General features: G+C 53.9%; 186 protein-coding genes, 7 tRNA genes and 25 pseudogenes (2 of these 218 running past the window's edge). 75 read left to right on the top strand and 143 right to left on the bottom strand.

Features of this window, described 5'->3' with window-relative positions; genetic code table 11:
* The 7 genes from JCM17844_RS02055 to JCM17844_RS02025 all read right to left on the bottom strand — a co-directional run.
* On the bottom strand, nt 1-94 hold the beginning of the coding sequence (locus JCM17844_RS02055; protein WP_149999416.1) for a DUF2971 domain-containing protein. 893 nt of this gene lie to the left of the window's left edge; 94 of the gene's 987 nt are visible here — the first part of the coding sequence; the start codon lies at nt 92-94; its stop codon lies beyond the left edge, outside the window.
* A 221-nt stretch (nt 95-315) separates the two neighbouring features.
* Complete coding sequence (lexA, locus tag JCM17844_RS02050) at nt 316-1,023, bottom strand: transcriptional repressor LexA (protein ID WP_149999415.1); 708 nt, start codon at nt 1,021-1,023, stop codon at nt 316-318.
* Nucleotides 1,024-1,077: 54 nt separating this feature from the next.
* Nucleotides 1,078-2,289: a molybdopterin molybdotransferase MoeA gene (locus tag JCM17844_RS02045; protein ID WP_149999414.1), complete on the bottom strand. Its 1,212-nt coding sequence runs from the start codon at nt 2,287-2,289 to the stop codon at nt 1,078-1,080.
* Complete coding sequence (gene moaC / locus JCM17844_RS02040) at nt 2,289-2,795, bottom strand: cyclic pyranopterin monophosphate synthase MoaC (protein ID WP_149999413.1); 507 nt, start codon at nt 2,793-2,795, stop codon at nt 2,289-2,291. Before moaC ends, JCM17844_RS02045 begins: the two co-directional genes overlap by 1 nt.
* Complete coding sequence (trpC, locus tag JCM17844_RS02035) at nt 2,792-3,589, bottom strand: indole-3-glycerol phosphate synthase TrpC (RefSeq protein WP_149999412.1); 798 nt, start codon at nt 3,587-3,589, stop codon at nt 2,792-2,794. The genes moaC and trpC overlap by 4 nt, the downstream gene beginning before the upstream one ends.
* Complete coding sequence (gene trpD, locus JCM17844_RS02030; RefSeq protein ID WP_210431173.1) at nt 3,582-4,604, bottom strand: anthranilate phosphoribosyltransferase; 1,023 nt, start codon at nt 4,602-4,604, stop codon at nt 3,582-3,584. The genes trpC and trpD overlap by 8 nt, the downstream gene beginning before the upstream one ends.
* An 8-nt stretch (nt 4,605-4,612) precedes the next feature.
* Nucleotides 4,613-5,209 carry an anthranilate synthase component II gene (locus JCM17844_RS02025; protein ID WP_149999410.1) on the bottom strand — a complete coding sequence of 199 codons (597 nt, stop codon included), beginning with the start codon at nt 5,207-5,209 and terminating at the stop codon, nt 4,613-4,615.
* A 172-nt stretch (nt 5,210-5,381) separates the two neighbouring features.
* Here JCM17844_RS02025 and JCM17844_RS02020 point away from each other — a divergent pair, with 172 nt between their 5' ends.
* Nucleotides 5,382-6,587 (top strand): divergent polysaccharide deacetylase family protein, encoded by a 1,206-nt coding sequence (locus tag JCM17844_RS02020; protein ID WP_149999409.1) that lies wholly within the window; start codon nt 5,382-5,384, stop codon nt 6,585-6,587.
* Nucleotides 6,588-6,606: 19 nt separating this feature from the next.
* Here JCM17844_RS02020 and trpE read toward each other — a convergent pair whose 3' ends face one another.
* Genes trpE through JCM17844_RS02005 form a run of 3 tightly spaced genes read right to left on the bottom strand, consistent with a single transcriptional unit; the run spans nt 6,607 to nt 10,109 of the window.
* Complete coding sequence (gene trpE / locus JCM17844_RS02015; protein WP_149999408.1) at nt 6,607-8,154, bottom strand: anthranilate synthase component I; 1,548 nt, start codon at nt 8,152-8,154, stop codon at nt 6,607-6,609.
* Complete coding sequence (locus tag JCM17844_RS02010; protein WP_235898888.1) at nt 8,155-9,159, bottom strand: peptidylprolyl isomerase; 1,005 nt, start codon at nt 9,157-9,159, stop codon at nt 8,155-8,157.
* 5 nt (nt 9,160-9,164) lie between these two features.
* Entirely contained in the window at nt 9,165-10,109 is a 945-nt protein-coding gene (locus tag JCM17844_RS02005) for a SurA N-terminal domain-containing protein (RefSeq protein ID WP_149999406.1), read from the bottom strand.
* A gap of 160 nt (nt 10,110-10,269) precedes the next feature.
* Here JCM17844_RS02005 and tpiA point away from each other — a divergent pair.
* The 3 genes and pseudogenes from tpiA to pyrG all read left to right on the top strand — a co-directional run bounded on the left by tpiA (nt 10,270) and on the right by pyrG (nt 13,211).
* Nucleotides 10,270-11,030, top strand: a pseudogene (gene tpiA / locus JCM17844_RS02000) (triose-phosphate isomerase).
* Nucleotides 11,031-11,163: 133 nt separating this feature from the next.
* The gene (secG, locus tag JCM17844_RS01995; RefSeq protein WP_149999405.1) at nt 11,164-11,466 is read left to right on the top strand and encodes a preprotein translocase subunit SecG; all 303 of its coding nucleotides are present in this window, start codon (nt 11,164-11,166) and stop codon (nt 11,464-11,466) included.
* 117 nt (nt 11,467-11,583) lie between these two features.
* A pseudogene (pyrG, locus tag JCM17844_RS01990) lies at nt 11,584-13,211 on the top strand (CTP synthase).
* A 70-nt stretch (nt 13,212-13,281) separates the two neighbouring features.
* On the opposite strand, the gene JCM17844_RS01985 reads toward pyrG, so the two are convergent.
* The 5 genes from JCM17844_RS01985 to JCM17844_RS01965 all read right to left on the bottom strand — a co-directional run bounded on the left by JCM17844_RS01985 (nt 13,282) and on the right by JCM17844_RS01965 (nt 20,961).
* Complete coding sequence (locus JCM17844_RS01985; RefSeq protein ID WP_149999582.1) at nt 13,282-15,084, bottom strand: acyl-CoA dehydrogenase; 1,803 nt, start codon at nt 15,082-15,084, stop codon at nt 13,282-13,284.
* 79 nt (nt 15,085-15,163) lie between these two features.
* Nucleotides 15,164-16,525 carry a TRAP transporter large permease gene (locus JCM17844_RS01980; protein ID WP_149999404.1) on the bottom strand — a complete coding sequence of 454 codons (1,362 nt, stop codon included), beginning with the start codon at nt 16,523-16,525 and terminating at the stop codon, nt 15,164-15,166.
* Nucleotides 16,522-17,115, bottom strand: a complete 594-nt coding sequence (locus tag JCM17844_RS01975) for a TRAP transporter small permease subunit (protein WP_149999403.1) — start codon at nt 17,113-17,115, stop codon at nt 16,522-16,524. Before JCM17844_RS01975 ends, JCM17844_RS01980 begins: the two co-directional genes overlap by 4 nt.
* A 5-nt stretch (nt 17,116-17,120) precedes the next feature.
* Nucleotides 17,121-18,209, bottom strand: coding sequence for a TRAP transporter substrate-binding protein (locus JCM17844_RS01970; RefSeq protein ID WP_210431168.1), 1,089 nt, complete (start codon nt 18,207-18,209; stop codon nt 17,121-17,123).
* A 22-nt stretch (nt 18,210-18,231) separates the two neighbouring features.
* Nucleotides 18,232-20,961, bottom strand: a complete 2,730-nt coding sequence (locus JCM17844_RS01965) for a coiled-coil domain-containing protein (RefSeq protein WP_149999402.1) — start codon at nt 20,959-20,961, stop codon at nt 18,232-18,234.
* 74 nt (nt 20,962-21,035) lie between these two features.
* Between JCM17844_RS01965 and JCM17844_RS17055 the strand changes: the two genes are divergently transcribed.
* The 3 genes from JCM17844_RS17055 to JCM17844_RS01950 all read left to right on the top strand — a co-directional run bounded on the left by JCM17844_RS17055 (nt 21,036) and on the right by JCM17844_RS01950 (nt 22,539).
* Nucleotides 21,036-21,407 (top strand): Hpt domain-containing protein, encoded by a 372-nt coding sequence (locus JCM17844_RS17055; protein ID WP_149999401.1) that lies wholly within the window; start codon nt 21,036-21,038, stop codon nt 21,405-21,407.
* Between the two features lie 75 nt (nt 21,408-21,482).
* The gene (locus tag JCM17844_RS01955) at nt 21,483-22,034 is read left to right on the top strand and encodes a response regulator (RefSeq protein ID WP_149999400.1); all 552 of its coding nucleotides are present in this window, start codon (nt 21,483-21,485) and stop codon (nt 22,032-22,034) included.
* Nucleotides 22,027-22,539 (top strand): Hpt domain-containing protein, encoded by a 513-nt coding sequence (locus JCM17844_RS01950; protein WP_149999399.1) that lies wholly within the window; start codon nt 22,027-22,029, stop codon nt 22,537-22,539. The genes JCM17844_RS01955 and JCM17844_RS01950 overlap by 8 nt, the downstream gene beginning before the upstream one ends.
* Before the next feature lie 22 nt (nt 22,540-22,561).
* On the opposite strand, the gene JCM17844_RS01945 is transcribed toward JCM17844_RS01950, so the two are convergent.
* On the bottom strand, nt 22,562-22,774 hold the full coding sequence (locus JCM17844_RS01945; protein ID WP_149999398.1) for a cold-shock protein: 213 nt from the start codon (nt 22,772-22,774) through the stop codon (nt 22,562-22,564).
* A 173-nt stretch (nt 22,775-22,947) separates the two neighbouring features.
* Between JCM17844_RS01945 and pepN the strand changes: the two genes are divergently transcribed.
* The 3 genes from pepN to JCM17844_RS01930 all read left to right on the top strand — a co-directional run bounded on the left by pepN (nt 22,948) and on the right by JCM17844_RS01930 (nt 27,616).
* On the top strand, nt 22,948-25,602 hold the full coding sequence (gene pepN, locus JCM17844_RS01940) for an aminopeptidase N (RefSeq protein ID WP_210431166.1): 2,655 nt from the start codon (nt 22,948-22,950) through the stop codon (nt 25,600-25,602).
* A gap of 350 nt (nt 25,603-25,952) precedes the next feature.
* Entirely contained in the window at nt 25,953-27,362 is a 1,410-nt protein-coding gene (locus tag JCM17844_RS01935; protein WP_149999397.1) for a TadA family conjugal transfer-associated ATPase, read from the top strand.
* Nucleotides 27,359-27,616, top strand: a complete 258-nt coding sequence (locus tag JCM17844_RS01930; RefSeq protein WP_149999396.1) for a DUF6812 domain-containing protein — start codon at nt 27,359-27,361, stop codon at nt 27,614-27,616. Before JCM17844_RS01935 ends, JCM17844_RS01930 begins: the two co-directional genes overlap by 4 nt.
* A gap of 25 nt (nt 27,617-27,641) precedes the next feature.
* Here JCM17844_RS01930 and JCM17844_RS01925 read toward each other — a convergent pair whose 3' ends face one another.
* From JCM17844_RS01925 to JCM17844_RS01915, 3 genes are all read right to left on the bottom strand, one after another.
* The gene (locus JCM17844_RS01925) at nt 27,642-29,165 is read right to left on the bottom strand and encodes a DUF6538 domain-containing protein (protein ID WP_149999395.1); all 1,524 of its coding nucleotides are present in this window, start codon (nt 29,163-29,165) and stop codon (nt 27,642-27,644) included.
* 56 nt (nt 29,166-29,221) lie between these two features.
* Nucleotides 29,222-29,734 carry a PAS domain-containing protein gene (locus JCM17844_RS01920; protein ID WP_149999394.1) on the bottom strand — a complete coding sequence of 171 codons (513 nt, stop codon included), beginning with the start codon at nt 29,732-29,734 and terminating at the stop codon, nt 29,222-29,224.
* A gap of 133 nt (nt 29,735-29,867) precedes the next feature.
* Nucleotides 29,868-30,494: a trimeric intracellular cation channel family protein gene (locus JCM17844_RS01915; RefSeq protein ID WP_149999393.1), complete on the bottom strand. Its 627-nt coding sequence runs from the start codon at nt 30,492-30,494 to the stop codon at nt 29,868-29,870.
* 508 nt (nt 30,495-31,002) lie between these two features.
* Here JCM17844_RS01915 and JCM17844_RS01910 point away from each other — a divergent pair.
* A complete protein-coding gene (locus JCM17844_RS01910) occupies nt 31,003-31,398 on the top strand; it encodes a helix-turn-helix domain-containing protein (protein ID WP_149999392.1) in 396 nt (131 codons plus the stop codon).
* A gap of 338 nt (nt 31,399-31,736) precedes the next feature.
* Here the strand turns inward: JCM17844_RS01910 and JCM17844_RS01905 are convergent, their stop codons facing one another.
* Both JCM17844_RS01905 and JCM17844_RS01900 read right to left on the bottom strand, forming a co-directional pair.
* Nucleotides 31,737-32,336: a TadE/TadG family type IV pilus assembly protein gene (locus JCM17844_RS01905; RefSeq protein WP_149999391.1), complete on the bottom strand. Its 600-nt coding sequence runs from the start codon at nt 32,334-32,336 to the stop codon at nt 31,737-31,739.
* Nucleotides 32,327-32,977 carry a TadE/TadG family type IV pilus assembly protein gene (locus JCM17844_RS01900; protein WP_149999390.1) on the bottom strand — a complete coding sequence of 217 codons (651 nt, stop codon included), beginning with the start codon at nt 32,975-32,977 and terminating at the stop codon, nt 32,327-32,329. Before JCM17844_RS01900 ends, JCM17844_RS01905 begins: the two co-directional genes overlap by 10 nt.
* Before the next feature lie 300 nt (nt 32,978-33,277).
* Between JCM17844_RS01900 and JCM17844_RS17050 the strand changes: the two genes are divergently transcribed.
* A complete protein-coding gene (locus tag JCM17844_RS17050; protein ID WP_371864737.1) occupies nt 33,278-33,481 on the top strand; it encodes a Tad domain-containing protein in 204 nt (67 codons plus the stop codon).
* Nucleotides 33,397-34,803 (top strand): hypothetical protein, encoded by a 1,407-nt coding sequence (locus tag JCM17844_RS01890; protein ID WP_210431164.1) that lies wholly within the window; start codon nt 33,397-33,399, stop codon nt 34,801-34,803. The genes JCM17844_RS17050 and JCM17844_RS01890 overlap by 85 nt, the downstream gene beginning before the upstream one ends.
* Before the next feature lie 19 nt (nt 34,804-34,822).
* On the opposite strand, the gene JCM17844_RS01885 is transcribed toward JCM17844_RS01890, so the two are convergent.
* The 9 genes and pseudogenes from JCM17844_RS01885 to JCM17844_RS01845 all read right to left on the bottom strand — a co-directional run bounded on the left by JCM17844_RS01885 (nt 34,823) and on the right by JCM17844_RS01845 (nt 43,799).
* A complete protein-coding gene (locus JCM17844_RS01885) occupies nt 34,823-35,497 on the bottom strand; it encodes a retropepsin-like aspartic protease family protein (RefSeq protein ID WP_210431163.1) in 675 nt (224 codons plus the stop codon).
* A gap of 229 nt (nt 35,498-35,726) precedes the next feature.
* Nucleotides 35,727-36,482 (bottom strand): MBL fold metallo-hydrolase, encoded by a 756-nt coding sequence (locus JCM17844_RS01880; RefSeq protein ID WP_149999386.1) that lies wholly within the window; start codon nt 36,480-36,482, stop codon nt 35,727-35,729.
* Between the two features lie 3 nt (nt 36,483-36,485).
* A complete protein-coding gene (locus JCM17844_RS01875) occupies nt 36,486-37,283 on the bottom strand; it encodes a TatD family hydrolase (RefSeq protein WP_149999579.1) in 798 nt (265 codons plus the stop codon).
* A pseudogene (gene metG, locus JCM17844_RS01870) lies at nt 37,283-38,835 on the bottom strand (methionine--tRNA ligase). The gene JCM17844_RS01875 and the pseudogene metG overlap by 1 nt, the downstream one beginning before the upstream one ends.
* A gap of 30 nt (nt 38,836-38,865) precedes the next feature.
* Complete coding sequence (locus JCM17844_RS01865) at nt 38,866-40,038, bottom strand: DNA polymerase III subunit delta' (protein WP_149999385.1); 1,173 nt, start codon at nt 40,036-40,038, stop codon at nt 38,866-38,868.
* The gene (gene tmk / locus JCM17844_RS01860; protein ID WP_210431160.1) at nt 40,038-40,691 is read right to left on the bottom strand and encodes a dTMP kinase; all 654 of its coding nucleotides are present in this window, start codon (nt 40,689-40,691) and stop codon (nt 40,038-40,040) included. The genes JCM17844_RS01865 and tmk overlap by 1 nt, the downstream gene beginning before the upstream one ends.
* A gap of 25 nt (nt 40,692-40,716) precedes the next feature.
* Nucleotides 40,717-41,886: a D-alanyl-D-alanine carboxypeptidase family protein gene (locus JCM17844_RS01855; protein WP_149999384.1), complete on the bottom strand. Its 1,170-nt coding sequence runs from the start codon at nt 41,884-41,886 to the stop codon at nt 40,717-40,719.
* A 59-nt stretch (nt 41,887-41,945) separates the two neighbouring features.
* Nucleotides 41,946-42,722, bottom strand: coding sequence for a septal ring lytic transglycosylase RlpA family protein (locus JCM17844_RS01850; RefSeq protein WP_210431159.1), 777 nt, complete (start codon nt 42,720-42,722; stop codon nt 41,946-41,948).
* Nucleotides 42,723-42,743: 21 nt separating this feature from the next.
* The gene (locus tag JCM17844_RS01845) at nt 42,744-43,799 is read right to left on the bottom strand and encodes a lytic murein transglycosylase (RefSeq protein ID WP_210431158.1); all 1,056 of its coding nucleotides are present in this window, start codon (nt 43,797-43,799) and stop codon (nt 42,744-42,746) included.
* 203 nt (nt 43,800-44,002) lie between these two features.
* Between JCM17844_RS01845 and JCM17844_RS01840 the strand changes: the two genes are divergently transcribed.
* The 5 genes from JCM17844_RS01840 (at nt 44,003) to JCM17844_RS01820 (ending at nt 48,760) form a co-directional block, all read left to right on the top strand.
* Nucleotides 44,003-44,092 (top strand) — tRNA-Ser (locus tag JCM17844_RS01840).
* A 370-nt stretch (nt 44,093-44,462) separates the two neighbouring features.
* A complete protein-coding gene (locus JCM17844_RS01835) occupies nt 44,463-45,146 on the top strand; it encodes an RluA family pseudouridine synthase (RefSeq protein ID WP_210431157.1) in 684 nt (227 codons plus the stop codon).
* A gap of 168 nt (nt 45,147-45,314) precedes the next feature.
* Complete coding sequence (locus tag JCM17844_RS01830) at nt 45,315-47,978, top strand: PAS domain S-box protein (RefSeq protein WP_149999380.1); 2,664 nt, start codon at nt 45,315-45,317, stop codon at nt 47,976-47,978.
* A 25-nt stretch (nt 47,979-48,003) separates the two neighbouring features.
* Nucleotides 48,004-48,456: a response regulator transcription factor gene (locus JCM17844_RS01825; protein ID WP_210431156.1), complete on the top strand. Its 453-nt coding sequence runs from the start codon at nt 48,004-48,006 to the stop codon at nt 48,454-48,456.
* A complete protein-coding gene (locus JCM17844_RS01820) occupies nt 48,437-48,760 on the top strand; it encodes a winged helix-turn-helix domain-containing protein (protein ID WP_149999378.1) in 324 nt (107 codons plus the stop codon). Before JCM17844_RS01825 ends, JCM17844_RS01820 begins: the two co-directional genes overlap by 20 nt.
* Before the next feature lie 128 nt (nt 48,761-48,888).
* On the opposite strand, the gene JCM17844_RS01815 is transcribed toward JCM17844_RS01820, so the two are convergent.
* Both JCM17844_RS01815 and JCM17844_RS01810 read right to left on the bottom strand, forming a co-directional pair.
* Entirely contained in the window at nt 48,889-50,313 is a 1,425-nt protein-coding gene (locus tag JCM17844_RS01815) for an SPOR domain-containing protein (protein ID WP_149999377.1), read from the bottom strand.
* A 47-nt stretch (nt 50,314-50,360) separates the two neighbouring features.
* Nucleotides 50,361-51,476, bottom strand: a complete 1,116-nt coding sequence (locus tag JCM17844_RS01810; protein WP_235898870.1) for a CaiB/BaiF CoA transferase family protein — start codon at nt 51,474-51,476, stop codon at nt 50,361-50,363.
* Nucleotides 51,477-51,581: 105 nt separating this feature from the next.
* On the opposite strand from JCM17844_RS01810, the gene JCM17844_RS01805 reads away from it, so the two are divergent.
* The gene (locus JCM17844_RS01805) at nt 51,582-52,808 is read left to right on the top strand and encodes a bifunctional alpha/beta hydrolase/OsmC family protein (RefSeq protein WP_149999376.1); all 1,227 of its coding nucleotides are present in this window, start codon (nt 51,582-51,584) and stop codon (nt 52,806-52,808) included.
* A gap of 134 nt (nt 52,809-52,942) precedes the next feature.
* Here the strand turns inward: JCM17844_RS01805 and aspS are convergent.
* Nucleotides 52,943-54,717: pseudogene (gene aspS, locus JCM17844_RS01800) on the bottom strand (aspartate--tRNA ligase).
* A 222-nt stretch (nt 54,718-54,939) separates the two neighbouring features.
* Here aspS and rnd point away from each other — a divergent pair.
* Nucleotides 54,940-56,097: a ribonuclease D gene (gene rnd, locus JCM17844_RS01795; RefSeq protein ID WP_149999375.1), complete on the top strand. Its 1,158-nt coding sequence runs from the start codon at nt 54,940-54,942 to the stop codon at nt 56,095-56,097.
* 128 nt (nt 56,098-56,225) lie between these two features.
* On the opposite strand, the gene dksA is transcribed toward rnd, so the two are convergent.
* On the bottom strand, nt 56,226-56,642 hold the full coding sequence (gene dksA, locus JCM17844_RS01790; RefSeq protein WP_149999374.1) for an RNA polymerase-binding protein DksA: 417 nt from the start codon (nt 56,640-56,642) through the stop codon (nt 56,226-56,228).
* A gap of 246 nt (nt 56,643-56,888) precedes the next feature.
* A complete protein-coding gene (locus tag JCM17844_RS01785; RefSeq protein ID WP_150002537.1) occupies nt 56,889-57,317 on the bottom strand; it encodes a flagellar assembly protein FliX in 429 nt (142 codons plus the stop codon).
* A gap of 216 nt (nt 57,318-57,533) precedes the next feature.
* Here JCM17844_RS01785 and JCM17844_RS01780 point away from each other — a divergent pair.
* The 3 genes and pseudogenes from JCM17844_RS01780 to JCM17844_RS01770 all read left to right on the top strand — a co-directional run bounded on the left by JCM17844_RS01780 (nt 57,534) and on the right by JCM17844_RS01770 (nt 59,519).
* Nucleotides 57,534-58,690, top strand: a pseudogene (locus JCM17844_RS01780) (flagellar basal body P-ring protein FlgI).
* Entirely contained in the window at nt 58,690-59,052 is a 363-nt protein-coding gene (locus JCM17844_RS01775; protein WP_149999372.1) for a rod-binding protein, read from the top strand. The pseudogene JCM17844_RS01780 and the gene JCM17844_RS01775 overlap by 1 nt, the downstream one beginning before the upstream one ends.
* Before the next feature lie 2 nt (nt 59,053-59,054).
* The gene (locus JCM17844_RS01770; protein ID WP_149999371.1) at nt 59,055-59,519 is read left to right on the top strand and encodes a hypothetical protein; all 465 of its coding nucleotides are present in this window, start codon (nt 59,055-59,057) and stop codon (nt 59,517-59,519) included.
* Here JCM17844_RS01770 and JCM17844_RS17045 read toward each other — a convergent pair.
* The 6 genes and pseudogenes from JCM17844_RS17045 to JCM17844_RS01740 form a co-directional block, all read right to left on the bottom strand.
* Nucleotides 59,496-60,182, bottom strand: coding sequence for a hypothetical protein (locus tag JCM17844_RS17045; protein ID WP_371864736.1), 687 nt, complete (start codon nt 60,180-60,182; stop codon nt 59,496-59,498). The two genes, JCM17844_RS01770 and JCM17844_RS17045, sit on opposite strands and share 24 nt — an antisense overlap.
* Nucleotides 60,177-61,090 (bottom strand): annotated as a pseudogene (locus tag JCM17844_RS17040) (Ppx/GppA phosphatase family protein); the annotation flags it as partial. The gene JCM17844_RS17045 and the pseudogene JCM17844_RS17040, both read right to left, overlap by 6 nt.
* Before the next feature lie 67 nt (nt 61,091-61,157).
* The gene (locus JCM17844_RS01755) at nt 61,158-63,347 is read right to left on the bottom strand and encodes an RNA degradosome polyphosphate kinase (protein ID WP_149999577.1); all 2,190 of its coding nucleotides are present in this window, start codon (nt 63,345-63,347) and stop codon (nt 61,158-61,160) included.
* A gap of 208 nt (nt 63,348-63,555) precedes the next feature.
* Nucleotides 63,556-64,233 (bottom strand): HdaA/DnaA family protein, encoded by a 678-nt coding sequence (locus JCM17844_RS01750; RefSeq protein WP_149999368.1) that lies wholly within the window; start codon nt 64,231-64,233, stop codon nt 63,556-63,558.
* On the bottom strand, nt 64,233-65,405 hold the full coding sequence (locus JCM17844_RS01745; RefSeq protein WP_149999367.1) for an AI-2E family transporter: 1,173 nt from the start codon (nt 65,403-65,405) through the stop codon (nt 64,233-64,235). The genes JCM17844_RS01750 and JCM17844_RS01745 overlap by 1 nt, the downstream gene beginning before the upstream one ends.
* Entirely contained in the window at nt 65,402-66,580 is a 1,179-nt protein-coding gene (locus JCM17844_RS01740; protein WP_149999366.1) for a DUF2066 domain-containing protein, read from the bottom strand. Before JCM17844_RS01740 ends, JCM17844_RS01745 begins: the two co-directional genes overlap by 4 nt.
* A gap of 198 nt (nt 66,581-66,778) precedes the next feature.
* Between JCM17844_RS01740 and purM the strand changes: the two are divergent.
* Both purM and purN read left to right on the top strand, forming a co-directional pair.
* A pseudogene (gene purM / locus JCM17844_RS17035) lies at nt 66,779-67,935 on the top strand (phosphoribosylformylglycinamidine cyclo-ligase).
* 3 nt (nt 67,936-67,938) lie between these two features.
* Nucleotides 67,939-68,625: a phosphoribosylglycinamide formyltransferase gene (purN, locus tag JCM17844_RS01730; RefSeq protein WP_149999365.1), complete on the top strand. Its 687-nt coding sequence runs from the start codon at nt 67,939-67,941 to the stop codon at nt 68,623-68,625.
* An 80-nt stretch (nt 68,626-68,705) separates the two neighbouring features.
* Here the strand turns inward: purN and ndk are convergent, their stop codons facing one another.
* Nucleotides 68,706-69,128 carry a nucleoside-diphosphate kinase gene (gene ndk / locus JCM17844_RS01725; protein ID WP_149999364.1) on the bottom strand — a complete coding sequence of 141 codons (423 nt, stop codon included), beginning with the start codon at nt 69,126-69,128 and terminating at the stop codon, nt 68,706-68,708.
* Between the two features lie 165 nt (nt 69,129-69,293).
* On the opposite strand from ndk, the gene JCM17844_RS01720 reads away from it, so the two are divergent.
* Nucleotides 69,294-71,114 carry an ABC-F family ATP-binding cassette domain-containing protein gene (locus JCM17844_RS01720; RefSeq protein WP_210431151.1) on the top strand — a complete coding sequence of 607 codons (1,821 nt, stop codon included), beginning with the start codon at nt 69,294-69,296 and terminating at the stop codon, nt 71,112-71,114.
* A 138-nt stretch (nt 71,115-71,252) separates the two neighbouring features.
* On the opposite strand, the gene JCM17844_RS01715 is transcribed toward JCM17844_RS01720, so the two are convergent.
* From JCM17844_RS01715 to JCM17844_RS01665, 12 genes and pseudogenes are all read right to left on the bottom strand, one after another.
* Nucleotides 71,253-71,708 carry a DNA polymerase III subunit chi gene (locus JCM17844_RS01715; protein WP_149999363.1) on the bottom strand — a complete coding sequence of 152 codons (456 nt, stop codon included), beginning with the start codon at nt 71,706-71,708 and terminating at the stop codon, nt 71,253-71,255.
* Between the two features lie 33 nt (nt 71,709-71,741).
* Nucleotides 71,742-73,509 (bottom strand): annotated as a pseudogene (locus JCM17844_RS01710) (DUF885 domain-containing protein).
* 269 nt (nt 73,510-73,778) lie between these two features.
* Nucleotides 73,779-75,872 (bottom strand): tetratricopeptide repeat protein, encoded by a 2,094-nt coding sequence (locus JCM17844_RS01705; RefSeq protein ID WP_149999362.1) that lies wholly within the window; start codon nt 75,870-75,872, stop codon nt 73,779-73,781.
* Nucleotides 75,841-76,686, bottom strand: a complete 846-nt coding sequence (locus tag JCM17844_RS01700; protein WP_149999361.1) for a hypothetical protein — start codon at nt 76,684-76,686, stop codon at nt 75,841-75,843. The genes JCM17844_RS01705 and JCM17844_RS01700 overlap by 32 nt, the downstream gene beginning before the upstream one ends.
* The gene (locus JCM17844_RS01695) at nt 76,676-77,410 is read right to left on the bottom strand and encodes an OmpA/MotB family protein (protein WP_149999360.1); all 735 of its coding nucleotides are present in this window, start codon (nt 77,408-77,410) and stop codon (nt 76,676-76,678) included. The genes JCM17844_RS01700 and JCM17844_RS01695 overlap by 11 nt, the downstream gene beginning before the upstream one ends.
* Entirely contained in the window at nt 77,407-78,057 is a 651-nt protein-coding gene (locus JCM17844_RS01690) for a hypothetical protein (protein WP_149999359.1), read from the bottom strand. The genes JCM17844_RS01695 and JCM17844_RS01690 overlap by 4 nt, the downstream gene beginning before the upstream one ends.
* 8 nt (nt 78,058-78,065) lie before the next feature.
* A complete protein-coding gene (locus tag JCM17844_RS01685; protein ID WP_210431148.1) occupies nt 78,066-78,569 on the bottom strand; it encodes a protein phosphatase CheZ in 504 nt (167 codons plus the stop codon).
* Nucleotides 78,550-78,717: a hypothetical protein gene (locus tag JCM17844_RS14080; protein WP_210431147.1), complete on the bottom strand. Its 168-nt coding sequence runs from the start codon at nt 78,715-78,717 to the stop codon at nt 78,550-78,552. Before JCM17844_RS14080 ends, JCM17844_RS01685 begins: the two co-directional genes overlap by 20 nt.
* Nucleotides 78,718-78,797: 80 nt before the next feature.
* On the bottom strand, nt 78,798-79,532 hold the full coding sequence (locus JCM17844_RS01680) for a MotE family protein (RefSeq protein ID WP_149999357.1): 735 nt from the start codon (nt 79,530-79,532) through the stop codon (nt 78,798-78,800).
* The gene (locus tag JCM17844_RS01675) at nt 79,529-79,936 is read right to left on the bottom strand and encodes a DUF6468 domain-containing protein (protein ID WP_149999356.1); all 408 of its coding nucleotides are present in this window, start codon (nt 79,934-79,936) and stop codon (nt 79,529-79,531) included. The genes JCM17844_RS01680 and JCM17844_RS01675 overlap by 4 nt, the downstream gene beginning before the upstream one ends.
* Before the next feature lie 4 nt (nt 79,937-79,940).
* Nucleotides 79,941-81,082: pseudogene (fliM, locus tag JCM17844_RS01670) on the bottom strand (flagellar motor switch protein FliM).
* Nucleotides 81,083-81,089: 7 nt separating this feature from the next.
* Nucleotides 81,090-81,605 carry a flagellar basal body-associated FliL family protein gene (locus JCM17844_RS01665; RefSeq protein ID WP_210431144.1) on the bottom strand — a complete coding sequence of 172 codons (516 nt, stop codon included), beginning with the start codon at nt 81,603-81,605 and terminating at the stop codon, nt 81,090-81,092.
* A 275-nt stretch (nt 81,606-81,880) separates the two neighbouring features.
* Here JCM17844_RS01665 and flgF point away from each other — a divergent pair, with 275 nt between their 5' ends.
* From flgF to flgH, 4 genes are all read left to right on the top strand, one after another.
* Nucleotides 81,881-82,621, top strand: a complete 741-nt coding sequence (gene flgF, locus JCM17844_RS01660) for a flagellar basal-body rod protein FlgF (protein ID WP_149999355.1) — start codon at nt 81,881-81,883, stop codon at nt 82,619-82,621.
* A 41-nt stretch (nt 82,622-82,662) separates the two neighbouring features.
* Nucleotides 82,663-83,448: a flagellar basal-body rod protein FlgG gene (gene flgG / locus JCM17844_RS01655; protein WP_149999354.1), complete on the top strand. Its 786-nt coding sequence runs from the start codon at nt 82,663-82,665 to the stop codon at nt 83,446-83,448.
* Nucleotides 83,449-83,592: 144 nt separating this feature from the next.
* Nucleotides 83,593-84,474, top strand: coding sequence for a flagellar basal body P-ring formation chaperone FlgA (gene flgA, locus JCM17844_RS01650; protein WP_210431143.1), 882 nt, complete (start codon nt 83,593-83,595; stop codon nt 84,472-84,474).
* A gap of 25 nt (nt 84,475-84,499) precedes the next feature.
* Nucleotides 84,500-85,258, top strand: a complete 759-nt coding sequence (gene flgH / locus JCM17844_RS01645) for a flagellar basal body L-ring protein FlgH (protein WP_149999352.1) — start codon at nt 84,500-84,502, stop codon at nt 85,256-85,258.
* A gap of 47 nt (nt 85,259-85,305) precedes the next feature.
* Here flgH and hflX read toward each other — a convergent pair whose 3' ends face one another.
* The 8 genes from hflX to dusB all read right to left on the bottom strand — a co-directional run bounded on the left by hflX (nt 85,306) and on the right by dusB (nt 96,132).
* Nucleotides 85,306-86,622, bottom strand: coding sequence for a GTPase HflX (gene hflX / locus JCM17844_RS01635; protein ID WP_149999574.1), 1,317 nt, complete (start codon nt 86,620-86,622; stop codon nt 85,306-85,308).
* Between the two features lie 61 nt (nt 86,623-86,683).
* Entirely contained in the window at nt 86,684-86,932 is a 249-nt protein-coding gene (hfq, locus tag JCM17844_RS01630) for an RNA chaperone Hfq (protein WP_149999573.1), read from the bottom strand.
* Between the two features lie 300 nt (nt 86,933-87,232).
* A complete protein-coding gene (trkA, locus tag JCM17844_RS01625) occupies nt 87,233-88,609 on the bottom strand; it encodes a Trk system potassium transporter TrkA (RefSeq protein WP_149999351.1) in 1,377 nt (458 codons plus the stop codon).
* 55 nt (nt 88,610-88,664) lie between these two features.
* Nucleotides 88,665-90,062 (bottom strand): nitrogen assimilation response regulator NtrX, encoded by a 1,398-nt coding sequence (gene ntrX / locus JCM17844_RS01620; RefSeq protein ID WP_149999350.1) that lies wholly within the window; start codon nt 90,060-90,062, stop codon nt 88,665-88,667.
* Nucleotides 90,063-90,095: 33 nt separating this feature from the next.
* Nucleotides 90,096-92,420, bottom strand: a complete 2,325-nt coding sequence (locus JCM17844_RS01615; RefSeq protein WP_149999349.1) for a sensor histidine kinase NtrY-like — start codon at nt 92,418-92,420, stop codon at nt 90,096-90,098.
* Between the two features lie 109 nt (nt 92,421-92,529).
* On the bottom strand, nt 92,530-93,975 hold the full coding sequence (ntrC, locus tag JCM17844_RS01610) for a nitrogen regulation protein NR(I) (RefSeq protein WP_149999348.1): 1,446 nt from the start codon (nt 93,973-93,975) through the stop codon (nt 92,530-92,532).
* Nucleotides 93,968-95,131, bottom strand: coding sequence for a two-component system sensor histidine kinase NtrB (locus JCM17844_RS01605; RefSeq protein WP_149999347.1), 1,164 nt, complete (start codon nt 95,129-95,131; stop codon nt 93,968-93,970). Before JCM17844_RS01605 ends, ntrC begins: the two co-directional genes overlap by 8 nt.
* The gene (gene dusB / locus JCM17844_RS01600) at nt 95,071-96,132 is read right to left on the bottom strand and encodes a tRNA dihydrouridine synthase DusB (protein WP_149999346.1); all 1,062 of its coding nucleotides are present in this window, start codon (nt 96,130-96,132) and stop codon (nt 95,071-95,073) included. The genes JCM17844_RS01605 and dusB overlap by 61 nt, the downstream gene beginning before the upstream one ends.
* A 52-nt stretch (nt 96,133-96,184) precedes the next feature.
* Between dusB and JCM17844_RS01595 the strand changes: the two genes are divergently transcribed.
* The 5 genes from JCM17844_RS01595 (at nt 96,185) to JCM17844_RS01575 (ending at nt 99,948) form a co-directional block, all read left to right on the top strand.
* Nucleotides 96,185-97,369 carry a bifunctional 2-C-methyl-D-erythritol 4-phosphate cytidylyltransferase/2-C-methyl-D-erythritol 2,4-cyclodiphosphate synthase gene (locus JCM17844_RS01595; RefSeq protein ID WP_149999345.1) on the top strand — a complete coding sequence of 395 codons (1,185 nt, stop codon included), beginning with the start codon at nt 96,185-96,187 and terminating at the stop codon, nt 97,367-97,369.
* Nucleotides 97,370-97,379: 10 nt separating this feature from the next.
* On the top strand, nt 97,380-97,877 hold the full coding sequence (locus JCM17844_RS01590; RefSeq protein ID WP_149999344.1) for a phosphatidylglycerophosphatase A family protein: 498 nt from the start codon (nt 97,380-97,382) through the stop codon (nt 97,875-97,877).
* Nucleotides 97,878-97,916: 39 nt separating this feature from the next.
* Entirely contained in the window at nt 97,917-98,333 is a 417-nt protein-coding gene (locus tag JCM17844_RS01585) for a VOC family protein (protein WP_149999343.1), read from the top strand.
* Nucleotides 98,330-98,824 (top strand): CinA family protein, encoded by a 495-nt coding sequence (locus JCM17844_RS01580; RefSeq protein WP_149999342.1) that lies wholly within the window; start codon nt 98,330-98,332, stop codon nt 98,822-98,824. Before JCM17844_RS01585 ends, JCM17844_RS01580 begins: the two co-directional genes overlap by 4 nt.
* A gap of 104 nt (nt 98,825-98,928) precedes the next feature.
* The gene (locus JCM17844_RS01575) at nt 98,929-99,948 is read left to right on the top strand and encodes a hypothetical protein (RefSeq protein WP_149999341.1); all 1,020 of its coding nucleotides are present in this window, start codon (nt 98,929-98,931) and stop codon (nt 99,946-99,948) included.
* Here JCM17844_RS01575 and JCM17844_RS01570 read toward each other — a convergent pair.
* From JCM17844_RS01570 to JCM17844_RS01540, 7 genes and pseudogenes are all read right to left on the bottom strand, one after another.
* A pseudogene (locus tag JCM17844_RS01570) lies at nt 99,949-100,394 on the bottom strand (type II toxin-antitoxin system RatA family toxin).
* Nucleotides 100,395-100,413: 19 nt separating this feature from the next.
* Nucleotides 100,414-101,346: a lipoyl synthase gene (gene lipA / locus JCM17844_RS01565; RefSeq protein WP_149999340.1), complete on the bottom strand. Its 933-nt coding sequence runs from the start codon at nt 101,344-101,346 to the stop codon at nt 100,414-100,416.
* 113 nt (nt 101,347-101,459) lie between these two features.
* On the bottom strand, nt 101,460-102,860 hold the full coding sequence (gene lpdA / locus JCM17844_RS01560) for a dihydrolipoyl dehydrogenase (protein ID WP_149999339.1): 1,401 nt from the start codon (nt 102,858-102,860) through the stop codon (nt 101,460-101,462).
* Nucleotides 102,861-102,892: 32 nt separating this feature from the next.
* On the bottom strand, nt 102,893-104,227 hold the full coding sequence (locus JCM17844_RS01555; protein WP_149999338.1) for a pyruvate dehydrogenase complex dihydrolipoamide acetyltransferase: 1,335 nt from the start codon (nt 104,225-104,227) through the stop codon (nt 102,893-102,895).
* A gap of 355 nt (nt 104,228-104,582) precedes the next feature.
* Nucleotides 104,583-105,977: a pyruvate dehydrogenase complex E1 component subunit beta gene (locus tag JCM17844_RS01550; protein WP_149999337.1), complete on the bottom strand. Its 1,395-nt coding sequence runs from the start codon at nt 105,975-105,977 to the stop codon at nt 104,583-104,585.
* Nucleotides 105,978-105,993: 16 nt separating this feature from the next.
* A pseudogene (gene pdhA, locus JCM17844_RS01545) lies at nt 105,994-107,023 on the bottom strand (pyruvate dehydrogenase (acetyl-transferring) E1 component subunit alpha).
* 203 nt (nt 107,024-107,226) lie between these two features.
* Nucleotides 107,227-107,529 carry an FtsB family cell division protein gene (locus JCM17844_RS01540; RefSeq protein ID WP_149999572.1) on the bottom strand — a complete coding sequence of 101 codons (303 nt, stop codon included), beginning with the start codon at nt 107,527-107,529 and terminating at the stop codon, nt 107,227-107,229.
* A 279-nt stretch (nt 107,530-107,808) separates the two neighbouring features.
* On the opposite strand from JCM17844_RS01540, the gene JCM17844_RS01535 reads away from it, so the two are divergent.
* Nucleotides 107,809-108,234, top strand: coding sequence for a 3TM-type holin (locus tag JCM17844_RS01535; RefSeq protein WP_149999336.1), 426 nt, complete (start codon nt 107,809-107,811; stop codon nt 108,232-108,234).
* 59 nt (nt 108,235-108,293) lie between these two features.
* Here JCM17844_RS01535 and eno read toward each other — a convergent pair whose 3' ends face one another.
* The 41 genes and pseudogenes from eno to JCM17844_RS01340 form a co-directional block, all read right to left on the bottom strand.
* Nucleotides 108,294-109,571 carry a phosphopyruvate hydratase gene (eno, locus tag JCM17844_RS01530; RefSeq protein WP_149999335.1) on the bottom strand — a complete coding sequence of 426 codons (1,278 nt, stop codon included), beginning with the start codon at nt 109,569-109,571 and terminating at the stop codon, nt 108,294-108,296.
* A 95-nt stretch (nt 109,572-109,666) separates the two neighbouring features.
* The gene (locus JCM17844_RS01525; protein WP_149999334.1) at nt 109,667-110,530 is read right to left on the bottom strand and encodes an NUDIX hydrolase; all 864 of its coding nucleotides are present in this window, start codon (nt 110,528-110,530) and stop codon (nt 109,667-109,669) included.
* Between the two features lie 3 nt (nt 110,531-110,533).
* Nucleotides 110,534-113,323 carry a DNA polymerase III subunit alpha gene (dnaE, locus tag JCM17844_RS01520; protein WP_210431140.1) on the bottom strand — a complete coding sequence of 930 codons (2,790 nt, stop codon included), beginning with the start codon at nt 113,321-113,323 and terminating at the stop codon, nt 110,534-110,536.
* Complete coding sequence (locus JCM17844_RS14070) at nt 113,320-114,063, bottom strand: PHP domain-containing protein (RefSeq protein WP_210431139.1); 744 nt, start codon at nt 114,061-114,063, stop codon at nt 113,320-113,322. Before JCM17844_RS14070 ends, dnaE begins: the two co-directional genes overlap by 4 nt.
* A gap of 26 nt (nt 114,064-114,089) precedes the next feature.
* Nucleotides 114,090-114,500, bottom strand: coding sequence for a DUF1761 domain-containing protein (locus tag JCM17844_RS01515; RefSeq protein WP_210431138.1), 411 nt, complete (start codon nt 114,498-114,500; stop codon nt 114,090-114,092).
* Between the two features lie 105 nt (nt 114,501-114,605).
* Nucleotides 114,606-115,276 (bottom strand): annotated as a pseudogene (locus tag JCM17844_RS01510) (ABC transporter ATP-binding protein).
* On the bottom strand, nt 115,273-116,487 hold the full coding sequence (locus tag JCM17844_RS01505) for a lipoprotein-releasing ABC transporter permease subunit (protein WP_371864735.1): 1,215 nt from the start codon (nt 116,485-116,487) through the stop codon (nt 115,273-115,275). Before JCM17844_RS01505 ends, JCM17844_RS01510 begins: the two are co-directional and overlap by 4 nt.
* 36 nt (nt 116,488-116,523) lie before the next feature.
* Nucleotides 116,524-117,847: pseudogene (gene proS, locus JCM17844_RS01500) on the bottom strand (proline--tRNA ligase).
* A 449-nt stretch (nt 117,848-118,296) separates the two neighbouring features.
* On the bottom strand, nt 118,297-118,545 hold the full coding sequence (locus JCM17844_RS01495; RefSeq protein ID WP_149999330.1) for a DUF1467 family protein: 249 nt from the start codon (nt 118,543-118,545) through the stop codon (nt 118,297-118,299).
* A gap of 2 nt (nt 118,546-118,547) precedes the next feature.
* On the bottom strand, nt 118,548-118,952 hold the full coding sequence (mce, locus tag JCM17844_RS01490) for a methylmalonyl-CoA epimerase (protein WP_149999329.1): 405 nt from the start codon (nt 118,950-118,952) through the stop codon (nt 118,548-118,550).
* 49 nt (nt 118,953-119,001) lie between these two features.
* Nucleotides 119,002-120,474 carry a ribonuclease J gene (locus tag JCM17844_RS01485; protein ID WP_210431136.1) on the bottom strand — a complete coding sequence of 491 codons (1,473 nt, stop codon included), beginning with the start codon at nt 120,472-120,474 and terminating at the stop codon, nt 119,002-119,004.
* The gene (locus tag JCM17844_RS14065; RefSeq protein WP_210431135.1) at nt 120,459-120,680 is read right to left on the bottom strand and encodes a hypothetical protein; all 222 of its coding nucleotides are present in this window, start codon (nt 120,678-120,680) and stop codon (nt 120,459-120,461) included. Before JCM17844_RS14065 ends, JCM17844_RS01485 begins: the two co-directional genes overlap by 16 nt.
* Nucleotides 120,681-120,690: 10 nt before the next feature.
* A complete protein-coding gene (locus tag JCM17844_RS01480; protein ID WP_149999328.1) occupies nt 120,691-121,494 on the bottom strand; it encodes a type III pantothenate kinase in 804 nt (267 codons plus the stop codon).
* A gap of 3 nt (nt 121,495-121,497) precedes the next feature.
* Complete coding sequence (locus JCM17844_RS01475; RefSeq protein ID WP_210431134.1) at nt 121,498-122,202, bottom strand: biotin--[acetyl-CoA-carboxylase] ligase; 705 nt, start codon at nt 122,200-122,202, stop codon at nt 121,498-121,500.
* Between the two features lie 50 nt (nt 122,203-122,252).
* Nucleotides 122,253-123,686, bottom strand: coding sequence for an NADH-quinone oxidoreductase subunit NuoN (gene nuoN, locus JCM17844_RS01470; RefSeq protein WP_149999326.1), 1,434 nt, complete (start codon nt 123,684-123,686; stop codon nt 122,253-122,255).
* 2 nt (nt 123,687-123,688) lie between these two features.
* A complete protein-coding gene (locus JCM17844_RS01465) occupies nt 123,689-125,254 on the bottom strand; it encodes an NADH-quinone oxidoreductase subunit M (RefSeq protein ID WP_149999325.1) in 1,566 nt (521 codons plus the stop codon).
* A 3-nt stretch (nt 125,255-125,257) separates the two neighbouring features.
* Nucleotides 125,258-127,193 (bottom strand): annotated as a pseudogene (gene nuoL, locus JCM17844_RS17030) (NADH-quinone oxidoreductase subunit L).
* Between the two features lie 5 nt (nt 127,194-127,198).
* Nucleotides 127,199-127,507 carry an NADH-quinone oxidoreductase subunit NuoK gene (nuoK, locus tag JCM17844_RS01455; RefSeq protein ID WP_149999324.1) on the bottom strand — a complete coding sequence of 103 codons (309 nt, stop codon included), beginning with the start codon at nt 127,505-127,507 and terminating at the stop codon, nt 127,199-127,201.
* A 42-nt stretch (nt 127,508-127,549) separates the two neighbouring features.
* A complete protein-coding gene (locus tag JCM17844_RS01450) occupies nt 127,550-128,158 on the bottom strand; it encodes an NADH-quinone oxidoreductase subunit J (RefSeq protein WP_149999323.1) in 609 nt (202 codons plus the stop codon).
* A gap of 117 nt (nt 128,159-128,275) precedes the next feature.
* Complete coding sequence (gene nuoI / locus JCM17844_RS01445) at nt 128,276-128,767, bottom strand: NADH-quinone oxidoreductase subunit NuoI (protein WP_210431130.1); 492 nt, start codon at nt 128,765-128,767, stop codon at nt 128,276-128,278.
* Between the two features lie 16 nt (nt 128,768-128,783).
* On the bottom strand, nt 128,784-129,812 hold the full coding sequence (gene nuoH / locus JCM17844_RS01440) for an NADH-quinone oxidoreductase subunit NuoH (RefSeq protein WP_149999322.1): 1,029 nt from the start codon (nt 129,810-129,812) through the stop codon (nt 128,784-128,786).
* Nucleotides 129,805-131,856, bottom strand: a complete 2,052-nt coding sequence (gene nuoG / locus JCM17844_RS01435) for an NADH-quinone oxidoreductase subunit NuoG (protein WP_149999321.1) — start codon at nt 131,854-131,856, stop codon at nt 129,805-129,807. The genes nuoH and nuoG overlap by 8 nt, the downstream gene beginning before the upstream one ends.
* 49 nt (nt 131,857-131,905) lie before the next feature.
* Nucleotides 131,906-133,198, bottom strand: coding sequence for an NADH-quinone oxidoreductase subunit NuoF (gene nuoF / locus JCM17844_RS01430; RefSeq protein WP_149999320.1), 1,293 nt, complete (start codon nt 133,196-133,198; stop codon nt 131,906-131,908).
* 4 nt (nt 133,199-133,202) lie between these two features.
* Entirely contained in the window at nt 133,203-133,814 is a 612-nt protein-coding gene (gene nuoE / locus JCM17844_RS01425; RefSeq protein ID WP_149999319.1) for an NADH-quinone oxidoreductase subunit NuoE, read from the bottom strand.
* A gap of 15 nt (nt 133,815-133,829) precedes the next feature.
* Nucleotides 133,830-135,023 (bottom strand): NADH-quinone oxidoreductase subunit D, encoded by a 1,194-nt coding sequence (locus JCM17844_RS01420; RefSeq protein ID WP_149999318.1) that lies wholly within the window; start codon nt 135,021-135,023, stop codon nt 133,830-133,832.
* A complete protein-coding gene (locus tag JCM17844_RS01415; protein WP_210431129.1) occupies nt 135,020-135,646 on the bottom strand; it encodes an NADH-quinone oxidoreductase subunit C in 627 nt (208 codons plus the stop codon). Before JCM17844_RS01415 ends, JCM17844_RS01420 begins: the two co-directional genes overlap by 4 nt.
* A 46-nt stretch (nt 135,647-135,692) precedes the next feature.
* Nucleotides 135,693-136,244, bottom strand: coding sequence for a NuoB/complex I 20 kDa subunit family protein (locus JCM17844_RS01410; RefSeq protein ID WP_149999569.1), 552 nt, complete (start codon nt 136,242-136,244; stop codon nt 135,693-135,695).
* Between the two features lie 32 nt (nt 136,245-136,276).
* Nucleotides 136,277-136,642, bottom strand: coding sequence for an NADH-quinone oxidoreductase subunit A (locus tag JCM17844_RS01405; protein ID WP_149999317.1), 366 nt, complete (start codon nt 136,640-136,642; stop codon nt 136,277-136,279).
* 275 nt (nt 136,643-136,917) lie between these two features.
* Nucleotides 136,918-136,994, bottom strand: a tRNA-Asp gene (locus tag JCM17844_RS01400).
* 69 nt (nt 136,995-137,063) lie between these two features.
* Nucleotides 137,064-137,140 (bottom strand) — tRNA-Asp (locus tag JCM17844_RS01395).
* Nucleotides 137,141-137,260: 120 nt separating this feature from the next.
* Complete coding sequence (locus tag JCM17844_RS01390; protein ID WP_149999316.1) at nt 137,261-137,779, bottom strand: paraquat-inducible protein A; 519 nt, start codon at nt 137,777-137,779, stop codon at nt 137,261-137,263.
* Between the two features lie 331 nt (nt 137,780-138,110).
* The gene (locus JCM17844_RS01385) at nt 138,111-138,575 is read right to left on the bottom strand and encodes a hypothetical protein (RefSeq protein WP_149999315.1); all 465 of its coding nucleotides are present in this window, start codon (nt 138,573-138,575) and stop codon (nt 138,111-138,113) included.
* A 230-nt stretch (nt 138,576-138,805) separates the two neighbouring features.
* Nucleotides 138,806-138,881: transfer RNA gene (locus JCM17844_RS01380), tRNA-Val, on the bottom strand.
* A 132-nt stretch (nt 138,882-139,013) separates the two neighbouring features.
* Nucleotides 139,014-139,286, bottom strand: coding sequence for a non-specific DNA-binding protein Hbs (gene hbs / locus JCM17844_RS01375; protein ID WP_149999314.1), 273 nt, complete (start codon nt 139,284-139,286; stop codon nt 139,014-139,016).
* 155 nt (nt 139,287-139,441) lie between these two features.
* Nucleotides 139,442-141,847: pseudogene (lon, locus tag JCM17844_RS17025) on the bottom strand (endopeptidase La).
* 137 nt (nt 141,848-141,984) lie between these two features.
* On the bottom strand, nt 141,985-143,250 hold the full coding sequence (gene clpX / locus JCM17844_RS01365; protein WP_149999313.1) for an ATP-dependent Clp protease ATP-binding subunit ClpX: 1,266 nt from the start codon (nt 143,248-143,250) through the stop codon (nt 141,985-141,987).
* A 193-nt stretch (nt 143,251-143,443) separates the two neighbouring features.
* Nucleotides 143,444-144,067 (bottom strand): ATP-dependent Clp endopeptidase proteolytic subunit ClpP, encoded by a 624-nt coding sequence (clpP, locus tag JCM17844_RS01360; protein ID WP_149999312.1) that lies wholly within the window; start codon nt 144,065-144,067, stop codon nt 143,444-143,446.
* A 139-nt stretch (nt 144,068-144,206) separates the two neighbouring features.
* Nucleotides 144,207-145,748, bottom strand: coding sequence for a trigger factor (tig, locus tag JCM17844_RS01355; RefSeq protein WP_149999311.1), 1,542 nt, complete (start codon nt 145,746-145,748; stop codon nt 144,207-144,209).
* Between the two features lie 44 nt (nt 145,749-145,792).
* Nucleotides 145,793-145,879 (bottom strand) — tRNA-Leu (locus JCM17844_RS01350).
* A gap of 200 nt (nt 145,880-146,079) precedes the next feature.
* Entirely contained in the window at nt 146,080-147,603 is a 1,524-nt protein-coding gene (locus JCM17844_RS01345) for an NAD(P)H-hydrate dehydratase (protein WP_149999310.1), read from the bottom strand.
* A gap of 79 nt (nt 147,604-147,682) precedes the next feature.
* Nucleotides 147,683-147,760, bottom strand: a tRNA-His gene (locus tag JCM17844_RS01340).
* A gap of 374 nt (nt 147,761-148,134) precedes the next feature.
* Between JCM17844_RS01340 and JCM17844_RS01335 the strand changes: the two genes are divergently transcribed.
* Both JCM17844_RS01335 and glnA read left to right on the top strand, forming a co-directional pair.
* Nucleotides 148,135-148,473: a P-II family nitrogen regulator gene (locus tag JCM17844_RS01335; protein WP_149999309.1), complete on the top strand. Its 339-nt coding sequence runs from the start codon at nt 148,135-148,137 to the stop codon at nt 148,471-148,473.
* A gap of 72 nt (nt 148,474-148,545) precedes the next feature.
* A pseudogene (glnA, locus tag JCM17844_RS01330) lies at nt 148,546-149,967 on the top strand (type I glutamate--ammonia ligase).
* A gap of 319 nt (nt 149,968-150,286) precedes the next feature.
* On the opposite strand, the gene JCM17844_RS01325 reads toward glnA, so the two are convergent.
* Entirely contained in the window at nt 150,287-150,550 is a 264-nt protein-coding gene (locus JCM17844_RS01325; RefSeq protein ID WP_149999308.1) for a hypothetical protein, read from the bottom strand.
* Between the two features lie 159 nt (nt 150,551-150,709).
* On the opposite strand from JCM17844_RS01325, the gene JCM17844_RS14055 reads away from it, so the two are divergent.
* Together JCM17844_RS14055 and parE are read left to right on the top strand one after the other, a co-directional pair.
* A complete protein-coding gene (locus JCM17844_RS14055; RefSeq protein ID WP_210431128.1) occupies nt 150,710-151,321 on the top strand; it encodes a hypothetical protein in 612 nt (203 codons plus the stop codon).
* A 182-nt stretch (nt 151,322-151,503) separates the two neighbouring features.
* Nucleotides 151,504-153,488: pseudogene (gene parE, locus JCM17844_RS01315) on the top strand (DNA topoisomerase IV subunit B).
* A gap of 83 nt (nt 153,489-153,571) precedes the next feature.
* Here the strand turns inward: parE and thiS are convergent.
* A pseudogene (gene thiS, locus JCM17844_RS01310) lies at nt 153,572-154,569 on the bottom strand (sulfur carrier protein ThiS).
* Nucleotides 154,570-154,759: 190 nt separating this feature from the next.
* On the opposite strand from thiS, the gene JCM17844_RS01305 reads away from it, so the two are divergent.
* The 4 genes from JCM17844_RS01305 to aat all read left to right on the top strand — a co-directional run bounded on the left by JCM17844_RS01305 (nt 154,760) and on the right by aat (nt 157,792).
* Nucleotides 154,760-155,212 (top strand): type II 3-dehydroquinate dehydratase, encoded by a 453-nt coding sequence (locus JCM17844_RS01305; RefSeq protein WP_210431125.1) that lies wholly within the window; start codon nt 154,760-154,762, stop codon nt 155,210-155,212.
* Nucleotides 155,213-155,219: 7 nt separating this feature from the next.
* Nucleotides 155,220-155,684, top strand: coding sequence for an acetyl-CoA carboxylase biotin carboxyl carrier protein (accB, locus tag JCM17844_RS01300; RefSeq protein ID WP_149999307.1), 465 nt, complete (start codon nt 155,220-155,222; stop codon nt 155,682-155,684).
* A gap of 14 nt (nt 155,685-155,698) precedes the next feature.
* Nucleotides 155,699-157,045 (top strand): acetyl-CoA carboxylase biotin carboxylase subunit, encoded by a 1,347-nt coding sequence (gene accC / locus JCM17844_RS01295; RefSeq protein ID WP_149999306.1) that lies wholly within the window; start codon nt 155,699-155,701, stop codon nt 157,043-157,045.
* 96 nt (nt 157,046-157,141) lie between these two features.
* Nucleotides 157,142-157,792, top strand: coding sequence for a leucyl/phenylalanyl-tRNA--protein transferase (aat, locus tag JCM17844_RS01290; RefSeq protein ID WP_149999305.1), 651 nt, complete (start codon nt 157,142-157,144; stop codon nt 157,790-157,792).
* Here aat and JCM17844_RS01285 read toward each other — a convergent pair.
* The 3 genes from JCM17844_RS01285 to JCM17844_RS01275 form a co-directional block, all read right to left on the bottom strand.
* Nucleotides 157,729-158,205, bottom strand: coding sequence for a DUF2155 domain-containing protein (locus JCM17844_RS01285; protein WP_210431124.1), 477 nt, complete (start codon nt 158,203-158,205; stop codon nt 157,729-157,731). The two genes, aat and JCM17844_RS01285, sit on opposite strands and share 64 nt — an antisense overlap.
* A complete protein-coding gene (gene mlaD, locus JCM17844_RS01280) occupies nt 158,195-158,653 on the bottom strand; it encodes an outer membrane lipid asymmetry maintenance protein MlaD (protein ID WP_149999304.1) in 459 nt (152 codons plus the stop codon). Before mlaD ends, JCM17844_RS01285 begins: the two co-directional genes overlap by 11 nt.
* A gap of 100 nt (nt 158,654-158,753) precedes the next feature.
* Nucleotides 158,754-159,131: an NADH:ubiquinone oxidoreductase subunit NDUFA12 gene (locus tag JCM17844_RS01275; protein ID WP_149999303.1), complete on the bottom strand. Its 378-nt coding sequence runs from the start codon at nt 159,129-159,131 to the stop codon at nt 158,754-158,756.
* 415 nt (nt 159,132-159,546) lie between these two features.
* Here JCM17844_RS01275 and JCM17844_RS17020 point away from each other — a divergent pair.
* The 3 genes and pseudogenes from JCM17844_RS17020 to JCM17844_RS01260 all read left to right on the top strand — a co-directional run bounded on the left by JCM17844_RS17020 (nt 159,547) and on the right by JCM17844_RS01260 (nt 166,177).
* Nucleotides 159,547-163,243 (top strand): annotated as a pseudogene (locus JCM17844_RS17020) (vitamin B12-dependent ribonucleotide reductase).
* A 206-nt stretch (nt 163,244-163,449) separates the two neighbouring features.
* Nucleotides 163,450-165,177: an EAL domain-containing protein gene (locus JCM17844_RS01265; protein WP_210431122.1), complete on the top strand. Its 1,728-nt coding sequence runs from the start codon at nt 163,450-163,452 to the stop codon at nt 165,175-165,177.
* Between the two features lie 190 nt (nt 165,178-165,367).
* A complete protein-coding gene (locus tag JCM17844_RS01260) occupies nt 165,368-166,177 on the top strand; it encodes a DUF4389 domain-containing protein (protein WP_149999301.1) in 810 nt (269 codons plus the stop codon).
* Nucleotides 166,178-166,245: 68 nt separating this feature from the next.
* Here the strand turns inward: JCM17844_RS01260 and JCM17844_RS01255 are convergent, their stop codons facing one another.
* Together JCM17844_RS01255 and JCM17844_RS01250 are read right to left on the bottom strand one after the other, a co-directional pair.
* The gene (locus JCM17844_RS01255; protein WP_149999300.1) at nt 166,246-166,743 is read right to left on the bottom strand and encodes a DUF3168 domain-containing protein; all 498 of its coding nucleotides are present in this window, start codon (nt 166,741-166,743) and stop codon (nt 166,246-166,248) included.
* 106 nt (nt 166,744-166,849) lie between these two features.
* The gene (locus JCM17844_RS01250) at nt 166,850-167,257 is read right to left on the bottom strand and encodes a restriction endonuclease subunit S domain-containing protein (RefSeq protein ID WP_149999299.1); all 408 of its coding nucleotides are present in this window, start codon (nt 167,255-167,257) and stop codon (nt 166,850-166,852) included.
* Between the two features lie 128 nt (nt 167,258-167,385).
* On the opposite strand from JCM17844_RS01250, the gene JCM17844_RS01245 reads away from it, so the two are divergent.
* Nucleotides 167,386-168,072 carry a S24 family peptidase gene (locus tag JCM17844_RS01245; RefSeq protein ID WP_210431121.1) on the top strand — a complete coding sequence of 229 codons (687 nt, stop codon included), beginning with the start codon at nt 167,386-167,388 and terminating at the stop codon, nt 168,070-168,072.
* Between the two features lie 2 nt (nt 168,073-168,074).
* On the opposite strand, the gene JCM17844_RS01240 is transcribed toward JCM17844_RS01245, so the two are convergent.
* Together JCM17844_RS01240 and JCM17844_RS16275 are read right to left on the bottom strand one after the other, a co-directional pair.
* Nucleotides 168,075-169,052 carry a glycerophosphodiester phosphodiesterase family protein gene (locus JCM17844_RS01240; protein WP_210431120.1) on the bottom strand — a complete coding sequence of 326 codons (978 nt, stop codon included), beginning with the start codon at nt 169,050-169,052 and terminating at the stop codon, nt 168,075-168,077.
* A gap of 38 nt (nt 169,053-169,090) precedes the next feature.
* The gene (locus tag JCM17844_RS16275; protein WP_268885019.1) at nt 169,091-169,225 is read right to left on the bottom strand and encodes a hypothetical protein; all 135 of its coding nucleotides are present in this window, start codon (nt 169,223-169,225) and stop codon (nt 169,091-169,093) included.
* A 14-nt stretch (nt 169,226-169,239) separates the two neighbouring features.
* On the opposite strand from JCM17844_RS16275, the gene JCM17844_RS01235 reads away from it, so the two are divergent.
* Nucleotides 169,240-170,178 carry a radical SAM protein gene (locus JCM17844_RS01235; RefSeq protein WP_149999297.1) on the top strand — a complete coding sequence of 313 codons (939 nt, stop codon included), beginning with the start codon at nt 169,240-169,242 and terminating at the stop codon, nt 170,176-170,178.
* 8 nt (nt 170,179-170,186) lie between these two features.
* Here JCM17844_RS01235 and JCM17844_RS01230 read toward each other — a convergent pair whose 3' ends face one another.
* Nucleotides 170,187-171,407 (bottom strand): MFS transporter, encoded by a 1,221-nt coding sequence (locus tag JCM17844_RS01230; protein WP_210431119.1) that lies wholly within the window; start codon nt 171,405-171,407, stop codon nt 170,187-170,189.
* Between the two features lie 269 nt (nt 171,408-171,676).
* Between JCM17844_RS01230 and JCM17844_RS01225 the strand changes: the two are divergent.
* The 9 genes and pseudogenes from JCM17844_RS01225 to JCM17844_RS01185 all read left to right on the top strand — a co-directional run bounded on the left by JCM17844_RS01225 (nt 171,677) and on the right by JCM17844_RS01185 (nt 183,024).
* Nucleotides 171,677-173,459, top strand: a pseudogene (locus JCM17844_RS01225) (DEAD/DEAH box helicase).
* A 318-nt stretch (nt 173,460-173,777) separates the two neighbouring features.
* The gene (locus JCM17844_RS01220; protein ID WP_149999295.1) at nt 173,778-174,074 is read left to right on the top strand and encodes a ferritin family protein; all 297 of its coding nucleotides are present in this window, start codon (nt 173,778-173,780) and stop codon (nt 174,072-174,074) included.
* Between the two features lie 140 nt (nt 174,075-174,214).
* Nucleotides 174,215-176,410: a P-loop NTPase fold protein gene (locus tag JCM17844_RS01215; protein ID WP_210431116.1), complete on the top strand. Its 2,196-nt coding sequence runs from the start codon at nt 174,215-174,217 to the stop codon at nt 176,408-176,410.
* 365 nt (nt 176,411-176,775) lie between these two features.
* The gene (locus JCM17844_RS01210) at nt 176,776-177,942 is read left to right on the top strand and encodes a site-specific integrase (protein WP_210431115.1); all 1,167 of its coding nucleotides are present in this window, start codon (nt 176,776-176,778) and stop codon (nt 177,940-177,942) included.
* Nucleotides 177,942-178,736, top strand: coding sequence for a hypothetical protein (locus JCM17844_RS01205; protein ID WP_149999293.1), 795 nt, complete (start codon nt 177,942-177,944; stop codon nt 178,734-178,736). The genes JCM17844_RS01210 and JCM17844_RS01205 overlap by 1 nt, the downstream gene beginning before the upstream one ends.
* Nucleotides 178,737-178,832: 96 nt before the next feature.
* Nucleotides 178,833-179,075 carry a helix-turn-helix transcriptional regulator gene (locus JCM17844_RS01200; protein ID WP_210431114.1) on the top strand — a complete coding sequence of 81 codons (243 nt, stop codon included), beginning with the start codon at nt 178,833-178,835 and terminating at the stop codon, nt 179,073-179,075.
* Nucleotides 179,065-179,367, top strand: coding sequence for a hypothetical protein (locus tag JCM17844_RS01195; protein ID WP_149999292.1), 303 nt, complete (start codon nt 179,065-179,067; stop codon nt 179,365-179,367). The genes JCM17844_RS01200 and JCM17844_RS01195 overlap by 11 nt, the downstream gene beginning before the upstream one ends.
* Nucleotides 179,357-181,471, top strand: coding sequence for a DUF3987 domain-containing protein (locus tag JCM17844_RS01190; protein ID WP_149999291.1), 2,115 nt, complete (start codon nt 179,357-179,359; stop codon nt 181,469-181,471). The genes JCM17844_RS01195 and JCM17844_RS01190 overlap by 11 nt, the downstream gene beginning before the upstream one ends.
* A gap of 533 nt (nt 181,472-182,004) precedes the next feature.
* Nucleotides 182,005-183,024 (top strand): ImmA/IrrE family metallo-endopeptidase, encoded by a 1,020-nt coding sequence (locus JCM17844_RS01185; RefSeq protein ID WP_210431113.1) that lies wholly within the window; start codon nt 182,005-182,007, stop codon nt 183,022-183,024.
* 1 nt (nt 183,025) lies between these two features.
* Here the strand turns inward: JCM17844_RS01185 and JCM17844_RS01180 are convergent, their stop codons facing one another.
* From JCM17844_RS01180 to JCM17844_RS01130, 12 genes and pseudogenes are all read right to left on the bottom strand, one after another.
* Complete coding sequence (locus tag JCM17844_RS01180; RefSeq protein WP_149999289.1) at nt 183,026-183,967, bottom strand: alpha-glutamyl/putrescinyl thymine pyrophosphorylase clade 3 protein; 942 nt, start codon at nt 183,965-183,967, stop codon at nt 183,026-183,028.
* Between the two features lie 19 nt (nt 183,968-183,986).
* Nucleotides 183,987-185,012: a thymidylate synthase gene (locus JCM17844_RS01175; protein WP_149999288.1), complete on the bottom strand. Its 1,026-nt coding sequence runs from the start codon at nt 185,010-185,012 to the stop codon at nt 183,987-183,989.
* A 174-nt stretch (nt 185,013-185,186) separates the two neighbouring features.
* Nucleotides 185,187-185,262: transfer RNA gene (locus JCM17844_RS01170), tRNA-Lys, on the bottom strand.
* A gap of 125 nt (nt 185,263-185,387) precedes the next feature.
* The gene (locus JCM17844_RS01165; RefSeq protein ID WP_210431112.1) at nt 185,388-186,050 is read right to left on the bottom strand and encodes a glutathione S-transferase; all 663 of its coding nucleotides are present in this window, start codon (nt 186,048-186,050) and stop codon (nt 185,388-185,390) included.
* Nucleotides 186,051-186,091: 41 nt separating this feature from the next.
* Nucleotides 186,092-187,228, bottom strand: coding sequence for a tRNA guanosine(34) transglycosylase Tgt (gene tgt / locus JCM17844_RS01160; protein ID WP_149999287.1), 1,137 nt, complete (start codon nt 187,226-187,228; stop codon nt 186,092-186,094).
* Nucleotides 187,225-188,265 carry a tRNA preQ1(34) S-adenosylmethionine ribosyltransferase-isomerase QueA gene (gene queA, locus JCM17844_RS01155; protein ID WP_149999286.1) on the bottom strand — a complete coding sequence of 347 codons (1,041 nt, stop codon included), beginning with the start codon at nt 188,263-188,265 and terminating at the stop codon, nt 187,225-187,227. The genes tgt and queA overlap by 4 nt, the downstream gene beginning before the upstream one ends.
* A 54-nt stretch (nt 188,266-188,319) precedes the next feature.
* Complete coding sequence (locus JCM17844_RS01150) at nt 188,320-189,021, bottom strand: TetR family transcriptional regulator C-terminal domain-containing protein (RefSeq protein WP_149999285.1); 702 nt, start codon at nt 189,019-189,021, stop codon at nt 188,320-188,322.
* 129 nt (nt 189,022-189,150) lie between these two features.
* Nucleotides 189,151-190,020, bottom strand: coding sequence for a ribokinase (locus JCM17844_RS17015; protein WP_371864734.1), 870 nt, complete (start codon nt 190,018-190,020; stop codon nt 189,151-189,153).
* A 15-nt stretch (nt 190,021-190,035) separates the two neighbouring features.
* Nucleotides 190,036-190,983, bottom strand: a pseudogene (locus JCM17844_RS17010) (nucleoside hydrolase); the annotation flags it as partial.
* Nucleotides 190,983-192,209 (bottom strand): NupC/NupG family nucleoside CNT transporter, encoded by a 1,227-nt coding sequence (locus JCM17844_RS01140; RefSeq protein WP_149999283.1) that lies wholly within the window; start codon nt 192,207-192,209, stop codon nt 190,983-190,985. The pseudogene JCM17844_RS17010 and the gene JCM17844_RS01140, both read right to left, overlap by 1 nt.
* 63 nt (nt 192,210-192,272) lie before the next feature.
* Nucleotides 192,273-193,594, bottom strand: a pseudogene (gene deoA, locus JCM17844_RS01135) (thymidine phosphorylase).
* Nucleotides 193,595-193,782: 188 nt separating this feature from the next.
* Nucleotides 193,783-195,378 carry a sodium:solute symporter gene (locus JCM17844_RS01130; protein ID WP_149999282.1) on the bottom strand — a complete coding sequence of 532 codons (1,596 nt, stop codon included), beginning with the start codon at nt 195,376-195,378 and terminating at the stop codon, nt 193,783-193,785.
* A gap of 223 nt (nt 195,379-195,601) precedes the next feature.
* On the opposite strand from JCM17844_RS01130, the gene JCM17844_RS01125 reads away from it, so the two are divergent.
* The 3 genes from JCM17844_RS01125 to JCM17844_RS01115 all read left to right on the top strand — a co-directional run bounded on the left by JCM17844_RS01125 (nt 195,602) and on the right by JCM17844_RS01115 (nt 200,333).
* A complete protein-coding gene (locus tag JCM17844_RS01125) occupies nt 195,602-196,897 on the top strand; it encodes a TIGR03862 family flavoprotein (protein WP_210431109.1) in 1,296 nt (431 codons plus the stop codon).
* A gap of 224 nt (nt 196,898-197,121) precedes the next feature.
* A complete protein-coding gene (locus tag JCM17844_RS01120; protein WP_210431108.1) occupies nt 197,122-198,843 on the top strand; it encodes a methyl-accepting chemotaxis protein in 1,722 nt (573 codons plus the stop codon).
* 86 nt (nt 198,844-198,929) lie between these two features.
* Complete coding sequence (locus JCM17844_RS01115; RefSeq protein WP_210431107.1) at nt 198,930-200,333, top strand: alginate export family protein; 1,404 nt, start codon at nt 198,930-198,932, stop codon at nt 200,331-200,333.
* A gap of 73 nt (nt 200,334-200,406) precedes the next feature.
* Here the strand turns inward: JCM17844_RS01115 and JCM17844_RS17005 are convergent.
* Nucleotides 200,407-201,623: pseudogene (locus JCM17844_RS17005) on the bottom strand (acyl-CoA dehydrogenase).
* A gap of 740 nt (nt 201,624-202,363) precedes the next feature.
* Here JCM17844_RS17005 and JCM17844_RS14020 point away from each other — a divergent pair.
* From JCM17844_RS14020 to JCM17844_RS01095, 4 genes and pseudogenes are all read left to right on the top strand, one after another.
* Nucleotides 202,364-202,723: a hypothetical protein gene (locus tag JCM17844_RS14020; protein ID WP_210431104.1), complete on the top strand. Its 360-nt coding sequence runs from the start codon at nt 202,364-202,366 to the stop codon at nt 202,721-202,723.
* Nucleotides 202,675-205,149 (top strand): TonB-dependent receptor, encoded by a 2,475-nt coding sequence (locus tag JCM17844_RS01105; RefSeq protein WP_210431103.1) that lies wholly within the window; start codon nt 202,675-202,677, stop codon nt 205,147-205,149. Before JCM17844_RS14020 ends, JCM17844_RS01105 begins: the two co-directional genes overlap by 49 nt.
* Nucleotides 205,150-205,352: 203 nt before the next feature.
* Nucleotides 205,353-206,873, top strand: a complete 1,521-nt coding sequence (locus JCM17844_RS01100; RefSeq protein ID WP_149999279.1) for a tryptophan halogenase family protein — start codon at nt 205,353-205,355, stop codon at nt 206,871-206,873.
* Between the two features lie 229 nt (nt 206,874-207,102).
* Nucleotides 207,103-209,171 (top strand): annotated as a pseudogene (locus JCM17844_RS01095) (glycoside hydrolase family 97 protein).
* Between the two features lie 97 nt (nt 209,172-209,268).
* On the opposite strand, the pseudogene folE reads toward JCM17844_RS01095, so the two are convergent.
* Nucleotides 209,269-209,858, bottom strand: a pseudogene (folE, locus tag JCM17844_RS01090) (GTP cyclohydrolase I FolE).
* Between the two features lie 232 nt (nt 209,859-210,090).
* Between folE and gspG the strand changes: the two are divergent.
* Nucleotides 210,091-210,555 carry a type II secretion system major pseudopilin GspG gene (gene gspG, locus JCM17844_RS01085; protein WP_210431100.1) on the top strand — a complete coding sequence of 155 codons (465 nt, stop codon included), beginning with the start codon at nt 210,091-210,093 and terminating at the stop codon, nt 210,553-210,555.
* Entirely contained in the window at nt 210,552-211,481 is a 930-nt protein-coding gene (locus JCM17844_RS01080) for a type II secretion system minor pseudopilin (protein WP_149999277.1), read from the top strand. The genes gspG and JCM17844_RS01080 overlap by 4 nt, the downstream gene beginning before the upstream one ends.
* Before the next feature lie 38 nt (nt 211,482-211,519).
* On the opposite strand, the gene JCM17844_RS01075 is transcribed toward JCM17844_RS01080, so the two are convergent.
* The 9 genes from JCM17844_RS01075 to gspE all read right to left on the bottom strand — a co-directional run bounded on the left by JCM17844_RS01075 (nt 211,520) and on the right by gspE (nt 220,945).
* Complete coding sequence (locus tag JCM17844_RS01075) at nt 211,520-212,218, bottom strand: prepilin-type N-terminal cleavage/methylation domain-containing protein (protein ID WP_149999276.1); 699 nt, start codon at nt 212,216-212,218, stop codon at nt 211,520-211,522.
* Complete coding sequence (locus JCM17844_RS01070) at nt 212,215-212,655, bottom strand: type IV pilus modification PilV family protein (protein WP_210431099.1); 441 nt, start codon at nt 212,653-212,655, stop codon at nt 212,215-212,217. Before JCM17844_RS01070 ends, JCM17844_RS01075 begins: the two co-directional genes overlap by 4 nt.
* A complete protein-coding gene (gspD, locus tag JCM17844_RS01065) occupies nt 212,645-214,924 on the bottom strand; it encodes a type II secretion system secretin GspD (protein WP_210431098.1) in 2,280 nt (759 codons plus the stop codon). The genes JCM17844_RS01070 and gspD overlap by 11 nt, the downstream gene beginning before the upstream one ends.
* Before the next feature lie 72 nt (nt 214,925-214,996).
* Nucleotides 214,997-215,650: a hypothetical protein gene (locus JCM17844_RS01060; protein ID WP_149999273.1), complete on the bottom strand. Its 654-nt coding sequence runs from the start codon at nt 215,648-215,650 to the stop codon at nt 214,997-214,999.
* The gene (gspM, locus tag JCM17844_RS01055) at nt 215,647-216,234 is read right to left on the bottom strand and encodes a type II secretion system protein GspM (RefSeq protein ID WP_149999272.1); all 588 of its coding nucleotides are present in this window, start codon (nt 216,232-216,234) and stop codon (nt 215,647-215,649) included. The genes JCM17844_RS01060 and gspM overlap by 4 nt, the downstream gene beginning before the upstream one ends.
* Nucleotides 216,231-217,286, bottom strand: coding sequence for a PilN domain-containing protein (locus JCM17844_RS01050; RefSeq protein WP_149999271.1), 1,056 nt, complete (start codon nt 217,284-217,286; stop codon nt 216,231-216,233). Before JCM17844_RS01050 ends, gspM begins: the two co-directional genes overlap by 4 nt.
* 206 nt (nt 217,287-217,492) lie before the next feature.
* The gene (locus tag JCM17844_RS01045) at nt 217,493-217,984 is read right to left on the bottom strand and encodes a GspH/FimT family pseudopilin (RefSeq protein WP_210431097.1); all 492 of its coding nucleotides are present in this window, start codon (nt 217,982-217,984) and stop codon (nt 217,493-217,495) included.
* A 9-nt stretch (nt 217,985-217,993) separates the two neighbouring features.
* A complete protein-coding gene (locus JCM17844_RS01040; RefSeq protein ID WP_149999269.1) occupies nt 217,994-219,238 on the bottom strand; it encodes a type II secretion system F family protein in 1,245 nt (414 codons plus the stop codon).
* Nucleotides 219,239-219,244: 6 nt separating this feature from the next.
* Nucleotides 219,245-220,945 carry a type II secretion system ATPase GspE gene (gene gspE / locus JCM17844_RS01035; protein ID WP_149999268.1) on the bottom strand — a complete coding sequence of 567 codons (1,701 nt, stop codon included), beginning with the start codon at nt 220,943-220,945 and terminating at the stop codon, nt 219,245-219,247.
* A gap of 818 nt (nt 220,946-221,763) precedes the next feature.
* Between gspE and JCM17844_RS01030 the strand changes: the two genes are divergently transcribed.
* The 8 genes from JCM17844_RS01030 to pstC form a co-directional block, all read left to right on the top strand.
* Complete coding sequence (locus JCM17844_RS01030) at nt 221,764-223,374, top strand: multicopper oxidase family protein (RefSeq protein WP_210431096.1); 1,611 nt, start codon at nt 221,764-221,766, stop codon at nt 223,372-223,374.
* Nucleotides 223,375-223,414: 40 nt separating this feature from the next.
* Nucleotides 223,415-224,074: an SCO family protein gene (locus JCM17844_RS01025; protein WP_149999266.1), complete on the top strand. Its 660-nt coding sequence runs from the start codon at nt 223,415-223,417 to the stop codon at nt 224,072-224,074.
* Between the two features lie 42 nt (nt 224,075-224,116).
* Nucleotides 224,117-226,051: a hypothetical protein gene (locus JCM17844_RS01020; protein ID WP_149999265.1), complete on the top strand. Its 1,935-nt coding sequence runs from the start codon at nt 224,117-224,119 to the stop codon at nt 226,049-226,051.
* A gap of 132 nt (nt 226,052-226,183) precedes the next feature.
* A complete protein-coding gene (locus tag JCM17844_RS01015; protein ID WP_149999264.1) occupies nt 226,184-226,903 on the top strand; it encodes an SCO family protein in 720 nt (239 codons plus the stop codon).
* 14 nt (nt 226,904-226,917) lie between these two features.
* The gene (locus JCM17844_RS01010) at nt 226,918-228,639 is read left to right on the top strand and encodes a c-type cytochrome (RefSeq protein ID WP_149999263.1); all 1,722 of its coding nucleotides are present in this window, start codon (nt 226,918-226,920) and stop codon (nt 228,637-228,639) included.
* A complete protein-coding gene (locus JCM17844_RS01005; RefSeq protein ID WP_149999262.1) occupies nt 228,636-229,316 on the top strand; it encodes an SCO family protein in 681 nt (226 codons plus the stop codon). Before JCM17844_RS01010 ends, JCM17844_RS01005 begins: the two co-directional genes overlap by 4 nt.
* Nucleotides 229,317-229,415: 99 nt before the next feature.
* Nucleotides 229,416-230,252 carry a phosphate ABC transporter substrate-binding protein gene (locus JCM17844_RS01000; RefSeq protein ID WP_210431095.1) on the top strand — a complete coding sequence of 279 codons (837 nt, stop codon included), beginning with the start codon at nt 229,416-229,418 and terminating at the stop codon, nt 230,250-230,252.
* Nucleotides 230,233-230,686, top strand: partial view of a phosphate ABC transporter permease subunit PstC gene (pstC, locus tag JCM17844_RS00995; RefSeq protein WP_210431094.1) — the 5' portion only. 404 nt of this gene lie beyond the right edge of the window; 454 of the gene's 858 nt are visible here — the first part of the coding sequence; the start codon lies at nt 230,233-230,235; the stop codon falls past the right edge of the window. Before JCM17844_RS01000 ends, pstC begins: the two co-directional genes overlap by 20 nt.

Genomic DNA, 230,686 nt, shown 5'->3' with positions numbered 1-230,686 from the left:
AACGAATGTTGTTTTCTTCAATTCTTTTCATTTCCTCAGAATAATAAGGCAGGAAAATTTTTTCTATTTGTTCGTATAAATGATTTTTAACCATAAAAATATAACCATCTTACTTAAGGGGTGACTCTATTCTTACGTGTAATATATTATTGTAGCTATATAAATACTTTAACGACGATATGGTCTTTCATATCCGGCGAAAGCCGATGATCTCCATGGCCCATAGGCCAAGTCCGTGTGGCGGGAAGGGGCCAGAGCGATACAAAGAGACATGGGAAACAGGGCAGATAAGCCCTGGCACCACATTATGATCGCCTAATATCGGCGCAAAAGACCCACAAGGCGACCTTGGATTTTCACCCGCTCTGCCGCTAAACGCTGGGTTTTATGGCTGGCATTCGAGGGGATCAATTCCACATCCCGGCCCGCGCGGCGCAAGGTTTTGAGCGTGGCTTCCTGATCGTCCACCAAGGCAACCACGATTTCACCATCATGGGCACTTTCACAGCCCTTGATCACCACCGTATCGCCATCCATGATACCGCTTTCGATCATGCTGTCGCCATCAACGGTCAGTGCGAAATGGTCGCCGGTTCCGAACATGCTTTGCGGTACGGTGATATAGCTGTCTACAGTCTCTAATGCCTCGATGGGTGTTCCTGCGGCGATGCGCCCATGAAGGGGAATATCCACCTGATCCGATGCGGGCGACTGATCACGACCATGGGAAGGCTGTGCTTCCGGCTTTGCCGGGGCGCTAAACGGCACCACATTGGCCGACATCTGCCCACGGTCAGCATCACCGGTGCCATCGGGCATACGCACAATGTCCAAAGCACGGGCTTTGTTGGGCAAACGGCGGATAAAACCGCGCTCTTCCAATGCGGTAATCAGGCGATGAATGCCGGATTTCGATTTCAGGCCCAAAGCATCCTTCATTTCATCAAAAGAAGGCGAAACGCCATCCGCCGACAAGCGGCTGTGGATGAACAAAAGAAGCTGGTGCTGTTTGGCTGTAAGCATTGGATGCGCCCCGTGTTTCTGTTATGTTCTATATTAGTTCACGGGAACATCCTGTCAAGAACCAATACTTGCATCCAAAAGCAGGGCTTCTACCTTGTCTCCGGCTTCGGATTTGGAGGCAAAAGGTGGGCGGATAATCAGGGCATCGGCATTGGCAAATCCGCTCAATATGCTGCTGTCTTGCTGAGGGAAAGGGGTAGCACGCAGGCCATTATTTCCAGCTTTCAAACTGGCGCGCAAATAGGCTTCACGGGGGCCGTTTTCCGGCAAAGCTGCGCCCAATATTGCCGGCAAACGCAGGGGCAAACGGGGCAAGCGGCCAGATAGCCGATCAATGGCAGGCCCCATGAACAATAATGCGCACACAAGGGCGGACACCGGGTTTCCCGGAAGCCCCAGCATAGCTGTCGCACCAAGCCGCCCAAAAATCATCGGCTTGCCGGGACGCATGGCGATCTTCCAGAAATCAAGCGCCAAACCTTCTTCACCAAAGGCATCGCGCACCAGATCATAATCCCCGACGCTGGCCCCGCCTAGGGTCACCAGCATATCGCAGCCTTTGGCCGCATTTGCTGCGGCTTTCAATGCTTCATGCCGATCCTTGGCGATGTCCAAAGAGTGCACAACGCCGCCGCGCGCATGGATCATGGCGGCAAGCGCCGGGCCCACGGCATCGATAATGCCGTCACGCCCCAAAGGCTCACCGGGGCGCACCAGTTCATCACCCGTGGAAAGAAGGGCAATCCGCGGTTTACGCACCACCGATAGCCAAGGCACATTGGCCGCAGCGGCAAGGGCGATATGGCGTGGCTCCAGGCCTGTCCCTGCCTCAAGCACCTTGTCGCCTTTGTTAAAATCGATCCCGGCCCGGCGAATATGGTCGCCCATGGCCACCTTATGCAACACCTGCACCGACTGTTCTGTCTTCTTTTCGGTGTTTTCCTGAATGACCACCGCATCGGCCCCTTTGGGCAGGGGAGCGCCGGTGAAAATCCGCACGGCTTGACCGGGCTCCACGGCTTTATCATAGCCCAATCCGGCACGGGATTCCCCAATGACTGTCAGGCTTGCTGGCAGCACCGCACACTCTGCACTACGGACGGCATAACCGTCCATGGCGGAAAAATCTGCGGGCGGCTGGGTGCGGCGGGCAATCACAGGTGCGGATAATACACGCCCTGCCGCTGCACTGAGTACCACCACTTCTTCTCCCACAGGGGAAAGGGCGGAAAGAATACGGGTGCGTGCGTCTTCAACGGATAACATCAGGCAGTCTCGTGATAATCGCCAGAAGCCCCGCCTTCTTTGCTGACAAGGCGGATTTGGCCAATATGCATGCTGCGTTCTACAGCCTTCGCCATATCATAAAGGGTAAGGGCCGCAACGCTTACCGCTGTCAGGGCTTCCATTTCAACACCGGTCCGCTCGCATGTGGAGACAGTCGCGGTCATCTCGATCCCTTCGGCGCATGCTTCAAAGTCTATGCGAATGGCGCTCAAGGACAAAGGATGGCACAGCGGCACCAGATCCGCCGTGCGCTTTGCAGCCATGATCCCCGCGATCCGGGCGGTGGCCAGCGCATCGCCTTTTTTTAAGGCCGAGGCCATCACCAGATCCCGCGTGGCCGCCGTCATTTCAATCAAGCCTTTGGCCGTGGCCTTGCGGGCTGTGACCGGCTTTTGCGACACGTCCACCATATGGGCGGCGCCTTTTTCATCCAGATGGGTCAAGCGCGTCCCTTTGCCTTTGGGGCTTTGTGGGTCTGTGCTCATGCGGTTTCCCCAAGCAATTGGCGGGTGGCCACGGTCACATCCTGTTGCCGCATCAAGGATTCACCGATCAGGAAGGTGTTTACCCCCACATCCGCGCAGCGATCCAGATCATCTTTGGTGAAGAGGCCGGATTCTGCAACCACCAACCGGTCTTCTGGAATATCCTGAGCCAAATCGATCGTTGTCTGAAGATCCACCTTCAAGGTCTTGAGATTGCGGTTGTTTATCCCGATCATCCGGGACGGAATATTCAAGGCCATCTCCAGTTCCGAGCGATCATGAATCTCGACCAGAATATCCATATCCAAAGATAAGGCCGCCTGTGCCAAATCATCGGCCTGGGCAGGATCAAGCGCCGCCATGATCAGCAAGATACAATCCGCCCCCAAGGCCCGCGCCTCTGTTACCTGATAGGGATCAAGCATGAAATCCTTGCGCAAGACCGGCAAGCTGCAGGCATTACGGGCGCTGACGAGATAATCATCGCGGCCCATGAAATAAGGCTCGTCCGTCAAGACCGACAGGCAGCTTGCGCCTCCGGCCTGATAAGCGCGGGCAAGCTGGGCCGGATCAAAATCGGCGCGGATCAGGCCCTTGGAAGGGCTGGCCATTTTTATTTCGCAAATCAGACCGGTGCGGCCAGCGCTATAGGTGCTCATCAAGGCATCGAAAAAGCCCCGGGGCGGCAAGCCATTACGGATGCGGGCTTCCAGATCGGCCAAAGAAACCGTTTCCTTACAACGCGCAATATGCTGGCGTTTATCCTTGCAAATGCGGGTCAAGACATCAGACATGCGCGGTTTCGCCCTTTGTAAAAGCTGCCCATTGGGCAAGACGGTCTTGCGCCTTGCCGCTATCGATTACGGAGGCCGCCAAGGCCACACCTTCCGCCAAAGTGTCAACGTGATCGCCCACCAGCAAAGCAGCGCCTGCATTGAGCAAAACAATATCCCGATAGGCCGATGGCTCCCCACGCAAAACGGTGCGCAAGGCCTGTGCGTTATAAGCGGCATCGCCGCCCTTCAAGGCATCAAGGGAATGGCGGCGTAGCCCCACATCTTCGGGGCGCACGGTAAAGCGGCTGAGTGTACCATCTTTGAAACAGGCCACCATGCTTTCGCCGGTGACAGTCAGTTCATCAAGGCCATCGCTGCCATGCACCACCCACACATGGTGCGAGCCCAAAAGGCCCAGGGTTTTGGCCATGGGCTCCAGCCAGCGGGCATCATAAACGCCGATCAACTGCCGTTTCGCCCCGGCAGGGTTGGTCAATGGTCCCAAAATATTAAAGATGGTGCGCATGCCCAAGGCTTTGCGGACCGGCGCCACATGGCGCATGGCCCCGTGATGGCGTGGGGCCAGCAAGAAGCAGATGCCCAACTGGTCAAGGGATTCCTGAACGCGCTCCACAGGGCCGTCCACACACACCCCAAGCTGTTCCAGCACATCGCAAGAGCCGGATTTGGACGACACCGCCCGATTGCCATGCTTTGCCACAGGAATACCCGCCGCCGCCGCAACGATCGCCGCCGCCGTGGAAATATTATAGGTGCCAAGACCATCACCGCCGGTGCCGCAGGTATCCACCGCCTTGTCCGGTGCCGATAAGGGCAGGGCATGAGCGCGCATGGCATCGGCCCCGCCAGCAATTTCCTCGACACTTTCGCCGCGCGATTTCAAGGCGACCAGAAAGGCCGCAATCTCGATATCGCTGGCCGCTCCCGACATGATGAACAAAAACGCCGCGCGGGCCTCTTCCCGGCTAAGAGACTGCCCTTCGGCAACTCTCTCGATATATGATTTAAACATCGTCATGGTCACGCTATTTGTAGGGCGGCATAAGCATTTGCAAGGGTGAGAAAATTCTCGAGAATTTTATGCCCATGCTCCGATGCGATGCTTTCAGGGTGGAATTGCACCCCATGAACGGGATGGGTTTTGTGCTGCAAGCCCATGATCAAGCCATCATCGGACCGCGCTGTGATCTCCAGATCTTCGGGGAAGCCATCTTCGGCAATCACCAAAGAATGATAGCGCGTTGCATTGAAAGGCGAGGGCAGGTCCTTGAATACGCCCGCCCCATCATGGCGCATGGCGCTTACCTTGCCGTGCATCACCTTTGGTGCGCGCACCACCTTCCCGCCAAAGACTTCGCCAATGGCCTGATGGCCCAGACACACGCCCAAAATCGGAAGGTGTCCTGCAGATTGGCGGATCAGCGCTTCGGTGATGCCTGCGTCTTTTGGCTCGCCGGGGCCGGGAGAGATAATAACGCCTTGCGGGCGGATTTTATCCAGAATATCCGCAACCGTCAGCGCATCATTGCGCACCACCTCGACATCGGCCCCCAATTCACCAAGATAATGATATAAATTGAACGTGAAGCTGTCGTAATTATCGATCAAAAGATACATTAAACTGACACTCTCTTTACGATGAGCAGGGCCATCCTGCATGCCTTGCCGGCGCATTTTACCAAAGCTATTCTATAGGCTGGTCCTTTGCCAACGAAGTCTTTACCAGTCTCGGGTCAAATGAACCAGTAGGAAGAACGGCTGTTTTTCTCTTCCAAAAAATGGAAATTGTGTGAAAGCCAAGCGCAACAATAAGAGAAAGGCCAAAACCCCGTCCAGGCAGGCCGGGTTTGGACGAAGGACATCCCGGCCATCTGGCAGCAGGGCAAAGCCTGCGCGGCGTGCTTGGTGGCCCCATCTTGCACAACGTCTTCGGGCGATCTCGCAGCATGGGCAGAGCTTTGCCGGGCGTCTGGCACAATGGACCGGCGTTTTCGGGGCTTTGCTGGTTTTGGGCCTTATTCTGGTCGCCTTGTCCCAACTGACCGGCGTACATCCCTCCCGTGAAACCGAAATGGGGATGGAAAGGGAAATGCGCCCTGCGCCTTCGCTGATCACGCCTCCGCAAATGGTTTTCGATGATAGCCCGCAAGGCGACAGCCGGATCGCCAACCGATCAAATACAAGCCCGCATATCACGCCGCTTGATCCGCCCTCCACACGGCCCGCATGGATGCGTTTTGCGGCTGCCCCCCCGAAAGATGCGGATTCAAAACCGGCCATTGTACTGGTGATTGATGATGTGGGGCTCAACCGTTCGGCCACCAAAAAGCTGATCAAATTGGACGGGGCTTTGACATTATCCTTCTTGCCTTATGCCGATCATTTGCCCGAACAAACCGCTGCGGCCCGAAAAGCTGGCCATGAGCTGATGGTGCATCTGCCTATGGAACCGCAAGGCAATAGCGCAGATCCGGGGCCAATGGCTTTGTTGGGGACGTTGAATGAGCAAGAGTTTCAAAGCCGGTTGCAGTGGAATCTGGAGCGCTTCACAGGCTTTGTCGGGGTCAATAACCATATGGGCAGCCGGTTGACGGAAAACCCGAAAGCTATGGAAATGGTGATGCAAAGCCTACAGGGCCGAGGCTTGCTCTTTCTCGATTCCCGCACCACCGCCCACACGGTTGCCCAGAGAAAGGCCGCGGAAATGGGCGTTCCCAATATCGCCCGTGATGTGTTTTTGGATAATGAGCAAACCGCAGAAAGCGTGATCCAGAATCTCGACGATATGGAACGCCTTGCAAGACGGACAGGGCTGGCCATCGGAATCGGTCATCCGCATCCGCAAACCATCAAGGCCATTGCCCATTGGTTGCCCGATGCGAAAAAGCGGGGGCTGGTTCTTTTGCCCTTGAGCGCGGCTGTGACACGTATGGAAAATCGCCAAAAACGGTTTGCGGCCACCCCAAATCACGGCACCGGCATGGCAACACCCTGATTTTTAAGAAAAACGAGTCTCAGCTCAGCTTTGGGCCGCGCCCCGGCCTGGCGGCAAAATGTACGGCTTCTTCAGCGGCGCGGAACAAGGCACGCGCCTTGTTTTCACATTCCAGATGTTCCGATTCCGGCACGCTATCGGCCACAAGCCCGGCGCCCGCATGAACATGCATGGTGCCATCTTTTACCACCGCCGTTCTTAAGACAATGCAGGTGTCCATGCTGCCATTTGCCGCGAAATAGCCAACAGCACCGGCATAGGGGCCGCGGCCTTCGCTTTCCAGTTCATCGATGATTTCCATGGCACGGATTTTAGGCGCTCCGGAAACCGTTCCGGCCGGGAATCCTGCTTCCAGGGCGGCCACGGCATCATAATGATCGGAATCCAGTGTGCCGGTTACATTGGACACGATATGCATCACATGGGAATATTTCTCGACGAGATTGCGTTGTGTCACCTGAACACTGCCGGGGATCGACACGCGCCCCACATCATTGCGCCCCAGATCGAGCAACATCAAATGCTCGGACAGTTCTTTGGGATCGGCCAACAGATCGGCGGCCAGCGCTTCATCTTCTTGTGCGTCTTTCCCGCGCGGGCGGGTGCCGGCAATGGGGCGAATGGTGACTTCGTTATCGCGCAACCGCACCAGAATTTCCGGCGACGATCCCACCAAGGCGGCTTCATCGAAATTCAGGAAATAAAGAAATGGCGACGGATTCAAGCGCCGTAAAGTGCGATACAGGGCAAAGGGCGGCAGGGTGAAAGGCACCGAAAAACGCTGGGCCAGAACCACCTGAAAAATATCGCCAGCAGCCATATGCTCCTTGGCAGAGGCTACCATCTCCCGATAGCGCTCAAGTCCTGTATGGCTGGTGATATCCGCCGGTCCATCGGATGCGGGCTGATCTTCGGCCACATCTATCATGGGGAGGGGCCGTTCCAAGGCCGTGACAGCGGATTGAAGCCGCTCGACACCGCGTTCATAAGCCTCGGCCGCCGATATACCGGCCTTGGGGCGGATTGGCGTGACAAGGGTGATGCGATCGGTAACGGAATCGAAAATCGCCATCACGGTGGGACGCACGAACAAAGCGGAGGGAAGGCCATAGGGATCGGGATTGCCCGGCCCAAGGTCTTCCATCAGGCGCACCATGTCATAGCCCATATAGCCCACAAGGCCCGCAGCCATGGGCGGCAGATCTTCGGGCAGATCGATCAACGAACTGCGTAAAAGCTGGCGCAAGGCGGGCAGGGCATCCAGATCTTGTGTTTCAAACACAGCGTCCTTGGCTGCCAGACCTTCCTGAAGATGGGCGATCTCTGCCTTGTTGCCCGTGCAACGCCACAGAATATCCGGGGCAAAACCGATGATGGTATAGCGGCCCCGCACAGCGCCGCCTTCCACCGATTCCAGCAAGAAACTGCCCGATTGTCCGCCTGTCAGCTTCAAATAGGCGGAAATAGGTGTTTCAAGATCTGCAACCAACCGGGTGGAAAGAACCTGCGCGGTGCCGTTGTCGTAAAGCGTTTGTGCCTTTGGCTGCGACGGAAAGACATCAAGCACCTAGAGCGCCCCCTGCGGATTGATCACTTGTTGCAACAAATTGGTATTCACCTCAACGCCATAGTCTTTGCGTAAGGCGCTTTCATATTGCACCAGTGCATCATTGAGCATGGCTGTGCCCAGGCTATCCAGAAGGGCTTCATATTCAGCAGCATCGGTTTGCGGATTGCCCGGTTTTTTATCATCAAGGCGCACCACCACATAGCCATCGCCCGATGCGGCGCGTTCCACAGCCACATCACCCACGGCCATCTGGAACATCAAGCGGCCCACAATCGGCGCCACCTGATTGGACCGGCCAATGCCGGAACGGGTGATCCAATCGGTTTCCAACAGATCCGCACCTGCCGTTTCGGCCAAAGTCGCAATCGGTTCGCCCGACCGCAAGGATTGGGCAAGCTCTTCAGCCTTTTCCCCGGCTTTGGCAAGCTGGCGTTCAGCGATCAAATTCTCACGGAGCTGGTCTTGCACCTCGATAAAGGGGCGCTGCTGCGGTGGGATTTCATCGGTGACATCCATCAAGGTAAAGCCGCCATCATCGGTTGGCTCCAGCATGACGGGTTCGTCGATTTCAAGCGCCCAGACATCCGACAAATGGCGGGAAATCGCCCCTTGTACAACGCCGCCCGTTTGCAACAGACCTTCTCTCGAAACAGTGGCCTGTTCAAAAACAAGCTGAAGATTGGTGGCGATTTCTTGCAAGCCCGCACCGCGTGCCAACATTTCTTCTGCCTCAACGGAGACATCATACACCGCATCAAGGGCTTTTTCTTCGGCAATTTCCTGGCGCAAGATATTGGCCACCTGATCCAGCGGACGGTTGACCGGCTCGGTAATTCCGCGAACACGGAAGATATGCCAGCCAAACACGCTTTGGGCGGGCGCGCTGAGGCCCGGTTCTGTCAGAGCAAACACCGCATCGGCCACTTTGGTATTATAATCTTGCTCGATATCGCTATGGCTCATATCGCCAAGCGCGATTTCATCCGGCTGGAAATCCGTCATATCGCTCAAAACAGTGTCGAAGGCTCGCCTGCTTCAATGCGGGATACGAATGTTTCAGCCAATTCCTTATCGTTTACGCCAAAGGAAACCAGATCGACATCGCGCAGTTCCGGCGTTTGAAATTCTGCCAAACGGGCCGCATAGCCTTCTTCCAGCTCCTCGTCCGTCACCTCATCGGGCTTGGCGACAGATGCGGGAGAAATTTCCGCCACGGCCACCATTTTATAAGCCGGGGTCATGAAACGCCCTTTTTCAACCTCGAAAGCGGCGCGCAGTTCATCTTCTGTGGGCAAGTCTATGGTTCCCACCTCTTGCGCAGATACGCTCAGGATCGTCGCTTTGCGGCTTTCATTGCGATAGCGGAACAAGGATTCGGCAAGGGTGTCGGGGGCCGGCTTGGCGGCCACCAAAGCCTCGACCAACTGGCGACGCATCAGATCATTGCGCAAGGATGTTTCAAATTCACCGGGTGTCACACCGGCTTGGGCCAGTTGGTTTTCATAGGCCGTGCGGTCAAAGCGTCCGTCAAAGCCCTCAAAGGCTTCCACCTCATGGATGGTGGTCACCACCTGCCGATTGCTGCCCCGCAAACCAAGCTCTTTGGCATGCATATTGAAACTGCGTTCGGATACCAGTTGTTGCAGCACCTGCTGAGGGATGCCAATGGCCGCCGCCTGTTCACGGTCGATCACCTGCCCGAACTGCGCTTCCATCTGGCGAAGACGCTGGCCATAGGCCCGATCGAATTCAACCACATCGATCTCTTGATCGCCAATGGTGACCACCGCGCGTCCGCCGGTATTGGAAAATAGGTCGGGAATGCCCCAAAGGGCGAAACTGGCGATCAAAAGTCCCAAAAGTGTCAGGACGACAAATGAACAAAGTGCCTCGAATTGCGCTGAGCATGAACTGTATCTCGCTCCGAAATGAATATGTCGCACATCTGCCATAAGAGCAGGCGGCGGCGCATCTTATCGCTTGCCGCCATAAAAGCAAATGTGCACCGATCTTGGCGTTTTCTTATGGTGCTGCTAGAGGTATCCGCAAGGATAATCTGCCAAAATATGCTCTTAATCGTGAATTCCACTCTGAAATCGGGAAAGAACGACCATGGCCTTGCCAATAATTACACCGCTTGTCGCCGGAAACTGGAAAATGCACGGTCTTTTGAAAGATCTGGAGGAGGCCCGGCATTTGCAAGCCTTGTTAACGGAAAACCCGGCGCAGGCCGAGGTGCTTTTATGCCCGCCCACCACGCTGATTCACCCGATGACTGCCATGGTACGCGGCGGCCCCGTAAGCGTTGGGGCCCAGGATTGCCATTCCCGGGAAAAAGGCGCGTATACCGGCGATATTTCGGCAAAAATGTTGGCGGATCTCGGCGCGCGTTATGTGATCGTTGGACATTCCGAACGCCGCGAGGATCATAATGAAACCAGCGAACAGGTGCGTGAAAAGGCCCTTGCTGCCCACAATGCGACTCTGAGCGCCATCATCTGTGTGGGGGAAACCATATCGCAGCGCGATGCAGGCTGGGCAGAAAAGATTGTGCTCGACCAATTGGCCCATTCCGTTCCTGATGGTGCCACGGCGTCCAATACTGTCATTGCCTATGAGCCTATCTGGGCCATTGGCACCGGGCGCATCCCGAAACCCGAAGACGTGGCAATGATGCACCAGACCATCCGCGACCATCTGGCAGACCGCTTTGCTTTGGGCGATCAAATGCGCATTCTTTATGGAGCTCGGTGAAGGCCAGCAACGCGCATACATTAATGGCGGTTCCCAATGTGAATGGGGCCCTTGTCGGAGGGGCAAGCCTTAAGGCCTTGGATTTCAATGGAATTCTTGATGCCTATCGCAGCAATTAAAGGACAGTTTTTCCCAAGTGTAAACTTCGCACTGGTCATTTTGGGGCGGCTGCGCTAGACAGGCCCTCAACGCACCGACGGGCAACATCCTGGGACGGTGCATTTCGCATTCAATCCGTATGGTAACGATAAGATGCAAGTTGTTCTTCTCATTATCCATTTGGCCATCGCCATCGCCCTTGTGGGCGTGATCTTGCTGCAGCGTTCCGAAGGGGGCGGTCTGGGCATGGGGGGCAATGCTGGTGGAATGATGTCGGCCCGCGGTGCCGCCGACCTTCTCACAAAAGCCACGTCTTTTCTTGCCGCAGGTTTCCTGCTCACCAGCTTGACGCTGGCGATTTTGGCCGGGCAAGGGCGTGAAAGCAGTTCGGTGCTCGATGAAACCAATATCGAAGCGTCGCAGCCGGAAACCCCAACGGTTCCGATTCCCGATTGAGGGACAAAGCAATGGTGCGCTCTTGATGGAAAATCCGGAGCGGACGACCAGTGTTACCCAAAATCATCTGAAATCCAAGACTGTTGCTTTGCCAATAGTCAACTATAGTGCATGTCCATGACCCGGTATATTTTCATCACCGGCGGTGTGGTTTCCTCGCTTGGCAAGGGGCTGTTATCCGCTGCATTGGGAACACTGCTTCAGGCGCGCGGTTATACTGTGCGGCTGCGCAAGCTCGATCCATATTTGAATGTGGATCCGGGCACCATGAGCCTTATCAGCATGGCGAGGTTTATGTCACCGATGATGGGGCAGAAACCGATCTGGATTTGGGCCATTATGAGCGTTTTACCGGTGTGCCTTCACGCACCACCGATAATGTCACATCGGGCCGAATCTATCAGGATATTCTGACGAAAGAACGGCGCGGGGATTATTTGGGCGGCACCGTGCAGGTGATTCCCCATGTGACCGACGCTATCAAGGATTTCGTGCTCGCACAAACCGATGGCATTGATTTCGTGCTGTGTGAAATCGGCGGTACGGTGGGCGATATCGAAAGCCTTCCATTCATGGAGGCGATCCGTCAATTGGGCACCGATCTGGATCGCGGCCAAAGCTGCTTCATTCATTTGACATTGGTGCCGTTCATCAAAGCGGCGGGCGAGTTGAAAACCAAACCGACCCAACATTCCGTGAAGGAATTGCGCGGCATTGGTATCTCGCCGGATATTCTGGTGTGCCGGGCGGAACAACCGATTCCGCTGGGCGAGCGCCACAAGATCGCGCTGTTTTGTAATGTTGCGAAATCGGCGGTGATCCAGGCCCTTGATGTCTCGTCCATTTATGAAGTGCCCATCGCCTATCATGGGGAAGGGCTGGATGATGAAGTTCTGAAAGTTTTCGGCTTGCCTGCCGAGCAACCTGTGGACCTGAGCCGCTGGAACGACATTGTCAAAAATCTTAAAAACCCCGAAGGCGAAGTGAAAATCGCCATCGTCGGGAAATATACCGGCCTTAAAGATGCCTATAAGTCTTTAAGCGAATCTCTGGTGCATGGCGGGATCGCCAATCGTGTGAATGTGAAGATCGAATGGATTGAAGCCGAGTTGTTTGAACAGCCCGATGCCATCCATCGTCTGGAAGATGTACACGGTATTTTGGTGCCCGGCGGATTTGGCCAACGCGGCACCGAAGGGAAAATTGCGGCAGCCCGCTTTGCCCGTGAACATAATATCCCCTTCTTTGGCATTTGCCTCGGGATGCAAATGGCCGTGGTGGAAGCCGCCCGGAATATGGCCGGACTGGAAGGAGCAGGGTCCACAGAATTCGGCACGCCAAAGGTTCCGGTTGTAGGCCTGCTAACAGAATGGGCCACGGAAGCGGGGATCGAAATCCGCGAATCCGATATGGATTTAGGCGGAACGATGCGTTTGGGTGCTTATCCCGCAAAACTCACCGCCGGCAGCCATGTTCAAAAGATCTATGGCACAGACCGGATTTCCGAGCGTCATCGCCATCGTTATGAAGTGAACATTTCCTATCGCAGCCAGCTTGAAGAGGCTGGATTGGTGTTCTCTGGCTTGTCACCGGACAGCAATCTGCCGGAAATTGTCGAGTTGTCGGATCATCCCTGGTATATTGGTGTACAGTTCCATCCAGAGCTGAAATCAAAGCCCTTTGATCCGCATCCGCTGTTTGCCAGCTTTATCGGCGCTGCCTTGAAGCAAAGCCGGCTGGTCTAAAAGCTGATAGACGCTCAGATAAAAACCGGGGAAATCTCCCCGGTTTTTCATGTCTGATCTTTCGGGCTGCTCAGAAGCCTTCATTGGGCATATCAAGCACTGTCGTATCCAACGAAGCCAGCAAAGCGGCTTGTGGGCCGGTCTTGGGTAATTCATGGATGAAGAAATACCGTGCCGCCATTAATTTCCCGGCAAAAAAGCTCCGGTCATCGCCCACCGCATCGGTGATTTTTGCCGCAGCAACCGTTGCTTGGCGCAACCACATCCATGCCATCACCACATGGCCCATCAGCAAAAGATATTCATGGGAATTGGCAAGAAAGGCTTCGGTTTTTCCTTCATGGGCGGCGGTCACCAGCTTCACCGTCACACGGGACAGCAGATCCACAGCCCCTTGCATGGCCGCAACCTGTTCTTCCAGAACCGGATGGGCCTTGGCCTCGCCAATGGCGTCCCCGATGCGCTCCATCATCAACCGAAAGGCCAGTCCCTTTTCCGCCATAACCTTGCGGCCCAAAAGATCAAGGCTCTGGATACCATTGGTGCCTTCATGGATGGGGTTGAGGCGATTGTCGCGGTAGAGCCGCTCCAGAGGATAATCGCGGGTGTAGCCATAGCCCCCCAGAACCTGGATCCCCAGCTTATTGGCTTCCAGACAAAATTCCGAAGGCCACGCCTTGGCAATGGGGGTCAAGAGATCAAGCAGCAAAAGATTGCGTTTTTTTGTGTCGGCATCTTCGGTTTGCTGCGCTTCATCCAGCAACCGTGCGCAATAAAGGCACAGCGACAGCGCCCCTTCCACATAGGATTTTTGTGCCAGCAACATGCGCCGCACATCCGCATGGGCAATGATGGGAACCGGCGGGCTTGCGGGATCTTTGGCATCCACCGGACGGCCTTGCGGACGCTGTTTCGCGTAATCCAGCGATGCCAGATACCCCGCATAGCCCATCATCGTCGCCCCAAGGCCAACGCCGATGCGGGCTTCATTCATCATATGGAACATGTAGCCAAGACCATGATGCACAACGCCCACCAGATAGCCACGGCAGGCATCATTCTCACCAAAATTCAGCATGCAATTGGTGGTGCCGCGATAGCCCATCTTGTGATTGAGGCCCGCCAAAGCCACATCATTGCTTTCACCCACACGGCCTTCATGATCCACTTGATATTTGGGCACGATGAAGAGCGAAATACCCTTCACCCCTTCCGGTCCTCCGGGGATTTTCGCCAAGACCAGATGCACGATATTTTCTGCCAGATCATGGTCACCAGCAGAAATCCACATCTTGGTGCCTTTAATGGCATAGCTGCCATCGGATAACGGCGTGGCCTTGGTGCGAATATCCGCCAAAGACGATCCCGCTTGCGGTTCCGACAGGCACATGGTGCCGAAAAAGCGGCCTTCCAGCATGGGTTTCAAGAATTGCTCTTTCTGGTCATCAGAGGCATAGGCGCTCAGAAGATTGGCCGCAGCGATGGTCAGAAACGGATAGGCCGTGGTGGATGCGTTGGCTCCGGTGAAAATCGCCGCGATCGCCTGGCTTATGACCAAAGGCAACTGCATCCCGCCTTCGGATTCATCGCGGTGGGCCAGATGGAAGCCACCGGCCAGATAATGGGAGAGCGCCTCTTTCACTTCCGGGATCATCACCACCCGGCCATTTTCATATTGAGGCTCGTTCTCATCGGCCTTGTGGGCGTGATCGGCGAATTTATCCATGGCCAACCGTTCGGCAGCATCGATCACGGCTTCATAGCTGGCTTTGTCGTGCTCTGAAAAACGCGGATAGGCCGACAAGGAAGCCACATCAAGCACGTCATAAAGCTGAAACGAAAGGTCGCGGCGGTTGATCACACGCTCCATCAGGGAACTCCTTGTCTTTTGCGGAAAGAACGGATGAGCCTTATAGGCAAAGTGCAAAGGCGCGCACAGGACGTATTTTACCCTATTGCATGCGAGAGGGCAGCCATAAGGCTATATCGGGCCACGCCATCACCGCCCCAAGAGCCAAAATCTGCAAGATAATGAAGGGGATAACGCCTTTATAAATATGCTGGATGCGTACCGATCTGGGGGCCACACCTTTCAGATAAAACAGTGCGAAACCAAAAGGTGGCGTCAAGAAGCTGGTCTGCAAATTCACCGCAACCAGCACTGCGAACCATGTGATGGTCAGTTCAGGGAAGGGGACATGGCCTGCAAAATCCAGCGCCTTGATCACCGGTGCAAACACAGGCAACACAATCAAGGTGATCTCGATCCAATCGAAAAAGAATCCCAAAATAAACACGATGGCCATCAGTACAAACAAAATGCCCCATGGCCCAACATCAAGACTATCCACAAATCCGACGATCAGATCATGGCCGCCCAGCAAGGCAAAGACATAAGAAAAGGCTGTGGCCCCTACAAAAATTCCAAACAGCATGGCGCTTGTCAGTGTGGACTGGTCAAGGCTTTCCAGAAAGGTTTTCCACCGGAAATTTTTCCGCAAAAGAGCCAGAACCAAGGCCCCCGCTGCGCCGATTCCACTGGCTTCGGTTGGCGTGGCATAGCCGCCAAATATGGAGCCGAGCACAAGGGCAATCAGCAAAACCGGCGGCAAAAAACTGCGGATCATCAAACCCGACAGCGCCAGCAATGAGCGCGGCCCTTCGGATTTGGGCAGAGCAGGGGCAAGCTGCGGGGAAATCGCCGTACGTGCAATAATCCACAGCAGATACAGCGTGGATAACAACAAGCCGGGCAACAAGGCTGCCATAAAAAGCCCACCGACAGAGGTGGACAGCAAGTCCGCCATAACCACCAGCATGATCGACGGCGGCACAAGAATACCCAGCGTCCCCGAAGCGGCAATGGTGCCACTGGCCAACGCTTTGTCATAGCCACGGTCGATCATCACCGGCAAGGCCAGAACGGTCATCATCACCACACTTGCGCCGATAATTCCGGTGGTGGCCGCCATCACAACCCCGATCAGGGTAACAGACAGCGCAAGCCCGCCGGGAATCTTTCGTGTCAGCACCTGCAAGGCCGATAACAGATCGCGGGCCACACCGCTTTTTTCCAAAAGGGTGCCCATAAAAATGAACATGGGAATGGCGACCAAGGTGAGATTATCCACCACTCCGCCGAAAATCCGGCCCACCACCAGAAAAAAGCTCAAGGGATTTTCAATCCCCAAAGCCACCGCCAACAGCCAAAAAGCAAGGCCCACACCGCCCAGAACAAAGGCCACAGGAAAGCCCGTAAACAGCAAGGCGGCCAGCACTAAAAACATCAACAAAGGCAGGATTTCGATGATCATGGCCGTGCATCTTCGGTCTGGAGATCGGTTTCATCATAAGGGCCAGCCCCTTGATGGGGAAAACCGCAATGCTGGGCCAAGGATTTCGGGCCGAATAAAAACACCATCAGAGTCAATCCGCGAGAAATGCCCGCAAGGCCAAGCACCGCAAATCCCAAAACCAGAGTGGATTTGATGATCCATCTATCGGGCAAACCGGCAGGCGAGGGGCTGGATTCCCCCACAAGAAACGCCCGGGCTGCATAATCGGAGGCAAACCACAAAATGGCCGCACAATAGGGCAGCATCATCAATATGATTCCCCAAAGCTCGACCCATGCCCGTGTTCTGACGGACCACCGTTCGTAGAAAATTTCGATCCGCACATGGGCGTTTTTGAAATAGGCATATCCCAAGGCCAATAAAAACAAGGCGCCATGAAGGTGCCATTCCAGTTCTTGTAGTGCGGTAGAGCCGATCACGAACCAGTGCCGCAACACCACATCCATCACGATCACGAACATCAATGCGGGGATCAACCATCCTGCCATCCGGCCAATGATCGTGACGATATATTCAAGGGACCGGGCAATCCGCAAAGTGCGTTCCATCCCCGTCATTGCTTTAGATATCCGCGTTCACGCCACACCCGATGTCCGGCGCGGAACTGGCGCAGGCTCTCCCATCCGGTAGCGAAATCGGCATTGGAGGCCGAGAGTTCGTCGGCGACCTCGCCCCAGGCTGTTTCCAAAGCCTCCAGAATTTCTGGCGAGAATTTATGAAATTCCACGCCCTTTTCGCTCAGTTCGCGCATGGCATCGATCTGCAAAGCCTCCCCTTGTGAAAGGCCATAGCGGATATTGCTGGAACAGACGGCTTCGATTTGCGCTTGTTGGGTGGCGTTCAACGCGTTCCATTGGTCCAGATTGATCATCAGCTCAAAAAACGTGCTCTGCTGATGCCAACCGGGGAAATAATAATGCTTCGCCGCCTGATAAAAGCCCATCTTCAGATCAACGGCGGGAACGGAAAATTCTGTGCCGTCAATGGTCCCAAGTTCCAATGCCGGGAAAATATCGCCGCCAGATAAAAGCTGCACAGAAGCGCCAAGTTTTTCCAGAACCTTGCCGCCCAACCCGAAAAACCGGATTTTAAGGCCCTTGAAGTCTTCGACCTTGTTGATCGGCTTTTTATACCAGCCCGCAGCTTCGGGCGGAGAAATCCCGCAAATCAGGCCGTGGATATTGTGACGGTGATAGAGTTTCTCATAAAGAGCGCGGCCACCGCCATAATCGAACCATGCCAGATATTCTTCCGCAGATGGGCCAAAGGGCAGGGCCGAGAATAATTGCAAAGCCGGTTCGCGCCCGGCCCAATATCCCGGTGTGGACCATCCCGCTTCCAAAGCTCCATAAGATATGGCGTCAAAAATTTCAAAGGGCGGGGCCAGCGCCCCCGGCTCATAAAAGCGTATATCAATGCTGCCGCCAGAAATATCACGGGCAAGGCTTTCCACCCGCTTTCCCATGGTGCCCAAAATAATCAGGCTTGAAGGATAGGTGGAGGCCATCCGCCATTGAACAATTGGCCTGTCCGATAGTTCGGCGGATGCTTTATCTGTTTCCGGTGATTGCTCGGAGGAGCAGGCTCCCAACATCCCCGCCAAAATGGCCCCAAGCCAGAACGGTCTGGCAGTGATCCCCATAAATTTACTCTCTTATAAAGACTTACTGGATTTTCTTCAAAGATTGAGCAAGCAAAACATACAGCTTTCCCATCTCGGACGAAATAAGAGTGACAGATAACGCACTATGTTTGTCGCGGCTTCCGACCTGTTCCATCAAGGCCTCAAAATCCCGGAAGAATTTCAAGACCGTATCGCGGAATTCCCGATCCGTTTCAAACATCCTTATGATGCGTTGGCGGGTGGTGCGGTCGGCCAAACGAACGGTGCGCCGCGAAAAGATGGACCGATCGCCCGACAGATATTTTTGCCATACATCGTCGGGCACTTCAGCTTCCAGAATTTTATCAATATCCACAGAGGCAGATTGGAGACTTTCGATCAGCAAGGAAGATGTGCGCACGAATTCATCGCGTGACGAGGCCAGAATACGCCGCTCCACCTCTTCGGATTTGCTGAGAAAGCTATTGGCCTTGTGAATCAGTTTGTCCGACTGTTCGGCAAGGCGGTGCGCCATACGCTCGCTTTCATCGCCCGCCTGAGCCGAAGCCTCGCGCAAGGCATTGACCGTTTTATTGATGGTCTGGGTGATGTGGTTTTCCAGATCGCGCACTTCCGCATCGAACATGGTGTTGAGCGTATCCATGGATTGCCCCACTTCCCGAAGCCCGCGGGTAATGGCAACAGACAAGGTTTGCTCGAACTCCTGACCGGATGTTTTGGCGCTGGTCTCAGCGGCGCGGGCCGCTTCCATGATTTTCTCCGCAGCGCCAGAAAAGCGGCTGGCGATGGCGTTCAGATGGTCGCCGGTTTCTCCTCCGGCTGTGCGCATCTGTTCGGCTTTTTGCCCCACTTTTTCCGCGGCTTCGTGCAAATTCTTGGCGGCATCTGCGGTATCGTTCAGGATACGCTCCCGTTCGCCGCCAAAGGCTGTGGCGGCCTGCCCCAAGGACTCTGAAGACCGTTCCAGCGTTTCCATCAAGCCGCTGCCTTCGGCTTTCAGGCTTTGTAATGATTGCTCCAATGCTTGCGTTGCGCCGCGCCCTTGTTGATCGATACGTGCGATTTCCGTCGAAAGATTTTCGCTGCTGGCCAAAACCCGTTCGGATGTGGCTTCGGCATGGCGGCTCAGATCGTCGGATTGCGTGCGGAAGCGATCTGCGGCTTCCAAAACGGTGTTGGCGCTGGCCTCTGAAGTGGCGGCCAAGGCCCCGCGCTCTTCTTCCAGACGGGCGGTAACTTCATCAATGCGTTGGCGCATATCTTCCAGCACTTGCCCAAGATTGGCGGTGCGTTCATCCATGCGTTCTCCCGCTTCGCCCATATTTTGCGCCGCATCTCCTGCGGCGGAGGCAACCATTTCCGCCTGATCCGCAAGCATCGCCGCAAGACGGTTCAATTCTTCCACACTGCGGGCGGCACGATGTTCGACGGCCCCCGCTTCATCATCGAAATTGGATTTCAGATGCGAAATCCGCTCGGCAATGCGCATCCCTGCTTCATTGGCTTTGTCGTCAAACGCGGCAAGCTGCGCTTCAAAGCCCGATAGGGCGGCTTTTACCCGATCCAAAGCCTCATCGGCTTGTTGTTTGGAAATCGTGTCGGCCTCATGGGCTTGCAGGGCCAGATTTTCCGAAAGCCCCCGGAAACTTTCCTGCGCCCGTTCCAATGTGCTGCCAATGATGCGATCCAGTTCCTGGGCTTGGCGCTCGATCTCGCGGCCCGCATCTTCGCTGCGGTTCAACGCCTCTTGCGCCCTGTCGTTCAAAAGGTCGCTGCTTTTCTCCAATGCCTGGGTCACACGCTGGGCATCGCTTTCAGAGGATTCCGCAAGATAGGCAAGGCGGCTATGACGCTCTTCCAATGTTTGCGTAAGCTGTCCATCAAGTTGATCCAGTTCAGCCATGCGCTGTTTGAAGCGGTCAAGCTGAGTGGAAATATCGTGGCTCATGCCGTTGAAGCGGGCATCAAGCAAGCGGGACAGGTCATCCAGTGCTGTCAAACGATCCCCAAGGGCGGCTTCGGCTTCTTTCAAATCGGCCGCCGCCTGTTCGGCTGAAGCAATCAGGGACTGGCCGCGATCATCCAAGGTCCCGGACGCTTTATCCACGGCATCTCCGGCGGCACCGGCTGCCTTTATGACCCGTTCGGAAAAGCTGTCTGCCGTTTCTTCCGATTGACGCAAGCGTTGCGTTACCTGTTCATCCAATTGGCCAAGAGCTTCCCGCTCGCGCCGGAACATATCCTGAATGGAGGCCGCTTTGGCTTCGGCATCTGCCGTGACGGAAAACAGATCGGCAATCTCGCTTTTGAAGCGGCCTTCAAGGCTATCAATACGGCTGGCCGCCAAATCCACAGCCGCTTCCACATGATCCATATCATGGCGAACACGGACCAAAAGCTGGTCGAGACGCTTTTCCGCATGCTCGATGGGCGCAAGGGCGCGGTCCATATCTTGTGCAATTTCCAGACGTCGCTCAAGCAAGGGATCGGTGCGCTGGAATACCAAAGCAATAAGCCACACAATAGCCAAGGGCGTAAGAACACCCGCGATCAAAGCGGCAAGGTCCACTAATTGCAGCGGATTATCCGGATTGAAAAGCCCGGCGCGCATGGCCGCATAGCCTGCCGCCATCACCCATAAGGTGCTCAACACAGCAGCAAAGGCAAAGGGCCATAGCCGTCTGCCAAAGGATGCTGCCGGCCCTGCTGTTTGCATGGGCGCAGTTGTTTTCTCTTGTGGCGGTGGTTGAAAATCCAGTTTAGCGTTCATTAGACTTCCCGACAAACCCTTGCAGGCGCATCAAATATAGCACGGTATCATGGTCAGTATTTACACGGAGACATATGAAGGTCAGGTTATCATTGAACCAACGCTACGGCGTATATCTGGAAAATGACCCCATGCCACACCATCCCTCTCCCATCGATCACACCCATCTTGACAATTTTACTGGCGGTGACAAGGCGTTGCAGGATGAAGTCATAGATATTTTTATAAAAAATGCGCCGAATTATTTTGCAGCCCTTGAAACATCCTCCCCACAAGACTGGCGAACGGCCCTTCACCGGCTGAAAGGGGCAGCGCGATCCATTGGCGCCAAACCCTTAGCCTTGCTTGCACAAACAGCGGAAAAGGCCGAGCCCAAGGATTATGAAGCCCATCGGTGCGCCTTACGGCAGGAAATTGCCCGACTCAAATCGACAATCGCAAGATAACCCTTTGCTTTTTTATTGAAAAATTTACCTTATCGCGGTCTTTATACACATCTGGAGATCACTGAAGAGACTGAAATGGCAGACTATGATTTCGAAAGATTGAGCGTTCTGATTGTCGAAGACAGTTTGTTCATTCGATCCTTATTGATCAATTCCTTGAGAATTCTTGGCGTTGGAAAAGTGTTTGCCGTTGAAGATGGTGGCGAAGCCATTAATTTTCTAAAGCAGGTCAAAGAAGATCCGATGAAGGTCGGCACGCAAGAAGTCGATATCGTCATGTCCAATTGGCAGATGTCGCCGGTTGATGGCATGATCTTGCTGCGCTGGGCGCGTCGTCATAAGGAAAGCCCGGATCGCTTCATCCCGTTCATCATGATTACCGGCTTTTCCGAACCAAAACGGGTTCAGGAAGCCCGCGATATGGGTGTTACCGAATTTCTGGCCAAGCCCTTTACCATTCAGGCTATCGGAAATAAGCTGATTTCCATCATTGAGCGCCAACGGCAATTTGTGCATACGCGTAGCTATTTCGGGCCGGACAGACGCCGCAGACAGGCAGATATCGATTTCGAGGACCGGCGTGTGTTGACGGACAAAAGCCCCGGCGTGGAGATTGTGCGTGGCTAATGAAGAAAAAAAAGCCCCCACGATTGTGCGCTTTTATCGGTTCAGAAACCGGTTGAAGGAAAAAACCCATGGTCTGGGTGGCGGCAAGGGGGGCATTTCTCCAGAAGCCATGGAAAAGGCTGAAAAAGCTTTGGAAACGCTTTCCGAAGATTATCCCGATTGGGTCTCTGGCCTTATCACGAAACTGGCGGAACAACATGTCCGCTGCGTTGATACACCGGAAGACCGCAAGGATTTCTTCGAAGAAATTCACCGCATTGCCCATGATATGAAGGGGCAGGGCGGCACCTTTGGCTATCCTCTGATCACCAGTTTCGCGGATTCCCTTTCCAACTTCACATCCATCAAAACCGATATCGACGATAAAATGGTCGAATTGGTGAAATCCCATGTGGATGCCATGCGCGCCGTGATCAAAGGGCGGGTAAAAGGCGAAGGGGGCGAGATTGGCCAGCAACTTCGGAAATCTCTACAAAAGGCCATCGAAACCTATAAGAAAAGCTGATCGGCGGCCCCCCATTCAGATATTATATCGCCTTAAGATTCTGGGCAGAGATGCGTGACGGGTCTTTACGATCGGGCTCTGCGTCAAATTCCACCATTTGCCCTTCTTCCAGTGTTTCAAGCCCTGCATTTTTGACGGCGGTAATGTGCACGAACACATCTTTTGGAAAGTCCTGAGACGCAATAAATCCGAAGCCTTTTGATGTGTTGAACCATTTCACCGTTCCGGTCGCCATCGTCTTATATCCTGTTTTCCTGAAGATGCCGGACCCATGCTCCGGCGGCATGTGCAGTGTTTGCGCCCCCGATTATGCCAAGGATCTGACTATGAGCCAAGCCCTTGCTCTTGCTGGGGGTGCTCTCTAATGTGGCGCCCTTGTTCTTCTTGATGATTAAAACAGGTGCCTTCATGTCGCTGGATCATGCCCAACCACAGACCATTTTTCTAAAAGATTATGAAGCGCCTGCCTTTGCGATCGAAAGCATGGCGCTTTGCTTTGATCTTCGAGAGAAAGGCACGCGGGTTTTATCCACCATGACAGTGGTCCGGCAGTCGGAAAATGTGCCGGATCTTGTTTTGGACGGCGATCCCCAGATGGGTTTGCTTTCGATCAAGCTGGATGGCATCCCGCTTCCGGCCGGGCGCATAAGCCGGGTTGGTGAACAGCTTACCATCAAGCATATGCCCGCATCCGGCGTTCTGGAAATCGAAGTTGAAATCGAGCCGCAAAACAATGCACGGCTGGAAGGGCTTTATAAATCGGGCGGAAATTTCTGCACCCAATGCGAAGCGCAAGGATTTCGCAATATCACCTTTTTTCCCGACCGCCCCGATGTAATGACCCGATTTACGGTGCGTATCGAGGCGGACAAGGCAGCCTATCCGGTTTTGCTGTCCAACGGAAACCGGATCGAACAGGGCGATCTGGGGGCGGGGCGTCATTTCGCTGTATGGGAAGATCCGTTTAAAAAACCGGCCTATCTGTTTGCTTTGGTGGCCGGTGACCTTGGTGTGTTGAGCGACCAGTTCACGACCCGCTCCGGCCGCACCGTGGCGCTCCATATCTATGCGAAAGCCCGCGATCTTCCCAAATGCCAGCATGCCATGGACAGCCTGAAACGCGCCATGCGCTGGGACGAAGAGGTGTATGGGCTGGAATATGATCTGGATATCTACAATATCGTTGCCGTTTCGGATTTCAATATGGGGGCGATGGAGAACAAAAGCCTCAATATCTTCAATACCAAATATGTTCTTGCCGCCCCCCAGATCGCCACGGATACAGACTTTGATAATGTGGAAGGGGTGATCGCCCATGAATATTTCCATAACTGGACAGGCAACCGCGTGACGTGCCGGGATTGGTTCCAACTTTCTTTGAAAGAGGGGCTGACAGTCTTCCGAGATCAGGAATATTCCGCAGATCAAGCCAGCCGGGCCATCAAACGGATCCATGATGTAAAAACCTTGCGGGCGTTTCAGTTCCCTGAAGATGCAGGCCCTCTAGCGCATCCCATTCGCCCCGATAGCTATATAGAAATCAATAACTTCTATACTGTCACGGTGTATAATAAAGGGGCCGAAGTCATCCGTATGATGCACCGGCTTTTGGGCGTGGAAGGCTTTCGGCGAGGCATGGATCTTTATTTCCAGCGTCATGATGGCCAAGCGGTGACCTGTGATGATTTCGTTGCGGCCATGGAAGATGCCAATGGAGCCGATCTGGGGCAATTCCGCCTATGGTATGCGCAGGCCGGCACACCCGAATTGACCATTGAGGATCATTGGGAGGAAAGCACAGGCCGTTACGAGCTGCACATCAAACAATCTGTTCCACAAACGCCGGGGCAAACCGAAAAATCCCCCATGCATATGCCTTTTCTTTTGGGGCTGATTGGTCCCAATGGGCAAGAAATGGATGCAGAGCTTGTGGCGGGCGAGGGGGCACGTCATGACGCCGGCTGGTTGTTGCATGTGCGCCACGCGGATAATCGCTATCAATTCAGCGGCCTTGGCTCTCGGCCCATTCCCAGCTTGCTCCGCGGTTTTTCGGCACCTGTAACCATGAAAACCAGTCTCAATCGTGCCGATAAATTGTTTTTAACCGCCCATGACAGTGATCCCTTCGCCCGCTGGGAAGCTTGTCAGGATGTGATGATTGAAACACTGCTGGATCTTGTGAAAGCAGTGGAAGCGGGGCAGCCTTTAGCGGTTGGCCAAGACTTGATCGACGCCTGTGGGAAAATTCTGGAAGGCGCGCAATCCGATCCGGCTTTTGCAGCAGAATTGATGACACTCCCCGGAGAAGCCTATATCGGGCAGATGATGGATGTGGTGACCGTGGATGCCATCCATCAAGCGCGCACCCATTTGCGCCATGTTTTGGCCCACGCTTTGGAAAGCCACTGGCGCAGGTTGTATCAGGAAATGACAGACACCGCTTTTGGGCTTTCTCCTGAGCAGAAATCCCGTCGTGCCCTTAAAAATGTTGCGCTTACCTATCTTGCCGCCCTTGGAGATAACGAGACGGCGCGCATCCATTATGCGCAGGCCAATAATATGACGGATCGCTTGGCTGCCTTGCAGGTTCTTGTGAACGGTACGGATGATGCCGCACGCGATGCGGCTTTGGCAGATTTTTATGAACGTTTCGAGACGGAAGATCTGGCCATCGACAAATGGTTTGCCTTGCAAGCTTTGTCCGACAAGCCTGACACTCTGGAAAATGTAAAAAACCTGAGAAATCATAGCGCTTTTTCGTTGCGCAATCCCAATCGCCTGCGGGCTTTGGTGGGCAGTTTTGCATCCGGCAATCAACTGCGTTTTCACGCCGTCACCGGGGAGGGATATGCCTTTCTTGGCGATATCGTGAAACAAGTGGACCAATTGAACCCGCAAACCGCCGCCCGGCTGGTTTTGCCGCTGATCCGGCATGAGCGCTATGACCCGGTGCGGGCAGGGCTGATGCGCAAACAATTGGAAACCCTGTTGAACGTCGATGGTCTTTCCAAAGATGTTTATGAAATCGTTTCAAAAAGCTTGATGACAAAAAACATCTATTAGGGGAGGCTGTGTCTCTATTTGATTATAGAGCTCTACAATCTCTATATTACATTATGTTTCATTTCCATAAACACTACCTTTACTGATTATGTGCATAATTTCCCCTGAAACTGATCATGGGGGATCATATGGCGGTGCAATCCAAAGGGATAAAATCAGCAGTTTTTGGGAATAGGGGACCGTCTTCACTTGCAGATGCGCTGTCGCGGACACGGCCAGTGCGCTATCTTAACCGATCTGCCAGTCAGGCTGTGGCGCGTCCATCTTATGGAACACCACAGGACGACACTTCATCCCCCCAAGGCATACAAGAAGACATATCCGCTTTTTCTCCATCCGAAACTTCAGACATGGCGACCAACGCCCCTTCCTTCCCTGAGGAACAGGCAGAAAAAGGCCATGAACCCACTGGTCGCTCCCCCCAGATGGCGCAGACACAGGCTCCAGCCAAGAAGCCCGGTCCAATGCCGGACAAAGAGCGTGTGACAGAGCTTTATAGCACCGACAATCTCACCAAGATCAAAGACGAAATTCTCCCTGTCGTTTTGGATCAGATCGATGGAAAAGCCTTGGTGGGTTTAACGCGGGAAGAACTGCTGGAAGCTTTGGAACCCATCGTTTTATCCACCACCGCCGAACGCAAGATCATGCTCAACAACAAGGAATTGGGCTATTTGCGGCGTGCTCTTTTGGATGAAATCGTCGGTTTTGGCCCCTTGGAGCCGCTTTTGGCTGATTCCAGAGTCAATGATATTTTGGTCAATGCGCCGGATCAGGTCTATGCGGAACGGGAAGGGAAGCTGGAAATATCCGATGTTACCTTTCGCGATAATGAGCATATTCTTCAAATCGCCAACAAGATCTGCAACTGGGTGGGCCGCCGGGTGGATATGACCACCCCCATGGCAGATGCCCGCTTGCCCGATGGCAGCCGCGTCAATGTGATTGTGCCACCTTTGGCCTTACGCGGGCCCTCCATTTCCATCCGGAAATTTAGCAAAAACCGTATGGAATTGCCGGATCTGGTGGCGCGGGGAAGCTTGTCTGAAGCCATGGCCCGATTCATGCAAATCGCCACCCATGCCCGGCTCAATATCGTTATTTCAGGCGGTACGGGGTCGGGAAAAACCACCATGCTCAATGCCTTGTCGCAATATATCGACCCCGGCGAACGTATTGTAACCATTGAAGATGCCGCAGAATTGCAACTGCGCCAGCCCCATGTGGTGCCTTTGGAAACGCGGCCGGCCAATCTTGAAGGCGCAGGCCAGGTAACCATCAGCGATCTTTTGGTGAATGCCCTGCGAATGCGCCCGGACCGCATTATTTTAGGCGAAGTTCGCGGGAAAGAGTGCTTTGATATGCTTCAGGCCTTTAATACCGGCCATGATGGCGGCATGTGCACCTTGCACGCCAACCGCCCGCGTGAAGCCATTTCCCGTATGGAAAATCTGGTGGCCATGGGCAATCCGAACTTTCCCACGCGGGCAGTACGCCAGCAAATCAGCGAAACCATCGATATCGTTATTCAAGTGAAACGGATGCGCGATGGAAAGCGACGGGTAACAGATATCGTGGAAGTGATTGGCATGGAAGGGGACGTTATCACCACCCAATCCCTTTATAATTTTGAATATTCAGAAAACGAACAATCGAATTCAGTGACAGGCACATATGAATATAGCGGCCTGCCATTCCGCTGTGCCAAGCGGGTGCGTGAAGCTGGCCTTGGCCGCAATTTAGAAGAGCTTTTACAATGACCGTCACAGATTTTGATCCGACACAAGAAGCCCGGCAACGTAAGAGCATCTCCAAAGCCGCAATGGACGTGGAGTTGGTTTTGGCCGATGGCTCCCAATTAAGTGGCCATGTGTTTTTGGGGCGCGGCGAGCGTGTCTCCGACCTTTTGAACGACGATAAGCTGTTCTTGCCCTTCCGCGTGGAAAATGGCGAACTTTTGTTAATCGCTAAAAGCTCTATCGCATTATGTAAGCCGCTAGACCGGCCCAATTGAAAAACAGATGAACTGACCCAAAGGGCTATCCCAGCTTGGGGCGAAAGCAGGCCGGATCAATATCAGGATAATCGATGGCTTGAATAGTCTCATGGCAGCGCGCCAGGGGCAGGGGCGGCATGGACGATAAACCGGCCCCTAAGCTTTGCGGGGATAGGCCGAGAATATATCTTATCTCGTCGGAAGAAATATGTTGTTTTTGAAGAGCTTCTGTCACTGTTTTGCGAAAAGACTGGAAACTCCTTTGGCGAGAAACAAAACCGCGGCCGCGCTTATGTCCACCAAATGTTTTGGACAAAACGGCGCCTTTTCCTGAAAACTCCGGCCATATCAATGCGTCCTGCTTTTGCCTTGATGCCTGTTCCCAAAGCCATTGCAATCGCGGATGCAACGGCACGATACGCTCATGCGCCTTGGGCTTCAGTGAACGGATGTGCAGCACAGGCGTATCATCCACCCATTGCAGATCTTGCCAACGAAGGGCGGCAATTTCCATTGCACGCAGACCACTGAATAAGGCCAAAATAATCGCCCCATGCAGGGCCAGAGAGGCGGGCGGCGGCGATAAAAGTGTGGCAATATCCTGATCACGCCACGCCAATTGCGGAAGGCCCGCATTGTGAAAATGCGACAAAAATCCATGAAACGGATTGTGACTGGCGCATAAACCCTGCCCATCGGCCCAGGTCCATATCGTGGATAATATCCGCAAATGCTGCCGCACAACGCGGTCTGTCAGGCGATTTTCCGCATGGGCGAAGCGCGTTTTCAAATCCCAGAAATTCAACTGGCTTACGCCGCGCGACCGCCCCCAATTCCGGTCAAATGTCTGTAAAATATCCACATAATAGCTCACATCCTCCCGGGTGATCTGCCGCATTGTTTTGGGGCCGATAAAGTCAGCAAACAGCCGAATGGCCGGTGCATATTGTTGGGCGGTTTGCGTGGATCGTCCTGCTGATCGGGCCATCTTCTCCCAATATTCAAGCCAGCTTTCACCAAGGGTGCCAAAATTTGGCTCATATGCTTCGGCATTTTTGGGCACCTGCCCACGCAAAGACCGCCGTGCATCTTCCAACGCATCCAGCCGTGCTTTCAGGTCCGGCGGCAAGCGATCATAGCTTTCCAGCTCGCGGCGATCGATTTCCTGTTGCAGGGCCAGCGCTTCTTGTTTCAGCGCCGCTTGGCGTTCTTCAAGGGTTTTGTCTTCTGCAGCAACCTCATTAGGCCCCGCAAGATAAGCCGTAAGGCTTTCCTCATAAAGCCGATCCGGGGAAAGGGGATCGCTATATGGCTGTTCGCGCAATCGAGAGAATTCCGCTTTCCACCGTAAAGCCATCGCTTTGGCTTTTTTCAGTGCAAGCTGATAATCCCGCGTTCCCAATCCAAGGGTGATATGAGATTTTGGCCGCCCCGTTTTGGCGGGGAAATGGTGGGCAATATCGTTTGGGATCTTGATGTTGAACGCAAAACCACCTCCCGCCCGTTTTTTACATGTGTCCCATGGCCCACAATATGTCCCCCTTCTGCTCACGCGACCCAATCGCATCGAGAGGACATGAAAGTAGGACAGATTTTTTTAAAAAGTCTTTATAAAAAAGCTAGTTATTTTTTTATTCGTGGAACGCCCATAAAGAAAATCTGATAGCCATCCGGATCTTTTCGAAAAGGAAAAACACCGCGGGCCAAAATCCAGTCCCGGCCATCCACCGTTAATTTTCCCTCGCTGAATTGGGGGCATTCCTCTTTCAAGGCTGTCTCGAATTCGGCGATGCGGTGGGCAAATATTTCGGGACTCAGTTGCTTGGATAAACGCTCATTACTCCAATGATGTTTCATGATCGAACTGATGCCGCTCCCCTTCAAGCGAAGGAAATAATCCAGCGAGCCATCAGCGCCCAGTTCCCGCTCAAAAATGACCACCCAGGGCAGGGCATCTGGAACCCGGACAGGATTAAAATCGGCTCGGGTGGGAATGGTGCCTTTTCCGATTTCATGCCAATATTGATAAAACTGCCTCATTGGACAACTTTCATCCAAGTTTTCAGCAGAAACCGGATCTATCGCCAAAGAAAGGGAGAACTTCTTAAAGCCTTGATAAAAGGGGCCTTTCAACATAAATTCGACGCCATTTTATTGCGTTTATGATCAACCCACCTATGCTTTTGTAGCGCAAACAGAAATAAAACAAAAGAAAAAGTATTTTATAATTTTCAAGGCATATCCTGATCTTGTTTGGGAACAATTTTTCTCAGGATTCAAGAGTTTGGGCGACTGGTCTTTCGTTTTGGCAGACTCCATCCAAACCAGATGGCCAAGGCCCGGACCATAAATCCTGCGGCAAAGCCAAATCCTGCAGCCAGATAAAGTCAAAACCCGCCAATGTGAGGGCCATATAGACGAACGCGCCGCAAAAAGCCGCAGTGGCATAGACCTCTTGCTGTAAGATCAAAGGAATTTCATTGGCTATGATATCCCGAATAATTCCGCCAGCTACAGCGGTCGCAACGCCCATCATCACAGAAATCAGCGGATCGCCAGTCTCCAGATAGGCTTTTTGCGCCCCCGCAACGGCGAAAAGGGCAAGCCCCACAGCATCGGCCCACACAATCACTTTGCGGCGACTGTTCAGGAAATTTTCCCCGAAATAGACAGCAAGAACGCCAACACCGGTGATCCAGATTGGCCGCGTATCTTCCACCCAAAAAACGGGAACATCCAAAACCAGATCTCGTAATGTGCCGCCGCCAACGGCTGGCATCAGGGCAAGAACCGCAAATCCGAAGATATCCATATCCTTGCGCGCGGCAGAAAGAGCGCCAGACAGGGAAAATGCAAGAATTCCCACGGATTCAATCATGATAAACAAAGGGCTCATTGGCCTTTATCCTTGATGGATTTTCAGAGCTTTCCTCTGACAGCTGATACAAACAGCAAATACGGTCCCACGCCGCGTGATAGCCGATCCGTGCCGCCCCCAAAAGCGGTAAGTTCTAAATATGACCGTCAATTTATAGGGGATTGGCAAACATCTCAAACCTGTCTGTAATATCTTCAGAATCACCTTAACTTGTGATTTTTTTCTTCAAGACGCTGCAATAAACCATAGTTTAAATATAAGCCCAGATTATCTAATGGTTAATAGATATAAATTAAATAAATATCAGAAAATTGTATAATAGTTATTTGTATAATTATTTCACTATATCCGAAAAAGATAAATTATTTGACGTTATTTAGCGTTTTTTCCAGACAATTACACATCTCTATTAACATTCGTTAAGCATAACACCTCCCGTCACGCTTGCTTTTTCAGGATAAATTTGCAGAATTATTCTGTGCAAATAATGCACCCCATAATCGTGGGATAACAAAGGAGCAAGGTTTTGATATCAGGAGATCCCGTTGATACCTATGTTGGACGTCGCATTCGGGAGCGACGAAAGATTGTCGGATTTACGCAACAGAAATTGGCCGAAAAGCTGGGGATTAGCTTTCAGCAAGTCCAGAAATATGAAAAAGGACTCAACAGAGTAGGGGTTAGCCGTCTGGTTAAGCTTTCTGCTGCCTTGAATGTTCCAATCTCATATTTTTTTGAGGATCTGGAACAAATGGAGAAAGAGACGCAGCTAAGGGGAAACCCGGCCATTGATCCGTACATCTTATCCCATGCGCAAGTTCTTGCCGTGGTGAAGAACCTCATCGGGATAAGAGACGACCGCGTGCGTCGCCGGATTATCGATCTGATCCAATCCGTCCATGATTCACAAAAAGCGGCCTGAGCTGTTTGAAACAAACACGATCTGACGATTAAAGACACGATCCTAACCTTGCATGCTTCATGATAACTCGACGGCGCATTCTCATTTTGGAATGCGCCGTTTTTTTATGCATCGTTTAAGCCGTTGAAACAGAATATAGAATTCTGCAAGAGGGCCAGATCGCCCATGGATCTATGGATATGAAAAAAGCGCATAATTTATATTATGTAAAATTATTTGTTTACCCATAAGGCTGGGCGAGATATGTACACAGCCACATGATGACATCACCATTTCTCCCGGTCTGTCTCAGGCGTTGTTAATTGCGCATCTTCGCATACATGCTTTTAAAGCCGATCTTAGCAGCTGCTGGCCGGAGCATCATTGGTGACGGTGTCCATCGCTCCGAATCTTGGGCGGAAGCTGGCGCTGGAACGCAAAGTCTGGGGATCGAAGAATCCAAAGAAAATCCACGGTTCATAATTGAACGAGGCTTCAGCCACGATGGCCATGTCCCCATCAAGCAAATCCAGGCTTCCAGGCAAAGTGACATTCCGCGCCCCTTGGGCACCGATCTGGCTTCTCACGTCCAATTCGGCACCTGCGCAGCGCTGCCAATTCACCACATTCCCATTTCCACTGGTCCCGATGACGCCACTAACGATCACCCGGCCATCGGTGCCCACATCAAAAGGCTTTGACACATGTTCGATGGCACCGAAAACATCATTGATTTCGCTTTCGCTGATCCCTTGATCTGCCTGCGAGATCATATCCGCCATCGAAGCCGCCAAGGCCGACACCTTTTGATTTGCCAGCATGAAACGCCCCAATTCAAAAGCCCCGGCCAATAAAAGCAGCAAAATGGGCAGCACCAGCGCCGTTTCCACAAGGATCGAGCCGCTCCGTTGCACCCAGAGCCGCCAAAAACGAACCGTCAAAAGTTGCATTAACTGCATATGGTTGGCGCTCCTGCGGCATTATTTTGTTGAACGAGACTGAACGGCTCATTTCGCACGGCTGTGGATGCACTCAGCCGAACAGACCCGTTTTGAGAACCGGTGAACCAAGCAAATGCGGGCGTTAAAAGCCGAAGATTGACATCGGCGGTGTACACCACGATCGCCCCTGCACCACCAAGACCGGCCATCCCCATATCCGAATCCCATTGACCATTTTGATTGATGTCGGAGAAACATTCGCCCACATCATAGCTGCCATTGGCATTATCATCGACAAACGGTTCCGGCTCACCAATATCGCCAAAACTGTCATAGGTTTGGGTGCTGATTTCTACGGGTCCATCGAGGGAAAATTTCTCCATCAATTCTATAACTCGCCCGCGAACATAGTCTTCACGGGAACTGCTATCCGGCGCGAACCCTGTCACCCCCCGGCGCGAGGCTTCCCGGACCGATCCTTCAAGCGTGGCATTGGCAAAAGCGATATGCCCCATTTCAACAATTCCCATGGTCAGACCGATCACGATGGGAAAGGCCAAGGCAAATTCGACAATGGCCGCCCCATTGCGATCCCTGCTCCAGCGATCAACAAACTCTCGGCAAAAGCGTTTGATGTCCGGCATATGCATCATTGTCATATCCAAAACCCCAAGCCCCCTATTTCAGTAAATAGGATCCAACAGTTCCACAGAGTCTCTAATATTGTCTTTCTGAATGCTTAAATTTCTTATAAATTCTGATGTTCCTCTTAACGTAGTTTTTAAGAACTGCTGTCAGGGTCACTCTGGGATATTGGCTTAACCTGGAGCGTGATCGTGGCAGTGTGGAAAAATATAGGCGGCCTCTTCAAGCAACGCTTCTTGAACACAAGCAGTCTGACGGGGCTTTCACGGCAAAAACCGGCCCGAGCCCCTTTTGTCAAAAACAAATCCGGGTCCATGCTCACTTGGGTTGCGGTATCGCTGATCCCCCTGGTTGTTTCCGTTGGGGGAGCCACCGATATTGCCCGGGGTTTCGTGCTTCGTTCGCAATTAAGCACAGCACTGGATGCGGCTGCTTGGCAGGCGGGCGGGCCTTTAATCTGCCGACACGTGATGCGGATGTTCAGGCCTATTTCGATGCCAATCTGCCGCAAGGATTGATGGGTGCCGAGATCGGCGAACTCAAGATCGAACCGATCCGGATACAAGGCGAGCCGGAACGTTTGCGCGTGTCCGCTTCAGCCTCCCTCCCCACCTTGTTCATGAAACTTGTGGGCATTGACGAGTTCGAAGTGGCCACCAGCTCTGAAGTGACCCGCGAGAATCTTGGCCTTCAGCTTACCATGGTGCTGGATGTTACCGGCTCCATGGCTAGTGGTGGGAAAATTGGTGCTCTGCGCCAAGCCAGCCGGGATTTGGTGGATATCTTGTTTGGCGTGGAAACATTAAGCTCGAAACTGTCCATCGCCATTGTACCTTATGCACAAGCTGTAAATGTAGGGGATCTGGGTGATGATTTTATCGATTGGTCATATCTTCCCGAAGAATTACGCACCCATCCCGATTGGCGGCGCCGCTGGGGCGGTTGTGTGCAGGCCCGCCCCACCCCCGGAATTTTAAGCAATGACAAAACCGTTCTGGAAGCCGATGCCTATGATTCCAATCTGGCTCCGGTAGAAATTGGCGGAAAGTGGAAGCCTTATATCTATCCTCATTGGGATTCGGGGCGTAATCCGCCAGGTTGGGAGCAAAATAGGTATCGGCAACTGCCCTTTGGGCCGGATATGGATCCAAGCAATCCCGGCTTCAAAGCTCCTGCTAACATCCCTTATGTAGATGATGACGATGATTATCGCGATGGTAGAGGAACGGACGGGGATCCACTTGGCTTACCCAATGGGACGTTTAGTGGGCCCAATAAAGACTGCCCATCCCGCGTCCTTCCTTTTACCGGAACACGGTCAACGCTTGAAAATTATATCGATACGCAATTGACGACAAAACGCTACACAATTGGCAATCAGGGCCTGATATGGGGCTGGCGGATGTTGGACCCCGATCCCCCCTTCCCCAATGCTGTGCCTTATAACGATCCGGAAACCATCAAAGCTCTGATCATGATGACCGATGGAACCAACGAAATAGGCCCAGGTGCTTATACGGCCTATGGCCGTTTATCCGAAAGGCGTTTGGGCACCACAAATCGTAACACGGCCGCTCGTGAATTCGACAAACGCATGGAAAAAATCTGCCATGCGATGAAAGCTGGTGGTAAAAATGGCCGAGACCGGGTCGAAGTCTATACGGTCATCTTCGGCACAGTCGCTACAAGCACGAATAGCAATTCCACACGCTTACGCGGCATTTACCGGGACTGCGCTTCCCGCCCGGCCAATGCCTTTTTGGCCCCCAACAATGCGGAATTGCAGTCGGCCTTCCGTACGATCGGCAATGACTTGGCCAATCTGCATCTCAGCCGATAAGCAATGATGTTTGAAACTGCTACGGGCGGAGCGTCAGGCGCTCCCCCGTAATTTCAAAGCCGCCCAAACGATTAAGAAACGACATGCCCAATAAGGACATGTGCAAATCCCCTTCCGTTACGCTGGCGCGCACATTTTCGATGTGAATATGGTCGCCGATAGAGATTTTGGGCAGAATAACCGGTGCGCCCATCACCACCCCATTGGCCGTGTAATACCGTTCAAAAAACTGTTCCCGGCGCGGATTGATGCCCAGCTTTTGCGCATCCTTTGGCGATAGCACCACATTGCTTGCCCCGGTATCGACCAAAAAGGTGATTTCTCTACCTGAAATATCGGCACGGACCAGAAAATGGCCGTTCCGATCACGCTCAAACACCATGGCATCGCCAGCACTATAACCGCGCTCGCTTGTGGCGACCCCCGCCACCCGATCCGCAACCATGCCGATTTCATGGCGAAACGCATAAGCCATGGCCAATACCAAAACAATCCCTGACCAGATGGCCACATTGCGGAAAAAATCCCGATAATGCAGGCGCAAAGAAAGGACAATCAGACCGCCGATGGTCACCAGAGTTGCAACAGCCAACACCTCACCGGTGCTATTGATCGACACACCGGGAAAAAGCCAGCGTAATGCAAACAGCAAAAATGCGATACCAAACAGCCAAAAAGCCAATTGCAGCGTCATCTTGCCCTTACGAGGCTTGCTGCGCCCACCTGACATGTGGCGGCTTTTGGGAAGGTGCTCTTGTCTCCATGGATCATTGGGCATCATCAAGATGTAGGAAAGTCTTCACGGCTTTGAAAGCCCAAAGCGATGGCAAAAAAAGAGGCAGGCACTAACATGCCCCACTAAAAATGCACCACTATTTCTATAGTCATTTGTTTTATATATATTTTCTAAAATATATGTGTTCTTAGACAATATCCAGAACAAGGCCGTCATAAGCGGGCTCGACCCCATCAGGCAGGGCATTTCGCAGCTGCGCATAATCCATGTCATTGCTCAAATGGGTGAGAATAGCGCGGTCGGGCTTGATCTGTTCGATCCAGCCAAGGGTTTTTTCCAAATGCGAATGTGTGCGGTGCGGTCTATGGCGCAAGGCATCAACGATCCAGACTTTCACCCCTGCCAACACCTCGAAACTTTCCGGCGGGAACGCATTCACATCGGTGGAATAGGCAATATCCCCAAAGCGAAACCCTAAAGAATAGATCGGCCCATGTTCCTGCCAGAAAGGAATAGCGGTGATGTCGCCTATGGTCACCGGACCTGTGATTTCATGGCCGCTGCAAATGGATGGATAGCCGTGGCGGGATTTGAAAATATAATCAAAGCGATGACGCAGCCTTTTCAACGCCTCGGCGGGGGCATAGACAGGGATTTCCGATTTACGCTCCATATAATAGCCACGTAAATCGTCTATGCCATGGGTGTGATCCGCATGGTCATGGGTGATCAGAACCCCATCCAGATGCTGCACATCCGCCGCCAGCAATTGCGTTCGCATATCGGGGCCGCAATCCACCAGCAGCGTCGTCTCACCGTGCTCGACCAATATGGAGGCGCGACTTCGGCGGTTTTTCGGATTTTCCGGGTCGCATGTCCCCCAATCATTGGGCAATCGGGGAACACCGGTAGAGGTGCCGCAGCCAAGGATGGTGATGCGCATGGCTTAAACGGCCCCTCCCCCTTGCGGACGCTCTGCCTTGGAAAACAAACGGAAAAAATTATCGGTGGTTTGTGTGGCCAGCCGGTCAAAATCAACGTCGCGCAAATCGGCTACGAACCGCGCTGTTTTCTCCACAAATGCAGGCTCGCAGGTTTTGCCGCGATAAGGCACAGGGGCAAGGAACGGCGAATCCGTTTCCACCAGCAGCCGGTCATCGGGGACCAGTTTTGCCGTCTCTTGAAGATCCGCTGCCTTTTTGAAGGTCACAATACCCGACAGAGAAATATAAAATCCCAGATCCACCATCTGTTTCATAAAGGGCTGGCTGCCGGTAAAACAATGGATCACCGCTTTAAAGGGGCCTTTTTCAAGCTCCTGCGTCATGATCTCATAGGTATCGGCTTCCGCATCGCGGGTATGCACAATCAGCGGCAATCCGGTTTCACGCGCGGCAGCGATATGTTCCAGAAAACTGGTTTTTTGCAGATCCCGTGGGGCATTATCATAAAAATAATCAAGTCCGGTTTCGCCAATCCCGACGATCTTGGGATGGTGCGTCCGCTCGATCAGGCTTTGCGCGCCAATACCGGTTTCATTCTCTGCTTCATGGGGATGGATGCCCACGGTGCCAAACACATCGGGGAAGCGCTCTACCAGCGCCGTGATTTCTTCATATTCCCGCAACTTGGTGTTAATGCTGAGAAATGTACCGACGCCTGCCCGCCGCGCACGCTCAACCACGGCATCAACATCGTGCTTCAACCCCTCGTAATTCAAGTGACAATGGCTATCTACAAGCATCACACTGCCTCTTTTTCAGCCAAGCGTGGGAACACCCCCGAAGGCTGGGCAAAGGCATGCCCGGCTTCAGCCGGCCCCGTTCTCCCAATTGATCGAAACCGCGATCCCGAGAGTCTATGCCAAGCTGATCCAACAGTTTTTCCATACTGTCCGGCATCACCGCCTGCGCCAAAATCGCCAGATTCCGCACCGCTTCGGCGGCGACATAAAGGACGGTCGCCATCCGTTCGGGGTCGGTTTTCTTCAATGCCCAAGGCTGTTCAGCAGCCACATAACCATTGGCACGGGAAATCTGCCGCCAGATGGCCTCAAGCGCTTGATGAATGGCTTGATCGTCCAGATGCACCCGCACTTCATTCAGAACGGCGTTGATATCGCTCAACAACATCACATCCTGATCGGCAAGCACCGCGGGTGTTGGCACCTTCCCATCGCAGTTTTTGGCGATCATCGACAAGCAGCGCTGCGCCAGATTGCCAAAATCATTGGCAAGATCCGCATTGCAGCGATTGATGAATCCTTCGCGGGAAAAATCGCCATCATTGCCGAATGGCACTTCCCGCATCAGGAAATAGCGTACCGCATCCAGCCCGAAATCCTCAACCAGGGCAAACGGATCGATCACATTGCCCACGGATTTGGAAATTTTCTGGCCTTCATTGGTCCACCAGCCATGGGCAAATACCCGTTTTGGCGGCTCCAGCCCTGCGGCCATCAAGAATGCCGGCCAGTAAACCGCATGAAAGCGCAAAATATCTTTGCCCACCATATGCACATCAGCGGGCCAGAAGCGTTGATAATCGGCTCTTTCCGTATCGGGAAATCCCAAGGCGGTGATATAATTGGTCAGGGCATCGATCCACACATACATGATGTGATCGGGATCATCCGGCACCGGAACCCCCCAATTAAAGCTTGTGCGCGAAATAGACAAATCCCGAAGGCCGCCTTTGACAAAGCTCACCACTTCATTCATGCGGCTTTTGGGCAGCACGAAATGCGGATTGTCTTCATAGAATTGCAACAGCGGCTCTTGCCATTCGGACAAGCGAAAGAAATAGCTTGGCTCTTCAAGCCATTCCACCGGCGCACCGCTTGGCGCACATTTTTGCCCATCGGGGCCATCAACCAGTTCGGATTCCGCATAAAACGCTTCATCACGCACAGAATACCAACCGCTATAAGCGCCTTTATAGATATGGCCATTGGCCTTGATGCGCTGCCATAGGGCTTGTGCCGACTGGATATGGCGGCTTTCCGTTGTGCGGATGAACTGGTCATTGGAAAAATGCATGCTGGCGGCAAGTTCGCGAAACCGCCCGGACACCCGGTCACAAAAGCTTTGGGGGTCCACCCCTGCAGCGGCGGCGGATTTTTCCACTTTCTGGCCATGTTCATCGGTTCCGGTCAGGAACATCACATCATAACCGTCCAGCCGTTTAAACCGCGCCAGCACATCGCAGGCCAGTGTTGTATAAGCATGACCGATATGCGGGACGTCATTCACATAATAAATCGGCGTGGTGATATAATAACTTTTGCGCTCCGGCATGGCGGACCCTTGTCTCGATCCGAATGGGTGTTACGCAGAGAATCGCCCTTGCGCAGCATCATCCAGCATCATCAAAAGAGAAATCAAAACTTGTTTGCGATCCAGATGCACCGCATCCGCTCGCATAATCAGGCGGCCCATCTTTTCCCACAGCTCTACCCAACGATCAAGGCCAAGTGCAGAGATAAAGCGTTGCCTTATGGCCGCCTCTCCTTCAACGATTTCCAAAGCCGTTTCCCCAATGCCCGCCGCGCGCACCATTGTTTCGACCCACATCAAAAGCAAAGCCGTTACGGTTTTATAATCGGCATCTGCAGATTTCAGGGCAAAACGGCCTGCAAATTTATAGGCATCGGGGATGGAAATCCCCGGCATGGTTTTCAGCAAGGCCACCAGATCACGATAATGGGCAAGACCTTTTCCCTGGGCAAGGCTTACAGCCCGCCCCGGCGCTCCCTGAGCCAGCCGGGCCAATGCCAGAGAGTCTGACGGATCCATATCCGGAAAGGCCTTTTGCAACACAGCCTCGACCCCCGTATCGGGCAAAGGTTGCAGCGCCACCTTGCGGCACCGCGACCGGATTGTGGGCAAAAGCCGACCCGGTGCATGGGCCACAAGCAACAGCAATCCCTTTTCCGGTGGTTCTTCAAGTATCTTCAATAAGGCATTGGCAGCATTGCGATTAAGTTCATCCGCGCTATCGACGATACACACCCGCCACCCGTCTTCGGAAGCGGTTCTGCCAAAAAAGGCCTGCACCTTGCGCACATCATCCACAAGGATATCGCCGCGCCATTGCTTTTTGCGCTCATCCCAGCCGCGCTCAATGCACATGAGATTGCCGTGCCCGCCTTTGGCAATGCGTTGAAACAACGGATCATCTGCCGCCATTTCAAGGGATTGGGCTGGTTCCTGGCCTTCTTTGATTGGCTCGTCATCGCCAAACAGGGACGGGCCCATGGCCTGTTGCTGCGCCTGCCCTGCCTGTTTTTGGCTTTCGCGCAAAAGATAACGGGCAATGCGCCACGCCAATGTGGCTTTTCCCACACCTTTAGGCCCGGTAATAAGCCACGCATGATGCATCCGCCTGGAGGCGAAGGCGTCAAGAAAGGCGCGCTCCGCCTGTTCATGGCCCACCAGATGTTCTGCATGGCGCGGGTCCAATGGATCATGGTCCGGAACGGCGGTTTGTCGAGGAGCCATTATCGTGTGCTCACCAATGTCTGTATATGGGGCCAGATCGCTTGCGCCACCTGTTCCTCGGTTCCACTGGCATCGATTAAACGGCAGCGCTTATGATGGGTTCGCGCAAGGGCAACAAAGGCATCGCGCAAGCGGGCATGAAAGGCATCGCCCATGCGCTCATAGCGATCCTCATCCCCCAAACGGCGATTGGCGCGGGCCAGTCCTTGTGTACTGGGAAGATCCAGCACAAGGGTAAGATCCGGCATCAAATCCGCAAGAGCAATGCGGTGCAGTTCATCCACCACCGGCCCGCCAATGCCTTGCAATATCCCCTGATAAACGCGGGTGCTGTCCACATAACGGTCGGTGATCACCACAGCGCCACGATCAAGGGCGGGACGCACGGTTTTCGCCACATGCTCCACACGGGCAGCCACATGCAGCAGCGTTTCGCTCATGGGATGCCACCGGCCCGGCTCCCCCGTTACCAGCAAGCGGCGAATATCTTCCGCCCCCGGTGCGCCGCCCGGTTCGCGGGTGAGAATGACCTCATGCCCCAATGCACGCAAACGATCCGCAAGGATTCGGCTTTGTGTCGATTTTCCAACCCCCTCGCCGCCCTCAAGCGAAATGAACAAGCCATGGGCATGGGTCATGTGAACATCGTCCATCTGGCCATGATCATAAAGGCGGCCATTATTGCCCCGCAGACCCAAAGAGAAGATAGCTCAATGCGGCCCCGATTTTACCAAAGCCGCCAATTTGCACCACATCTGCTCCGGCTACCACGGGAATGCGGCGATCTTCCAAACCGGGTGCCGTGATTACGATGCTGGCCACCGGTTGCCCTTTTACAATGGGCGCAGGGATGGGCGCATCATAGCTCAGGGTCATTTTCAGTCCGGTCCGGTCACGCCGCGACAGGGTCAGCTTCAACGGTGATTCCACCACCAACGGCACTTTGCCTTGGGCGCCAAGCCATACATCCGCCTCACCGATCACATCATTGCCCTTGAACAGGCCATAGGTATCAAATGCCCGAAACCCATATTCCAACAAGGATTGGCTTTCCCGCGCCCGGGCCGACATGCTGCCCAGCCCCGCCACCACCACAATCAAGCGGCGGCCATCGCGAATGGCAGACCCAGTAAGGCCAAAACCGGCCGCTTCGGTATGGCCGGTCTTCAAGCCATCAGCCCCATCCATCCGATATAAAAGCGGATTGCGGTTCGATTGGGTGATGGGCTTGCCATTCCGGAAATCTGTCCCATGGGTAAAACTTTTCTCGGAATAAAGGCTGTAAAGCTCGGGAAAGTTCCGAACTGTCTGTTCCGCCAGCACAGCCAGATCATGGGCCGTGGTATATTGATCCGGTGCCGGCCACCCCGAAGCATTCTGGAATTTGGAATTGGTCATCCCCAGTTCAGCGGCCTTTTCCGTCATCCAAAGAGCAAAGGCATCTTCGGTGCCCGACATCATTTCGGCCAAAACGGTGCAGGCATCATTCCCCGAAGACACGATGATTCCGTGCAGCAACTGAGAAACGCTCACCTCTTCCCCGGCACTCAGAAACATCAAAGAGCCTTCACTACCGGCCCAACGCCGCCACGCCTCGTCGCTCACCCTTGTGGTATCGTCCAGCGACAATGCCCCTTCCTTGATCTGTTCAAACGCCAGATAAACCGTCATCATTTTTGCCATAGATGCGGGCGGGAATGGCGCATTGGCCTCTTTCTCGAACAGGATATCGCCGGTTTCCACTTCCAGCAAAACGGCATGGCGCGCCGCCGTATCAATCCCCTGCGCTGCAACTGTCAGCGGAAGAAGCAAAAGAACAAAGGCGGCAAGTCTTTTTATAACAATCATTTGAAAGCGCTTTTTCATGTTGGACGTTACAAAGGTATTCCGGCGAAAGAGTTTCTGTTTCAGCCAAGCCGGTCTGTGAAGATGCGGGCCCCATAAAAACCGCGCTTGAACACGCGGTCAAGCACCTGTCTGGCATCCCGTTCGGATTTAAAAGGCCCTATACGTACACGGTAAACCACTCCTTCATGGGTGTCAGCCGTTTCAATGGAAATCTTACCGATATCAGAAAGCTGCTGGCGCAGTTTTCGGGCATTGTTCACATCGGCAAAAGAGCCAATCTGTACAAAAAGCGGGCCAAGGACTTGTTCATTGCTGGCAATCTGGCGCGGTTGAATGGTGGGCGCGCTCCTTGCATCGGCAATGCTGCCATCACTGCGCACCAATTGCACGCGCACCTTTGCGGTTCCTTGCTTTTCAAATCCCAAAAGCTGGGCCGCCCGGCGTGACAGATCCAGAATGCGCCCCCGTGCAAAGGGGCCTCTATCATTGATGCGTACGGTAATGGCACGCCCATTATTCAAATTTGTCACGCGTACATGGCTTGGCAAAGGCAAGGTGGGATGGGCCGCACTCACCTTGTTCATATCAAACACTTCGCCATTGGCCGTGGGGCGCCCATGAAATTTGGGTCCGTACCAAGAGGCAGTCCCCACTTCATCATAATCATGGTCATGGGCGGGATAGTACCAGATCCCCGCCACCTGATAGGGTTTGCCTACTTTTTGGGTGCCAGTGGGCGGCGGCGGGCTGGAGGGAGTATAGACCCGCGGACCACCCCCACATGCCGCCACAGCAAGCGCCAGAATCAAGGGCATTGCCAGCTTTAAAACACGCATCACTCCCCCACCCCGCATAGCTTATTCAGCGCTTTTTAAGGCATCGGCAAGATGGCCAACAGCCATAGCATATAGATTTGAGCAATTATAACTCAAGATCGCTCGATAATTCTTATAGGTGAGATAAGCGCGTCCTTCTGTACTACCCGGTTGTACCATTGATGCGGCAAAGGGAGCTTCGGGAAGCGCTTCGCCATTAAGGCGGCGCACACCCAGCTTCTGCCAGTCGGCCAGCCCCAGAGATTTGCTATGCGCCTTTAAGGCCCGGCCGCAGGATTTCGGCGGCGTTGTCTGCGCCAGATCCCCTTCGGTGGGTGACATACCGGCAGGGATAAGAACCGCCCGCCCCCATGTCATGTCTCCGCGCCATCCATGGGACGCAAGATAATAGGCGATAGAGGCAAAGACATCGGCTTCGGTGGTCCAGATATCACGCCGTCCATCTCCATCGAAATCCTGCGCATAGGCATTGAAACTGGTGGGCATGAACTGGCTTTGCCCCATGGCTCCGGCCCATGATCCCATCATATCGGCGGCGGCGATATGGCCTTCATCGATGATCGTCAAGGCCGCAAAAAGCTGCTTTCTGAAAAAAGCGGCCCGCCTTTGGTCATAGGCAAGGGTCGCCAAGGATTGTACCACATTCATGCCGCCGGTATAGGCACCATAATTGGTTTCAAGCCCCCAAATCGCAGCGATGAAGCGCGGTTGGACACCATATTTTTCAGCCACCTTACGCAAACTGTCCCGGTGCTTTACCATCATTTCACGACCGCGTTTGATGCGGATATCAGAGACGCGCTTTTCCAGATATTGCTCGAAGGTCTGGGTGAATTCGGGCTGTTTGCGGTCCAACTCCACCACCCGTTCATTGGGATGAATATCGCTCAACGCTGCATCAATGGTCGCCTGGGAAATGCCGCGCTCACGCGCTTCAAGGCGAACGCCTTCCAACCATTCTGCAAATACCGGGACGGACGGCTTTTCGGCCATGGCTTCTGTCTCGGATTGCGCCCATGCGCCAAGATTTGCGGAAGCGAACACCAAAAATGCGGCGATGCTGGCAAAAATTCTCATATTGGGGCTTTCCTCTCTTATCATTTTACGCCATATGGCGTGGCGATCTTCGTTCCTGCGCAATGGATGCGGCGCTTTTACGGCAGTGTCCACATTGCATAGGGGGATCGCAAGCTTGTTGGCATTTCCCGACAAGTCTTGGCGCGAAAACATAATGTTGGTCTTGGCAAGTTCACAACATTGGGTTAGTCAGGGCGTCTTGCGGATGGGTGGCAGAGTGGTTGAATGCACCGGTCTTGAAAACCGGCAAGGGTGCAAGCCCTTCGTGGGTTCGAATCCCACCCCGTCCGCCAATTATCTTTTTTTTCGGCCTCATAGGGAGCGTTCTTGGTATCCTCTCGCTGATTTATTAAAATAGCCCCCAACCAAATACGTTCAACGACTGGTATTGCCCTCCCTCAAAAAGTGGTGTTTACCATCTTGTTGGGGATGACCGACCAAACGGCCCCCCTCTTTCCAAAAAGAGCGATAATTTCTATGCGGAGTGTCTTTCCGGGGCGCACCATAGTGCTGTCGGAAATTCTTGGGTGCTATCCGTCCTATCTGTGATTAAAACAGGGGACATCGGCGAAGCTGCTTGTACCACCTGCCACGACCATTTGATTTGGTCGGTGTCAGATTGTCGGCTTTTGCCTTATTTTTTACCGAAGAATGACCAATATAATGCTTGATCTCGCTCCGCTTGTCCTTTTTCATGACCCACTTATTATCGTGCTCAACAAGCCTGCGGGCATTCCCGTTCATGTCGGGCCCTCCGGGAAGGAGTGTCTGGAGGATTATTTCGACCAAATCCGCTTTGGCCTGCCTCGCCTCCCTGCCTTGGCGCATCGTTTGGATGCCGATACCAGCGGCTGTCTTGTTTTGGGCCGTCATCCCAAAGCCTTGCGCCGTTTGGGCCGTATTTTCAGCCAGGGGCAGGCGCAAAAAACCTATCTTGCCATTACGAAAAACCGTCCCGAGCAAACCGAAGGCCGCATTGACCTGCCGCTTTTGAAGGTAAGCAGTAAAGCGAAAGGGTGGCGTATGCAGGTGGATGAAGCGGGAAAGCCATCCATTACCGAATATCGTGTGCTGGGCGGACAGGATGGACGATACTTATTGGAAATGTCTCCTCTCACGGGTAGGACACACCAAATACGTGTGCATTTGGCGGCCCTTGGTTGCCCAATTCTTGGCGAGCCCAAATATGCCGATCGCGATCAAGACGAGTCTCATCTTCACCTTCATTCCCGCAGAATCCGGTTGCCTCTTTACGCAAATAAAGGCGAGATTGATGTGATCGCCCCTGTTCCCAAGCATTTTGAGAAAGCCCTTAACAGGATGGCGCTAGGTAATTTTTTCCGTTAATCTACCCTTCACAATTTTTTAAAATTTCTGATATGGTTTCGGCGCCATCATATCTTGAGGTTGCAATTTCATGCTTCTTTCGTGTTAATTATCAACAGCTTTGTTTAAGGTACTGGAATTTATAGAGTGGTTCCCGATTGCGAGCTTACACGCCCTGTGCATTCGGATATGTCGCTTCGCGCGACAAGTGAACAGCTTACCAATTATTTTGAACTGGTAAGCCATGGCATGTGTATTTTCGATGGCTCCCTGCGTTTTTTATGGGCGAACAGGCGATTCCGGGATCTCATGGAATATCCGGCTTCCTTATGTAAACCGGGAACATCTATCGACGCATTTGTGGCTTTTGATTGCCGGCGCGGGCTTTATGGATCGGCCGACCCGGCCAGCATTGCATCGGAACTCAAGATCGAGCTGAGTGCCCTGCGCAATTCTCGGGTTGAAATCCAGCTCCCCAGTAAACAGATCATCGCAATCGACCGGCGGCGCGCAGATGATGGGGCTTTCGTTTTTGTTTGCACCAATATCACATCGACCAAAAGAAACGCCGAACGCAGCAATCAAGACAGTACCATCATTCGACATTTGGCAGATGCGGTGGTTCTCACTGACCTTCAATACCGCATCATTTTTAAAAATCCCGCTTATCTCAAGCTGTTTGGCGTAATCCTTGAAGAGAAAAAGCCTCATTATCTCCCACCCCATGATATGACGGCGCATATTTCCTATGAGCACTTTATCGAGGATATGGAGCATGCGATCAGCACATTGGGGCGTTATGAATTTGAATTGATCCTGCCCCTTCGGAATGGTGACCAAAAGACCATCCACGGGACTTTGATGCCCCGGCGCGACCGCTCTGCCAATCATGTTGGCTATATCGGGCTTTATCATGATGCAACGCACCATGCCAAAGACCGGCATCGGCTGGACCGACAAGACCGGGTTATCGCCCAATTAACGGATTCCGTTGTGGTCGCAGATCATGCCGGGCGCGTGTTGGATTGCAATCCTGCGACCGCAAAAATCTTTGGGTATTCCTTTGATGAAGTGAAAGGGAAGCCTTTTCTTGAAATCATTCGACCTATTGGCGATCAAGAGGAGGCCGCCCGCATCGCCGCAGAGACATTGCGTTCAGGCCAAAGCTGGTATGGCGAATTGAGCCTGCGTCATAAAGACGGGCACATTGTGATTGCCGACTGCATAGTCCAACCCTTCTATGATGAGAATGGCAAACATATAGGTCGGATCGGTATTCACCGCGACATCACCGAGCGCCATCGTGCGAAAATGGAGATCCACCGCCAGAATCTCATTATCGAGCATATGTGGGAAGGGGTGATCGTCACCGATTGCGCCGGTGAAGTGGTGAAATATAATGCCAGCGCCAACCGCATTCTGGGCCTTGGTTCCGAAACCCCGGAATCAAAAAAAGCACGCGATCTTTTGCAAGATATTGCACAACAAGTGGCTCAATATGGGCGCTATGAAGGCGCCTACCAACTGGGTGAAGAAAATGGCGGTTTCATCCATATGGAATGTTTGGCCATGCCCGTTCTGGATCAGGCAGGCAAGATAGATCGGGTGGTCAGTGTGCACCGCGATGTCACCGATCGCGTCCGCAATCAGCAAGAACAGAAAGCCCAGGCCGAACGGCTCGAGCGTTCTCGGCGGCTGGAAACGCTTGGCCGAATCGCAGGCGGTATCGCGCATGATTTCAATAATCTCCTGACCCCTGTTTTGGGATATGCGCATCTTGCCAAGGCGGACTTGCCTGAAGGAAGCCAGCCTAAAAACGATATCATGCGGGTGATCAGTGGCATGGAGAAAGCCCGTGATATGGTGCGGCAGATCCTGACCTTCGGCCAGCGTATTGATGCACCAAAACAACCTGAGCATTTTGACACGCTGATCGCTTCCAATCTCGACCTTTTGGAAGGAAGCCTCTCTGAATCCATCAAGGTCGTATGGAAGCCCGGCTGTGGCGATGCCGTTATTGCATGCAATAAAACGGCAATTGGTCAGATCTTGATGAATTTATGCTGGAATGCGGCCCAGGCCATGCCCGAAGGTGGTACACTTCTGATTGAAACAGATCAGGGCGGTGACTGGTCCAATATCAAGCAGGATCATGATCTGGATGGAACGGCCCATGTGCGCCTATTGGTCGGCGATACCGGGCCGGGCATCGAACAATCGAATATCGATCTCATCTTTGAGCCTTTTTTCACCACAAAAAATTCAGGAAACAATACCGGGCTCGGCTTATCCGTTGTCCACGGTATTGTTCGCGCCCATGGTGGCGTTATCACCGCGTCAAACAGGCAACCCAAAGGGGCCTGCTTTGAAGTTTTCTTACCACAATATATGGATGCTTCTGGAGAAAGCCGTCCACAACAGGCCCCCGGTGCCAATGATGCACGCCATGGCCGGGGAGAAACGATCCTCATTGTCGATGATGACGATGATGTGCGGGAACTGATGGCCCGCATGCTTTTAAAATCAGGCTTCACCCCTTTGAGCGCTTCAAACGGCTTTCAAGCCTATGAGCTTTTAGAAAAAAATCCAGACATTCGACTGGTTTTAACCGACCTGAACATGCCCGGCATGACAGGGGACCAACTGGCCCGAAAAATAAGGGACGACGGGCGCAGCATCCCGATCTTGTTGATGAGTGCCATTATCGACGCCCGTATCGTGCGTGACTACCAATCATGGGGTGTTCATGCGCTTTTGCACAAACCGATCATTCCTGATGACTTAATTCATGAGCTTTTTTCGCACATCAATCCAACCAAAGATCAGGATTGTGCAGAAGAGAATATCTGTTGACCTTTACATGAAGATGGGGATTTTCATGGAGAATACCGCGATAAACCTCGCTAAAAAACCACAAACCATTGACGGCGCACGTATTTTAGTCGTTGAAGATGATGCAGAAATTGGCGATCTGGTGGAGCGCTGCCTTGCGGCAGAAGGCCACCATATACACCGTGCTGCAACCGGTGCAGATGCTTTGGACAAATCCAATGACATCCCCCTTGATCTGGCCATTGTAGATCTGGGATTGCCGGATCTGGATGGCATGATTTTGGTGCGCCAATTCACAAGCCGATACGGCATTCCCGTTCTGGTTCTAAGCGGACTTGCACAAACGGCTCAACGGGTGCGTGGTCTGGAAGAAGGGGCCGATGATTATATTCCCAAGCCCTTTGAACCGGAAGAGCTCGTAGCCCGCGTTGGCGCCTCTTTAAGAGCACGACGCCAAGCATCCAGCGGTCCTACAGTAAGTGGAAAGCGGATCAGTTGATGATTGGATTGTCGATATTTTACGGGAAACCCTGTTTGATCAGGATGGCCGCGCCATTCCCCTTTCCAATGCAGAATTTAAACTTTTGCAAGCCCTGCTCGATCACCCCAACAAAGTGCTGTCGCGCAAGCATATCTTGAACATGACCCACACCGATATGGATACGACGGAACGCAGTGTGGATATTCAGGTGACCCGCTTACGGCGCAAGCTGGAACAAAATGGCACACGCCCACAGCTGATCCGAACGGTACGCCGGTTGGGTTATATGTTGGTTGCAGACCGGATTGAACCCATCGATTAAGCCTGTTCACGCGGCCTAACAAAACCATCCCCCAAAGAACATTTTTCGTTTCTTTGGGGGCAAAAGGCCGGTGCATGGCTTCTCAACAAAAGAGGGCGACCTTAATCTATTGGGGACTGGTCGTCTTTTCAGTCTTCAAAAACAAGCGTTTTTACATCGCTTTTTTCTGGCAAAACCACACAGGCTGCCTTCGCTTTTTGAAGCGCATCACAAATATTGCGGCCCGCGCTATAGCCTGAAACCGGACCGACCAAAAGCCGCCAGATATCCTCTCCGCCATTGGATCGGGCCTGCTCGAAAAGCGGGGCGAAAGAGGATAAAGCCTCCAAGGATTTTACACTTTCCCAGCCGCGCTGAAGCCGTGCCTCGCTGGAAAAAGATCCCAATTGCAGGTGATAGCTGGGGATTTGCTCGTCGCCAGACTCTTCATCGGTGGTTTTTTTCGCGCTTTCATCTGCCACAGATGGCATGGGAGCAATGGGTGTTTCGGCCATTTGCTCTGGCCCTGCCCGATCTTGCTCAACAAGCTCTTGATCGACCTTGTCTGAAGCGGTGACCATGTCCTCAAGATTTGTGGAAGAAATCGACGATGTTTCCTCCGTACCAAGATCATCGGCAAGCTCTGCAACCATCACAGCGGCATCCTGATCGGCTGTTTTCGCCTCTTCTTCGGTATCTTCGGCTATGATGGCTTCAGCCACAATGTCTTCTTGCTGTGGCAATTGACCAAGAAACACCGCCTGTGCCCGATCTTGGGGGGCCAAATAAGCCAGCCGATCATAAAATGGCTGATTAACCTTCACCTGTCCAACAGACATCACTTGCGATGCAATCAGGCCTGCTTCTTCTGCATTGCCCTCCATCGCCACCACCAAGGCAAGGTTTTCCTGCGCTGCATTGCTGGACGCCCTCCCTTCATTTTTATTTGCCGCACTTGCCCGTTCGCTCAACGAGCCGAGAATATCTTTGGCAGCATCAAATTCCCCTGAAATTGCAAGGGACAAAGCCATATTGCTCATGATATCCGGATTATCAGGGGAGCGAACCAGACCTTCCGCATAGGCTTTGCGCGCCATAAGCGGTTGCCCCATCAGATCATGGACAACGGCGGCCAGATTATAGCTTTGCGCCGTTCCCCGACCTTTTTTGTGTAACCGGTCAAGCAATTCCAGTGTTTTTTGCGGGGCATGGTCGCCAATAGAAAGCGCGGCCAATGTTATGAGGGCTTCATCGTGATACGGATCCAGAGCCAAGGCCCGCTCCAGACTCTGCCTGGCGGCATCCCGTGCGCGCATTTCAAAAAAGTTCCGCCCGATCGCGGCATGAATATCCGGATCTTTGGGATCTTCCTGAACGGCTTGGCTATAAAATTGCATAGAGGTTTGCCATTCCCCGGCCTCTTGAAATTTTTTACCAAGACGCTTGAGTCGGACGGCATCCATATCCGTAACGCCAGCCGAGCGCCCCCGATCGGGCGCTTCAGGCTGTGTGGCGCACGCGCTTAACACAAGAAGGGCTGAAAAGCAGGCTATCGGAGCCAATTTCACCGGCATTCTTTCACGCTCCCCATATTTTCATTCCTTATTGTCTCGCGGATTGATCAATTGAGCAATCTCTGCGTCAGAAAAACCGAATGTCGCCAAAATATCTGCGCTTTGCTCTCCGGGTAAAGGCGGGGCCCCTGCACCCTGCCCGGTGTTTTCGACAAACGCGGAGCCGGCGCAGGCTGGTGCAGACCATCTTGTTCGATGAATGTTTCCCGCGCCATCATATGCGGATGATCCGGCGCTTCCTTATAATCCAGAACCGGTGTGAAACAGGCATCGCTTCCCTCAAAAATCGCACACCACGCATCGCGGCTTTTCTCGGCTATCCGTTGCGTGATGGCAGCGCGCATGGCCGGCCATTGCTTCATATTGAAAGGCTGCGCAAAGGCCGGATTGTCTTGAAGCCCCATCCGCTTGACGAAATCAGCGAAAAATTGTGGCTCCAATGGCCCAAGCGACACATATTTCCCGTCAGATGTTTCATACACATCATAAAAAGGCGCGCCACCGTCCAATAAATTCGCGCCCCGCTGGCTTTGCCACAAACCGTCAGCATCCAGCCGATATACAATGCTCATCAGGCTGGCCACACCGTCCACCATTGCCGCATCCACCACTTGCCCCTGCCCTGTGGTGCGGGCCGATAATAAAGCGCACAGCATCCCGAACACCAAATAAAGCGCCCCGCCGCCAAAATCCCCCACCAAATTCAACGGAATGGCCGGCTTTTGCCCTGCATTGCCGATGGCAGCCAAAGCGCCGCTCAAGGCAATATAATTGATATCGTGGCCTGCTCTTTGCGCCAAAGGTCCGCTTTGTCCCCATCCTGTCATGCGGCCATAAACAAGGCGCGGATTCACCTTCAAGCAATCATCGGGACCAAGGCCCATACGTTCCATCACGCCGGGGCGGAACCCTTCGATCAAGCCATCGCTTTGGGCCACAATCTGCAGCAAAGCTTTGCGTCCGGCTTGGGATTTAAGGTCAAGAGCAACAGACTGTCGCCCACGATTAAGAATATCATGCCGGGGATTGCCAATCCCTTGAGACGCACCGGGACGGTCCACACGAATAACCCGCGCACCCTGATCGGCCAGCAGCATGGCAGCAAAAGGCCCCGGCCCGATCCCGGCGATTTCAACAATCGTGATCCCTTTTAATGCGCCCATGACTTTCATTCCCTTATGAAATTCTTATCTGAGACTGCCGACATGCCATGCTATGGCTAGGGTGCGAACTGCCAGTTTCGGTTTTACTGCCAAAAGGAGAATTCTATGCGCAGCGAAAAGGTCACCTTCGAGGGTACACAGGGAAAACTTGCCGCGCGGCTTGATCTCCCCGAAGGGCGTCCGCGCGTTTATGCCTTGTTCGCCCATTGCTTTACCTGTTCCAAGGATGTGTTTGCGGCATCACGCATTTCCGCCGGATTGGCCGAGCTTGGAATTGCCACTTTGCGCTTTGATTTTACCGGATTAGGGGCCAGTGACGGCGAATTTGCCAATACAAATTTTTCCTCCAATATCGATGATCTGCTAAAAGCCGTTTCCTTCATGCGCGACAACTATGAAGCGCCGAGATTGATGATCGGCCACAGCCTTGGCGGAGCCGCTGTTCTGGCCGCAGCTGGCGGTGTCGAAGAAGTAGAGGGCGTGGCAACGGTGGGAGCGCCCTTCGATCCTGAGCATATTCGTCATCATTTTGAAGATCATATCGAAACCATTGCGAAAAATGGCGAAGCGGAGGTAACGATCGGCGGACGGCCATTCCGCGTGAAAAAGCAGTTCCTTGATGACATTGCGGGCCACGATCAAAAAGAACGCATCGCCAATCTGAAAAAGCCTTTATTGGTGTTTCATTCACCGCTGGATCAAATTGTCGGCGTGGAAAATGCGGGAAATATCTTTGCGGCGGCAAAGCATCCGAAAAGCTTTATTTCGCTGGATAAAGCCGATCATCTGCTGAGTGCCAAGGAAGATGCGGCTTATGTTTCGCAGGTCATCGTTTCCTGGGCGCGGCGTTATGTGAAAGGGCTGGAAAATCCCGAATTGAACAGCCGCTTCAAGCCCAATGACGATCACACCATCGTTGCCGAAGCGGGAACCGGAAAGTTCACGCAAACGGTCAATTCCGGCGGCCATATCCTGATCGCAGACGAGCCGGAAAACTATGGCGGCGACAATCGCGGCCCCTCCCCCTATGGCTATCTGTTATCCGGCCTTGGCGCGTGCACATCCATGACCATTCGCATGTATGCAGACCGCAAAAACATTCCGCTCGAGCATGTGTCCGTGCAGCTTAAGCACTTAAAGATTCATGCAAAAGATTGTGAAAATTGCCAAACCGATAATGGCATGCTGGACAAGATCGACCGTGAAATTGAGTTAAGAGGAGACCTAAGCGACGAACAACGCGTAAAGCTGTTGGAAATCGCCGATAAATGCCCTGTGCATCGCACCTTACACAACGAGGTGATCATCAATACAAAATTGGTCGACGCCTGATTGCCGTCCGTCTCGTCATTCCCGGATTTGACCCGGAAATCCAGACTGTTCTGGTGAAGAAAGGCCTTCCCCCGCTCAGGACTCCCGGATCAAGAACTAGATCCGGGAGCGACGGGCAAGGAAGGCTTTTTTCGTTATTTTTTCGGCGGTTCCACAACGCGGATATGCAGCTCTCGTAGTTGTTTTAGATCCACGTTACCCGGTGCACCCATCATCAGGTCTTCCGCCTTTTGATTCATCGGGAACAAAATCACTTCACGGATATTGGGTTCATCGGCCAGCAACATCACGATGCGGTCGATGCCGGGGGCCAAGCCACCATGGGGCGGTGCGCCATAACGGAAGGCATTGAGCATCCCCGAGAATTTCTCTTCCAGAACATCATTGGAATATCCGGCGATTTCAAACGCCTTCATCATGATATCGGGGCGATGGTTCCGGATCGCGCCAGAGCTTAGCTCGATCCCATTACACACAATGTCATATTGATAAGCGAGAATATCCAGAGGGTCTTTGGTTTCTAGCGCTTCCAGACCTCCCTGGGGCATAGAGAACGGATTGTGCGAGAAATCCACGCGCTTTTCGTCCTCATCATATTCGAACATGGGGAAGTCGACGATCCAGCAGAATTTATATTCATCTTGGTCGATCAAGCCCAGTTCTTCCCCGACCCGGGTCCGCGCAATCCCTGCCAGTTTTGCCGCTTGTGCAGGCGTTCCGGCAGCAAAGAACACGCCGTCATTGTCCGAAAGGCCAAGGAACGACAACAATTGGGCCGTTTTTTCTTCCCCGAGATTTTTGGCAATGGGGCCGCCGGGCACACCATCCTTGATATTGATATAGCCCAGCCCCGCATAGCCTTCGGAGCGTGCAAAATCGTTCATCTTGTCAAAGAAAGCACGGGGGCGCGCTCCCGCGCCGGGGGCGGGAATGGCCCGCACCACAGAGCCTTGCTCGATCAGCTTGGCAAACAAGCCAAAGCCCCCACCACGGAACTGTTCGGTGACATCGACAATTTCAATGGGGTTGCGCAGATCGGGCTTGTCATTGCCGTATTTCAGCATCGATTCCGCATAGGGAATACGCGGGAAAGGCGGTTTCGTTACCGGCTTTTTGCTGAATTCTTCAAACACACCATGAAGAACCGGCTCAATAGCATTGAACACATCTTCTTGGGTAACGAAGCTCATTTCCACATCGAGCTGATAAAATTCACCGGGGCTGCGGTCAGCGCGGGCGTCTTCATCGCGGAAACAAGGAGCAATCTGGAAATACCGGTCGAAACCCGCAACCATGATCAACTGCTTGAACTGCTGTGGCGCCTGAGGTAACGCATAAAACTCGCCGGGATGCAAACGCGACGGCACCAGAAAATCCCGTGCACCTTCCGGCGACGAGGCGGTGAGAATCGGCGTCTGAAACTCCATGAAGCTTCATCTGTCATGCGGCGACGGATGGACGAGATCACCTTGGAGCGCAAAACGATATTGCGGTGCATGGTTTCGCGGCGCAAATCCAGAAAACGGTATTTCAAACGGATGTCTTCCGGATATTCCTGCTCGCCAAACACGGGCATCGGCAATTCTTCCGCCGCGGACAGCACTTCGATCTTGTCGCAATAAACCTCGATCTCGCCGGTATCCAGATCCTTGTTCACCGTATCGGGCGTACGCTCGACCACATGACCATCGATACAGATCACAGATTCGGAACGCAGGCCTTCTGCAACGCTGAAACTGGCACTATCCGTATCCATAACCAATTGTGTGATCCCATAATGATCACGCAGATCGATGAACAGCAAATTGCCATGGTCGCGCTTGCGGTGCACCCAACCGGATAGCCGCACGGTTTCGCCTACATGGCTTTGGCGCAGATCGCAGCACCGGTGCGTACGATATTGATGGATGGTTTTGGCAGTATCTGGATTGGACATAGAGATCACTCGAGCTTGTTTCCGGCGAGCCGGTTCTGGCAATGTGGTTTAGACAGTCTTTCAATTGCGGGTAAAGCGCATGGATCGCCACTCTTTGTCAAGCATACCAACCGCCCTATCTTGTAATGTTCAAGGCTGGGATTGCAGACAAAAGATGTGTATAGCTCAATTTTTAACAGACAGAATTCTCAGCACATGACCTTGATCACCGATACAGCCTCTCTAAAGGCACTTACAGAACGGCTCTCAAAAGCAGCCTATATCACTGTCGACACCGAATTCATGCGCGATAGCAGTTATTATTCAAAGCTGTGTCTGGTGCAGGTTGCCGATAGCGATGGGGCCTTTGCCATCGACACCTTGAGCGAAGATCTCGATCTCGGCTCTTTTTACGAGTTGATGTTCAATCCTGATGTTTTGAAGGTTTTTCATGCCTGCCGGCAAGATATGGAAATATTTTTTCACGCCACGGGAAAACTGCCCGCCCCCATTTTCGATACGCAAGTGGCGGCAATGGTCTGCGGTTTTGGCGAATCCGCCGGTTATGAAACGCTGGTAAAGCAGATCGCCGGAAAATCGCTGGATAAAACCGCCCGCTTCACCGATTGGGCGCGGCGGCCATTGTCTGACCGGCAGCTGGACTATGCCTTGGGAGATGTCACCCATCTTCGGGTAATTTATGACAGGCTTTCCAGCCAACTTGTCTCCAGCAAGCGCGAGGCGTGGGTGCTGGAAGAAATGGAAACCCTGACCAGTCCCGCCACCTATCGTCTGGAGCCGCAAGATGCTTGGAAACGGATCAAATTCCGTTCTGGCACGCCGCGCTTTGTGGCCCGCTTGCAGGCCTTGGCCCAGTGGCGGGAAGAACAGGCGCAAAGCCGCAACATTCCCAGAAACCGCGTGGCCAAAGACGATATTTTGCTTGAATTGTCCGCCCATCCCCCTTCAACCCCGGAAGCACTGGATCATGTAAGGGGATTGTCCAAAGGCTTTCATGCCAGCGCCACGGGGAAGGATTTATGGAAGGCTCTGCAAGAAGCACAAGCTTTGCCTGATAGCGCCCTGCCCGTTTTGCCAAAGAAATCGCGTATTCCACAAAAAACACCCCCCATTGCCGATCTTTTGAAGGTGTTGCTAAAAAGCCGGTGTGATGAACTGGGTGTGGCGCCAAAACTCGTCGCCAATAGCGCCGATATTGAAGAATTGGCGCGGCAAGATGATCCGAAAATCAAAGCCTTGACCGGATGGCGTTATGATGTTTATGGCCGCGATGCCTTGGCCTTGAAAAACGGGGAACTGGCCTTGACGGCTGATGGGTCTCTCATTGAAATCGTCGAGATCGAAAAAGACTGACCCACAACATGTGATCCGTGCCCTTTGTGGCCCCGAACATTCCCTTTCGTCACTCCCGGGCTTGCCCCGGGAATGACGAAAGAAAGAGCGGACGCGGCCATGCAAGATCGAAACACAGCCTTCAACCGTCAATCGTCGCGGTGAACTTTTTCCATTTTTTCATGCCGCTCCTGCGCTTCGAGCGTCATGGTCGCAATGGGACGGGCATCCAGCCTTTGCAAGGAAATGGGATCCCCCGTCACCTCACAATAACCATATTCGCCCTGCTCTAACCGACGAAGTGCCGCCTCGATCTTGGCCACAAGCTTGCGTTGCCGATCCCGGGTACGCAATTGAATCGACCAATCGGTTTCCGAGGAAGCCCGGTCCGCGATATCCGGTTCTTTCAGGCTATCTTGTTGAAGGTGTTCTAAAGTCTCGCGCGATTCTTTTAGAATTTCTTCGCGCCACGCCACAAGTTTCCGGCGGAAATATTCCTGCTGACGCTCGTTCATGAACTCTTCGTCCTTGGAAGGACGATAATCAGATGATAATTCCGTATCCATGCCGTCTATCCGCTCCTTATCTCAAAGGTTATCTGCGGAAGTCTCTACCCACAGGCACCGCACATGTTCCCCGTTAGCAGCCATAAAGGGTCACAAGCCCAACCCATGAGCATGGCATGTGCGACGCGCCGTTTTTATAAAGATTTAAGAGCAAAGCGGCAAGCGGTTAGAACCACGCAGGAACCGATTCTTTCAATTTTTTGAAGGATCGTGTGCAAATAAGTCTAACTTGTTGATGTGGCTTGCTTATTGTTCCAGCTTGGCCAGTTCGACTTCGGCGCGCAATTCGATATCATCCAGAATGGACATCAAAGCCGGGTCTTCTATGCCTTCTCTTTGTTGGCGTGTTGCCCGTGCAAGTTGGCGCAGCTTGCCTTGCGGAATGGCCCCCAGCAACAAACCGCGGCGCACCTCTTCCAAAATATCGAGCATATCCCGCGCCCGGGCCAATCCTTTTGATTGAGCCCCTCCCGCATCCGGCGCTTCTTGTAAGGACAAGAGCGATTCCACCGCCGTAACAGGCGCTGATTGCGCCGCGCGCGCGGACCCCGTTGCCGCACCGGGCGAAGAGGATTGCTCAATGGATTGCGCAAATGTCGCGCCATCGCCCGAAGCCTTTGAAGACTTGCGCGCGGATTTTGTCTGATCGGTTTTGCCAGAGCCATAAATACGCATGCCCACAATCTACCCGCCACAGGCCCCCAAGAGCAAGACTTGCCGACATAACAGGTAATTTTCGCCGCCAGGCTTATCTTCCTGCGGGGCACAGCCCATAACCAATTGATTATAAATAATAATAATTTGGCACGAAAATCGCATAACAAGCGTGACCCAGTTTGGTTGCAAGAAATGCCCCCTGATTGGTTTGCTTTAATGAAAGAGATGCCGCTTATGTTCACGCTCCGCACATCAATAATCAGTGGTTTCACGCGCATATTGGCTTTGTATGGCCTTTGTGCCTCTCTTGTCTTGTCCCTAGGGGTGTCCCAGCCGGTTAATGCAGCATCGCGGTTGAAAGATCTGGTGAGCGTGGAAGGCGTGCGCGAGAACCAGCTTGTGGGATATGGGCTGGTTGTGGGGCTGAACGGCACGGGTGACACCTTGCGAAACGCCCCTTTCACCCAGCAAAGCATCGAATCCATGCTGGAACGGCTGGGCGTGAACACCCGTGATGCCGCCAATATGGTCACCGACAATGTGGCGGCCGTCATCGTAACCGCCGATCTGCCCGCCTTTTCCCGCCCCGGCAACCGCATTGATGTGCAGGTCAGCACCATGGGCGATGCGGAAGATTTGCGCGGCGGTGTGTTGATGGTCACGCCGCTCTTGGGGGCCGATGGCGAAGTATATGCGGTAGCCCAGGGCCCCATTGCCGTTGCCGGATTTGCCGCCACAGGTGCTGCGGCCAATATCACTCAAGGCGTTCCCACATCGGGGCGCATTGCCAGCGGCGCGATTGTGGAACGGGAAGTCCCTTTTGAATTTGCCAGCATGCAGCAGGTGAATTTGTCTCTCAAAAACCCTGATTTCACGACCGCCAAACGCATTGCCACCACCATCAATAATGCCATTGGAAGCAATGTTGCGCAGATGATAGATCCGTCCACCGTGCAGCTTGTGCGTCCCGCAGGGTTCGATGCGCCGCTGATCCAGATGGTTACGGACGTAGAGCAATTGACCGTCGAGCCCGACACCCCTGCCAAGGTGGTCATTGATGACCGCTCTGGAATTATCGTGATGGGGGCCAATGTACGGGTCAGCACCGTGGCCATCGCCCAAGGCAATCTTACCATCCGCATCAGCGAAACGCCGGTGGCGTCCCAGCCCAACCCCTTTTCCGATCAGGGCGACACTGTGGTCTTGCCCCGCACCAATATCGAGGTGGACACCGAATCCGAAAACCGCCTCGCCTTGGTGGAAAACAGCGTCACCTTGCAAGATCTGGTGAATGGCTTGAATGCTTGGGCATCGGGCCGCGCGATATGATCTCGATCTTGCAAGCCATCAAGGCCGCCGGTGCCTTGCAAGCCGATATCGAGGTGATGTGATGAACGTGACCTTTGTGCAAACCGGCGGCCCGGATTTGGGGCAAGCCGCCGTCGCCGGAGCAAAAGCACGGATCGATGGCGCTCGGCAAACAGCGCTGGCATCAGCGAAAAGCAGTGATATTTCAGCCCGTGAAGCCTCTATGCGGGAAGCGGCAGAAGGCTTTGAAGCCGTGTTTCTGGGGCAAATGCTTGCTCCCATGTTCAGCGGATTGTCCAGCGATGGCCCCATGGGCGGCGGCCATGCGGAAGAGGTCTTTCGGTCAATGCTGGTGGATGAAATGGGCAATGCCATCGCCAAAGCGGGCGGCGTGGGCGTTGCCGGCCCTGTCTATGAAAAACTGCTGTCCCTTCAGGAGATATGATCATGACCATGCAAACCCGGACGGAGCAAAAGACCGATCTGCCCAAAACAGTGCATAAATTCCTGAGCATAACGGATCAATTGACAGCCCTGCTCGCCAAGGAAAACCATTATCTGGAAACCCGCCGCCCTCGCGAAAGCCGGGCTTTGGTCGGGGAAAAACTACGGCTTACCCAGGATTATCGGGAAGCACTTGGCCAATTGCGGGTGGAAGAAGCCTCGGCCTTGGGGGAAAAGGGCTCGGACATACGAAAGCAGGTCGCCAAAAAAACAGAAATTTTCCGTGCAGAACTGGCCCGCCATGCAAAGCTGATCATTCGCTTGAAATCCATCAGCGAAGGCGTTGTAAAGGCCATCAGCGCCGAAGCCATGAAGCAGAAAAATCCCGTGCAGCATTATGGCAATAACGGGCGCATGGCCGATAATCGCGGGCTAACGGCCTCGCTAACCCTTGATTGCAATATTTGATGTCTCGTTCAGGGCCAGTTCCACCGATGACGTCAGGTGCATCTGATCGGCAAGGGCTTTCAAACGCCGTTCCACCACATCATTGACGATGGTTTCAAAGCCATCATCCACTTCCAGCACCAGATGATCGCCACTGCTTTTCAGGCGCACCCGCTTCAACAATTTGGATGTTCCGCCCGATACGCGATGACCCAAGCGCAGGGCGGCCCCTAAAACCAGCGCCTGCTTGACCTCTTCCGCCGATAAAAGGCTGCGGCACAAACGCGCCAATCGACTGTTTTGCGAGCCGCCATTGATTTGGTTCAGGGCCAATCCCACAAAACCGCGATCCCGGTGATCCACCCCCACAAACCGCCCGTAAAGAATTTCCATCATGGCCCGTTCGGCCCGAAAATCCGGATGGCCGCGCCAGGCAATGTCGGAAAGCAGGCAAGTTCCGTAATAAAGGCGTTCCATAAAGGCCGGGGCTTTCGAGCCTTTGAATACCGGCGCAATCCAGTCCATCAAGCGGTCGCCATGTTCTTTGAAACGCCCGCCGATTTCGGCCATTTCCCGAGCTGCCGATATAAACGGATCTTCCTGCTTTTTCTGATCAGAAAGATGTTTATAGGCAATCCCTTCCCGCAGGCCCAGCGACGAGGTGATCACCCGCTTTGGCTTCATAATTTTCAGGATATTTTGCAAAATCAAGGCAGCAAGTGGCAGGGTTCCTGCGCGCCGGGACGGCACATCGCGCACTTTGGCAAGGCTTTCTGGTTCTTGTGCGGCAATCAATCCCGCCAGATTTTCCGCCTCTGCACCCCCGATGGAAAAACCATGTAAAATCTGCAAAACCGCATTTTTCTGCACAAGATTGACGCGGCTTACAGCGCGCCAAGACCCGCCAACAATATAAAAATTCTTATCTTGGCGATTGACCAGCCAATCCACCGTTGCAAGTGCGGTGGCGATCTCGCCATCAATGGATACCCTATCGTCGCCATATTCCCCCATCAGCCGCAATGGACCAATGGGCAAGGTGAGCCTTTCCTTACACTGCCCTTTTTCCACCTCGATCAATTCAAGACTGCCCCCCCCAGATCACCCACAATGCCATCGGCATCGGGAATACCGGATATCACCCCATAGGCCGATAAGGCGGCTTCTTCCTTACCGCTAATCACTTGCACCGGAATTCCGGTTTCCCGTTCTATTCTTTCAACGAATTCCGGCCCATTCGAAGCATCACGCACCGCGGCCGTTGCCACCGCTTCGATGCGTTTGACTCGCATGGTTTTCAATAACAACCGGTAACGCCGCAAGGTGGCAATGGCAGAGTCAACGGCCTCATCATCCATACGGCCCGTTTTGCCGACCATGCGGCCCAATCCGCACAGAACCTTTTCATTGAACAGGATATGCGGATGACGGCTCAATCTGTCGAACACCACAAGGCGAACCGAATTCGATCCGATATCAATCACGGCGAAATGGTCGCGCGGATCGTAGATTGCCTTTATCAGGGAGCTATGAGACACAAATTTCGTTTCACCCTTATGCGGTTCGGGGAGGCGTTTCCCACCGCAATCCATTGAAATTCCGGACCCTATTGAGCCGCGCGCCACCGGTCAAGAGCGCAGCAATGCCTCATGACCCCCTTCAAGACTGCGATGCCGAAGCCACAGCCGAACCATCCGGCTTGGTGCTTCCCGCATCGTGGAAAGAAAAATCAACCTCCAGCTTTCCGGGCCGCTCGGATTCCAAAGCACTGCCGCGCCCGGAAAGGCTGGGATTTTTCATGAAATACATATGCGCCGAAAAGGGGTCTTCCCCCTCTTCCGGCTTTATTCTTTCATAAACGCCTTCCGAATCCAAAGACCAGCTTTGCTGATTGTCTTTCAAATTCGCCATCAAAACCTGCCCCATGATCTGTTCGTGAACCGTGGGGTTTTCCACCGGCACCAAAGATTCAACGCGCCGATCGAAATTGCGCGGCATCCAGTCAGCGGAAGAAATAAACAATTTGGCATGGGGAGATGGCAGGCTGTGGCCATTGCCAAAACACACAATGCGGGAATGTTCCAAAAAGCGGCCAACGATGCTTTTTACCCGGATATTGCGCGATAAATCCGGCAAGCCGGGCCGCAAACAACAAATACCGCGCACCACCAGATCAATTTCAACACCGGCCATGGAGGCTTCATAAAGCTTTTCAATAATGGTCTGATCCACAAGGGAATTCATCTTGGCCCAAATGCTGGCCGGGCGTCCGGCGCGGGCATGGGCGATTTCCGCATCGATCAATTTGATCAAGGTGCGCCGGATATCAAAGGGCGACATGGCCAATTTTTCCATATTGCGTGGACGCGCATAACCCGTGACATAATTGAACAACCGCGCCGCATCCCGCCCAAGCCGGGGATCGGCGGTAAAAAAGCTAAGATCCGTATAAATACGGGCGGTAACGGGATGATAATTGCCCGTACCATAATGCACATAGGTTTGAAGCGTGCCGCCTTCGCGCCGCACCACCATCGACACCTTGGCATGGGTTTTCAGATCGAGAAACCCGAACACCACCTGCACGCCCGACCGTTCCAGATCACGCGCCCACTTGATGTTTTGTTCTTCATCGAAGCGGGCTTTCAGCTCTACTAATGCTGTTACCGATTTTCCCGCCTCTGACGCTTCTTTCAAGGCATCGATAATTTCCGATTGGGACCCGGCGCGATACAGCGATTGCTTGATAGCCACCACATCGGGATCACGGGCGGCCTGACGCAAAAAAGCATGTACCACCTCGAACGATTCATAAGGATGGTGAACCACGAAATCCTTGGCCCTTATGGCGCGAAAAATATCGCCGCCATGATCGCGCAGTCGTTCTGGATAGCGCGGATTATAGGGCTTGAACTTCAAATCCGGCAGATCGTCGATAATCAATTGCTTGATTTCCCCGATTCCCAAAAGGCCATCCACCCGGCTGACCGTATCCGGATCGGCATCCAATTGATCGATCACCATCGCCGCCAGATCTTCCGGCATGCTCTTGTCGATTTTCAGCCGGATCACCCGCCCGCGCCGACGCCGCTTCAAAGCGGTTTCAAACAGGCGAATCAAATCTTCCGCTTCTTCTTCGATCTCCATATCGCTGTCCCGCACAATGCGGAACACACCACTTCCTTGCAGATCATAGCCGGGGAAAAGCTGATCCAAAAACAGGGCGATCAGTTTTTCCAAGGGCAAAAAGCGTATTTTTTCCGAAGGCAAACGGATGAAACGGGACACCTGATCCGGAATGGGCAAAAGCGCGCGAATCTCTTTGCCATCCGTGCTTCGGGTCAGGGACAGCACCAAAGAAAAGCCTAGATTGGGCAAAAACGGAAAGGGATGCGCCGGATCAATGGCCAAAGGGGTAAGCACCGGAAACACATTGGCGAGAAAATACGTCTCGAGCCATGCTCGCTCCTTGCGGGAAATATCCTCGGCCTCCAAAACGGACAAGCCGCACTTGTGCATTTCTTCGCGCAACTGCCGCCAACGCACCTGCTGTTCGGTGATAAGAATATCCGCTAATGCATTGACACGCCTCAATTGCTGCGCTGGTGTCAAGCCGTCACTGCTCACAGTTTCAATGCCGGAATCCACAAGCCCGCGCAGACCCGCAACGCGCACCATGTAGAATTCATCCAGATTGGTGGCGGAAATTGATAGAAACCGCAAACGTTCCAAAAGCGGATGATTGGTGTTGCCCGCTTCTTCCAGAACCCGCCGATTGAAATTTAGCCACGATAATTCGCGATTGATGAATTTATATCCGGGGGCGGCTTTTTGGATGGCCGCACGCATTGCCCGTGTGGGCTGCTTTTCTGCCACATCTTGTCCTGTGACATCAGCCTGCTCTGCAATCAAAGCCTGGTCCGTCACTTTTGAGGACTGATCAAGCGATTTGGATGCAGACATAAGGCAAAGCTCCCGAGAAAACACATATCCAGCCTAGACATGGCCCCCAATCCCCGCTGCGCAAGTATAAAGGCCATATCCCAAGGCCATTATGTCATAGAAATGACAGGTCGCTAAGGACAGCACGGGCCAAAGGCAGCGTAATCGGCTTTTTCCGCGCCAAAGACGCCGCATCAAGAGCCGCCACGGTTTTTTCCATCGCGGCAAAAGACCGCTCGATGCGCGGGATCACATAATCCACCAGTTTCGGGTCGGCGTGCAATTGCCGGTCCGACAAGCGCTTCACCATCAAAGCGGCAAGTAAATCATCGTCCGGCGCTTCAATATTGGCGATGGGCGTGGCCAAAAGCCGGGACCGCAAATCGGGCAAAGTCACATCCCATTGCGCCGGTGCCACACGCCCGCTCAACAGCAAAAAGCCTTCCCGTTCGCGCATCCAGTTATACAGATGAAAGAGATCCACCGGATCCAGCCGCCCTTCTTTCAATGCCTGATCCGCATCTTCCACAATCACCGCCGGATGGGGACGCAACATCAAACGGCTTCTGGCCCCGACCTCTTCCGCCGTCACCATATCTGCATTGGAACGCGCCCGCCAGACCGCCGCCAAATGGGATTTGCCGCACGCCGCAGGCCCCACAATCGCCAAAGAATGAGACGGCCAATCGGGCCAGCGGTCCATCAGTGCAACGGCTGCTGCATTGGACGAGGCAATGAAAAAATCTTCGCCGCGAAAGCTTTGCCGGTGCGGAAGATCAAGCGCCAATTGCATTATGATGGCTCCCCCACCGTCACATCATTTTCAAGAACAGCCGATGATTCTTCCACCGATAGGGCTTCAAACGATTCTCCTTCGGTTTCTTTCCGGTAATGCGCCATGGTCCGCCGTACCAACACCGAAACCACCGCCGCAACGGGCACCGCAATCATCACCCCGACAAAACCGGCCACTTCGCCGCCGGCAAACACCGCGAACAAAACCCAAACCGGATGCAGCCCCACATGATGGCCCAAAAGGCGTGGCGTTAAAATGGCCCCTTCCAAGGCTTGCACCACCAGCCACACACCGGCCACAAGACCAAGCTGGACCCAATCCGGCCCCCATTGCCCAAATCCGACGATCAGGGCAATGGCCGCCGCAAACAACATACCTAAAAATGGGATGATCCCCAGCAATCCGGCCAAAAGCCCAAGGATCAGCCCATAATCCAATCCCACAAGCGACCAGCCAGCGGAATAAAGCACCGCCATTGCGGCCATCACGCTCAATTGTCCCCGCACGAAGCCCGATAGAACCCGATCGATTTCCCGTGCAATGCCCCGGATTGTCGGCGCTTCTGCCTTTGGCAAAAGGCAATTGCCCTGTTCAATAATTTTGTCGTAATCCCGCAGCAAATAAAATGCCGCCATCGGGGCAATCAAGATCAACGCCAACAGGTTGAAAAAGGCCAATCCTCCGGCAAAAAGCTGCCCGCCCAAATTTTTCATACTGCCAAGCCCTTGCTGCAGGGCCGAAGCCAGAACGCTTTGCGCTTCCCGACCGATATCGCTGCCGAATTCCGCCTTCAGATCCATCATCGCCATGTCGATCTGGGCACGCACGGTTTCGATCACACCGGGCAAGGCCTTGATCAAGCCACTGATCTGGTTTTGCAAAAGCGGCCACAGGGCCACCAAAGCACAAAGCCCGATCACCGTCCCAAGCCCGATCACAAGGCCAGCAGCAATCCCCCTGCCCATTCCCCAGCTTTCCAGCTGGTCCACCAAAGGGTCCAACAGATACGCCACCGCAAACCCGACAATGAACGGCAGCAAAATCCCCCGTGTGAGATATGCAAAAAGCAAAAACACCGCCAGAACCAACCACGGCACATAGCGCGTCAGCGCCGCACTGGGCCGCCGCGGTTCTTTCGTGTCTTTCATCGCCCCCCCTTGATCTGTCATCGTAGATCATTCCCTTGCACATTTGCCCCCATATCGTGGTCTTGTTGTTCCGGGGTAGGTTCCGACCGTGTCAGTACATAGCCTTGTTGGCGTTTTTGCAAAGACAGGCGTGCTTGAGACAGAGCCAGCGTCAATTGCTCAAGATCGCCAATATAGCGAAGCTTAAATTCGGATAAAGGCAATCCGATTTGCGTGATATCAAGGGACCGGATAAGCGAAATTCCCGACAAGCGATTGCGCAATGTGATCCAGTCCTCAAAGCTTTGCACCGGTGCAATCACCGAGATCAGCGATTGCCCCTGCCCCGCTGTGACCAATGTGCGCGCTTTCCATGCGGTGTCTGCCTCGGTCATAACACGGTCGGCGGCGCGGGCAAGCAAGGCTTCCAAAGATTCATCCGTCTCGGCAACCACCACCCCTTGGCGCGCGGCCATACTGTCTGCTTCCGCCTCTGTCAGGGGACCAATCCCGATCTGATAGGATATCTTGCGCCGGTTCTTACCATAATCGAATCCCATCGTGGCTGTTGCTACCACCGCTTTTGACACCCCAAAGGCATGGGCAACGGTGCCTAGCTTATCCGGAGAGGCTTCTTCCAGAAGATGGGACGAGGAAAAACGGCGGGCCGTGAAGCTGTTTTCCGCAAAGTGATAGGCAATCAACCGGTTTTCCCGATCGGCCCCTGCCAAGGCCTGCCGCCATGGATGGTCACCATAAACATGCCGCACACCGCCCGATATGAACACCGGAATCAGCACATAAGGCCCCGCAGCCGATTCGGTATAAGACACCCCTGCTTGAGTAAATATATCGCGCACGGCATCCGCCGAGAAAGTGACATCCACCTTTGCCAAATAGCGTGTGGCGGACGACCGCTCATCCCGGATATCAACGGCACGGACCAGTTGTTCCAACAAGGGATCGCTGGCAGGGGGCAATAAACCGGCATCCTCTACCGCCACCAGCTTTTTAATCAGCCGATCCCATGCGCGGGTTCGCGCTTCGGTCAAGGCAAGCTGACGCGCCAAAGTGGCGGTTTTCGACGATTGATCCACCTCTATCCCGTGAACAGCAAACAGCCGGTCATCATCTTGTGCGCGCGCATCGGAAATGCCGGGGCTGACCCACACCCCGAACAGCCACAACAACATGATGAAAGGACCGGATAATTTCACATCTGTTCTCCTTTGGTTCGCCCCACTGTAACGCCTTGTTTGCAAGCATGGAACCATGATGCGCGATTTCGACAATCTGATGGCGCAGCGTTTCCGGGTCCAGCCCCTAAACCCGCGCTATATCATCATTGTCGCATCAACGCTTCGATTTCGCATTTTAATGGGAAAGGGACTTGCCCTCGCTGTGGATTTCCCTTCATGTTGCTCACCCCTCGAATCGGTATCAGAGGACATGCCATCGTGACCGGAAAAAGCCCCCGATCCTATACCTATGCGGACTCTGGCGTTGATATTGCCGCGGGCGACGCCCTTGTGGATGCCATCAAGCCCGCCGCGGCCTCGACCCGCCGATCCGGTGCCGATGCAGCCCTTGGCGGCTTTGGGGCGCTGTTCGATTTGAAAGCTGCCGGTTATAATGATCCCATTCTGGTTTCCGGCACCGATGGTGTGGGCACCAAGCTCAAAATCGCCCAGGCTGCGGGCAAGCACGATAGCATCGGCATTGATCTGGTGGCCATGTGCGCCAATGATGTTCTGGTGCAAGGTGCGGAACCCTTGTTCTTTCTTGATTATTTCGCCACCAGCCGCCTGTCCGGTCCTCTTGCCGCAGATGTGGTAACCGGCATCGCCGAAGGATGCAGGCAGGCCGGCTGTGCCTTGATTGGCGGCGAAACGGCAGAAATGCCGGGCATGTATAGCCATGGTGACTATGATCTGGCGGGCTTTGTTGTGGGGGCTGCCGAACGGGGCAGCCTGATCACCGGCGAATCCATCAAAGCAGGCGATCATCTCATTGGTCTGGCCTCCTCTGGCGTTCATTCCAATGGATATTCCCTGGTCCGTAAACTGGTGGCCGATTTGGCGTTGGATTACAGTGCGCCCGCGCCTTTCGATGGATCCCGAAGCTTGGCGAGGCACTGCTCACCCCGACAAAACTTTATATAAAAAGCTGTCTTCCCTTGGCCCGCAGCGGTGCCATCAAGGGGATGGCACATATCACCGGCGGCGGATTGCTTGAAAATATCCCCCGGTGCCTGCCCAAGGGCGTGCGGGCTTTGGTTGATGCTTCAAGCTGGCCCTTCCCTGCGGTGTTTTCCTGGCTACAAGAAGCCGGGCATATCACCCCCTTTGAATTGGCCCGTACCTTTAATTGCGGCATTGGCATGGTGTTGGTTGTGGCTGAAAATGCGCTGGACAGCACCCTTGAGGCTTTGCGTGCCGCCAATGAAACGGCCTATGCCATCGGGCGCATCGAGCCACAAAAAGACAGGGAAGCAAGATGTCGCGTCTATGCCCACAAAAGCGCATGGAACAGCCGTGAAGGCTTCGATACCGATAATAAAGGGATTGAATAACCCATGGCCCGCATGAACCTCGGTGTTCTCATTTCTGGACGTGGCTCCAATTTACGTGCCTTGATTGATGCCTGCGCGGATGAAAATTTTCCCGCCCGCATCGCCGTGGTCATTTCAAATCGCAAAGATGCCAGCGGATTGAGCTATGCCCGTGAAGCCGGAATCGACACGCTGGTGATCGAGCATACGGATTTCGACAGCCGCGCCGATTTCGACAATGCCTTGCATGTGGGGCTGACCGACTATGGGGTGGAGCTGGTGTGCCTTGCGGGCTTCATGCGCTTGCTGGACCCGGAATTTGTCAGCCGCTGGCACAACCGGATGATCAATATCCATCCCTCTTTATTGCCAAGCTATCGGGGCCTGAAAACCCATGAGCGTGCACTGGAAGATGGTGTGCGCTTTACCGGCTGCACCGTGCATTATGTGCGCCCCGAAATGGACTCCGGCCCCATCATCATTCAGGCCGTTGTACCCGTTCTGGCCGATGACACAGCGGCGACTTTGGGGCAGCGGGTATTGGGATATGAGCATCAGATTTATGTGGAAGCGGTGCGCCTGATTGCCTCGAAACAGATCAGGCCTTCGGGCGCACGGGTAACGGGCAAGGATCTGGATCTGCCGCAACAAGGCCTGATCAGCCCCATACCGGTTTCCGGGCTTTTGCCCGACGATTCATCCGGCTCCTGACCCTTTGGCCACAAAAAAAGGCGCGGAGAAATTCCTCCACGCCTTCCGTCATCAGATGACCGCCCAAAGCGGCATTAAATTCAGCCGACGATTTCAATGCCGGAGAAGAAATAGGCAATCTCGATAGCCGCATTTTCCGGGCTGTCAGAGCCATGAACGGAATTGGCTTCAATGCTTTCGGCAAAGCTTTTGCGGATGGTGCCTTCCGCCGCATCGGCAGGATTGGTGGCGCCCATGATTTCGCGGTTTTTCAAAACAGCATTTTCGCCTTCCAGAACCTGCAAAACAACCGGACCGGATGTCATGAAGGCCACAAGATCGTTGAAGAACGGACGCTCTTTATGCACGGCATAAAAACCTTCGGCCTGTGCTTTGGTAAGCTGGGCGCGCTTTTGCGCAACAATGCGCAAACCGGCGTCTTCCAACATGGCATTGATCTTGCCGGTCAGATTGCGGCGCGTGGCATCGGGTTTGATGATCGAAAAGGTACGTTCAAGAGCCATGATAGCGATGTCCCTGACTTTTAATTACTGGGGAAAAGGTTCGCGCGGCTTGTAAGCGATCACAGCATTAACTGCAAGCATTTGCGCTTGTCTCTGCGCTTGGCTTTCTTCTTTTTGGGGCAAATGGTTTCCGTGCGCCCAAAAATGTACTAGAGCGGTCCCATCATGCTGCATATCAAAGATCTGACATACCGTATTGGCGACCGTCTTTTATTCGACCGCGCCACCACCCATGTGACGCCGGGCCAGAAAGTGGGCCTGATCGGCCGCAATGGGGCTGGCAAATCCACACTTTTGGGACTGATTACCGGTACCTTGTCTCCAGAAGGCGGCTCCATCCATATTCGCCCCCGCGCCGCCTTTACTCTGGTGGGGCAAGAAGCCCCCGATGGGCCGCGCTCTTTGGTGGAAGCGGTGCTGGATGCCCATTATGAAATGCGCGATCTGCAAAAAGAGGCAGAAACCGCAACCGACCCCCATCGAATTGCCGATATTCATACACGATTAGCCGATCTCGAAGCCCATTCCGCCACAGCCCGCGCGGCCTCTATTCTATCCGGTCTTGGCTTTGATGCCGAAGCACAAGCGCGGCCCCTGAACAGCTTTTCCGGTGGGTGGCGTATGCGCGTGGCTTTGGCCTCTGCCTTGTTCACCCGGCCCGATCTGTTGCTGTTGGATGAACCAACAAACTATCTGGATCTGGAGGGCGTCATCTGGCTGGAAAGCTTCTTGCGCACCTATCCCTATACCGTTGTGGTGGTCAGCCATGACCGTTCTTTGCTCAACCGTGCCGTGACCTCGATTCTGCATCTGGAACAGGGTCGGCTGGTTTCTTATGCCGGTGGCTATGATGCCTTTGAAAATGCACGGCTTTTACGCAATGAACGCTTAGCCGCCATGAAATCGAAGCAAGATGCCCAAAGGCGGCACCTGCAGGCCTTTGTTGATCGTTTCCGCGCCAAGGCCAATAAGGCCAGTCAGGCGCAAAGCCGCCTTAAAATGCTGGAGCGGCTAAAACCCATCGCCTCGGTGGTGGAAGAACACACTGTGCCGTTCAATTTCCCCAAACCCTCGCCTTTATCGCCCCCCCTGATAACCCTTGATGCCGTATCGGTCGGCTATCAGGAAGACAAGCCTGTCCTGCGCAATTTGGACCTGCGGATCGACCCCGATGACCGCATTGCGCTTTTGGGGTCTAACGGGAATGGCAAATCCACCTTTGCCAAGCTGATTTCCAAGCGCTTGAAGCCCATGACCGGCAAGCTGACTGTGCCGCGCACCCTGAAGGTGGGGTATTTCGCCCAACATCAGCTTGATGAATTGCGGGCCAAGGAATCTCCTTATGATCATATGGCCCGTGTTATGCCCGATAGCACCGAAACCAAGGTACGGACCCGATTGGGCAGTTTCGGGTTTTCCGCCGATAAAGCCGACCGGGCCGTGGAAACCTTGTCAGGGGGGGAAAAGGCACGGCTGTTATTTGCCTTGATGGCCCATGCAGCCCCGCAAGTGATGATTCTGGATGAACCCACAAACCATCTGGATATCGACAGCCGCGAAGCCCTGATCCGCGCTTTGAATGAATTTGACGGGGCTGTTATTTTGATCAGCCATGATCGCCGGCTGGTGGAAGCCTGCGCCGACCGGCTGTGGGTTGTGGAAAATGGCGGCGTCCATTCTTTCGACGGAAATATCGAGGATTACCGGCAAAAGCTTTTGAAAGCGCGCGGGGCGCGCACGGATTCCAATGACAAGGATCAAGCCGCCAATGATCAGCGCAAATCCGACCGTCGGGCAGCAGCACAAGCCCGTGCAAAACTGGCGCCCTTAAAGCAGGCTCTGGCAGATGCGGAAGCGCATATGGATGATCTGACGAAAAAAATCGCCCGCATTGAACGTGCTTTGAACAATCCGGGGCTTTATGATGCTCGGTGGCCAATGGAGCCGCCAAAGCCGCCCATCTGCAACAAGAACAGGCAAAGCTGACACGCGACATGGACGCGGCGGAAGAACGCTGGCTTATGGCGCAAGAGGCTCTTGAAAAGGTAAAACAGCCCAAAGAAATGGCCGACAAATAGCGTTCTTTCCACGTTCGAACAAAGTGCCAGAACCATCGGTAACTGTTCAGGCTTTTTGTTCCCAGCTACCCTGCTCTTTTTGCTGCCAATAGCTTCGTTTTTCTGTTTTTTCTTTCCACGCCAACCAATCCGCGCGGGCCTGGCCAACAATATCCTCGTCCTGACCATCAAACATATAAAGGCACATCTGATACCCGCCAAGATCCTGCGGCGCCGGAGCTGCATTGATCAAAATCAGCGTATCAGCCCCATTGGGACATGTGTCTTCCATTGTCAGATAAGCGGGCTGACGCTCAGGAAATCCGCTTTCTTTGGTGCCATGGGGTAAAAATGAAACCGGATCATAGGTCCACAAAGCCCGATCAAGGCTTTCCAAAGTGGAAGGGTCGGGCACCCGCACACAGGCCTTAAGACCCCGGTCAAGCACCCGTTCCAGCAATTTGGGAAAAGCCACCTCCAGCGTCTGGCGCTGGAGGTGGTAAAAACGGACTTCAGCTACCATGGCCGCATATCCGTGAAGGATAGGACGTGCCGATCAACCTGCCTGTTTTTTAAGAGCGATCCACGCATCCACATTTTCTTCCAGAATATCCAAAGGCAATGGCCCGTGGCGCAAAACCTCATCATGATAGCCACGCATATCAAAAGCCTCACCCAATTCCAAACGCGCTTTTTCACGCAAGGCCAGGATCTTTTCCTTGCCGATCATATAGGCCGTTGCCTGACCGGGCATAACGATATAGCGCTCAATGGCTTTCACCACATCACCTTCGGGATTGGGGGTATTTTCCCTTAGATAATCAATGGCCTGTTCGCGGGTCCATTTCTTGGCATGAAGGCCGGTATCCACCACCAAGCGGCAGGCCCGCCACAGCTCCATCGCCAAGCGCCCGAAATCGGAATAGGGATCTTCATAAAAGCCCATATCTTTGGGCAAATATTCCGAATAAAGTCCCCATCCTTCTGTATAGGCCGTGAAGCGCGCCAGCTTCTGGAACATGGGCAAGCCATCCAGTTCTTGCGAAATAGCCAATTGCATATGATGGCCGGGAATACCTTCATGATAGGCCAGCGCTTCCATCTGATAGCTGGGCATATCCTTCATATCATAAAGATTGGCATAATAGGTGCCGGGCCGCGAGCCATCCAAAGCAGGTTGTTGATAAAAAGCCTTTCCGGCGGCTTTTTCACGAAATGGCTCCACCCGCTTTACCACCAGATCCGCTTCGGGAAGGATGCCAAACATTTCCGGCAAGCGGGTGCGCATGGTGTCGATCAGGGCCGTTGCTTCATCCAGATAGCGCTGACGCCCCGCATCGGTATTTTCATAATAAAACTGCTCGTCGGTGCGCATGAATTCAAAGAAAGCCTGCAAATCGCCTTCAAAGCCCACCTGCTCCATGATCTGGCGCATTTCGCCATGAATGCGGTCCACATTATCAAGGCCGATCTGGTGGATCTCGTCTGCGCTCAGATCCGTGGTGGTGTAACTGGCCAATTGCGCCGCGTAATAGTCCGCGCCATCGGGCAGCTTCCACACGCCATCATCGGTGGTGGCAATCTTTTCCTGCCGCTCCATTTCCGCAATCAGCCGTTCATAGGCCGGGCCGAACACATCTTTAAGCGCGGTGCGGGCACGGGCGGTCAGATCGGCGGCTTCATCTTCCGGCAGATCCAGTTTGGCAATTTTGCTTTCGATATCATTCAGCAAAGCCGAGTTTTTGTTACTGTCACCAAAAGGTGCGCCGGTAATTACATTACGCGCCGCTTCGATCACGATGGGATAGACGAATTTCGGCGGCATGATCCCCATATCTTCCCGCTCTTTCATATGGGCGATCAATTGATCCACCAGCCGTCCACGCCTTCAAGCCGCGCAATATAGCGTCTGCGTCCGAGGCTTCTGTCACCCCGTGGATATTGATCAAAAAGCTGGGAATTTGCTGCTGCCAGCCAAACATCTGGTTTACGGGATAGCTGTATTTACGCCATTTATAGCTTTCCACATCACGCGAAGTCACCGCTTGGAACAAGCGATAGGAAAGCTTTGCCGACGGCTCCAAAGCCTCGACATCAAAGGACTTCAGCGCTTCCAACCGCGCCTTATTGATGACCAGTTCCTCGGCTGCGGCCTCATCGGACAGATCGTCCCATTTCCCGTAATCTTCGGTCTTGCGGCCCATATAGGCCTGTGTCATAGGCGACCGCGCCACATCTTCTTCAAATGCCTTTTGGAAAAAGGCCATTAGCTTTTGAGTTTCGGTTTGCGCCTGTTCTGTTGCCGCTTCGCCACTTTGCTCCATACCGCTGCGTTGATCATTTACGGCATCATTGCCACCTTGACCGCAAGCCGTAAGGCCGATCGCCAGAACAAGCTTGAGGCCCCGCGAAAGAAAAAACGACGTTTAGATGATCCCGGCATGGAGAGCTCCCTGTCTGTCAATTATTGCACCATGGCACCATGCTCCGTTCAAAGCCCTTGGCCAACAAAACGGAAGCAGGGTCCATATGGTCTGTAAGAGAGACTAGACTGCGGATTTTCATGCAGCAAGGGAGATCGTATAATCCGTTGTTATAGGCCGCTGCCAGTGCCTGCACCCCCTGCATTGGCAGAAATTTCGGGGGTGAATTCAGCACGATAGGCCGATAAGAACGAACGAAACTGATCCACGCCCCCAAGCTCGCCAACAATGCGGCTGAGTTCACCCTCCGGTGCACCATCAGGGCTGGTTAAAAGATCGAACACGCCCGCATAATCGCCATTTTTAATCAAAGGCTGATAGCGGCTACGCAGCTGTGAAAGCCCCATTCGATCATCGGTGAAGGAAAGCGCAAGGGCCCGGCGAATCAGGGTTTCCCGCTCTCTCAAGCCCAACGCACCCTCATTTTGCCAGCGAGTGCCCAAAAGGCGGCTTGTGATGGCAGCAAGCTGCGGCCAATCATGGCTGGCCCAGAAAATATCGGCGCGTAATTCATCGGCCTCGCGGCCCGAAATATCTTCCAGCAATACGGTTGCTTCTTCATAGCGCTTGAGTTCCGCCAAAGCCCGCGACGATACCAAAGACCGTTGAACCATTACATCAGTGGGTAGAACGGTTTGGCGGGTGGCGCGCATAATCCGAAGGGTTTCTTCAGGGCGCCCATCAAGCAGATAAATCTTGCCCAATTGAGCGGCCACAAGCGCCTGCGCCGACCCTTCCAGACGATAGCTGACCTGATGCTCCAAAAGATCGGCGGCCCGATCCAGCAGATCAACTGACACCAGCCGTGCCACCAATTGACGGATCATCCGGTCCCCCGGCTCACCCAAAGGTGTTAATTCCGAGAAATCATAAAACAGCCCCAAGGCCGCCAGAGGAGGCAACTCGTCGGCTTCCCCGTCCAAAAACAGGCGGCTGAAAATATCGGTCATCCGAGCCGCCAATAGCCGCGCCTTTGGCGTTTCGGAAAAAGCCGACGCCGCATGCTGCAATGTTTCCAGTGCCAGCCGGAATTGCCCCTGTTCTGCATATAGGCTGCTCAATGTTTCGAGCACGTCCAATTCCAGAAGATCGCCCCGCCATGCAAAGCGCAAGCGCTCCAGCCGTTCGGTCGCTTCCGTGATGGAAATTTCACCTTCCGCATATTCCAATTTGGTCAGGTCCAGCCGTGCCTGGGTGGACAAACGCCGATCCGATGCGGTGGCGGCATCTTGAAAACGTGCTCTTGCAGTGGCGATATCTCCTTGCCGCTGCACCAGCTTTCCATAGGCATAATCCGTGGCCAGTGCCGCCGTTCCGTCCAGCCCCATATTCTGCAAGGTCACAATCTGGCCCGATGCCACATCATAAGCCTGTTGATCAAGGGCCGCACGAGCCATGGCCAGATGTATTTGAGTCAAAAACGGGCGGTCATGTAGAACCAGCGCTTCACTGCCCCGCCGAAAATAAGACAAGGCATCTTCCATGCGTCCGGCTTTTTCTGCAGCCAATGCCCGCCATAACCAGATATCGGATTCCGCATCCAGATCAGGGTCCAGAAACTGCTTCAACGCCTGTTCAGGGCGCCCAAGATCCAGCAAAACCACACCGGAAACCGCACGCCACAACATGGTTTGTTCAATCTGCGGGTCCGTATCCTTCAAAAGCTGAAGCATGGCATGAGCTTCGGGTGCCGCCCCATGAGCCGTATAAAAACGTGCCAAATCCCAGCGCAGCGCTTTTCTCTGTGCCGGATTGGCTTTTGACAGCGCCAAAAGCATGGCCTGTTCGTTTTTGGTATAATCCGTTATCGGCCCTTTGCGCCAATTGGCAAGATCCAGCAAAGTTTGTGCGGATGCGCCACCTGCGCTGGCTTCAAATTTCAAGGCAAGGTCCGGCCCCGATACCGCCAATCCATCCCGCGCCCCGATGCTGACGCCGGTGGAAAAGCGCACGATTTCAAGATCATCGGACAACGCCTTTATCACCAGCCCTTGTGCGCTGGCCAACAGATCGAAATCCACATATTGATTGCGTTCGGCCAATCCGCGCCCATCATCGCCAAGCGGAAGAATATCCAGAACATCCCCGATAACAGGGTCCGAAAGCCGCAAGCGTCCGCCCACATCATCCGCCGTGACAAAAATCACGGCCCCTGCATCGCCGCGTTGTCGTTCAGGCTCCAAAGCTGCGGGGTATCGTTTCATTTTCGGCCATACGTAGCCGCCAGATGGCTCCGGTTCTGCGCACGGAAATCCCTGGATCGCCGCGCAACTGGAAGCGCACCACTTCAAAGCCCTGCACGTCCATCTGTTCAACAGCGCTAATATGTCCAGCCTGCCCCTGTGCAATCGCCGCTTGAACCGCCGACAGATCCATGGGGCGCTTACGCTCGAACACCGCCCACAGCCAACCGGCACGCTTGAAGACCGCCGCTGTGGTTGCCCTTTGCCAGCCAAAGGCCATTTCCACCCCATCAGCGGTTACAGACAGGTTCACCGGCACCGCGCCCGGATCACCCGTGGGTGTAAAAACCATCATGTCCTGGGGGGCTTTTGCGGAGTTTTGCGCTGTTTGTACTGGCAAGGGACGCGCAGGCTGTGCTTGCGCCGTGGCCGAAGATGCGGCTTCTGGCCCTTCGGCAAGGAAATCCACCACAAGGCTGGAGCCGTTCAGGAAATGGCGCAAATTGCCTGTTCCTGTCACCTGAAGCTCCACCGTCACCGTACCGTCTTCGGAGATCACCTTTGGATCATGGATGAACTTCAGCGGATATTGAACAAGATCACCAAAAGTGAACGCATAGGCTTTGGAAAACCGAAGTTGTATCACACCATCGGACAGGCTGGCCTGATAGTGCGGCACATCGGGAAAATCAAACACAAGGCGGCTATAGTCCGCATGTTCTCCTTTACGCACGGAAATGGCGGGCTCGTTCGCGGATATTTGCGCAGATCCCGACATGCTCTGAAAAACAAGCATCAGCACAAGCGCCAAAAGCCAGATCGCTTTAGCGTTCATTGTTCGGCTCCGTTTTCCATGCCAAAATCTCGATATCCACACGACGTGCGAATTCCGAGCGCTGATCAAGCGGTACAGCGGGATCGATCATGTCAAATTGCCCATCTCCATAGCCAAAAATCCTGATCGGTCGCTGATAGCCCGATTCTCTTAAAAGATTTGCCACACTTTCCGCCCGACGCAAAGACAACTCCCAGTTGGACGCGAAAACTCGCCCTTTCACAGGGCTGGGATCGGTATGACCAGACACCACCAATTGATTGTCCAACCGATCGAGCTGGCTTGCCAGATCCTCCAGCATTTTCTTGGCAGCCGGTGTTACCGAGGCCGCCCCAAGGTCAAAGGCCATATCGGCAGGCAGGCCCAAAATCACGCGGTCCGGTGTTTGACGCACCAAAGAGCCCACTTCCTCCCCAGAGGGATCACCGGAAGTCCACCGGTCCGAAAACAGGGCCGACAGATAATCCGGGTTAGAGGCCCAAGGCACAAAATTTCGCAACCGGTCAGCATCAGGCTTGGCGTCTTTTCCGATACGCGCCTGTTCCGGGTTGAATTGCTCGCGGAATGACGACACCACTGCTTGCCATTCTGAAAGCTGAACGGCGTTCATGGAAAACAGCAGCACAAAAAAAGTCAGCATCAAAGCCAGCAAATCCGCCAGACTGACCATCCATGATGGTGTCCCGGACGAGGCTTTCACAATAAGTACTGGGCGCTCGATCATCCCCCTACCCTCGAAAAATCCGGACGCTTTTCCGTACGCAGGCGAATGGCGATTTCGCGGCCCGACGCCAAGGCATCAAGACCCACAACAAGAGACGATGCGGGCACACCGGCGCGCACCATGGCTTGAGCCAAGCTGTTGGCGCGGCGATATGCCAATGAACCATCGTCCCCTTTTTGGCCAAAAACAAAGGCGATGCTTCGATGGTCTCCTTGCGGGACTTCTTGAACCAGTGCGGCCATTTTTTCAAAAAAGACACCCGCTTGTTCGCTCAAACGGGCACTTTGCGAGAAAAACAGCGCATTGGCTCCTACTTCATAGACAAGAATATTGCCGCCCTCTGCGGGATATGTCCGGGATGGCCCCAGAACCTCGGCAATATAATGACCGACTTGGGAAATATACTCACTATCGGATTGAGAATGTCGCCCCGGAGGAATAAGGCCGGGCGTTTTCGCTTTCGCTTCAAAAGGCCGCTCAAACGCCTCTTCAAGGCTTTCCATCGCCGCTTTGGACCGCGCGGTTTCCTGATTGGAAATCACATTCATCACGATGAAAAACGCAATAATAATGAAATAGAGAGAGACGAACAGCCCCACGGTCGGATCGATCAATCGAGAAGTGGCCGGCTGCCCGGAGGTGCGCATGGCTCACCTCAATCGAAACTGGCAAGCAAGGCGTCGATATCGTCCTGGGAATTGCCCTTGCCATTCAATTGCGGCCCGTGCTTCAGGGCCTCTTCATTCACCACTTCGCCACATTCATCAAAAATGCGCTCGTCTTCATCTTCATGCACCACCGTATCGCCAATGGCGAGGGCAAGGGCCGACAAGCGGTCTTCAATATGCCGCAGCACGCTGACCACTTTGGACACACGCTGCCCGGTAATGTCTTGAAAGCTCGATGCCTCAAAAATCTCCGTTGAAAGCGTGAAGAGCTTTTCGCCGTTTGGCCCTTCCACATCCCCGGCAATCTCGCCAAGACTGTCGGCCGCATCCATGATCCGGCTTGCGGCTTCTTCCGTATGGGCAACCACCGCATCCAATTCGTCACGGGCCGTTGCAATATGCTTATCGGTCATGGTTTTGGGGCGCATGGATGACAGTTCATCACGGGCACGGGCAATGAAATCCAGAATTTCACGAACTTCCGAACCCACATCGGCGGGCCCCAACCCCTTGCCCATCCAGCGAAGACACCAGATTTGCAACGACAGCGCCGATTTCATCGACGGTTACAGCTTCACCTTTCGACGCCTTGATTTCGGCGAGCCTGTCCTCGATGGTCAAAGCCACAGCCCTGCTCATATATCGATGCTCCTGAGCTTATGCGCCTTTTGGACGCGCCTGATAAAACACAACCTTAAGCCAGTGTCGTTAAAAGCCCCTTAAGGCGTTGTTTCTTGACCAATAAGGTCTTCCGCATCCGGAAGTCGTGTCGTTGTCGCCAATCGGGTGGTTAATATTCTGGCCGCATCCGTATCCATTTCCGCAAGCAATGCTGCCATTTTACGATCCGACATGCGGGTCGCCACCTGCTGCTGAATGTCCATGTCCAGCCGTTCAAAAATCGATGCCGCATCCTTTGGCTTCATGGTTTCATAAACCTTGACGATGCTATCGATCTGTTCATTTTCCTGTTCCTCATGGCGTGTCACAAGGGCAGAAATTTCTTGTTCGATGCTGCGTAATTGCGAGATCTTCTGATCGATCCGGCGTTCTGTCGATGCCAAAAGCTGTTCACGCAATGCCGCTTGTTGTTCCCGTTCTTCAAGCTGTTGGCGCCGTTTTCTCAAGTCTTGCAGCAGGTCCATTTCCGACCGGCTGACCCCACCCAATGGGGGGCTAGACCGTTCTGCAGATGATCCAACAGTATCTGCTGCCGCTCCGATTTGTGCAGATTGAGCTTTGGGCAGGCTATCTTGCGCGCCTTCGTTCTGTGCTGGCGCAGTTGTGGCCGGAGCCGCGTTTTCTTGCGCACTGGCCTCGGTCACAAGGCGTGTAACATCCCCCAAAAGCGTGCCGGTTTTTGCCGCCAGAACCACCGAAGCGGTCAGGATGAAGACTGGCAAAAGGCGTGGTTTGCCAAAAGCCGAAACTGTGGACAAAAACTGGCCCTTCATCGTGCTTCCTTCAACGCCTTCAAAAGATCGGGACGACCACTGCGGATCGGAGTCACATTTTCATCCCCGCCATGTTTCGAAGTCAGTCTTTTCTCCAGCCGATTTGCCAGATTATCGCCCGCTTCTGTAATCAATGTCAGTTCATCGGCCAGCGCCCGCGCCTTTCTTGAAGCGGAGCTCAGATCATCAATGGCCTCTGCACTTTCCTTGCGAAGGTGCGAAACCGCGTCTTGCGCTTGCTTTGTGGAGCTTTCAAGCCGCCCCATCAAACCCGCCAATTCGTTTTGGCCTTTTCGCATATCGATCAAGCGACCATTCACACGAATACACGCAAACAGGACAGCCCCCAGCAGCATGATCAAAATGCCATCCATCAGCAATCCTGTCATTTCTGTCATATCCATGGCGTTATTCCTTTTGTGCCCGCCGTTTCAAACGGTTGATATCATCAACCTGAACGGCAAGATTCTGACCCGATCGTCCCATCTTTCCACGAAACATCGGCACCTCTCCGCAGCGCATTTCCATGCTGTCTCCCGGCGAGACATTGAGAGAAATGGTCTGCCCCACCTGCAGATTCATCACATCACGCAGGCTCATCAATTGCTCATCCAGAACAGCCCGTAACTGCAGATCCGCCGACCATAATTCCGTCGCCAAATGGGTTTCCCAAATGCTGTCACGGCCAAATTTTTCCCCCATGAAACGCTGCAACAGCAACTCACGGACCGGCTCCAGCGTGGCATAGGATAGAGCAATTCCAGACGCCCGCCGCGGTCTTCCATATCAATCCTGAGCTTGATCAGCACAGCTGCATTGGGGGGGCGGGCAATGGTGGCAAAGCGCGGGTTTGTTTCCAGCCGATCGAAGGTGAAATTGGTGGGTGACAAGGGTTCAAAGGCCGCCGACATGTCCTTGAGGATCACGGCGATCATCCGCTCCACCAGCGTTTGTTCGATGGTGGTATAAGGCCGCCCTTCAATACGCATGGCCGCCGTGCCGCGGCGTCCGCCCAGCAGCACATCGACGATGGAATAGATCAACGAGCTATCCACGGTCATCAGGCCGTAATTATCCCATTCCTCAACGCGAAAGACCGCCAACATGGCAGGTAATGGTATGGAATTGAGATAATCGCCGAAACGCACCGAAGTGATATTGTCGAGACTTACTTCAATATTATCGGAGGTGAAATTGCGCAAGGATGTAGACATCATCCGAACCATACGGTCGAAGATAATATCCAGCATGGGCAGACGTTCATAGGAAACGAGCGCGCTATTGATGAGCGCCTGTATGCCGTGTGCATCACCATCGTCATCGTCGCCATCGAAGCCCAAAAGGCTGTCGATTTCGTCCTGATCGAGCACCCGGCCCGGTGCACCGCCATTATAATCGTCGGTGTCCTCTTCCTCGTCGCCACCGGCCATGGCTTCCCATTCGGCGGCAACCGCATCATCATCGGGCGCATCGTCGCCACCGGCCATCGCCTCCCATTCGGCGGCAACGGCCTCGTCGTCGATCTCCTCGTTTTCAGTTTCGTCAGCCATGATTGCCTTACTGGACCAGCATTTCCCGGAACAACACGTCTTTCACTTCCACCGGCGCCACCGAACGGTTGATACGCACCAACAGTTCTTCCTTCAACCGATACAATCCTGCAGAGCCATTCAGGTCTTGCACACGAAGCTCCCGCAGATACACTTGAAAATCATCGATGACACGGGGCATTTTTTCTTCCACCGCAGCGCGGGCGCTTTCCCGGTCCACCTCCAGGCTGACACGGGCGCGCAAAAACTGCTGCTGGCGTTCGCCGGTATTCAAATTCACCACGAATTCCGGCAGGTCGATAAAAATCAGTTCAACCTTTTCTTTGGCGGCAAGCTCTTGCGGATCAGGTTCTTCCTTATGTCCACCCCCGAAAAAAAGCATCGCTCCAAGAACGATCAAGATTACAAGAACAAGCGCCGCCCCACCAAAGACGACAATCTTTTTCCCGCTCAGGCGCTTTTCCTCAAGCTCCCCAAGCTCATCCACGTCGAGATCGTCATCCATATCGTCGTTATCTGCCATATTCTTACCGTTCCAACAGCCAAGACCAACGCAAATCCCAGCCCCTTATGCCTATAGTTAATATCCAGAGTGTTAATAAGTCGTAAGGGTCGCAAAATCCAAATGATTTGCCAAACCGGCAAACTCTGCCGCCCGCTTCGCTATCTTGTGGCCTTTTCGCGGTTTTCGCAGGGGCAAAAAAAACACAACATATTGCTTTTAAATGATTTTTTGTTCTGGCACGACCATTGCATTGCCGGGAGCAAACCAATCACGCCACATTGTGGAGACGGGGCATGGATACGTTACTTTCAGTCGGATTATCTCATCAAGGCGCCATGATGCGCCGTATGGATGTGATTGCGAACAACATTGCCAATGCCTCGACCACAGCCTTCAAGCGCGAACGGGTGGTGTTTCAAGACTATCTGTTCGAAATGAAAGGCGAAGGCCCCAAAGACCTGCGACAGGTTCAAATGGTGCTGGATTATGGCGTGGTTCCCGATATGAAAAACGGCGAACTCAACCCCACCAACAACCCTCTGGATGTGGCCCTTGATAAGGAAGGCTTCATGGTGGTGGAAAACGATCAGGGCGAGCGCCTTTATACACGCAATGGAAAGTTTCAGGTGTCTGTTGCCGGTGAATTGGTCACACAGACCGGCGAACGCATTTTAGGCACCAATGACCAGCCCATTCGCATCAATCCGGAAGATGTGAATATCGTTATTTCCGATGACGGCACGATCCGTTCCGATCTGGGGGAAATCGGCCAGATCCAGATGATCCAGTTCGATAATTATCAAGGCCTGGAGCGGCGCGGCGACAGCCTTTATTTCACCGATCGCCCCGAGCGCCCGGCCGTTGGCCTGCGCCTTGTTCAAGGGGCATTGGAAGGGTCCAATGTCAACCCCATCCAGCAAGTAACCAATATGATCAGCGTGTTGCGCAGCTACCAATCCATGGAACGCAGCCTGAACGATTATTCCGAAATGCGTGATGGCGCCGTTGATCGCCTGTCCCGCGTTCAAGCCTGATTGCCGCCCACACAAGTACAACGGGCACAAGGAGACGAAGAATGAAAGCATTAAGCACCGCCGCCACCGGCATGTTGGCACAGCAGATGAATGTGGAGGTAATCTCCAACAATATCGCCAATCTTAACACCACCGCCTTCAAGCGCCGCCGTGCAGAGTTTCAGGATCTGCTTTACCAGACCATCGAACGGGTGGGCGCCAACTCCACGGCGCAAGGCAATGTGGTCCCTTCCGGTATTCAAGTGGGTGTGGGGGTGCGGGCCGCAGGTGTGTACCGCATCGCCACCCAGGGCAGCCTTGAACTCACGGACAATTCTTTGGATCTGGCCATCAATGGCAGCGGCTTTTTCCGCGTTCAAAGCCCTGACGGGGAAGAACTTTATACCCGTGCCGGCTCCTTCCAGCTCGATCAGGATGGTCGTCTTGTCACACCGGCGGGGTTTGAAGTCTTGCCCGGCATCACCATTCCCCAAGAAGCCGTTGATGTGACCATCAATCAGGAAGGCGAAGTACAGGTTTCCTTGCAAGGACAGGTCAATCCGCAGATCGTCGGCCAGCTTGATCTGGCGATTTTCCCCAATGAAGCCGGACTTGAAGCCCTTGGCTCGAACCTGTTGCGGGAAAGCCAGGCATCAGGACCGGCCAGCGTTGCCACCCCGGGCACCGATGGCTTCGGGCTGATCGAACAAGGATTTCTCGAACGATCCAACGTAGATCCGGTTCAGGAAATCACCAATCTGATCACCGCCCAACGCGCCTATGAACTGAATTCCCGTGTGATCACCACATCCGATGAAATGCTGAATGCTGTCAATAGCTTACGCTAATTGATTTCAATCTGGAAAATCCAGAGCACTTGGAGAACACCCATGGCCCGTATCATTTTCTCGCGTTTTTCGATCCGGAAAACAGCATTGAGGCTGCTTTTGCCATTGCTTTTATTTTGCACCTCAAACGCTGCGATCGCGGCCATGACAAAACCCACAGTGACAGTGGATGGACCCGTGGTAACTCTGGGCGATGTGCTGCTGGATGCAGGGGCCGCTCAAAATCATGTTATCGCTGCGGCCCCGCAGCCGGGGAAATCCATGACCTTATCGCGCTTCGATATCGACCGGGCCATGGCCAATGCCGGCCTTTCAGAAGGACTGGATGACAGCCGTGGATATGTCACCATCAGCCGCAGGGGGAAAAAAGTGCCGCCAGAGATTCTGGAAGCACGGATCATGGACAAAATTGCCCAAAATGGAGGGCCGGACCGGTTAAAAATCCGCCTCACGGGTTTGCGGTCGCCGCTTTATATCGCGCCCCAAGCCGATTTGGGTGATATCGAGATTGAAAATCTCTCCCATGATGAGCGCAGCGGCCGGTTTACAGCCACCATTGCCATCGCCCAGGAAAACGGCGTCTGGAACCGCACCACCCTTTCCGGCCTTGCCGAACCGGTGCGTCTGGTGCCGGTTCTGGTCCGCGCCTTGTCCGATGACGACATCATTTCCCGTTCCGATATCGATTGGATCGAACTGCCCGAACGGCGCATCAATCGCACCATGATTTTGGAAAGCGCCGATCTGATCGGGCTTTCCCCTACCCGCACAGTGCGTGCCGGAACCCCCTTGCGCATGAGCGAAGTTCAAAAGCCGGTTCTCGTGGAAAAAGGAGCATTTGTAACCATGCAGGTCCGCCATGGCGGGTTGATGCTCAGCGCCACCGGCAAGGCCATGCAAGATGGCGCACTTGGCGATTTCATCCGGCTGATCAACACCAGCACCAACCGCACGATTGAAGCACAGGTAGCCGGACTGGGTGTGGTCAATGTTTTGAGCCACGTCACTCTTTCCGCCAATCAGTAAGACCAGACGTCAAGGGAGACACATCATGAACAGCCCCCTTTCCATTTTACGCACTATTGGCGGTCTTGTGGCGTTGAGCACCGCCCTGAGCGCCTGCACGGTGGGCGATCGCCTTGCCAATATCGGCAAGGCTCCGGATCTTGCCCCCATTGAAAATGTCCAGGCCCCGGCAAAACAGCGTTCGATCTCTTTGCCGCAACCGGCCCAAAACACCCATGTGGGGCAAGCCAACTCTCTGTGGCGCACCGGAGCCAAAGCCTTTTTCCGCGATCAACGAGCCGGCCAGATCGGCGACATCCTGACCGTTGCAATAGAGATCAACGATCGGGCGGAAATCGAAAATGAAACCATCCGCTCTCGCAATAATGGCGAAACCGCCGGGCTTGATGGCTTTCTGGGCTTTGAAGGCAAGTTGGACAAAGTGCTACCCAACACGGTGAACCCGGCCGCCCTTGCGGATTTTGGTTCCACCAGCACCAGCACAGGGTCCGGCGAGGTGGACCGCTCGGAAGACATTAGCCTGACCATTGCCGCCATCGTTGTGGATGTCTTGCCAAATGGCAATCTCGTCATTCAGGGCCGGCAGGAAGTACGGGTGAATTTTGAAGTGCGGGAATTGCTGATCGCCGGCATCGTGCGTCCGGAAGATATTTCCTCTGGCAATACCATCAATCATTCACAGATTGCCGAGGCCCGCATTTCCTATGGCGGACGCGGGCAACTGACCGACGTACAACAACCACGTTATGGCCAGCAGCTCTACGACATCTTGTTCCCGTTCTAAAAAACAGGGGCACGGCTTTTGGAAAAGCGAAAAGACCGGATGGCTGCTCAGTCGTCCGGTTTTATTTTCAAAAATTTTGCATAGGCAATGGGGTCCATCCGCACTTGTAAATGTGTTGCCCCCGCATCGTCCACGCGTTGATCCAACACATCCGCATTGCGGTGCAGCCAAGAAACGCTGGCCCCTTCCCATGGCTCCAGAACAATATGGTGAATACTGTCTTGCACCCCGACAATAGCGTCGATCCGCTCCATCAGAGCCGGGATTCCATCGCCGCTGATGGCCGAAATCGCCACCATATCAATATCCCTGTCCGCACGATTGAACATCGCCTCGCGCTCGTCTTCGGACAAAAGATCGATTTTGTTCATGGCTTCAATCATTGGCGGTGCGCCCTCTTCTCCCGGTTTTACGCCAAGATCGGACAAAACCGACAGAACATCCGCCTTTTGGGCTTCGGTATCCGGATGGGCCGCATCACGCACATGTACGATCAAATCCGCAGAGGTAACTTCTTCCAAGGTGGCGCGGAAGGCGGCAATCAAATGCGTGGGAAGCTCGGAAATAAAGCCCACCGTGTCGGAAAGGATCACTTTGCGGCCTGTCACCAGATCAATGGCCCGCATGGTGGGATCAAGGGTGGCAAACAACATATCCGCCGCCAGCACCTTGGATTGCGTCAGGCGATTGAACAGGGTGGATTTTCCTGCATTGGTATAGCCCACCAGCGCCACAACAGGATAAGGCGCTTTTTGCCGCCTGCTACGATGGAGCTGCCGGGTGCGGGTGACCGTTTCCAATTGGCGGCGAATGGCGGTGATGCGCTCGGAAATCATGCGCCGGTCCGCCTCGATCTGGGTTTCGCCGGGGCCGCCGATAAAGCCAAATCCCCCGCGTTGCCGCTCCAGATGGGTCCAGCTTCGGACCAAGCGTGATTTCTGGTAATTCAGATGGGCCAGTTCGACCTGAAGTTCGCCTTCCTTGGTGGCGGCCCGTTCACCGAAAATTTCCAAAATCAGACCGGTCCGGTCGATGACTTTGGTTTTCCATGCCTTTTCCAGATTGCGTTGTTGTACCGGCGTCAAATCGGCATCCACCACCGCCAGATCGATCTCCCGGCTTTCGATCAGGATCCGCAGTTCTTCCAGCTTGCCCGTGCCTAGCAAGGTGGCGGGGCGCAGCGAAGACAATGGCACCACGGCCTGTTCCACAACATCGATATCAATGGCTGCCGTCAGGCCCACAGCTTCTTCAAGCCGGGCTTGCGGCGAACGCACCCGATCATCGGCCATGGATTTACCATGCCGGGATTTGCGGCAGGGATGAATCACCAAGGCACGCGTACGCCCACCGCCACCGGACATGGCAGTGAGCGGTTGATATTCGCTAGAATTATCGATCACTGAGGCAAACTTTGTTCAGCGGTCAATCGTCTTCGACATCCTTTTCAGGCTCGAATAAACTGATTGGACCTGAGGGCATGATAGTCGAAATGGCATGTTTATAAACCAACTGAGAATGCCCATCCCGGCGAAGCAGAACACAAAAATTGTCAAACCAGGTAACGACTCCTTGCAGTTTGACCCCATTCACCAAAAAGACGGTGACGGATGTTTTGGATTTTCTGATGTTGTTAAGAAAGACATCTTGAAGATTCTGAGTTTTTTCTGACATTTTTCGCCGTTCTTTTTTTGTTGACCGTGCCGACAAGCCTGACGTTTCCGTGGGCACAAGAAAAGAGGTCATTCGAGAAAATTCTCGAAGCATCCCATCTTGCAGAATCTCAGCCCTATTTATCAAACAAGCCCGATAAATCGCCAAGCTGAAATATATTCCTGCTGCACTCTCGGTTTTATCCAAGCCGCCAGCCCACAGCCAGTTTGACACGTTTGCTGCAAAGCGGCAATTCGTTAAGGGAAATTTGTTTCCATGGCTATCCCAAATGCTTATCCCCCTTAGCCTTGGTTTTGGCCTTTAGAAAAACTCAAGATGCACAGAGAAAAGCTGCTCTACGGTTTTGACGGACTCTGTAAGCGCCAAAACCACAACGCGATCACCCGGCTCGAACACCGTTTCACCGCGGGGAACAATCACTTTCGAGCCACGGGCAATGGCCCCGACCACCACGCCGCGCGGAAATTTCACCTGCCGCAGACTTTTCCCTGCCACCGATGAGGCTTCCAGAATTTCCGCTTCGATCACTTCTGCAGCACCATCGCCAATAGAGTGCAGATCCCGGATACGCCCCCGGCGGATATGGCGTAAAATGGTGGAAACTGTCATTTCTCGCGGGTCCACATGCACATCGATGCCCATGGAATCAATTAAAGGCCCATAGACCGTATTGTTGATAAGCGTTACAGCGCGGGCGCAGCCATTTTGCTTGGCCAACAAAGTGGCCAGAATATTCACTTCATCTTCATTGGTTACGGCCACCACCGTTTCCGCTTCCGACACATTGGCTTCACGCAGAATTTCCGGGTCTAAAGCATCACCGTGAATAACCACAGTGCGGCTCATCTTGTCGGCAACGAAAGCTGCACGCTCCTCATCATATTCAATAATCTTTACATTCAGGCGCGGCGTTCGATTTTCCAATCGGCGGGCCAAATTCAGCCCCACCGCTCCGCCGCCGATCACCACAATGCGCCGGGCGGCCTCTTCTTCATGGCCGAACACCCCCATGGCCCGTGCCACATGTTTGGTTTCCACCGCGATATAAACACCGTCGCCCACTTCCATATGGTCGTCCGCCAACGGCACGAACAATTTGCCGCCCCGCATGATTGCCAGAACCCGAACCCGCAAATCCGGGAACAATTCGGTCAATTGGCGCAATGGGGTCTCCACCACGGGGCAGTGTTCATCCAGCCGCAGCCCCAAAACCCGCACCTTATCATCGGAAAACGGCAAGGTATCGAAGGCACCGGGAACCTCCAGCCGTCGGTAAATGGCATCCGCCACTTCCACTTCGGGCGAGATCACCACATCAATGGGCAGATTGTCCCGGGTAAACAGATCGCTCCATTGCGGGTCCAAATAGCTTTGATTGCGGATGCGCGCTATTTTGGTTGGCACATTGAACAGGGAATGGGCGATCTGGCAGGCCACCATATTCACTTCGTCGGAAATCGTCACCGCGATAATCATATCGGCATCGCCCAACCCTGCCTGCTCCAGCAGGTTCGGATCCGAAGCATGTCCTTCAAGGGCCTGAACGTCCAACATTTCGCCGACCTTGCGGATCAGCTTTGCCGAGCGATCAATAATCGTGACATCATTTTTCTGGCCAGCCAGATAACGGGCGATATTCAGCCCCACCTGTCCCGCCCCACAAACAATGACTTTCATTCCATTTCCTCGCCTTGGGCTTTTTGGTCATCGGAAGAGAATGGATCAAAACGCCTCAAACGCTTTCGTCCTCACCCAAACGCCGTTCTTGTGTTGTCAGCCCCAAATTCTTGAGCTTCCGGTGCAAAGCACTGCGCTCCATACCGATAAAATTGGCAGTTTTCGATATATTTCCGGAAAAGCGGGTGATCTGCACGCGCAGATATTCCTTTTCAAACACTTCCCGCGCTTCACGCAAAGGAAGGGTCATCAAGGGCACCTCTCCACCGCCATGCAAAAGATCGTCGGCATCGCTGGTGATATCCGCAGGCAGCATGCCCAGATCAATCACATCCTTCCCATCAGGAGCCATGATCAGCATCCGTTCGATCACATTGCGAAGCTGGCGCACATTGCCCGGCCAATCATAAGCCTGAAGTGCTGCCAGCGCAGGCTCGGCAAAATCAAGCGCAAGACGCCCGTTCGCCGCAGCGACAGCCTTCACGAAATGCTCAGCCAGAAGCGGAATGTCTTCACGCCGCTCACTTAAAGACGGCACACGGATCGGCACCACGGACAAGCGGTGAAACAGATCTTCCCGAAACCGGCCCAATTCAATTTCCCGGCGCAAATCCCGGCTAGACGCCGAAACAACGCGGACATCCACTTGCACACGGGTATTAGAGCCCACCCGTTCAAAAGTTTGTTCGGTCAACACCCGCAGAATTTTTGCCTGTGTGGTGGTGGGCATATCCGAGACTTCATCAATAAACAAAGTGCCGCCATGGGCGCGTTCAAACAAACCCGTTTTCACCAGACCGCCATCGCGCTCCACCCCGAACAATTCCTGTTCCATGCGCTGCGGCTCCATCGAGGCCGCCGACACAATGACAAAAGGCGCGCGAAACCGCTTGGACCGGGCATGTAACAACCGCGCCGCCACTTCCTTTCCCGAACCGGGAGGGCCGGAAAACAACACCCGCGAATTGGTGGGAGCCACCCGTTCAATGGATTGACGCACCGTGTGAATGGCGGCGGAATCGCCGGTCAGTTCAAACACCAGCCCCACGCGGCGCTTCAGATCTTCATTTTCCCGGCGCAATTCTTCCGCTTCCGTTGCCCGCGAAACAATGAACAGCAACTGATCGGACTTGAACGGTTTTTCGATAAAATCATAGGCACCGCGCTTGATGGCGGAAACAGCCGTTTCCACATTGCCGTGGCCCGAAATGATAACCACCGGCAAATCAGGATGGCGGCGCTTGATAAGCTCCAGCACCTCAAGCCCATCCAAGCGGCTTCCTTGCAGCCAAATATCAAGAATCACCAAAGATGGTCGCCGCGCTTCCAATTGCGCCAAAGCACTGTCGCAATCATGAGCGACACGGGTTTGATAGCCTTCATCGCTTAAAATACCAGCAACCAGATCGCGGATATCGGCTTCATCATCAACAATCAGGATATCAAGCGCCATCAGCGCGTACTCCTTGTTACTTTATGCGGCAAATTACTGCGCCGCATATGCATCTTGTTTCTTTGATTCGCTCAGCTTTTTACGAAGTCGTGCCGTGGAAAAGCACAAAGACACGATGGCCCCGCCTTTGGGGGCATTGGCCAAAATCAACGTTCCTCCATGTTCTTCGGCGATCTTGTTCACAATGGCGAGGCCCAGTCCTGTGCCTTTTGCCCGTGTGGTCACATAGGGTTCAACCAAGCGATCCCGGTCTTCGGGCAAGCCGCGCCCATTATCACAAACGGCCAGCGTCACAGTGTCTTCGTCCTGCGTCAAAGAAATGGCAATCTCGCCGGGTTGCCTATCGCCTTCCGAAATGCGCCCGGAGATGGATTCATGGGCATTCTTCAACAGATTGGTCAGGGCCTGAGCCAACAACCGCCCATCGCACACCAACTCCACCGCTTCATCGGGCACGCTCAGATGATAGCGAATGTCGTCATTGCCCATTTCTTGCAAGAACACCGTCTGGCGCACAATGTCGCGTAGATTTTCCTCGCGGAAACTGGGAGCTGGCATCCGTGCGAACGAGCTGAATTCATCCACCATACGGCGCAAATCGCCCACTTGCCGAATGATGGTATCGGTGCATTGGGTGAACACGCCGGGATCTGTCACCACTTCTCGTTCATATTTCCGGCGCAACCGCTCCGCAGAAAGCTGAATGGGGGTCAGTGGATTCTTGATTTCATGGGCGATGCGTCGCGCCACATCCGCCCAAGCGGCGGTGCGCTGGTCACGCAGTTGATCCGTCACATCATCAAAGGTGACCACAAAACCGCTGATCGTCTTGCCATCGGCCTCGGCGGCAACCCGCACCAACAAAGTCCGCGCCTGTTCCTTGCGCATCACAGTGATTTGCGCCTGCGCCGTGCCTTGCATGGATTTCGCAGCTTCATCCAGCAGCGGCCCCATTTGCGGCGCGATCACATGCAGCGGCGTGCCCACAACATCATCAGGCTTCAGCCCCAAAAGGTCGCAAGCCGAACGGTTGGGCAAATGGATCACCCCTTGCACCGTCACCCCGAAAACCCCTGCAGAAACCCCTTCCAGCACTGTTTCCAAAAAGCTGCGCCGGTCATCCAGTTCACGGTTGGTGCTGACCAGTTCCCGCCTTTGCGCTTCCAATTTGCGGGTCATACGGTTGAAGGTACGCGATAAAACACCGATCTCGTCCGGTCCGCCCGGCCCTTCTGCACGGGCGGTCAAATCCCCTTGTCGAATACGGTTGGCCGCTTCAACCAACCGGCTGATAGGGGCCACAAGCCGATTGGCAAACCACAGGCCGATCCATACCGCAGCCAGCAAGATCAACAAGGTCACGACGATAAAGATCGCATTGGATCGAAACTGCACCGAAGAGCGCTGCCCCTCAAGCGTCCGGTAGGTTTCCACCGCCCGACGCGCTGCCTCCACATGGGCCGTCACTCGGGGATCAACCCGACGCCCTACATATAAGAAAGCATCATAAAAGCCATCGAGACGCGTGAGGGCCCGCACCTGATCGTCACCGGGATCGGCAATCACCACCTGTTCGCCACCGCTAACCCGTTGCATGACCGTTTCCGGAACGCGATTGGCCGATAAATCCAGATTGAACGAATATTTCGCCAGAATACGCCCATTGCCGGTGAACACGATCACTTCTTGCAAAGACCGGAACAGCGCCTGTTCCTGAACCATGGTTTGCAGCAAAGTCCGGTCACGTTCCGCCTGTGGGGCCGCCTGATTCAAATCATTGGCCATGGCGATCAGGTCCAGCTTGATGTTCTGCCGGTGCTCTTCGATATAGGCATCGGCAACTTCAAGGCTGTTGTTGAGCGCCCCGCGCACGGAATCGGAAAACCAATTCTGCACGCCATATTGCAAAAACAGCACCGACAATACCGCCATGATAACGGGCGGCACCGCAGCAATGGCCGCGAACAGCGCCACCAGACGCAAATGCAACCGCGATCCCGCCGATCCTTCCTTGCGGGCAAACCACACCCTTACCACCCGGCGCGCCACAAGAAAGGCAAGAGACACCAGCAGCATCAGATTGATCAGCAAAAGCGTGGCCACAAGGCCATCGGCCACATCCGTCGCAGCGCCTTTCCGGCTAAGTGCGATATATGTGGCAATGCCAGACCCCACGGCCACCACCGCCAGCGCAATTTCCAGCTTCAGGCCCAATCCCACACGCCGCGCCCATAAGCGCAGTCGCGTCATCCGCCTTGTGGCATGGCGCACAGAAGCGGGATCGGCTCCAAGCTCACCCGCAGGTTTTTGCTCTGGACCAGCCTGTGCTCCGGATATTTGGTCAGAAATGTTTGTCATTCTTTATCCATGCCATCGTCATGTGACCACACAGCAACAGGTGCAAGAATGCAACAACTTTATCATGGTCGAACCAAAGCAAAGGGATAACCGCTGATAAGTTTCCGGCCTAAAACCCATTGCGGGCCACATGAATACCCAATTCGCGGATTTTCTTGCGTAAGGTATTGCGGTTCAATCCCAGCAATTCAGCGGATTTAAGCTGATTTCCTTTGGTGGCCTTCAACGCCAGTTCGATCAAGGGCCGTTCCACTTCGCGCACCACCCGCGCGTGCAAGCCCGACGGCGGAAGATGCGTGCCATGGGCCTTGAAATATCGGGTCAAGTGATGCTCCACCGCATCTTTCAATCCGCTTTCACGCCAAGTACCCGTCCCGTTTTCCGATTCCGGTTCGGCATCCAGAATCTGCGCAATGGTGGACTCGCCGATGGTTTCTTCCGGTGCAAGAACACACAGCCTTTGTACCAGATTTTCCAGTTCCCGCACATTCCCCGGCCAGGAATATGCACAAAGACGAGACAAGGCTTTCCCGTCAAAGCGTTTGCCCGGCAAGCCTTGGGCCACGGCCCGATTGTTGAAATGCGCCAACAGATCGGGAATATCGCTCAAGCGCGCGCGCAGCGGCGGGATCGTCAAGGGCACAACATTCAAACGATAATAAAGGTCTTCGCGGAAACGATGCGCCGCGACCAAGGCTTTCAGATCTTTATTGGTGGCGGCGATGATACGCACATCGGCACGAATGGGCGTGCTTCCGCCCACCATGGTAAATTCGCCTTCTTGCAAAACCCGCAACAGGCGGGTTTGTGCCTCTATCGGCATGTCACCGATTTCATCAAGAAACAATGTGCCGGAATTGGCCTGCTCGAACCGCCCGACAGCGCGGCTATTGGCGCCTGTGAATGCACCGCGTTCATGGCCGAACAGATCGCTTTCGATCAAATCTTTCGGGATGGCCGCCATATTGACCGCCACAAACGGCCCTTTATGCCTGTGCCCCATATCATGAAGGGCGCGGGCCACCAGTTCCTTGCCGGTGCCGGATTCCCCCGTGATGGTAACCGTCAGATCGGTGGGCATCAACCGCGCCATAGCCCGATATAAATCCTGCATCACCGCCGACCGGCCAATCAACGGTATATCCGCTTGCGCCTCATCCTTGGGGGTTTGCACCGCATTTTGCCGGGCTTCCCTGGCCGCGCTTAAAACCGTGCGCTCCAGTTCATCCAGATCAAAGGGTTTGGCCAGATAATCGAAAGCGCCACGCTGTGTGGCCGTGACAGCCGTCATCAAGGTGTTTTGTGCACTCATCACAATCACCGGCATATGGGGATGCAGGTCACGAATTTTGGGAAGAAGATCAAGGCCATTGCCATCAGGCATCAGCACATCGCTTACCAGAACATCAAATCCGGCGGCTAAAACATGCTCCCAAAGCTGTGTACTATTTTCGGCCAGCGTGACTGTACAACCGCATGCCTCTAATGATTGCTTCACAACCAGCCGGATCGCCCGATCATCATCGGCCACCAAAACCCTGATCGGCTCATGCATTATCTTCCCCCTCCGCCCCGGTCGCGGCAGCAAATAACAAGGTAAAGCGTGCGCCGCCACCCCCGGCAACCTGCTTTTCCATGCCTGCATCCAGCTCCACAATGCCGCCAAGTTCGGCCACCAGCTTGGCTACCATCGCCAGCCCCAGCCCGGAGCCACCGTCCCGATCTGTGACAAATGGCTCAAAAATATGCTCTTTCAGATCGGTATTGATGCCCGGCCCGTTATCGGCAACCGTGACTTCTACCGGCAAATCAACAATGCCGCCTTCCGCCATCGGCATACGCAAACCATGACGATAGGCCGTGACCAGATGAATTTCACCACCCTTTTCCGGCACCGCTTCGGCGGCATTTTTCACCAGATTGAGAAAAATCTGCACCAGCCGGTCCCGTTCCCCGAAAACCGGCGGCAGGCTGGGATCATAGTGCTCAACGATGCGTATATGCTTGGCAAAGCCGCTGCATGCCACATCGCGCACATGGCTTAAAATCGTATGGATATTCACCGGACGGCGGGTAAAGGGGCGCACATCGGTAAAATTTTCCAACTGATCCACCAGCCGGTGGATACGGTCCACCTCTTCACGGATCAAGATCGCCATATCCTTACCCGACCCAGAGCTTTGTTTTTCTAAAAGCTGTGCAGCCCCCCGAATACCGGACAAAGGGTTTTTGATTTCATGCGCCAACATACCGGAAAGACCAAAAACCGTACGCGCCGCCCCTTCCAGATTGGAACGCCGCTGCAACACACCGGGCAAGCGCCGTTCTTCAAAAACCAGCAATACAGCACCGGACCTATCGGCAATATGCGCGGCCTGAACATCGGCCAACATACCCGCCAAATGGCCGGTAAGGGATAGCTCCCGCGCTACCACCACACCCGATCCGGCGCGGATGCGGGACAGCAAGGGCGCAATGGCATTGTCCGCCCCACCGAACAAGTCGGCGATGGTCATCCGGCATAAGCTGTCTTCGCCCAAGCCGAACAGGCTTTCGGCGGCCGCATTGGCAAAGCCGATTCCGTCTGCTTCATCCACCATAAGCATGGCCAGCGGCAAAGCATTGAGGATATCTTTTTGGGATTTTTCGGTCAGGCTAGAGGATGTCCCGTCCGGCTTCCCCTTCCCCGGCCCGCCATCGGTTCTGGCCATTTTAGGCCGCGGCAGATTTCAGCAAGTCTATAGAAAGCCGCAACCGCATCCAGAACTTCAGAATAATCAGATATCTGATTGACCCGATTGCGAAATTCAGCAGATTCAGGAAGACCTTTCGTGTACCATCCCAGATGCTTACGCGCCAGCCGCACGCCCACAGTTTCTCCATAATGGGCGATCATATCGCGGTAATGCTCCAAAACCAGCTCCGCTTGCTCTTCAAGGTCGGGATCGGCAATGCGTTGCCCGGTTTTCAGATAATGCCGCACCTGATTGATAAACCAGGGTCGCCCATAGGTGGCGCGGCCCACCATCACACCATCGGCCCCGGAAAGCTCCAGCGCTTTATCGGCATCTTCCACGGTGTTGATATCGCCATTGACGATCACCGGCACCGACACTACCTGTTTCACATTTTTCACAAAGGCCCAGTCGGCATGGCCCCGATACATCTGGCACCGGGTGCGGCCATGAACCGTAATCATCTTGATCCCCAGATCTTCGGCAATGCGGGCAAGTTCCGGAGCGTTGCGGCTGTTATCATCCCAACCTGTGCGCATTTTCAACGTCACCGGCACCGACACTGCATCCACCGTTGCCTTGATCAGGCTTGCGGCATGGTCCAGATCCCGCATCAAGGCTGATCCGGCATAGCCATTCACCACCTTTTTCACCGGGCAGCCCATATTGATATCGATGATATCGGCCCCCAGTTCTTCGTTTAGCCGGGCCGCTTCCGCCATGCTTTCCGCCTTGCAGCCCGCAAGCTGCACCGACACCGGACGTTCATCCAATGTGGCCTGCGCCTTTTTCATTGAGTCGCGGGTGGCACGGATCATCGCCTCCGAAGCGATCATTTCCGTCACCAGAAGCGATGTGCCAAACCGCTTGACGAGACGCCGAAAGGGTTGATCCGTCACCCCCGACATGGGAGCAAGGATAACCGGGTCCTTTATCTCGACCGGTCCGATGGTTATAGAAGGCGCAAGTCGCGTCATGATGCGCGGTCCACTTTCATTTCCGAACATGCCTAAAGTTTGAGCACTCTATATGTCACAGTCACAGGTGAATGCAACAAATCCACCACGCATTGCCGTTTTAATCGTTGCCGCCGGACGCGGATACCGGGCCGGTGGCGGCATCCCCAAGCAATATCGCAAGCTGGGGGCCGATTATGTCTTGAGCAAAACCATCCGCGCTTTTGCCTGCCATAAACGCATTGATACCGTGCGTGTTGTCATTCATCCAGACGACCGGGCCTTTTATGACGAGGCCGCCCGCGATTTTGACATTGCTCTACCAACCCATGGCGGCGCAACCCGGCAGGCATCGGTGCGTGCGGGGCTTGAATCTCTGGCCGATAGCGCGCCAGACATTGTGCTGATCCATGATGCGGCCCGGTGTTTTATCTCACAAGCCGTTATTGACCGGGTGATTGACGCGGTGGATGCCCAAACCGGAGCGATCCCGGCCCTTGCCGTAACCGACACCATCAAGCGGGCCAATGGGGATCATGTTGAAACCACGGTGCCGCGTGACCTGCTTTGGCGTGCACAAACACCGCAAGGCTTTCCATTTTTGCCGATCCTGAACGCGCATCGACAGGTGGCGGACAAAAATCTGGATTTGACCGATGATGCCGCCGTTGCGGAATTTGTCGGCCTTAAGGTGCGTCTTGCCCAAGGGGATGAGGAGAATATCAAATTGACCAACCCGCAAGATTTTCAGACATCCCATTCTGTGGCCCTTGAGCCGCGGACCGGCAATGGCTTTGATGTGCACCGCTTTGAACCGGGGGATCATCTGTGGCTGTGCGGCGTGAAGGTGCCCCATAGCGCCAAATTAAAAGGCCATTCCGATGCGGATGTGGGGCTGCACGCGCTTACCGATGCCATTTTGGGCGCATTGGCCGATGGGGATATCGGCACCCACTTCCCGCCCGACGATCCGCAATGGAAAGGGGCGGCCTCGGATAAATTTCTCAGCCATGCCGGTGATTTGGTGACAAAAGCCGGTGGACGCATCACGCATTGTGACGTGACATTGATCTGCGAGCGCCCTAAAATTGGGCCGCACAAGAGCACCATGCGCACACGCATTGCAGAAATTCTTGAAATAGCGGAGGCGCGTGTTTCAGTAAAAGCCACAACCACAGAAGAATTGGGGTTTACCGGCCGCCGCGAGGGTATCGCTGCGCAGGCAACCGCCACTTTGTTGCTCCCGTCTTTGGAATAGGAATATCCCCATGCCCCTTCTCGCCCGCGCCATCGCCACCTTGTTCGGCATCGGCTTTTTAAAGCCCGGCCCCGGCACATGGGGATCTTTGGCCGCTGCCATACTGGCCTTTCCCATTGTAAACTATCTGGGCATCTGGTGGCTTGTTGCCGGTACATTGCTGGTAAGCACCATCGGTATTTGGGCGGCAGAAGGCTATGAACGACTAAGCGGGCGGCATGATCCCAAAGAGGTGGTCATCGATGAAGTGGCCGGGCAATGGCTCACATACCTCCCCATGCTGTTTTTTGCTGATATTTCCTTCGATTGGCGGTTTTATGCCCTTGGTTTTGCCTGTTTCCGGTTATTTGACATCCTGAAGCCCTGGCCCATCCGCACGGTGGATCAACAACTTCCCGGCGGGGTGGGCACCATGGCAGACGATCTTTTGGCCGCCATACCCGCCGCCTTCTTGCTCTGGGGCCTTTATTGGGGCCAATCTGTTATTGGTTTCTATCTGGGTGCATGACGTTCAGATAAGCTGACCCGCCATAAGAAAGGAAAAAACATGGCTGACGCTTCATCCTATATCACCGGGCTTGGCGGTGTGTTCTTCAAATGCGCAGACGCGGATAAAACCCGTGAATGGTATGCAAAAACATTGGGAATGCCCATTGATCCCAGCTATGGCGGTGTCGGGTTCAAATGGCGGCATATGGATGCGCCCGATACAGTTGGCCAAACAATCTGGAGCCCGTTTTCCGGTGAAACGGATTATTTTGCGCCATCAAAATCCGATTTCATGATCAATCTTCGGGTCGCCGATCTGGATGGGCTTTTAAAGCATCTGAAATCTCAAGGGATCGAATCTGTGGGCGATGTAGTCGATGAGGTCTATGGGCGCTTTGCCTGGATTATCGACCCTGATGGTCGCAAGATCGAGCTTTGGGAACCAAAGGGCGAGGAGGAAAACTTCTCCGAATGAGCACATTCCCCCCATGTTTGATGGAGGAAGCGCGGGCGCTCGTCGCGGCCTGCCGCGCCCGTAAAATCCTTGTTGCAACAGCGGAATCCTGCACTGGTGGACTGATCGGCGGCATGATCACCGAAATCGCCGGATCATCGGATATTTTCGACCGGGGTTTTATTACCTATTCCAATGAAGCCAAGATGGAATTGCTGGATGTTGCACCGCCTTTGCTTAAAACCCATGGGGCGGTATCAGAGCCGGTGGCCCGCGCTATGGCGGAAGGGGCGCTCGGCCATTCCCGTGCCGATATGGCTGTATCTGTCACCGGCATTGCAGGCCCCGGCGGTGGCACGCCGGACAAGCCTGTGGGCCTTGTGTGGTTTGGATTGGCGCACAGAGGAGGCCAAACAATTGCACAAGAACATCGCTTCGGCGATTTAGGCCGCCACGATATTCGTCTTGAAACCGTTCGGCAAGCAATCCGCCTTTTAACACCTACGCACTAATCTCCACCCTTGATGGCGCCCAAAACCCGGGGCGGCCTTCGGAATAGCGAGTCTCACCGGCTTGTGTGCTGCATGTGGGGGAAATTCCCCCTATCTTGTATCTTATGAGTTCATATACGCGCCGCGCCGCCCTCACCCTCGCCTTGATGCTTTCCAGCCTGCCGTTCAAGGTGGACGCGCAGACCGTTTCGGCGGGCGATCGTCTCAATCTCGGTCTGGCCATGAAAATCGCCACGGAATTTGGCGAACAAGACTGGCCGCAAATGGCCCAGGCATCACGCACCACCTTGCTGATTGCTCCCGACGAACAGGCGATCATCTGTTTGGATGATGCCCCCGAAGGGTTTGAGCGACAGAGCGATGACCTGCTGGATTGCCCGATTCATTTGGCAAAAACGCCGCATAATCCCTATCGCATCCGCGCCTTCACCACCTTTGGCCGAACGCCGACCGTGATTATCGGCTCCCCCTATAGCGCCGAGCCTTTTGCCCTATGGATCGGCATCTGGTTGCACGAACATTTCCACCAATATCAGATGTCCCGGCCCGATTACCGTGTTGAGGCAGAAAGTCTTGGCCTTGCCGAACCGGGCGATAGCGCCGGCGCATGGATGACCGATTATGATTTCCCTTTCGCAGACAAGTCTTTGAATGAAGCCTTTGATAAAGTTGGGCGCACCGCACTTTCTGCATTGAAAGCAGCAGACAACGACGCCCTTCGCAAGGGAGTGGAGGCCCATATTCAGGCCTTGAACGATTTTGAGGCCATTGCCGGACCGCGTTCGACACGATGGGCGGCCTTTACCGCATGGCAAGAAGGCACAGCGGATGCGTTTCAGATCCATATGCTTATGAAAACGGCTGAAAATGCGCAGACTTTCGGTTTGGACGGCCAAAAATCAAATTTCCTGAGAACCGCCAAACGCCAACAGGCGCAAATGGAAAGCCGCCTGCGGTCAGCCGATCTGGCGCGGGACAAAGTTCTGGCCTTCTATGCACTGGGGGCCGCACAAAGCCAAATTCTGGAACGATTGAATACGGATTGGAAAACCCGTTATAGAACCGAGCCTTTTACGCTGAAATTGCTTTTGGAACAGGCCATTTCCCGGCCATCGGGGCAGTGATCAGCTTTTGGAGCCTTGACCATAGATTTTGTCGGCCCGTTGCTCGAAAGCCCGAACCATGCGGCTCACGGCTTCTGTAAAAACGGCACCGGCCAAGCGCTCGAACAAATGGCTTTTAAATTCAAAGTCCACACAAAAATCAATGGCACAGCACCATCTTCCACATCATGGAAGGTCCAGTCATTGTGCAGATAGCGCAAGGGGCCTTTGATATAATCCACCCGCACATGGCGCGGATTATCTAAAGTCACGCGGGAGGTAAAGCGTTCCTTGAACACCTTGAACCCCACAATCAGATCAGCCTGAAAACTGTTTTCCCGCCGGTCATATACCCGTGCGCTCACAAGCCAAGGCAAAAACTCCGGATATACCTCCACATTGGCAACCAGATTGAACATCTGTTCCGGGCTATAGGGCAGATATTTGCGTTCTTCATGATGAGGCATAAGGCTGGCTGAAATCCGGTTAGTCTTGCCTTGCCGTCTTGGCCAGTTTTTCTTCCCGCGCTTTACGCATGCGCTCAAAATCCTCACCGGCATGATAACTGGATCGGGTCAGCGGCGATGCGGATACCATCAAAAAGCCTTTGGAGCGTGCCAGCGTTTCATAATTGGCAAATTCATCAGGGGTAACAAAGCGGTCCACCGCCGCATGGCGCGGCGTGGGTTGCAAATACTGGCCAATGGTCAGGAAGTCGATATCCGCCGAGCGCATATCATCCATGACCTGCGACACTTCCAGCCGCTCTTCTCCCAAACCCACCATGATCCCCGATTTGGTGAAGATCGACGGGTCTACCCGCTTTACCGTTTCCAAAAGCCGCAAGGAATTGAAATAGCGTGCGCCAGGGCGAATGGTGGGATAAAGGCGCGGCACCGTTTCCAGATTGTGGTTGAACACATCGGGGCGGGCTTCGGCCACCCGTTCGATCGCGCCGATTTTATGGCGGAAATCAGGGGTGAGGATCTCAATGGTGGTTTTGGGGGCGCGTTTCCGCAATTCCTCGATCACCCGCACGAATTGGGTTGCGCCGCCATCATCCAGATCATCCCGGTCCACCGAGGTGATAACGATATGCTCCAGCCCCATTTCACCGCAGGCTTCCGCCACATGCACCGGCTCCAATGGGTCCACCTTGCCCGGCATGCCGGTTTTGATATTGCAAAAGGCGCAGGCCCGCGTGCAAATATCTCCCAGAATCATCACCGTCGCATGTTTTTTCTGCCAGCACTCACCGATATTGGGGCACGCCGCCTCTTCGCATACGGTGTTCAGCCCCAAGCGTTTCATGAGCTTTTTGGTCTCGCCGAATTCCTTCGACATGGGCGCTTTCACGCGCAGCCAATCGGGCTTGCGTTTGTAGCTTTTATTGTCGCGGATGGGCGTTACATCACTCATAAAAAAATCCCGGTCCAAGGAACTGGCTATGGGGCCAACATAAGCCCCCTGCCCCTAAAAACAAAGGGGCAAGGTGCAAAGATCAGCCATGCAGTCTGGTATGGCCACGCCTTTTAGTAATGAATGGCGCGGTCATAGGCGTCGAGCACACTTTCATGCATCATTTCCGAAAGGGTCGGATGCGGGAAGATGGTGTGCATCAACTCGGCTTCCGTCGTCTCCAGCGATTTTGCCACCGCATAGCCCTGGATCAGTTCGGTCACCTCCGCCCCGATCATATGAGCTCCCAGAAGCTCGCCGGTTTTTTCATCGAATACGGTTTTGATAAAGCCTTCGGGCTCGCCCAGTGCGATGGCCTTGCCATTGCCGATGAAGGGGAATTTACCCACTTTCACCTTATGGCCCGCCTCTTTTGCCTGCTTTTCTGTAAGCCCGACCGAGGCCACTTGTGGCCGCGCATAGGTACAACCGGGGATCAGGTCTTTCTTCATAGGGTGAAGGCCTTTGACGCCGGCGATTTTTTCAACGGCAATGACCCCTTCATGGCTGGCTTTATGGGCAAGCCAAGGCGGGCCGGAAATATCCCCGATGGCCCAGATGCCATCAACACCGGTGCGGCCCCATTCATCGGCCACCACATGGCCACGGTCCACCTTCACCCCGGCCTCTTCAAGGCCAAGATTTTCCACATTGCCGGTGATGCCGATGGCCAAAATCATCCGGTCCACGGTCAGTTGCGTGGTTTTACCGTCTTTGCCTTTGATATGGGCGGTCACGCTATCGGACTTGGTGTCGATCTTTTCCACACTGGCGCCAAGGACGATCTTCATGCCCTGCTTTTCAAACTGCTTCTTGGCAAAAGCCGATACGTCTTCATCTTCCACCGGTAAAACGCGGTCCATCATCTCGATGATGGTCACCTCCGCCCCCATATCGCGGTAGAAGCTGGCGAACTCCACCCCGATGGCCCCGGACCCTACAACCAGCAGGGATTTAGGCATAACCTCCGGCGTCATGGCATGTTTATAGGTCCAGACCAGCTTGCCATCGGCCTTCAAATGCGGCAGTTCTCGCGCTCGCGCACCGGTGGCAAGAATGATGTCCTTGGCTTGCAATTCGGTGGTTTTTCCGTCCGCCTTCACGGTGATCTTGCCTTTGCCCTTGAGCTTGGCTTCTCCCATGATGGTGGTCACTTTATTTTTCCTGAGCAGCCCCTTCACACCGGCATTCAGCTGCCCAGCCACCTTGCGCGACCGTGTAACCACTTTCTTAAGATCAAACCCTACCTCTTTGACAGACAAGCCAAAATCGGTTGCATTATCCAGATAATGTTTAATCTCGGAGGTGCGCAAAAGCGCCTTGGTGGGGATACAGCCCCAATTGAGGCAAATGCCGCCCAGATGCTCACGCTCGATGATCGCGGTTTTCAGGCCCAATTGCGCCGCACGAATAGCGGCCACATAGCCACCCGGCCCCGCGCCGATCACGATCAGGTCGAATTTTGTCTCGCTCATCTGTTTGTCCCTTTATCGTGTTCCGGCAATCATCACAAAAGCATGGTCATGGGGTCTTCGATATAGCCCTTGAAGGCCTTGAGGAATTCCGCACCGATAGCCCCGTCCAGCACCCGATGATCCACCGCCAATGTCACCGTCATCACCAGTTTGATGGCCACCGCATCGCCATCGACCACAGCGCGCTTTTCCCCCGCACCAACGGCCAGAATGGCCCCTTGCGGCGGATTGATCACCGCCCCGAATTCGCGGATGCCGAACATTCCCAGATTGGAGATCGAAAAGGTACCGCCCTGATAATCTTCGGGCATCAGCTTGCCGTCACGCGCCTTTGTAGCTAGGTCCTTCATTTCACTGCTGATCTGGGCCAGCCCTTTTGATCCGGCATCGCGCACCACAGGGGTAACAAGCCCGCCATCAACGGCCACCGCCACAGAAATGTCCTGCCGTTTGAACAGATAAGCCTTGTCGCCTGCGAACATGGCATTGGCCTGTGGCACTTTTTTCAGTGCCAAAGCAGAGGCGCGAATGATGAAATCATTGACCGATATCTTGACGCCCTCGCCTTCAAGGCGGGCATTCAGCGCCTTTCTTTGCGCCATCAGCTTTTCAAGTTCCACATCTATGGTGAGATAGAAATGCGGCACATGGGATTTGGATTGGGTCATGCGCTTGGCGATAACCTTACGCATTCCGGACAATTTCACTTCATCATAAGGCACATCCGCTGGCGGTTCAAAGCCCGGCACCTCAACCCCGGCCGGTGCCGGAGCCGTTGGGGCTGCCTTGCCCTGCGAGGCCGCCTTATCAGCAGGTGCAGGGGCCGCTTTGCCATCTTTGGCCGCTTCGATATCGGCTTTCACGATCCGCCCTTTCGGACCGCTGCCTTTGATCGCCGCAAGATCCAGGCCCAGTTGCTGGGCCATACGGCGCGCCAAAGGTGAAGCAAATATACGGCCACCATCATCGGATACGGGCACCGCAGGCGCTTTTGCATCAGCTGCCTTGCTATCCTTATCTTGCGAGGCTTCCGGCTGCTTTGCAGGAGCTTCGCTTTCCGATGCCTTTTGTGTAGACCCGCCAGATGCATCACCACCGGCCCCTTCAAGGGCGCTTTCGTCTTCACCGTCTTCCAGCAACAAGGCGATCACATCATTCACCGGCACATCTTCCGTGCCTTCCGCAACAACGATCTTGCCCACACGCCCTTCATCCACCGATTCCACTTCCATGGTGGCTTTGTCGGTTTCAATCTCGGCGATAATGTCACCCGATGAAACCTCATCCCCTTCTTTCACCAGCCATTTGGCCAGCGTTCCCGTTTCCATGGTTGGCGACAGCGCCGGCATAAGAATTTTAATGGGCATGAAACTGTTCCCTCTTCTGTGCGGGGCGACACGCTGATGATGCGCACCTGTTCGAACCTAGAGCATGCCCCTTTTTGCACAGGGGCGCGAAAAATCTCAATGCCGAGATTGATTATCCTGTCGGCACGGCAGGATAGGCTTTTTGATCCAGCGGGCTGACCTCTAGCCCGGTATCATCCGCCCTGTTCCGGCCTCTTCCTCTACTATGGATAAAATCCGAAAAAATGTTACCTTTTTCCATTTTATCAAACAGTTAGAAAAAAAGTGGCACATCAAAGGTGGTACAAGTAGAGCAGAAAAGGAAACCCGCCCCACATGCAGGAACGGGCTTCCTTAAAATTCGGCCCCGCCAAGTTCAATCGCGGTAGCACACTTTTTTCACAGCCTTCACAATGCGATCCGGCGAAAGCAGCCACAGCTTTTCCAGATTGGCGGCATAAGGCGTGGGCGTATCTTCATCGCTCACCCGCAATACCGGCGCATCCAGATAATCGAACGCATCTTCCATCAATCGCGCCGAAATCTCGCTCGCAATAGAGCAAACGGGCCAGCCTTCTTCCGCGACCACACAGCGATTGGTTTTGCGCACCGATTGAACCACCGTCGGCAAATCCAAGGGCCGCAAGCTGCGCAGATCCACCACTTCCGCCTCGATGCCTTCTTCCGCCAAAGTTTCAGCCGCAGCCAAGGCCTCGCGAACAGCAATGGAATAGGCAACAATGGTCACATCCGAGCCTTGGCGCACCACTTTCGCCTTGCCGATGGGGAGCACGAAATCATCCAGTTTCGGCACATCGAAGCTTTGGCCGTAAATGATTTCATTTTCCAAAAACACCACCGGATTGGGGTCGCGGATCGCCGCTTTCAACAAGCCTTTGGCATCCGCAGCAGAATAAGGAGCCACCACCTTCAGACCGGGGACAGAGGCATACCAGGACGCAAAATTCTGGCTGTGCTGTGCCGCCACCCGCGCCGCCGCCCCATTGGGGCCACGGAACACCACCGGCACATCCACTTTGCCACCGGCCATATAGCGCTGTTTGGCCGCTGAATTGATGATATGATCAATGGCCTGCATGGCGAAATTGAACGTCATGAACTCGACCACCGGCTTCAAGCCACCAAGCGCCGCCCCGGTGCCAAGACCGGCAAAGCCATATTCGGTGATCGGCGTATCAATCACGCGTTTATCGCCGAACTCTTCCAGCAAGCCCTGGGTAACCTTATAGGCACCTTGGTATTCCGCCACTTCTTCGCCCATGACGAACACCATGTCATCATGGCGCATTTCTTCGGCCATGGCATCACGCAGGGCTTCCCGCACCGTTTGCTTGACCATTTCCGTACCGGCAGGAATTTCTTCTTCATCGGCGATCATCGGCTCGGCAGGGCGCGTTGGGCGCTCCGCCGGTTCGTCATTATCATCAGAGGCGCTATCATCGGCTTTTGTCGCAGAGGCTTTTTCAGCAGCTTGTGCACCAGCCCCATCCAGCGCGGCTTTGTCTTCGCCATCTTCCAGCAACAAGGCGATCACATCACCGACGGGCACATCTTCGGTGCCTTCGGCCACCAGCAATTTCCCGATGGTGCCTTCATCCACCGCTTCCACTTCCATGGTGGCCTTGTCGGTTTCGATTTCGGCGATGATGTCGCCAGCGGCAACACTGTCCCCTTCCGACTTCAACCATTTGGATAAAGTCCCCGACTCCATGGTCGGCGACAGCGCGGGCATCGTGATTTCAATGGTCATAGCTGTCTCGCGCTCCTCAAGACTCGACGAGAATGTCGGTATAAAGCTCGGATGGATCGGGTTCAGGGGCATTGCGGGCATAATCCGCAACCTCCGACACCTCGTCCTTGATCTCTTTATCGATGGATTTCAGCATATCGTCCTCGACACCGTCTTCCAGCAACCGCTTCTTGATAAACTCGATGGGATCGCGTTCTTCACGGGTGGTTTGCACCTCATCGCGTGTGCGGTATTTCGCCGGATCGGACATGGAATGGCCACGATAGCGATAGGTTTTCAATTCCAGAAGAATCGGCCCATTGCCTTCGCGCACATGCTTCACAGCCGCATCGGCAGCCGCCCGCACTTCAAGCACATTCATGCCATCCACCAGCTTGCCGGGAATACCGAAGCTTTCTCCACGCTTGTAAAGCTCTTGCTGCCCCGAAGACCGGGCACAGACGTGCCCATGGCATATTGATTATTCTCGATGATATAAATCACCGGAAGATTCCACAGCTTGGCCATATTGAAGGCTTCATAGACTTGGCCCTGATTGCTGCGCCATCGCCAAAATAGGTCAACACCACATTATCGGCGCCCTTATATTTGGCTGCAAAGGCAAGGCCCGTGCCCAAAGGCACCTGCGCGCCAACGATCCCATGCCCGCCAAAAAAACCGGCTTTGGGGTCGAACATATGCATCGACCCGCCCTTCCCCTTGGCAATGCCGCCAGAACGGCCCGTCAATTCCGCCATTACAGATTTGGGGGAGGCCCCGCTGACAATGGCATGGCCATGGGCGCGATAGCCGGTAATGATGCTATCCCCTTCTTTCAGAGCCGATTGAAAGCCAACAGCCACAGCTTCCTGACCAATATACAAATGACAAAATCCACCGATCAGGCCCATGCCATAAAGCTGGCCGGCCTTTTCCTCGAAACGGCGAATGAGTGTCATCTGTTTATAAAAGTCCAGCATCTCATCGCGGCTGGCCTTATATTCAGGCAATGCCTTTGCGTTGCTGCCGGACGTTTTGCTGGATCGGGGGGGAGAAGTCTTTGCCATCAAGCGACCCGTCTTCAGGAGGAACAGGATATAAATTCGGTTGCATAGGAAATGATTGTCCATTTCCAGCCCGGCACCTTTCCATCAGGTCGCCAAGCCGCTTCCATCAATATCGGTGGGGACGCTTGTTTTCAAAGGAAAAAGCGCCCGACTTCGTGCGCAAACCATATTGCAGCGCAACAAAAAAACCACCGGATACCAAGCTAATAAGGGGTGATCAGGCGATCAGGGTCAAGCACAACAACCTCGTCGGGATGAACAAATCCAAGGGATCGCCGCGCTTGTTCATCCAGCATATCAGGATCGAGATTGTCCGGCCGCAAGAGAGCCACACGCGCCTCAAGTGCCTGGCGCTTATCAGCTATGCTCTCAGCGCGCAACTCCAAAACCCGGGCTTTCTTCTCTAGCTCCCGTAAAGCCAACAAGCCATGCTCCCCCTGAATCGCATGAAACAGGAAATAGCCGAGCACCATGATCAACAAGGCGGGCACGACGGCACGACGCATGCGGCGCTGTATGGAAATGCTGGATCTCATAAATGAATCGAATCACATGCGCCATGTTCGATCAAGAAAAAATTGTGGAGATTCAATTTTTTAGTCCTTGTTTTTAAAAATGGGGAACGAACGGCCAAGTCTTTGACAGGATTCAGAAAATCATAAAATAAACCCACCACAGGCATCAAATTTCACCAAAATAGCCTATTTATCTTGACATTTTATCCTATTTGGATAAATTAAAAACATCCAGAAACCTCCACGAGCTTATAATCAGGAGAGTGCTTGATGGCTTTACCGGCTTTCGATGCCTTAACGGGGCTTGTGGACCGTGTTTTCGGGGTGGTGGACAGCCTTGTCACCGATAAAGATCAAGCCGCAAGGCTCAAGCACGAACTGCATATGACATTGTCGAAGCTCAATCTGGCACAGATAGCCGTCAATGCAGAAGAAGCCAAACACGCCTCTTTATTCGTTGCTGGCTGGCGGCCTTTTATCGGCTGGGTCTGCGGGGCGGCTTTGGCATGGCAATTTATCCTTGCCCCCGTCCTGCAATGGGGGCTGACATTGGCAGGGTTGGAACTGACCTATAGCCTGCCCCAAGTGGCCTCAGACAGATTGATGGAACTGGTTCTTGCCATGTTGGGCATGGCGGGCTTGCGAACCTATGAAAAACGCAGCGGCGTTTCCCGTGAAAAGGTGAAACGCCGTTAAACAAGCAGGCAAGGCAGCCCGTAAGCTGCCCTGCCTGATAAAGCTTTGGCGAAAACCTATCAGCGCTGCTTCAAAGCATGCCCCCCGGCATAATCGGCCGCCGCCCCCAGCTCTTCTTCAATGCGCATCAGTTGATTGTATTTAGCCAACCGATCGGACCGCGCCAATGACCCGGTTTTGATCTGGCCGCAATTGGTGGCCACCGCCAGATCGGCAATGGTGGAATCTTCTGTTTCGCCGGACCGGTGCGACATCACCGCCGTATAGCCAGCCCGGTGGGCCATATCCACAGCCGCCAGTGTTTCTGTCAACGTGCCGATCTGGTTCACTTTCACCAGAATGGAATTGCCGACACCTTCTTCGATACCCCGCGCAAGACGCGCTGGATTGGTGACGAACACATCATCCCCCACAAGCTGCACATTTTTGCCCAAAGCTTCGGTAAGCGCGGCCCAACCGGCCCAGTCATCTTCGGCCATGCCATCTTCAATGGAGACAATGGGATAGGAGTGTGCAAGTGTTTGCCAATAGGCCACAAGCTCTTCAGAATTGAGGGATTTTCCTTCACCAGCAAGGACATATTTGCCGTCCTTGAAGAATTCCGTCGAGGCCGCATCAAGGCCAAGAAGCACATCTTCGCCCGCTTTATATCCGGCCTCGCCAATGGCATCCATGATCACATCCAGCGCCTCGGTGGTGCTGCGGAGCGCCGGAGCAAAGCCGCCCTCATCACCAACAGACGTGGACAAACCCATGCCGCCCAGCTTTTTCTTCAGGGCATGGAACACTTCCGCTCCCATCCGCACGGCATCAGCCATGGTGGCAGCCGTTGCCGGCATGATCATGAATTCCTGCACGTCGATGGCATTGTCGGCATGTTCGCCCCCATTGATGATATTCATCATCGGAAACGGCAAAATCCGCGCGGATGGACCACCCAAATAGCGATAAAGCGGCTGCCCCAAACCATCGGCTGCGGCCTTGGCAACGGCCAGGCTGACCCCCAAAATGGCATTGGCACCCAAACGGCCTTTATTTTCCGTGCCGTCCAGATCGATCATGATCTGATCGATTTCCACTTGATGTTCCGCATCAAGGCCAGACAACGCTTCGAACAATTCGCCATTCACCTGATCGACGGCTTTCAACACGCCTTTGCCACCATAGCGGTCACCACCATCGCGCAGTTCCACCGCTTCATGGGCACCGGTTGAAGCCCCAGATGGAACGGCAGCCCGCCCAAACCCGCCATTATCAAGGATAACATCAACCTCGACCGTGGGATTGCCGCGTGAATCAAGGATTTCGCGGCCAATAATATCAAGAATGGCGCTCAAGACAGTTTCTCCCAAAAATGGTGGAAAATAGGAAAGATTATGCGTGTTATCCCTACTCTCAAGTGACAAATCCGGCAACCGTCTTGGCGTATTTTTCACAATTCCAGAGCAGATTTCGCCTCGTCAGACACCAAAGAGCGCTCGATGGGATAAAGATCATGCTGTGTGGCGATGGTAAGACCAAATCCCGCTTCTTCAGGGATTACCAATCGGCGCTTTCCCGTACCGACGATTTCCGGCGTCACAGTAATTATCGGCGTTTGCCGTGTTTGGCGCAAGGCATCCGCCACCGTATCCGCCCGCGCCAGCTTCATCAGATTAAGCCGGGTGGGAAACATCAAGGGTTGCACGCCAGCATCCCACGCCGCCAACAGATCGCACGGCCTGCGCCATTCCAGATGCAAATTTTCAATACCGTCTGACGAGGCTTTCTGATCATAAGGGGCGCGCGCCAGATAAAAACGCGTATCAAACCGCTTGGGTGAGAGTTCCGGTGTAATCCAATGGGCGAAAGGCATCAGATCCGCCAAAGGCAACCGCAAGCCGGCGATACGGATCAGGCTTTTAAAGGATAAGGCCCCTTGATGCAGGCGGCGGCGATAGCTGCGGGCCAGCCGTTGCCGCTGCTGCTCAGCCGGTAAACGGTTGCGCACCCCCGTTCGGGCACAAATCAGCCCCGTTTCTTCAAAAACTTCGCGGATAGCGGCCACCCGAAACGGCCAATCACGGGGCAAGCGTCGGCCTGTCCGTCCATTATGATCCGTTGCTTGCAGCAAGGCCGTTGATTTATCGGCGGCATCGACCCGCCCACCGGGAAACACCAACATACCGCTGGCAAAGGTCATGGCTCGGCTACGCTCCACCATCAAGACCTCTAGCCCCTGCCCCCCATCACGTATCAGCAACACCGAAGCGGCGGGTTCGGCGTTCACCGGCGTAAAGCCCTGCGGCCAAATCATCGCTCACTCCTCTTGCACCACATCTATCACCCCATCCAATGAGCCAATGGCCCCGGCAAGGGCAGGCGTGACCCGATATAGTCCCGGTAGATCCACTGTCGCTTCACAGCCATTGGCAAGCTGCATGATGATGCGGATCTGCCCACGCCCGCCTTTGTGCCGCTCTGTTTGCTGGGCAATGATTGGGGCGGCCTTGCCATTGCCCAGATAAATCTCCAGCCCGGCATCGGATTGCGCGGCCACCGTTTCCAAAGACATCATTCCTTTGGCCGACAGGCGGACCGCATCGTCATCGGGGCGCTGGCGCACCTCCACATCCAGAACGATAGGTTCACCCTTTTCCACCAAAAGCCGTGCGCTTTCCAAAGAATCCTCAAACACCATCACTTCAAACCCGCCCGAAGCATCGGACAAGCCAAACACTCCGAAGGGCCGGTTTTTCACCCGTGATTTGCGCTCGCCATAACTTTCGATCGCTCCGGCCATTTTCACCGTGGTGCCCACATAATCCGCGCCAGACGTCACTTCCGCCGCCGATTTCACACGAAAACGCCGCAACACAGTGGCATAGCCATCAAGGGGATGGGCCGACAGATAAAAACCAATGGCCGAAAGCTCGCGGGCCAATTGTTCGGAATCCTCCCAAGGTGGCCGCGATGGCAAGGGCGGGCGTTGATCCATCCCCGTGCCGCTTGCATCGCCAAACAGGCTTACCTGTTTGCTGTTGCGGGTTTGTGCCGTCATCTGGGAATGGCGCAACAGCATCTCGGCACAGGCAGACATGCGCGCGCGGTTCGGGTCCAGACGATCAAAAGCGCCGGCTGCGGCTAATTGCTCGATCTGACGGCGGTTGATCAAGCTGGGGTCCAGCCGCTCGGCAAAATCGAACACATCTTTAAAGGGGCCGTTTTCGCGGCGTTCCGATACAAGCTGTTCCATGGCCTTTTCGCCCACCCCCTTGATCGCCGCCAAAGCATAGCGAATGGCAAGGCCGGCACGCGGATCATCCGGCGATACCGGATCTGCATCCGGATCGGTGGGGGCTTTCTCTACCTGGAACACCACATCGGACGCGTTCACATCGGGCAATAAAAGCGAGATGCCCATTTTCGCCAATTCCTTTTTGAACATACCGAGTTTGTCGGTGTTGTTCATATCCAATGTCATGGATGCGGCCATGAATTCGACCGGGAAATTGGCTTTCAAATAGGCGGTGTGATAGGCCACCAGTGCATAAGCTGCGGCATGGGATTTATTGAACCCATAGCCCGCAAATTTCGCCAACAAATCAAAAATTTCATTGGCTTTGGCCTCGTCCACGCCGTTCTTCGCCGCACCGTCCACAAAGCGGGTGCGTTGGCGGTCCATCTCGTCGACCTGCTTTTTCCCCATGGCGCGGCGCAAGAGATCGGCTTCCCCAAGGCTATAGCCCGCCATCACCTGGGCGATCTGCATCACCTGTTCCTGATAAATGGCGATGCCGTAGGTTTCCTCCATGATATGGGCAATCATGGGATGGGGATATTCCACCGTCTCCTTGCCGTGCTTACGGCTGATATAGGTGGGGATGTTTTCCATGGGGCCAGGGCGGTAAAGCGCCACAATAGCGATGATATCTTCAAATTTATCCGGCTTCAGCCCCTTCAGCATGGCCCGCATGCCGGTGGATTCAAGCTGGAACACCCCTGCCGTATCCCCGCTGGACAACAGCTCGAAGGTTTTGGGATCATCCAATGGCACCGACGCCAGATCCACGGTGATGCCCCGCTCGGCAATATGATGAACCGCATAATCCAGCACAGTCAGGGTTTTAAGGCCAAGAAAGTCGAACTTCACCAGCCCAGCCTGTTCCACCCATTTCATATTGAACTGGGTTACCGGCATGGGGGAACGCGGATCACGGTATAAAGGCACCAATTGATCCAGTGGCCGGTCACCGATCACCACCCCCGCCGCATGGGTGGAAGCATGGCGATAAAGCCCTTCCAGCTTCAAGGCCCGATCAATAACCCCGGCGGTCAAAGGATCGTCACGGCGGGCCTCGCGCAGGCGCGGCTCTTCGGCAATGGCTTCGGCCAGTGTTTTGGGATCGGCGGGATTGCTGGGCACCAATTTGCACAGGCGATCCGTTACCGGATAGGGCTGCTGCATCACCCGCCCCACATCGCGCAATACCGCCCGCGCCTGCAGCTTTCCAAAAGTGATGATCTGGGCCACATGGTCAAAACCGTATTTGTCCTGAACATAGCGGATCACCTGTTCGCGCTTATCCTGACAAAAATCCACGTCGAAATCGGGCATGGACACACGTTCAGGATTGAGAAAGCGCTCGAACAGCAAAGAAAAGCGCAATGGGTCCAGATCGGTGATGCGCAAAGCCCATGCAACCAAAGACCCGGCACCGGAGCCACGGCCCGGCCCCACGGGAATACCGTGATCCTTTGCCCATTGAATAAAGTCCGAAACGATCAGGAAATAGCCGGGAAAGCCCATCTTGTTGATAATATCCAGCTCATAATCGAGCCGTTCAAAATATGGTTTGGCTTTTTCGGAACGGGCCGCTTCATCATCAGATGCCGCATAAACGGCACTCTCTAATCGCTCTAACAACCCCGCATGGGCCTGATCGCGCAGCATATCCGCTTCGGAAATATCGGCACCGGCGGCGAAATTCGGCAAAATCGGCGCCACTTTTTCCACTTTGAAAGCACAACGCTTTGCGATCACCAAAGTATTCTCGATGGCTTCGGGCAAATCGGAAAACCGGGCCACCATTTCCCGTGCCGATTTCAAGCATGATCCGGTGTGAGCCGACGGCGTTCACGGGTTTCCACATAGGTGCCTTCGGCAATGCACAATAAGGCATCATGGGCTTCATACATGGACGCATCGGGGAAAAAACACTGATTGGTGGCCACAAGGGGCAAATCCCGCTCATAAGCCAGATCGAGAAAAGCCGCTTCGGTTTGTGCCTCTTCCTCAAGCCCGTGGCGCTGGATTTCCATATATAACCGGCCGGGGAACAGGCTGGTCAGATCATCCAGCAGCGCCTTTGCCTTGTCCATCTGCCCATCGCGCAGCAAATGCCCCAACGGCCCCAAAGCACCACCAGTAAAGGCGATAATGCCTTCCGTGCGCCCATCTTCGCGCAAATCATCGATGGTGATATGCGCCGCTTCATGGCCATCGCTTTCCAGATGCGCCTTTGAAACCAACTTCATCAGATTGGCATAACCCACCGAATTCTGGGCCAGAAACACCAGGGCTTCAGGAGCCGGTTTGCGGCCAGAGCGCGGCAGAGCCAGATAAGGATTTTCGATCGGCAGCGTCACACCTACAATAGGCTGGATCCCTGCCCCCGCCAGTGTTTCGGAAAACTCCAAAGCACCGAACATATTGGCAGTGTCCGTCATGGCGACGGCAGGCATCTTGAGTTCAGCACACAGGCTGGCAAGGTGCTTTATGTGGATCGCACCTTCCGACAGCGAATACGCCGTGTGAACGCGCAAATGGACAAATTCAGCATGAGACATGAATGTGGCTTAGGCCATTTTGACGTTCATTTCCAGCCGCCGATCACCGCACCCATGATGACCATGGCTACCACGGGCATGCCTTCATTGATCGTGAACAGCCGCATAGAGCGATTTTCAAACACATAAACCGGCAAAGCAGCAGGGACGGAAATCATCAAGCTGATAAAAAGCCCCATCAATGCGCCTGTGAACCAATTGTCCACCCCGGCCCATTTGCTTAATAAAGCCAGCCCGAAAGCCAGCACAATGGCCGCAAGAAAAGCATATCCAAGGGCCGGAAGCATGCTGCGGTCTTCCAATTCATCGGGTTTAAAGCGGTTTTCCTGAGCCCAGCTTTTGCCAAAGGCCAATGGAGAATACCAAAGCCCCGCCATCCCCAGATAGACGATGGCCGCAATAACAATGGCAAGATAATTCAATTGAAACAGAATCATAAAGGCCGCTCCTCTCCAGAGACAAGACCGCATTATACCTGCTTTATGGTAGAATATAGAAGAAATAGAGAAAGGCACCGGCAAAAGCTGGACAGACGCCCGACTTTAAACCAGTTTCCCGCCCCGAATGGTCAAGGTGCGATCCATCCGTTCGGCAAGGCCGGGATTATGGGTGGCCACAAGAGCCGCCAGATTATGCTCGCGGGCCACATCCACCAGTTCGTTCATCACCCGTCCGGCCGTATCTTCATCCAGATTGCCTGTGGGCTCATCGGCCAACAAAACAGCGGGCCTGTTCGCCAAGGCCCGCGCAATGGCCACCCGTTGTTGCTCGCCCCCTGAAAGCTGTGCGGGGCGATGAGTCAAGCGATCGCCAAGGCCCAGCCGTTCCAGCAATTCCGACGCACGCATATTGGCCGCCTTGGGTCCCGATCCGGCGATGATCAACGGCATGGCAACATTTTCAATGGCGGAAAATTCCGGCAGCAAATGATGAAACTGATACACAAATCCCAAGGCATCAAGGCGCACACGGGTGCGGTTGCGTTCAGACGCATCGGCAAGGGATTGATCGGCGATATAAACCGCGCCGGAAGAAGGCCGCTCCAACAGCCCGGCAATATGCAGCAAGGTGGATTTCCCGGCCCCACTTTGGCCCATCAGACCAACAATCTCACCGGGGGCAACCTCAAGCTTACGCCGCGCACCACATCCAGAATGCGCGCCCCTTGCCGATAGGATTTCGACACAGATTCTATACGGATAGCGGCGCTCATTCGTACCTCAACACATCAACGGGATCGAGGCGGGCCGCGCGCAAGGAAGGCGGCAGCGTGGCAAGAAACGACAACACCAATGCCATCACAACGATCAACGCCACTTCAGACACATCAAGCACGGCGGGAATTTCCGACAAAAACCGCACTTCCGCATTCCACAAATCGGTGCCGGTCAGCGCTTCCAGCAGCGTTTTGATGCCCTGGATATTTTCGCAGAACAACACGCCCAAAAGCACCCCTAAAACCGTTCCCACAACGCCAACACTGGCACCGGAAATAATAAAAATACGCATGATCGAGCCTTGGCTGGCCCCCATCGTGCGCAAGATCGCCACATCGCGCGCCTTGTCTTTCACCAGCATGATCAGGCTGGAAATAATATTGAACGCCGCCACCACGATAATCAAAGTGAGGATCAAGAACATCACATTGCGTTCCACATCCAAAGCCGACACAAGGCTTTGATTGCTTTGCCGCCAACTTGTGACAAAGCCTGCCCCTCCCACAAGGTGATCAATGGCAGGCATATAGCTTTCCACATCTTCGGGATGCTCCACCATCACTTCGATATTGGTGACAGCATTCCCATAGCGGAAGAATGTTTGCGCTTCGGACAACGGCATACCGATAAACAGATTGTCGAAATCATAAATCCCGACATCCAATGTCGCCGCCACCTGAAAAGACACACCGCGCGGCAAAGAGCCAAAGGGCGTGGTCGTAAAGCTCGGCGCGATCAAGGTCACTTCGTCGCCCGCAGAAACACCCAGCCCACGGGCCAGGCGGTAGCCCATGACAATGGTGCGTTCATAGGCCAGCTCACCCAAAGAGCCGCTGCGCACCGTCATGCCTTCCAGCTTGTGGAAATCCAGATCCTCATCCGTCAGCCCGCGCACAAACGCTCCGGATGCCCGCCCGTCTTTGATGGCCATTACCTGCGCATGAATATAAGGCGAAGCCGATTTGACGCCGGGAACATCCAAAATGACCCCGGCCATCGGCCCGTAATCCCGCAAATTGCCATCATAGGCAGAGACGATCACATGGCCGTTAAATCCCAGCAGTTTTGCCACCAGTTCCTGCCGAAACCCATTCATCACCGACATCACGATGATCAAAGTGGCAACGCCCAGCATAATGCCAAGAAAAGAAAAAATCGCGATCAGGGAAATGAACCCGTCAGCACGACGGGCGCGTAAATAACGCATGGCAACAGACCATTCAAATCGTGAAAACACGCTGGCTTATCCCTTTCCGCCGGCCAGTTTGGCAAAGGCCGCATCGGGGGTCAGTTCTTCCCGTTCCCCTGTGGCACGGTTTTTCAATTCCACAATCCCCGCCTTCAATCCGCGCGGTCCCAGCATCAACTGCCAAGCAGCCCCACCAGATCCATTTTGGCAAATTTGGCACCGGCACGTTCGGATGTATCATCATAAAGCACATCCACCCCGGCCCGGCCCAGCTTTTCATAAAGATCATCACAGGCCGCCGTACAGTCGGCATCATGCTCCGCAAATTGATCAAGCCAACATGCCAAGGCGCCACATTTTCCGGCCAGATAATGCCATTATCATCATGGCTGGCTTCAATGATTGCCCCCACAAGCCGCGACACGCCAATGCCATAAGACCCCATATGAACGGGTATCTTCTCGCCGTCTGCGCCTTGCACGATGGCGTTCATGGGTTCGGAATATTTGGTGCCGAAATAGAAGATATGCCCCACTTCAATGCCACGGCCAGTGATCAGCTTATGACCTTCGGGAACCCCGTTTGCCGTGGGTTCGTGCATTTCCTCGGTGGCCGCATAGCGGCTGGTCCAATTATCAACGATAGGCTGCAAATCGCCGTCATAATCCGTATCGTCAGCCGGAATATCCAAGCTGTTGAAATCATGATCATAAAATACAGCGCTTTCCCCTGTGGGGGCCAAAACGATGAATTCATGGCTCAATTCGCCGCCAATGGGGCCGGTATCGGCGCGCATGGGAATGGCCCGCACCCCAAGCCGTGCAAACGTACGCAAATAGGCCACGAACATGCGGTTATAAGAACGCCGGGCCGCCTCTTCATCCAGATCGAAAGAATAATTGTCCTTCATCAGGAATTCACGCCCGCGCATCACGCCGAAACGGGGGCGGATCTCGTCACGGAATTTCCATTGGATCTGGTACAGGTTTTTCGGCAGGTCTTTGTAGCTTTTCACGCAATTACGGAAAATATCCGTCACCTGCTCCTCATGGGTGGGACCAAACAGCATTTCCCGCTCATGGCGATCCACCATGCGCAACATCTCCGGGCCATAGGCATCATAGCGCCCCGATTGTTTCCACAATTCGGCCTGCTGCACCGTGGGCATCAGAATTTCCTGTGCGCCCGCGCGATCTTGCTCCTCGCGCACGATGCGCTCCACATTGCGCAACACTTTCAGGCCCAAGGGCAACCAATTATAGATACCCGCTGCCGATTGCCGAACCATGCCACTGCGTAGCATCAACCGATGAGAAACAATCTGGGCATCAGCCGGTGTTTCTTTCATCACCGGCAGGAAAAGTTTGGAGAGGCGCATAACTGGCGGAACTTTCTAGCTGGACCGTAAACTTGAAACGGAAAAGGGATCGCGTGAATGACCGATACCGGCTTTTGATCCTTTTGCCAAATTGTTGCGCCAAAGCGCAAATGCAATCTTCAGCCCTTTCACGTAAGGAAACAGCAAATTTGTGGCAATTGCGCAACAGACCGGAGAAAGTTTCTTCATTTTGCCCTCAGAACGCTTCGGAGGCCGTGACAGAATGCCACCCGTTGCGTAGCATTCATTTCGTCGTTGTATGGGCTCGAAAAGAAGCTTTGATACGACCCAAGTTCAGGGAGGGGAAAACTCTGAATTATAATGATAAAATCGCATGAAGCGATTTGATTCCGGCTTTAAAAACCGGGTTTATTCAAGGGCAAGGCCTTATGCAGGTCTTGCCCTTTTTTCATGAAACTCATGGCAAAAATCAGGCTGGAAGCCGGCTTTTATCCATTGGAAATCCCGCTCCAATCCAATGTGATGGCCAGATAAAACACGCCCCACAAAAGTGCGGCAATCACCGATGTTGCCGCAACCTTACGCCAGATCATCGGCTTTATGGGGGCGCTTTCCGGCGTTCCGGGCACCACATCCTCGTTCGATTCTTCTTGAGACTGCACGCCCCACGGCAAGACCATGAAAAAAATCAGCCACCAAAGAACAAGATAGACCAGCAATCCGGTTACAATGCTCATGGTCAGACCTGCTCTATTTCAACAAGGGTTCCCATAAAGTCTTTGGGATGAAGGAACAAAACGGGCTTTCCATGGGCACCAATTTTCGGCTCTCCATCGCCCAAAACCCGCATGCCCTGCGCTTTCAGCTTGTCACGCGCCGCATGAATATCGTCCACCTCGTAACACAGATGATGGATACCGCCCGCAGCATTGCGCTCGAGAAATTTGGCAATGGGGCTGTTTGTGCCCAAAGGATAAAGCAATTCGATCTTGGTATTGGGCAGTTCCACAAACACCGTGGTAACCCCATGATCAGGCTGGTCCACCGCTTCGGACACCGTGGCGCCAAGCGTATCGCGGTACACCGAAACAGCCGCATCCAGATCCGGCACTGCGATGGCCACATGGTTAAGCCGTCCGATCATCGCTTTTCTCCCTTATTGCCAACATCTTGCCTTTTTGAATGACCAGGCCTCAGACCAGTTCGTCTTCGAACTGCACCACCCGCACATCCACTTGCGGATTCTTGCCGGTTTGCGTCCGAATCATCCGGCGCACGGCAATACGAATCGTTTCCGACAGGCGCTTTTCATCCATCTTGTCATTGCGTGAAAGGCGCGACATGTTTTTATCTATTTCCAGATGCAGGTCTTCTTCCAGCGTGCTGTCGCCTTCCATACCAGGAATGCCCTGAGCGATGATTTCCGCATCCCCAAGGGGGGCTCCGTCCTCATCAACCATCAGAACAACCGCCAAAAAACCGTTTTCCATCAATCGACGGCGGGCCTGCATTGACTCGCAAGCAACGGGAACCACCAGCTTGCCATCCAGAATCAAACGGCCACTGGGGGCCTGGTCCACAATCTCTACGGGGCCGGGAGCCAAACGGATGATGTCGCCATTTTTGGGAGCCAATGTTTGCTTCACGCCCAAAGACGCAGCAAAAGCCGCATGACGTTTCAAATGCCGCGCCTCGCCATGCACCGGAATGGCGATCTGCGGCTTGATCCATTCATACATGCGCTTCAGTTCCGGACGCCCCGGATGGCCCGATACATGAATATCCGCATCCCGCTCGGTGATAATATCCACATCCAAAAGCGCCAGCTTGTTCATCAAGCGCCCCAAAACCCGTTCATTGCCGGGAATGATCTTGGAGGAAAAAATCACCGTATCGCCGGATGCCAAGGACAAATGCCGATGGTCCCCCGCAGCAATACGCGCCAACGCCGCCCGCGGCTCCCCCTGCCCGCCGGTGCACAATAACAGCACCTTATTGCGGGGCAGATGTTTCGCCTCTTCTTCCGAGACGGTTTGCGGCCAATCGGGCAAATAGCCGGTTTTCCGGGCGGCATCCACAATCCGGTGCATGGAACGGCCCGCCAACACAATTTTCCGGCCATGGCGATTGGCCACTTCCGCCACGGTTTTCAGCCGTGCCGCATTGGATGCAAAGGTTGTGATGACCACGCGGCCCTCAAGCGTTCCCACCAAATCCAACAAGGCCTGTTTAACGGATTCTTCCGACCCCGACCGGCGGCTGTTAAACACATTGGTGCTGTCGCCGATCATGGCCAGAACACCCTCATCGCCCAGCTTGTCCAATTCTGCAGGCGATGATGGCACACCGATCTGCGGCTCATCATCCAGCTTCCAATCCCCGGTATGGAACACCACCCCATGCGGCGTTTCGATCTTCAGGCCATGCCCCTCAGGAATGGAATGGGCCAAGGGCACATAGGTGACACGAAAGCACCCGGCATCCAACGAGCCACCCACCGGCACCACATGCAGCGTCACCTCATCAAGAATCCCGGCTTCCGCCAGCTTTCCTTTTACAAGCTCTGCGGTGAACGGCGTGGCATAGATGGGACAGCGCAATTTCGACCATAAATAAGGCACAGCGCCAATATGGTCTTCATGGCCATGGGTCAAAACCAGCGCCACAAGATCATCACGGCGATCTTCGATAAAGCCGGATCGGGAAAAATCAGATCAATACCCGGCAGCCAATCATCGGCAAAGGTCATGCCGCAATCCACCATCAGCCATTGGCCCTTGCAGCCGAACAAATTCATATTCATGCCGATCTCGCCGGATCCGCCCAAGGGGCAAAACACCAGATCATCTGTTTTCATACCGTCGAATGTCATCGATAAACTTTCAGTCTTCGTCCAGCACAGGGACGCATTTATGGCTGTTTCTCTCGAACAGCAACCGCATGCCAGAAATTGTGAGATCATGATCCACATGGTCGATACTATCGGCACGACCATAGAATATTTTTGCAAGCCCGCCCGTTGCGAGCACTTTCATATCGGGCGCATGTTCTTTTCTTAAGCGCATATTGATGCCGTCGATCAGCCCGACATAGCCCCAAAACACACCGGACTGCATGGCCTCCAAAGTGGAAAGCCCGGTCACACGGTCGCTTGTGGGAGCCTCAACAGCAATGCGCGGCAATTTGGCAGCCGCTTCATGCAACGCTTTTAAAGACAAATTGATACCGGGGCTAATCACCCCGCCCAAATAAGCACCATCACGACCAATCACATCAAATGTGGTGGCTGTCCCGAAATCGACGATCACCAAAGGGCCGCCATAGATTTTATCCGCAGCCACCGCATTCACCAGGCGGTCAGCCCCCACTTCATCGGGATTGTGCACACGCACATCAACGCCCAAATCCACCTTCGGGTCGCCTACCACCAAAGGGTCGCATTTAAAATAACGGCGGCATAACAACACCAGATTGAGTTTACCTTGTGGCACGACGGTGGCCACCACAGCACCGTCAATATCAGCCACCGTCATATCCGATAATTTCAAAAGTGCGGAAATCCACACCATATATTCATCAGCCGTGCGTTTCTCCTCGGTAGAAATTCGCCATTTCCGGACGATCTTCTCTCCATCGAGAAGCGCAAAAACCGTATTTGTATTGCCTTGATCAATGGCCAAAAGCATGCGTCATGCCCCCTTTGTCAGAGGAAAGACATCCCCTGCAGTTATCCGCTTTTGTGTCTGGTCTGGCAGGTCCAGCAATAAAGCGCCATCGCGATCCAAACCGGCAAACCGTCCCGTCAAGCTGCGATTATCCAACCGCACGTCTATCGCACCGCCAAGGCCATACGCCCTCATCAACCAATCGCTGCGGATCGGCTCGAAGCCAAATTCTTCCCATTGGGCCCGACGTGCCTGTAAGCGCAAGCTCAACACATCAAGACATGCCATCGGGTCGATCTTTCGCCCCAAAGCTGCGCATAAAGACGTGGCAGGCCGTTCCACATTTTCAGGGGCTTCGGCCAGATTGACACCCAGCCCGATCGCCACCCAGTCCCCTTCACTTTCCAGAAGGATACCGGCCAGCTTCACACCATCCAGCAACAGATCGTTCGGCCATTTACACCGCAAGCGTGCGGCCAAGCCTTCTTCGAAATAAGAAAGCGCATCATGAAGCGCAAGGGCAGCAACAAAAGAGAGCTGTGCCCGCTCTGTCCCCGGACGGTTCGGGGTCAGAAGGCAGGTGACAAACAGATTTCCCGCTTTCGATTGCCAGACGCGCCCCCGGCGCCCGCGGCCTTGCGCCTGATGGTCTGCGACAATCCATAAGGGACCAGCCTCCCCCGAGCGTGCGCGCCGCCGTGCCTCTTCATTGGTGCTATCAAGAGACACAAAATGCTGGCAACGCTCACCCGAAGGAGCCTGATCATCCCGATCGTCAATTAGAACAACGACTGCGCGGCAAGGCCCGCTGCAAGCGTAAGGGGCCAGATCAGCAGCAGATGCAAAGGCGAATTCAGGGCCGCCGTGACAAAACCCACATAGGCAATGCCGCGATCTTTCAATGGTTCCATATTTTCATTCGGTTCGTCGAAATACATCAACTTCACGATCCGAAGATAATAGACCGCAGCAACGGTGGAGGTCACAAACCCCACAACCGCAAGCCAGTACATCCCTGCCTCGACCACCGCCATAAACACATACAGCTTGGCGAAGAAGCCCGCGAGCAAGGGAATACCCGCCAGCGAGAACATCAGGGTCGCCATGATGGCCGCTAATGCCGGACGGGTTTTTGCAAGGCCAGCCAGATCGTTGATATCCTCGGTCAGGCCGTCTTTGCGGCGCATGCCAAGAATAACGGCAAAGGTTCCTGCCGTCATCAGCATGTAAATCGCCATATAGACCAGAACGCCCTGAACCCCGTCCACTGTGCCGGTGGCAAGGCCGGCCAAGGCAAAGCCCATATGCGCAATGGAGCTATAGGCCATCAAGCGCTTGATATTGGTCTGCATCAACCCGGCGAATGCCCCCAAAATCATGGATGCAACCGACAAGAAGACCACCACCTGCTGCCATTGCTGTGTCAGATCGGGGAAAGAAACAATCAAAGCCCGAACGAACAACGCCATGGCCGCAACTTTCGGGGCTGTCCCGAAAAAGACAGTGATCGGCGTCGGCGCCCCCTCATAGACATCGGGTGCCCACATATGAAACGGCACGGCAGATACCTTGAAGGCAAAGCCGGATATCAAAAACACAAGACCGAACAAAAGCCCAAGGCCGTTGGTGCCGCTGCCAATACCATAAGCGGCGATCTCTGCAAAAGACGTGGAGCCGGTAAAGCCGTAAATCAGCGAAATACCGTACAGCATCATGCCAGAGCTCAAGGCCCCCAGAACAAAATATTTCAGGCCCGCTTCCGTAGAGCGCAGCTTGTCGCGGTTGAACGCGGCCAGCACATAAAGCGCCAGGCTTTGCAGCTCCAGCCCGATATAAAGGGCCAGCATATCATTGGCGGACACCATCATCATCATGCCCAGAACGGCCAGAACGACAAGAACCGGATATTCAAAACGGGCAATGCCGCGTTCACGCATGAATTGGCCGGAAAGACCAAGAGCAAACACGGCCCCCGTCAACACCACCGACTTCATAAACAAAGCGAAGGCATCGGTCACAAACATTCCGCCGAATGCCAATTTCTGTTCTGCACCAGAGCCGACCATCACCAGGAAAGCCACGGCAAAGAGGCCGGATGCCAGCCATTTCAACAAACCATAGCTTTTATCGCCGCTAAACACGCCGATCATTAAAAGCCCCATGGCACCCACCGCGAGGATCAGTTCCGGCAGAACGGTAAGAACGTCTGACATGTTCAATGCGATCCTTTATTCTCATGGTCGACAGACGGCACAGCGGCCTGTCCGGTCAGCGGTTCGATCATGGTTGTTGCAGCCACGTCTCCAACAGAGGCGCGATGGGCGCTCAACAAAGCCTCGACCGAAGGGTTGATAACATCGAAGAAGGGTTTCGGATAAAAGCCCATCCACAAAACCACAGCAATCAACGGCGCAAAAATCGCAATCTCGCGGCCATTCAGATCCACCATGGCTTTCAGATCTTCTTTGAGCAATTCGCCAAAGAACAGACGGCGATAAAGATACAGCATATAAGCCGCACCCAAAATCACCCCGATGGCAGCCACAAAGGCAATCCAGCTATCGCGCAGATATGCCCCGGTCAGTGCCAAGAACTCACCCACGAAGCCACTGGTGCCGGGAAGGCCCACAGCGCCAAGGGTAAAGATCATAAAGACCACGGCATATTTGGGCATGATATTCACCAGCCCGCCATAGCGTGAAATTTCCCGAGTATGTAGCCGGTCATACACCACGCCAACGCACAAGAACAATGCCGCAGAAACAACGCCGTGGCTCAGCATCTGGAAAATGCTGCCCTCAAGCCCTTGATCGTTCAGCGCGAAAATGCCGATGGTTACAAAGCCCATATGCGCCACAGAAGAATAGGCAATCAGCTTTTTCATGTCCTCTTGCGCCAAGGCGACCAACGAGGTGTAGACCACGGCAATCATCGACAGCCCGAAGACCAACCAGGCAAAATACTCGGAGGCTTCCGGGAACATGGGGACAGAAAAGCGCAAAAAGCCATAGCCCCCCATTTTCAAAAGCACACCGGCCAGGATCACCGACCCTGCCGTGGGCGCTTCCACATGGGCATCAGGCAACCATGTATGCACCGGCCACATGGGCATCTTCACCGCAAAAGACGCAAAGAACGCCAGCCACAGCCATGTCTGCACATGGGCCGGGAAATCCGCCGCCATCAATGTGGGAATATCGGCCGTTCCCGCATCAATATACATCCACAAGATCGCCACCAGCATCAACAGCGAGCCAAGCAGCGTATAAAGGAAGAATTTGAAGGATGCATAGATCCGTCGAGCGCCGCCCCACACACCGATGATCAAAAACATCGGGATAAGGCCACCTTCGAAGAACAGGTAGAACAGGAAGATATCCAAGGCGCCGAACACGCCAACCATCAATGATTCCATCACCAAAAAGGCAATCATATAATCTTTGACGCGTTTGGTGATGGACTGCCAGCTTGCCAGAATACACAAGGGCATCAGGAAGGCTGACAAGACGATGAACAGCATGGAAATGCCGTCCACGCCCATTTTGTAGCGGATATTTTCACCGATCCAGGCATGGGATTCCACAAGCTGGAATCCCGCTTCGCCCACATCGAACATCCCCCACATGATCACCGCCAAAAGCAGTTCAGCCAAGGTGGTGAACAACGCCACATAGCGAATATTCTGTTGAGCCTGCTCACTGTCGCCACGAATGGTCAGGATCAGGAGTGCGCCAAAAAGCGGAACAAGCAATAGCGCGGTCAGGATGGGCCAATCAGCCATACCTTAAAACCCTCCCCCGGTAAGAACAAAATAGCTGATAACAATGGCAATCCCGATCAGCATGGCAAAGGCATAGTGATAAACATAGCCAGACTGCAGGACACGGATCCGCTTTGCAGCAGCCAGAACGCTCGCCGCAATTCCATCAGGACCAAATCCGTCGATGGTTTTCTGATCCCCTCGGATCCAGAGCACCCGGCCAAGCCAGAAGGCAGGGCGCACGAAAATGCGGTCATAAAGCTCGTCAAAATACCATTTGTTGAGCAGGAATTTATAAGCGCCGGGGAAGGTGGCTGCCATGGATTTGGGAATACCCGGCTTCACCACATAAAACAGCACCGACAACAAAAAGCCCAAGGCCATCATGCCCGTAGGCAGCCACTTGATCCAACCGGGAATATGATGGGCTTCATCCATCACATCACCATGGGAGGTAACAAGAGCCCCTGCCCAGAAATCAAAGCGATCATGGCCAATGAAATATTCCGAGAACACGAAACCGGCAGCAATGGCACCCACAGCCAGAATGGCCAGCGCACCCACATCACAGCCGGGCTTTCATGCACATGGCTCATCACCTTTTCATCGGCACGCGGTGTGCCGTGGAAGGTCATGAACACCAGACGCCAGCTATAGAAACTGGTCATGAAGGCGGCCACGACAGTCATCAGGAAGCCGAAACTGCCCATGCTGTTATGGGTGGCAAACGCCGCTTCGATAATCATGTCCTTGGAGAAGAACCCGGCGGTATAGGGAAAGCCCGTCAGGGCCAATGTGCCCACCATCATCATCACATAGGTCAGCGGAATCATCTTCGACAATCCGCCCATCTTGCGCATGTCTTGCTCGTCAGACATGGCGTGAATCACCGACCCCGCGCCAAGGAACAACAGCGCCTTGAAAAAGGCATGGGTGAACAGGTGGAAAATCGCAGCCCCATAAGCCGATGCGCCAATGGCAACGAACATATAGCCGAGCTGGGAACAGGTGGAATAGGCAATCACCCGCTTGATATCGTTTTGCACCAGACCAACAGAGGCGGCGAAAAAGGCCGTTGCGCCACCGATCACCATAATCAACGTCATGGCACCGGGGGCCAATTCCAGAATTGGCGACATACGCGCCATCAAGAACACGCCCGCCGTCACCATGGTGGCGGCATGGATCAATGCCGAAACGGGGGTCGGGCCCTCCATGGCATCGGGCAGCCATGTGTGCAGGAAAAGCTGTGCGGATTTCCCCATCGCCCCGATGAACAACAAGACGGCAATGGTGGTCAGCGCATGAACCTCATAGCCCAGGAAGATGAACCGTGCATCGGCAAACCCGTCAAGGCTTGCAAAGATATCCGCAAACACCACGCTGCCGGTCAGCATGAACAGCGCAAAAATACCCAGGCTGAAGCCGAAATCGCCAACCCGGTTGACAACGAAAGCCTTGATGGCAGCGGCATTGGCACTGGGCTTTTTGAACCAGAAACCAATCAGAAGATAAGAGGCGAGCCCCACGCCTTCCCAACCAAAGAACATCTGCACCAGATTGTCAGAGGTCACCAGCATCAGCATGGCAAAGGTAAACAACGACAAATAGGCGAAGAAGCGGCTGCGGTGCGGATCATGCTCATATAGCCAATGGAATACCAGTGGACCAAAGCCGACACGGTGTTGACCACCACCAGCATGACGGCTGTCAATGTGTCGATATTCAGCACCCAATCGAACGACAATGTGCCCGAACGCACCCATTCCAACACCAGAATACGGTATTGGTTATGATCGAAGGCAACGTCTTTCAGGGCAAAGGCCGAAAGAACGGCAGACAATGTAACGAGACCCGTGGTCACCCCCATGGCCCCGCGATCCCCCAAACGCCGACCAAACAGCCCGGCGATCAGGAAGCCCAAAAGTGGGCCAAAAACAATAATATGGAACTGCGACATCAATATCAGCCTTGCATCTGATTGATCTGTTCGACCTCGATATTTCCGCGATTTCGGAAATACACCACGAGGATCGCCAGCCCGATCGCGGCTTCAGCCGCCGCAACCGTAAGAACAAACATGGCAAAAACCTGCCCTGCCAAATCGTTGAGGAAAGACGAGAAGGCAACAAAGTTGATATTCACCGCCAGCAACATCAACTCGATAGACATCAAGATGATGATGACATTCTTTCTGTTCAGGAAAATTCCGAAAATTCCCATTGTGAACAAAAGTGCTGAAACGATGAGATAATGGCCGAGACCGATCTCCATGAGTGCGTCCTTGCTTCGAGCTTTCCCAATAGCAGGCGAGGCTTAAAGCCCCTCGCCCACCTTGACTTTCTTGATTTCGATAGCCGTCTGTGGCGTCCGGCGGTTTTGCTGCGAGATATTCTGACGTTTCACGCCCTCACGGGTACGCAAGGTCAAGACAATCGCACCGATCATGGCAATCAACAACACGATCCCCGCCGTCTGGAAGGCATAGATATATTGCGTGTATAAAACCGCGCCCAATGCCTCGGTATTGGTAAGATCAGGTGCAACGGCCACAGCCGGGGTTGCAATGATTTCCGGAGCCACCTGCCACACGCCCACCACCATGATCAGTTCCACCAGAACGATCAGGCCAATCAACGCGCCAATGGGCAGATATTGCAAAAACCCTTCCCGCATTTCGGTGTAATTGATGTCCAGCATCATCACCACGAACAAAAACAGCACCGCCACCGCGCCCACATAGATAATGATCAGCAGCATCGCCAGAAATTCAGCGCCCAGCAGCAAAAACAGCCCCGAAGCATTGAAAAAGGCAAGGATCAAAAACAGCACGGAATGAACCGGGTTTCTCGATGCGATCACCATAAATCCGGAAAACACAGTGATCGACGCAAACAGATAGAATGCCAAAGCGGTCAAACTCATACCGCCCCCTCCTCTGTCTTATTTGCGATAGATGCGGTGCACATGATGCGCCCCCTGATAATCGGCATGAACAGCCCGTTGTCGTTTATCCGCGCGGTAAAACCGGCGGCCTGATGTCTAGCGATAAGGTGCGTCTTGCGCAAGATTTGCTGCAATTTCACGCTCCCAGCGGTCGCCATTATCCAAAAGTTTTGCCTTGTCATACAAAAGCTCTTCGCGGCTTTCCGTGGCAAATTCGAAGTTCGGTCCCTCAACGATGGCATCCACAGGGCAGGCCTCTTGGCACAAGCCGCAATAAATGCACTTCACCATATCGATGTCATAGCGCGTGGTGCGGCGGCTGCCATCTTCACGCGGTTCCGCTTCAATGGTGATGGCAAGAGCCGGGCAAATGGCCTCGCACAGCTTGCACGCAATACAGCGCTCTTCCCCGTTGGGATATCGCCGCAATGCATGTTCTCCGCGAAAACGTGCCGAAAGGCGACCCTTTTCATAAGGATAGTTCAGCGTTGTTTTCGGTTTGAACATATAGCGAAATGTCAGCGCCATCGCTTTCACGAATTCCACCAAAAGGAAGCTGCGCGCCGTTCTGTCTAGGAAGGCAATCATGGTTTATCCGGCCCTCTCACTTACCGATATAGCCAAAGGCTACGCCCCAGCCGGTGTAGAACACCACCGCTGCCAACGAAACCGGCAAAAATACTTTCCAGCCCAAGCGCATCAACTGATCATAGCGATAGCGCGGAACTGTCGCCTTCACCCAAGCGAAGATGAAGAAGAAGAAACAGATCTTGGCGATCATCCACAAAGGCCCGGGAATGAAATCCAGCGCCGGGATCGGAGCATACCATCCACCAAAGAACAGCACCGAGGTAAGGGCGCACATCAGCAAGATATTGCCATATTCCCCCAACCAGAACAGCGCAAAGGCCATGGAGCTGTATTCCACCTGATAGCCCGCAACCAGTTCCGCTTCCGCCTCTGGAAGATCGAATGGCGGACGGTTGGTTTCCGCCATGGCCGAGATCAGGAAGATCACGAACATCGGGAAAAACCACAAGAAGTTCCAGTTCCATATACCGCCGGACTGCATATACACAAGTTCGGAAAGCGACGGCGACCCTGCATAGCTGATCACGGTAACCAGCACAAAACCCATGGACACTTCATAAGACACCATTTGCGCCGCAGACCGCAGCCCGCCAAGAAACGCATAGCGCGAATTGGAAGCCCAGCCCGCCATGATGATGCCGTACACACCAAGCGAGGAAATGGCGAAAATATAGAAGATCCCCACATTGATATCGGCCAGCACCGCGCCTTCCCCCCAGGGGATCACTGCCCAGCCGATCAAAGCCAACACAAAGGTCAGCATCGGCGCCAGAATGAAGATGCCTTTATTCGCGCCTGCGGGAACAATGGTTTCCTTGATGAAAAGTTTCAAACCATCGGCAAAACTTTGCAGCAAGCCGAAGGGGCCCACCACATTGGGGCCGCGGCGAAGCTGCATGGCCGCCCAGATTTTACGATCCGCATAGACTGCAAAGGCAACCCCCAGCAACAAAGGGGCCACAATCACCAAAATCCAGGTGATAATAGAGAAAAACCAGGCGGCATCAGTGCCGCCATAAAGACCGGCGAGCCATTCAACCATGGGTTCCTGTCGCCTCCCCTTTGCTGCGTTTCAACGCGCTACATTCCGCCATCGTGTCCGAGGCCCGCGCAATCGGATTGGTTTGATAAAAATCATGGATCGGCAAGGCAATCGGTCCCCGCGCAATGTCGCCCGGTTCCCCGAAATCACCCCATGCCGCTTTAGGCAGGCTGTCGATATCCATAAGGTGCGGCAGCTCTTTATAAAGGGCGGCCCGCAAGGCATCAAAGCTGTCGAACGGCAAGGTTTTTCCCAAGACATCCGACAAGGCACGGAAAATGGTCCAATCCTCACGTGCATCGCCCGGCGGGAAATTCGCCCGCTCGCCCATCTGCACACGGCCTTCCATATTGATATAAAGGCCGGATTTTTCCGTATAGGCCGCTGCAGGAAGAACCACATCCGCATGGCGCACGCCATGATCGCCATGGCTGCCAATATAAACGGTGAAACAATCCTGAAGCGCCGAGCTGTCAATCTCGTCCACACCCAGCAAGAACGCCGCTTTTACCGTGCCGGCCTTGGCATCATCTAAAATACCGCGCACGCCACCCGGAGCGACCAATCCAAGATCCAGTGCGCCAACGCGCGAAGCCGCGGTGGGAAGAACGTTAAAACCGTTCCAGTCTTCGGTAATCAAACCGAATGTCTCGGCAATATCATGGGCGGCTTTCAGGATTTGCGCGCCGTCTTGCCGCGCCAAAGCGCCCTCGCCCACGATAATCATCGGGCGTTTGGCAGCCCGCAGGCGATCGGCCAGAGAATGCTTGCCCGCAAGAATATCCGCGAGAATTGCTGCATCGTCACCCGCCTGCTCAACCGGATAGGTGAGATCATGGGCCGGGCCGATATTGGCCACTTTCAGACCGCGATGGCGGGTGGCTTTCAGAATGCGGGCATTGACGATGGTGGCCTCATGCCGTGGATTGGTGCCCACAAGCAAACAGAAATCCGCCTCTTCAATGCCGGCAATGCCGCTATTGAACAGATAAGATGCCCGGTTCGACACATCATAAGCCGCACCGGATTGCCGCGCTTCAATGCGTGTTGCGCCCAGCCCCTTCAGCAATTCGCGGAACGCATACATGCCTTCCAGTTCATTGAGATCGCCGACAAGACCGGCAATCTGCGTGCCGTCCAACCCGGCCAAGCCGGTATTGATTGCTGCAAAAGCCTCGACCCAGCTTGCTTCCACCAGCTTCCCGTCTTTCTTCACATAAGGACGGTCGAGACGGCTCTTTAAAAGGCCGTCATAGGCAAAGCGGGTTTTGTCGGAAATCCATTCTTCATTCACGTCATCATGGTTGCGCGGCAATATCCGCATCACCTGACGCCCGCGGGTATCGATGCGGATGTTCGAGCCAACCGCATCCATCACATCGATGGACTCTGTTTTCACCAATTCCCAAGGACGGGCATTGAAAGCATAGGGCTTGGAAGTAAGGGCCCCCACCGGGCAAAGATCAATCACATTGCCCTGAAGCTCGCTTTCCATCGCCTGCTCAAGATATGAGGTGATTTGCATATTTTCGCCACGATAGATGGCGCCCAGTTCCGTTGTGCCGGCGACTTCCTCGGAAAAGCGAATGCAACGGGTACAATGAATACAGCGGGTCATGATGGTTTTCACCAATGGCCCCATATTCTTTTCCGTCACCGCCCGCTTGTTTTCATCAAAGCGGTTCTTACCCCGGCCATAAGCCATGGTTTCATCTTGCAAATCGCATTCGCCGCCCTGATCGCAGATGGGGCAATCCAGCGGATGGTTGATCAGCAAAAATTCCAACACACCTTCACGGGCTTTTTTCACCTGCGGCGTATTGGTGCGGATGACCATGCCATCCCCCGCAGGCATCGCACAGGAAGCGATGGGCTTGGGGGAGCGTTCCATCTCCACAAGACACATGCGGCAGTTTCCTGCGATGGACAGCCGCTCATGGTAGCAAAAGCGAGGAATTTCCGCGCCTGCTTCTTCACAGGCCTGCAACACCGTCGATCCGGGTGCAACCTCGATTTCCTTGCCGTCAATTGTCAGCTTCGGCATTGGCTCTTCTCTGTTACAGCGCCCGACACTGGGCGACTCTCCGTCGAACTTACTCGGCAGCCTCGATCTGGCGACCATGATACGCATCGATCCGGCGCTCTATTTCCGGCCGGAAATGACGGATCAATCCCTGAATGGGCCACGCCGCCGCATCGCCAAGCGCGCAAATGGTGTGTCCCTCGACTTGCTTGGTGACATCCAGCAACATGTCGATTTCTTCTTTTTCCGCCTGCCCCACGGCCAGACGTTCCATAACACGCCACATCCAGCCGGTGCCTTCCCGGCATGGCGTGCATTGGCCGCAGGATTCGTGTTTATAAAAATAGCTCAGCCGCGCGATGGCTTTCACGATATCCGTGCTTTTATCCATCACGATAACCGCCGCCGTGCCAAGCCCGGACTTCACTTCTTTCAAAGAATCGAAATCCATCAAGACATCATCACAAATGGATTTGGGCAGCAAAGGCACCGAAGATCCGCCGGGAATAACGGCCAGCAGATTGTCCCAGCCGCCGCGCACGCCCCCCGCATGTTTTTCGATCAGTTCACGCAGAGGAATACCCATTTCTTCTTCCACATTGCACGGCGTGTTCACATGCCCGGAAATACAGAAGATCTTGGTGCCGGTATTGTTCGGGCGACCAAGGCCCGCGAACCAACTTGCCCCGCGACGCAAAATGGTCGGCGCAACGGCAATGGATTCCACATTATTCACGGTGGTCGGGCAGCCGAACACACCCACATTGGCAGGGAATGGCGGCTTCAGTCGTGGCTGGCCTTTTTTCCCTTCAAGGCTTTCAATGAGTGCCGTTTCTTCGCCGCAGATATAAGCGCCTGCGCCGCGATGCACATACACATCGAAATCATAGCCGGAACCGCATGCGTTTTTACCCAGAAAGCCTTTTTCATAGGCCTGAGCTACCGCGGCATTAAGCCGTTCCGCCTCGAGATAAAATTCACCGCGCACATAAATATAGGCAGCCTTCGCCCGCATGGCATATCCGGCGATCAATGCCCCTTCCACCAGCTTTTGCGGATCGTGACGCATGATTTCACGGTCTTTGCATGTACCCGGCTCGGATTCATCGGCATTGATCACCAGATAGCTGGGACGCCCGTCCTTTGATTCCTTGGGCATGAACGACCATTTGACGCCCGTGGGAAAGCCCGCACCGCCACGCCCGCGCAAACCGGATTCTTTCATCTGGTCGATGATCCAGTCCTGCCCTTTGGCCAGGATATCTTTGGTGCCGTCCCAATCGCCACGCTTCATGGCGGCATCAATGCCCCAAGACTGGAAGCCATAGATATTGGTGAAGATGCGGTCTTGATCTTTCAGCATCACGTCACTCCTTTGCCGCATCGGCGGACATCATATCCCGCAAAACGGTCGGACCACCTTCCGGCGCGGAAAACTGACGATCCTTCTGCGGACCGGGCTTCGGCGTTTCACCACGTTTCAAGGCTTCCAAAATGGCCTTGGTGCTTTCATAGGTCAGATCTTCATAAAAATCGTCATTGATCTGCACCATGGGCGCATTGCAGCACGCCCCCAGACATTCCACTTCCGTCAGATGGAACAGCCCGTCTTCGGTGGATTTGCCCTTCTCGAGCCCCATATCGGTGCAGGCACGCATCACCTCGTCGGAGCCACGCAACCAGCACGGCGTGGTGCCGCACAATTGCACATGATGGCGGCCAATGGGCTTCAAATTGTACATGGTGTAAAAGGTTGCGACCTCGATCACCTGAATTTTCGGCAGTGACAGCAACTCGGCAATATGTTCGATGGCCTCCCGGCTCACCCAACCTTCATTTTGCCGTTGCGCCAGATAGAGAAGCGGCATCACCGCAGAGCGTTGCCGCCCTTCGGGATATTTCGCAATAATGGCCTTCACTTCGTCCTGATTTTCATCGGAAAAACGAAACGGACCGCCGCTTTTGGTCACTTCAAGCATATCGATCAAACTCCCTCAGCGATCCACTTCACCGAACACAATGTCGATGGACCCAAGAACCGCCGGCACATCGGCCAGCATGTGGCCTTCAAGCATCATGTCCATGGCTTGCAAATGCACAAATCCCGGCGCGCGGATCTTGCAGCGATAGGGCTTGTTGCCGCCATCGGACACCAGATACACCCCGAATTCGCCCTTCGGCGCCTCTACGGCAGCATAAACCTCGCCCTCGGGCACTTTGTAGCCTTCGGTATATAATTTGAAATGATGGATCAACGCTTCCATGGAGCGCTTCATCTCACCCCGGCGCGGCGGAGCCACTTTCCGGTCTTCCGTCAGCACTTCACCGGCGGGAAGTTCGTTGATGCACTGACGCATGATCTTCAAAGACTGCCGCATTTCTTCGACGCGCAGGATAAAGCGATCATAGCAATCGCCGTTCTTGCCCACAGGGATGTCAAAATCCATCCGGTCATAGACATCATAGGGCTGGGATTTGCGGAGATCCCAGGCAAGACCCGTAGAGCGAAGCATGGGGCCGGACATCCCCCAATCCATCGCCTGCTCCTGTGTCAGAACACCGATATCCACATTGCGTTGCTTGAAGATCGGGTTGTTCACCAACAGGACTTCAATATCCTCGATCACTTTGGGGAAGGTTTCCGTCCACGCCCAAATATCGTCGATCAGGTCTGGCGGCAAATCCTGATGCACGCCGCCGGGACGAAAATATTTCGCATGCATCCGCGATCCGGAGGCCCGCTCATAAAATTCGCACAGGGTTTCGCGCTCTTCAAAGCCCCACAGAATCGGTGTCAGCGCCCCCACATCCATGGCATGGGTTGTCAGATTCAGGATGTGATTCATGATCCGTGTCAGTTCGGCATAGAGCACACGGATATATTGTCCACGCAAAGGCACCTCGATGCCCAACGCCTTTTCAACCGCCAGAGCATAGGCATGCTCCTGGTTCATCGGCGCAGCATAATCCAGACGATCGAAATAACCGATGGCCTGCATATAGGTTTTGTGCTCGATCAGCTTTTCCGTGCCGCGATGCAACAACCCGATATGCGGGTCCGTGCGCTCGACCACTTCCCCGTCCAGTTCCAGAATCAAACGCAAAACACCATGCGCGGCAGGATGTTGCGGGCCGAAATTCAGATGATAGTTCTTGATTCGGCGGTCATGGCTCACTTGGCTGGTCATGCCTTATCTTTCTCCGCTTCGGCCGCTTTCTCGTCGCCAGGAAGGATATATTTGGCGCCTTCCCACGGGCTGAGGAAATCGAAATTCCGGAATTCCTGCGTCAGTTTGACAGGTTCGTACACCACGCGCTTTTGCTCTTCGTCATAGCGCAGCTCGACATAACCACTGAGCGGAAAATCCTTGCGCAGGGGATGGCCCTGAAATCCATAATCCGTAAGGATTCGGCGCAGATCAGGATGGTTTGAAACCATCACCCCATACATGTCCCACAATTCGCGCTCGAACCAGTTGGCAGACGAATAGACCGACACCACCGAAGGCACCGGCGTCTGCTCATCCGCTTCCACCTTCACCCGGATGCGCTGATTCAAATGCATCGACAACAGGTGATAAACCACATCAAAGCGCATGGGGCGCATGGGCCAATCCACACCGCACAGATCCACCAGAATGCGGAATTTGCAATCGGGATCGTCGCGCAAAGCGGTCAAAACCTTGACGATCTGATCGGTTCTGGCGGTTATGGTCAACTCGTTATTGGCCACGGAAAAACCCGTGACTTCATGTTCGAGAATCGCCTCGATATGCTTGCCAAGCTGCTCTAGCGCCGTGACGGTCATCATCCATCTTTTTCCTTGATCTCTCCGGCCTTTTTCCCTTTGCGCCCGCTTAGCGGTGCAAGGTTCCCGTCCGGCGAATTTTCCGTTGAAGCTGCAAAATGCCGTAAAGCAGCGCTTCAGCCGTTGGCGGGCAACCGGGAACATAAATATCCACCGGCACAATGCGATCACAGCCCCGCACAACAGAATAGCTGTAATGATAATAGCCGCCACCATTGGCACAGGAGCCCATGGAAATCACATAACGCGGCTCGGACATTTGATCATACACCTTGCGCATGGCGGGGGCCATCTTGTTGCACAATGTTCCGGCCACGATCATCACATCCGATTGACGCGGGCTGGCGCGTGGAGCCGCCCCAAAGCGTTCCAGATCATAGCGCGGCATGCTGCTATGCATCATCTCAACGGCGCAGCAAGCAAGTCCGAAAGTCATCCACCACAGGCTGCCGGTACGCGCCCAGTTGATCAGATCATCAGCCTTGGCGACCAGAAACCCTTTGTCGGACAATTCCGCCTGCACATCACGGAAAAACGCATCATCATGCGGGGCCAGCACAGAACCGGCTCCCTTGGGAGTTTCCGGGGCAGCTCCGGGCATACCACCCTGAGCCGATGCCTTCATCATGGCGTCTACTCCCATTCCAACGCTCCCTTTTTCCACTCATACACAAAACCGATGGTCAAAACGCCCAGGAAAATCATCATCGACCACCAGCCGAACATTCCCAGATCGCCCAAAGAAACAGCCCATGGGAACAGGAATGCGACTTCCAGATCAAAGATGATGAATAAAATGGCCACCAGATAAAAACGCACATCGAACTGCCCGCGCGAATCTGTAAAAGCCTCGAACCCCGATTCATAGGCGGAGACTTTCTCGCTGTCCGGGTGCTGCTCGGCCAAAAACCAAGCGGCTCCTACAAAAACCACCGAGAACGCGATCGCTACACCAAGGAAGATGAGGATCGGCAGATAATCTAGCAAAAAAGTTTCCACGGAGCGCTCCGTATAGAAGTCCGAAACATCTGGCGGAAACAGGCAGCCCCACCAGAGCCTCAAAAAAACGACAAGCCATATGGCCAAACAATAGACTGCCAGCGCTATAGCAAACCTGCGCCAGCTTTCAAAGCCCGGCGTATGAATAACGGCAAGTTCGTGGCAGAAAAAGCCTCTTTTCCCAAACCGTCAACATGTCGCATGATTGTGAAGCGCCAATCACCTCGCTTCAAACAAAGCAAGGCGCGATATGAAGGGGAAATGACGAGGAAAAGTGGCGGGAGTGACGGGACTTGAACCCGCGGCCTCTGGCGTGACAGGCCAGCGCTCTAACCAACTGAGCTACACCCCCGCAAGAAAGCGGTTGTCGGCATCTTTATTGCACCAAAAGCCATAAAGAGCCACAGTTCCGACGACGATGTGGCGGGAGTGACGGGACTTGAACCCGCGGCCTCTGGCGTGACAGGCCAGCGCTCTAACCAACTGAGCTACACCCCCGTGGTGTGCGTCGAGGCCCGTTGAAATAGGGGGCGAAAGCGAAGCTGTCAACGCAAATATGCCCTTTCTTTCAAAGCAATCGCATAAACAGATTTAGAGCGTGAAAAATTTTCCCGCTTTTCAGGGCTTTTCCGAGGATTCATCAGCCAATCTGGCCCCGGCGATCATGGTCAGGATTACCGCCCCCGCAAAGCAATAAAGGCCGGGCTGTGAAAATGCGGTGCCCAATCCACTGGATTTTACCGAAAAGACAAACAACGCCAGCACCAGCACATCCAGCATCGACCAGCGCCCCAAACGCGCCAAAAGCTGAAGAAGATGGTTCGTGCGGGCCGTGGGTCGCCACCAGATCACTGCCAAAAGGCAAAGCTTGGTAATGGGAAACAGAATCGTAAACACGATCAGAACACCACCCAGCAGAAACTCCCGATCCTGCAAAAGCCCCCAACTCACCCCCAACAAAGACGATTCCGAGGAAAAAAACAGGAATTTTTTCACATAAAGCACCGGCAAGACATATCCGCAGGCGAATAACAGCGCCGCCAGAGCGAGAATTGCCCCCGTTACGCGGCAAGGTGCCGAATCAGAATGTGTAGCAAGTGAAGATGTGTCGTCTGTTTGCCGACCAGTTTGGCGCATATCCCTGCTCTCTCTCCATCACGCCCTGTCTGCCGCCCGCTCCTACCGTCTCTTGATTGCCACAGCCCGCAAAGATCTGCCAGCTTTACCCGATAGCCACTTGATTTCAGCGCGCGGCCTGTTAACACTTATGAAAGAATTGAGTTGGGGAGGAGCACCTGAACAATTCGGTCGGCAAACTGCGCCAGACAAAAGAAACAAGCGCCATATGGCAAAAGACCAAAAAGCGCTTGGCCCTTTATCGTCATAAAATGGCTCTCTGCACCAGATCGAATCAAGGCTGCTCATAAAGCGGAATGTCATCTGACATTCCGCTTTTTTCATGAACGGCTCAGAGCTTTGCCTTGGCCAGCGAAAAGCTCACGATATAAATCACCGCCGAAATCAACAGACCCGACCACAAAAGCCCGGTCATCTTGTCCAATGCCATCGGGATAAGGTCTGGAAGGCTGGCCGCCAAAGCGCAAGACACGCCAGCCAACACCGGCGTCTTGTGCTTCATCAAGCGCAGCACAATAAAGGGCAGAATCAGTTCCAAAGCCCCTGCAACCAGCCACAAGAAACCCCAGCTCTGCTCAAACCACGCGGCGACATATTGCGGCGTTTGCACCATGAAAATCAAAATATCAATGGAATGACGGATGGCCGTCCCCAAAGGCACCTGATTGCCATAGATCAGCCCCAACCAAAAACCGATGCCATTCACCAGGGCAATCATAACCAAAAAGACAAGGGACACAGCCACTATGCTTGCACCCTGCCCTTTGCCGCCCGTCATGTCGCTGTGAGTCGCCATAAACCCCTCCAATATCAGCAATATCATATCATTCTGTGACTATGCTTGGATGATGCGTTTTGTCGCCCAGTGCAAAGCAATCCTACACACAATCTCTGGAGCAGACCGGCGCCCAAAAGGCAAAATGGCCTTGATATCCCAAGGCGTGGCCTGCGGCGAAGACTTCGCGGACAAGGCCCGCCAACGACGCAAGATGCGACGGACAATATAGTGGCTATATTTTGGGAAAATGGTGGGCGGTGACAGTCTCGAACTGCCGACCCTCTCGGTGTAAACGAGATGCTCTACCAACTGAGCTAACCGCCCCACAAGTGATGCCCTGTCTCATAGCGGAGGCTTGCGGCGAAGACAACCGTTTTTGAACGGTCAGATAAAAAAAACGGCCGCTTGTGCAATACAAACGGCCGTTTCCGGATACAAATCCCTATCAGGACCTGATCAGTTCACCGCGTCCTTCAGCTGTTTACCAGCTTTGAACTTGGGTTGTTTGGACGCAGCAATCGCAATCGGTTCACCCGTACGTGGGTTGCGGCCCTGCGACGCAGCGCGATGTGCAACCGAGAAGGTGCCAAATCCGACCAGCCGTACTTCGTCACCCTTGGACAGGGCATCGGAGATGCTGGAGAAAACGGCGTCAACGGCTTTCGTTGCATCCGCTTTCGAAAGATCAGCCGCCTCGGCGACATTCGCGATAAGTTCGTTCTTATTCAAGGTTTACCCCCTCGTGCTGTTGTGAGGTTCCTCCGTGGGTCAGCGAAGGCAGTGTAGTGCGGACTTTTTTAAACTGTCAAAAAGAAAACCGCAGGTTCCTGCGGTTTTCCACAGCTTTCATGAGGATGTCCCGAAAAGAGACAAGGCCCTCATGCTCAATGGGTCACGGTTACCCCCGACGCGACCTCCGCATCATCGCCCGCTATGGGCTTGATTGCGTTCGATTTTTCCTCATCCTCATCGGTCCATTCGATGGGAACAAGGGGACGGGTCAGCGCTTTTCGCAGAACTTCGTCCACATGGGAAACGGGAATGATTTCCAGCCCCCGTTTCACATTATCAGGGATTTCTGCCAAGTCTTTTTCATTTTCGGCAGGAATCAGAACCGTCTTGATACCAGCGCGATGGGCTGCAAGCAGCTTTTCCTTCAGCCCCCCAATAGGCAAAACCCGCCCTCGCAGCGTCACTTCACCGGTCATGGCAATATCGCGCCGCACAGCAATGCCGGTCAGAACCGAAACGATCGACGTGACCATGGCAATGCCCGCAGAAGGCCCATCCTTAGGGGTTGCCCCTTCGGGAACATGCACATGGATATCGATCTTTTCAAAGGCCGTGGGCTTCACCCCATAGGTCACCGCACGGCTATGGACGAAAGACCGGGCGGCCTGAATGGATTCCTGCATCACATCGCCCAACTTGCCGGTGGTGAGCACACGGCCCTTTCCTCGGGTCGTGACGGCTTCAATCGTCAGGATTTCGCCACCCACTTCTGTCCAGGCAAGGCCGGTGGTCAGGCCCACCTGATCCTCCGTTTCCGCTTCGCCATAACGATAGCGGCGCACCCCGGCATAATTGCAAGATTCTGCACCGTCACTTGAACGCGCTTGCGCTTGCCTTCAACGATTTCCTTCACCGCCTTACGCACCAGACGCGCAATCATCCGCTCCAGATTACGCACCCCGGATTCACGGTATAATACCGGATCAGATCGCGCAAAGCCGCATCCGAAATAGACCATTCCGAGCTTTTAAGCCCATGATCTTTAATCTGTTTCTTCAGCAGATGGCGCTTGGCAATTTCGACCTTTTCATCTTCCGTATAGCCCGACAGATGAATAATCTCCATGCGGTCCAGCAAGGGCTGCGGCATGTCCAGAGTGTTGGCCGTGGTCACGAACATCACATCGGACAGATCATAATCCACTTCCAGATAATGATCGTTGAAATGCGAATTCTGCTCGGGGTCGAGAACTTCCAGCAAAGCGGATGCGGGATCGCCCCGGAAATCCTGCCCCATCTTGTCGATCTCATCGAGCAAGAACAACGGATTGGCCGACCCGGCCTTCTTCAGATTCTGCATGATCTTACCGGGCATAGACCCGATATATGTGCGCCGATGTCCTCGGATTTCCGCTTCATCCCGCACACCACCCAAGCTGAAACGAATGAAATTCCGCCCCGTGGCCTTGGCAATGGAGCGCCCCAAAGACGTTTTCCCGACGCCCGGCGGCCCCACAAGGCACAGGATCGGGCCTTTGATCTTGTTGGCGCGTTGCAGCACCGCAAGATATTCGACGATCCGTTCCTTCACCTTTTCCAGACCATAATGGTCTGCATCCAGCACATGTTCAGACCAATGGATATCTTTCTTGACGCGGGTGCGCTTGCCCCACGGCATAGACAGAATCCAATCCAGATAATTGCGCACCACGGTGCTTCCGCCGACATGGGGCTCATGGATTTGAGTTTTTTCAGCTCCGCAATGCATTTCTCGCGGGCTTCCTTGCTCAATTTGGTTTCGGCAATGCGCGCTTCCAGCTCGGCGGTTTCTTCCCGGCTTTCGTCGGTTTCGCCCAGCTCTTTCTGAATCGCCTTCAATTGCTCGTTCAAATAATATTCGCGCTGCGTTTTTTCCATCTGGCGCTTCACGCGGCCACGGATCTTTTTTTCCACCTGCAGCACGCCGATTTCGCCTTCCATGAAGGAAAAAACCTTCTCAAGGCGTTCGGTCACTTTGATGGTGGACAGCAAATCCTGCTTGTCGGAAATTTTCAGAGCCAAATGCGATGCCACTGTATCCGCCAGTTTCGACGGATCGTCGATCTGATTGGCAGACACCAGCACTTCCGGCGCGATTTTCTTATTGAGCTTCACATAAAGCTCGAACTGCGCCAGCACCGAGCGTTGCAGCGCTTGCAATTCTTTATCCGCGCCGGTTTCTTCTTCCACATCCACAATGGATGCTTCAAAAAAATCTTCATTTTCGACAAATTCGGTGATGCGAGCCCGGCCAGACCCTTCGACCAGAACTTTCACCGTGCCATCGGGAAGGCGCAGAAGCTGAAGCACATTCGCCAATGTGCCCATTTCATAAATATCGTCCGCTGTCGGGTCGTCCTCGCCGGCATTCTTCTGGGAGACAAGCAGGATGGGTCGATCATCCTTCATGACTTCCTCAAGCGCACGCACACTTTTTTCACGCCCCACAAACAAAGGGACAATCATGTGCGGAAAGACAACAATGTCTCTCAGCGGCAGGACAGGATAGGTCTTGTCCATGCTATTTCCGATCTTCTTTCAAACACCAAAGGGCGCGGTCCGTAACATGAAAGCGCAATGTGCCCCATGAAATGGACCGCGTGACTTACATCTGAAATGGCATTCTCGCACAACCATTCAAGAGCAAAGAACTCTGATCACGCAGAAGTCCCTGCCTCATCCCGTCGCTCTGCATAGATAAAGAGCGGCTTGGCGGCAGAATCCACCACATCGTCATTAATGACAACTTCCTCCACGCCATCAAGCGACGGTAGATCGAACATGGTTTCCAGCAGAATGTCTTCCATGATCGACCGCAAACCACGCGCCCCGGTTTTGCGGGCAATGGCTCGCCGCGCAACGGCACGTTTTGCTTCATCGGTGAAGGTCAGCGTGACCTCTTCCATCTCGAACAAGCGTTGATATTGCTTGAGCAAAGCGTTTTTCGGAGTCGAGAGAATTTCCACAAGGGCATCTTCATCCAGATCTTCCAATGTCGCAATCACGGGAACGCGACCGACAAATTCCGGAATCAATCCGAATTTCAGAAGATCTTCGGGTTCGGCATGCATCAAAAGCTCACCGACCGAGCGATCTTCGGGCGAGGAGACACTGGCTCCAAAGCCCATGGATTTGCCCTGCATACGCGAAGACACAAGGCGATCAAGGCCCGCAAAAGCCCCACCGCAGATAAACAGGATATTGGTGGTATCGACCTGCAGGAATTCCTGTTGCGGATGCTTGCGTCCCCCTTGCGGCGGAACGCTGGCAACGGTGCCTTCCATGATCTTCAGCAGGGCCTGCTGCACCCCTTCGCCCGACACATCGCGGGTGATGGAAGGATTGTCGGACTTGCGGCTGATCTTGTCCACTTCATCAATATAGACAATGCCACGTTGGGCACGCTCTACATTATAATCAGCGGATTGCAAAAGCTTGAGAATGATATTTTCCACATCCTCGCCCACATAGCCTGCCTCTGTCAGCGTGGTGGCATCGGCCATGGTAAACGGCACATCCAGAATACGAGCCAATGTCTGGGCAAGCAGGGTTTTTCCGCAGCCGGTAGGGCCAATCAGCAAAATGTTCGATTTTGCCAGCTCCACATCGCCGCTTTTTGCTGCATGATTCAACCGCTTATAATGATTGTGCACCGCCACCGACAAAACGCGTTTCGCCTTTGGCTGACCGATCACATAATCATTGAGAACATCGAGAATTTCCTGTGGCGTTGGCACGCCATCACTGGATTTCGCAATTCCCGATTTGCTTTCTTCGCGGATGATGTCCGTACATAGTTCAACGCATTCATCACAGATGAATACCGTCGGCCCCGCAATCAGTTTACGAACTTCATGCTGGCTCTTCCCGCAGAAAGAGCAGTAGAGCGTATTTTTCGAATCTCCGCCGCTCAATTTCGTCATCGGACTTCCCTAAGTCTTCCAATAAGTCTTCATCGTAGAACAGCGCGTGACCATGCAGCAACCGCTTTATCAGGCCAAATTGCAATCCCATCGTCTTAGGCACTCGTCACAAGAGCAGCACCCAACCGACCAATGGCCCTATTCTACGCCTTATAACCTTGCTGCCAGCTTAAAATGACCGTGAATCTGACAATCATTCAGCCTCATCAGGGCGTTTTTCCAAAACCTCATCCACAAGGCCCCAGTCTTTGGATTCTTCCGCGCTCATCCAGCGGTCACGATCCAACGCCTTTTCAATCTCTTCCAAGGGTTGGCCGGTATGTTCGACATAAATATTGTTCAGGCGTTCGCGCAATTTCAGAATTTCGCGGGCCTGAATTTCAATATCCGTTGCCTGACCGCGGAAGCCGCCGGACGGTTGATGCACCATCACCCGCGCATTCGGCAGGCAAAAGCGCATGCCTTTTTCACCAGCAGCCAACAAAAGCGATCCCATGGAAGCCGCTTGCCCGATGCACAGCGTTGCCACTTTCGGGCGGATATATTGCATGGTGTCGTAAATCGCCAAGCCCGAGCTCACCACGCCACCGGGGGAATTGATATAAAAGGAAATATCTTTTTTCGGATTATCGGCTTCAAGATACAGGAGTTGTGCAACGATCAGGCTGGAGATATTGTCTTCCACCTGCCCCGTTAGAAAAATGATTCGCTCTTTCAAAAGGCGCGAATAAATATCGAACGCCCGTTCGCCGCGATTTGTCTGCTCGACCACCATCGGCACGAGCTGACTTGTAAATTGGTCCACGATATCGACCATAGATGCTGCGCTCCCGTTTATTCATACGACCGGTTTTACACTGGCCAGGGTCTTTAAAAAAGCCTTTGGAAGAAAGAAGGCCGCAGCAAGCCAATGCCCTACTGCGGTCTTCTGTCAACAAAAATGACAAGCAATGGGCTCAGCTCTTAGAGTCGTCCTTGCTGGCCGCTTTTTTTGGCGCTGCCTTTTTGGCAGCAGGCTTCTTGGCCGCAGCTTTCTTTGCCGGGGCCTTCTTTTCAGCCGGCTTCTTCTCGGACGCTTTTTTTGCTGCAGGCTTTTTCGCTGCAGTTTTCTTGGTCGCGGCTTTTTTCGCGTCTTTGGCCTGGCTTTCTTCTTCCTCGTCGTCCTCGCGCACGGCTTTGCGCAGGTCTTCAAGGCTTATCTCGGTATCTTTGAGATCAGCCATTTCAAGGATGAAGTCGACAACCTTGTCTTCATAAAGCGGCGCACGAAGCTGGGCCATGGCCTGCTCGTTCTTGGTGTAGAATTCAAACACCTCGCGCTCTTGCCCCGGATAGCGACGGGCTTCATCGGCCACACGGCGCATCAGTTCATCACGGTTGATTTCAACCTTATTGGCCAAACCAAGCTCGGACAATAACAGGCCAAGACGCACACGACGTTCCGCAATATCGCGGTAATCCGCACGATCTTCTTCCGACTCCGGCTCGTCTTTATCAGCCAGCTCTGCTTCGGTGGCATCACCAGACATCACGGCATCGCGTTTGATCTGCTGCCAGATATCACGATATTCCAGATCCACCATCCCCTGCGGCACGGCGAAATCATAGGAATCAGCCAGTTTATCGAGCAATGCGCGCTTCACTTTGGCCCGCGACAGGGTTTTTGCTTCCTGCTCGAGCTGGGTTTTCAGCGCTTCTTTCAACTGGTCGAGGCTTTCAAGACCGAAATTCTTGGCCATATCGTCGTCGATTTTGGCGTCAGCAGGCTTTTTCACCTCTTTCACTTCGACATCGAAGCTGGCGTCTTTCCCGGCAAGTTCTTCACGGCCATAAGGATCAGGGAAGGTCACCTTCACAGTCACCTTGTCACCGGTTTTGGCGCCGACAAGCTGATCTTCAAAGCCCGCAATGAACTGGCCAGACCCAAGCTCAAGCTGGAAATCTTCGCCCTTGCCGCCTTCAAATTCTTCACCGTCCACAGAACCGACAAAATCGATCACAACGGCATCGCCGGTTTTCGCTTTGTAGGTTTTCGCAGCGGTTTCAAAACTTTTGGACTGACCGGCCAATGTTTCGATCGCAGCATCAACATCCGCGTCCGAAGGTGTTGCGATCAAACGCTCAAGGGCTGGTGCCTTGAAGTCTGACGTATCCACATCGGGCAAAATTTCAGTGGACAGGGTAAATTCGAATCCTTTTTCCTCATCAACTTCGCCAACATCCACCTTGGGCTGCAAGGCCGGACGGATTTTCTTTTCGCGGAAAAGCTGATCGGTGCTTTCGCGGACCGATTCTTCCACCGCTTGCCCAAGCGCCGCTTCGCCGTGAATTTTCTTCAACAGCGCGACCGGCGTTTTGCCCGGGCGAAACCCTTTCATCCGCACCTTGTGGCGCAGATCATTCAATATATTTTGAACCCGCTGGTCGAGATCAGCCTTTTCGATGGTGATCTTGTATTCCCGCGTCAGTCCGTCGTTTTTCAATTCGTTGATTTGCATGCGCTCACTCGTGGCCTATGGGATGACCATCTCAAATCTAATAGTGGTGCGGGCGAAGGGACTTGAACCCCCACGTCCTCTCGGACACCAGAACCTAAATCTGGCGCGTCTACCAATTCCGCCACGCCCGCTGATGAAAACCTATCGTTATTAACGATTTTGCTTCCCGGTCGGGGCCGTTTTTCTTCGGCACCGCAAACCGGTACGGCAGATCGGCGTCTCCTTAGCACAGGCTGTTACGGAAAAACCAGTCCGATTGCACAAACTTGGTCATCCTGTGGAAAACAACACGTACCCAAAGCGCTTCACGCGCGTCTTTTATGGCACTTTTTCAGCGAAAAACACTGCTTTTTAAACCTAGCTCCATCTCTTTTGAAATAACAGGCAGGGCCGCGATCAAATCGCCCGCCACCAATCCCCGTCCAGAATTTCGCGCCGCCGCGCCATGACTCCAGACCGCACAGCACGCCGCAGCCATTGCAGGCATCCCTTGCGCCAACAGCCCCGCAACGCACCCCGCAAGCACATCACCGGAGCCGGCGGTGGCAAGATCGGGCGGTGCCGCCGTTTCAATAACCGCGCAACCATCAGGAGCGACAATGACAGTATCCGGCCCCTTGTGAACAAGAATAGCCCCCGCCCGATACGCCGCCGCCCGCGTGATCGCTAATTTTCCGTCTGTCTGATCCGGTGCGGTTTCCTGTGCGCCAAACACCCTTTGGAACTCTCCCCCATGGGGTGTCATCACCACATCGCTTTGGATGGCGGCAAATAAAGCATCAGCCTGCCCTTCAAAACTGGTAAGCGCATCAGCATCCAAAACCACCGGCTTTCTTTGCGCCAAGGCCAGATGCACCTGCCGCCTTAAAGCTTCGCCAACGCCCGCACCCGGCCCCACCGCCAACACTGTGCGCCGGCGATCCGCCATCAAAGCGCCCAGCTCTGAGTCGTTGTCATAAGGGGCAACCATCACTTCGTCCAAAGCCCCTGCCTGAATGGCATAGCCGTCGGATGGGCTGGCAAGGGTGACAACCCCCGCCCCCATGCGCAAGGCGGCCCGCGCTGTCATGCGACTGGCACCAAGGGCCGGAGGACGCCCTCCCAAGACCAAGACCGAACCATGCTGGTATTTATGATTGGACGGAACTTTTCGCGGCCAGTGGCTACGCCACAGATTTGGAGAATTTTCAAAGGCCAAAGGCGCTATGTGATCAAGCACGCATGCCGGAATGCCGATATCATGCACCACCACCCGACCACAGTGATACCGACCGGGAACAAGCACATGCCCGGGCTTCTTGCGAAAAAAAGTAACCGTCAGATCCGCTTGGAACACCGCCTCTTCCGCCTGCCCCGTATCACCGGAAAGGCCCGATGGCACATCCACCGCCAACCGGAAGGCATTGCACCGATTGGCATCCATGACCATCTGCTGCGCCCTGCCCCTTAAAGGCCCGCGCAGACCGGCGCCAAATAACGCATCGATCACCAGATCCACATCGTCCAACAAGGACGGGTCATAAGCAGACGTCATGCCGTCATAGCGTCGTGCCATCGTGAAGGCATCGCCTTTCAGTGCCGAAACATCCCCCTCGAACACCACATGCACATCACATCCGGCTTCGCGCAAATAACGGGCCGCAACCCAGCCATCACCGCCATTATTGCCCGGACCGCACAGCACCAGAACCCGCCTTATGCCGGTGCGCGCCAACGCCAATTGCGCCACGCCCATCCCTGCGGCTTCCATCAGGTCCTCACCGAAATGGCCCATAGACATAGCGGCCCGATCAGCAGCGGCCATCTGGGCGCAGCTTAAAAGAGCCTCATCGCTTCGTGGATTGAAACAAGCCATGCCATATTATCCCTTGATCGCTTCAACCAAGACTACGGGTTGGAGCTGTTTGGGAAAATGTCAAAGCAAAAAAAGATGGTGGGGCGAGCGACGGGACTTGAACCCGCAACCTCCTGGACCACAACCAGGTGCTCTAACCAAATTGAGCTACGCCCGCCATCGGCATGGAAGGCGCTCGTATTAACGAGGAATAATTGGCGCGTCAAGCGGCCAAAATCCGCTTTTTCAATCGGCATAGACCGCCGTGCTGCTTAATTTATATGCAGATGCACTATTTTTGTGCAAAAATAGTGCGAAAATTGGCCACGCATCTTTTGCAAACGTCCCCAAAAGCCTTGTTTTCCGGGCATGTCCCGATTTGGCACGGAACCTGCTATCTCTTCCATGGATAGCTTGGCGAGGCTTTTCGAGAGGCACATACGGCGCACTGTCCAAAAATCTTGCCAGCAACACACGAACCAACAGATCAGGGCTTTTCCGACATATGTCGGATATTTGCCAAGCCCTGAAAGAAATCGACCGGAATGACAGATGAAAAAGATCGAAGCGATCATAAAGCCGTTCAAGCTCGATGAAGTGAAAGAAGCCCTGCACGAGGTGGGGGTTTCCGGCATCACGGTGATAGAAGCTCGCGGCTTTGGTCGCCAAAAAGGCCATACAGAGCTTTATCGAGGGGCAGAATATGTGGTTGATTTTGTGCCCAAGGTGAAGCTGGAAATCGTGATCGACGATGCCAAGCTGGAAGCCGCTGTGGAAGCCATCCAAAACGCCGCGCATACTGGCCGGATCGGCGACGGTAAGATCTTTGTCACCGCCATCGAGGATGCCATCCGTATTCGCACCGGCGAAACCGGGCCGGATGCCATCTAGCCATAACAACCGCCCTTTTCAATTCACCCGATCCGACCACTCCCCTCTCGGGATCAAATGCAGAGAAAGATTATGTCGAATTATTCTGACCTATCCGCCGCCGAACTCTTGCAGATTTGTAAGGATGAAGACCTCACATGGATCGATCTGCGATTCACCGATCCGCGCGGAAAATGGCAACATCTGACCATGGATTCTTCCTTCATGGACGAAGACACTTTGGAAGAAGGCCTGATGTTCGATGGATCGTCCATTGCCGGTTGGAAGGCCATCAACGAATCCGACATGATTTTGAAGCCGGATCTGAGCTATGTCACCACCGATCCCTTTACGGCCCAAGGCACGGCAGTGTTTATTGCGATATTTTGGAGCCAAGTACTGGACAGTCCTATAGCCGTGATCCGCGTTCCACGGCAAAACGCGCTGAAGAATATCTGAAGTTCACCGGAATCGGCGATACGGTCTATATCGGGCCGGAACCGGAATTCTTCGTGTTCGACGATGTGCGCTTCAAGGTGGATTATTCCGGTGCCATGTATCAGCTCGATGACATCGAAGGCCCCTATAATTCCGACAAAATTTACCCCGAAGGCAATATGGGTCACCGCCCCCGTGTGAAGTGGGTATTTCCCTGTGGCACCGGTGGATTCCGCCTTCGATCTGCGCGGCGAAATGGTTACCATTCTGCGCGAAATGGGCGTCAGCATGGACAAGCATCACCATGAAGTGGGCGCCAGCCAGCACGAATTGGGCATCACCTTTGGCAAGCTCACCGAAATGGCTGACAAGATCCAGCTTTATAAATATGTGGTGCACCAAGTCGCCCATTCCTACGGCAAAACCGCCACCTTCATGCCCAAGCCGGTGAAAGACGACAATGGATCGGGCATGCATGTGCATCAATCCATCTGGAAGGACAGCAAGCCTTTGTTCGCGGGATCGGGCTATGCGGATCTCTCGGATACAGCCCTTTATTATATCGGCGGCATCATCAAACATGCCAAGGCGATCAATGCGTTCACAAACCCGTCCACCAACAGCTACAAGCGCCTGACCCCCGGCTTCGAAGCTCCGGTTCTGCTGGCCTATTCGGCGCGCAACCGCTCTGCTTCTTGCCGTATCCCTTATGTGACAAGCCCCAAGGGCAAACGGGTCGAGGTGCGTTTCCCCGATGCCACGGCCAATCCCTATCTGGCCTTTTCCGCCATGTTGATGGCCGGTCTGGACGGTATCGAAAACCGTATTCACCCCGGCGATGCCATGGACAAGGATCTCTACGCCCTGCCACCCGAAGAACTAACGGGTGTGCCCACTGTTGCCCGATCCTTGCGCGAAGCGCTGGAGGCCCTGCAATCGGATAGTGATTTCCTGAAAAAGGGCGATGTGTTCAGCCAAGACCAGATTGACGCTTATGTGCATCTGAAATTCGAGGAGGTCACGCGGTTTGAACTCAGCCCGCACCCCATCGAGTTCGACATGTATTACAGCTCATAAATCTGCGCTTACCACACTCCATCAAGACGCCTCGCACTTCTGGTGCGGGGCGTTTTTTATGCCCACAGAAAGGATCGGGAATTTGCATAAAAAAAGGCCGGAAATCCACTGGGGACTTCCGGCTAAAGTAGGATCCTTTGGGGAGGATAGCCTCCGGAGAGGCCGAAATCATATTGCACTGCATCACCAATTATTGCAATGCAAAAATTCCATTTTATATGCTTTTTTTATCATGCAATTTTCATGGCTTACCATACGCTGCATAGCACAAGAAAACGCGCTTTATGCAAGGTACATTGGCAGCGTGAAGAGCATTTTGTCACATACAGGGAGAAAAGCGGTCCGGATCGAGAAGCGTGGAGCGCGATACAAGACGGCGCTCGCTTTTCTCACGATGATGACGGATCACCACATGCGGAAACCCTACACCCCGGGGCTGAACGATTCGCTCGACAACCCAGATATTTTCCCAGTTTCCACTTTCGATAAAGCTGTCGCCCACATCCAGCTGATGCCGTTCGCCTGAGAGGGACATGGGCCGCTTTAATCCAAACGCACGTGCCAAGCCTGATATTTGAAGCATTACAGAACTCCATTCCTGAGCACGAAGCCTAGCATGATTCCACATTAAAATTTCAGACAAAGAAAAGCCAAAATTCCGTCCTAAAAAACGCATCGGCAACACAAGAACTTGATCCATTGTTAAGAAAAATGAAAGGCCCGACTATTACGGTCTGTTTCAATGATGAACGCTCTAAAAATATCCGACTCGGCCCCTGATGCCGATATGGCTTCGGCACCCCACGCCCGGCCTTTAACGGCGCGGCAAGCAGCGTTAAAACCCCGTCTGACCGCGGCAAACATCAATGAAAAATCATTTCTGGCAACGGATTATCTTAATCATTTCAATGAGGTGGTGATGCTTCTTGAGATGGTACCTGATATGCTGGACATGCTGGAAGACTGCGCCGACTGGACACCCAAAACCTATCAAAAACATTTCGCCGATAGCGGATTTGCCGATAAGGCATTGGCCATAGAGGCTTATGAGAATGCGCCTGAACCAAGCCGCACCTTGTTCGACGATCTGACCCAAAGGCTCAACACGCTCATTCTGGATGCCGTGGCCGATATTACGGCCCTTGTTGATGACCGAGAGGCGCTATCCTATCGTCTCGAGGCCTATCTGTCGGACATGCGAGCGCTTCTTTCCGCCCTGAACGGGGTGATCCACGGCAAGACCCATATGGATGAAGACCTGAACCATATGTCCAGCGCCATATCGGAAAAAGACCCAAGCACAGACACCACCGAAGCCGCAAGTCAGGCCGACATCGACGCCCTGTTTGATTAAGTTGGCCATATAACGATTTGTAATCGAACGACTTTTCCCGCGTCCGCGCCTATTTGAACCGGCTGATAGGCTGTCTTGTGTTTTGCCGTTGCAAGATAGTGTTGCCATCCCTCCCCCCATCTCCCCTATATTGGCTCATCAGTTTTCTCTTTTTTGACACGGCAAAGAAAGACTCCGACTCCATGGCTGACCTGTTTCAGGATGTATCGCACACAAAATCCGACTATTCGGCGCAAGACATCGAGGTTCTGGAAGGGCTGGAGCCGGTTCGCCAAAGGCCGGGCATGTATATCGGCGGCACCGATGAACGGGCCTTGCACCATCTGGTGGCCGAAGTGCTCGACAATTCCATGGATGAAGCCGTTGCCGGCCATGCCAGCCGGATCGAAGTGGATATGGCCGATGATGGCAGCATCACCATCAGCGATAATGGCCGCGGAATTCCGGTAGACGAGCACCCGAAATATGCTCCCAAATCCGCTTTGGAGGTGATTCTCACCACATTGCATTCGGGCGGCAAATTCAAAGAAGGGGCCTATGCCACGTCTGGCGGGCTGCACGGCGTCGGGATTTCGGTGGTGAATGCCTTGTCGGTGCAAATGGATATTGAAGTGGCCCGCGACCGGACCCTTTATCGGCAAAGCTATTCTCGCGGATATGCACAAGGGCCTCTGGAATGTCTTGGGCCTGTGCAAAACAGACGCGGCACCAAAATCACCTTCTTGCCGGACCCGGAAATTTTTGGCGAAAAAGCAGCCTGAAAGCCGCACGAGTCTATCGGCTGGCGCGTTCCAAGGCCTATCTGTTTCGTGGTGTGGAGATCCGTTGGCGCTGTACCGAGGCTTTGGCCCAAAAAGGCGATGATACGCCACAAGAAGACACGCTGCATTTCCCCGGCGGCTTGGCGGATTTCCTGTCGGAAAGCCTGAAAACCCGCACAATGGCAACCGAAACCCTCTTTGCGGGGGTCACCACATTTCCCGAAAAAGCGGGGAAAGTGGAATGGGCTGTGGGCTGGCCGGAATTTGGCGAAGGCATGTTGTCCACCTATTGCAACACCGTCCCCACACCCCAAGGCGGCACCCATGAAAGCGGGCTGCGCATGGCGCTCTTGAAGGGCTTGCGGGCTTATGGGGAAATGACGGGCAACAAACGCGCGGCCCAGCTTGTGGCGGATGATGTTTTTGCCTCTTCTGCTGCGATGCTGTCCGTCTTCATCAAAAACCCGCAGTTTCAAGGCCAGACCAAAGACAAGCTTTCGACGCAAGAAGCGCAGCGCCTTGTGGAAAATGCCATCCGCGACGAATTCGATCATTGGTTGGTGGAATCGCCCGAGCGCGGACAAAGCCTTTTGGGCTGGGCCATTGAACGGATGGACGAGCGCCTGCGTCGCCGCGCTGAACGCGAGGTCAAACGTGCCTCTTACACCTCGAAGCGTCGCTTGCGACTGCCGGGCAAGCTTACCGATTGTTCACAGGATTCCGCCGAAGGCACCGAGATTTATATCGTCGAGGGCGACAGCGCCGGTGGCTCTGCCAAACAAGCCCGCGACCGCAAAACACAAGCCGTTTTGCCCATTCGTGGCAAGATATTGAATGTGGCCAGTGCCACGGCTCAAAAAATCGCCGCCAATCAGGAAGTGCAGGATCTGACACTGGCCTTGGGCTGCGGCGTTCGGGAACATTATAATCCGGATGCCCTGCGCTATGAAAAAGTGATCATCATGTGCGATGCCGATGTGGATGGTGCGCATATCGCAACATTGCTGATGACATTCTTTTTCCAGGAAATGCCGCAAATGGTGCGCGATGGGCGGCTTTATCTGGCGCAGCCGCCGCTTTATCGGCTGGCAAAGGGCGGTGTGGTGCATTATGCCCGCGATGATGCCCATAAGGATGAGCTCATGGCCACGGTTTATGCAGGCAAGAGCAAGGTTGAAGTTTCACGCTTTAAAGGCCTTGGCGAAATGCCGCCCGCGCAATTGCGCGACACCACCATGGCCCGCGCCAGCCGATCATTGTTGCGGGTTACCCTGCCGCAACCGGGCGAAAACTTTCAGGCCACAGCCAGTCTTGTTGGCAAGCTGATGGGCAAACGCCCCGAAGAGCGCTTCGCCTTCATTCAGGAGCATGCGGAATTTGTAGACGAGGAAGCGCTGGACGTTTAACGCGCCTCAGCCGCGCCAAAATTAAAAGGCTCAATCAGCGTCAAGATGGCCCGGAAACACCGCGCCATCTTGACTGCTCTCGATTAAATCAAGCCAGCCAGCGGACTGGACGGGTCGGCATAGCGCTTTTTCGGCATCCGCCCCGCAAGATAGGCATGGCGCCCCGCCTCCACCGCATGTTTCATGGCGCGGGCCATGCGCACCGGATCTTTTGCTTCGGCAATGGCGGTATTCATCAACACACCATCACAGCCCAATTCCATGGCAATGGCCGCATCCGATGCTGTGCCCACGCCCGCATCCACCAAAACCGGAACGGTGGATTGTTCAACGATCAGGCGGATATTGACCGGATTTTGAATACCCAATCCCGATCCGATAGGAGCCCCCAAAGGCATGATGCCACACAGCCCATATCGTTGAGTTCGCGGGCAAACAAAGGATCATCGCTGGTATAAACCATCACCTTGAAGCCTTCGCTGATCAGCACTTCAGCCGCTTTCAAGGTTTCACGCATATCGGGATAAAGCGTTGCCTTATCGCCCAGAACTTCAAGTTTCACCAGATCCCACCCCCCGGCTTCACGGGCCAGCCGCAAGGTGCGCAAAGCATCATCGGCCGTAAAGCACCCGGCGGTATTGGGCAGATAGGTGATGGATTTTGGATCAAGATAATCCGTGAGCATGGGCTGGTCGGGATCGGACACATTGACCCGCCGCACCGCGACCGTGACGATTTCCGCCCCGGATGCCGCAACGGCCTCGGCCGTTTGCTCAAAATCACGATATTTTCCGGTCCCAACGATCAAACGTGAACCATAAGTTTTTCCTGCAATCTGCAAGGGATCGGTCACTCTATATCCTTCCGAAACTGCGCTCTGCTGTCCGCCACCGACAAAATGAACGATTTCCAATTGGTCACCATCGACGATCTGTGTATCGTCGAACATTGATTTGGGAACAATTTCACGATTGCGCTCCAACGCCACCTTGCGTGGGTCCAACGACAGAGCGTCAAGAAGCCCACGTGCCGTCAAAGGCGCATCGAAAGAGCGGTTTTCGCCATTGATCGAAACAGTAATCACGCATACACCCAAAATTTGAAAGCCGTGGCTTCAAGTGATAGTCACCATTCAGGCAACGGGCAAGATCGCTTTGTTCCATAATTCGCTGCTAACACTTTTCTGCCGTGGCAGAAGTCTTTATACAGGCTAGCAGCCACAAGATGGAGGGTGCCGTTTTGTTGCGTTGCACACAGGCTCAGGGTCGAAATTGAATGCCACATATCCTTGTTCTGAACGGTCCCAATCTCAATCTTCTCGCGTAAGGGAGCCTGATATTTATGGCTCTGAAACCCTGGCCGATGTGGAAGCAAGCCTTGTGGCTTGGGGAAAAGACAACGGGGTCAGCTTTGAATTACGGCAAAGCAACCATGAAGGCGACCTGATCGATTGGCTGCATGAAGCCCGTGATGAAGCCGATGCGGTGATTCTCAATCCCGGCGGATTGACCCATAGTTCGGTATCACTGGCCGATGCGGTCTCTGCTTTGGAAAAACCGGTGATTGAAGTCCATCTATCAAATATTTTTGCGCGCGAGGCATTTCGCGCCCATTCCACCATCAGCCGCGTGGCCGCCGGTGTGATCACCGGGCTGGGAACCACCGGCTATCTTCTCGCTGCCCAAGCGCTTGCAGCACAGCTTTTCAAACAAGAAGAAGGATGACGCACATATGTCCAAATTGAAGGACACCAAGGATCTAATCCGGGAACTGGCCGAACTCCTTGAAACATCAAGCCTGAGCGAAATCGAGGTTGAAGACGAGGATGTGCGCATCCGCGTTGCTCGCCAGGCACAGGTCCATCATGTGAGTGCCGCCCCGGCGCATCCGGCTCCGGCACCTGCAGCGGCCCCTGTTGCCGCAGCAGCACCAGCCGCCCCCTCCCAAGGCCCTGCCGAGCATCCCGGTGCCGTGCCCTCCCCCATGGTGGGAACCGTTTATCTGGCTCCGGAACCCGGCGCCCCGACCTTCGTTAAGGCCGGCGACAGCGTGGCGGAAGGCGATACTTTGTTGATCGTAGAGGCCATGAAGGTAATGAATCCCATTGCGGCGCCTCGTTCTGGTACTGTGACGCGCATATTGGTCTCCGATGCGCAACCCATTGAATATGGCGAGCCACTGGTAATCATTGAATAACGGTGGCACAGACAATGTTTCAAAAAATACTGATCGCCAATCGCGGCGAAATCGCCTTACGAATTCATCGTGCCTGTCAGGAAATGGGCATTCGCACCGTTGCGGTCCATTCCACTGCCGATGCCGAGGCCATGCATGTGCGTTTGGCGGATGAATCGGTGTGTATCGGCCCTCCCCCATCGGCGGACAGCTACCTCAATATTCCGGCCATCATCGCAGCGGCGGAAATCACCGGGGCCGAAGCCATTCACCCCGGCTATGGTTTTTTGTCGGAAAACGCACGATTTGCCGAAATCGTCGAAGAACATAATCTCACATTCATCGGCCCGACACCGGACCATATCCGCACCATGGGTGATAAAATCACCGCCAAGGACACCATGAAACGGCTTGGCGTTCCGGTGGTTCCCGGTTCTGAAGGCGGCATCACCGATGACGACACCGCATTCGAGGTGGCGCAATCCATCGGCTATCCGGTGATCGTAAAAGCGGCGGCAGGCGGCGGCGGACGCGGCATGAAAGTGGCTCATAGCCGGGAAGACCTGTCTCAGGCTTTGTCGTCAGCCCGCACGGAAGCCAAGGCCGCCTTTGGCGACAATGCGGTCTATCTGGAAAAATATCTGGGAAAACCGCGCCATATCGAAGTTCAAATTCTGGGCGATGGCCAAGGACGCGTCATTCATTTGGGAGAGCGGGACTGTTCCTTGCAGCGCCGTCACCAAAAGGTTCTGGAAGAAGCGCCCTCGCCCATCATTACCGAAGCCCAACGCATGGACATCGGCGCACGATGCGTTAACGCGCTTTCCAAGCTGAAATATCGCGGTGCGGGAACCATCGAGTTTCTATATGAAGATGGCGGCTTTTATTTCATCGAAATGAACACCCGTTTGCAGGTGGAGCATCCGGTCACCGAAATGATCTCGGGCATCGATCTGGTGCGCGAACAAATCCGGGTGGCACTGGGCGAACCCTTGCGCTTTACCCAAGAAGAAATTCAACTGCATGGCCATGCCATTGAATGTCGAATCAATGCGGAAGACCCTTTGACCTTTGCGCCATCACCCGGCACTGTCAGCGATTATCATGCACCGGGCGGCCTGAGCGTGCGGGTCGATTCGGCGCTTTATACGGGCTATCGGGTTCCCCCTTATTATGACAGCCTGATTGCCAAGCTGATCGTCCATGGGGAAAACCGTGAAGATTGCCTGATGCGCTTGCGCCGTGCTTTGGATGAATATGTGATTGGTGGCATCAACACCTCGATTCCACTGCACAAAATTCTGATGGACGAGCCTGATTTCCAGAAAGGCGATTACACCATCCATTGGCTTGAGAAGTTTTTGAAAGAGCGCAACGCTTGATCTTTTGCAAAACCCTGATGTTTGCGAGAGAATCAGTTTTGACCATCCAGATATCCCCGCACAGCCTATTATGGGCTGTGCGATAATGAGGCGAAAATGTCACGTTTAACGCCAGACATTCTCCTTCGTGCCTATGCCTGCGGCCTATTCCCCATGGCCGATCATAGCAGCAGCCCCGATGTCTTCTGGATCGACCCGGAACAGCGCGGCATCTTGCCTCTTGATGGCTTTCACATTCCGAAGCGTTTGCGCAAAACCGTACGCCAAGATCGTTTTCAAATCCGGATCAACACCGCTTTCCGTCAGGTCATGGAAGCCTGCGCCCAACCGGCTCCGGGGCGGGAAAATACGTGGATCAATGAAGAAATCCTGTCCACCTACAGCCAGTTACACGATCTTGGGGCCGCCCATAGCGTGGAATGTTGGCGCGATGGCGTCCTTGTGGGCGGGCTTTACGGGGTGGATTTGGCCGGAGCCTTTTTTGGCGAAAGCATGTTTCACTTTGAAACCGACGCCAGCAAAATTGCCACTGTCCATCTGGTGGCACGCCTGAAATGGGGCGGTTATCGCTTATTGGATACGCAATTTGTAACCGAGCATCTGGAACAGTTCGGTGCGCAAGAAATCCCGCGTGAAACCTATCAACAGATGCTGAAAAAGGCTCTCTGCGTGAAGGGGGATTTTTATTCCATGCCCGAAGGACTGATCGGCTCGGACGTTTTACAAGCGATCACCCAAACATCATAAACAGGATGTTCAAGGGCATGCAGGCCGGGGCTGGAGGCCAGCATCCATCCGGTAAACAGCCGCCGCCGTTCCTGATCATGCTGTTCTTCTATTTCAAGAAACGCAAAGGTTTCCGGCGGTTCTTCCGGCGGGCGCGATTGGCAATGCCGCGCGGTAATCAGCAAACTGCCAAATTGCACTTCCTGATCTTGCGGCAGCTCCAGTTCCGTAATACGGGCTGTCACCTTATCAAGGGCACGGGCAATGGTGATGGTGTTTTCTGTGGGAACTTTGGCTGTTGTTGTGGAAGGAACATCGCGCCAATCCTGCGCCACAGAAAAGGCAGGGGCCGCCACCGCGCCACCTGCCGCGCATAATAAAAGCCCCACCTTATGGAAAAGGCGTGTCGGGAAATGCCGGGGCTTATTCCTCACTGCTTCCCGCATCGCCACTATATACTGCCTTGGAAATCAGCCCGAACAGATCAATCGGACCTTGGGTGAAAGCCACTTCATCACCGGGTTGAAGATATTCTGGCACGCCACCGGGCTGCACATCCACATAGGTATCGCCCAAAAGACCATCAGAAGTGATCTTGGCAAAGCTATCGGTCGGCAAAGACAGGGATTTATCCACCGTAAAGCGAATCACGGCCTGAAAGCTTTCCGGGTCCAGCCGCTGTTCAGTCACGGTGCCGATCTTGATGCCAGACATGCGCACATCCGCCCCCATGGACAGGCCGCCCACGCGATCAAACCGCGCTTCCAAAGGATAGCCATCACCGCCACCAACGCCCGTGGTGGAATAAGCCACATAAAGGAACACAGACGCCACCACCAACACAACGGCACCGATCAGCGACTCAACCAAGTTTCCACCCACAGGGTTCTCCATCTCTCTTTATCGTCACGCCGGCTATGCATGTTTATTGTAACAGCCAAAGCCGGAAACATATTTCATCAGGTCCATACGTCTCCCTTGATCAGGGAGCCCATGCCTCATAATCGCCGGTGGCAGCAGGCCGCTTTCCGCTTGAATGAAGGCTACCCGCAGGGCGGTATGCCTCTTGCGTTCCTGTCAGATTAGGCAGATGCGGCTTTTCCCAAGGCTTGGGCGCAATGGCCTGTTCCTCGGGAAGATCATCGGTGGTGCGATGCAGCCAGCGATGCCATTGCGGCGGCACCCGGGAGGCATCGGCCACACCATTATAAATAACCCAGCGACGTTTGCCGTCCTTGGCCAGATAATAGACATTGCCCTGCTCATCTTCGCCAACGCGTTTTCCATGACGCGCGGTGAACAGCGACGTGCCCATTGTGGCTCCGTTCCACCAGGTGAAAATTTTGCTAAACACACTCATTGACCGGACATATCCCTTTTTGCGCGGCCCATTATGCCGCCCGAAAGCGCCGGGACTATGGCAAGTTCAAAGCCAAAGGTCCAGATGCAGTTCGCATCCTGCCACAGACAAAAAAGAAAAGCCGCTCAAAGCTGCGCGAGCACGAACATTTTCAGCGCCCGACTCCCCCCGAGAAACCACAATCTGCGGGCAAAGCCTTATAGATCACAGAGTCGTGCGAAAGTAGGTCCCGCTGGCCTTAAACTGTCAATGCTTATCTTTTCCAAACTTTGAAAATCCTAACTTGCGATACCCCTCAAAAGGACTAGACTTGGTGTCTGTTCGCGCCGACATGGCCATATATATGGCTATAAGGCTGTAAGCCGCGAATCCTGTAAAGAAATAACAGCATCTATCCAAGGCTAAGGGGAAAGTCATGCGTTTTGAACGTCGTTTTACGAAAGCGGGGGTTTCCCCCTATGCGGACATCGAATTTCGCATGGCCACCTCAGAGATTCGCAATCCTGACGGCACCACCGTTTTCCATATGAACGATGTGGAGGTGCCATGCTCTTGGTCACAAGTGGCTACAGACATCATTGCGCAGAAATATTTTCGTAAAGCGGGCGTCCCCGCGGCTTTGAAGGCCGTGGAAGAATCGACCATTCCAAGCTGGCTCTGGCGTAAAGTTGCCGATGAAAAAGCGTTGGAAGCGCTCCCCAAAGCCAAGCGTTTTGGGTCTGAAACCAGTTCCAAACAGGTCTTTGACCGCTTGGCCGGCACATGGACCTATTGGGGCTATAAAGGGGGCTATTTCGATCAGGAAGAAGACGCCCAGATCTTTTATGATGAAATGCGCTATATGCTGGCCCGCCAGATGGCCGCGCCCAATTCCCCGCAATGGTTCAATACCGGTCTGCATTGGGCCTATGGAATCGACAGCCCCGGCCAAGGGCATTTCTATGTGGATTTCGAAACCGGCGATCTTGTGCGATCCAACAGCGCCTATGAACACCCGCAGCCCCATGCCTGCTTCATCCAGAGCGTGTCCGACGATCTGGTGAATGATGGCGGTATCATGGATTTATGGACCCGGGAAGCGCGCCTGTTCAAATATGGCTCCGGCACCGGAACAAATTTCTCGAATATTCGCGGTGCGAAAGAATCCCTGTCCGGTGGCGGGCAATCTTCGGGCCTGATGAGCTTTTTGAAAATCGGTGACCGCGCGGCTGGAGCCATCAAATCCGGCGGCACCACAAGACGCGCTGCCAAAATGGTGGTTGTGGATGTGGACCATCCCGATATCGAATCCTTCATCAGCTGGAAAGTGCAAGAAGAACAGAAGGTTGCGGCTCTCGTATCCGGGTCCAAGCTGTGCGAGATGCATCTCAACCGCATCATGGATGTGTGCCATTCGGCGCGGGAAAGCCTGGATGACGATGCATTCGAACCAAAGAAAAACCCCGACCTGAAGCGGGAAGTTCTGGCCGCCCGCAAGGTGATGATCCCGGAAAATTATGTGCAGCGGGTTATTCAATTCGCCCGCCAAGGTTATCGGCGGCTGGATTTCCAAGCCTATAATACGGATTGGGATTCGGAAGCCTATGTCACGGTTTCGGGGCAAAATTCCAATAATTCCATCCGCGTTACCGATGCATTCATGAAAGCCGCCAAGGAAAGCAGCGACTGGTCTTTGACCCGCCGCACCGATGGCTCTGTTGCGAAAACCGTGAATGCCGGTGAACTTTGGGATCAGGTGGCCTATGCGGCCTGGTCCTGCGCCGATCCGGGAATCCAGTTCCACAGCACCATCAATGATTGGCACACATGCCCGGCATCAGGGGAAATCCGCGCCTCCAATCCCTGCTCGGAATATATGTTCCTCGATGACACCGCCTGCAATCTGGCATCGCTCAATCTGTTGCAATTCCGCGGCGAAAATGGCGATTTCGAGGTGGAAAACTTTGAACATGCCGTGCGCCTATGGACATTGGCGCTGGAAATTTCCGTGCTGATGGCACAATTCCCGTCGCCGCGCATTGCCGAGCTAAGCTATCGCTACCGCACTTTGGGTCTTGGCTATGCCAATATCGGCGGCCTGCTGATGTCTTTGGGTCTGTCTTATGACAGCGATGAAGGCCGCGCTTTATGTGGTGCCATCACGGCCTTGATGACCGGCACCTCTTATGCCACCTCTGCCGAAATCGCATCCGAGCTTGGCCCCTTCCCCGGCTATACAGACAATGCAGAGCATATGCTGCGGGTGATGCGCAACCACCGCCGCGCCGCTTATGGCGAACATGATGGTTATGAAGGTCTGGCCACCAAACCGGTGCCTTTGGATGTGGAATGTTGTCAGGATCAGGCTTTGGTCGCGGCCGCCACTGCCGCTTGGGATCGCGCCATCGAACTGGGGGAAATGCACGGCTACCGCAATGCGCAATCCACCGTGATCGCCCCCACCGGCACAATCGCTGGTGATGGATTGCGATACCACGGGCATCGAGCCGGATTTCGCGCTGGTCAAATTCAAGAAACTGGCAGGCGGCGGCTATTTCAAGATCATCAACCGCATCGTGCCGCAATCGCTGGAGGTTTTGGGCTACGCACCGCAAGAAGTGCGCGACATGATCGACTATGCGGTGGGCCACGGAACGCTGGATGGCGCCCCCCATATCAATCATGAAACCTTGAAATCCCGCAATTTTGCCCAGGCGCAGATCGATGCCTTGGAAGAGGGCCTGAAAAGCTGTTTCGACATCCGTTTCGTGTTCAATCGCTGGACCCTGGGCGACGAATTTTGCAAAGACGTCCTTGGCTTTAGCGATGCCCAGCTTGAAGATATCTCCTTCGATATGCTCAAAGAGCTGGGATTCAGCCGTCAGGCTGTGGAAGAAGCCAATCTCTATGTCTGCGGTGCCATGACCTTGGAAGGCGCGCCCCATCTGCGCAAAGAGCATCTGTCCGTCTTTGATTGCGCCAATCCATGCGGACGAATCGGCAAGCGCTCTCTCTCTTGGGAAAGCCATATCCGCATGATGGCCGTGGCTCAGCCCTTTATTTCCGGCGCCATTTCCAAAACCATCAATATGCCCAATCTGGCATCGGTCGAAGAATGTAAGCGGGCCTATGAACTGAGCTGGTCTTTGGGTCTGAAAGCCAATGCGCTCTATCGGGATGGCTCGAAGCTCTCCCAGCCATTGTCCGGCTCTTTGCTCTCTGATGAAGATATCGAAGATCTTGCCGATGACAGTGTGGCCGTGGGCGAAAAGGCACAAATCGTCGCCGAGCGAATCGTTGAACGCATCATTGAAAAAGAAGCGCCAAAATCGCGCAAGAAACTGCCCCAGCGCCGCAAAGGCTATACACAAAAGGCCATTGTCGGCGGCCATAAGGTGTATTTGCGCACCGGCGAATATGATGATGGAACCGTTGGCGAAATCTTCATCGATATGCACAAGGAAGGGGCCGCCTTCCGGTCCTTGATGAACAATTTTGCCATCGCCATTTCCATCGGCTTGCAATATGGCGTGCCTTTGGAAGAATTCGTCGATGCCTTCACCTTCACCCGCTTTGAGCCTTTTGGCCGGGTGGAAGGCAATGACGCCATCAAAATGTCCACCTCTATTCTGGACTATCTCTTCCGCGAACTGGCGGTGTCTTATCTTGGTCGCAATGATCTGGCCCATGTGGAACCGGATGATATGCGCCATGATACCCTTGGCGAGGGCATTTCCGAAAAGCTGCCCCAAGAAGGCACCGAAGCCGCATCGCAAGCCTCTGCCGCGCTGGACAAGGTTCTTGGGCTCGCCTCCAACGGTTATGTGCGTTCGAATCTTTATGTGCTGAATACAAACAAGCAGAAAACTAGCCGAACCGATGCGGTTGAATCCCGCGCAACGGGCACAGAATCCGCGGCCCCTGTTGCAAGCGCGACCGACACGGTGACCATCACCAGCACAAGCACTAAAACAACAGCAAGCACCCAATCTGCAACCATCTCCCGTCAGGCAGAAGCGCGAATGAAGGGATATGAAGGCGATTCTTGCGGCGAGTGCGGCAACTTCACACTGGTCCGGAATGGCACATGCCTGAAATGCAACACCTGTGGCGGCACCAGCGGCTGTTCCTGAACCCTGAAGCCCTTTTGCTTCAAAATGATACAGATTTAAGGGAGGCCGCAATGGCCTCCCTATTTTTTGATCCAGCCAGAGACATCTTTAGATCAAGATTTAGAAAATCTTTAGATGAGCACGCCAGACTGCCTTCAGAAGGTGCTCAATGAGTCGTCATTTAAAGAGCATCCTGAAGAATCGGGACTTCAACTATGGCAGGCTCCATGCTCAAAATAACTCGCGACCCGGAAACGCCTGATATCGGCTCTGATATCGACCCCTATGCCCTTTTAGGCCATTTGTCTCTTGGTGTTGTTGTCTGTGAAATTGACGAACGGCGGGGCAATCCGGTCCTTATCGCCAATGAACAGGCCAAAAGTCTGTTGATGATCACCGACACATCGATTCGCGATTGGTGCCTTGATGATGTTTCCGTTCTGGAGTTCGGAGAACCGTTATTGAGCGAGTTTCACCGGGCCGTTAAGACCCAACGTCCTGTGCATTATGAATGGGATCTGGAGTTTAACGGGCAGACTCGGAATTTTGCCTGTGAAATCACCCCTTTGGAAACAGCATGTGGGCAATCACCGCGGGTGATGTGCACCTTGGCGGACAGAACCGCAGAAAAGCGTGCGGGAGCCAATCTGCTACATCACGCCTTGCATGATGGCCTGACGGGACTCCCCAATCGCAGCCATTTTCTCAATCGGCTGGAAGAAGCGGTGGCCCGTTGCCATGGGGAAGAAAACCGCGCTTGCGCCGTTCTGATGCTCAATGTGGATCGGTTCCAGTTGATCAATGAAAGCTTCGGTCATCCGGCCGGCGATGCTTTTTTGATCGATCTTGCCAATTCCTTGCGCGGGTGCTTGCGCAGTGCGGATATTCTGGCCCGATTCAATGGGGACGAATTTGCCATCCTGATCGACGATATTAGCGGACTGGACGATGCAACCGGGTTGGCCGCACGTATTCATCAAATGATGGAAGTGCCCCGCATGGTGAGCGATTCTGAAGCCTATATGTCTGTAAGTATCGGAATTTCCACCACTCAAACCAGCCATATGCACCCGGAAAATCTGATCCGCGATGCAGATATTTCCATGCATCGGTCCAAAAATTTGGGGCGGTCGCGCACCGAAGTCTTTGCCCGCGATACCCATATCGTTCGCACCGGACAAATCCAGCTGGAAACCGACCTGCGCAAAGCCATTGAAAATGAAGAGCTGGAATTATTCTATCAGCCGATCATCGATCTGGAACAAGGCCGCACCATCGCTTTTGAGGCCCTCACCCGTTGGCATCACCCTGAACGCGGCTTTGTTTCACCGGTGGATTTTATTCCATTGGCGGAAGAAACCGGATTGATTTTGCCTTTGGGGCGTTGGGCCATGCTGGAATCATGCCGCCAGTTGCGTGCGTGGCAATCATCCCTTGCGGGCACGAAAGATCTGTTCATCAATGTGAACATGTCGGCGGTGCAATTCTTGCAAGACGACATCCCCGCAACCGTTGCCCAATGCCTTGCAGAAACCGGCATCCAGGGGCGTAATTTACGGTTGGAAATTACCGAAACCGCCTTGGTGGCTGATCCCGATGGCGCGGCAGAGTGTTTGCACGCCATCAAACGCCTTGGCCCCACACTGGCATTGGATGATTTCGGAACGGGCTATTCCTCTCTCAACTATCTCAATAATTTTCCCATTGATTGCATCAAGATCGACCGCTCCTTTGTGGGACGTGTGGATCGCGACGATCAATCGGCAAAGATTATCCGCATCATCACCATGCTTGCCGATACGCTGAAAATGTCTGTGGTCGCCGAAGGGATTGAAAATAGTGAACAGCATATGATGATGCGTTCTCTGGGCTGCCGTTACGGGCAAGGCTTCCTGTTTTCCCGCCCGCTTCCCCAGGAAGAAGCCACGGCTCATTTGAAAGCCTCCCTGAAATAAGACGGCCTGCGCGGGAGCATCTGGCATAAAAGCAGAATGAGAAACGTCTGACCTGCTCTGGAAAATGATTATCGTCGTCATTTTCCAGAGACTTGATTGCAGGTGCCTTCCCTCCGACATATCCTATAGGCTTGTCCTTGGGGATTTGGCCCCATACGAATTGCCAGTCGGAACAAAAGGGAGACACGCGATGGTCGACACCCCAGAAACGCCGGAAACGGCAAAAACGCCGGAAGCCCCCAATTCGCCAAACGACTCTGGAACACCATCCTCTGCCTCGTCTTCTGCTCAGGCTGATAGGGCTGCACAATCCTCGAAACCCAAAACCGCCGAAACGGAAACGAGCACGGCAACAGGCACCGCATCCAAACCAAAGCCTGCCGCAAAAAAGGCCACCACAAAAGCAAAGGCTACGACGGCAAAGGCAAAACCTGCTGCCAAAAAAACCACCACAAAAGCTGCAGCAACAAAGGCAAAGCCTGCCGCCAAAAAGACCACAACAAAGGCTGCGGCAACAAAGGCCAAACCCGCCGCAAAGAGCCAGCCTGAGTCCGTATCAGCACAGGCGGCCTCCGCAAAAACCCGGCCACGCTCCGATGAAAAACCCAAAGACAACAAGACAAAAGAACAGCAGGCACAGTGGGACGAAAATACGGACCGGACAGAGCGTCAAGGAAAAGCGCTGGATCTGGTATGGCGGCTGCTTGCGCTGCTGGCCTTTTCCTTTGTGTCTTATGTCTTGCTGGTCGTTTCATGGATCGTTGGGGCGGCACAATTTATAATGATCGCCATACGGGGGAAAGAGCACCCGCAACTGGTCGGATTCATGGCCCAAATCTCCGCCTATCTGGCGCAAATTCTGGGCTATATGTCAGGAAGAACCGACGCTACCGACCTGCCCTTTCCCTTCAGCGACCTTCCGAAAGTTCCTGAAGCATCAACAGCAACTCGGGATGAGGACGACACCCCGGACGGCGACAAGAAATATCATCCATTTTAAGCATAAGACTGTGAGGTCGGCTGGATGCCCGGCCTCACAGCCCCATCACTCAACACCATGCCCGCCCTTTAATCGCTGACCGTCAATGCCTTGAAAAACATGCGGCAATGGGTAATCCCCTGAGCATCGGGCGCATGGGTTTCCGAACATTCAAACTGCAGTTCGATCAGAGCATGGCCGGGAATCAGCAGATCCGCATCGTGTAACCGCTCAATCACCGCCGCCGCCATCTGCCGAACGGCCATATCCCCCTTTGGCGATTCAAGATCCAAAGTCAGTGTATGTTCCTGACCATCGAATGTTGCGGAATGCCAACAGGCCGTACTGCTTGCCCCCAATTTTATTGACGGATGCGCCTCATCTTTCTTGCCATTTTCCCGCCCCCCATGTTCGCCGCCCTGGCCGCAAATCTTTTCACCATCTTTCCCTTGAGGCCCGTCACCGCAGGGACGGCGGCTTTCATCGCCGATCGCTTCAGGCCCGCCAACACATGCCAAAACCGCCTTATCCTCCCTCAAAGCGGCAAGGATTGCCCGGTGGAGTCCCCAAGATGCATCCACAGTCATTCAGATTGCTCCCTTTCTTATGGATAAAAAAAAGCCGATGCGGGAGGCATCGGCGGAAATCCACTATTCGGATTTATCCATATTGGTACATTATTTATCCCGAATGTCAAGAATTAGGTTTATCCATACACGCATAAACACGCATAGCATGCCCTAATTGCTTGCGCGCCCAACCATTTCTCTTCTGATATTTTCTGTCAATTTTTGAAAAAGAAACCTCTTGGGCTATCAGTGAAAACACCGCATCCAAACGCGCCCTATCCCCTTCGAAGGCCTTAATCAAAGAGGCGATTCTTTCCTGACTTTCAATCTGGAAAACCGCAAAAGAAAGAGATTTATCTATTTGATTTATATTAACTTTATCATTGGAAAAATCCCCTGATGCCCCATGTCCAGAGGAAAGTATGCGGCGAATGTCTCTCTCCATCATCCACAAGAGTCGCCGCTCATACTCCCCCAGATATCGCTCAATAGCCCCCAAGCCAGACCGGACTGAACAAACAGAATTCTGCACAAACCCACTCCTTGCAATGTGAAATGCTTACACTACCTTCAGTAGGCATAACCTTATGTCGGGTTTTTCCGATAAACAAGAGGATATTTCCTATTGTTTATTTGGCCTTGATATATTAAGCTGTCCATATGATGGATCGAACTGACGCAGATTTGGCGGCCCGCCAACGGCTGGACATGCTCATCGCCCAAACACCGGGCGAGAGCTATTCCTCTGTTTCCGCGCTTATTGGCCGCAACCATTCCTACATCCAGCAATATATTCGCCGCGGGCAGCCCAAGCGGTTACAGGAAGCCGATCGTCGAAAAATCGCCGACTATTTCAATGTGGCGGATCATGAATTGGGCGGCCCCCGGCAAGATCTTGCCGCGCCTTCCGGGTTTTACGAAGCAGAACACCAAAGTCTGGTATTTGTTGATCGCTATGATGTGCGCCCCAGCGCAGGCCATGGCTCCATCGTCGATCATGATAGCCCCTGCGGTGAAGTGCCGTTTCGCATCGACCATCTAAAATCGCTCACCCCCACGCCGCCAGACCGCTTGTCCGTGCTGACGGTGAAGGGGGATTCCATGTATCCCACCTTGGCGGATGGCGATGAAATTCTGGTGGATCAAGACGAACGCCAGCCGCACCGCGATGCCATTTATGTGCTGCGGCTGGAAGATGCCCTGCAGGTGAAGCGGGTGTCTGTTAATCCCATCACCGGACGGCTGACCATCAAAAGCGATAATCCGCTTTATGAAAGCTGGAGCGATTGCGACCCACAGAGAACCGACCTTTTAGGCCGGGTGATCTGGGTTGGTCGCCGCCTGTGACATTACGGGGCTTTATCCTTGGCACCGGCGGCAATCAGCCCCCGATATAAAACACCGCTTGGGGTGAAATCCGTGAATACCCCATCAACACCGATCCTGAAAATCTGAGCATATTCATCTTGCGACGTTTGAAAGGGGGCAGAAAGCCTGTCATCACGCATGGTCCAGATATGAACGGCCAGCCCCAGATCATGCGCTTTTTTAACAAAGCCCGTGTCTTTGCCCGATGAATCGAGCACCAGCGCTTTCGATGGCCCCACCCCGTCGGCAAATTGGGCGGCCTCCTCCAGAGAAACCGATGGGCTCAGGGCATCGGCAGCGAAGTCGATCTCGTTTTTCGGGAACACCAGCATGATCAGCCGAAAGTCCGTTGCATCACGCAATCTTTTCAGAATTCCCGGCTCAAAAGATTGAATAAATAGTGGTGCATCGCGGTCTTGATAGCCATGGCGTTCAAGCGCTTTTAAAAGCGGCGGTACGAAATCCAATCCCAATGAGGCATAATGATCCGGATGTTTGGTTTCGGGATACACCCCCACTTGTTGCCCGCCTTGCGCTTCATGCTCTGCCACCAGCGACAGGATTTCGTCGAAAGTGGGGATTGAAAATTGCCCATCAAATGCTATGGAGCGTCCCGGAAAGGCCTGTTTGGCGCGAAGGGTTTTGATCTCCGCCAATGTGAAGTCCTCGACAAACCAGTCTTCTCTGCCATCGATGGTTTTCTTGCGGTCAGCAAATTCGGGATGATCGGCAATATCGGTGCTGCCCGACAGATAATAATCATGCCGCGCCACCAACTGGCCATCCTTGGTCAACACCAGATCCGGCTCAATGAAATCGGCTCCCAATTCAATGGCAAGGCTGTAGGCCTCAAGCGTATGTTCGGGCAGATATCCAGAGGCCCCGCGATGCGCGATAACGATCGGACGATCCCCCGAAAGTGTGGGATAGGGCCACGCAAAAGCCTGAGCAGCCGTCATGAGCAAACTCCCCATAAGAAAAAGACGCAAGATCATCGCTATACCAGCCCTTTAAAGATAACCGTCGCCATCATGGCCCATATGGCAGCCGGAGGAAAGGCACCACCCACGGGAATTTGAGGGGCCTGCGCTTTGCCATCCAGAACCGCAATGTTATATGCAGTGGCGTTCATGAAGGAGCCGCCCCATGCCCGATACCGCATTGGCATCGCAAAAATTTACCGATCCCGTTCGCACAGCCAAGGGCGAAACACGCGCCACCGTGTTTTTGCGGAACCTGGAAACCCTGTGGTTCAATACCGGCACCTTGTGCAATCTGGCCTGCGCCAATTGCTATATTGAATCAACGCCAAAGAATGACAGCCTTGTGTATCTCAGCGCTGCCGAGGTGGAGCGTTATCTGGATGAAATCGCCCTCACCGGCCTTGGCACCCGCGAAATCGGCTTGACCGGCGGCGAGCCTTTCATGAATCCCGATTGCATTAAAATCATGGATATGGCGCTAAGCCGGGGCTTCAAATTGCTGGTCTTGAGCAATGCCATGAAGCCGATGCAGCACAAACAGGCCGCCTTGCTGGATCTGCACAAGCGCTTTGGCGATCAATTGTCCTTGCGCATTTCGGTGGATCATTTCACCCCGGAATTGCACGAGGAAGAGCGTGGCCCGCGCAGCTTTGCCCCGATGCTGGAAGGATTGGGCTGGCTGTCCCGGAACGGTTTCAATCTCAGTGTTGCAGGCCGGACCCGCTGGACAGAAAATGAAGCGGATCTGCGCCGTGGTTATGAAAAATTGTTCAAGGCCCATGGCATAGAAATAGATGCCCATGACCCTGTGCGGTTGATCTTGTTTCCAGAAATGGATGATGAGGCCGAAGTGCCGGAAATCACCACAAAATGCTGGAATATCCTGCACGTCAATCCCGATGACATGATGTGCGCCACATCGCGCATGGTGGTAAAGCGCAAGGGCGATGACCGGCCAAGCGTTCAAGCCTGCACGCTTTTGGCCTATGATCAGCGCTTCAATCTAGGCGAAACACTGGCCGAAGCCGCGCAAGACGTGCCCTTGAACCATCCCCATTGCGCCAAATTCTGCGTTTTGGGGGGCGGCTCTTGTTCCGGCTAATCGCGCCTTCAAGCCAAACGCCGCGTGCCGCTTATGGCATTGGAGGCAAGAACGGCCGGAACGGTCAGCACCGCCCAAAGCGCACAGCCAAAAAACAGCGCTGAAAACCCCACGCCGCCATCCAGCAGCCAGCCCATAAGAGCTGGGGCAAGAGAGGTGGAAAACACCATCATGCCGCTTGTCAAGGCACGGATCGCCCCCAAATGGCGCAGGCCATAAAGTTCCGCCCAGACGGCGGTGGCACAAGGATAAAACAGGCCCGTGCTTATCCCCGCCATGGCCATGAAAAAATGCGCCACAACCGGTTGATCGAAGCTGCCGGCAAGAACCAGCCCAAGGGCATAGGGCAGCATGGCAAAGATCAAAACCCGCCGCGCCCCTAGCCGGTCCACAAGCCGGCCTGCCACCAAAATTCCCACAACCGTGGCCACGGCATAGCTGCCAAACGCACTGGCGAACAAGGGGCGCGTCCAGTCCTTTGCCTCGACCAGCGGCACCTGATGAAAGAAAAATCCGGTATTGATGAAAGGCGGCGCAACCATTGCCACCAGCAGCAAATAAAATGCCGGATCGCGCAATACCTGCGATCGGGTCCAATCCTTTGCTGTACCGGCACGCCCCGCCGGGTCCATCATTGCCCCTTCGCTATTGCGGCTATGGGCCAGCCACAGTAACAAAGGCAGCATCAAAAGCAGCATCAGTCCCACACCCAGCCACACAGTGCGCCAACCCAGCGCCAACATCATCGCCACCGCCAAAACCGGAAACACCGCCTCCCCTGCGGCATGGCCCATAGAGGCAAAGGAAATGGCCTTGCCGCGATCCTTGGTGAAATCTCGCGCCATGGTGGTCGAAGAAGCGTGGGTCATCAGCCCCTGCCCGCACAAACGCAGCAGATAAATCACCACAAACAGGAAAATCACGGACCGTAGGGGCAAAAGCCCCAGCCCCAATGTGGCCAGCGCAAAGGCGGAAATCACCCCCGTCAAATATACCGGCAGAGAAAAGCGGTCTATCAAAGCGCCGAAATACAACACGGAAAAACCGCTCAAAAGAGTCGCCAAAGAATACACCGTTCCAAAGCCCGCAACACTCAGGTCAAAGGCCATGCGGAATTCTTTCCCGAACAAGGAAATGAAATAGGTTTGCCCGAAAGACCCGAACAAGGTCAGACCAAAGCCAAGGCCGAGACGCTTGGGATGGCGGTAAATGAACTGCAGATAAGTCATCGTGTTTTTATCCCGGCTCGCATCATATACGCGCCCTGCAAAGAAAGGAGAGACGCCCATACATGCACCGCCTTGATGGACTTTGGAAGTGCACCAATAGGCAATCGGATTGTCACCATTAAAAGGGGAATGGTGAGTTTATGCTTTTCTAAAAGCATCAAGACGCGTATGAAAGGCAACAAAGTGGCAAGATGCCGCCCCTTCATCCCAAGGTCAAAAGCTGGCCCAAGGGCTAAGGGTACCCGTTCAGCTTTTGAAAGCCTGTCTGCATGACTCTCCCCGATACAATCGCCCCGGCGCTTCAAAGCGCGCTGGAAAAGCGCGGCTATTCTTCCCTTACGCCCGTTCAAGACCTTGTCCTGTCACATGGACAAAGCAACACTGATCTTCTGGTTTCCGCCCAAACCGGCTCAGGAAAAACGGTGGCCTTTGGCCTTGCCATTGCCCCGACCTTGATGATGGATGCGGACCGCTTTGCGCCGCGTGCCGAAGCGCCTTTGGCCTTGGTGGTTGCCCCCACCCGCGAACTGGCACAGCAAGTTTGCCGCGAGCTGGAGTGGCTTTATGCCCCGGCAGGTGCCAAGACCCTCTCTTGCGTCGGGGGCATGGATATGCGCACCGAACGCCGCGGCCTTGATATGGGCCCGCACATTGTTGTGGGCACGCCGGGCCGCCTGCGCGATCATATCGAGCGGGGTTTCCTTGATCTATCGCATATCAAGGCGGTGGTTCTGGATGAAGCCGATGAAATGCTGGATATGGGCTTTCGTGACGATCTGGAATTCATTCTCGATGCCGCACCCAAAAGCCGCCGCACCTTGCTGTTTTCCGCCACCGTACCCAAGCCCATCGCCGCCTTGGCAAAACGCTATCAACGCGATGCGGTAAGGCTGGCCACTTCGGAAGAAAAAAAGCAGCATGTGGACATCAGCTATTATGCCCATCCGGTGGCACCCAATGATCGGGAAAATGCGATCATCAATCTTTTGCGGTTCTACGATGCGCCCAGTTCTCTGATTTTCTGCTCGACCCGGGCTGAAGTGAACCACCTGTCCAGCCGGCTGACCAATCGCGGGCTTTCGGTTGTCACCTTATCAGGCGAACTCAGCCAAAGAGAGCGCAGCCATGCCTTGCAGGCCATGCGCGATGGTCGGGCGCGGCTGTGCATTGCCACCGATGTGGCGGCGCGCGGCATTGATCTTCCCAGCCTTGATCTGGTGATCCATGCGGATTTGCCCAAGGCCGCCGATACCTTCCTGCATCGTTCAGGCCGGACCGGCCGCGCCGGACGCAAAGGGGCCTGCGCGCTGATCGTCCCTTATAACCGCCGCCGCACCGCCGAGCGCCTTCTTGGCAATGCCCGCGTCGATGCCAAATGGGGGCCGCCGCCTTCGGCCAATGATATCATCAGCGTGATTATGAGCGGATTTTATCCGACGAAAGCCTGCAAAGCCCGCCATCGGACAAAGAACTGGCCATGGTGCAGGATCTTTTGGACCAGCACGGCCCGGAAAAGGTGGCTGCCGCTTATTTGCGGGTGCAAAAGGCCAAATATCCGGCCCCTGAAGAATTGCTGGGAACAGGGCCGGAACCGGACCGCGATCGGGAACGCGCCCCAAGACATGCCGATCACTCCAATTTCCAGACCGGTGCATGGTTCCGCCTCAGCGCCGGGAAAAAGCACAATGCCGATCCGCGCTGGCTGTTGCCTTTGATCTGCCGTTCAGGCATGTAACCAAAGGGGATATTGGCGCCATCAAAATCTTCGAGCGTGAATCCCGTTTTGAAGTGTCGATGGAAGCGGCGGACCGGTTCCGCGAAGCTGTGGCCCGCGGTATCGGTGAAAAGAACATCACCATCACCGAAATCGATCGCCCCTTGAAAGATGATGAGGGCGAAAGCAGAAAGCCTCGCAAATCGGGCAAGCCCCCCTTCAAAGCCGCAGGCGCGCGCAAACAAGGCGGAAAGCGCCCTGCCGTTGCCGCCCGCAAAGCCTTGGGCAAGGGAAAAACCCGCGGGAAAAACAAGAAACCGGGCGTTGAAGCGCGCTAAGCGAACAAAAGCCCTGGCGAACAATGCCCGGTCTTGCATCCAATTGCAGGGCCGGGCATTTTGCGTTTCAGATAGCTATAATCCACAGCGGTATTGCACCAAATGCCCTTTGCCGCCATACTTACCGGATCGTGTGTGAGTTCCTACCGGGAGGAAACGCCCACAGCGGCGAAGATCGCAAGGGGCTATCCACAAAAACAGATATTCGCCAATCTTGTTTAGCCACGGATCGCGTCCCTTCATTTCATCAGTACATAAAAACGAATAGTCTTGCTACACTTCCCCTTCATGAAACCGGAATCATAAGGGAGAACTATCATGGGTGCCGCAAGTTCCAGCCTTCACGCCCCGCGCGAACGTCTCAGCAAAGAAACCCTGCATTTTCACCATGCTATCGTTTCCTTGATGGAAGAATTGGAAGCGGTGGATTGGTACCGCCAACGCGCCGACGATTGCGACGACGATGCCCTGAAAGATATTTTGTTGCACAATATGCGCGAAGAAATGGAACACGCCGCCATGGTGCTGGAATGGCTTCGCCGCAACAATTCCGACTTTGAAAAACAACTCAAAGACTTCCTGTTCACCGACAAACCCATCGCCCATCACGGATAATAAAACCCGCTAGTCTGGTAACGAACAGACCATCCCCCGCCTTCACACCACCCTGAAGGCGGGGTTTTCATTGCACCTGCCCCGATGATTTGGAAGAATCCGGAACAGAAGTCGATGCAAGGCAAGAAAGTGAGGCCATAGTGGCAGCAACAGAAGCACCGCAGAACGCACATAAATTGTCGTCTGATGTTCCCATCCAAGATCCTGAGGACGACATTTATGGGATCAATAATTTCACACAAGCCATTGCGAAAAGTATTGTTCATGCGGATGCGTCTGAAGGACTGGTTCTTGCCGTGACTGGGGCTTGGGGATCGGGAAAAAGTAGCGCCTGTAACCTTATTCTTCATCACCTGAAACCCCAGATAGATGATCAAAAAATCGTTCCGATAACCTTCAATCCATGGTGGTTTGCCGGGGCAGAAGCACTCACAACATCTTTCTTTCAAGAACTGAATGCTTCCATTGGAAAGTCTCTATCCAAAAAAGCCAGAAAAGCCATGGCATCTATCGGGGCACGTGTTTCGGCCGCAAGCCCATTGATAGGTGGCCTTGCAGGGTTGATGTCCACACCAGCAGCGGGCGCGGTTGTAGGAGCAACTGCAAATCTATTCAGAAAATTTAAAGAAGCCGATAAAACGGTGGAACAAGAACACAAACTTCTGTCGAATGCTCTCACAAAGCAAGACAAACGGTTCCTGATTATCATTGATGATATTGACCGCCTTGGCACAGATGATGCGCTTCAAATATTCCGCCTTATCAAATCTGTCGGGCGCTTGCCTAATGTTATATATTTGCTGGCATTTGATCGAATATTAGCCGAAAAAATGCTGGCTGAAAGATTCCCTTCTGAAGGGCCAAGTTATCTTGAAAAGGTTATACAAGGCGCTTTTGAACTCCCATTGCCGGATCCATTTGATTTGCGGAATTCCGTACTTCACATGGTTGACAGCATTATGGGACCCCCAGAAGAAACAGAGCATGAGCATGACCGATTTTGGACTCTATTTCACGACATCACAGCCGCTCTGATTAAAACGCCGCGTGACGTTCATAGACTCAGCAATGCAATTCGCGTTTCTTGGCCTGCTGTTTGTGATGACGTGAATCGAGCAGATTTTCTCTCCATTGAATGTCTTCGACTGTTTCTTCCAACAGTGCATGCCGCTATCAGGGCGAACAAAAAAATGCTGTTCGAAATTTCGCCATATCATGGAAATGAAGGCGAGACCCTTGTTGAGTATGACAAGGCATTTTTAGTTGATGTTTTTAATGAGACATTTTTGAAAGATCTGAGTGGCAGAGATAGAACCATTGCGCAACAGGCCATTCTTCATCTGTTCCCAAGAACACAGAATGTCTGGTCAAGAGTAACGGTTAAGGACATGAACACCGATTCTTGGCAGAAGAACCGTCGGATAGCGTCTGAATCTCATTTCCCACACTATTTTACATTTTCAGTAAACGACGAAACCATATCAGCCAAAGAGCTAGAAGAATTTTTAGCTAATGCCGGAGATCCAAAGAAAATTGCCAATGCCTTTAAAAAAAGCATTACGCAAAAAAGACGCCGGGGCGGCACAAAGGCTGCCTTGTTTCTGGAAGAACTGGCTCTTCATCAAGAAGCAATCAGTGATGATGCTGTTCCCGCTTTTTTGTGCGGATTATTCTCAGTTGCTGACGATCTTAATGTTGAGGCAGACGCAGGACAGGTTTTTCAAGTAGACGGCAATATATTCCGGATTCACCGCCTGATGAACCGCTTGATGCGCGGTCGGTTCGATCAGGCCAAGCGAACGGAGCTGATTGAACAAGCATGTGAGCATGCATCGTTGGAGTGGCTAGAAAGCATTTCCAATGAATGCCGAAAAGAGCATAGCCCGAACGAGGAAGATCAGGACCATAGAGAGCAAGAACCATTCATTACCAAAGACGCTGCTCAGCAACTAACCGATTTATTTCTGCAACACATCCGCGCGGCTGCCGAAGATTTATCACTTAAAAAACATCGAAACATGTTTTGGCTGCTCTTTAGGTGGCGTGATGTCGCAGATGCAGCGGAAGTTAAGCAATGGGTGGATGAAAGATTGGGCGAGGACGATTTTGTCATAACGCTTTCAGAGAAATTTGTTAGCCATATAGACCCCTTGACACTAATTTCTCCTAATCTTGACGATAACGCTACCATAAGAGACGATAACGCTACTATAAGAGGAACGCTGGACATAGATCGATTCCAAGAAAGAGTGGATGAACTGCTCGATAGAGATTCAATGTCAGCTGATGACCGGTCAAAACTGAAACGATTTAAAGGTACCTTTGCCAAGGATTAGGAACGCGTTTCTTAACGCAACTTATATATTCTGTTGGGGCTTTTGATTTCGTTCCCAAGCCCTACCCCCCATCCGGGGCAATACACCCCAGCGAACTCCACGTTCCGGGTATAAAAAAAGCACCTGACCATTTCTGGTCAAGTGCTTGAAATCTTTGGTGAGCCGTGCAGGATTCGAACCTGCGACCTACTGATTAAAAGTTAGCCTCGGGGCCTTACGCTGTGTTTCCGTCAATGGCGCTTTGTCTCTATAAGTCACTGGTATTACAGGCATTCATTAATCATTCATCTACGCCTCATTACTCCCTGATCTCACGCATTTCGCTACCGCGTGCTTCCGTATTGCTTCCGTGGGAAAGGGAACCGGTGACTATCAAACTGACCAAACGCATCATCGATGCCGCCACAGCCCAAGACAAAGATTATATGTTGTGGGATGCCGAGGTGAAAGGCTTTGGCCTGCGCGTTTATGCCTCCGGCATTAAGAGCTACATCATCCAATATCGCAATGCCGCCAAACGCACCCGCAAGCTCACCCTTGGCCAACATGGCGTCTTGACCCCCGATGAAGCGCGCAAACTGGCCCGCGACAAGCTGATGAGCGTCACCCATGGCGAAGACCCGTCCGCCGAACGCCAAGACTTTGTGCGATCCCCTACCGTTGCCGATCTATGCGACCGCTTCATAAGCACCCATGTGGAACGCCACTGTAAGCCCGTCACCATAAGAGAATACCGCCGTTGTATCGAGATATTCATTAAGCCAACCATCGGACATATGAAGGCAGTTGAAGTGGAGCGCAGGCATATCTCCGCCCTACACGCAAAACACGGCTCGACCCCTTATCAAGCTAATCGCACTTTGAGCGTTTTATCTATCCTGTTCAACAAGACGGAAGAATGGGGCTTGCGTCCCGATGGCAGCAATCCCTGCCGCCATGTGAAGAAATATCCTGAAGAAAAGAAGGAACGCTATTTAACCCGCGATGAGATTGCCGCCCTTCTGGCCACGCTGGACGAACGGCAGGCGGCAGGGCTGGAAAATATGTTCTTCGTTGCCGGAATCAAACTGTTGCTGTTCACCGGCGCGCGCTTGGGAGAAATCCAGACAGCCAAATGGGACTATGTGCGCGGCAATGTGATGGAATTACCGGACAGCAAAACCGGCAAGAAGCGCATCTATCTTGGCACCGCAGCCCTTGAGGTGCTGGCACGCCTCCCCAAGCTTGAAGGCAATCCCCACATCATTGCGGGCGCAAAGGATGGCGGTTACTTGACCGATTTTCAAAAGCCTTGGCGGCGGGTGCGCGCCGCAGCCGGTTTAAACGATGTGCGCATCCATGACCTGCGACACACCTTTGCCTCTTATGCAGCCTCAAGCGGCGAAAGCCTGCATATGACCGGCAAGCTCTTGGGGCACTCTCAGGCCCAAACCACCATGCGCTATGCCCATCTGGCCGATGCTCCCATGTTGGAAGCCGCCGAACGGGTGAGCCAAGCCATTAATGCAAGTAAAAAATGCGAGAGTAAATAGTGACAAAGACAATTAGAAGCTATTCCGATTTATCTCCAAGAGATCTGGCTCAGGTAGTTGAAGACGGCGTCTTAAAATCTCTAGCACCCCGTTTTTACGGAGACGACGATCTTACTAAAGAGTATTTTTCGATATCGGAAGAACGACATAAATATATAAAAAACAAGTTTGAATCTCCAAATGTACATGATTACACAAAAGATATTGGGATAATCAATATACTTAGGGGAACAAACCTCACGCCATACTGTGAAAATTACTGGGACCTTGATAGACAAATTAAGCTGCAGGCTTTATCTCGAATTCGATCAAAAGAATGGATAGCTGTCGGTTTTATGTCACCCCGGCACGCGAATGATATTCCCCAGCCAGCTCCTTTCGATTATTGGAAGGACATTCAGTGTTTTAAGAACGATATCTTGAAACTTGGCACACTAAAAATGGAAGCAGTTCATATTCTGCCCGCTCGACTTTTATATATAGAAGGCCAATCAGCGCGCAAAATCAATGTGACACCTCAAGGTACAACTGCATCTATTCCAGAAACTGGGGAGACGAACAAACCCAAGCGGGGCGGACCAGACAGCAAAATGGCCCTGATCGTTGCGGCCTATAAAACCCTCGTGCAGCAAGGGACGATTACGCCATCCGATGGCAACAGTCTTCTTGCTTACCATGTCCGAGAGTGCATTCTGGATAACAATCCGGATATCCCCCGAGAAGGCCGCAATGGCCTGTCTGACGAAACCATCCGGCGAACGATACAAAAACTCAATTCCACAAATCATAATTAGTGGATTTGTGACCCTGTTTTGAGGTCCGGGATAAGGGCAATTCCATAAGCACCACAGCGCAATCAAGCGTTGGGAAAGCCAATATGGAGTCACTTTATGCCGGACCAATCTATTGCCGCAGCACGCCGCGATTATCTCTATCAACTGATCAACGAATATGAGGCCGCCGATTATATCCGCCATTCGGTGCGCGCCTTGCGCAATTGGCGGGTGCGCGGTGGCGGGCCGCGATTTGTCAAAATCTCTGGCCGTTCCATCCGCTATCGCCGCCTTGATCTGGATCAGTGGATCGAAAGCAAGCTGATCGCCTCTACCTCGGAGGTGGCCAATGACAACTGATCGCTTCCAGACCGTGAGCCAATTTGTGCAACCGCTCTTGTTCAGCCTCATCTCCCGCCTGTTGCCCAGCGGACGGCGCGAAGGCCGCTATTGGGTGGCTCTCAACCCAACACGGGCCGACCGCAAGCGAGGGAGCTTCAAGGTCAATCTTATGACCGGCGCTTGGCGTGACTATGCCACCGGCGACGGCGGCGGCGATGTGATCAGCTTATACGCCTATGTATACGGCCTTAAGCAAAGCCAAGCCTTAAGGCTCATCGAGCAGCAAGCGGGGATCAGCAATGACCGTTAAGTTACATAAAGCTCCTTATAGCTTAGCTAAGGCTCATCCGCGTTTGGGGACGCCCTCTTACCTATACGTATATAAGGACAGCGACGGCCAACCTTATGGTTACATATACCGGTTCGATCTGGCCGATGGCGGCAAGAGCTTTCAGCCTTATGATCCGGTAACGGACCAATGGCAGATGCCGCCCCGCCGCTTGCCTTATCAGGCAGACCGCATTCATGGCAGCGCCGATGATCTTTTGATTGTCACCGAAGGCGAAAAGGCCGCCGACGCCCTTTTGGGGCTGGGCTTGGTTGCCACCACCAGCATGGGCGGCAGCAATGCCGCTCATAAAACCGATTGGTCGCTATTGGCGGGCCGTTCCGTCGTGATCTGGCCAGACCATGACCAAGCGGGCATGGCCTATGCCCAGTCTGTGGCGGCAAAGCTTTTGGAACAGGGTGCGCGGGTATCCTTGATCACACCCTCCCTTGAAGGCATCAAGGCCGCCTTGGACACCATAGGCGCTTCCATGGCGTTCAAAGCTGGGCTTCCGGCCAAATGGGATGCAGCGGATGCTGTGGCCGATGGCTGGACAGCGGCGTATGTGCGCGCCCTGGCCCGCCATGCCGCACCCTATGAGCTTCCCCATAAGGCAAGCGCTGCCAATGATGACTGGCCGCAACCGGATCGCCACTTTCTCGACCCGGCGCTTCCGGCCCCGGCCTTCCCGCTCGATACCCTGCCCCCGGCATTGGCGCATTGGGTGGAGGCCACCAGCGAGGCCACCTCGGCCCCAAGGGATTATGTGGCCGCTTCTTTGTTCGCCGTATCCGCAAGCTTGATTGGCAACAGCCGCACCATCTTTGCCTTTGGTCAATGGACCCAATCACCGATCCTGTGGTTTGCGCTGGTAGGCGCACCCTCGGCAGGTAAAAGCCCGGCCATGCGCCCGATCATGCAGACCATGAAGGCCATCGAGGCCGAATATGGCGACGTCTTACAACAAGATTTGCGCGATTATGAAACCACCAAGCAAGAAGCCCTCCTCAAACATGAGGCTTGGGCAAAAGCCTGCAAGGACGCTGTGGCAAAGGGCCAGCCTGCCCCTCGCCTGCCTGAAGATGCCATGGAGCCCCAAGCCCCCGAACACAAGCGGCTGATGGTAACGGATGCCACCATCGAAGCCCTATGCCGGGCGCTTCCGGCCAATCCGCGCGGGCTTCTTATCTATCGTGATGAACTGGCGGGCTGGTTATCCAACTTCGACCGCTATAATGGCACACGCGGCGGTGACCGCGCCTTCTGGCTGGAAGCGTATGAAGGCGGCACCTATAGCATCGACCGGGTGAAGAACGGCGAGAAACCCATTTTCATTCCTTATCTTGGCACCTCTATCCTTGGCGGTATTCAGCCCGACCGCCTGAAGAAACTTCTCTTGAGCGGTGATGATGATGGCCTGAACGCCCGCTTTCTATATGTCTGCCCCGATCCCGTTAAGCGTCGGGTGCCGAAGGGGCCGCCCTGCCATGAGATATTGGAAACGACCTTAAGGCGGCTTGAGGGCCTTAAGATGGGCACCAACGATCAAGGCAAGCCCGCCCCCATCACCTTAAAGATGGCACAAGAGGCGCAGGCGATCTTTAATCCATGGTGGGAAGCGGTGGCGGATCGTGCCCCCATGGGCCGCCTTGCGGGCTGGTGGGGCAAGATCGAGGGACGCGCCTTAAGGCTGGCGCTGACCTTAAGCATGCTGGACTGGGCCGCCGATTCCCTTAAGGGGCCGGAACCCACAGACATCAGCGCCTCGGCCATGCAACGGGCCTTAAGGCTTTTGGAAGACTATTTCTGGCCCATGGCGCAACGGGCCTTTGGCGAGGCGGACGGGCAAAGCAGTGATCCCATCGCCTTAAGGATCGCCCGCCATATCGAGGCGAAAAAGCCCGAAAGCCTTAGCGTGCGCGATTTGCGGCGGACCTTTCTTAAGAACGAAACCACAAAAGCCGTGATGGATGCCTGCCTGACCTTAAGCGGCTATCACTGGCTGAAACCGGCCTTTGCCCGCCAAGGCGAAACAGCGGGCCGGGAAAGCAAGCGCTTCCTTGTCAATCCGGCCCTAAGACCATGAACAGCCCCGGTGCCAATAGCGTCAATAGCGCCAATAAGTCCTAAACGGTGATGCTATTGGCACTATTGGCACTAATGGCACTAATGGCACTATTGGCACTATTGGCATTACGACATTTCACAACTATTTATGAAATCAACCCTCTCATTAAAGCACTAATGGAACCCTCTTGGAAATCGCATTCACCTCAAAGGATATACGAGAAATTTGCGAGAATCGCCAAGTTGCAGTAAACAACTTAGGGGAGGACGTAACGATATCGCTGATAAAGCGTCTCGCTGATATATACGCCGCTTCAAACGTATATGAACTGATAGCAGGCGATCCGGAAATATCTGGGAACACATGCGTTATTCAATTAGCTGATAACCATAGACTTTCTATTAGCCCCAACCATCCAAGGCAGCATGCTAATCCCGCATCTCTAGATAGTTGGATTAATGTAAGTCGGGTAAAAATACAGGGTATTTATCATGCTCCAGAATGAAGAGGCATTTTCTCCTGACTGGCGCTCTCCGCCGGGGGACACGATCTTGGACATTCTCGACGAACGAGGGATGTCGATTGAAGCCTTTTCTTTGTTAATCGACGAAACCCCTTCTTTTTCACAAAGCCTAATAAGTGGCAAGGCACGAATTACCGCTAGAATTGCCCTTAAGCTTTCAGAACAGCTTGGTTCAACAAAAGATTTCTGGCTCACGAGAGAAGATCAATTTCGTAACGAAAGACACTCTGTCCGGTCTATCCAGAGTTTAAGTGAATGGGCGCGCCTTTTGCCTATATCGGATATGAAGAAATTCGGATGGCTCAGCCCGGGGAAAAAACAAAAATCATTGGTAGAGGCATGTCTAAACTTCTTTGATGTCCCAAGCCTTGAGGCTTGGAAGGAAACTTATGGCGATAATTCGATGCAATCCGCCTTTCGTAAGTCTGCAATACGCGAAGCCGATGACTTTGCTGTTGCTGCTTGGTTACGCCAAGGTGAAATATTATCCAATAGAATTAAAATAAATAAGTGGGACAAGAGAAAATTTTTATCCGCACTACCAGAATTAAAAAGACTTACATGGTACAAAAATCCATCATTATTTCTACGTAAACTCCAAGAAATATGCGCTAATTGTGGCGTTTATCTTGTTGTTGTTAGAGCTCCCAAGGGCTGTAGCATTAACGGCGCAGCAAGATTCAACAAAAGAGGATCCCCAATAATACAATTAAGTTTTCGATACTTATCAGATGACCATTTTTGGTTCACATTTTTTCATGAATGTGGCCACCTAGTCCTTCATGAAAATAAAATCCCTTTCTTCGAAAATGACGGAATGTCCTTAGACCAAGCTGAAGAGGAAGCAAACCTATTTGCTTCCAATCAATTAATCTCCTTAGAATTTCAGCCAAAATTATTAAACTTAAAGCCATCTAGTAAAGATATCATGTCATTTGCTAAAAAGGCAGGCGTATCGCCAGGTATTGTAGTTGGACAATTGCAGCATTACCATCTGATTGGTTACAATCAATTCAATCATCTAAAACGCCGATTCCAGTGGAAATAAACTACCCTCGAAAATAAATATACTTATCTGGTGACTTTTGCCAATTGCACATAGCATCTTCCATCACCTGCATATCAAGCCCAAGATGAAAACCTAATTTTTTCACCATCGAATCCAATTTCTTTGCCGAGAAATCCTCCTCGGAAACAGCAAATAATAACTTCGCACCACGCATAGGACCCGTTGCCCCTTCAATATAGGGCTTTCCCGGCGCAATAGGTGCTAACCCGAGCTTTCCAAGCATTGTAAGAAAATCAAACTTACCCAAGCGTCCAAACCGTGCTACAGCATCCATATCATGATATAGGAGATCGAATACTTCATATGGATTCTGGCCAACCTTTCTATGAGAGCCCCTAATCAGTTCCACATGGCTATGAGACGGAGCCAACCAATTTACATAACTCTCTATAACAGCCCCCGTCCCAGCATCTGTATCTCTCAAGCTCTCATATTTTCTGTGATTACTAAAACGGCGAGATATGCCATCACCCGTTAATATTGGATAGTTCGTAGCAAGCCATGCTCTCATTCGAGCTGGCTCTACACAGACGCTATTCCAATTCCACACTCCTCCTTGGCCAAGTTTACCATAAATATCTTCAACCAATCGCCACCCATCCATTGCGTGCATTCCAAAATGAGTAGCCAAAAATACCAACCAAAAAGCCTCGTCAATATCACCACGTTTCTGCAAAACGGCAGCGGCTTTAATGGGGTCAAACATACCAGAGAACGGCCTCGAATAATTCAAATCTTTAACACGAATACTTATTTTCTTTATATATTCTACACGACGAATACTATCAATAATTTGATAAACAAATACATTCATCATTTTATCTTGAAAAATTCCCGGCATACTGCAAGTATTTTTATTGTACTCTACCAACATATTTTTTATATTATTAAACTCTTCTCGATTCTTATTTCTAATTTTCATCTCAAATTTCACATTCTATTTATAATAACGATAATTGCTTACTTTTTTCTTTAATTAAATTGTTGTTATTTTTTATTTTAATTCGAAGATACTGCTTATAGGCGTTCGCATTAATATGGCTACTCAATTCATCAAGTTTATTTTTCTTTATTCTGTCTTTAGACCACGCGTAAGCCATAAGAAGTACGGCCAAGTCTTTCCAATAAGTGTTAAGTTTTATATCCTCTGGTTGAGTTAATTCACCACTTCTTATTTTTTGTTCGATACCCAAAAAATCAGCGACTCCAGACATCTGACAACCCATTGGCATCGAAGGCATCGAATGGGCCGTCGATTGCCACCCTTCAGCCAAATAACGTTCCGCATCCGCCTTCTTGTCGTTATATAAATGAAGGCTTCCAACAAAATGCTTGTACCCTCCTAACTTCACACCAATTGACCGAGCTATAAGCTCCTGGATCATTGTGAAGCAGAATATGTCATGCGGTAGTCCGAAATAAGCGTCGTTTGAACGCATACTTGTAATCATATGCAAACGTTCATTGCGAATCAAAAACTGCAGCGAGACAGTGCATGGTATTTCCTTATAATCCTGCTCGAAATCTCGCGGCTCAAGCAGCACTATTACCGCCCTTTTAGTAGTCGCCTTTCCTTTTAACCGCTCAATGACTTTTTCTAATTGGTTGACACCATGCCCTCCACCTGCCCCGTTACCACGAAACCGGGGACCGTAAGCTCCGCGGACAGTCTTTTTATCCTCTGATTCATTCTTATATACGGGGAGATAATAAGTTATGTGCTCCAGTTGATCACTACCAGACAGATACCAACATAACTCACCTAGGGGGCTGAATATCCTGCCTCGAGTCTCTGTCGCACTCAGACGTGCGCGCGGATTTGTTAGCTCCAGAAGAACCCCAACTTCCTCGACGCCCTCTCCCCGGCTCCAAGTCAACCCTCTGCCACCAGCAGAATCAATGCTACCAAGAAGACGAGCGTAAACCTCACGTAACAGATCATCCAAGGTTGGTTTTTTTATGTGCATTTCTCCATATTCGATATGAATATTAGAAAAATCAACTCTTGGTTATAAAATAAAATTAATTATGGATAATTTGCCATATCAATTTCCCGGCTCTAACGCCCCCGGTGTGCTTCCGTATTGCTTCCGTGAAACAAAAAAGCACCTGACCATTTCTGGTCAAGTGCTTGAAATCTTTGGTGAGCCGTGCAGGATTCGAACCTGCGACCTACTGATTAAAAGTCAGTTGCTCTACCAACTGAGCTAACGGCCCCCAAGAAACAGCGCGACAGAATTTGCGCCGTTGCCGTGGAAGTGCGGCGGACCATAAGTGCGTGAACCGGTGCGGTCAAGCCCTTGAGAGCACTCTTGTAAAAAAACTTTTCACAGCCCCTTTTTTTACCGCCTTCCCCTACAAAAAATCGCTGTTGTGGGTCCACGGCTCTTCCAGCGCTGCGGCACGCCAGCCTTGGAAATCCGGCCAATCATGCACATGGGCCACATAGCGGTTTGCGCTTTCTCCCAATTCCACATCATAAGACCGCAGCCGCGTGGCAAGGGGCGTAAAAAACGCATCGGCAATGGAATAATCGCCATATAAAAACGGCCCGCCCGACAGGCGCAGGGCTTCATCCAAAGGGCTTCAACGCGCGCCACTTCGGCCTTGGCTTCATCGCTTAGCGCTACCGCTTTTGGCGCACGCTTCAGGTTCATCGGCATTTCCGCACGAATTTTGGCAAAACCCGAATGCATTTCCGCCACCGCCGAGCGGGCATGAGCGCGCAAAAACGGCGCTTGAGGCCACCAATGCCGCCCTTTCGGGAATCGCTCTGCCAGATGATCGCAAATGGCCAAGCTGTCCCAAATGGTGATCTCGTCATCGATCAGAACCGGCACACGATTGGCCGCGCTGAACTGGCTGATCTCTGCTTTGAAATCCGGCGTATCAAGCACGATCAGCCGTTCATTGAACGTCAAGCCGTTCGCCTTCATGGCCAGCCAGGGCCGAAGCGACCAGCTTGAATAATTCTTATTCCCGATAATGAGGGTGAGATCCGACATGGCGCGCCTCCGACAAACCAAATAGATGCCTCATCATAGGCTCAAAGTGGATCGATGTCGCCACCACGATATGTTTCAAGGAATTGAGCGGCAAAATCAGCCAGACAACCTTGCTCGATAGCATCACGCAGGCGCTGCATCAGGGCCTGATAAAAGGCGATATTGTGCCAAGTCACCAGCATCGGGGCCAAAATTTCCTCGCACCGCACCAGATGATGCAAATAAGCGCGAGAATAGTGCGTGGCCGGACTTGGCACATCGGGATCAAGGGGCCGCGGATCGTCCTTGTGCCGGGCATTGCGCAGATTGATCGGTCCGCGCCATGTGAAGGCCTGTGCAGTGCGGCCAGAGCGTGTCGGCATCACGCAATCAAACATATCAATGCCCCGCATCACAGCCCCGACGATATCATCGGGCTTGCCCACCCCCATCAAATAGCGCGGCTTTTCCGCAGGCAGCATGGGTGCGCAGAAATCAAGGGTGGAGAACATCGCCTCTTGCCCCTCGCCCACGGCCAGGCCGCCTACCGCATAGCCATCAAAGCCAATATCCGCCAAGGCCTTGGAGGATTGTTCGCGCAAATCTTCAAAGACACTGCCTTGCTGGATGCCAAACAACGCCGATTTTCCCGATTGCTGTGCAGAGCTATCAAAAGCCTCACGGGAGCGACGCGTCCAGCGCATGGACAGATCTTTCGATTCTTTTGCCTGCTCATAGGTGGCCGGAAACGGCGTACATTCATCAAAACACATAACGATATCCGAGCCTAGAAATCGCTGGATTTCGATAGAGCGTTCCGGCGTTAGCATATGGCGCGAGCCATCAATATGGGACTGGAAGGCAACGCCTTCTTCCGTCAGCTTGCGGAGCTTGGCCAAGGACATCACCTGAAATCCGCCGGAATCCGTAAGGATCGGCCGGTCCCAATTCATGAACTGGTGCAAGCCGCCCAACTCGGCGATTCGCTCTGCCCCGGGGCGCAGCATCAAATGATAGGTGTTGCCAAGAATGATATCCGCACCGGTTTGGCGCACACTTTCAGGCAGCATGGCCTTGACCGTGGCCGCCGTTCCCACCGGCATAAAGGCCGGCGTGCGAATCTCGCCGCGCTGCATGGTGATGGTCCCGCGCCGGGCTTTGCCATCGGTTTTATGAACATCAAAAGAAAAACGGGTCATGGGGCCTCGGTCAAAGAAGGGGGAAACAGCAAGCAGGCATCGCCATAGGAATAAAATCGATAGTCATTAGCGATGGCATGGGCATAAGCCGCCTGCATGCGATCAAGTCCGCAAAAGGCCGAAACCAGCATGAACAATGTGGATTTCGGCAGGTGAAAATTGGTCATCAGCACATCAACGGCGCGGAATTTATAGCCCGGTGTGATGAAAATATCCGTATCGCCGCGGAAGGGCTGGATGCGACCCTGTTCGTCCGCCGCACTTTCCAGCAAGCGCAAGGAGGTGGTGCCAACGGCAACGATTCGGCCGCCGCGATCCCGCACCTCGTTCAATTGGCGGGCAACCTCTGGCGTGATCTCCCCCCATTCCGCATGCATCCGGTGATCTTCGGTATTATCCACCTTCACCGGCAGAAATGTTCCCGCCCCCACATGCAGGGTCAGCGTTGTGTGCGCCACCCCGCGCGCCTTCAAACCGGCCAAAAGCCGATCGGTAAAATGCAGGCCCGCCGTGGGCGCCGCAACAGCCCCCTTTTTCTCGCTGAAAATGGTTTGATAATCCTCCAGATCACGGGCATCGGCGGGGCGCTGGGCGGCGATATAAGGCGGCAAGGGCATAACGCCATGCTGCTGAAGTGCGGTTTCCACATCGTCTGCCAAAAAGCGCAAGGTAACTTCCGCACCATCGCGCTGTTCAACCTGCGCCGACAGGCCATCAAATTCCAAAAGATCACCGGGGCGGCATTTCTTCGCCGGACGCGCAAAAGCAACCCAACGGGCCGCATCCAGACGCTTATGGAGCGTGATCTCTATCTTTGCTTCACCGCGATGGCCAAAAAGCCGCGCCGGAATGACACGGGTGTCATTGCTGACCAAAAGATCACCGGGCCGCAACATATCTGGCAGGTCCGATACATGGCGATCATCAAGGCCGCCCCCGCCATCCACGCGCAACAAACGCGCCTGATCACGCGGGCTGACCGGCCGCAACGCGATCCTGTCACGGGGCAATTCAAAATCAAACAGGGAAATATCCATGGCTGGCTTTTAAAGCACAGACCAATTGGGCCGCAACGCTTATTCGCTTTCTGCCTATGAGTTTGGCGTTTCCGCAGGCGTCTTCGCGCTTTCTGGCTTATCAGCCAGCACACCGCGCAGGATAATCCGGATCAAGCTATCCGACACATCGGCGAAATAATCCTTGGTCAAACGCGGCATATTCATCACCGCTTTGATCTGCGGTTGAAAATCCGCATAGTGCTGCGTTGCCGCCCAAATCAGGAAAATCAGGTGATATGGGTCTACCGGCAGCAATTTTCCTTGCTTGATCCAGCCGCAAATAACGCCGGATTTGCTTTCCACCAGCTCCCGCAGATCGGTTTCCATATACTCTTTCAAAAAGGGCGCACCTTGCAGCACTTCATTGGCAAACACCCGCGATGCAATGGGCGAGCGGCGCGACATTTCCACCTTGAAACGGATATAGCGGCTTAATTCTTCTTCGGGATCGCCTTCGGGGTCCAGATGGGCCAAAGGCGTGAGCCAGGTTTCCAAAGTCCGCCGCAGAACCGCAACATAAAGATCGGTTTTGCGCTTGAAATAATAATGCAGATTGGGCTTCGACATATCAGCTTTTTCGGCAACCTTTTCGATGGTCGCTCCATGAAAGCCATAGGCTGCAAACACCTCTTGCGCGGCATCTAATATGCGTTTTTCATTGCGCGCCTGAATACGGGTTTTCCCCGCCTCATCCGCACCATTCTGTGGCCGTACCATCTGGATATCATGATCCATAAAGCGCCTCATCCCCCGCCCTTGTTTATGCCGTGGCCATAATCATGGCTTCTTTGGCACCCTTTGCCCACACGATCTTTATGTTAAGCCTATCGCTCCATTGGGTCCATTCACCAAGAGCGTGATCAATTAGTCAAGGTCATTCCGGTGCGGCATACCGGGCTGGGCCCCGTGCCGCGTGGTGGCACGCGCCCCCACCTTGCAAGCAAAATCAAGGGCTTCTTGATATTCTACAGAAGACATCAGCGCAATCGTAAGGGCGGCGCAAAAGGCATCCCCAGCCCCCGTGCTGTCCACAACCTGTACCTTGGGCGGAGTGGCGCGGGCGATCACCTTGTCGCCTTTCATCAGCATGGCCCCTTTGGCCCCCAAGGTCAGCGCTTTCAGGCCTTGGAAGCTATCCAATTGGCCATCCAGCGCCTGCGCTTCGATTTCATTCATAATCAACACATCCACCCTGCGAAGAACCGCAGGAGAGATCGGTGCCACCGGAGCGGCATTAAGCACAAACAGCCCCGCCTTCTGTTGGGCGGCGGCTTCTTCAATCACCGCCATTGGCACTTCAAGCTGGCACAAAAGCGCCTCGGCTTGCGGCAATTTCAGGCTCTCAGCGGCAAAGCGGCGATTGGCACCGGGGGCCACAACGATCTGGTTTTCACCCCCCGCATCCACGACCACCAGAGCCACGCCCGTGGGGCAATCGGCCAAAGAGATACAGTGCGAAAGATCCACGCCATCCACACGCAAAAGGGCCAAAGCCTCGTCGGCTGCCGCATCGTTGCCCACCCGTGCGCACAAGCAGACATCGGCCCCCAGGCGCCGGGCCGCCAGCGCCTGATTGGCCCCTTTGCCACCGGGAAAGCGGCTCAGCTCTGCGCCGGTCACCGTTTCACCAGCCACCGGCAAACGATCGGCCCGTGCCACAATGTCCAGATTAACAGATCCCAAAACCGTCAAGCGTGGCGGTTGATCTTTCGCATCAGCTTGGCCATCACCCATCTCTTCAAAAGGAAAGCGGGCCAATCGCTCGGTCAATAAGGCGAAAAACCCGTCCGCATCCACATCATAAAGCCAACGAACATTTTTGGGCCGGTCGGTCACCGCCCAAAAATCCACCGCCGTATGCCCCAATGTCAGCGCCGAATGTGTTTCCACAGACACGTTGCACAGCTTCGATTGAAACAGCTCCGGCTTTAAAAGCCAGGCGATGGTGCATGGATCATGCAAAGGCGCACCGCCGGACCCGTATTTCTGCGTATCGAAACGGTTGAAAAAGGCCAGCATATTGTAAACCGCTTGCGGCACCACGCCATCCTGCGCCTTGATAGGTGCCAAGCGTTCCTTGGTGGCCAGCACTTTGTGGGTTACGTCCAACCCCGCCAAAGTGATCCGGCGGCCACAATCAAAAACAATTTTTGCCGCTTCCGGGTCCACCAGAATATTGAATTCAGCCGATGGAGAGAAATTCCCCCCTTCGCGCATGGCCCCACCCATGGCAACGATTTCGCGGATCTTCGGCAAAATATCCGGGGCTCGCATCATGGCCAGAGCCAAATTGGTCAAAGGCCCGCTGGGCACCAATGTGATGCTGTCGTCTTCTGCGGCCAAAAGGGTTTCAATGATGAAATCCACCCCATGGCCATCCGCCAAAGGTGTTGTGGGATCAAAAACATCAATCCCGTCAATACCGGTTTGCCCATGCACATTTTCAGCAGTAATCAATGGCCGCATCAAAGGCCGGTCACAGCCTGCATAAACCGGAACATCGCTCCGCCCGGCCAATTGACAGATCATACGGGCATTACGCTCTGTGCGTTCCAGCCCCACATTGCCCGCCACTGCCGTGATACCCAGAATCTGGAGATCTTCCGGAGAGGCCAGCGCCATAAGCAGGCTGACCGCATCATCCTGACCCGGATCACAATCCATGATAATGCGGCGCATCCCCGAAGCCCCTTCCATTAGAAGGGCAAAAGCAGACTGGCCATGGCGGCGCTCATCAGGTTCGACAAAGAACCCGCTGCCACCGCACGCAAGCCATAACGGGCAATTAGATCACGCTTTTCGGGGATCAGGCTGCCAAGCCCACCCAAAAGAATGGCGATGGATGACACATTGGCAAAGCCGCACAAAGAAAATGTAACCACAGCTTCTGTACGCGGGCTGATGCTATCAACGACCTGCCCCAGATGCAGATAGGCGACAAATTCATTGAGAATCAGCTTTTCTCCAAACAGCGCACCCGCAATTTGTGCTTCTGACCAAGGGATCGACAAAAGATACATCACCGGCGCAAACAGATAGCCGAGAATAAGCTCTAAGGTGAGGTCACCATAACCAAACCAGCCGCCAATGCCGCCAACAATCCCGTTGAACAAGGCAATCATCGCGACAAAAGCCAGCAACATCGCCCCAACATTCACCGCCAGTTTCACGCCATCCTGCGCCCCCACAGCCGCTGCCAGAATCACATTGGCATGGGGTTTGTCGCCATCTGCCTTGGTGGGCTCCAGATCTTTCGTTGCGTCAGCGCTTTCTTCATCGGGCATCAGCAATTTGGCCATCAAAAGCCCGCCGGGTGCCGCCATGAAACTGGCCGCCAAAAGATAATCCAGTCGAATACCCATCTGGGCATATGCGGCCAAAACCGTGCCCGCAACAGAGGCAAGCCCCGAAACCATTACGGTAAACAACTGGGCATCGGTGAGCCGGCCAAGATAAGGACGAATGACCAAGGGGGCTTCGGTTTGGCCAACGAACATATTGGCCGCCGCATTCAAGGATTCGATATTTTGTGTGCCGATGATGCGCCGCAAGATTCCGCCAACAATCTTCACAACCCATTGCATGATATGCAGGTGATACAGAACCGCCATCAGCGAGGAAAAGAAGATGATAATGGGGAGAACATTGATTGCGAAGCTCAATGCGCCATCCCCATGGGCCAGCCAGCCAAAGACCATATCAATCCCCACATTGGAGAAATTGAGGATGGCCTGAACCCCACCGGACAGTGCCTGAATCATGGCTTTCCCGGCCGGAACATATAACACAAAAGCCGCAATGGCCGCCTGTAATCCAAAAGCGCTCAAAACCACCCGTGGCCGAATGGCCCGCCAATTGGTTGAAAGGGCAACAGCCAAAGCCAAAATGGCCATGATGCCCAGCAGGCTTATGAAATTCCCCAAAATCTCTCTCCCTCTATGGCCGCTTATGTTTTGGCCTTCTTGCCCACACCTTTTGGGCTGGTTTCAGGCGCTGGTCAGTATGTCATAAATCACCGGGCTGTCCGCTGGTTTTTGATCCAAGATATGTGTGGCCGCGCGCAGATTTTGCATCGCACGGTCGGCGGCATCTTTGCTGGCGGCATGAACATAAGCCAAAGGCCGGTCCGGCCCGACTTTTGCACCAATCGGGGCAATGCGATCAAAGCCCACCGAAAGATCCAGCACATCATCCACCGCCCTGCGGCCCCCGCCCAGTTCGATAATCGCATTGCCGATGGCCCGCGCATCCACAGCAAACACATAGCCTTCCGTTTCGGGCAAAACCGGCACCACCACCGATGCCTTGGGCAAATAATGCTGATACCGCTCGATAAAGTCTGCAGGGCCGCCCAAAGCCGTCACCATTTTGGCAAACACCTCCGCCGCGCGGCCCGATGTTACCGCTTCATTGGCGCGTTCAGTGGCTTCTTCGCGGTTATCGGCAAGACCGCCAGTGATCAGCATTTCCGCGGCCAAGGCCAACACCACCTCATCCAACCGGCTTTCACGGCGACTATTGGTCAGATAGTCCACCGTTTCTTCAATTTCGACGGAATTTCCCGCCGTATCGCCCAAAACCTGCGACATGTCCGTGATAAGGGCATGGGTTGTCAGATCAGCGGCTTTGGCGGTTCCGATGATGCTACGCGCAAGGGCGCGGGCTTCTTCAATGCTTTCCATGAAAGCGCCGGTCCCCACCTTTACATCCATCACCAAAGAGCGATTTCCGGCGGCAATTTTTTTGGACAGGATCGAGGCCGTGATCAACGGAATGGATTCTACAGTGCCCGAAATATCGCGGATGGCATAAAGGCGGCGGTCCGCAGGTGCCAGATCCGATGTCTGGCCGATAATGGCGCACCCGACCTCTTTTGTGACCTTGCGAAATACATCAAGACCCGGCGTGGGATTATATCCCGGAATACTGGCAATTTTATCAAGGGTACCGCCCGTATGTCCAAGACCGCGTCCGGAAATCATCGGCACATAACAGCCACAGCTTGCAGCGATGGCCGCCAGCATAAAACTTACCTTGTCGCCCACCCCGCCAGTGGAATGTTTGTCCACAACCGGGCCATCCAGACCTTCCTGCTCCAGTCCAGCATCACGCCAGAGTTCGCCATGGCCAATGTCAAGGCTCCGGCTTCTTCAAAGCTCATGGATTTCAAGAAAATCGCCATGGCGAGAGCGGACACCTGCTCAGCCGGAAGGCTGCCATCGGCAAGGCCGGAGACAAACACATTGATCTCCTCAGCGGACAAAGTCTCACCATCCCGCTTTTTACGGATCACATCTTTGAATAGCATTTTGGTCTCCCCGTCCCGTTTTTCCACGGCCAAAAATCTGACCCGCGCACATCGAAGGCTTTGGGACCATAACCCCATCACCTGTTATGGCAAGCCAGTTTGAAGCATTTGGACAAACTAGACAGATTTTTTAACAATCAGTCAAATTTTATGAATCCGCAAATTCCATGCACAATGCTGATGCGCCGTCATGAGAAATAAACCCACAACACCGCCACTGCCGCAACAACGCCAAGGCTCAGCCAGATATCGCGCGTCCGTCCCTTTGTGGGAATGGCCTGACCGTCACGAAAAACCGCATGCCATGTCAGGTCCTGTTCCGGTTCCGCATCGGGAAAGATCAAACTCCCCACAACCAAAACCAGAAAAGACACAAGAAACAAAATAATGGCCACATGCAGGAAATTTTCCACAGCCAAAGTCAGCCAAATTCCTTGAAGGGCATCTTTGTTCAGTTCCAGAATCAACCGTCCAATACCAAGCACGGCCCCGACCCCCAAGGCCCATCCGGCTCCTTTGGCGCTGGCGCGCGGCCACAAGATCCCCACCAGAAACACTGCGGCGATGGGCGGCGAAATATAGGCCTGCACACTTTGTAAATAGGTATAAAACTGCCCGGAAATACGGCTCATGAACGGAATCCACAAAAGCCCCAACCCCACCAGTGCTGCGGTGGACAGGCGCCCGACCAAAACCAGCAGGCGCTCGCTCGCGTCTTCATGGAAGCGTTTATAAATATCCATGGTGACGATGGTGGAACAAGAATTGAATACCGAAGACAGGGAACTCATTAAAGCGGCCAAAAGCCCGGCCACTACCAAGCCCTTGAACCCCACAGGCAGCAATTGCGCCACCAAAGTGGGAAGAGCCGCATCGGGGCTATCCAGAACAAACAGGCCGCGCTCCGCCAGTGTCGCGGCAATGATGCCCGGCACAACAAACAAAAACAGCGGCAATTGTTTCAGCCAGGCCGCAAAAATAGTACCGCGCCGGGCTTGCTCCAATCCATGGGCAGACAGCACCCTTTGCACGATATATTGGTCCGTACACCAATACCACACACCCAAAATAGGCGCGCCAAACAAGATGCCCGTCCATGGAAATTCGGGATCGCTCATGGGGCGCCACAGGCTGAATGCCGCATCACCCGCTTCCACCCGCAAAGCGGACCAGCCACCAACCGCCTGCAGCCCGATCACCGTTACCGCAACGGCCCCCAAAAGCAGCACAATCATCTGTAAAACATCGGTATAAAGAACGGCCCGCAGCCCGCCCCAGATGGTATAAAGGCCGGTGGCTACCACAACAATCACGGCCCCCGTCCAGAAATCCAGCCCCATCAGGCTTTGAAACACAATGCCGCCCGCCGCAATGGTCACAGAAATCTTGGTCAGCACATAGCCAATGATCGAAATGATGGCGAGATAGAATTTCGCCCCTTCCGAATACCGTTTTTCCAGAAATTCGGGCATGGTGAACACACCGGAACGCATATAGAAGGGCACAAAAAGCCAGCCCAAAAGCAAAAGAATCAGGCCGGCCAGAATTTCAAATTGCCCCACGGCAATGCCACTGGCCGCCCCCGTTCCTGCCAGCCCGACCAGATGCTCCGATCCGATATTGGAGGCAAATAACGATGCCCCCACCACGAACCATCCTGCATTGCGGCCCGCCAGAAAAAAGTCTTGGCTATCGGATTTCTTACGGCGGCGGGTGGCCAAAATCGCCACCCCAAAAACCAGCACGAAATAGGCAGCAACAACGCCCCAATCAAAAATCTCCATGTCCCCTCCCCTTCTTTCCCTAGCCGTTACAGGTTGTTTTCATTTTTTGTATTCTTTGCACAAAATATCGGATTGGCATTCATATTTCTTATAAAGATGCTTATTTTCTATCCTTATTGAATGCAAAACAATTTGCAATTTTTCCTCAAAATCGGCCAATCGCACGCCGAAAGCAAAAACAAAGCCCTATCCCGCACGCCTTGAATAAGGGGCACCTCTCGCCTTGGGCGCTCAATTAAGCTATAGCGCCGCCTTTGCCGACATCCGCCAAGGTCTTGCCATGCCACAGTTCCAGACTGCCCGATCCCCCATTGCCATCATTGGTGGCGGCCCCGCTGGCTTGATGGCTGCCGAAACATTGGCACTGGCCGGCTTTTCGGTGACAGTTTATGAGCGCATGCCCACCGTGGGCCGCAAATTCCTCATGGCCGGACGTGGCGGGCTGAACCTGACACATAGCGAAAATCTGGAGCACTTCCTTGATCGCTATGGCCCGGCACGCCGCTGGCTAGAGCCGCTCATCCGGGCTTTTCCGCCCGATGCTGTGCGCCAATGGGCCGATGACCTCGGAGCAGAGACTTTCGTCGGCAGCTCCGGACGGGTATTCCCCAAGGCTATGAAAGCCTCGCCATTATTACGGGCATGGCTGGCGCGGCTGCGCGCGCTGAATGTGGAGATTCAGACCCGCGCCGAATGGCAAGGCTGGGATGATAGCGGCGCACTTTTACTGCGCAGCCAAGAAGGCATCAGTATAAAAGTACGGCCCGCCGCAACCATTTTGGCTTTGGGGGGAGCCAGTTGGCCCCGTCTTGGCTCGGAGGGGTCATGGCGCGCGCCTTTGGAACAGCTTGGCGTAACCGTTTCCGCCTTTGAGCCAGCCAATTGCGGTTTCACCATCCCGTGGAGCCCTTATATAAGCGAACGATTCGCCGGAACACCCTTGAAAACATGTGTGTTTTCCGTAGATGGGCAATCCGTCAAGGGCGAGGCAATCATCACCCGCACAGGCATAGAGGGCGGCGCGATCTATGCCCTATCGGCTCAACTGCGTGACCAGATTCGCCAAAAAGGCCATGCACGACTGACCCTTGATCTGCGACCCGACCTAAGCCATTCGGACCTCCAAATGCGCTTATCCCGTGTGGGCAGAAAGCAAAGCCTGTCCAACCGGCTTCGCAAAGCCGCGAAATTATCGCCGCTGGCCATCGCTTTGGTTCTGGAGCATCTGAATAAAGCGCCTCGAGAAATTTTACTTGATGATATTTCAACACTTATAAAGTGTGTTTCTTTTGACATTACAGGAACCCAATCCATTGACCGGGCAATTTCCACTGCCGGTGGAGTGTCCTTCAACAATCTTGACGACCAACTGATGCTCAGAGCCTCCGCCGGAATTTTTATCGCCGGGGAAATGCTCGATTGGGATGCGCCCACAGGCGGCTATCTGCTTCAGGCCTGCCTTTCCTCCGGGTTTTCCGCCGCTCAGGCCGTTAAAAACTGGCTGAATAACGCCCCTTAAAGATGTAGAAATCTTAAAACGCCTCTACCAGTAGTATGTATTTAAGACAAAATGATTCGTTAGCTATCGTAACATTTACGAATAATTTATATTTCGTAAGGCATCTAGTTATTCTCACGTCGGTAGAAAAAAATAAATTTACATATACCGTATGTATTATACGAGGGGTCGTCTTCATGTGGAAAATCGGGAATTGGCTATCTAATCAAAAGTTCGGGATACGCTTGGCTCTTGGCTTTAGCACCATCGGTGTTTTGATGCTCTTCATGGGGGCATTTTCGGTCAATGGGGCCTTTACTCTCTCTGCTGTAACCGAAAATCTGCATCGACACCCTTATACGGTTTCCAATGCCACGCGCGACGTGCAAACCGCCATTTATGCCATCCATCGAGATATGAAAGATATTGCCCTCTCCCGCGATCCATCCGAGATCGAAACGGCCATGGCATCGATCAATCAACATGAGAAGAATGCACTAGAAGCCTTTGATATTATAGAAAAACGGTTTCTCGGCGACAAAACGGATATCGAAGAAGCCAAAAAGGCATTCCTGAGCTGGAAGCCCATTCGGGATCGCGCCATCGATCGCGCGCGCAACGGGGATTATGAAAGCGCAGCGCGCATCACCCGTGAAACCGACGCCACATTCATGCAGACATTGTTTTCCGAGATTGATGAGGTGGTGGCCTTCGCATCAAACAAGGGCATCGAGTTCATGGAACAGGCCAACGGTACGCGTACAAAAACCCTATGGTCGATCTCCATTTTTATTCTTGCCACATTTGCTGCCGGAGCGGCTATCGCGCTCTTCTCCTCGAAAAATATCACACACCCCCTCAATCGCTTGCGCGAAGTGATGGAAAATCTGGCTGGCGGGGATCTCACGGTCAAAATTCCTTTCAATAAAAACCGTGATGAAATTGGCGACATGGCCCGTACGGTCGAAATTTTTCAACAAAACGCCATTGCCAAGGCACAAGCCGAAGCAGAAGCCAAAGAAGCTGCGGAACAACTCGCCCGCGAGGAAGCCGAACGCAAAGAACTGGAAGCCGAGCAACAAGCAAGGGAGCGCGAAGAGGCTGAAACCATCCGTCGCCGCGCCCAAGCACTGGACACACTGGTTCAGAAATTTGAGCAGCAAGTGTCCGAAATCACCAATGCTCTGTCCACCGCATCGACGGAAATGTCTTCCACCGCGGAAAACCTGACCGATGTGGCCGATGGCACCGCCCGGCGCGCTGAAATCGTGCGCGGTGCAGGCGAGGAAGCCTCGCAAAATGTCACCACCGCCGCCAGTGCCGCAGAAGAGCTTACCGCAGCCGTTGCCGAAATCAGCCGCCAAGTGGCCAATGCCAACAGCATTGCCGGAGAAGCCAGCGAACAGGTTCAATCCAGCACCAAGAATGTCGAGGCTTTGTCGGTATCCGCCGATCGCGTGGGTGAAGTGGTAACGCTGATCAACGCCATTGCCGAACAAACAAATCTTCTGGCGTTGAACGCCACCATTGAAGCAGCGCGCGCAGGCGAAGCCGGGAAAGGCTTTGCCGTTGTGGCAAGTGAAGTGAAATCCCTCGCCTCGCAAACCCGCAACGCCATTGAGGAAATCGGCACATTGGTCATGGAAATTCAATCGGCAGGCAGCGAAGCCGCCAGCACCATGACCAAAATGAACGATGTCATCGCCAAGGTCACCGAAGCCAATTCCACCATCGCCGCCGCTGTTGAACAGCAATCGGGGGCCACACGCGAAATTGCAGAAAATATGCAAAACGCCTCCGATGGAACGGTCAGCGTGGCGCACGAAATCAACGGCGTCGCTGATGGGGCTGCGGAAACCGGATCCGCCGCCACACAGATGCGGGCCGCGGCCTCCTCTTTGTCTGAAATGACAACGAATCTGAAAACCCAAATCGATCAATTTATTGATGGCGTAAAATCTGTATGAGTTCCCTAAAGACTGGCCGAACCTTCTCCCCTTTTTTTAAAATCCTGGCAGCATCCAGTCTGCTTGCGCTTTCCGCGTCCCATGCCATGGGCGCGCAACAAGCGACAGCCCAGCAAACAGATGCACAAGCTGGCACCGAATGTGCCAGCGAAAAGGCTGTGAACGGGGCATATAAAGGGGTCTTTTACGCCAATGATTTTGGCTATCTGGACGCATCCTGCATTGCTCCGAACGATCCACGCGGGGCGGTGGAAAAGACAACGGATGCGCTGAAGAACATCGATATCGCACCGGCTATTACCCTGTCTTTGGGAGGAGAAATGCGGCTGCGTTATCATAATGAGGATAATTTAGGCTCCAGCCGCCTTGACGGGCGCGACAATGAGTTTGCCCTCACACGCGTCCGCGCTTATGCGGATGTGCAGATCACCGATTATTTCCGGGGATATGTCGAGATGATCGATGCCCGGAAATCCGGCGGCGCCCTGCCTGCGCGCGGTGTGGAAGTTGTGCGGACCGATGTTTTGAATGGCTTTGGCGAATTCCATGCCCCCCTCGCCAAGGGCCGCGCCATGGTGCGTGCCGGCAGGCAAGAGCTTTTATTTGGTGCGCAAAGGCTGATTTCCCCCCTTGACTGGGGCAATACGCGGCGCAGCTTTGACGGCTTTCGCGCCAGCTATAAAACCGACATGTTTGCCATTGATGGATGGTTCGTCAATCCGCGCGTGATTTCCGATAAATCCAGCAGCCGCAATTCAAAAACCGACTTCTCCGGGATCTACGGGCAATATTTTGGCCTGCCCGGCCATGCGGTGGAGGTTTATGCGCTCAATCTTGATGTGGATGACCCCGCCGCCTTGCAATCACAGCTTTGGACCATCGGCGGGCGCGTGGCCGACCAAAAAGGTGTTCTGCGTTGGGAAGTGGAAGCGGCAAAGCAAACCGGCGATAACACAAATGGTGATATTTCCGCATGGATGCTCACCATGACTGCAGGTCTGGATTTTTCCAAATCTCTGCCTTATTTGCCAAAAATATCAGTGGCTTATGATCGGGCCAGTGGCGATGGCGATGAAACAGACGGCAAAACCAGAACCTTCAATCAGCTTTTTCCCCTTGCCCATGCCTATCTGGGCAGCATGGATCTGGTCGCCCGACAAAATATCGAAGCATTTTCCGCAAAGCTCAGCGCCAAACCGCATAAGCGGGTCACAACGGCCCTCGCCTTTCATGACTTCAATCTCGCAAAGGCGACAGACGCTCTTTATAATGCAGGGGGCGCGGCCATTCGCCGTGATGCCACAGGGGCTGCCGGATCCAATGTGGGTCAGGAACTTGATGCCACCATCAGCTATACACCCAGCCGCTGGTATAATCTGCAGCTTGGTTATGGACGCTTTTGGGCCGGTCGATTTGTGAAAGAAACCAACGGGGTTGGCGTTTCAGGAAATGCGGATTTCTTTTACCTGCAATCGACTATCCGTTTTTAAGCGGCGCTGATTAGGCCAACAAAAAAGCAGGGTGTTTTTGCCCTGCTTTTCTTTTGAGCTGGTCCGGCGCCTCTCAGGAAAAGGCCTGTATCCCGGTAATGGCACGGCCCAAAATCAACGCATGAATATCATGAGTGCCTTCATAGGTGTTCACCGTTTCCAGATTTACCATATGACGGATCACATGATATTCGTCTGAAATCCCGTTTCCGCCATGAATGTCGCGGGCCATACGCGCAATATCCAATGCCTTTCCGCAGCTATTGCGCTTTAACAATGAAATGGTTTCCGGAGCCAGTTTTCCTTCGGCCTTCAGCCGCCCGGCCTGAATACAGGCGGCAAGTCCCAAGGTAATTTCCGTCAGCATATCCGCCAGTTTCTTTTGTACCAGTTGCGTGCCAGCCAGAGATTTTCCGAACAATTTGCGCTCCAGCGCATAATCCCGTGCAGCATGAAGGCAGAATTCCGCGGCCCCCAATACACCAAAAGCAATCCCGAAACGGGCATTGTTCAAACAGCCGAACGGCCCTGCAAGCCCGGTTGCATTGGGCAACAGATTGGCTTCGGGAACAAACACATCATCCATTACAATTTCACCTGTGACCGAGGCGCGCAGGCTCATTTTCCCTTCAATTTTCGGCGTTGAAAGCCTTCCATACCGCGTTCCAGAACGAACCCTTTGATCTTCCCTCCATGCGCATCGCTTTTCGCCCACACAACGCACAGATCGGCAATGGGAGAATTGGTGATCCACATTTTCGCACCATTCAGGCGATAGCCGCCGTCCACCGCTTTGGCGCGGGTTTTCATCGAGGCCGGATCAGACCCGGCATCAGGCTCTGTCAGTCCAAAACAGCCCACATAGTCACCCGTGGCAAGTTTGGGCAGCCATTTTTCCCGCTGTTCTTCGGTGCCATAAGCCCAAATGGGATACATCACGAGAGAGGATTGCACGCTCATGGCAGACCGATAGCCTGAATCCACCCGTTCCACTTCCCGGGCAATCAAGCCATAAGCCACCGGCGAGACACCGGCACAGCCATAGCCTTCGATGGTTGAGCCAAGCAAACCGGCCGCGCCCATCTCGTTCATAATCGCGCGATCAAAGCGCTCATGCCGATTGGCATCCAGAATCCGTGGCATCAACGCAGATTGCGCAAATGTCCGCGCCGAAGACTGTACAAGGCGCTCTTCCTCGCTCAGCAGGCCATCAAGCAACAATGGATCTTGCCAATCCATGGAAGGCCAACGGGTCGGGCCAGGAGAAGACAGATGGGCCGTATCGGACATGGGAGAACCTCACTCAAATAGAAAACGGCAATCACCATAAAGCTGGCAACAACCATATGGAACCTTCCACCTCATGAAGACACAAAAAGGTTTAGGCTTAAATAATAATCTTCATACGCCCCCCCACCATAGCGATCATGGAGGCCGCAGAGGCTTATAACGCATCTTTCCCCTTTATACCCGGCCCGGCGCTTTCATGAACAGAGGATATCCTACGCACCTTTCGATGCCCCTCATAAATTGCAAAAAAAATTGCATTTTCCTCCAAAGATATGGATCGCAGCTTTCAGAGGTAAACGAATCAATGGAAATTTCGAGTGAGCCCCTCCTTTCGTTTAACTGATTTTTGCACAGAAACGGCACTGACCTCGACAATTTCGGGGATTTTCCACCACACTCACGCATAATGACCAGCCATTGCAGGTCAATAGCGCCATCCTCATCACATTTATATCCTGTTGAATTCGTGTAGGTTTTCTAAAAATTATTGCAAAAAATGACCCACGCCAGGCTGGCCCGCGCTGCGGGATTTTGCATGCCATTTCATTTTTTTTACAAAAACATTTGCAAAGACTGATGATTTTTGTGCAATCTTTTGATCGTCAGTTTTCAGGCTTGAGCCCCTTGGGTCGGATTTCCACCCTTTGAACTATTCCTGAAGGGGGTTACTCGACATCAGCAACTGGCACGCCGGACATCCAAGAAAAACCTTACCGCCAAAGGTGAGGAAGGGGAGGAAAATGAAAATTTCAAGTCGTACCATGCTGCTACTGGGCACATCGTCCGTATTGGCCATGCTTCACTTCACAGCGCATGCTCAAACGCAAGACACGGAATTGCCTTCAGACCCGGACGATCCTCAGATAGAAGAAATCGTCGTCAAGGGCTTCCGCAGCAGTATCGAAAACTCCATTGCCGCCAAAAAAGGCTCTTCCTCCATCGTTGAAGCGATTTCTGCAGAAGATATCGGCAAACTCCCCGATGTTTCCATCGCCGAATCTCTTGCCCGCCTCCCCGGCCTGACCACCCAACGGTCGATGGACGTGGCCAGGTGCTTTCCATTCGCGGTCTTGGCCCGGATTTCTCCACAGCCTTGCTGAATGGTCGCGAACAAGTGTCCACCGGCGACAATCGCGGTGTCGAATTTGACCAATATCCGTCCGAATTATTGTCCGCAGCCGTGGTCTACAAAACCCCCGATGCCACACTCATCGGGCAGGGTTTGACCGGCACCGTGGACCTTCGCACCATTCGCCCCCTGCAGGTGAAAGAGCGGATTTTATCGGTCAGCGCGCGCTATGAATTCAATGAAGACAGTGCGCTCAATTCAGATCAACCCGGCTCAGGCTATCGTGCCTCCGCGATTTATGCCGATACCTTTCTGGATAAAACGCTGGGCATCGCCCTTGGGATTGCCCATCAATCCACTCCCACCCAAATTGAACGCTTCAATGCTTGGGGCTTCCCCAATATCGAGGGTGATCTGGATGTGAACGGCACCGCACCTTTCGTACTCGGCGGCGCCAAGCCTTTTGCCCAATCAAACGACCTGAACCGTTTCGGGGTGATCGGCACCATTGAATACGAACCATCCGATACCTTCAGCACCAGCTTCGATTTCAACTATTCCCATTTCGATGAAACGCAGTCCCTGCGCGGCATCGAATTACCACTTTACTGGTCTGCGGCGCAATTGCAGCCGGGCTTTACGGAAGTAGATGGCCTGATCACCGAAGGCACCTTTACCGATGTAAAGGGCGTGATGCGCAATGACTTCAATGATCGCAATGCCGACCTGTTCGGGGCTGGCTGGAATACCAAGGTGCATCTATCGGATGTCTGGAGCATTGAAACCGACATCAGCTATTCCCGCGCCGACCGCAAAGACTTCCTTCTGGAAAGCTATACCGGAACCGGCCCTGCTGGCGAGGGGGCTTTGGACACGCTGAATTTTGCGATCCAGGACAATGGCGTGGTCAAATTCGATACCGTGCTGGATTATAGCGATCCCAGCCAATTCCTGATCACCGATCCTCAAGGCTGGGGTGGCGGTGCACAGCCCAATCCACTCACGCAGGCGGGCTTTATCAATGCGCCCGATACCGAAGATGAGCTGACCCATCTGCGCTTTTCCACCGAACGGCTAAGCGCCATTGGCCCCATCGCCGCCATTGAGGTGGGCGTGGATCTGAGCCGCCGCGACAAGGAACGCAATATCACCCAGCAATTCCTTGTTCCGCAAGGCGGGGCCAGCGCCATTCCCGTTCCCACCGAAGCCCTGCTGGACAGCACAGATCTGAGCTTTATCGGCATTGATGGACATCTGAGCCTTGATCCGCTGTTCTTGTTGAACAACGGCTTCCTGGAAACCGTAGGCACCAGCCTGTCTTCCTTCGATGTTCCACAAGATTGGAAAGCCCGGGAAGATGTGTTTGTGGGCTTTGTGAAATTCGATGTGGATACGGAAATTGCCTCGATCCCCGTCACCGGGAATTTCGGAACGCAGGTGGTTTATACCGACCAGACCTCCACCGGATCGCGCATCGAAGCCGCCGATCTTGGCGCGGGCATCAGTGAACCAAGGCTGGTTCCGGTAAAGGAAGGCGATAAATATACCCGCTTCCTGCCCAGCATGAATCTGAGCTTCGATGTGGGACATGATGCGGTTGTGCGCTTCGGGGCCGCCCGCACATTGGCCCGCGCCCGTATGGATCAATTGAACGCCAGCCTTTCGCTCAGCACCAACGACACACGCTTTACCTCCACCGATCCCAATCAATCATTCTTCAGCGCCAGTGGCGGTAATCCGGCCTTGAAACCCTTCATCGCCAATTCGGTGGATCTGTCCTTTGAGAAATATTTCTCTCGCGCCGGTTATGTGGCCATAGCGGCATTTTATAAAGATCTGCAGGATTTCGTGAATCCCAATGATGCCTTCCTGTTCGATTTCGAGGGCTTTGTGGACAGCACGATCCCACCGGAACTGCAAAGCTTTCTCGGGACCACTTTGGGCACCATTTCCGGCCCCACCAACAATGGCAGCGGCAATATCGGCGGGATTGAATTCACCCTGTCTGTGCCTTTGGATCTCATCACCACGGCCTTTGATGGCTTCGGGGTGATCAGTTCCATGTCCTGGACCGACAGCAAGGTAACCTTGGGAGATAATCCCGATCCGATCCCGGTACCGGGGCTTTCAAAATGGGTTGTAAACTCAACGGTTTATTATGAAAAATATGGCGTGAATGCCCGCGTCAGCCACCGCTATCGCTCTAAATTCCTTGGCGAAGTATCGGGTATCAGCGCCACTCGTATTCTGCGGTCGTCCAAATCGGAATCCATTTTCGATGCGCAGATCGGCTACAGCTTTGAAACCGGCGCATTGGAAGGGCTTAACATCACCTTCCAGGCCCGCAATCTGACCGACGAGCCATTCGTGACCTTTGAAGGGGATGATGGCCGCCGAGTGATCGACCAGCAAAGCTTTGGCCGCACCTATCTGATCGGCCTGTCCTATAAATTTTAAGGGCGAAAACACACGAGACCAAAAGACCCCCTGCCGGTTTTCCGGTGGGGGGCCTTCCCTTAAAACATCAGTCACATCTTTTTAATGTCGCGTATGATTTTTAAACAAAGGGCATAAAACAGGGAAACCGCATGCCTTTGAGGCTTGCTGTTCTATGGGTATTATCAAAGCGATCATCATCATTTGGGAAACGAGACAGCCCCATGACCACAGCACAGATATCCGCCGATCCCGTCACGCGCATTGTTATCATTGGCGGCGGAACGGCTGGATGGATGGCGGCCAGTGTGCTGTCCAAGGCTTTGGTGGGCCGTGTTTCCATTCAATTGATTGAATCCGACGCCATCGGCACGGTGGGCGTGGGAGAGGCAACCATTCCCCAGATCCGGCTGATCAACCACTATCTGGGGCTGGATGAAAACGCCTTTCTCAAGCACTGCAAAGGCACCTTCAAATTAGGGGTCCAGTTCAATAATTGGGGCCGGATCGGTGACAGCTATATGCATGCCTTTGGCGATCTTGGCTTGCCGCTTGGACCGCTCAGCTTCCCCCATTATTGGTTGCGCGCCCAACAAGAAGGAGTGGGCGGCGATCTATGGAATTATTCGCTGAATTATCAAACGGCCATGCAGGGCCGGTTTTCCCGTCTTGAAAAGGTCGGCACCAGCCATTTGGGCGGCATCAAATATGCCTTTCATTTCGATGCGGGGCTTTATGCCCGTTATTTACGGGCCGGCTGTGAAAAGCGCGGCGTCAACCGTACGGAAGGGCGCATTGTCAAAACCAATCTGCGCGGAACGGATGGCTTTATCGAAAGCGTGATACTGGAAAGCGGTGCAACCATCGCCGGTGATTTGTTTGTCGATTGCTCGGGATTTCGCGGGCTGTTGATCGAACAGGCACTCAAGACCGGCTATGAAGATTGGAGCCATTGGCTGCCGTGCAATCGTGCCGTCACTGTTGCCAGCGAACCAACCGGACCGGTGCGCCCCTATACCCAGGCAACGGCCCAACAATCGGGCTGGCAATGGCGTATTCCTTTGCAACATCGTGTGGGCAATGGCCATGTTTATAGCGCCGCCCATATCAGCGATGATGAAGCCACTCATCAATTGCTTCAAAATCTGGAAAGCCCTGCCCTCTCTGACCCCAAAGCATTGCGCTTTAAAACCGGAAGAAGGCAACAGGCGTGGAACCGCAATTGCGTGGCTTTGGGCTTGGCCGCGGGCTTTATGGAGCCTTTGGAATCCACCAGCATCCATCTTATTCAATCAGGCATCAGCCGCCTTGTGTCGCTGTTTCCGGACCGGCATTTTGATCCCAGCCTTATCGATCTTTATAACCGGCAAACGCAATTTGAATATGAGCGCGTTCGCGATTTCCTGATCCTGCATTTCAAAGCCACCCAGCGCCGCGACACAGCCTTTTGGCAGGCCTGCGCCCATATGGACATCCCCCACAGTCTGCAAGAAAAAATCGATCTTTTTTCCGCCACGGGGCGGATTGTTCGCGAAGGTGAAGAACTGTTCACGGAAATGGGCTGGATTCAGGTCTTCACCGGCCAGCATATCAAAGCCCGATGCCATCATCCGCTGGCCGATAATATCACACAATCCCAGCTGACCGAATTTCTGGACAATATCGAAAAGCTGATCACCCATACCGTGCCAAGCCTACCCCATCATGCGGATTTCATCACCCACAACTGCCGTGCCGCCGCATAGATCGCAAGGCGCGCGATTTTAACCTTTGTGCCCTGATGCCTTTGTCCGCGCCCCGCCAAATACAAATTAATGCAAAATATCTTTTGTTTATCAAAGTTATGCGCCATTAAATTACGTAAATATCTAAATAGTAACGAAAATATAGAATTTCGGACGGAAAATTTTTGCAGAAATTGCATGAATCTGCTTAACTGACAGCCTCATTTTTTCCATCGCAAAGGGGTTGGCTATGGTTGCGGCACTGCGCTCCCATTTTAACGGCAAAACAAAAATATCTGGAAATTTTGGCAGCTTATCCGGCACCGCTGCCGTGTTTTCCGCCTGTCTGCTCTCTGCCCTTCCCGCTTATGCTGTGGAGATCGCCTCGCCCGATGGACGCATCGTGGTGGATGTAGATACGCGCAATGGCATTCCGGGCTATTCCATTACATTCAATGACAAACCGGTTCTAAATTTCAGCCGTTTGGGGCTTCAGTTCCAAAAAGCCCCGGATTTCGTTGAAGGATTCGATATTGCCTCTGTCGAAACAAAAACCACAGATCTGGTTTGGACCCAGCCATGGGGTGAAGAAAAAGATATCCGCGACCACCACAAGGAAGCGCGGATCGTCTTTCAATCGCAGACCGGGCCGGCCCGCCAGATGACGGTGACCTTTCGGGTCTTCGATGACGGGGTGGGATTTCGCTATGATATCCCCGCACAGGCCGGTGTGGATGCCATTAAAATCACCGATGAACTAACGGAATTCACTTTCCACGACAATCTGAAGGCATGGTGGATCCCTGCCTACAAAGACAACCGCTATGAATATCAATATGCGGCGTCCAGTATCGATTCTTTGGATGTGATCCACACCCCGGCCACCTTTGAAGGCGATAAAATCGCCATAAGCATCCATGAAGCGGCATTGACCGACTATGCAGCATGACATTGCGTCGCCCCATGATGCATGGGCAAACCCTGAAAGCCGATCTCGTTCCCTGGGCCGACGGCATCAAAGTTTACGCCAACGCCTCCTTCAAAACCCCGTGGCGCACCATTCAGATTGCCGACACGGCCTATGAACTCGCCAATTCACGGATGATCCTGAACCTGAATGAACCCAATGCTTTGGGCGATATATCCTGGGTAAAGCCGGGGAAATATGTGGGGATTTGGTGGTGCGCGCATATCCGCACCTGCACATGGGAAACCGGCGAAAAACATGGGGCCACCACCGAAAATACCATGCGTTATATGGATTTCGCCGCCAAATATGGCTTTGATGGTGTGCTGGTGGAAGGCTGGAATATCGGATGGGATGGCAATTGGTACGAAAATGGCGATCTGTTTCGCTTCACCGAACCAACGCCGGATTTCGATATTGAAAAAATCGCTGCCCATGGCCGCAAAGTAGGCGTTCCGCTGATCGGGCACCATGAAACCAGCGCCAATATCGTCAATTACGAAAACCAGTTGGACGCAGCCTTTGCATTCAGTGAAAAGCACGGCATGCGCGCCGTAAAAACGGGCTATGTGGGAAGCCGGCTCAATGACACGGAATGGCATCACGGCCAATATATGGTGCAGCACTTCCAGAATGTGGTGGAAACAGCCGCCCGCCATCATATCGCCATCGATGCCCATGAACCCATCAAAGACACCGGCCTGCGCCGTACCTATCCCAATATGATGACCCGTGAAGGGGCACGGGGCGGCGAATATGATGCCTGGAGCCATGCAGCGCAGGGCAATCACCCCGATCACGCAACGATTTTGCCCTATACCCGCATGCTTTCCGGGCCAATGGATTACACGGCGGGCATTGTTGATCTGCGCTTTGGCGAACAAGAAGAAAACGGCGTATCGTCAACAGTGGCCAAGCAATTGGCGTTGATGGTGGTCATCTACAGCCCGCTGCAAATGGCTGCCGACCTGCCTGAAAATTATGAAGGCCATCCCGGTTTTCAATTTATCCGCGACGTTCCCGCCGATTGGGAGGAAAGCATCGCCCTCGATGGCCGCATCGGCGATTATTTCGTGATGGCGCGCAAAGACCGGAACAGCCCGGATTGGTATCTGGGGGCGGTTAGCGACGAACAGGCCCGCACCATCACTGTTCCCTTGGACTTTCTGGATAATGCCACCACCTATCGCGCCGAAATCTATGCGGATGGCGAAGGAGCACATTGGCTCGACAATCCGCAACCGCTTGCTGTTAAAACAAAAACCGTTACGGCTGAAGATAGCTTGAACCTGGAATTGGCACAGGGCGGCGGACAGGCCATTCGCTTCACGCCCTTGGCGGCCCGCCGATAAGCAAGCGCGCGTAATTTCCCCTCCACTGGCTCCGTACAAAAGTCGTACGGGGCCTTTTTTATAAAGGGATAGCCTATAGCCGGACCGGATCTGCCCCTTAGAAACCCATCAAGGACAGCACTTCACGCCGCGCCTTATCATCCTCTCGGAACACGCCGGTCATCCGGCTGGTTGTCATCACCACATCCGGCGTTTCAACGCCGCGACAGGTCATGCAGCCATGCGTTGCTTCGATCACCACCGCAACACCTTGCGGCTCTAGAACTCCAGAAATACAGTCGCCAATCTGCGCTGTCAGCCGCTCTTGCACCTGCATACGCCGCGCATAAGCATGAACGACCCGCGCCAATTTTGAAATACCGACACCTTGGTGTTTGGCAAATAAGCCACATGCGCTTTTCCTATGATGGGGGCCAAATGATGCTCGCAGTGCGATACAAAAGGAATATCGCGCAACAACACCACTTCATCATAGCCCGAAACTTCTTCGAAGGTGCGCGCCAGATAGACCACGGGATCTTCCTGATAGCCCCGGAAATATTCCAGAAAGGCTTTTGCCACCCGCTTCGGGGTATCGCGCAACCCTTCCCGATCAGGGTCTTCCCCGGCCCAACGGATCAACTCGCGGACAGCATCCTGAGCGCGTGCTTCAGCGTCATCTCCGCGCTGGTGAAGAGGGTCTTTCATAATCGCAATCCCGAAATTCAGAGTATAATCTGATGGCTTGTTTCTGATAGGATCACCCAAGATCACCACCCGATTGCCATACCAATTCAGCTGCATATAGCATGGGAATGCTCAAGGACATAATTTTTGGCAGACTGTGACCTATGGTTTGATTTTGTAAATGTTTTTCCCTTATTATTTGCAACACATTTCCACCCAAAAACGGACCTTAACCATATACGGGATGTTATCGATGCACCTTTTCAAACATAGTCGAAACAAGCAAAGCCGGCAGAAAGAAACCAGCGCCGGCTTCACCCTTATGGAACTTTTGGTGGTTTTGGCCATTCTCGGGCTTTTGGCCTCTTTTGCGGTGCCCCGCGTTTTGAAATATTTTTCCAGTGCCAAAACCGATACAGCCGCCATCCAGATCAATAATTTATCTGCCGCTTTGGATCTATATCGCCTTGAAACGGGCCGCTATCCCACAACATCCGAGGGCTTGAGAGCATTGATCGACGAGCCCGATGGCGCACGGGGCTGGGATGGCCCTTATATCGACAAGCGCGAAGGGATCATTGATCCCTGGGGGCGGCCTTATCATTATCGCTATCCCGGCGAAATGGGCACGGATGTGGATATCTTCACATTGGGGGCCGATGATGCACCGGGCGGCGAGAATGAAAATCAGGATGTCACAAACTGGAGCACCGAGTGACAACCCGAAAACCGAACCACATGACAGCATCAAAGCAGCGCCGCCGCGCATCACAAAGCGGCATAGCGCTTATTCTGGTACTTTGGGTGCTGACACTTTTGTCTTTGATCGTCGGCAGCTTCCTGTTCATGACACGGGGAGAAACCCGCACGGTTATCGCCCGTCAGGATGCGGCCAAGGCGCAGGCTTTGGCGGATGGCGGGGTTTATTGGGCCATCGCCCAGCTTTTAACGCCGGTTTTCAATGAAGATGGCGTAGCCTTTGCCCTTCCGGTAGATGGCCGCCGCGTTTCCCGCACACTGGCATCTGGCCAGATGGTTTTAACTATTCAAGATGTGGGCGGATTGATCGACGTGAATGCCGCCGATGACATTCTCTTACGCAGCCTCTTCCTGTCTTTGGGGCGCGATCCCGAAGAGGCCGCACAGCTTGCCGATCGGCTGATCGATTTTCGGGATCTTGATGACCGGCCACAACCCAGAGGCGCGGAACGTGCCGATTACAGGGCCTTGGGGCTGCCCTATGGCCCACGCAATGCCCCCCTGCTTTTGGCCAGTGAAATAAGCCAAATACCCGGATTCGATCGGGATTTTGTAACACGCGCCACGAATTATCTTACCGCTTATTCCGGTTCGCGCGCGGTCGATCCCACTGTTGCCCCTGTGGAAATTTTGAACAGTATCCCCGGCCTTTCCAAAGTGGATGCCGAACAATTCATCGCCTCCCGCAGAGGCTCAAGCCGTTCGCTCCCACATGAAGCAACCAATCCTTATCTCACCGGCTCCCCCAGCAGCACATTTCGCATCACAGTGAATGCCAGCACCGCCCGCGGATCATGGTTTCAGCGCATTGCGGTGGTACAAATCTCCGGCGGGGCCGATCGCTTTCAAATCCGCCACTGGGAACAGGGCCGGATCACCGAATAGGCTGCCCCGCATCAAGCCATATCGTGAAAAATGGTTTTTCAGGACGCGGGAGGCAAGCGGCGGCGATCAACAAAAACCGGACGTATCTCCAGAGCCGGGTCCACCGCTTCACCGTGCTCATCTTCAAATGTCACCGCGATCAAGAGGGGCAATGTCTTGCGGTCAACCCAGTGTGTTGTCCATTGCGGTTGGGCACCGGCAAGCGGTTCATCCTCTTGATAGCCATAATAGGCAAACTGAACCACCATCCGATCGTCCAGCAATTGGCGCGGGCGGTCTTCTTCATGAAACACATCCACAATTTCACGGGGACGTACCAGCCACCAATCAAGTTGCAGGCCGCCCTTTTGCCCTGCGGGGCCAAGCTGGAACAAATACAAGCCCCCCACCCCGATGCCCGACGGCATGGGGGAGACAAAGCGCATTTCTTTGTCCGTGCCGCGAAACGCCACGTCCAGCGTTTCACCATCAAGAGAGATCACCATCGGGCGAATTTGTTCCAGCCGCCCGCGGAGAAAAGCGCGGATGGCGTCCTCATCGGTCTGCTCGGTGATCCGGATATCACCCGCCTGCCACGCTTTTCCGGTAAAGCGCAGGGCCGAAAACAGCGCAGCGGATAAAATCCCGATGATGGTCAGCGCAATGATCAGTTCCATCAGCGTAAAGCCCTGCTGGCCTTTTCGCTGGGGGAAATTCTTGCGCTCCCGCCTCATGGCATTTTGCTGTGCCTTGATCATTGCGAAACCTCGCCCAAGCGAAAACTGATCAGGGAAAATTCCGTCTCATCCGCACCAAAAACCTCTATGGTAATCTTTAAAAGCTGTAATTGTCCTCCGGCAATATCGCCGGTTTCCAATGAATCCGTATCCTGCGAAAGCTCGATCCTCCAGCGGTGATCCGGCTCTTCCCCTTGATAAACACCGGGCGCAAGCGGGATGGTCACCCCCACTGCTTGCAGGTGATTTTGCGCATGATCCACAAGCATTTGCTGCTGGCTGGCGGCATCGATACTCCGCAATCCGCGCCCCATCCCCTGCATCAACGCCACAAGCATGATGGTGGCAATGGTAAATGCCACCAGCACTTCGATCAGGGTAAACCCTGCCTCAGCGGAGCGGGCAGGCTTATGAAAGCCTTTCCCGTTCCGGCTTATTGACCGCCGTTCAGGGCGCATTGCTCCCATCCTTTTGGGACGGCGCGACTTGATCGTCGGTCACGCCGAAGCGTTCTTGCAAACGCTTGAACCCTTTCATCCGGCGGCGCAGCTCTTGCGTAACTTCCCGCGCTTCGCTGCTATCGCGTACCACTTGCGGGGTCAGCAACACCAAAAGTTCCGTCCGTTCATTTGTGGTGGATTTGCTTTTGAACAAATTCCCAAGCCACGGAATATTCATCAAAATCGGCACGCCGGTATTTACGTCCGAAGCGCGATCACGGATCAACCCGCCAAGGGCAATGGTTTCCCCCGTTTGCACCGCCACCGAAGAATTGATGGCCCGCTGCTGAATCGTTGGCGCATCGATCCCCGATGATGTGGTCGGCACCACATCGGATACCTCTTGCGATACTTCCAGCACCACAAGGCCGCTGGCATTCACATGGGGAGTCACTTCCAGAATAACCCCCGTATCCTGAAACTGGATGGAATTGACAATCGGTGCATCGGGATCTTGGGTGGAGACAGATTGCTGCACCGGAACCGGCACCTGATCCCCCACTTGCAAACGCGCCGTTTTGTTATCCAGAACCATCAATTGCGGCGAAGACACCACGGTCACATCGGTGATAGCGCTCAGTGCATTCAGCGCCACACGGGCATCCCCGCTTTCAAAGAAATAGGAAAATCCGGGGAAGGAAGGGGCCACCGCCCCGGTGTTTACATCGGAGAAGCTGATGTCTTGCCGGTTGCCGCCGCCCGCTTCAAAAAACCACCGCAGGCCATGATTGAGCTCGTCATCCAGAGTGACTTCGGCGATGGTGGCCTCGATCAACACCTGCAAAGGGGTGATATCCAGCCGCTTCAATGTCTGCTCGATCATGCGATATTCTTGCGCCGTGGCCAGAACAAGCATGGCATCATTGCGCTCATCGGCGATCAAACGCGGGCCATTGCCCCCTTCCTGCCCGAAAGCGGCCGATTGGCCGGTGCGATCATTGGACCGGCGGTTGTTTGATGAAGCATTGCGATTGCTGGTCGCTAAACCGCCAAGGCCCCCGGCGGACCCCGTGTCACGGCTGCCAAGCCCCCCGCCATCAGAACCATCCGACCCCGAAAAACCGGAAAAAGATCCGCTGTCCCGCCCCGGTGCAAGACCGGTAGAACTGGAATTGCTATCGCCGACGGTGCGGACATCGAACAATTCCCCCAGCACCTCGCCCACTTCCGATGCCCGTGCGTTTTTCAGATGATAGACATAAAGCTGGCGTTGCCCGTCGCTTCCGCCGCCACGGTCCAACCGTTCCGTCCATTGCCGGGCGTTTTCCAGATAAACCGGCTGTTCACTGATCGCCAAAAGCGCATTCATCCGCTGGATAGGCAAAAACCTGATCACGCCATGTGTCGGGCCGGGCGTTTCGCCATCCTGGGCAAAAATCGCTTCCATTTCCACCAGCACATCCCCCACATCCGCGTGGGACAAAGGCAAAAGTGCAAAGGACATGCCGGCCATCCAATCCACATCGAACAGCTCGACCATCGAAACGATATCCGCCGCTTCCCCGCCGGGGCCACGGAACAGCAACAAATTGCGCTCCGTATCCGCTTGCAGGCCCCGCCCCGGTGTCAAGAACGGTTCCAGGGTGACCTGCATTTCATCGGCCGAGGCGAATTGAATGGGGATGACATGGATGCCAAAGCCATCCTGACGGGCCTTTTGCCCCGAAAGCAAAGGCGCCATGCCTGTGGTCGCCTGCAAAGGCAGCACATGATACACGCCATCACGCACCACAAGAGCCGCGCCATTGATGGCCAGAACATCTTCCAAAGCCGCGATCACTTTATCTTCCGGCAAAGCCCGTGCACTGCGCGCTGTGATCGTGCCTGTAACCGCATTATCCACAAGATAGGGCAAGCCAAGGGCATCCCCCAAAACCGCATCCACCACCGACCGGATATCGGCATTGGAGAAATTCAGCGTATAAGCGCCGTCCCGTTCATCCACGCTGCCCTGCCCCGTTTTGGTAACGGCGGTAAAGCGGCTATGGCCCTTATAGATTTCGGCTGTTTTAGGCGGCAAAGCCCGTTCATCTTGCTGATCGTTGATCCCGGCAATCTCTGCCGTGGACATATCCGTTCCCCGATCCGTACGGTTTTGCGCAGGCCCGAACAGGCCCGGCGGCGGAGCCGCGGTTTCATCGGAATGGGAACCGCGCACCAAATCTTGCGAACAGGCCGCCGCCAGAAAAGCAAGGCTCAAAGGTGCAACACCCCGCCCCCCAAACATCCGGACAGACCCTAAAAAACTGGCTCTCTTGCTCTTCTTGCTGTTCATATTCTGCCATTCATACATATCTGTTCAGGTTCTTGATCCCCGACGGCTCAGCCGGTCATTGTCGATACTTTGTCGTGAAGCCGGGACAGGATTGCCATTGGCATCCCCGTGCCGTGGGGCAATAACGGCGCGGGGTTTCACCAGATGTGCCGGCATACCCAGATGATGGGAATCTGTGATCATACCGGCGGCATCGGGGGCAAATTTCAGTTTCAATGTCATGCGATCCCCTCCTTTCGAGAGGGTCGCTTCAAAAGAGGACAAAGAAACCAGTTCCCATCCGCGATAGGATTTTCCGAGACGAAGACTCACCATGCGTGTCGTGGCATTGTCGCGCAGAATAGCCGCTTCACGCCCCTTCGCCATCACTACGCCAGTCAGGGACAATTCAGCGGACTCAGCCTCGTCTGAAGACCGGCTGGATGCCCGCATCGGCGGTGGCGTGCGCGTTGTGGAAAACATATTCTGTTCAACGATGGGCGCGGCATCAACCACCACAGCGAATGATGCACCGCCGCCCATAATATCGCGGGTTTCCGGCATATCGTTCTTATCCACGGCAACATGGTCACTGTCACCGCCGGAAGACGGGCTGCGCAAGGCCAGGAGCAGCAAAATCAGCGCCAGAACAGCTAAGGAAAGGGCCGGTACCATGCGGGGCCAAAGACGCCGGATCATGCATCTTCTCCCAAACGATAAGCAGATACCGTCAGGTCAACGAGAAAATCCTGTGCAACCGCCATCTTGTCTGCCCCCACCTCGGTCCGTTCCAGACGCGTACGCAATTTCACCGCATCAACGAAAACCGCCGGTTGGCCTGTTTCCAGCTGTTGTAAAAGCTGCGCCAATCCGCGGATATTGGTCAGAAACTGCACCCGTAAACGTACCCGGGAAAGGCCCTCCGCCATATCCACCGGCAGGCTTTGGACAGACCGCACATCGCCCTCATTTGAAGAGATCGCCTCGCCCAAATAGGTTTGTAACCGTGCGGCGGCCAAAGCATCCGACAAGCCTTTCAGAAAAATGCCGCTTTGTGCCTGATGTGCGCGCACCTGCCGGGTCAGGTCTTCAACGCTACGCGCCGATTGGGCAACGGCGCGATAACCGCGCAACAGGCGCTTGTCTTGATCATAGGCCTCTATTTGTGCGCGATAGCCGCTGAAAATGGGTGCCACCAAGGCTTCATAGACAAACAGAAGGGCCGCCAGCAAAAGCAAGACCGCCAGCCCTTTATGCAAAAGGGTTTTTGAAGAGCCCATCATCGCACCGCCCCCTGTGGTTCGGGGTTGGATTGGGTCTTGGACACCTCTCCGGCCCCATCCATTTGGGATGAAGCGACCCCCGCCCCGGTTTCCATCGGTTCAATGACCGCAGCCAAGCTGAACCGTTCGCGCCCGACCCGCTGATCCGGCGTCACCGGAGAAATAAATCGGGCCTGAAAAAAGCGGGGAGAATCTTCAATAGCCGTCAGAACGACAGAAGCGGTTTGCGCATATCCTGTCACCGTGACCTCGCGCCCTTCATAGCTGAATTCGATCAAGAACGCGTCTTCGGGCAAGGCCTTGGTCATATCCGCCAATATCCCGACCACCATCGGTTCGGAACGCCGCCTTTCCAGCAATTGCGTTTGCCGCGCCTCTATATCTTGCAATTCGCGGCGCAATTCGTCCACCGCCAAAGCCTCTGCCCGCGCCCGACGCACATCGCCGGCAATGTCTTCACGGGCGGCTGTAACGCGGTTCATCGGGAACCACGCCGCCAATAACGCAAGCCCGACCACCGCCAAGGCCAAAAAGCCCGTTGCACGGCGCCATGGCGCAAATGGATTGGGCTGCTCCGATTGCGGCAATATATTGCTCTGCCCCGATGGGGAAAGCACTTGGTCCGGTCCATATCCCACCTCTTTCAAGGAAGCCAGCAACGGTTCAAGATCCGTACGCCGGACAAGATCCAGTTCAACCTCTATATGGCCGCCGCGATAATCGACATTGCGCTCCATCACCCCGAAATAAACCTGATCCGGTGTAAAGGGGGTTTGGCGATCCAGATCATATTCCACCGCTTCACGCAGGCTTTCCCGCGCGGCAATGGGCAAACGGAGCCTGCGGGTCAACACCCAGTGCTCTGGAATTTTCAAAATCACATCATCAACATGGGGTGGATCTTGCGCCAGTGCAGAATGCAGCACATCGCCAAGAGCCGTTGGCGTAAGGGCATCAAAGGGCATTTGGGTCAGCAACCGTCGATCGCCGCCATCCACCAGAACCACGCTGAGCAGATTGCCCTCGATTTCCAGAAGCAGCTCCGCCGCCAACGCTTCAGCATGGCAAGCACAGACTGCGGTACCAAGTCCGCCAGCTCGCCAAGCCACCAGTGCCAGAAGCGACGAACCATCGGTCCGCCTTGACTCAATTCAATGCGCATCAAGTCCTATCCCGTTTACGCAACAATCGACTCGATGGATACACTCTTTTCGAGTAATTGAAAATAAGAATACATCTTTTTGTATTTAAATTCCGTTTACACACGATCCGCATCCTCTTGGACGCGCACGCGCCCGGTTAGCCAGTCGATTTCAATGACCGCAGATCGTGGCGTAGTGCCCTGCCCCGTCTGGATTAAAACGCGTCCGCCCGGCGATGTGCCATCAGGATAAAATACATAGCGCACCTGCCTTTTATCCCGGTCAATGTCTGCCACATCCACCAGATTTTCAAAGCGCAGACCTTGCGGCAATGCTTGGGGTTCACCATTGGGAAAATGATACAGGGAATCGTCAAGGTCGAGCACCAGCACTTGCGTGGCTCCACGTGCGATGGCCGCCGCCCGTGTCTGGCGCATGGCGGCGGCCAGATTGTGCACCGCATGCCGAAATTCCAAACCCGGCAATGCATGGTGAAAGCGCGGTGTGGCAACGGCAATCACAAGCCCCATCACCGCCATCACCACCAACAGCTCGATCATGGTGAAGCCATTGGGCCGTCTTTGAACGGGATATGGGCGCTTGTGCATCATCCCCCCTTAAAATGGCAAATCATAAGAGGTCAGAATAGCGGACAAGATCGATCCGATGATCCCCGCCACCACAAAGCCCAGAAACAATGTCACAAGCGGCACTAGCATAGAAACCAGCTTGCGTGTTTCCCGGCTGATTTCGCCCTCATAAATGCGGGCAATGGTCAGCAACATCGCGTCCAGCTTGCCGCTGGTTTCGCCAACTCTCAAAAGCCGCAACGCCAAAGGAGGAAGGATGCCACTTTCTTCCAGCGGACCGGTCAATCCCTCGCCCCGGCGCAATCGAGGCAACGCCTGCTCCACTGCCCTGGCCAATTTTGAATTAGACACCGTGCGTCCGCTCATTTGCAAAGCGGGAACCACTTCAACCCCATTGGTCAGCAAAGCCCCCAAGGTGCCGCAAAAACGGGCCGCTTCGATCTTGCGTAGCAAAGGCCCCACAACGGGAATATCCAGCATCCAGCCATGCACTTTATCGCGCACCGCCTGATTTTGAGACACAAGGCGTAAAAAGATGAAAAGGCCAAAAGCCAAAAGCGGCAAAGCCCACCAGAATTCGCGCAATGCCCGGGAAGCGCCCATAACAAACCGCGCCGATGCGGGAAGTGCCGCCCCGGCCCCTGCAAATAAAGGCTCGAATTCAGGGATCACCCCCAAAAGCAACACCAGAACAGCCCCGCCCGAAGCCACCAAAATCAAAATGGGATAATTGAGGGCCGATTTAATATCCTGTTTCAAAGCGCGGGCGCGTTCCAGATTATCCGCAAGGCTCATCAACACCTGATCCAATGTGCCGCCCGCCTCTCCAGCCCGCACTAGACCGATATAATGCCCCGGAAACAGATCGGGCTCGGCCCCCAGAGCATCGGCAAATGTGGACCCTGCGCGAATTTTCTCCAACAATCCTGCAGCGGCTTTTGCGCCAGCGGATTGGCCATTTTGCTGCTGGGCCAGCATGGACAGCGCCTGTTCCAAAGGCAGCCCCGCATCCACAAGGGTTGCCATTTCGCGCGTGAACAAGGCCAGCCCCTCATCCCCCAAATGGCGTTCTTTATTTAGTGTCAGGGAAAAACCCAGGCCGCCAAGGCCACCTGCGGCGCGCCCGCCAGTGCTCCCCCGCTCTTTGATATAGATGGGCTGCAACCCCTGACGGCGTAAATCATCCAGCAGATTGGCACGGTCAGGGCAAACCTGTTGGCCATCCACCAGTTTGCCTGCACCATCCACCGCGCGATAGCTGAAAACAGCCATGGTGCCTTAGCCCTCCTGTGCTGTTCTGAGAACTTCTTCCACAGACGTTTCCCCCAAAAGAGCCTTGCGCAAGCCATCTTCATAAAGCGTGCGCATTCCTGCCGCCACGGCTGCCCGATGAACCGCCCGTTCGTCTCCATCTTTCAATATGATTCGCCGCAAGTCATCGGTCATGACCAATGTTTCCAAAATACTGGTGCGGCCACGATATCCGCTTTGGCCACACTGTTCGCATCCCTTCGGGTGATAAAGCGTATCCCCCACGCCGCCGCCCAAGCGATCCAGCCCCAGTTTTAAACTGGTTTCTTCATCCACGGAATAAGGCGTTTTGCAGGCATCGCACAATCGACGGACCAGTCTTTGCGCGGCCACGCCGTTCAGGGTTGCTGTCACCAGATAGCTTTCCACCCCCATATCCAAAAGCCGCGTAACAGAGGCCGCAGCGCTGTTGGTGTGCAAAGTGGACAAAACCAGATGCCCGGTCAGCGCCGCTTGCGAGGCAATCTGTGCGGTTTCCAGATCACGGATTTCACCGATCAGAACAATATCGGGATCTTGTCGCAGGATCGCGCGCAAAGCGCTGGCAAAGGTCAGCCCGATCGTTGGCTTCACCTGAATCTGGTTTACCCCGTCCAGTTGATACTCCACCGGATCTTCCACGGTGACAATTTTACGCTCGGCATCATTAAGAGACGACAGGGCAGCATAAAGCGTGGTGGTTTTCCCCGATCCTGTCGGCCCGGTGACAAGGAAAATGCCATTGGGACGCGTCAAGCCTTCTTTCAGCCGTTGCAGATTGTCTCCTTCAATCCCCAAAGATGCAAAATCGAGACTGACGGAATCCCGGTTCAAAACACGCAGCACCACCCCTTCCCCGAACAAAGACGGCAAGGTGGACACACGCAAATCAATCGCAGAGCCGCGCACCGCCAGCTTGATGCGGCCATCCTGCGGCAAACGCCTCTCGGCAATATTGAGTTTCGCCATGATCTTGAGGCGCGAGACGATCGCCGCTTTCAGCCGTGCCGGCGGCGCCTCTCCATCTTGCAAAACCCCATCCACGCGATAGCGCAAGCGCAGCCGGGTTTCATATGGTTCCAGATGAATATCCGAGGCCCGCAGGTCGATGGCATCGCCAATCATCCGGTTTACAAGGCGGACCACCGGGGCCTCACTTGCCTGATCGCGCAAGCGCTCGATATCCGTCTCAAGGCCATCATCAAACCCGTCCAATCCATCATCGGCATTGGACGCTGTTTCTCGTTGAGGACCATAGAGCCGCTCAATGGCCTGTTCAATTTCACTGGGAAGCCCGACCATGACCCGAACAGACCGGCCGGTCAGAAGCGCCATAGAGTCAATGGCAAAGCGATCCCCCGGATCGGCCATGGCCAAAACCAGTTCCTCGTCGGACAAAGCCAAAGGGACGAGTCGCGCATGGCGCAAGAATCGAATCTTGAAATCAGCGCCATCAACAGGATCAATCGGATAATCCGCCGACTCGACAAGATTCAATCCGTAACACTGTGCCAATGTATCGGCCAAATCGCGCTCCGACATCAAGCCCAGCTTCAGCAGCAAAACGCTCAATGATTCACCGGTGCTTTCGCTAACGCGTTGCGCGCGCTCCAACATAGCCGGCTGCAAACGCCCGTTATCCGCCAGATAAGTGGCGAATTGATCGGACATGGAATTCTTCGTCGCCATCGCCGGACCTTTCCTCATGGGCGTGCGCCAGAATACACCCTTTACGATTACGATTTGGTTAATTTTCTCTTAAGAAAAAGGGATGGGATAAATTTAATATGGAATATTTACAATTTCACATATTTTCATAATACTACTATTAATATACAAAACGAAATGACATCGTAAAACCACAAACACCAAAATTCACATTTTTGTCAACAACACAGGAAAAAAAAGATTATTTAACATACTGATATATCATGTTTTTGTATTTCATATTTTACATTTTGTAAAAATTTTTCTTGTTCATAAATTTGAAACTTGCAGGGATGCAGAATTATGAAGAAATATGTTGAAACCAAGATGAGCACTTTATAGTTGCACAACGAGGTTTAGTTTTGATAATCTTATTCACGCAATGATCGCATGATACGGACCATCACCATTCCCTTGCTGGGGGCTCTACTAAGAGGAGGGAAGCGATCTTGCTGAATCGATCGAGCCGAGGGGTCACGCGAACACAGCGTGCAGATTGCACGTATCGGCGAAGGTCAAAACCCACCCGTTGAAGCAACCGCTTCAGCGGCAACGCGGATCTATACGTCAACCTGGAGAAATCCTTATGTTCAAAAGGCGAGATGCTTTGAAATTGGGGGCCGCCGCCGCAGGCGCAGGCCTTGCATCAAAGTATGCTATGAGCGCTCCACCACAGCATGTTATCGAGCGCCAACCGGGGAACTTCCCGCAAAGCGCTGATTTTCCCACAAACATTCAGGCCGTCCTGGGTTTCGCGCCCCAGTCCGAAGGTTACCCCCTTCACGGCTCCATTGTTCCGGATGCCTGTTGCCCAATCCGTGCCGCAGTCAGATCTTCTGGACCCTAGCCTTGGCGGCATGGCGCCCGACCCCGAACGGCATCAGCTGTACGACAAGTTCACGCCTCAGAAATTCTATTATGAGCGCATGCAGGAGTCGCGGTGGTCCTACCATCCGCAACCTCCTTTCGATCAGGGATCGTGGCATTACACCTTCACTGGTCCCAATTTCACCAATATCGCCCCCGGACCGACCTATAAGGCCCGATATGGCGAGCCTGTGTTTGTTCGTCGTTTGAATGAACATCCGGAAATTGGCACAGGGAATGTCAATTTCGCCGTTCCCAGCTTTTCAATCCATTTGCATAATGGCCATACGGCTTCTGAATCCGATGGTATTCCGCAGGATTATTTCGAGCCGGGCGAATTCTGGGACTACCATTATGGTAACTTCCCGGCCGGTGACCAAACCGGACGCGATGACCGCGAGCGCATGACCACCCTGTGGTATCATGACCATCGTCTCGATTTCACTGCCACCAATGTGTATGCGGGCAATGCCGGTTTCTATCTCTTGTTCGACGAGAAAGATTCCGACAATGAAAGAGATACGAATCCCGAAGCCTTCCGTCTTCCCAGCGGCGAATACGACATTCCGCTGATCCTGCATGATGTGCAGTTCGACGAAAACGGCCAGGTTGTCTGGGACTTCTTCTCTCCCGACATTCAGGAAATCGACGGCGAGTATCTGCCAAGCTTCCAGCACACCACCTTCGGGATGCTGGGCGATACCATGACGGTCAACCGCACCATCCAGCCTTATCTTGATGTGAAGCGCCGCAAATACCGCTTCCGCATCCTGAATGGTGGGCCGAGCCGCCTCTATGAGCTGCATCTTGCAACTGATAGTGCTGACCCGAATGCCCAGCGTGCAACCAACTGGCTCATTCTCTCCAACGACGGAAACCTTCGTGAAACGCCGATCGAATCCGAAACGTTGAAGCTTTGGGTGGCCAACCGTAATGATGTGATCATTGACTTCTCCAATTTCAATCCCGGCGACAATGTTTACATCGTCAACCGCCTTGGCATGCGTGAAGATGGCGCAGGGCAAGACGGTACCCAGCTTGATGAAGGCCATCTGATCATGCAGTTCCGCGTGCAGGCGGGCGATGTGGAAGATCCTTCACAGATTCCCGACTTCATGCGCCGTCAGCCCGACATCAACTTCAATGAAGTGCGGCGCGAGCGGGTTTGGGACTTCGACTATGACAGCGGACTGTTCACCGTGAATGGCGAGCTTATGGACCCCAACCGGACCGATGCGAAGATCGAACGCGGTTCGGCGGAAATCTGGACATGGCGTAATACCGGCGATAGCTGGGCGCATCCGGTGCATACGCACATGGAGGAATTCCAGATCTTCGAAGTCAACGGGAAACCGGTTGAACCTTTCAGCTTCCTGGACACCAAGAAAGACGTGGTGGAACTCGGACCGGGCGACGAAGTGAAATTCTTCGGTCGTTGGCGCGATTTCCTCGGTCCGTACATCATGCATTGCCACAATGTGGTGCATGAGGATCACGCCATGATGGTGCGTTGGGATCTTGTGGAGCCGGGCGACGGCGACTGAGCCCCTTCCAGGAAATTTTCTCGAAAAGGAAAACAGTTCGATGTCTACGACAAGACGACAATTGTTGAGCGGCGCCGCCCAGTGTGGCCCCAATGAGAGCCTGACGCCCACTTCGGTGCATCAGCTCGATCTGAATGAACGCTGCGGTTTCCCCGATGTGCGCGCCATGTCTCATAAAGGTGAACCCGTCCGTTTCTTTGAAGATCGCATCCAGAACAAAGTGTTCATGGTCAATTTCTTCTCGATCGACGACGACAAAATGCACGTCCAGACCGAGCAGATTGCGAAAATCGTTGAAGGTCTTGGGGATAAAGTCGGTCGCGATGTGTTCCTCACCTCGATCACCGTTGATCCGGTGAACGACACGGTGGAACGTTTGGCCGAATTTGCCGCCAAGCACAACGCACCGGATGGATGGGTGTTCATGCGTGCAAGCGGCGAAGAACCTGCCATGCTTGCCCAGCGTATGTATCACTTCAACCGTGGTGCCAGTGCTGGCATGGGCCGCCTTGTGTTCTACGGCAATGCCACCGGCAATGCCCGGATCTGGGGCACCTTCCCTGCCAAGATCACGACGCAGGATGCCGTTCACCGCATCTCCTGGATGCTTCCCCGCAAAAAGCCGGCGTCTCCGCAGATGGCAGGCCCTGCCCTTCCGGGCAAGAGCGCCTATGCGTGGAACCACAGAGCAACGCTTTAAGCGCTGCTCGATTGGCTCAAACGGAATGAATGGAGTGACGTAATGAGAACGAAACTCGAAAGGCGCATGACCGCCGCTCTCTTGCCAGCCTTGTTGCTGGCGGGGACCGGAACGGTATTCGCCCAGGATGGGGCGCCTTACCAGCCCCTGCCCGCAGACCGGACTATGGACGTCATCAATGATGGCACCAAATCGGTCTATAAAACAGGCACTGCCGAGGGTCTGTCGGGCGCTGGCCACCCCTTTGCTCCTTCGGAGACAATGGGTGCAGACAGCACAAACCCATCCAACCTGTTGCCTACGATCTATGGCAATGCGCTGGATTCTGCGGGGAATGAAATCCCCAACACCCTGCCTTCGACTGCAGAGAACCCCTATAATCTGCATCCCGATCCAGTGGTGAGTGTGTTAAGCGATGACCGCGGCCCTGAAGAAGACCTGGCCCGTGTGATCAAGCGCTTGAAAGAAGCCACGGACTGGCGTGAATTGTGGGCAACCCTGCAAACCCGCTTCCGCGGCGGCCTTCGCGTTCCTGCCGATCCGCGCCGTGGTGACCGTGAGGTGATTGGCCGTGGCAATGGCGCAGGACAGATCGGTGAACGGGTCGCCGTTCGCGTTGATCAGGACGATGTTCAATTCGCCATCGATATCCTTGAAGGCAATGAAATCGACCGGGTCTATAGCGGCATGCCTTTGCTGAACTACAAAGGCCCCGAACAGATGAAAGTGGTGGATCCAGAGACCAAATCCGTCACCGTGCATCAGGTCTGGACTCGCAATGCGGTTATGTCCGACACCTTCGGCATTGATCCGTCCAATGTCCTCGACGAGGAATGGACCATCCACTATGTCATCGACGTGGTGGCCCGCGGTCATGAAGACTTTGCCCCCTTCGTGATGTATTTCGACGATCCCAATCTACGGAATGGGACTGCTGTTCCGTCCGTGGCTCTGGACGGCACCTTCTTCCCCATGAATGAAGGCAAGCGCTATGAGTTTGAGTACAAAATGGCTCCCGGGCGGTTTTGGAATCTGACTTATCACTGGGGCTGGCGCGTCCATCCCCAGCGCATTCAGGCCATCGAAAACACCCTCAAGGTCGCTGCTGGTAAAACACTCGACCAGTGGGAAATCGATGTCTTCGGTGCGGCACCGTCCTCAAGTGAAGAAGCCAAGCTGGCCGCTATCTCTATGATCGGCGATCTGGCTCCGGCCAAGCGCATGTGGCTCGCATTAAAGGCCCTGAAGGAATATAACTTCAATGGTCGTGATGCGAACAGTACCGCACGTTTGCTGGTGGACGAAATCGAAGCCGCGTTCTTCGACTGGAAGAACCGCAATGTTCTGCCACGCGGTGTTCATGATGATCCCGATTCCCATGTCACGCTGTTCTATGTGAACAACACCATTTATGGATCGGTAAATGGTCATGATGGCTCCACCCATGCCCAGCCTCGCTGGGACGAATGGGTCACCCGTGGCTCCACATTGAAAGTGAAGCTGCTGAACGGTGATTATTTCCCTCATGCCTATATGAACATCGATTTCGGTGGCCTGCGCGGCTGGGAAAACACCTTCCACAACACGCTGCCACTGAACGGTCAGGGTCCGTGGTTCACCTTCGGGCGGACCAACTGGATGCCCAACACCATCAATCCGGCTATTGTGCCCCCGGCTGAATTGCCTGAAGGCGGTTACACGCAAAATGGCATCTTCGGCTCCGCTGCGACCATGGAAGGCTTGGGCGACCTGGCCACCACCATGGAAGAAGCACGGGAAATGACACAGGGTGAAAAAGCCACTCTCATCCAGCAGGAACTGTTGCTGGCCAGCCAGTTATCTTCCAGCAACACCAATGCCGACGGCCTTGGTGAGCATGATGTGGAAATCGAATATCGGTATGACCCGGCCCAGCGTCTGCGCTTCTACCAGTTCGATCCCTTCCATCATGGTGTGGCGATCTGGTCGGTGCACTAAGATTTGCGCCTAAATATTCAGACTGTCGGGCTTCGGCCCGGCAGTTTTTTGCAAATTTTCAAAACAGGCTGTTTTTCATTCCAGACGATCTCTGAACCAATAGGTTATCTCTTATCTGAAGGAAGGACGCACATGACGATTTCCCACAACCGCCGTTCGGGGCTTTTCGCTCTTTCCTTGGCCGCCCCGCTTTTTCTGTTTGCTCTTCCGGTCGTGGCGCAAGATGCCCATGCCGGTCATGACATGCACAAGGGCCATGATATGAAATCGGGCGAACATGAAATGGGGCATGGCTCACAGAAATTCATCATGTTCGATGGACCGGCCAAGCCCAGTGCCAATTACAAGATTACCAGCTCCGCTTATCGCACCCCCGATGTAACGCTTTACGATCAATCGGGAACGGCCCGCTCTCTCAAGGATATGCTGGATCAGCCCGGCCCGGTGGCTTTGCAATTCATTTTCACCAGTTGCGCTACGGTTTGCCCGGTTTTATCGGCCAGTTTCTCCCAAGCCTCCCATGAAATGGCTGATCTTGCCCCCGGAACCCGGTTGTTATCCATCTCCATCGATCCTGAATATGATACACCCGAAAGATTGGCCCGCTATGCCCAGCGATATAATGCTGGCGAAAACTGGACCTTTCTCACCGGCTCTCTCGCAGATATCCGGACGGTGATCGGGAACTTCGATGCGCTTTTGGAAAGCAATAACAAGATTTACCACCGCCCCTATACCTATCTGCGCAGCAAGGCTGGTGATGAGTGGACACGGCTGGACGGATTGCTGAGCAAAGCGGCTCTGGTCAAAGAATTCACCACCGTTCTTCAGCACGAAACGGCCGCACGATAAAGGAACCCCGGATTGTGACATCTCTTCGTATTTTTTCGCTTTGTTCCGCGCTTCTTGGCGCTGTTGCAACGGGCGCGTTCCCTTCCGCTTCGGCACAAGACAATGCCGCTGGCAAGGGCGATATCGCTCTAGGCCGGGCGCTTTATTATGAAGGGATCGGGGCCGATGGCGCTCCGATTACAGGTGTCACAGCAGGCGATCTCAGCATTGATGGCAGTCAGATGACCTGCGTCAGTTGCCATCGTCCATCCGGTATGGGGTCCAGCGAAGGGGGCACCTATGTCCCTCCCATTACCGCATCCTATTTGTTCGAGGACCGTGTTTCCAATCGGGCCCTGCGCAATGAGCGGTTCAAGGAATATTACAAGGAACCGCAAGGGCCGCTCTTTGTTGATGGCGCCCGCCGTGGGCGGCTGCGCGAAGCCTATGATCAGGAAAGCCTGGGTCATGCCATTCGTGCAGGCGTTGACCCTGCGGGCCGTGAGCTCGATTTTATCATGCCCCGCTATGCGCTGTCTGATGCGGATGTGGCCAATCTGACCGCCTTTTTAAAAAGCAATTATGCTGATGTTGATAAAGGCGTCAGCGAAAAGCGGTTGCAAGTGGCGACCATCATCGCCGGCAATGTGTCCGATGAGCGGGCGGAGGCCTTTTCCAGCCTTGTCACCGCTTATGCCGATTGGATCAATAAAGACATTCGCACCGATCTGGCACGCCCCGGCTATTCCCCTTATTACCGTTCGGAATTTCTCGATTCTTATCGGGAATGGGATGTGAACGTGTGGCGTTTGACCGGTAGCGAAGACACATGGCAAGCGCAACTGGATGCGCTTTATCAGGACCATCCGGTATTTTTTGTGGCCAGTGCCTTGGTGGAAGGCGATTATACCCCCGTCGCCAATTTTTGCGATGAAAAGCGCGTGCCCTGCATTTTGCCTGTCACCGATCTTCCCGCAGATAAAGTGGGGGAAGACAGCTTCACCATCTATTTCTCGCGCGGGTTGATGCTGGAAGCCGATGTTCTGGCTACCCATCTGGCTGGCTCAGAAAAAGTGGGCCGTATCCTGCAAATCCATAGCGATGATGCAGAAGGAACACGCCCTGCCGCGGAATTCGGTACAGTCCTTGATACAAAGCTGGAAAATGCCTCGCTAAAAACCAAAAAGGTCAAGTCAGCCAAAGCATTGACCAAAGCCATTGAACGCGCTTTAAAGGATAAAAAGTCCTTCGATACGCTGGTGATCTGGCCGGGCCATCATGTGGATGCCGCAGCAAAAGCGTTAAACAGCACAAAAGCGGATGAAAAACGCCCCATTTATGTGGCATCGACCGCCATCGACGCTGTTCGCAAAGACGTGGATCTATCGAAGCGGGCCTTGTTATTGGCCACCTATCCTTATGACAAGCCCAGTGCATATCATGCGGATTCTTATCGCATCCGTGCGTGGCTACGGGCCCGCCGTTTGGCTATTCCCGATTGGCACATGCAGTTGCAGGCCTATTATGCCATGAAATCCATACAGTTCGCTGTCGAACATATGTTGAGCGATTATTATGGCGCCTATTTGCTGGAATTGATCGAGCACAATATCGGCACCGCGTTCGATCCCGGCCCGCATCCGCGCCTTTCCCTGGGTCCGGGCCAGCGTTTTGGGTCCAAAGGCGCCTTGATCGTGCGCTTTGATGATAGCAACCGCAAAGGCGTTATCCCGGTTAGCGACTGGATCGTTCCATGAGCAAGGACATGCCAAAGAATTCACGGCGGGGGATGGGGCTTCTCATCCTCGGCGTTGCCATCATTCTGGCCGTGGGCTTTTCTTTTTATATGAACAACCGGTCGTCAGAGACGGCCCTTGCCACCAATGCGGATGCGCTTCCAGAAGCGGATATGGAGGTGGATCTGGATGCCCCTGTGGGCGGCCCCTTCATTCTGACCGGCACCGATGGAAAACCGGTTTCCGCCGATGATTTTCGCGGCAAATATATGCTGATGGTCTTTGGCTATACCTTCTGCCCCGATGTCTGCCCCATGTCGCTTCTGGCCGTCTCCAATGCCCTTTATGACATGGAAAAGAAATATCCCGATCTGGTTTCAGCCATTGAACCGGTTTTCGTCACGCTGGACCCGGAGCGCGATACGCCGGATGCCCTTTCCGATTATCTTCAAAGCTTTCATCCGCGCATCACCGGGCTTACCGGCACATTGCCCGATATCAAGCGCATGGCCACAGCCTATGCGGTGCGGTTTTCCAAAACCGAAGCCGATGAATACAGCACCTATCTGATCGACCACAGCACCAACATCATGCTGATGGGACCCGATGGAGCATATTTGACGCATTTCTCTCCGCAAACGCCGCCGGGCCTGATGGCCAGCGCCCTTGCCAGCCGGGTAAAACGCAAGGACTCTTGAAATCAATTCACATTGATGTCAATTGGCATTGGTTCCGATCTAAGTTAGAGATCATCTCTCAGGCAAAACCGCCTTATGATCTCATCTTACAGGTCTATTGTGTCGCCCAAAACTCTGGCAAAATTTGGCGCTGCTTTCGCCTTGGCTGCTGCCATTCTATATGGCTTCATTCCCGAAAGCGGATATGGAGAGCAAAATCGCATTTTGCTGACCGGCTCGTCCACTATTGCCCCTTTAGCAGCCGAGTTGGCCCGCGCTTATGAAAAAGCCCATCCGGGAACCCGCATTGATGTGGAAACCGGCGGCTCTTCGCGCGGTATTTCCGATATCCGCCGCGGACTTGCCGATATCGGCATGGTCAGCCGGGCGCTGAAGCCAACGGAATCCGATCTTGTAAGCCATCTGGTCGCCCGCGATGGCGTTGCCTTGATTATACACAAGACCAATCCTGTTGACGGCCTGACAAGCGACCAAACCAGCGCCCTTTATACCCGCAAGATTGCCAATTGGTCGGCCCTTGGCGGCCCCGACCAAAAGGTGGTTCTGGTCCATAAAGCGCAAGGCCGTTCCACTTTGGAAATATTCTTGAAATATTTTGGGCTGTCTGACGACGATATCCGCCCCGATGTGGTGATCGGCGACAATGAACAAGGTATCAAAACCGTGGCCGCCAATCCTTCGGCCATTGGCTATGTCTCTATCGGCACGGCGGAAACCGCCATTGAACATGGTGCCTCCATCAAGCTGCTCCATCTTGATGGCATTGCCGCCAGCACTGCCCTTGTGGCCGATGGCCGTTTCCCCATGACCCGCGCCCTGAATTTTGTGACAAAGGACACATCCTCCCCCAAAGCCGCAGACTTTATTGCTTTCGCGCAATCCGACTCCGCCGATGCGCTTATCCGGAGCCTTGCTTTTGTCCCGCCGAAGCGCTGACCGGTTTCTGTCCATCGGGCTGATGGCTGCAGGCCTTCTGTCTGGCGTTTTGCTGTTGTTCATTGTTTTGTTCATCAGCATGGAAAGCTGGCCGGTCCTGAACCACACGTCCCTGAGCACGCTTTTAACCAGTACGGATTGGCGTCCCTCTATGGGTCGGTTCGGCTTGCTGGCCATTCTTGTCGGCAGCCTGTCCGTCAGCTTTCTGGCGTTGCTTCTGGCGGCTCCGCTGGGGCTGGCAACCGCATTTTATCTCAGCGTCTATGCGCCACCCAAAATAGCCGCATTCGGGCAAAAGCTGATCGAAGTGATGGCCGGTATTCCTTCGGTGGTGTTTGGCCTTTGGGGGCTGGTGACATTGGTCCCCATCATGGTGCACCTCTCGCCGCCCGGTACCAGCATGCTAACGGCAGGCATCGTGCTGGCCATCATGA

It is taken from the genome of Iodidimonas gelatinilytica, from assembly GCF_008579125.1.
In the GTDB taxonomy this organism is placed as follows: Bacteria; Pseudomonadota; Alphaproteobacteria; order Sphingomonadales; family Rhodothalassiaceae; genus Iodidimonas; species Iodidimonas muriae.
This window is presented reverse-complemented; position numbering and strand designations above follow the sequence as displayed.

Excerpts from the sequence above, each read along its gene's own strand:
- JCM17844_RS01495 (WP_149999330.1), bottom strand. The coding sequence starts at position 118,545 with ATGAGCATTGTAACCGGATTGCTGGTCTATCTTGTTCTTTGGTGGCTG.
- JCM17844_RS14070 (WP_210431139.1), bottom strand. The coding sequence starts at position 114,063 with ATGTCTCATGCTGAATTTGTCCATTTGCGCGTTCACACGGCGTATTCG.
- JCM17844_RS02045 (WP_149999414.1), bottom strand. The coding sequence starts at position 2,289 with ATGTTATCCGTTGAAGACGCACGCACCCGTATTCTTTCCGCCCTTTCC.
- JCM17844_RS01755 (WP_149999577.1), bottom strand. The coding sequence starts at position 63,347 with ATGCGTGCGGCCATCCAAAAAGCCGCCCCCGGATATAAATTCATCAAT.
- tgt (WP_149999287.1), bottom strand. The coding sequence starts at position 187,228 with ATGACCCGTTTTTCTTTTGATGTTCATAAAACCGATGGCAAAGCCCGG.
- JCM17844_RS01025 (WP_149999266.1), top strand. The coding sequence starts at position 223,415 with ATGTCTACGACAAGACGACAATTGTTGAGCGGCGCCGCCCAGTGTGGC.
- JCM17844_RS01605 (WP_149999347.1), bottom strand. The coding sequence starts at position 95,131 with ATGGCCAGAACCGATGGCGGGCCGGGGAAGGGGAAGCCGGACGGGACA.
- JCM17844_RS01785 (WP_150002537.1), bottom strand. The coding sequence starts at position 57,317 with ATGCGTATTTATGGCTCTGGCAAAACCGATCAGACAAAATCCGCGCGC.
- JCM17844_RS01325 (WP_149999308.1), bottom strand. The coding sequence starts at position 150,550 with ATGCTTCAAATATCAGGCTTGGCACGTGCGTTTGGATTAAAGCGGCCC.
- nuoN (WP_149999326.1), bottom strand. The coding sequence starts at position 123,686 with ATGTCAGACGTTCTTACCGTTCTGCCGGAACTGATCCTCGCGGTGGGT.
- JCM17844_RS01115 (WP_210431107.1), top strand. The coding sequence starts at position 198,930 with ATGGGCGCGCAACAAGCGACAGCCCAGCAAACAGATGCACAAGCTGGC.
- JCM17844_RS01825 (WP_210431156.1), top strand. The coding sequence starts at position 48,004 with ATGGAGAATACCGCGATAAACCTCGCTAAAAAACCACAAACCATTGAC.
- JCM17844_RS01700 (WP_149999361.1), bottom strand. The coding sequence starts at position 76,686 with ATGAACGCTAAAGCGATCTGGCTTTTGGCGCTTGTGCTGATGCTTGTT.
- JCM17844_RS01745 (WP_149999367.1), bottom strand. The coding sequence starts at position 65,405 with ATGACAGATCAAGGGGGGGCGATGAAAGACACGAAAGAACCGCGGCGG.
- JCM17844_RS01965 (WP_149999402.1), bottom strand. The coding sequence starts at position 20,961 with ATGAACGCTAAACTGGATTTTCAACCACCGCCACAAGAGAAAACAACT.
- JCM17844_RS01420 (WP_149999318.1), bottom strand. The coding sequence starts at position 135,023 with ATGACCAGCCAAGTGAGCCATGACCGCCGAATCAAGAACTATCATCTG.
- dusB (WP_149999346.1), bottom strand. The coding sequence starts at position 96,132 with ATGACGCGACTTGCGCCTTCTATAACCATCGGACCGGTCGAGATAAAG.
- JCM17844_RS01385 (WP_149999315.1), bottom strand. The coding sequence starts at position 138,575 with ATGGCGACTCACAGCGACATGACGGGCGGCAAAGGGCAGGGTGCAAGC.
- nuoI (WP_210431130.1), bottom strand. The coding sequence starts at position 128,767 with ATGATTGCCTTCCTAGACAGAACGGCGCGCAGCTTCCTTTTGGTGGAA.
- JCM17844_RS01680 (WP_149999357.1), bottom strand. The coding sequence starts at position 79,532 with ATGAAGGGCCAGTTTTTGTCCACAGTTTCGGCTTTTGGCAAACCACGC.
- JCM17844_RS17055 (WP_149999401.1), top strand. The coding sequence starts at position 21,036 with ATGAAGGTCAGGTTATCATTGAACCAACGCTACGGCGTATATCTGGAA.
- JCM17844_RS02025 (WP_149999410.1), bottom strand. The coding sequence starts at position 5,209 with ATGTATCTTTTGATCGATAATTACGACAGCTTCACGTTCAATTTATAT.
- JCM17844_RS02005 (WP_149999406.1), bottom strand. The coding sequence starts at position 10,109 with ATGGCAGATGTGCGACATATTCATTTCGGAGCGAGATACAGTTCATGC.
- rnd (WP_149999375.1), top strand. The coding sequence starts at position 54,940 with ATGACCTTGATCACCGATACAGCCTCTCTAAAGGCACTTACAGAACGG.
- JCM17844_RS01535 (WP_149999336.1), top strand. The coding sequence starts at position 107,809 with ATGGCTTTACCGGCTTTCGATGCCTTAACGGGGCTTGTGGACCGTGTT.
- JCM17844_RS01235 (WP_149999297.1), top strand. The coding sequence starts at position 169,240 with ATGCCCGATACCGCATTGGCATCGCAAAAATTTACCGATCCCGTTCGC.
- JCM17844_RS01220 (WP_149999295.1), top strand. The coding sequence starts at position 173,778 with ATGGGTGCCGCAAGTTCCAGCCTTCACGCCCCGCGCGAACGTCTCAGC.
- JCM17844_RS01905 (WP_149999391.1), bottom strand. The coding sequence starts at position 32,336 with ATGCAGTTAATGCAACTTTTGACGGTTCGTTTTTGGCGGCTCTGGGTG.
- nuoH (WP_149999322.1), bottom strand. The coding sequence starts at position 129,812 with ATGGTTGAATGGCTCGCCGGTCTTTATGGCGGCACTGATGCCGCCTGG.
- queA (WP_149999286.1), bottom strand. The coding sequence starts at position 188,265 with ATGGATATTTCCCTGTTTGATTTTGAATTGCCCCGTGACAGGATCGCG.
- JCM17844_RS14055 (WP_210431128.1), top strand. The coding sequence starts at position 150,710 with ATGATGAACGCTCTAAAAATATCCGACTCGGCCCCTGATGCCGATATG.
- JCM17844_RS01230 (WP_210431119.1), bottom strand. The coding sequence starts at position 171,407 with ATGACTTATCTGCAGTTCATTTACCGCCATCCCAAGCGTCTCGGCCTT.
- JCM17844_RS01515 (WP_210431138.1), bottom strand. The coding sequence starts at position 114,500 with ATGATTCTGTTTCAATTGAATTATCTTGCCATTGTTATTGCGGCCATC.
- JCM17844_RS01150 (WP_149999285.1), bottom strand. The coding sequence starts at position 189,021 with ATGGATCATGATATCCAGATGGTACGGCCACAGAATGGTGCGGATGAG.
- JCM17844_RS01770 (WP_149999371.1), top strand. The coding sequence starts at position 59,055 with ATGACCATGCAAACCCGGACGGAGCAAAAGACCGATCTGCCCAAAACA.
- JCM17844_RS14080 (WP_210431147.1), bottom strand. The coding sequence starts at position 78,717 with ATGAGCAGGGCTGTGGCTTTGACCATCGAGGACAGGCTCGCCGAAATC.
- JCM17844_RS17045 (WP_371864736.1), bottom strand. The coding sequence starts at position 60,182 with ATGAAGCCAAAGCGGGTGATCACCTCGTCGCTGGGCCTGCGGGAAGGG.
- JCM17844_RS01045 (WP_210431097.1), bottom strand. The coding sequence starts at position 217,984 with ATGCACAAGCGCCCATATCCCGTTCAAAGACGGCCCAATGGCTTCACC.
- JCM17844_RS01550 (WP_149999337.1), bottom strand. The coding sequence starts at position 105,977 with ATGACCATTGAAATCACGATGCCCGCGCTGTCGCCGACCATGGAGTCG.
- JCM17844_RS01265 (WP_210431122.1), top strand. The coding sequence starts at position 163,450 with ATGCTCAAAATAACTCGCGACCCGGAAACGCCTGATATCGGCTCTGAT.
- JCM17844_RS01335 (WP_149999309.1), top strand. The coding sequence starts at position 148,135 with ATGAAAAAGATCGAAGCGATCATAAAGCCGTTCAAGCTCGATGAAGTG.
- JCM17844_RS01260 (WP_149999301.1), top strand. The coding sequence starts at position 165,368 with ATGGTCGACACCCCAGAAACGCCGGAAACGGCAAAAACGCCGGAAGCC.
- JCM17844_RS01415 (WP_210431129.1), bottom strand. The coding sequence starts at position 135,646 with ATGATGACCGTCACGGCGCTAGAGCAGCTTGGCAAGCATATCGAGGCG.
- nuoK (WP_149999324.1), bottom strand. The coding sequence starts at position 127,507 with ATGGAGATCGGTCTCGGCCATTATCTCATCGTTTCAGCACTTTTGTTC.
- JCM17844_RS01665 (WP_210431144.1), bottom strand. The coding sequence starts at position 81,605 with ATGGCAGATAACGACGATATGGATGACGATCTCGACGTGGATGAGCTT.
- JCM17844_RS01595 (WP_149999345.1), top strand. The coding sequence starts at position 96,185 with ATGTCACAGTCACAGGTGAATGCAACAAATCCACCACGCATTGCCGTT.
- lipA (WP_149999340.1), bottom strand. The coding sequence starts at position 101,346 with ATGAGTGATGTAACGCCCATCCGCGACAATAAAAGCTACAAACGCAAG.
- JCM17844_RS01480 (WP_149999328.1), bottom strand. The coding sequence starts at position 121,494 with ATGCTTTTGGCCATTGATCAAGGCAATACAAATACGGTTTTTGCGCTT.
- JCM17844_RS01030 (WP_210431096.1), top strand. The coding sequence starts at position 221,764 with ATGCCTGTTGCCCAATCCGTGCCGCAGTCAGATCTTCTGGACCCTAGC.
- dksA (WP_149999374.1), bottom strand. The coding sequence starts at position 56,642 with ATGGATACGGAATTATCATCTGATTATCGTCCTTCCAAGGACGAAGAG.
- JCM17844_RS17015 (WP_371864734.1), bottom strand. The coding sequence starts at position 190,020 with ATGGGTGATGGCCAAGCTGATGCGAAAGATCAACCGCCACGCTTGACG.
- JCM17844_RS01915 (WP_149999393.1), bottom strand. The coding sequence starts at position 30,494 with ATGAGCCCTTTGTTTATCATGATTGAATCCGTGGGAATTCTTGCATTT.
- JCM17844_RS01975 (WP_149999403.1), bottom strand. The coding sequence starts at position 17,115 with ATGGAACGCACTTTGCGGATTGCCCGGTCCCTTGAATATATCGTCACG.
- JCM17844_RS01850 (WP_210431159.1), bottom strand. The coding sequence starts at position 42,722 with ATGCGTGTTTTAAAGCTGGCAATGCCCTTGATTCTGGCGCTTGCTGTG.
- JCM17844_RS01945 (WP_149999398.1), bottom strand. The coding sequence starts at position 22,774 with ATGGCGACCGGAACGGTGAAATGGTTCAACACATCAAAAGGCTTCGGA.
- trpC (WP_149999412.1), bottom strand. The coding sequence starts at position 3,589 with ATGTCTGATGTCTTGACCCGCATTTGCAAGGATAAACGCCAGCATATT.
- JCM17844_RS01575 (WP_149999341.1), top strand. The coding sequence starts at position 98,929 with ATGAGTTCATATACGCGCCGCGCCGCCCTCACCCTCGCCTTGATGCTT.
- trpD (WP_210431173.1), bottom strand. The coding sequence starts at position 4,604 with ATGTTTAAATCATATATCGAGAGAGTTGCCGAAGGGCAGTCTCTTAGC.
- JCM17844_RS01450 (WP_149999323.1), bottom strand. The coding sequence starts at position 128,158 with ATGAGTTTGACCGCTTTGGCATTCTATCTGTTTGCGTCGATCACTGTG.
- nuoF (WP_149999320.1), bottom strand. The coding sequence starts at position 133,198 with ATGCTGAAAGATCAAGACCGCATCTTCACCAATATCTATGGCTTCCAG.
- JCM17844_RS01005 (WP_149999262.1), top strand. The coding sequence starts at position 228,636 with ATGAGCAAGGACATGCCAAAGAATTCACGGCGGGGGATGGGGCTTCTC.
- tmk (WP_210431160.1), bottom strand. The coding sequence starts at position 40,691 with ATGGACGATGTTCACATGACCCATGCCCATGGCTTGTTCATTTCGCTT.
- JCM17844_RS01880 (WP_149999386.1), bottom strand. The coding sequence starts at position 36,482 with ATGCGCATCACCATCCTTGGCTGCGGCACCTCTACCGGTGTTCCCCGA.
- JCM17844_RS01585 (WP_149999343.1), top strand. The coding sequence starts at position 97,917 with ATGGCTGACGCTTCATCCTATATCACCGGGCTTGGCGGTGTGTTCTTC.
- JCM17844_RS01750 (WP_149999368.1), bottom strand. The coding sequence starts at position 64,233 with ATGCAATTGGCGCTTGATCTTCCGCACCGGCAAAGCTTTCGCGGCGAA.
- JCM17844_RS02010 (WP_235898888.1), bottom strand. The coding sequence starts at position 9,159 with ATGACGGATTTCCAGCCGGATGAAATCGCGCTTGGCGATATGAGCCAT.
- JCM17844_RS01920 (WP_149999394.1), bottom strand. The coding sequence starts at position 29,734 with ATGTTGAAAGGCCCCTTTTATCAAGGCTTTAAGAAGTTCTCCCTTTCT.
- JCM17844_RS01720 (WP_210431151.1), top strand. The coding sequence starts at position 69,294 with ATGCTGCATATCAAAGATCTGACATACCGTATTGGCGACCGTCTTTTA.
- JCM17844_RS01070 (WP_210431099.1), bottom strand. The coding sequence starts at position 212,655 with ATGCGCCCTGAACGGCGGTCAATAAGCCGGAACGGGAAAGGCTTTCAT.
- secG (WP_149999405.1), top strand. The coding sequence starts at position 11,164 with ATGCAAGTTGTTCTTCTCATTATCCATTTGGCCATCGCCATCGCCCTT.
- JCM17844_RS01885 (WP_210431163.1), bottom strand. The coding sequence starts at position 35,497 with ATGACGCTGCAATTGGCTTTTTGGCTGTTTGGTATCGCATTTTTGCTG.
- lpdA (WP_149999339.1), bottom strand. The coding sequence starts at position 102,860 with ATGAGCGAGACAAAATTCGACCTGATCGTGATCGGCGCGGGGCCGGGT.
- JCM17844_RS01200 (WP_210431114.1), top strand. The coding sequence starts at position 178,833 with ATGCCGGACCAATCTATTGCCGCAGCACGCCGCGATTATCTCTATCAA.
- JCM17844_RS01180 (WP_149999289.1), bottom strand. The coding sequence starts at position 183,967 with ATGAAAATTAGAAATAAGAATCGAGAAGAGTTTAATAATATAAAAAAT.
- JCM17844_RS01190 (WP_149999291.1), top strand. The coding sequence starts at position 179,357 with ATGACCGTTAAGTTACATAAAGCTCCTTATAGCTTAGCTAAGGCTCAT.
- JCM17844_RS01195 (WP_149999292.1), top strand. The coding sequence starts at position 179,065 with ATGACAACTGATCGCTTCCAGACCGTGAGCCAATTTGTGCAACCGCTC.
- JCM17844_RS01715 (WP_149999363.1), bottom strand. The coding sequence starts at position 71,708 with ATGGTAGCTGAAGTCCGTTTTTACCACCTCCAGCGCCAGACGCTGGAG.
- JCM17844_RS01410 (WP_149999569.1), bottom strand. The coding sequence starts at position 136,244 with ATGCCCGGAGCTGCCCCGGAAACTCCCAAGGGAGCCGGTTCTGTGCTG.
- gspE (WP_149999268.1), bottom strand. The coding sequence starts at position 220,945 with ATGGCGACGAAGAATTCCATGTCCGATCAATTCGCCACTTATCTGGCG.
- JCM17844_RS01980 (WP_149999404.1), bottom strand. The coding sequence starts at position 16,525 with ATGATCATCGAAATCCTGCCTTTGTTGATGTTTTTAGTGCTGGCCGCC.
- JCM17844_RS01865 (WP_149999385.1), bottom strand. The coding sequence starts at position 40,038 with ATGGCTCCTCGACAAACCGCCGTTCCGGACCATGATCCATTGGACCCG.
- JCM17844_RS14065 (WP_210431135.1), bottom strand. The coding sequence starts at position 120,680 with ATGACATTCGACGGTATGAAAACAGATGATCTGGTGTTTTGCCCCTTG.
- JCM17844_RS01900 (WP_149999390.1), bottom strand. The coding sequence starts at position 32,977 with ATGACAATGATGCATATGCCGGACATCAAACGCTTTTGCCGAGAGTTT.
- JCM17844_RS16275 (WP_268885019.1), bottom strand. The coding sequence starts at position 169,225 with ATGAACGCCACTGCATATAACATTGCGGTTCTGGATGGCAAAGCGCAG.
- JCM17844_RS01130 (WP_149999282.1), bottom strand. The coding sequence starts at position 195,378 with ATGGAGATTTTTGATTGGGGCGTTGTTGCTGCCTATTTCGTGCTGGTT.
- JCM17844_RS01255 (WP_149999300.1), bottom strand. The coding sequence starts at position 166,743 with ATGACTGTGGATGCATCTTGGGGACTCCACCGGGCAATCCTTGCCGCT.
- JCM17844_RS01275 (WP_149999303.1), bottom strand. The coding sequence starts at position 159,131 with ATGAGTGTGTTTAGCAAAATTTTCACCTGGTGGAACGGAGCCACAATG.
- JCM17844_RS01615 (WP_149999349.1), bottom strand. The coding sequence starts at position 92,420 with ATGACAAACATTTCTGACCAAATATCCGGAGCACAGGCTGGTCCAGAG.
- JCM17844_RS01815 (WP_149999377.1), bottom strand. The coding sequence starts at position 50,313 with ATGCCGGTGAAATTGGCTCCGATAGCCTGCTTTTCAGCCCTTCTTGTG.
- aat (WP_149999305.1), top strand. The coding sequence starts at position 157,142 with ATGTCACGTTTAACGCCAGACATTCTCCTTCGTGCCTATGCCTGCGGC.
- ndk (WP_149999364.1), bottom strand. The coding sequence starts at position 69,128 with ATGGCTCTTGAACGTACCTTTTCGATCATCAAACCCGATGCCACGCGC.
- JCM17844_RS01830 (WP_149999380.1), top strand. The coding sequence starts at position 45,315 with ATGTCGCTTCGCGCGACAAGTGAACAGCTTACCAATTATTTTGAACTG.
- flgG (WP_149999354.1), top strand. The coding sequence starts at position 82,663 with ATGAAAGCATTAAGCACCGCCGCCACCGGCATGTTGGCACAGCAGATG.
- JCM17844_RS01040 (WP_149999269.1), bottom strand. The coding sequence starts at position 219,238 with ATGGCTGTTTTCAGCTATCGCGCGGTGGATGGTGCAGGCAAACTGGTG.
- JCM17844_RS01165 (WP_210431112.1), bottom strand. The coding sequence starts at position 186,050 with ATGTCGGATCTCACCCTCATTATCGGGAATAAGAATTATTCAAGCTGG.
- JCM17844_RS01810 (WP_235898870.1), bottom strand. The coding sequence starts at position 51,476 with ATGGGCGCATTAAAAGGGATCACGATTGTTGAAATCGCCGGGATCGGG.
- JCM17844_RS01925 (WP_149999395.1), bottom strand. The coding sequence starts at position 29,165 with ATGCGATTGGGTCGCGTGAGCAGAAGGGGGACATATTGTGGGCCATGG.
- mce (WP_149999329.1), bottom strand. The coding sequence starts at position 118,952 with ATGATCGGACGGCTTAACCATGTGGCCATCGCAGTGCCGGATCTGGAT.
- JCM17844_RS01240 (WP_210431120.1), bottom strand. The coding sequence starts at position 169,052 with ATGACGGCTGCTCAGGCTTTTGCGTGGCCCTATCCCACACTTTCGGGG.
- JCM17844_RS01015 (WP_149999264.1), top strand. The coding sequence starts at position 226,184 with ATGACGATTTCCCACAACCGCCGTTCGGGGCTTTTCGCTCTTTCCTTG.
- JCM17844_RS01505 (WP_371864735.1), bottom strand. The coding sequence starts at position 116,487 with ATGCGTTATTTACGCGCCCGTCGTGCTGACGGGTTCATTTCCCTGATC.
- hfq (WP_149999573.1), bottom strand. The coding sequence starts at position 86,932 with ATGTCAGAAAAAACTCAGAATCTTCAAGATGTCTTTCTTAACAACATC.
- nuoE (WP_149999319.1), bottom strand. The coding sequence starts at position 133,814 with ATGCTTGAAGTGACCAAAAGCGGCGGTCCGTTTCGTTTTTCCGATGAA.
- hflX (WP_149999574.1), bottom strand. The coding sequence starts at position 86,622 with ATGTCCGGTGGCGGTGGGCGTACGCGTGCCTTGGTGATTCATCCCTGC.
- accC (WP_149999306.1), top strand. The coding sequence starts at position 155,699 with ATGTTTCAAAAAATACTGATCGCCAATCGCGGCGAAATCGCCTTACGA.
- JCM17844_RS01935 (WP_149999397.1), top strand. The coding sequence starts at position 25,953 with ATGGCGACCAACGCCCCTTCCTTCCCTGAGGAACAGGCAGAAAAAGGC.
- JCM17844_RS01020 (WP_149999265.1), top strand. The coding sequence starts at position 224,117 with ATGAGAACGAAACTCGAAAGGCGCATGACCGCCGCTCTCTTGCCAGCC.
- JCM17844_RS01100 (WP_149999279.1), top strand. The coding sequence starts at position 205,353 with ATGACCACAGCACAGATATCCGCCGATCCCGTCACGCGCATTGTTATC.
- JCM17844_RS01525 (WP_149999334.1), bottom strand. The coding sequence starts at position 110,530 with ATGATTTGGCCGCAGGGCTTTACGCCGGTGAACGCCGAACCCGCCGCT.
- JCM17844_RS17050 (WP_371864737.1), top strand. The coding sequence starts at position 33,278 with ATGCTCACTTGGGTTGCGGTATCGCTGATCCCCCTGGTTGTTTCCGTT.
- JCM17844_RS01075 (WP_149999276.1), bottom strand. The coding sequence starts at position 212,218 with ATGATCAAGGCACAGCAAAATGCCATGAGGCGGGAGCGCAAGAATTTC.
- JCM17844_RS01580 (WP_149999342.1), top strand. The coding sequence starts at position 98,330 with ATGAGCACATTCCCCCCATGTTTGATGGAGGAAGCGCGGGCGCTCGTC.
- JCM17844_RS01845 (WP_210431158.1), bottom strand. The coding sequence starts at position 43,799 with ATGAGAATTTTTGCCAGCATCGCCGCATTTTTGGTGTTCGCTTCCGCA.
- JCM17844_RS01245 (WP_210431121.1), top strand. The coding sequence starts at position 167,386 with ATGATGGATCGAACTGACGCAGATTTGGCGGCCCGCCAACGGCTGGAC.
- gspG (WP_210431100.1), top strand. The coding sequence starts at position 210,091 with ATGCACCTTTTCAAACATAGTCGAAACAAGCAAAGCCGGCAGAAAGAA.
- JCM17844_RS01955 (WP_149999400.1), top strand. The coding sequence starts at position 21,483 with ATGGCAGACTATGATTTCGAAAGATTGAGCGTTCTGATTGTCGAAGAC.
- ntrC (WP_149999348.1), bottom strand. The coding sequence starts at position 93,975 with ATGCATGAGCCGATCAGGGTTTTGGTGGCCGATGATGATCGGGCGATC.
- ntrX (WP_149999350.1), bottom strand. The coding sequence starts at position 90,062 with ATGGCGCTTGATATCCTGATTGTTGATGATGAAGCCGATATCCGCGAT.
- nuoG (WP_149999321.1), bottom strand. The coding sequence starts at position 131,856 with ATGCCGAAGCTGACAATTGACGGCAAGGAAATCGAGGTTGCACCCGGA.
- flgH (WP_149999352.1), top strand. The coding sequence starts at position 84,500 with ATGAACAGCCCCCTTTCCATTTTACGCACTATTGGCGGTCTTGTGGCG.
- JCM17844_RS01835 (WP_210431157.1), top strand. The coding sequence starts at position 44,463 with ATGCTTGATCTCGCTCCGCTTGTCCTTTTTCATGACCCACTTATTATC.
- trkA (WP_149999351.1), bottom strand. The coding sequence starts at position 88,609 with ATGAAAGTCATTGTTTGTGGGGCGGGACAGGTGGGGCTGAATATCGCC.
- gspM (WP_149999272.1), bottom strand. The coding sequence starts at position 216,234 with ATGATGGGCTCTTCAAAAACCCTTTTGCATAAAGGGCTGGCGGTCTTG.
- JCM17844_RS01855 (WP_149999384.1), bottom strand. The coding sequence starts at position 41,886 with ATGATTGTTATAAAAAGACTTGCCGCCTTTGTTCTTTTGCTTCTTCCG.
- pepN (WP_210431166.1), top strand. The coding sequence starts at position 22,948 with ATGTCGCTGGATCATGCCCAACCACAGACCATTTTTCTAAAAGATTAT.
- JCM17844_RS01465 (WP_149999325.1), bottom strand. The coding sequence starts at position 125,254 with ATGGCTGATTGGCCCATCCTGACCGCGCTATTGCTTGTTCCGCTTTTT.
- clpP (WP_149999312.1), bottom strand. The coding sequence starts at position 144,067 with ATGGTCGATATCGTGGACCAATTTACAAGTCAGCTCGTGCCGATGGTG.
- JCM17844_RS01540 (WP_149999572.1), bottom strand. The coding sequence starts at position 107,529 with ATGCGTCGTGCCGTCGTGCCCGCCTTGTTGATCATGGTGCTCGGCTAT.
- lexA (WP_149999415.1), bottom strand. The coding sequence starts at position 1,023 with ATGCTTACAGCCAAACAGCACCAGCTTCTTTTGTTCATCCACAGCCGC.
- clpX (WP_149999313.1), bottom strand. The coding sequence starts at position 143,250 with ATGACGAAATTGAGCGGCGGAGATTCGAAAAATACGCTCTACTGCTCT.
- moaC (WP_149999413.1), bottom strand. The coding sequence starts at position 2,795 with ATGAGCACAGACCCACAAAGCCCCAAAGGCAAAGGGACGCGCTTGACC.
- JCM17844_RS14020 (WP_210431104.1), top strand. The coding sequence starts at position 202,364 with ATGAAAATTTCAAGTCGTACCATGCTGCTACTGGGCACATCGTCCGTA.
- gspD (WP_210431098.1), bottom strand. The coding sequence starts at position 214,924 with ATGTTTGGGGGGCGGGGTGTTGCACCTTTGAGCCTTGCTTTTCTGGCG.
- purN (WP_149999365.1), top strand. The coding sequence starts at position 67,939 with ATGGCCCGCATGAACCTCGGTGTTCTCATTTCTGGACGTGGCTCCAAT.
- JCM17844_RS01675 (WP_149999356.1), bottom strand. The coding sequence starts at position 79,936 with ATGGATATGACAGAAATGACAGGATTGCTGATGGATGGCATTTTGATC.
- JCM17844_RS01805 (WP_149999376.1), top strand. The coding sequence starts at position 51,582 with ATGCGCAGCGAAAAGGTCACCTTCGAGGGTACACAGGGAAAACTTGCC.
- JCM17844_RS01775 (WP_149999372.1), top strand. The coding sequence starts at position 58,690 with ATGAACGTGACCTTTGTGCAAACCGGCGGCCCGGATTTGGGGCAAGCC.
- JCM17844_RS01970 (WP_210431168.1), bottom strand. The coding sequence starts at position 18,209 with ATGGGGATCACTGCCAGACCGTTCTGGCTTGGGGCCATTTTGGCGGGG.
- JCM17844_RS01705 (WP_149999362.1), bottom strand. The coding sequence starts at position 75,872 with ATGAAACGATACCCCGCAGCTTTGGAGCCTGAACGACAACGCGGCGAT.
- accB (WP_149999307.1), top strand. The coding sequence starts at position 155,220 with ATGTCCAAATTGAAGGACACCAAGGATCTAATCCGGGAACTGGCCGAA.
- JCM17844_RS01060 (WP_149999273.1), bottom strand. The coding sequence starts at position 215,650 with ATGATCCGGCGTCTTTGGCCCCGCATGGTACCGGCCCTTTCCTTAGCT.
- JCM17844_RS01390 (WP_149999316.1), bottom strand. The coding sequence starts at position 137,779 with ATGCGCCAAACTGGTCGGCAAACAGACGACACATCTTCACTTGCTACA.
- JCM17844_RS01175 (WP_149999288.1), bottom strand. The coding sequence starts at position 185,012 with ATGCACATAAAAAAACCAACCTTGGATGATCTGTTACGTGAGGTTTAC.
- flgF (WP_149999355.1), top strand. The coding sequence starts at position 81,881 with ATGGATACGTTACTTTCAGTCGGATTATCTCATCAAGGCGCCATGATG.
- JCM17844_RS01590 (WP_149999344.1), top strand. The coding sequence starts at position 97,380 with ATGCCCCTTCTCGCCCGCGCCATCGCCACCTTGTTCGGCATCGGCTTT.
- JCM17844_RS01690 (WP_149999359.1), bottom strand. The coding sequence starts at position 78,057 with ATGCGCACCTCCGGGCAGCCGGCCACTTCTCGATTGATCGATCCGACC.
- JCM17844_RS01345 (WP_149999310.1), bottom strand. The coding sequence starts at position 147,603 with ATGGCTTGTTTCAATCCACGAAGCGATGAGGCTCTTTTAAGCTGCGCC.
- JCM17844_RS01875 (WP_149999579.1), bottom strand. The coding sequence starts at position 37,283 with ATGCTTGTAGATAGCCATTGTCACTTGAATTACGAGGGGTTGAAGCAC.
- JCM17844_RS01695 (WP_149999360.1), bottom strand. The coding sequence starts at position 77,410 with ATGATCGAGCGCCCAGTACTTATTGTGAAAGCCTCGTCCGGGACACCA.
- flgA (WP_210431143.1), top strand. The coding sequence starts at position 83,593 with ATGACAAAACCCACAGTGACAGTGGATGGACCCGTGGTAACTCTGGGC.
- JCM17844_RS01930 (WP_149999396.1), top strand. The coding sequence starts at position 27,359 with ATGACCGTCACAGATTTTGATCCGACACAAGAAGCCCGGCAACGTAAG.
- tig (WP_149999311.1), bottom strand. The coding sequence starts at position 145,748 with ATGCAAATCAACGAATTGAAAAACGACGGACTGACGCGGGAATACAAG.
- JCM17844_RS01555 (WP_149999338.1), bottom strand. The coding sequence starts at position 104,227 with ATGCCCATTAAAATTCTTATGCCGGCGCTGTCGCCAACCATGGAAACG.